The organism is Mycetocola lacteus (assembly GCF_003667575.1).
GTDB classification, from domain to species: domain Bacteria; phylum Actinomycetota; class Actinomycetes; order Actinomycetales; family Microbacteriaceae; genus Mycetocola; species Mycetocola lacteus.
Genome location: NZ_RCUY01000005.1, coordinates 228560 through 456921, shown reverse-complemented (window position 1 = coordinate 456921; position 228362 = coordinate 228560). Strand labels below are relative to the sequence as shown.

Annotated in this window: 226 protein-coding genes and 1 tRNA gene (2 of these 227 running past the window's edge); 146 read left to right on the top strand and 81 right to left on the bottom strand. The window is 65.0% G+C overall.

The window, feature by feature from the left end; translation table 11 throughout:
• A protein-coding gene (gene lexA / locus D9V34_RS07645; protein ID WP_121688235.1) for a transcriptional repressor LexA crosses the window boundary here: on the bottom strand, nt 1-484 show its 5' portion. Its footprint begins 221 nt before the window's first position; the window shows 484 of its 705 coding nt (coding positions 1-484); the start codon lies at nt 482-484; the stop codon falls past the left edge of the window.
• A 369-nt stretch (nt 485-853) separates the two neighbouring features.
• On the opposite strand from lexA, the gene D9V34_RS07640 reads away from it, so the two are divergent.
• The 6 genes from D9V34_RS07640 to D9V34_RS07615 all read left to right on the top strand — a co-directional run bounded on the left by D9V34_RS07640 (nt 854) and on the right by D9V34_RS07615 (nt 5840).
• A complete protein-coding gene (locus tag D9V34_RS07640; RefSeq protein WP_121688234.1) occupies nt 854-1339 on the top strand; it encodes a LysM peptidoglycan-binding domain-containing protein in 486 nt (161 codons plus the stop codon).
• 69 nt (nt 1340-1408) lie between these two features.
• The gene (locus D9V34_RS07635) at nt 1409-2491 is read left to right on the top strand and encodes a histidinol-phosphate transaminase (protein WP_121688233.1); all 1083 of its coding nucleotides are present in this window, start codon (nt 1409-1411) and stop codon (nt 2489-2491) included.
• Nucleotides 2488-3096: an imidazoleglycerol-phosphate dehydratase HisB gene (gene hisB, locus D9V34_RS07630; protein WP_030143067.1), complete on the top strand. Its 609-nt coding sequence runs from the start codon at nt 2488-2490 to the stop codon at nt 3094-3096. The genes D9V34_RS07635 and hisB overlap by 4 nt, the downstream gene beginning before the upstream one ends.
• Before the next feature lie 44 nt (nt 3097-3140).
• Nucleotides 3141-3824, top strand: coding sequence for an imidazole glycerol phosphate synthase subunit HisH (hisH, locus tag D9V34_RS07625; protein ID WP_425454447.1), 684 nt, complete (start codon nt 3141-3143; stop codon nt 3822-3824).
• Between the two features lie 207 nt (nt 3825-4031).
• Nucleotides 4032-4778 (top strand): bifunctional 1-(5-phosphoribosyl)-5-((5-phosphoribosylamino)methylideneamino)imidazole-4-carboxamide isomerase/phosphoribosylanthranilate isomerase PriA, encoded by a 747-nt coding sequence (priA, locus tag D9V34_RS07620; protein ID WP_121688232.1) that lies wholly within the window; start codon nt 4032-4034, stop codon nt 4776-4778.
• 195 nt (nt 4779-4973) lie between these two features.
• Entirely contained in the window at nt 4974-5840 is an 867-nt protein-coding gene (locus D9V34_RS07615; RefSeq protein ID WP_121688231.1) for an SseB family protein, read from the top strand.
• Nucleotides 5841-5979: 139 nt separating this feature from the next.
• Here the strand turns inward: D9V34_RS07615 and D9V34_RS07610 are convergent, their stop codons facing one another.
• The 3 genes from D9V34_RS07610 to D9V34_RS07600 are packed head-to-tail and all read right to left on the bottom strand — an operon-like array spanning nt 5980 to nt 9723.
• Nucleotides 5980-7242, bottom strand: a complete 1263-nt coding sequence (locus D9V34_RS07610; protein ID WP_121688230.1) for a hypothetical protein — start codon at nt 7240-7242, stop codon at nt 5980-5982.
• On the bottom strand, nt 7239-8504 hold the full coding sequence (locus D9V34_RS07605; protein WP_183091904.1) for an MFS transporter: 1266 nt from the start codon (nt 8502-8504) through the stop codon (nt 7239-7241). Before D9V34_RS07605 ends, D9V34_RS07610 begins: the two co-directional genes overlap by 4 nt.
• A complete protein-coding gene (locus tag D9V34_RS07600; RefSeq protein ID WP_121688228.1) occupies nt 8497-9723 on the bottom strand; it encodes an ATP-grasp domain-containing protein in 1227 nt (408 codons plus the stop codon). Before D9V34_RS07600 ends, D9V34_RS07605 begins: the two co-directional genes overlap by 8 nt.
• 187 nt (nt 9724-9910) lie before the next feature.
• Between D9V34_RS07600 and D9V34_RS07595 the strand changes: the two genes are divergently transcribed.
• Together D9V34_RS07595 and D9V34_RS07590 are read left to right on the top strand one after the other, a co-directional pair.
• Nucleotides 9911-10654, top strand: coding sequence for a YqcI/YcgG family protein (locus D9V34_RS07595; RefSeq protein WP_183091903.1), 744 nt, complete (start codon nt 9911-9913; stop codon nt 10652-10654).
• Nucleotides 10651-11016, top strand: a complete 366-nt coding sequence (locus D9V34_RS07590) for a hypothetical protein (protein WP_121688227.1) — start codon at nt 10651-10653, stop codon at nt 11014-11016. Before D9V34_RS07595 ends, D9V34_RS07590 begins: the two co-directional genes overlap by 4 nt.
• Before the next feature lie 108 nt (nt 11017-11124).
• Here the strand turns inward: D9V34_RS07590 and D9V34_RS07585 are convergent, their stop codons facing one another.
• The 10 genes from D9V34_RS07585 to D9V34_RS07540 all read right to left on the bottom strand — a co-directional run bounded on the left by D9V34_RS07585 (nt 11125) and on the right by D9V34_RS07540 (nt 22904).
• Nucleotides 11125-11946: a DUF1684 domain-containing protein gene (locus D9V34_RS07585; protein ID WP_183091902.1), complete on the bottom strand. Its 822-nt coding sequence runs from the start codon at nt 11944-11946 to the stop codon at nt 11125-11127.
• Nucleotides 11939-13213 carry an LLM class flavin-dependent oxidoreductase gene (locus D9V34_RS07580; protein ID WP_121688225.1) on the bottom strand — a complete coding sequence of 425 codons (1275 nt, stop codon included), beginning with the start codon at nt 13211-13213 and terminating at the stop codon, nt 11939-11941. Before D9V34_RS07580 ends, D9V34_RS07585 begins: the two co-directional genes overlap by 8 nt.
• 46 nt (nt 13214-13259) lie before the next feature.
• The gene (locus D9V34_RS07575) at nt 13260-14342 is read right to left on the bottom strand and encodes an LLM class flavin-dependent oxidoreductase (RefSeq protein WP_183091901.1); all 1083 of its coding nucleotides are present in this window, start codon (nt 14340-14342) and stop codon (nt 13260-13262) included.
• A 61-nt stretch (nt 14343-14403) separates the two neighbouring features.
• Nucleotides 14404-16083, bottom strand: coding sequence for an ABC transporter substrate-binding protein (locus D9V34_RS07570; RefSeq protein WP_121688223.1), 1680 nt, complete (start codon nt 16081-16083; stop codon nt 14404-14406).
• Nucleotides 16084-16185: 102 nt separating this feature from the next.
• Nucleotides 16186-17853, bottom strand: coding sequence for a dipeptide ABC transporter ATP-binding protein (locus D9V34_RS07565; RefSeq protein ID WP_220700557.1), 1668 nt, complete (start codon nt 17851-17853; stop codon nt 16186-16188).
• Nucleotides 17850-18731: an ABC transporter permease gene (locus tag D9V34_RS07560; protein ID WP_121688222.1), complete on the bottom strand. Its 882-nt coding sequence runs from the start codon at nt 18729-18731 to the stop codon at nt 17850-17852. The genes D9V34_RS07565 and D9V34_RS07560 overlap by 4 nt, the downstream gene beginning before the upstream one ends.
• The gene (locus tag D9V34_RS07555) at nt 18728-19912 is read right to left on the bottom strand and encodes an ABC transporter permease (RefSeq protein WP_245991952.1); all 1185 of its coding nucleotides are present in this window, start codon (nt 19910-19912) and stop codon (nt 18728-18730) included. Before D9V34_RS07555 ends, D9V34_RS07560 begins: the two co-directional genes overlap by 4 nt.
• A gap of 1 nt (nt 19913) precedes the next feature.
• Complete coding sequence (locus D9V34_RS07550; protein ID WP_121688220.1) at nt 19914-21230, bottom strand: amidohydrolase; 1317 nt, start codon at nt 21228-21230, stop codon at nt 19914-19916.
• A 96-nt stretch (nt 21231-21326) separates the two neighbouring features.
• Complete coding sequence (locus D9V34_RS07545; protein WP_121688219.1) at nt 21327-22331, bottom strand: aldo/keto reductase; 1005 nt, start codon at nt 22329-22331, stop codon at nt 21327-21329.
• 207 nt (nt 22332-22538) lie between these two features.
• A complete protein-coding gene (locus tag D9V34_RS07540; protein WP_121688218.1) occupies nt 22539-22904 on the bottom strand; it encodes a DUF1844 domain-containing protein in 366 nt (121 codons plus the stop codon).
• Nucleotides 22905-23116: 212 nt separating this feature from the next.
• Between D9V34_RS07540 and infC the strand changes: the two genes are divergently transcribed.
• From infC to D9V34_RS07470, 15 genes are all read left to right on the top strand, one after another.
• Nucleotides 23117-23755 carry a translation initiation factor IF-3 gene (gene infC, locus D9V34_RS07535; RefSeq protein ID WP_081863788.1) on the top strand — a complete coding sequence of 213 codons (639 nt, stop codon included), beginning with the start codon at nt 23117-23119 and terminating at the stop codon, nt 23753-23755.
• Nucleotides 23748-23942, top strand: coding sequence for a 50S ribosomal protein L35 (gene rpmI / locus D9V34_RS07530; protein ID WP_030143082.1), 195 nt, complete (start codon nt 23748-23750; stop codon nt 23940-23942). The genes infC and rpmI overlap by 8 nt, the downstream gene beginning before the upstream one ends.
• 33 nt (nt 23943-23975) lie before the next feature.
• The gene (gene rplT, locus D9V34_RS07525; RefSeq protein WP_030143083.1) at nt 23976-24359 is read left to right on the top strand and encodes a 50S ribosomal protein L20; all 384 of its coding nucleotides are present in this window, start codon (nt 23976-23978) and stop codon (nt 24357-24359) included.
• Nucleotides 24360-24534: 175 nt separating this feature from the next.
• A complete protein-coding gene (locus D9V34_RS07520; RefSeq protein ID WP_121688217.1) occupies nt 24535-25335 on the top strand; it encodes a TrmH family RNA methyltransferase in 801 nt (266 codons plus the stop codon).
• A 232-nt stretch (nt 25336-25567) separates the two neighbouring features.
• Nucleotides 25568-26368 carry an ATP-binding cassette domain-containing protein gene (locus D9V34_RS07515; protein ID WP_183091900.1) on the top strand — a complete coding sequence of 267 codons (801 nt, stop codon included), beginning with the start codon at nt 25568-25570 and terminating at the stop codon, nt 26366-26368.
• 289 nt (nt 26369-26657) lie between these two features.
• Entirely contained in the window at nt 26658-27446 is a 789-nt protein-coding gene (locus D9V34_RS07510) for an amino acid ABC transporter ATP-binding protein (protein WP_030143087.1), read from the top strand.
• 22 nt (nt 27447-27468) lie between these two features.
• Complete coding sequence (locus tag D9V34_RS07505; protein ID WP_121688215.1) at nt 27469-28350, top strand: glutamate ABC transporter substrate-binding protein; 882 nt, start codon at nt 27469-27471, stop codon at nt 28348-28350.
• Between the two features lie 73 nt (nt 28351-28423).
• Nucleotides 28424-29071 (top strand): amino acid ABC transporter permease, encoded by a 648-nt coding sequence (locus D9V34_RS07500; protein ID WP_121688214.1) that lies wholly within the window; start codon nt 28424-28426, stop codon nt 29069-29071.
• Entirely contained in the window at nt 29068-29991 is a 924-nt protein-coding gene (locus tag D9V34_RS07495; protein ID WP_121688493.1) for an amino acid ABC transporter permease, read from the top strand. The genes D9V34_RS07500 and D9V34_RS07495 overlap by 4 nt, the downstream gene beginning before the upstream one ends.
• A gap of 106 nt (nt 29992-30097) precedes the next feature.
• The gene (pheS, locus tag D9V34_RS07490) at nt 30098-31138 is read left to right on the top strand and encodes a phenylalanine--tRNA ligase subunit alpha (RefSeq protein ID WP_121688213.1); all 1041 of its coding nucleotides are present in this window, start codon (nt 30098-30100) and stop codon (nt 31136-31138) included.
• Between the two features lie 2 nt (nt 31139-31140).
• Entirely contained in the window at nt 31141-33663 is a 2523-nt protein-coding gene (gene pheT / locus D9V34_RS07485) for a phenylalanine--tRNA ligase subunit beta (protein ID WP_121688212.1), read from the top strand.
• Nucleotides 33664-33881: 218 nt separating this feature from the next.
• Nucleotides 33882-34508: a DUF1444 family protein gene (locus D9V34_RS07480; RefSeq protein ID WP_121688211.1), complete on the top strand. Its 627-nt coding sequence runs from the start codon at nt 33882-33884 to the stop codon at nt 34506-34508.
• A gap of 36 nt (nt 34509-34544) precedes the next feature.
• A complete protein-coding gene (locus D9V34_RS07475) occupies nt 34545-35297 on the top strand; it encodes a hypothetical protein (protein ID WP_121688210.1) in 753 nt (250 codons plus the stop codon).
• A gap of 145 nt (nt 35298-35442) precedes the next feature.
• A complete protein-coding gene (locus tag D9V34_RS18260; protein WP_281272273.1) occupies nt 35443-35565 on the top strand; it encodes a hypothetical protein in 123 nt (40 codons plus the stop codon).
• A gap of 29 nt (nt 35566-35594) precedes the next feature.
• Entirely contained in the window at nt 35595-36809 is a 1215-nt protein-coding gene (locus tag D9V34_RS07470; RefSeq protein WP_121688209.1) for a hypothetical protein, read from the top strand.
• A 78-nt stretch (nt 36810-36887) separates the two neighbouring features.
• Here the strand turns inward: D9V34_RS07470 and D9V34_RS07465 are convergent, their stop codons facing one another.
• Complete coding sequence (locus D9V34_RS07465; protein WP_121688208.1) at nt 36888-38063, bottom strand: alpha/beta hydrolase; 1176 nt, start codon at nt 38061-38063, stop codon at nt 36888-36890.
• A gap of 315 nt (nt 38064-38378) precedes the next feature.
• Between D9V34_RS07465 and D9V34_RS07460 the strand changes: the two genes are divergently transcribed.
• The 10 genes from D9V34_RS07460 (at nt 38379) to D9V34_RS07425 (ending at nt 47708) form a co-directional block, all read left to right on the top strand.
• Nucleotides 38379-39290 (top strand): NUDIX domain-containing protein, encoded by a 912-nt coding sequence (locus D9V34_RS07460; RefSeq protein ID WP_121688207.1) that lies wholly within the window; start codon nt 38379-38381, stop codon nt 39288-39290.
• A 138-nt stretch (nt 39291-39428) separates the two neighbouring features.
• Entirely contained in the window at nt 39429-40220 is a 792-nt protein-coding gene (locus tag D9V34_RS07455; RefSeq protein ID WP_121688206.1) for an SGNH/GDSL hydrolase family protein, read from the top strand.
• Between the two features lie 197 nt (nt 40221-40417).
• Complete coding sequence (locus D9V34_RS07450) at nt 40418-41197, top strand: SGNH/GDSL hydrolase family protein (RefSeq protein ID WP_121688205.1); 780 nt, start codon at nt 40418-40420, stop codon at nt 41195-41197.
• A gap of 93 nt (nt 41198-41290) precedes the next feature.
• Complete coding sequence (locus tag D9V34_RS07445) at nt 41291-42271, top strand: acetylxylan esterase (RefSeq protein ID WP_121688204.1); 981 nt, start codon at nt 41291-41293, stop codon at nt 42269-42271.
• A 526-nt stretch (nt 42272-42797) separates the two neighbouring features.
• Nucleotides 42798-43517, top strand: a complete 720-nt coding sequence (locus D9V34_RS07440) for a nucleoside/nucleotide kinase family protein (RefSeq protein ID WP_342772994.1) — start codon at nt 42798-42800, stop codon at nt 43515-43517.
• Between the two features lie 107 nt (nt 43518-43624).
• Nucleotides 43625-43701 (top strand) — tRNA-Pro (locus D9V34_RS07435).
• Nucleotides 43702-44045: 344 nt separating this feature from the next.
• Complete coding sequence (locus tag D9V34_RS17800) at nt 44046-44198, top strand: hypothetical protein (RefSeq protein WP_183091899.1); 153 nt, start codon at nt 44046-44048, stop codon at nt 44196-44198.
• Nucleotides 44199-45186: 988 nt separating this feature from the next.
• Nucleotides 45187-45768 (top strand): hypothetical protein, encoded by a 582-nt coding sequence (locus D9V34_RS17500; protein ID WP_147441648.1) that lies wholly within the window; start codon nt 45187-45189, stop codon nt 45766-45768.
• A gap of 4 nt (nt 45769-45772) precedes the next feature.
• Nucleotides 45773-46012 (top strand): ABC-three component system middle component 6, encoded by a 240-nt coding sequence (locus tag D9V34_RS17495; protein ID WP_147441647.1) that lies wholly within the window; start codon nt 45773-45775, stop codon nt 46010-46012.
• Nucleotides 45999-47708, top strand: coding sequence for a DUF2326 domain-containing protein (locus tag D9V34_RS07425; protein ID WP_121688202.1), 1710 nt, complete (start codon nt 45999-46001; stop codon nt 47706-47708). Before D9V34_RS17495 ends, D9V34_RS07425 begins: the two co-directional genes overlap by 14 nt.
• 1155 nt (nt 47709-48863) lie before the next feature.
• Here D9V34_RS07425 and D9V34_RS18290 read toward each other — a convergent pair.
• On the bottom strand, nt 48864-49139 hold the full coding sequence (locus D9V34_RS18290) for a DUF3892 domain-containing protein (RefSeq protein ID WP_121688201.1): 276 nt from the start codon (nt 49137-49139) through the stop codon (nt 48864-48866).
• A 592-nt stretch (nt 49140-49731) separates the two neighbouring features.
• Between D9V34_RS18290 and D9V34_RS07415 the strand changes: the two genes are divergently transcribed.
• The 5 genes from D9V34_RS07415 (at nt 49732) to D9V34_RS07395 (ending at nt 59634) form a co-directional block, all read left to right on the top strand.
• Entirely contained in the window at nt 49732-51900 is a 2169-nt protein-coding gene (locus D9V34_RS07415) for a YcaO-like family protein (RefSeq protein WP_147441646.1), read from the top strand.
• A 10-nt stretch (nt 51901-51910) separates the two neighbouring features.
• On the top strand, nt 51911-53158 hold the full coding sequence (locus D9V34_RS07410) for an MFS transporter (protein WP_121688199.1): 1248 nt from the start codon (nt 51911-51913) through the stop codon (nt 53156-53158).
• Between the two features lie 344 nt (nt 53159-53502).
• On the top strand, nt 53503-54909 hold the full coding sequence (locus D9V34_RS07405) for a YcaO-like family protein (protein ID WP_183091898.1): 1407 nt from the start codon (nt 53503-53505) through the stop codon (nt 54907-54909).
• Between the two features lie 79 nt (nt 54910-54988).
• Nucleotides 54989-57421: a CapA family protein gene (locus D9V34_RS07400; RefSeq protein WP_121688197.1), complete on the top strand. Its 2433-nt coding sequence runs from the start codon at nt 54989-54991 to the stop codon at nt 57419-57421.
• A 437-nt stretch (nt 57422-57858) separates the two neighbouring features.
• Nucleotides 57859-59634: an oleate hydratase gene (locus tag D9V34_RS07395; protein WP_121688196.1), complete on the top strand. Its 1776-nt coding sequence runs from the start codon at nt 57859-57861 to the stop codon at nt 59632-59634.
• A 48-nt stretch (nt 59635-59682) separates the two neighbouring features.
• On the opposite strand, the gene D9V34_RS07390 is transcribed toward D9V34_RS07395, so the two are convergent.
• From D9V34_RS07390 to D9V34_RS07385, 3 genes are all read right to left on the bottom strand, one after another.
• A complete protein-coding gene (locus D9V34_RS07390; protein ID WP_121688195.1) occupies nt 59683-60465 on the bottom strand; it encodes a hypothetical protein in 783 nt (260 codons plus the stop codon).
• 448 nt (nt 60466-60913) lie between these two features.
• Nucleotides 60914-61657, bottom strand: a complete 744-nt coding sequence (locus D9V34_RS17490) for a DUF5677 domain-containing protein (RefSeq protein WP_147441645.1) — start codon at nt 61655-61657, stop codon at nt 60914-60916.
• Nucleotides 61658-61734: 77 nt separating this feature from the next.
• Nucleotides 61735-64581: an ATP-dependent RNA helicase gene (locus tag D9V34_RS07385; RefSeq protein WP_121688194.1), complete on the bottom strand. Its 2847-nt coding sequence runs from the start codon at nt 64579-64581 to the stop codon at nt 61735-61737.
• A 275-nt stretch (nt 64582-64856) separates the two neighbouring features.
• On the opposite strand from D9V34_RS07385, the gene D9V34_RS07380 reads away from it, so the two are divergent.
• The 7 genes from D9V34_RS07380 (at nt 64857) to D9V34_RS07350 (ending at nt 72813) form a co-directional block, all read left to right on the top strand.
• On the top strand, nt 64857-65750 hold the full coding sequence (locus D9V34_RS07380) for a MurR/RpiR family transcriptional regulator (RefSeq protein ID WP_121688193.1): 894 nt from the start codon (nt 64857-64859) through the stop codon (nt 65748-65750).
• A gap of 71 nt (nt 65751-65821) precedes the next feature.
• The gene (locus D9V34_RS07375; protein WP_121688192.1) at nt 65822-67969 is read left to right on the top strand and encodes an outer membrane protein assembly factor BamB family protein; all 2148 of its coding nucleotides are present in this window, start codon (nt 65822-65824) and stop codon (nt 67967-67969) included.
• Nucleotides 67966-68919: a carbohydrate ABC transporter permease gene (locus tag D9V34_RS07370; protein WP_121688191.1), complete on the top strand. Its 954-nt coding sequence runs from the start codon at nt 67966-67968 to the stop codon at nt 68917-68919. The genes D9V34_RS07375 and D9V34_RS07370 overlap by 4 nt, the downstream gene beginning before the upstream one ends.
• On the top strand, nt 68916-69737 hold the full coding sequence (locus D9V34_RS07365) for a carbohydrate ABC transporter permease (RefSeq protein ID WP_183091897.1): 822 nt from the start codon (nt 68916-68918) through the stop codon (nt 69735-69737). Before D9V34_RS07370 ends, D9V34_RS07365 begins: the two co-directional genes overlap by 4 nt.
• 51 nt (nt 69738-69788) lie before the next feature.
• Nucleotides 69789-71099, top strand: a complete 1311-nt coding sequence (locus D9V34_RS07360) for an ABC transporter substrate-binding protein (RefSeq protein ID WP_121688190.1) — start codon at nt 69789-69791, stop codon at nt 71097-71099.
• Nucleotides 71096-72184: an ABC transporter ATP-binding protein gene (locus D9V34_RS07355; protein WP_121688189.1), complete on the top strand. Its 1089-nt coding sequence runs from the start codon at nt 71096-71098 to the stop codon at nt 72182-72184. The genes D9V34_RS07360 and D9V34_RS07355 overlap by 4 nt, the downstream gene beginning before the upstream one ends.
• Nucleotides 72181-72813 carry an HAD family hydrolase gene (locus D9V34_RS07350; protein ID WP_121688188.1) on the top strand — a complete coding sequence of 211 codons (633 nt, stop codon included), beginning with the start codon at nt 72181-72183 and terminating at the stop codon, nt 72811-72813. Before D9V34_RS07355 ends, D9V34_RS07350 begins: the two co-directional genes overlap by 4 nt.
• Before the next feature lie 263 nt (nt 72814-73076).
• Here D9V34_RS07350 and trpS read toward each other — a convergent pair whose 3' ends face one another.
• Together trpS and D9V34_RS17950 are read right to left on the bottom strand one after the other, a co-directional pair.
• Complete coding sequence (gene trpS / locus D9V34_RS07345) at nt 73077-74120, bottom strand: tryptophan--tRNA ligase (protein ID WP_121688187.1); 1044 nt, start codon at nt 74118-74120, stop codon at nt 73077-73079.
• A 268-nt stretch (nt 74121-74388) separates the two neighbouring features.
• Nucleotides 74389-75480: a choice-of-anchor E domain-containing protein gene (locus D9V34_RS17950; RefSeq protein WP_121688186.1), complete on the bottom strand. Its 1092-nt coding sequence runs from the start codon at nt 75478-75480 to the stop codon at nt 74389-74391.
• Nucleotides 75481-75828: 348 nt separating this feature from the next.
• Here D9V34_RS17950 and D9V34_RS07335 point away from each other — a divergent pair, with 348 nt between their 5' ends.
• From D9V34_RS07335 to D9V34_RS07320, 4 genes are all read left to right on the top strand, one after another.
• Nucleotides 75829-76485: a DedA family protein gene (locus tag D9V34_RS07335; protein WP_121688185.1), complete on the top strand. Its 657-nt coding sequence runs from the start codon at nt 75829-75831 to the stop codon at nt 76483-76485.
• On the top strand, nt 76463-77773 hold the full coding sequence (locus D9V34_RS07330; RefSeq protein ID WP_121688184.1) for a sensor histidine kinase: 1311 nt from the start codon (nt 76463-76465) through the stop codon (nt 77771-77773). Before D9V34_RS07335 ends, D9V34_RS07330 begins: the two co-directional genes overlap by 23 nt.
• Complete coding sequence (locus tag D9V34_RS07325) at nt 77770-78447, top strand: response regulator (protein ID WP_121688183.1); 678 nt, start codon at nt 77770-77772, stop codon at nt 78445-78447. The genes D9V34_RS07330 and D9V34_RS07325 overlap by 4 nt, the downstream gene beginning before the upstream one ends.
• A gap of 154 nt (nt 78448-78601) precedes the next feature.
• Nucleotides 78602-80011 carry an acyltransferase family protein gene (locus tag D9V34_RS07320; protein ID WP_121688182.1) on the top strand — a complete coding sequence of 470 codons (1410 nt, stop codon included), beginning with the start codon at nt 78602-78604 and terminating at the stop codon, nt 80009-80011.
• Between the two features lie 74 nt (nt 80012-80085).
• Here the strand turns inward: D9V34_RS07320 and D9V34_RS07315 are convergent, their stop codons facing one another.
• The 7 genes from D9V34_RS07315 to D9V34_RS07285 form a co-directional block, all read right to left on the bottom strand.
• On the bottom strand, nt 80086-80826 hold the full coding sequence (locus D9V34_RS07315; protein WP_121688181.1) for a hypothetical protein: 741 nt from the start codon (nt 80824-80826) through the stop codon (nt 80086-80088).
• A gap of 139 nt (nt 80827-80965) precedes the next feature.
• Nucleotides 80966-82555: a hypothetical protein gene (locus D9V34_RS07310; RefSeq protein WP_147441644.1), complete on the bottom strand. Its 1590-nt coding sequence runs from the start codon at nt 82553-82555 to the stop codon at nt 80966-80968.
• Between the two features lie 290 nt (nt 82556-82845).
• Nucleotides 82846-83577: an SDR family oxidoreductase gene (locus D9V34_RS07305; RefSeq protein WP_121688179.1), complete on the bottom strand. Its 732-nt coding sequence runs from the start codon at nt 83575-83577 to the stop codon at nt 82846-82848.
• 100 nt (nt 83578-83677) lie between these two features.
• Entirely contained in the window at nt 83678-84655 is a 978-nt protein-coding gene (locus D9V34_RS07300) for an aldo/keto reductase (protein ID WP_121688178.1), read from the bottom strand.
• A 24-nt stretch (nt 84656-84679) separates the two neighbouring features.
• Nucleotides 84680-85732: an NAD(P)-dependent alcohol dehydrogenase gene (locus tag D9V34_RS07295; protein WP_121688177.1), complete on the bottom strand. Its 1053-nt coding sequence runs from the start codon at nt 85730-85732 to the stop codon at nt 84680-84682.
• Nucleotides 85733-85781: 49 nt separating this feature from the next.
• A complete protein-coding gene (locus D9V34_RS07290) occupies nt 85782-86093 on the bottom strand; it encodes a putative quinol monooxygenase (RefSeq protein ID WP_121688176.1) in 312 nt (103 codons plus the stop codon).
• 35 nt (nt 86094-86128) lie between these two features.
• Nucleotides 86129-86422: a putative quinol monooxygenase gene (locus tag D9V34_RS07285; RefSeq protein WP_121688175.1), complete on the bottom strand. Its 294-nt coding sequence runs from the start codon at nt 86420-86422 to the stop codon at nt 86129-86131.
• A gap of 162 nt (nt 86423-86584) precedes the next feature.
• Here D9V34_RS07285 and D9V34_RS07280 point away from each other — a divergent pair, with 162 nt between their 5' ends.
• Both D9V34_RS07280 and D9V34_RS07275 read left to right on the top strand, forming a co-directional pair.
• Nucleotides 86585-87454, top strand: a complete 870-nt coding sequence (locus tag D9V34_RS07280; RefSeq protein WP_030143113.1) for a helix-turn-helix transcriptional regulator — start codon at nt 86585-86587, stop codon at nt 87452-87454.
• Nucleotides 87455-87462: 8 nt separating this feature from the next.
• Nucleotides 87463-87798, top strand: a complete 336-nt coding sequence (locus D9V34_RS07275) for an NIPSNAP family protein (RefSeq protein WP_121688174.1) — start codon at nt 87463-87465, stop codon at nt 87796-87798.
• A gap of 45 nt (nt 87799-87843) precedes the next feature.
• Here D9V34_RS07275 and D9V34_RS07270 read toward each other — a convergent pair whose 3' ends face one another.
• Genes D9V34_RS07270 through D9V34_RS07260 form a run of 3 tightly spaced genes read right to left on the bottom strand, consistent with a single transcriptional unit; the run spans nt 87844 to nt 89844 of the window.
• A complete protein-coding gene (locus D9V34_RS07270) occupies nt 87844-88182 on the bottom strand; it encodes a nuclear transport factor 2 family protein (protein WP_121688173.1) in 339 nt (112 codons plus the stop codon).
• A gap of 17 nt (nt 88183-88199) precedes the next feature.
• Nucleotides 88200-88988, bottom strand: coding sequence for an SDR family oxidoreductase (locus tag D9V34_RS07265; protein ID WP_121688172.1), 789 nt, complete (start codon nt 88986-88988; stop codon nt 88200-88202).
• A gap of 43 nt (nt 88989-89031) precedes the next feature.
• Nucleotides 89032-89844 (bottom strand): MerR family transcriptional regulator, encoded by an 813-nt coding sequence (locus tag D9V34_RS07260; protein WP_183091896.1) that lies wholly within the window; start codon nt 89842-89844, stop codon nt 89032-89034.
• Nucleotides 89845-90084: 240 nt separating this feature from the next.
• Here D9V34_RS07260 and D9V34_RS07255 point away from each other — a divergent pair, with 240 nt between their 5' ends.
• Both D9V34_RS07255 and D9V34_RS07250 read left to right on the top strand, forming a co-directional pair.
• Nucleotides 90085-90987 carry a carbon-nitrogen hydrolase family protein gene (locus D9V34_RS07255; RefSeq protein WP_121688170.1) on the top strand — a complete coding sequence of 301 codons (903 nt, stop codon included), beginning with the start codon at nt 90085-90087 and terminating at the stop codon, nt 90985-90987.
• Between the two features lie 53 nt (nt 90988-91040).
• The gene (locus tag D9V34_RS07250; RefSeq protein ID WP_121688169.1) at nt 91041-92384 is read left to right on the top strand and encodes an APC family permease; all 1344 of its coding nucleotides are present in this window, start codon (nt 91041-91043) and stop codon (nt 92382-92384) included.
• 62 nt (nt 92385-92446) lie between these two features.
• On the opposite strand, the gene D9V34_RS07245 is transcribed toward D9V34_RS07250, so the two are convergent.
• Nucleotides 92447-93430 carry an aldo/keto reductase gene (locus D9V34_RS07245; RefSeq protein ID WP_121688168.1) on the bottom strand — a complete coding sequence of 328 codons (984 nt, stop codon included), beginning with the start codon at nt 93428-93430 and terminating at the stop codon, nt 92447-92449.
• 197 nt (nt 93431-93627) lie between these two features.
• Between D9V34_RS07245 and D9V34_RS07240 the strand changes: the two genes are divergently transcribed.
• Together D9V34_RS07240 and D9V34_RS07235 are read left to right on the top strand one after the other, a co-directional pair.
• Complete coding sequence (locus D9V34_RS07240; RefSeq protein WP_121688167.1) at nt 93628-94203, top strand: type IV toxin-antitoxin system AbiEi family antitoxin domain-containing protein; 576 nt, start codon at nt 93628-93630, stop codon at nt 94201-94203.
• On the top strand, nt 94200-95138 hold the full coding sequence (locus D9V34_RS07235) for a nucleotidyl transferase AbiEii/AbiGii toxin family protein (RefSeq protein WP_121688166.1): 939 nt from the start codon (nt 94200-94202) through the stop codon (nt 95136-95138). The genes D9V34_RS07240 and D9V34_RS07235 overlap by 4 nt, the downstream gene beginning before the upstream one ends.
• Here D9V34_RS07235 and D9V34_RS07230 read toward each other — a convergent pair.
• Both D9V34_RS07230 and D9V34_RS17790 read right to left on the bottom strand, forming a co-directional pair.
• Complete coding sequence (locus D9V34_RS07230; RefSeq protein ID WP_121688165.1) at nt 95135-95713, bottom strand: hypothetical protein; 579 nt, start codon at nt 95711-95713, stop codon at nt 95135-95137. The two genes, D9V34_RS07235 and D9V34_RS07230, sit on opposite strands and share 4 nt — an antisense overlap.
• Nucleotides 95714-96110: 397 nt before the next feature.
• A complete protein-coding gene (locus D9V34_RS17790) occupies nt 96111-96278 on the bottom strand; it encodes a hypothetical protein (RefSeq protein ID WP_183091895.1) in 168 nt (55 codons plus the stop codon).
• A 56-nt stretch (nt 96279-96334) separates the two neighbouring features.
• On the opposite strand from D9V34_RS17790, the gene D9V34_RS07225 reads away from it, so the two are divergent.
• Entirely contained in the window at nt 96335-96640 is a 306-nt protein-coding gene (locus tag D9V34_RS07225; RefSeq protein WP_121688164.1) for a hypothetical protein, read from the top strand.
• Nucleotides 96641-96655: 15 nt separating this feature from the next.
• Here the strand turns inward: D9V34_RS07225 and D9V34_RS17785 are convergent, their stop codons facing one another.
• Nucleotides 96656-96808, bottom strand: coding sequence for a hypothetical protein (locus D9V34_RS17785; RefSeq protein ID WP_183091894.1), 153 nt, complete (start codon nt 96806-96808; stop codon nt 96656-96658).
• A gap of 119 nt (nt 96809-96927) precedes the next feature.
• On the opposite strand from D9V34_RS17785, the gene D9V34_RS07220 reads away from it, so the two are divergent.
• From D9V34_RS07220 to arfB, 6 genes are all read left to right on the top strand, one after another.
• Nucleotides 96928-97770 (top strand): helix-turn-helix transcriptional regulator, encoded by an 843-nt coding sequence (locus D9V34_RS07220; protein ID WP_121688163.1) that lies wholly within the window; start codon nt 96928-96930, stop codon nt 97768-97770.
• Nucleotides 97771-97998: 228 nt separating this feature from the next.
• The gene (locus D9V34_RS07215) at nt 97999-99066 is read left to right on the top strand and encodes an ABC transporter substrate-binding protein (protein ID WP_121688162.1); all 1068 of its coding nucleotides are present in this window, start codon (nt 97999-98001) and stop codon (nt 99064-99066) included.
• On the top strand, nt 99063-100145 hold the full coding sequence (locus D9V34_RS07210; protein ID WP_121688161.1) for a FecCD family ABC transporter permease: 1083 nt from the start codon (nt 99063-99065) through the stop codon (nt 100143-100145). Before D9V34_RS07215 ends, D9V34_RS07210 begins: the two co-directional genes overlap by 4 nt.
• Nucleotides 100142-101227: a FecCD family ABC transporter permease gene (locus tag D9V34_RS07205; protein ID WP_220700556.1), complete on the top strand. Its 1086-nt coding sequence runs from the start codon at nt 100142-100144 to the stop codon at nt 101225-101227. The genes D9V34_RS07210 and D9V34_RS07205 overlap by 4 nt, the downstream gene beginning before the upstream one ends.
• Before the next feature lie 11 nt (nt 101228-101238).
• Nucleotides 101239-102036 (top strand): ABC transporter ATP-binding protein, encoded by a 798-nt coding sequence (locus tag D9V34_RS07200; RefSeq protein WP_121688160.1) that lies wholly within the window; start codon nt 101239-101241, stop codon nt 102034-102036.
• Between the two features lie 7 nt (nt 102037-102043).
• Nucleotides 102044-102466, top strand: coding sequence for an alternative ribosome rescue aminoacyl-tRNA hydrolase ArfB (arfB, locus tag D9V34_RS07195; RefSeq protein WP_121688159.1), 423 nt, complete (start codon nt 102044-102046; stop codon nt 102464-102466).
• Between the two features lie 193 nt (nt 102467-102659).
• Here arfB and D9V34_RS07190 read toward each other — a convergent pair whose 3' ends face one another.
• The gene (locus D9V34_RS07190) at nt 102660-103139 is read right to left on the bottom strand and encodes a hypothetical protein (protein ID WP_121688158.1); all 480 of its coding nucleotides are present in this window, start codon (nt 103137-103139) and stop codon (nt 102660-102662) included.
• Nucleotides 103140-103679: 540 nt separating this feature from the next.
• On the opposite strand from D9V34_RS07190, the gene D9V34_RS07185 reads away from it, so the two are divergent.
• The 8 genes from D9V34_RS07185 to D9V34_RS07150 all read left to right on the top strand — a co-directional run bounded on the left by D9V34_RS07185 (nt 103680) and on the right by D9V34_RS07150 (nt 110822).
• Complete coding sequence (locus D9V34_RS07185; protein ID WP_121688157.1) at nt 103680-104849, top strand: RtcB family protein; 1170 nt, start codon at nt 103680-103682, stop codon at nt 104847-104849.
• A gap of 177 nt (nt 104850-105026) precedes the next feature.
• Complete coding sequence (locus tag D9V34_RS07180; RefSeq protein WP_121688156.1) at nt 105027-106160, top strand: fatty acid desaturase family protein; 1134 nt, start codon at nt 105027-105029, stop codon at nt 106158-106160.
• Nucleotides 106161-106289: 129 nt separating this feature from the next.
• Nucleotides 106290-106730, top strand: a complete 441-nt coding sequence (locus D9V34_RS07175) for a thioredoxin family protein (RefSeq protein WP_121688155.1) — start codon at nt 106290-106292, stop codon at nt 106728-106730.
• 110 nt (nt 106731-106840) lie between these two features.
• Entirely contained in the window at nt 106841-107380 is a 540-nt protein-coding gene (locus tag D9V34_RS07170; RefSeq protein WP_121688489.1) for a DUF4395 domain-containing protein, read from the top strand.
• Between the two features lie 143 nt (nt 107381-107523).
• Nucleotides 107524-108630, top strand: coding sequence for an AMP-binding protein (locus D9V34_RS07165; protein ID WP_245991951.1), 1107 nt, complete (start codon nt 107524-107526; stop codon nt 108628-108630).
• On the top strand, nt 108617-109753 hold the full coding sequence (locus D9V34_RS07160) for a thiolase family protein (protein ID WP_245991949.1): 1137 nt from the start codon (nt 108617-108619) through the stop codon (nt 109751-109753). The genes D9V34_RS07165 and D9V34_RS07160 overlap by 14 nt, the downstream gene beginning before the upstream one ends.
• Before the next feature lie 23 nt (nt 109754-109776).
• A complete protein-coding gene (locus D9V34_RS07155; protein ID WP_342772993.1) occupies nt 109777-110073 on the top strand; it encodes a CHY zinc finger protein in 297 nt (98 codons plus the stop codon).
• Nucleotides 110074-110210: 137 nt separating this feature from the next.
• Nucleotides 110211-110822 carry a TetR/AcrR family transcriptional regulator gene (locus D9V34_RS07150; RefSeq protein WP_147441643.1) on the top strand — a complete coding sequence of 204 codons (612 nt, stop codon included), beginning with the start codon at nt 110211-110213 and terminating at the stop codon, nt 110820-110822.
• On the opposite strand, the gene D9V34_RS07145 is transcribed toward D9V34_RS07150, so the two are convergent.
• Entirely contained in the window at nt 110819-111208 is a 390-nt protein-coding gene (locus tag D9V34_RS07145; RefSeq protein WP_183091893.1) for an ImmA/IrrE family metallo-endopeptidase, read from the bottom strand. The genes D9V34_RS07150 and D9V34_RS07145 overlap by 4 nt on opposite strands.
• Nucleotides 111209-111210: 2 nt before the next feature.
• Nucleotides 111211-111660, bottom strand: a complete 450-nt coding sequence (locus D9V34_RS07140; protein ID WP_183091892.1) for a helix-turn-helix transcriptional regulator — start codon at nt 111658-111660, stop codon at nt 111211-111213.
• A 197-nt stretch (nt 111661-111857) separates the two neighbouring features.
• Here D9V34_RS07140 and D9V34_RS07135 point away from each other — a divergent pair, with 197 nt between their 5' ends.
• The 15 genes from D9V34_RS07135 to D9V34_RS07065 all read left to right on the top strand — a co-directional run bounded on the left by D9V34_RS07135 (nt 111858) and on the right by D9V34_RS07065 (nt 122478).
• Entirely contained in the window at nt 111858-112499 is a 642-nt protein-coding gene (locus tag D9V34_RS07135) for a hypothetical protein (protein WP_147441642.1), read from the top strand.
• 564 nt (nt 112500-113063) lie between these two features.
• Nucleotides 113064-113423 (top strand): hypothetical protein, encoded by a 360-nt coding sequence (locus D9V34_RS07130; protein ID WP_121688149.1) that lies wholly within the window; start codon nt 113064-113066, stop codon nt 113421-113423.
• Entirely contained in the window at nt 113420-113755 is a 336-nt protein-coding gene (locus D9V34_RS07125) for a hypothetical protein (protein ID WP_121688148.1), read from the top strand. The genes D9V34_RS07130 and D9V34_RS07125 overlap by 4 nt, the downstream gene beginning before the upstream one ends.
• A gap of 37 nt (nt 113756-113792) precedes the next feature.
• Complete coding sequence (locus D9V34_RS07120) at nt 113793-114170, top strand: hypothetical protein (RefSeq protein WP_121688147.1); 378 nt, start codon at nt 113793-113795, stop codon at nt 114168-114170.
• Nucleotides 114171-114261: 91 nt separating this feature from the next.
• Complete coding sequence (locus tag D9V34_RS07115; RefSeq protein WP_121688146.1) at nt 114262-114819, top strand: phage tail tube protein; 558 nt, start codon at nt 114262-114264, stop codon at nt 114817-114819.
• 102 nt (nt 114820-114921) lie between these two features.
• Nucleotides 114922-115233, top strand: a complete 312-nt coding sequence (locus tag D9V34_RS07110) for a hypothetical protein (protein ID WP_121688145.1) — start codon at nt 114922-114924, stop codon at nt 115231-115233.
• A 35-nt stretch (nt 115234-115268) separates the two neighbouring features.
• Nucleotides 115269-115607: a hypothetical protein gene (locus tag D9V34_RS07105; protein WP_121688144.1), complete on the top strand. Its 339-nt coding sequence runs from the start codon at nt 115269-115271 to the stop codon at nt 115605-115607.
• Between the two features lie 129 nt (nt 115608-115736).
• A complete protein-coding gene (locus D9V34_RS07100) occupies nt 115737-117629 on the top strand; it encodes a phage tail protein (RefSeq protein WP_147441641.1) in 1893 nt (630 codons plus the stop codon).
• Nucleotides 117630-117631: 2 nt separating this feature from the next.
• The gene (locus D9V34_RS07095) at nt 117632-118462 is read left to right on the top strand and encodes a hypothetical protein (protein WP_121688142.1); all 831 of its coding nucleotides are present in this window, start codon (nt 117632-117634) and stop codon (nt 118460-118462) included.
• On the top strand, nt 118459-119559 hold the full coding sequence (locus tag D9V34_RS07090; RefSeq protein WP_121688141.1) for a hypothetical protein: 1101 nt from the start codon (nt 118459-118461) through the stop codon (nt 119557-119559). Before D9V34_RS07095 ends, D9V34_RS07090 begins: the two co-directional genes overlap by 4 nt.
• A gap of 158 nt (nt 119560-119717) precedes the next feature.
• A complete protein-coding gene (locus tag D9V34_RS07085) occupies nt 119718-120425 on the top strand; it encodes a hypothetical protein (protein WP_121688140.1) in 708 nt (235 codons plus the stop codon).
• A 38-nt stretch (nt 120426-120463) separates the two neighbouring features.
• Nucleotides 120464-121111: a hypothetical protein gene (locus tag D9V34_RS07080; protein WP_121688139.1), complete on the top strand. Its 648-nt coding sequence runs from the start codon at nt 120464-120466 to the stop codon at nt 121109-121111.
• A gap of 50 nt (nt 121112-121161) precedes the next feature.
• Nucleotides 121162-121443, top strand: a complete 282-nt coding sequence (locus D9V34_RS07075; protein ID WP_147441640.1) for a hypothetical protein — start codon at nt 121162-121164, stop codon at nt 121441-121443.
• Nucleotides 121444-121450: 7 nt separating this feature from the next.
• Nucleotides 121451-121765 (top strand): hypothetical protein, encoded by a 315-nt coding sequence (locus tag D9V34_RS07070; RefSeq protein ID WP_121688137.1) that lies wholly within the window; start codon nt 121451-121453, stop codon nt 121763-121765.
• 2 nt (nt 121766-121767) lie between these two features.
• Nucleotides 121768-122478, top strand: coding sequence for a hypothetical protein (locus D9V34_RS07065; protein ID WP_121688136.1), 711 nt, complete (start codon nt 121768-121770; stop codon nt 122476-122478).
• A 60-nt stretch (nt 122479-122538) separates the two neighbouring features.
• On the opposite strand, the gene D9V34_RS07060 is transcribed toward D9V34_RS07065, so the two are convergent.
• Nucleotides 122539-123204: an SDR family NAD(P)-dependent oxidoreductase gene (locus D9V34_RS07060; RefSeq protein ID WP_121688135.1), complete on the bottom strand. Its 666-nt coding sequence runs from the start codon at nt 123202-123204 to the stop codon at nt 122539-122541.
• A 9-nt stretch (nt 123205-123213) separates the two neighbouring features.
• The gene (locus tag D9V34_RS07055) at nt 123214-123621 is read right to left on the bottom strand and encodes an arsenate reductase ArsC (RefSeq protein ID WP_121688134.1); all 408 of its coding nucleotides are present in this window, start codon (nt 123619-123621) and stop codon (nt 123214-123216) included.
• 83 nt (nt 123622-123704) lie between these two features.
• Here D9V34_RS07055 and D9V34_RS07050 point away from each other — a divergent pair, with 83 nt between their 5' ends.
• Both D9V34_RS07050 and D9V34_RS07045 read left to right on the top strand, forming a co-directional pair.
• On the top strand, nt 123705-124073 hold the full coding sequence (locus D9V34_RS07050) for an ArsR/SmtB family transcription factor (protein WP_220700555.1): 369 nt from the start codon (nt 123705-123707) through the stop codon (nt 124071-124073).
• Nucleotides 124074-124214: 141 nt separating this feature from the next.
• Entirely contained in the window at nt 124215-125588 is a 1374-nt protein-coding gene (locus tag D9V34_RS07045) for an arsenic transporter (RefSeq protein WP_121688133.1), read from the top strand.
• A 7-nt stretch (nt 125589-125595) separates the two neighbouring features.
• Here D9V34_RS07045 and D9V34_RS07040 read toward each other — a convergent pair whose 3' ends face one another.
• From D9V34_RS07040 to D9V34_RS07030, 3 genes are all read right to left on the bottom strand, one after another.
• Nucleotides 125596-126576: an ABC transporter substrate-binding protein gene (locus D9V34_RS07040; protein ID WP_220700554.1), complete on the bottom strand. Its 981-nt coding sequence runs from the start codon at nt 126574-126576 to the stop codon at nt 125596-125598.
• A 227-nt stretch (nt 126577-126803) separates the two neighbouring features.
• Nucleotides 126804-129044: a glycoside hydrolase family 3 C-terminal domain-containing protein gene (locus D9V34_RS07035; protein ID WP_121688132.1), complete on the bottom strand. Its 2241-nt coding sequence runs from the start codon at nt 129042-129044 to the stop codon at nt 126804-126806.
• A complete protein-coding gene (locus D9V34_RS07030) occupies nt 129041-129700 on the bottom strand; it encodes a TetR/AcrR family transcriptional regulator (RefSeq protein WP_183091891.1) in 660 nt (219 codons plus the stop codon). The genes D9V34_RS07035 and D9V34_RS07030 overlap by 4 nt, the downstream gene beginning before the upstream one ends.
• Before the next feature lie 172 nt (nt 129701-129872).
• Here D9V34_RS07030 and D9V34_RS07025 point away from each other — a divergent pair, with 172 nt between their 5' ends.
• From D9V34_RS07025 to D9V34_RS07000, 6 genes are read left to right on the top strand one after another with little or no spacing between them, the layout of a single operon-like run.
• A complete protein-coding gene (locus tag D9V34_RS07025; protein WP_121688130.1) occupies nt 129873-131402 on the top strand; it encodes an ABC transporter substrate-binding protein in 1530 nt (509 codons plus the stop codon).
• 24 nt (nt 131403-131426) lie between these two features.
• Nucleotides 131427-132368 (top strand): ABC transporter permease, encoded by a 942-nt coding sequence (locus D9V34_RS07020; RefSeq protein ID WP_121688129.1) that lies wholly within the window; start codon nt 131427-131429, stop codon nt 132366-132368.
• A complete protein-coding gene (locus D9V34_RS07015) occupies nt 132365-134161 on the top strand; it encodes a dipeptide/oligopeptide/nickel ABC transporter permease/ATP-binding protein (protein ID WP_121688128.1) in 1797 nt (598 codons plus the stop codon). The genes D9V34_RS07020 and D9V34_RS07015 overlap by 4 nt, the downstream gene beginning before the upstream one ends.
• Entirely contained in the window at nt 134158-135000 is an 843-nt protein-coding gene (locus tag D9V34_RS07010; RefSeq protein ID WP_220700553.1) for an ABC transporter ATP-binding protein, read from the top strand. The genes D9V34_RS07015 and D9V34_RS07010 overlap by 4 nt, the downstream gene beginning before the upstream one ends.
• A gap of 27 nt (nt 135001-135027) precedes the next feature.
• A complete protein-coding gene (locus tag D9V34_RS07005) occupies nt 135028-136635 on the top strand; it encodes a family 20 glycosylhydrolase (RefSeq protein WP_121688126.1) in 1608 nt (535 codons plus the stop codon).
• Nucleotides 136632-137660: an ROK family protein gene (locus D9V34_RS07000; RefSeq protein ID WP_121688125.1), complete on the top strand. Its 1029-nt coding sequence runs from the start codon at nt 136632-136634 to the stop codon at nt 137658-137660. Before D9V34_RS07005 ends, D9V34_RS07000 begins: the two co-directional genes overlap by 4 nt.
• On the opposite strand, the gene D9V34_RS17780 is transcribed toward D9V34_RS07000, so the two are convergent.
• Both D9V34_RS17780 and D9V34_RS17775 read right to left on the bottom strand, forming a co-directional pair.
• Nucleotides 137657-138361 carry a TetR/AcrR family transcriptional regulator gene (locus D9V34_RS17780; protein WP_183091890.1) on the bottom strand — a complete coding sequence of 235 codons (705 nt, stop codon included), beginning with the start codon at nt 138359-138361 and terminating at the stop codon, nt 137657-137659. The two genes, D9V34_RS07000 and D9V34_RS17780, sit on opposite strands and share 4 nt — an antisense overlap.
• Before the next feature lie 157 nt (nt 138362-138518).
• Nucleotides 138519-140078: a hypothetical protein gene (locus tag D9V34_RS17775; RefSeq protein WP_183091889.1), complete on the bottom strand. Its 1560-nt coding sequence runs from the start codon at nt 140076-140078 to the stop codon at nt 138519-138521.
• A 273-nt stretch (nt 140079-140351) separates the two neighbouring features.
• Here D9V34_RS17775 and D9V34_RS17770 point away from each other — a divergent pair, with 273 nt between their 5' ends.
• From D9V34_RS17770 to D9V34_RS06975, 5 genes are all read left to right on the top strand, one after another.
• Entirely contained in the window at nt 140352-140519 is a 168-nt protein-coding gene (locus D9V34_RS17770; RefSeq protein ID WP_183091888.1) for a hypothetical protein, read from the top strand.
• Nucleotides 140516-143017, top strand: a complete 2502-nt coding sequence (locus D9V34_RS06990; protein ID WP_121688123.1) for an excinuclease ABC subunit UvrA — start codon at nt 140516-140518, stop codon at nt 143015-143017. Before D9V34_RS17770 ends, D9V34_RS06990 begins: the two co-directional genes overlap by 4 nt.
• Before the next feature lie 92 nt (nt 143018-143109).
• Nucleotides 143110-143319, top strand: a complete 210-nt coding sequence (locus tag D9V34_RS06985) for a heavy-metal-associated domain-containing protein (protein WP_183091887.1) — start codon at nt 143110-143112, stop codon at nt 143317-143319.
• A 69-nt stretch (nt 143320-143388) separates the two neighbouring features.
• The gene (locus D9V34_RS06980) at nt 143389-145653 is read left to right on the top strand and encodes a heavy metal translocating P-type ATPase (protein WP_121688122.1); all 2265 of its coding nucleotides are present in this window, start codon (nt 143389-143391) and stop codon (nt 145651-145653) included.
• 108 nt (nt 145654-145761) lie between these two features.
• Nucleotides 145762-146145: a metal-sensitive transcriptional regulator gene (locus D9V34_RS06975; RefSeq protein ID WP_121688121.1), complete on the top strand. Its 384-nt coding sequence runs from the start codon at nt 145762-145764 to the stop codon at nt 146143-146145.
• Between the two features lie 63 nt (nt 146146-146208).
• On the opposite strand, the gene D9V34_RS06970 is transcribed toward D9V34_RS06975, so the two are convergent.
• The 3 genes from D9V34_RS06970 to D9V34_RS06960 all read right to left on the bottom strand — a co-directional run bounded on the left by D9V34_RS06970 (nt 146209) and on the right by D9V34_RS06960 (nt 148050).
• Entirely contained in the window at nt 146209-146793 is a 585-nt protein-coding gene (locus D9V34_RS06970) for a PIN domain-containing protein (protein WP_121688120.1), read from the bottom strand.
• 14 nt (nt 146794-146807) lie between these two features.
• A complete protein-coding gene (locus D9V34_RS06965; RefSeq protein WP_121688119.1) occupies nt 146808-147347 on the bottom strand; it encodes a helix-turn-helix domain-containing protein in 540 nt (179 codons plus the stop codon).
• A gap of 82 nt (nt 147348-147429) precedes the next feature.
• Nucleotides 147430-148050, bottom strand: coding sequence for a TetR/AcrR family transcriptional regulator (locus D9V34_RS06960; RefSeq protein WP_121688118.1), 621 nt, complete (start codon nt 148048-148050; stop codon nt 147430-147432).
• Between the two features lie 96 nt (nt 148051-148146).
• On the opposite strand from D9V34_RS06960, the gene D9V34_RS06955 reads away from it, so the two are divergent.
• Nucleotides 148147-149223 carry an epoxide hydrolase family protein gene (locus D9V34_RS06955; RefSeq protein WP_121688117.1) on the top strand — a complete coding sequence of 359 codons (1077 nt, stop codon included), beginning with the start codon at nt 148147-148149 and terminating at the stop codon, nt 149221-149223.
• Nucleotides 149224-149314: 91 nt separating this feature from the next.
• On the opposite strand, the gene D9V34_RS06950 is transcribed toward D9V34_RS06955, so the two are convergent.
• From D9V34_RS06950 to D9V34_RS06925, 6 genes are all read right to left on the bottom strand, one after another.
• Nucleotides 149315-149953 carry a class I SAM-dependent methyltransferase gene (locus tag D9V34_RS06950; protein ID WP_121688116.1) on the bottom strand — a complete coding sequence of 213 codons (639 nt, stop codon included), beginning with the start codon at nt 149951-149953 and terminating at the stop codon, nt 149315-149317.
• 114 nt (nt 149954-150067) lie between these two features.
• On the bottom strand, nt 150068-151240 hold the full coding sequence (locus D9V34_RS06945; RefSeq protein ID WP_121688115.1) for an SGNH/GDSL hydrolase family protein: 1173 nt from the start codon (nt 151238-151240) through the stop codon (nt 150068-150070).
• Nucleotides 151237-151830 carry a TetR/AcrR family transcriptional regulator gene (locus D9V34_RS06940; RefSeq protein WP_121688114.1) on the bottom strand — a complete coding sequence of 198 codons (594 nt, stop codon included), beginning with the start codon at nt 151828-151830 and terminating at the stop codon, nt 151237-151239. Before D9V34_RS06940 ends, D9V34_RS06945 begins: the two co-directional genes overlap by 4 nt.
• Nucleotides 151831-151901: 71 nt before the next feature.
• On the bottom strand, nt 151902-153077 hold the full coding sequence (locus tag D9V34_RS06935) for an AI-2E family transporter (protein WP_121688113.1): 1176 nt from the start codon (nt 153075-153077) through the stop codon (nt 151902-151904).
• 29 nt (nt 153078-153106) lie between these two features.
• Entirely contained in the window at nt 153107-154342 is a 1236-nt protein-coding gene (locus tag D9V34_RS06930) for an amidohydrolase (RefSeq protein WP_121688112.1), read from the bottom strand.
• A gap of 118 nt (nt 154343-154460) precedes the next feature.
• A complete protein-coding gene (locus D9V34_RS06925; RefSeq protein ID WP_121688111.1) occupies nt 154461-155696 on the bottom strand; it encodes an amidohydrolase in 1236 nt (411 codons plus the stop codon).
• A gap of 78 nt (nt 155697-155774) precedes the next feature.
• Here D9V34_RS06925 and D9V34_RS06920 point away from each other — a divergent pair, with 78 nt between their 5' ends.
• Together D9V34_RS06920 and D9V34_RS06915 are read left to right on the top strand one after the other, a co-directional pair.
• Nucleotides 155775-156764 carry an FUSC family protein gene (locus tag D9V34_RS06920; protein WP_121688110.1) on the top strand — a complete coding sequence of 330 codons (990 nt, stop codon included), beginning with the start codon at nt 155775-155777 and terminating at the stop codon, nt 156762-156764.
• An 8-nt stretch (nt 156765-156772) separates the two neighbouring features.
• Nucleotides 156773-157366: an HdeD family acid-resistance protein gene (locus D9V34_RS06915; RefSeq protein WP_121688109.1), complete on the top strand. Its 594-nt coding sequence runs from the start codon at nt 156773-156775 to the stop codon at nt 157364-157366.
• A gap of 101 nt (nt 157367-157467) precedes the next feature.
• Here the strand turns inward: D9V34_RS06915 and D9V34_RS06910 are convergent, their stop codons facing one another.
• Together D9V34_RS06910 and D9V34_RS06905 are read right to left on the bottom strand one after the other, a co-directional pair.
• Nucleotides 157468-158178, bottom strand: a complete 711-nt coding sequence (locus D9V34_RS06910; RefSeq protein ID WP_121688108.1) for an anti-sigma factor family protein — start codon at nt 158176-158178, stop codon at nt 157468-157470.
• Nucleotides 158175-158684: a sigma-70 family RNA polymerase sigma factor gene (locus D9V34_RS06905; RefSeq protein WP_121688107.1), complete on the bottom strand. Its 510-nt coding sequence runs from the start codon at nt 158682-158684 to the stop codon at nt 158175-158177. The genes D9V34_RS06910 and D9V34_RS06905 overlap by 4 nt, the downstream gene beginning before the upstream one ends.
• Before the next feature lie 153 nt (nt 158685-158837).
• Here D9V34_RS06905 and D9V34_RS06900 point away from each other — a divergent pair, with 153 nt between their 5' ends.
• The 3 genes from D9V34_RS06900 to D9V34_RS06890 are packed head-to-tail and all read left to right on the top strand — an operon-like array spanning nt 158838 to nt 161712.
• A complete protein-coding gene (locus D9V34_RS06900) occupies nt 158838-159326 on the top strand; it encodes an FMN-binding protein (RefSeq protein ID WP_245991946.1) in 489 nt (162 codons plus the stop codon).
• Entirely contained in the window at nt 159326-160210 is an 885-nt protein-coding gene (locus D9V34_RS06895) for an FAD:protein FMN transferase (RefSeq protein ID WP_121688106.1), read from the top strand. Before D9V34_RS06900 ends, D9V34_RS06895 begins: the two co-directional genes overlap by 1 nt.
• The gene (locus tag D9V34_RS06890) at nt 160207-161712 is read left to right on the top strand and encodes an FAD-dependent oxidoreductase (RefSeq protein WP_147441639.1); all 1506 of its coding nucleotides are present in this window, start codon (nt 160207-160209) and stop codon (nt 161710-161712) included. The genes D9V34_RS06895 and D9V34_RS06890 overlap by 4 nt, the downstream gene beginning before the upstream one ends.
• A 93-nt stretch (nt 161713-161805) precedes the next feature.
• On the opposite strand, the gene D9V34_RS06885 is transcribed toward D9V34_RS06890, so the two are convergent.
• Nucleotides 161806-162372 (bottom strand): CGNR zinc finger domain-containing protein, encoded by a 567-nt coding sequence (locus D9V34_RS06885; RefSeq protein ID WP_121688104.1) that lies wholly within the window; start codon nt 162370-162372, stop codon nt 161806-161808.
• Nucleotides 162373-162427: 55 nt separating this feature from the next.
• Here D9V34_RS06885 and D9V34_RS06880 point away from each other — a divergent pair, with 55 nt between their 5' ends.
• The 4 genes from D9V34_RS06880 (at nt 162428) to D9V34_RS18250 (ending at nt 165997) form a co-directional block, all read left to right on the top strand.
• The gene (locus D9V34_RS06880; RefSeq protein ID WP_121688103.1) at nt 162428-163369 is read left to right on the top strand and encodes an SLAC1 family transporter; all 942 of its coding nucleotides are present in this window, start codon (nt 162428-162430) and stop codon (nt 163367-163369) included.
• A 97-nt stretch (nt 163370-163466) separates the two neighbouring features.
• Nucleotides 163467-164513 carry a hypothetical protein gene (locus D9V34_RS06875; RefSeq protein ID WP_147441638.1) on the top strand — a complete coding sequence of 349 codons (1047 nt, stop codon included), beginning with the start codon at nt 163467-163469 and terminating at the stop codon, nt 164511-164513.
• Nucleotides 164514-164566: 53 nt separating this feature from the next.
• A complete protein-coding gene (locus D9V34_RS18255; protein ID WP_281272272.1) occupies nt 164567-164698 on the top strand; it encodes a hypothetical protein in 132 nt (43 codons plus the stop codon).
• Nucleotides 164699-164755: 57 nt separating this feature from the next.
• A complete protein-coding gene (locus D9V34_RS18250; RefSeq protein WP_121688101.1) occupies nt 164756-165997 on the top strand; it encodes a Fic family protein in 1242 nt (413 codons plus the stop codon).
• On the opposite strand, the gene D9V34_RS06865 is transcribed toward D9V34_RS18250, so the two are convergent.
• Nucleotides 165994-166932: a ketopantoate reductase family protein gene (locus D9V34_RS06865; RefSeq protein ID WP_121688100.1), complete on the bottom strand. Its 939-nt coding sequence runs from the start codon at nt 166930-166932 to the stop codon at nt 165994-165996. The two genes, D9V34_RS18250 and D9V34_RS06865, sit on opposite strands and share 4 nt — an antisense overlap.
• A gap of 113 nt (nt 166933-167045) precedes the next feature.
• Nucleotides 167046-167582, bottom strand: coding sequence for a TetR/AcrR family transcriptional regulator (locus D9V34_RS06860; RefSeq protein ID WP_121688099.1), 537 nt, complete (start codon nt 167580-167582; stop codon nt 167046-167048).
• 104 nt (nt 167583-167686) lie between these two features.
• Here D9V34_RS06860 and D9V34_RS06855 point away from each other — a divergent pair, with 104 nt between their 5' ends.
• A complete protein-coding gene (locus tag D9V34_RS06855; protein WP_121688098.1) occupies nt 167687-168526 on the top strand; it encodes an SDR family NAD(P)-dependent oxidoreductase in 840 nt (279 codons plus the stop codon).
• A 2-nt stretch (nt 168527-168528) separates the two neighbouring features.
• The gene (locus D9V34_RS06850; RefSeq protein WP_121688097.1) at nt 168529-169302 is read left to right on the top strand and encodes an SDR family NAD(P)-dependent oxidoreductase; all 774 of its coding nucleotides are present in this window, start codon (nt 168529-168531) and stop codon (nt 169300-169302) included.
• A gap of 109 nt (nt 169303-169411) precedes the next feature.
• Here the strand turns inward: D9V34_RS06850 and D9V34_RS06845 are convergent, their stop codons facing one another.
• Complete coding sequence (locus D9V34_RS06845) at nt 169412-169999, bottom strand: TetR/AcrR family transcriptional regulator (protein ID WP_245991945.1); 588 nt, start codon at nt 169997-169999, stop codon at nt 169412-169414.
• Between the two features lie 69 nt (nt 170000-170068).
• Here D9V34_RS06845 and D9V34_RS06840 point away from each other — a divergent pair, with 69 nt between their 5' ends.
• Nucleotides 170069-171283: a beta-ketoacyl-[acyl-carrier-protein] synthase family protein gene (locus tag D9V34_RS06840; protein ID WP_121688096.1), complete on the top strand. Its 1215-nt coding sequence runs from the start codon at nt 170069-170071 to the stop codon at nt 171281-171283.
• A gap of 53 nt (nt 171284-171336) precedes the next feature.
• Here the strand turns inward: D9V34_RS06840 and D9V34_RS06835 are convergent, their stop codons facing one another.
• The 4 genes from D9V34_RS06835 to D9V34_RS06820 all read right to left on the bottom strand — a co-directional run bounded on the left by D9V34_RS06835 (nt 171337) and on the right by D9V34_RS06820 (nt 175801).
• Nucleotides 171337-172308 carry an ABC transporter substrate-binding protein gene (locus D9V34_RS06835; protein ID WP_121688095.1) on the bottom strand — a complete coding sequence of 324 codons (972 nt, stop codon included), beginning with the start codon at nt 172306-172308 and terminating at the stop codon, nt 171337-171339.
• A gap of 40 nt (nt 172309-172348) precedes the next feature.
• Nucleotides 172349-173338 (bottom strand): FecCD family ABC transporter permease, encoded by a 990-nt coding sequence (locus D9V34_RS06830; protein WP_121688094.1) that lies wholly within the window; start codon nt 173336-173338, stop codon nt 172349-172351.
• Between the two features lie 113 nt (nt 173339-173451).
• The gene (locus D9V34_RS06825) at nt 173452-174513 is read right to left on the bottom strand and encodes an iron chelate uptake ABC transporter family permease subunit (protein ID WP_220700552.1); all 1062 of its coding nucleotides are present in this window, start codon (nt 174511-174513) and stop codon (nt 173452-173454) included.
• 250 nt (nt 174514-174763) lie between these two features.
• The gene (locus D9V34_RS06820) at nt 174764-175801 is read right to left on the bottom strand and encodes a zinc-dependent alcohol dehydrogenase family protein (protein WP_121688093.1); all 1038 of its coding nucleotides are present in this window, start codon (nt 175799-175801) and stop codon (nt 174764-174766) included.
• 271 nt (nt 175802-176072) lie between these two features.
• Between D9V34_RS06820 and D9V34_RS06815 the strand changes: the two genes are divergently transcribed.
• The 25 genes from D9V34_RS06815 (at nt 176073) to D9V34_RS06710 (ending at nt 199266) form a co-directional block, all read left to right on the top strand.
• Nucleotides 176073-177734, top strand: a complete 1662-nt coding sequence (locus D9V34_RS06815) for an ABC transporter substrate-binding protein (RefSeq protein WP_121688092.1) — start codon at nt 176073-176075, stop codon at nt 177732-177734.
• A 212-nt stretch (nt 177735-177946) separates the two neighbouring features.
• Nucleotides 177947-179617, top strand: coding sequence for an ABC transporter substrate-binding protein (locus D9V34_RS06810; RefSeq protein ID WP_121688091.1), 1671 nt, complete (start codon nt 177947-177949; stop codon nt 179615-179617).
• Between the two features lie 46 nt (nt 179618-179663).
• Complete coding sequence (locus tag D9V34_RS06805) at nt 179664-180668, top strand: ABC transporter permease (protein ID WP_121688480.1); 1005 nt, start codon at nt 179664-179666, stop codon at nt 180666-180668.
• A complete protein-coding gene (locus D9V34_RS06800; protein WP_030143192.1) occupies nt 180661-181680 on the top strand; it encodes an ABC transporter permease in 1020 nt (339 codons plus the stop codon). Before D9V34_RS06805 ends, D9V34_RS06800 begins: the two co-directional genes overlap by 8 nt.
• Nucleotides 181677-182558 (top strand): ABC transporter ATP-binding protein, encoded by an 882-nt coding sequence (locus tag D9V34_RS06795; protein ID WP_121688090.1) that lies wholly within the window; start codon nt 181677-181679, stop codon nt 182556-182558. Before D9V34_RS06800 ends, D9V34_RS06795 begins: the two co-directional genes overlap by 4 nt.
• Nucleotides 182555-183409 carry an ABC transporter ATP-binding protein gene (locus D9V34_RS06790; RefSeq protein ID WP_121688089.1) on the top strand — a complete coding sequence of 285 codons (855 nt, stop codon included), beginning with the start codon at nt 182555-182557 and terminating at the stop codon, nt 183407-183409. Before D9V34_RS06795 ends, D9V34_RS06790 begins: the two co-directional genes overlap by 4 nt.
• The gene (locus D9V34_RS06785) at nt 183406-184557 is read left to right on the top strand and encodes an ROK family protein (protein WP_121688088.1); all 1152 of its coding nucleotides are present in this window, start codon (nt 183406-183408) and stop codon (nt 184555-184557) included. The genes D9V34_RS06790 and D9V34_RS06785 overlap by 4 nt, the downstream gene beginning before the upstream one ends.
• Nucleotides 184558-184593: 36 nt before the next feature.
• Nucleotides 184594-185850: a 6-phospho-beta-glucosidase gene (locus tag D9V34_RS06780; protein ID WP_121688087.1), complete on the top strand. Its 1257-nt coding sequence runs from the start codon at nt 184594-184596 to the stop codon at nt 185848-185850.
• A complete protein-coding gene (locus tag D9V34_RS06775) occupies nt 185847-186848 on the top strand; it encodes an N-acetylglucosamine kinase (RefSeq protein ID WP_183091886.1) in 1002 nt (333 codons plus the stop codon). The genes D9V34_RS06780 and D9V34_RS06775 overlap by 4 nt, the downstream gene beginning before the upstream one ends.
• Before the next feature lie 201 nt (nt 186849-187049).
• Nucleotides 187050-187334 carry a hypothetical protein gene (locus D9V34_RS06770; protein ID WP_121688086.1) on the top strand — a complete coding sequence of 95 codons (285 nt, stop codon included), beginning with the start codon at nt 187050-187052 and terminating at the stop codon, nt 187332-187334.
• Complete coding sequence (locus D9V34_RS06765; protein ID WP_121688085.1) at nt 187331-188638, top strand: hypothetical protein; 1308 nt, start codon at nt 187331-187333, stop codon at nt 188636-188638. Before D9V34_RS06770 ends, D9V34_RS06765 begins: the two co-directional genes overlap by 4 nt.
• A gap of 10 nt (nt 188639-188648) precedes the next feature.
• A complete protein-coding gene (locus D9V34_RS17485; protein ID WP_147441636.1) occupies nt 188649-189221 on the top strand; it encodes a hypothetical protein in 573 nt (190 codons plus the stop codon).
• Between the two features lie 38 nt (nt 189222-189259).
• Nucleotides 189260-189823 carry a hypothetical protein gene (locus tag D9V34_RS06760; protein ID WP_147441635.1) on the top strand — a complete coding sequence of 188 codons (564 nt, stop codon included), beginning with the start codon at nt 189260-189262 and terminating at the stop codon, nt 189821-189823.
• Nucleotides 189824-189843: 20 nt separating this feature from the next.
• Nucleotides 189844-190425 (top strand): hypothetical protein, encoded by a 582-nt coding sequence (locus D9V34_RS06755; RefSeq protein WP_147441634.1) that lies wholly within the window; start codon nt 189844-189846, stop codon nt 190423-190425.
• 20 nt (nt 190426-190445) lie between these two features.
• The gene (locus D9V34_RS06750) at nt 190446-191027 is read left to right on the top strand and encodes a hypothetical protein (protein ID WP_121688082.1); all 582 of its coding nucleotides are present in this window, start codon (nt 190446-190448) and stop codon (nt 191025-191027) included.
• A gap of 20 nt (nt 191028-191047) precedes the next feature.
• On the top strand, nt 191048-191629 hold the full coding sequence (locus D9V34_RS06745) for a hypothetical protein (protein ID WP_147441633.1): 582 nt from the start codon (nt 191048-191050) through the stop codon (nt 191627-191629).
• Between the two features lie 77 nt (nt 191630-191706).
• Nucleotides 191707-192231, top strand: coding sequence for a hypothetical protein (locus tag D9V34_RS17480; protein WP_147441632.1), 525 nt, complete (start codon nt 191707-191709; stop codon nt 192229-192231).
• A 20-nt stretch (nt 192232-192251) separates the two neighbouring features.
• Nucleotides 192252-192833 (top strand): hypothetical protein, encoded by a 582-nt coding sequence (locus D9V34_RS17475; protein ID WP_147441631.1) that lies wholly within the window; start codon nt 192252-192254, stop codon nt 192831-192833.
• Nucleotides 192834-192910: 77 nt separating this feature from the next.
• Complete coding sequence (locus tag D9V34_RS06740) at nt 192911-193324, top strand: YbaB/EbfC family nucleoid-associated protein (protein WP_121688080.1); 414 nt, start codon at nt 192911-192913, stop codon at nt 193322-193324.
• Between the two features lie 8 nt (nt 193325-193332).
• Entirely contained in the window at nt 193333-193626 is a 294-nt protein-coding gene (locus D9V34_RS06735) for a WXG100 family type VII secretion target (protein ID WP_030143201.1), read from the top strand.
• Nucleotides 193627-193745: 119 nt separating this feature from the next.
• Nucleotides 193746-195335, top strand: a complete 1590-nt coding sequence (locus tag D9V34_RS06730) for an ABC-F family ATP-binding cassette domain-containing protein (RefSeq protein WP_121688079.1) — start codon at nt 193746-193748, stop codon at nt 195333-195335.
• 145 nt (nt 195336-195480) lie between these two features.
• Nucleotides 195481-195714, top strand: a complete 234-nt coding sequence (locus D9V34_RS06725) for a hypothetical protein (RefSeq protein WP_121688078.1) — start codon at nt 195481-195483, stop codon at nt 195712-195714.
• Nucleotides 195715-195845: 131 nt separating this feature from the next.
• Nucleotides 195846-196721: an SDR family oxidoreductase gene (locus D9V34_RS06720; RefSeq protein ID WP_121688077.1), complete on the top strand. Its 876-nt coding sequence runs from the start codon at nt 195846-195848 to the stop codon at nt 196719-196721.
• 164 nt (nt 196722-196885) lie between these two features.
• Nucleotides 196886-198352, top strand: coding sequence for an alanine/glycine:cation symporter family protein (locus D9V34_RS06715; protein ID WP_121688076.1), 1467 nt, complete (start codon nt 196886-196888; stop codon nt 198350-198352).
• Nucleotides 198353-198621: 269 nt separating this feature from the next.
• Nucleotides 198622-199266 (top strand): hypothetical protein, encoded by a 645-nt coding sequence (locus tag D9V34_RS06710; protein ID WP_121688075.1) that lies wholly within the window; start codon nt 198622-198624, stop codon nt 199264-199266.
• A gap of 44 nt (nt 199267-199310) precedes the next feature.
• Here D9V34_RS06710 and D9V34_RS06705 read toward each other — a convergent pair whose 3' ends face one another.
• The 11 genes from D9V34_RS06705 to D9V34_RS06660 form a co-directional block, all read right to left on the bottom strand.
• Nucleotides 199311-200639: a carboxylesterase family protein gene (locus tag D9V34_RS06705; protein WP_342772991.1), complete on the bottom strand. Its 1329-nt coding sequence runs from the start codon at nt 200637-200639 to the stop codon at nt 199311-199313.
• Between the two features lie 130 nt (nt 200640-200769).
• On the bottom strand, nt 200770-203745 hold the full coding sequence (locus tag D9V34_RS06700; RefSeq protein WP_147441630.1) for a helix-turn-helix transcriptional regulator: 2976 nt from the start codon (nt 203743-203745) through the stop codon (nt 200770-200772).
• Between the two features lie 58 nt (nt 203746-203803).
• The gene (locus D9V34_RS17765) at nt 203804-203968 is read right to left on the bottom strand and encodes a hypothetical protein (RefSeq protein WP_183091884.1); all 165 of its coding nucleotides are present in this window, start codon (nt 203966-203968) and stop codon (nt 203804-203806) included.
• 234 nt (nt 203969-204202) lie between these two features.
• Nucleotides 204203-204757 (bottom strand): NUDIX hydrolase, encoded by a 555-nt coding sequence (locus D9V34_RS06695; RefSeq protein WP_121688073.1) that lies wholly within the window; start codon nt 204755-204757, stop codon nt 204203-204205.
• Between the two features lie 173 nt (nt 204758-204930).
• Complete coding sequence (locus D9V34_RS06690; RefSeq protein WP_121688072.1) at nt 204931-205767, bottom strand: metallophosphoesterase family protein; 837 nt, start codon at nt 205765-205767, stop codon at nt 204931-204933.
• The gene (locus D9V34_RS06685) at nt 205764-206621 is read right to left on the bottom strand and encodes a Cof-type HAD-IIB family hydrolase (RefSeq protein WP_183091883.1); all 858 of its coding nucleotides are present in this window, start codon (nt 206619-206621) and stop codon (nt 205764-205766) included. The genes D9V34_RS06690 and D9V34_RS06685 overlap by 4 nt, the downstream gene beginning before the upstream one ends.
• Nucleotides 206611-207645 carry an ABC transporter ATP-binding protein gene (locus D9V34_RS06680; protein ID WP_220700551.1) on the bottom strand — a complete coding sequence of 345 codons (1035 nt, stop codon included), beginning with the start codon at nt 207643-207645 and terminating at the stop codon, nt 206611-206613. The genes D9V34_RS06685 and D9V34_RS06680 overlap by 11 nt, the downstream gene beginning before the upstream one ends.
• Entirely contained in the window at nt 207645-208928 is a 1284-nt protein-coding gene (locus D9V34_RS06675; RefSeq protein ID WP_121688070.1) for an extracellular solute-binding protein, read from the bottom strand. The genes D9V34_RS06680 and D9V34_RS06675 overlap by 1 nt, the downstream gene beginning before the upstream one ends.
• A gap of 46 nt (nt 208929-208974) precedes the next feature.
• Nucleotides 208975-209787: a carbohydrate ABC transporter permease gene (locus D9V34_RS06670; RefSeq protein WP_121688069.1), complete on the bottom strand. Its 813-nt coding sequence runs from the start codon at nt 209785-209787 to the stop codon at nt 208975-208977.
• The gene (locus tag D9V34_RS06665; protein WP_121688068.1) at nt 209784-210665 is read right to left on the bottom strand and encodes a carbohydrate ABC transporter permease; all 882 of its coding nucleotides are present in this window, start codon (nt 210663-210665) and stop codon (nt 209784-209786) included. Before D9V34_RS06665 ends, D9V34_RS06670 begins: the two co-directional genes overlap by 4 nt.
• Nucleotides 210662-211546, bottom strand: a complete 885-nt coding sequence (locus tag D9V34_RS06660) for a MurR/RpiR family transcriptional regulator (RefSeq protein ID WP_121688067.1) — start codon at nt 211544-211546, stop codon at nt 210662-210664. Before D9V34_RS06660 ends, D9V34_RS06665 begins: the two co-directional genes overlap by 4 nt.
• 156 nt (nt 211547-211702) lie before the next feature.
• Here D9V34_RS06660 and D9V34_RS06655 point away from each other — a divergent pair, with 156 nt between their 5' ends.
• Complete coding sequence (locus tag D9V34_RS06655) at nt 211703-212443, top strand: MBL fold metallo-hydrolase (RefSeq protein WP_121688066.1); 741 nt, start codon at nt 211703-211705, stop codon at nt 212441-212443.
• Nucleotides 212444-212447: 4 nt separating this feature from the next.
• Here D9V34_RS06655 and D9V34_RS06650 read toward each other — a convergent pair whose 3' ends face one another.
• Nucleotides 212448-213701, bottom strand: coding sequence for a sensor histidine kinase (locus tag D9V34_RS06650; protein ID WP_121688065.1), 1254 nt, complete (start codon nt 213699-213701; stop codon nt 212448-212450).
• Nucleotides 213685-214371 carry a response regulator transcription factor gene (locus D9V34_RS06645; RefSeq protein ID WP_121688064.1) on the bottom strand — a complete coding sequence of 229 codons (687 nt, stop codon included), beginning with the start codon at nt 214369-214371 and terminating at the stop codon, nt 213685-213687. The genes D9V34_RS06650 and D9V34_RS06645 overlap by 17 nt, the downstream gene beginning before the upstream one ends.
• 143 nt (nt 214372-214514) lie before the next feature.
• Between D9V34_RS06645 and D9V34_RS06640 the strand changes: the two genes are divergently transcribed.
• Genes D9V34_RS06640 through D9V34_RS06625 form a run of 4 tightly spaced genes read left to right on the top strand, consistent with a single transcriptional unit; the run spans nt 214515 to nt 218045 of the window.
• Nucleotides 214515-215099 carry a hypothetical protein gene (locus D9V34_RS06640; protein ID WP_121688063.1) on the top strand — a complete coding sequence of 195 codons (585 nt, stop codon included), beginning with the start codon at nt 214515-214517 and terminating at the stop codon, nt 215097-215099.
• Nucleotides 215099-216163: a peptidoglycan-binding protein gene (locus D9V34_RS06635; protein WP_121688062.1), complete on the top strand. Its 1065-nt coding sequence runs from the start codon at nt 215099-215101 to the stop codon at nt 216161-216163. The genes D9V34_RS06640 and D9V34_RS06635 overlap by 1 nt, the downstream gene beginning before the upstream one ends.
• Nucleotides 216160-216861, top strand: a complete 702-nt coding sequence (locus D9V34_RS06630; protein WP_342772990.1) for an ABC transporter ATP-binding protein — start codon at nt 216160-216162, stop codon at nt 216859-216861. Before D9V34_RS06635 ends, D9V34_RS06630 begins: the two co-directional genes overlap by 4 nt.
• A complete protein-coding gene (locus D9V34_RS06625) occupies nt 216858-218045 on the top strand; it encodes an ABC transporter permease (protein ID WP_121688060.1) in 1188 nt (395 codons plus the stop codon). The genes D9V34_RS06630 and D9V34_RS06625 overlap by 4 nt, the downstream gene beginning before the upstream one ends.
• Here the strand turns inward: D9V34_RS06625 and D9V34_RS06620 are convergent.
• A complete protein-coding gene (locus D9V34_RS06620) occupies nt 218042-220405 on the bottom strand; it encodes an ATP-binding cassette domain-containing protein (protein ID WP_121688059.1) in 2364 nt (787 codons plus the stop codon). The genes D9V34_RS06625 and D9V34_RS06620 overlap by 4 nt on opposite strands.
• A 324-nt stretch (nt 220406-220729) precedes the next feature.
• On the opposite strand from D9V34_RS06620, the gene D9V34_RS06615 reads away from it, so the two are divergent.
• Both D9V34_RS06615 and D9V34_RS06610 read left to right on the top strand, forming a co-directional pair.
• Nucleotides 220730-221467 carry a hypothetical protein gene (locus D9V34_RS06615; RefSeq protein WP_121688058.1) on the top strand — a complete coding sequence of 246 codons (738 nt, stop codon included), beginning with the start codon at nt 220730-220732 and terminating at the stop codon, nt 221465-221467.
• Nucleotides 221468-221553: 86 nt separating this feature from the next.
• The gene (locus tag D9V34_RS06610) at nt 221554-222135 is read left to right on the top strand and encodes a YdeI/OmpD-associated family protein (protein ID WP_121688057.1); all 582 of its coding nucleotides are present in this window, start codon (nt 221554-221556) and stop codon (nt 222133-222135) included.
• A gap of 160 nt (nt 222136-222295) precedes the next feature.
• Here D9V34_RS06610 and D9V34_RS06605 read toward each other — a convergent pair whose 3' ends face one another.
• On the bottom strand, nt 222296-223255 hold the full coding sequence (locus D9V34_RS06605) for an alpha/beta hydrolase (protein WP_121688056.1): 960 nt from the start codon (nt 223253-223255) through the stop codon (nt 222296-222298).
• A 201-nt stretch (nt 223256-223456) separates the two neighbouring features.
• Nucleotides 223457-224029: a CGNR zinc finger domain-containing protein gene (locus D9V34_RS06600; protein WP_121688476.1), complete on the bottom strand. Its 573-nt coding sequence runs from the start codon at nt 224027-224029 to the stop codon at nt 223457-223459.
• A gap of 136 nt (nt 224030-224165) precedes the next feature.
• Between D9V34_RS06600 and D9V34_RS06595 the strand changes: the two genes are divergently transcribed.
• The 3 genes from D9V34_RS06595 to D9V34_RS06585 all read left to right on the top strand — a co-directional run bounded on the left by D9V34_RS06595 (nt 224166) and on the right by D9V34_RS06585 (nt 226630).
• Nucleotides 224166-224609: a VOC family protein gene (locus D9V34_RS06595; RefSeq protein ID WP_121688055.1), complete on the top strand. Its 444-nt coding sequence runs from the start codon at nt 224166-224168 to the stop codon at nt 224607-224609.
• Between the two features lie 102 nt (nt 224610-224711).
• Nucleotides 224712-226169 (top strand): dihydrolipoyl dehydrogenase family protein, encoded by a 1458-nt coding sequence (locus D9V34_RS06590; protein WP_121688054.1) that lies wholly within the window; start codon nt 224712-224714, stop codon nt 226167-226169.
• Nucleotides 226166-226630, top strand: a complete 465-nt coding sequence (locus tag D9V34_RS06585; RefSeq protein WP_121688053.1) for a hypothetical protein — start codon at nt 226166-226168, stop codon at nt 226628-226630. Before D9V34_RS06590 ends, D9V34_RS06585 begins: the two co-directional genes overlap by 4 nt.
• A 33-nt stretch (nt 226631-226663) precedes the next feature.
• Here D9V34_RS06585 and D9V34_RS06580 read toward each other — a convergent pair whose 3' ends face one another.
• Nucleotides 226664-228362, bottom strand: partial view of an ABC transporter ATP-binding protein gene (locus D9V34_RS06580; protein WP_121688052.1) — the 3' portion only. It continues 167 nt past the right edge of the window; the window shows 1699 of its 1866 coding nt (coding positions 168-1866); its start codon lies beyond the right edge, outside the window; it ends in the stop codon at nt 226664-226666.

Sequence of the window (228362 nt, the reverse complement as noted above, 5' to 3'; positions counted from 1 at the left end):
CGTCGATCATCGAGTCGCCGGACACCTTGAGCATGAACAGGTCGCCCTTACCCACGAGCTGACGCGGCAGCGGGAAGACCTCCTCCACCTGCTGCTCGGCGGTGATTGGGGAGCCCGCGGCGATCCGTCCCACCAGCGGCACCATGGCGGCGTCGCCCACCGGAGGGGTGACCGATTCGAAGCTCGCCGAGGAGACGGTGGTGCCGGGCAGATCGATCAGGATCTCCAGGGCGCGGGGACGGTTGGGGTCGCGGCGCAGGTATCCGCTGAGTTCCAGCTGATTGAGCTGGTGGGTCACGCTGGACAGCGAGGCGAGGCCCACGGCGTCGCCGATCTCGCGCATGCTCGGCGGGTATCCACGGTCGGCCACCGAACGGGAGATGTATTCGAGAATCGAACGCTGCTTCTCGCTCAGGCTCTTGCGTCGCCGAGTGCCGGTTTTGGGCGCGTCGGTGGCGTCTGCGTTCGGCTTCTTGGTGACCATGGTTTCCCGTCCTGACGGCCCTTTTGAGCCAGTGTCGGTGGTTATTGGTTGAGTAATCCCAACACTCGAAACTGTATCCAGCGACGGCTGGGAAAACAAACATTTCTTCGAGTGTGTCGGGAAAAAATCTCAAAAAGATTCGAATACCGGCTTGTGAATTCGATTATTCGAAGTTATATTCGAAACAGATGTTCTAACGCCCTTCGAAAACACCGACTCGGTACAGCAAACCCCGGTGTTGGATTTCCCCGTCTTCAGCACGCTTTCATTAAGACCGGCCACGGCTTCCACTCTCCGCCATTACTTCGCGGGGGTTGCGCCGCACGGGCACTCGCATCTGGGCAGCCCACCGGTACAGAGAGGTCAATCATGAGTACCGCAATCCTGAACCCCCGCCGTCCCGTTACCGCTCGTCCCTCCTTCGGATTCGAGCCCTCTTCTTCGGAGGCACCCGCCCGTGTCGCGGCCGCTTCCGCTGCCTCACCCGCATCCGCTGCTTCACCCGCACCCGCACCCGCATCCGGTGCCCGCCCCACGGGCAAGCTGCGTCTGACCCGTCGTGGCCGAATCGTCATCACCACCCTGGTGGCGCTGCCCCTGGTGATTGCGCTCCTGGTTGTAGGCCTGAGTGCCGGGGGAGCGGTTGCCTCCTCCACCCCGAGTGATGCCTCGTTCCACTATGTGACGGTGGAAAGTGGAGACACCCTGTGGCAGCTCGCTGTGTCGCTCGACCCCGCGGCCGACCCGCGCGATGTCATCGCCGAGATCCGTGACCTCAACCAGCTGCAGGGATCCGGGCTGGAAGCTGGTCAGCGTCTGGCCATCCCGCTGCGCTTCGACGCCCCCACGCGCTAGGCCCGCACACCCGTGCAGACTGGGCAAATGTGCGCCCTGTCGCTCGGAGTGACTGGGTAAACTTTCCCCGTGACCACTCTTGACGATCTGCCCCTCCGCGATAATCTGCGCGGCCAAGTCCCCTACGGCGCACCGCAGTTGAACGTGCCCGTTGCGCTCAACGTCAACGAGAACACCCATCGCATCCCCGAGGCGGTGGCCCACGACATCGTCGCCCGCATCGCCGAGACCGTCATCGGGCTCAACCGGTATCCGGATCGCGAGTTCAGCGGTCTGCGCGAACGTCTGGCGCGCTACCTCGGCCACGGACTGACCGCAGAGAACCTCTGGGCCGCCAACGGTTCCAATGAGGTGCTGCAGCACGTCCTCTCCGCCTTTGCCGGCCCCGGACGCACGCTGCTCGGGTTTGCCCCCACCTATTCGATGTACTCCCTCCTGGCCGCCGGTGGCGACACCACCTGGATTCCCGGTCTGCGGGACGACGAGTATGAGCTCTCCGCCGAGACCGCGGTGGCTCAGGTACGTGAACACCAGCCCAACGTGGTGTTCCTCTGTTCCCCGAACAACCCCACCGGTACCCCGATTAACCTGGAGACCATCGCGGCGATCTACGACGCCACCGATGGCGTGGTTGTTGTGGATGAGGCATATGCCGAATTCGCTCCCGACGGCACCGAGAGCGCGCTGAGCCTGCTGCCGGGCCGTCCTCGCCTGCTGATCTCCCGCACCATGAGTAAGGCCTTCGCCTTTGCCGGTGCCCGGGTGGGCTACCTGGCCGCCGATCCGGCGGCGATCGACGCGCTGCGTCTGGTGCGTTTGCCGTACCACCTCTCGGCCCTCACCCAGGCGGCCGCCGAGGCGGCTCTTGACCACACCGACGAAATGCTGGCGATGGTCGACGACATCCGCGGCCAGCGGGACCGCATCGTGGCCCGTCTGAGTGAACTCGGCTACACCCCGCACCGTACCCACTCCAACTTTGTGCTGTTCGGCGGGGTCGAGGACCCCCAGGCGCTGTTCACCGCCCTGCTGGAACGCGGCATCCTGATTCGCGATGTCGGCATCCCCGGACACCTGCGAGTGAGCGCCGGAACCGAGTCCGAAACCACCGCCTTCCTCGAGGCCCTGAGCGCGCTAAGCTCAAAGGCATGACCAGCGCACCTCGGACCGCGAAGATTACGCGGGCAACCAGTGAATCCTCGATTGAGCTCGAAATCAACCTCGACGGCACCGGCCGCAGCGAGATTGAAACCTCCGTGCCCTTCTACGACCACATGCTCACCGCATTCGCCAAGCACTCGCTGACCGATCTGCGGGTCAAGGCTACCGGCGACACCCACATCGACGTTCACCACACGGTGGAGGACATCGGCATTGCCCTGGGCTTGGCGATCCGCGAAGCCCTCGGCGACAAGGCCGGAATCGCCCGCTACGGCGATGCGCTGTGCCCGCTGGATGAGGCCCTGGCTCAGGCCGTGGTCGACATCTCCGGTCGTCCGTTCCTGGTGCACACCGGTGAGCCCGCCGGGTTTGAGTTCCACCTCATCGGTGGACACTTCACCGGATCGATGATCCGGCACGTCTTCGAGGCGATCACCTTCAACGCCGGCCTCACCGTCCACATTGATGTGCGCTCGGGTCGCGACCCGCACCACATCGCCGAAGCCGAGTTCAAGGCGTTCGCCCGCGCGTTCCGTCAGGCCAAGGCCTTCGACCCGCTGGTTGAGGGCATCCCGTCCACGAAGGGCAAGCTGTGAGCGACACCACCCCGGCAAGCAACTCCTCGGGAGGAGACGTCACCCTGGTGAGCGACACCGCGGTGGAGGAAACCCCTCCGGCCGCCCGCCGTCCCCGCGTTGTCGTCTTCGACTACGGATCGGGCAACGTCCACTCTGCGGTGAAGGCCCTGGAAAAGGCCGGCGCCGATGTCACCCTGAGTGGAGACTTCACCGAGGCCATGGCTGCCGACGGACTGTTTGTCCCCGGTGTGGGTGCGTTTGACGCGGTCATGGCCGCACTGGAATCTTCCGGTGGCGCCCGCATCATCGATAAGCGCATCACCGGTGGCAAGCCGGTACTGGGCGTGTGCGTGGGCCTGCAGGTCATGTTTGACCGGGGGACCGAGCGCGGCGTGGAAACCGAGGGCCTGGGCCAGTGGCCCGGATCGATCACCGAGCTGCCCGCCGAAGTTGTGCCGCACATGGGCTGGAACACGGTTCGGGTCCCCGAGAACTCCCGCCTGTTCCGCGGTCTCGAGGACGAGCGCTTCTACTTTGTTCACTCCTATGCGGCGCAGGAATGGCTGCTGGATGTGATTCCCCCCTTCACGGAACCGGCCCTCACCTGGGCCGACCACGGTGTTCCCTTCCTGGCCGCGATCGAAAACGGACCGCTCACGGCCACCCAGTTCCACCCCGAAAAGTCGGGGGAGGCGGGGATCACCCTGCTGCGGAACTGGCTGGACACCCTGCCCCTCCCGGAGTAGCCACACCCCGGCACCTGGTCGTCCGCGGGTATCCGCCCGGCGCACCGACCACCTCCACCCCTCTCGCGGGTCGAACACGACCGACACCGAACGTGTTCCTCTCGCACCCTCGCGGGCCGAACACCGCCGACACCGGCATCGTTCACCCACCACCCAGCGAATCCCGTCGATCCCGACGCGGATTCGCCTCTAGGACACAAGGACAACATGAGCGAGTTCAACAACACCCCGGCACTCGAACTGCTGCCGGCCGTGGACGTGGCCGACGGTAAGGCCGTCCGCCTGACCCAGGGCGAAGCCGGATCCGAAACCAACTACGGTGACCCCGTCGACGCGGCCCTGGACTGGGCCAAGCAGGGGGCCGAGTGGATCCACCTGGTCGACCTGGACGCAGCCTTCGGTCGGGGCAACAACCAGGCCGTCATCCGTCGCGTGATCAAGGCCGTGCACGGCGTGAAGATCGAACTCTCCGGTGGCATCCGCGACGACGAGAGCCTGGAAGCGGCCCTGGAAAGCGGCGTCACCCGGATCAACCTGGGCACCGCCGCCCTGGAAAACCCCGAGTGGGCCGCCAACGTCATCGGTCGCTACGGCGACGCGATCGCCGTGGGCCTCGACGTGCGCGGCACGACCCTCGCCGCCCGCGGCTGGACCCGCGATGGTGGCGACCTGTGGACCGTGCTGGAGCGCCTCGAAGAGGCCGGCTGCACCCGCTACGTGCTGACCGATGTGACCAAGGACGGCACCCTGCAGGGCCCGAACATCCAGCTGCTCCAGGACGTCATGGAGCGCACCAACCGCCCGGTTGTGGCCTCCGGTGGCATCTCCAGCCTCGACGACATCGCCGCCCTGCGCGAGCTGGTGCCGCTGGGCCTCGAGGGTGCAATCGTCGGCAAGGCACTGTACAACGGCAACTTCACCCTGCCCGAGGCCCTGGACGTGGCCTCCAACTAGGCATTCCACACAGGCCCGGTACCTCGCTCTGGGGTTCCGGGCCTGTTGTGTGCGCGCCGAATCCGACGGGCCGATAGGCTGGATATGGTCATCTGCGCGGCCCATCAGCCGCGAATTGGCCCGCCCCACACCCGGCGGCTCATCCCGCCGCACCCCACCATCCACCCGATGGTTTCGTTCCCGCGAGGAGACAGCATGACCGAGCACACCCCGGCCGACCCACACGCACACGGTGCCGGCTGCGATCACGGCACCCCCGATGATCCCACCGGGATTCGTGCCCGGATCGCTGCCCTCGCCGGCAACACCGCGGACAGCGCGGACCAGTCCTGGGAGGGACGCACCTTCCAGGCTCACGACAACGCCTACGCCGAGGATGACGGCAGCGCGCCCGCCGAGCTCGCCGAGGCCCAGCGCCGGTTCGTCGCAGGGGAGGGGAGCGCCGAGGCCATCGTGGATGCGTTCCGCACCGCGCGCCTGCTGATCCCCCTGGTTGCCCATGCCGGGGATGTGGGGCTCAATGCCCACGGCCAGGAGGTTGACAAGACTCAGGAGCTCTCAATCATCACCGTCGCCGGACCCGACGGACGCAACGTCCTGCCGGTCTTCTCCTCGGTGGACGCCATGCGGGCCTGGAACCCCAAGGCTCGGCCCGTTCCCGCCGACGGCATTCGCGTGGCCCTGGCCGCAGCCGAGGAGAATACCGACCTGGTGGTGCTGGATGCCACCACCCCGCTGGAATTTGTGATCCGCCGTCCGGCACTCTGGGCCGTGGCCCGCGAGGAATCCTGGATTCCCAGCTTCCAGGATCCCGAGGTGTTTGCCGCATTTGTATCGTCCATCGGCACCGAACTCTCGGTGCTGGACGTGGCACTGTCCACCGCCGACCCGCTCTCGCGCCTGCACGGGCCGGAGCTCGTGGTGACCCTGACCCTGGTGCAGGGTCTCGACCGAGAGATGCTTGACGCCGTGCTGCAGCGCCTCGCTCAGCGCTGGGCCCAGGATGACGTGATCGCTACGCGGGCGGATTCCCTCACCGTCCGCCTCCGCTCCTCCGAGTAGCGTGCCGATGCATTGACTCGTGCGTCCGCCTCCGCTCCTCCGAGTAGCGTGCCGATGCACTGACTCGTGCGTCCGCCTCCGCTCCTCCGAGTAGCGGGTCGATACCGTCCGCCGTGTCCGCAGAGGGGCGTCGCACGGGCTAGTCCTGTGCGAAAAACGAGTCGAAAACCCGGCGCACCCGCATTTCGTCGCGGTCTAACTCCGCTTCGTTTTCGGCCGTGAGAAAGCACAGGCCCAGGCGGAGGCTGCTGTTGAGGTCGGTCGTTCGCGCCACAAAGCTGCCGGGAGAGAGTCCCAGATCGATGGAAAAAACCGACGGGATGGTCAGGAACTTCTCACTGTCGACGGTTTCCCCGACGGTTCCGTCGCGGAGACGGTGGAAGAAAACAATCCTTCCGCAACGTGCAAGCGCATAACCATCCGGCGGGACCGTGCCGTTGGCTATGCGGGAAACTTCTCGATGAATCTGTGAGCTTCCGGTCAGCTCAAATGTCTTGGCCGGGTGCATTGCACCATGCGCCCGCGCGCCAAAATCGATGAGGCGTGGCTGGCCAGCCCGCACCATGATCTCCAGGTGGCTGCATCCGTTCTCTCGCCCCAGAGCGTCTAAGACCAATCGTGCATGGTCGATCACGAGTCTCGCCGGTGGCGCACTCTGCTCAAGCCAATCGAGCCGTGAATAGACAAACAACCCATCCGCGGAGAGTACCTTCTGATAGGCACACACGTTAGCGATCGAGTGCACTCCGTCGAAGCTGACTGTGTCCACCACGTACTCGGTGCCCGCAAAATACTCCTGTGCAAGAACGCAGGTCACGGGCGTGCCGAAGGCATCCTCCGCATCGAACAGGGTCGAGAGATGCTCACCTGCCTGCGCGATCGACGTGACGCGAGCAACGCCGATCGACCCGGCCCCGATGGAGGGTTTGAGGACCAGCGAATCCTGGGCAAAATCAACTGTGGAGACAAACGCGAGACCCTCGGCTTTGGAATGGAGCTCGCGAGAGTGCAGGGCCGGAACACCCCGGTCGGACAGTCGATGTGCGAGTGCGGCCTTGTCGAACAGCACCGATGACGTCTGTGAGGGTATCGGCGCACGGGTATCCGCCACCGCCGTCTGGAGGAGGAGAGCGACGGGCACTCCCGCTTCGGAACCGGCGATGATGTGCCGAACGCCCAGTCGAAAGAGCGAGTGCACGAGGCTCGTGATGTCTGCTCGCTCCATGGAGGGGAGGATGAGACCGCCCTGATGCGCGCAACCACGTGAGGAAGCATTTTTCTGATGCGTGGCGGCGACTCCTCTCGGGGTGGTGATGACGAGCACGTCGATGCCGTGCTCTGCCAGCAGGGGCGGGTACATTTGCCCGCTGCTCAGCGGATCTACCAGGGCGACGATTGTCATGGTGTTCCCTGTTCGGTTGTGGGAGCGGCCTGGGCGACGGGGTTTTCGGTCATGGTCGCGGAGCCGAGAGGCCGGCGAAGAAGCGCACCGAGGAGCACACTCAATCCCAGGCCGATCGCAAGAATTACCAGCCAGATGTATGCCGCCGCGGTGAAGTAGAGGGCGACCCCGGCGGCCGGACCCAGGGCAAACCCGAGGGCCTGCATCGAACTGAGATAGCCCTGGTAGCGAGCGGACTTCCCGGCCGGCGCGAGCCTGGCCGCTACAGTGTTCGCGACGGGGGCAAACATCATCTCGCCGAACGTAAAAATCAGTGCCCCGGCAACCATCACCACGGGGACTGCAACACATGCTCCCGCCAGAAAAATACCCGTGGACATCAGGGCAATCCCGAGAGTCAACGGAATCCACGGAGCGAAGCGGCGGGTGAGGATGCTGAGCGGTACCTCTCCGATGATGACGGTTGCCGAGTTGATCAGGATGAGCGTGCTGTAGATCGCCAATCCCGTGTGTTCGGCTCGAATCGCAAGGGGGAGCGTGGATTGGAACTGCGCGTAGAGTGCGGCGGTGATTCCGAGGGCACCGAGGGTAATCCCGACAACCGTGCCATGGGAGGGGCCGCCGTGAGTGTGTGTGCTTCCCGTGGCGAGGGGGTGAGGGTCGGTATTTTGAGGGATGTGACGCGGAGTGAGCAGGAGGACCAGGGCGGCGATCAGATTTGCGATGGCACTGTAGAGAAAGAGCCGGTCAAAATACGTCTCGCCTAAGATCATCGCGATCAGCGGGCTCGATGTGGTTCCGATGTTGAGGAACAGTCGAAACGTGGCAAATCGCGTGGTGAGGGTTTTCTCCGAGCGTGATGTTCGCTGAACTAGAGTCGCGGCCGGCGGAATGAATGCCGCGGTCATGCCGCTTGCAAGAATCATGCAGCCAAGCGCCACGGGAATCCCCGGATTCGCGGCGAGAACCGCGAGCACAACCGCATTGATGACGGAAACCGATATGAGGATGCTCCGCGGAGAAAACCGATCGGCTAGGCGTCCGCTCAGCACCGAACTGAGCATGGAGAATACGCCCGCCACGGTGAGAACCACGACGATGGAATTGGGGCCGAGCGTCGTGGACGTGAGGTAGATCGACCCGAATATTGAGAGAAACCCGCCCGATCTTCCCACCAGGGTGGAGAGGCCCACGACGGCCAGGGTGCGCCGAGAACGGTGCCCGGAATTCGGGGTGATGGTTTCCTCGGCGGGCTTAGCCATCGGTGAGGACAAGTTGTGTGTCCCGGGCGATCGAATGAACCAGCGCGTGGGCCTCGCGCGCATCCGGGCCGTAGCCGATCACCAGGCCGACGCGTGAAAGAAAAGCAGTGGGAGGCGGTGCCACAAAGTCCCCGGCGGTGAGCAGCTGCTCCGTCTGAATATGGACACCGGTGGGCAGTGTCACCGCGGGCCAGACGATGTTTTTGAAGAACCCGGCTTTTTGCGGGACGATGAATGCGATGGCCGCTCCGCCTTTCCCGGCTTTGTCCGGGACTACGGTTTCGAGATGATGCCCGAGTGCGAGCTGGGTGGCGATCACTGCCAGGTTGACTCCGCCGGCGAGAAACCCGATATGGGGGACGAGGTCGCCGCCGAGGCGGGCATTTGCCTCGATGAGCCTTGGGCCATGAGGAGAGAGCCGGAACTCGATGTGGGTGATGCCCTGGTCAAAACCACTGCGGGTGTGTATGTCGTGCACGATCCGTGTGATGGCGGGGTAAACATCGGTGAAGCGGGACGGGGAGTGATGCTCCACCTCCTCAAAATACGGCGCGAGTCCCAGGGTCTTGTCCGAAATAAAGTGGACCGTCGTGAGGCCGTTGCTGATCGAGGAGTCGACGCTGATCTCCTCACCCTCCACATACTCCTCGATGAGCACCCCGGCATGGGCGCTGGTCACGGTTCCCACCGTGGCCTCACTCGCGAGATTGACAGCGGCGGGTAGGGCTTCTGCCCGCGTCACCAGGGAGACACCAATGCTCCCGCCGAGCGACCGCGGCTTGACCACGACCGGGTACCCAATCTGTGCCGCGGCTTCGCGTGCTTCGGCGACGGTGTGAGCGACCCGGAATCGAATCGCATAGTCCTGATCCCACGTCAGCGCCCGCATGGACGCCTTGTCCTTCAACAAGCCCACCGCTTCGGGGGTAGCACCGGGGAGGGAGAGGGTGGCCACGAGTCGTGCCGTGAGCTCGACGTAGCGTTCGTCGACGGTCAGGATTCCCCGGACCTTGCCCGCGATGAGCGCGAGGATGGAGCCTTCGGCTGCCGCATCATTGAGCGGTAACTCGGTGATGTTTGCGCAGTATTCGTGGTGCCAGGGCTCGGCGGCAGCGTCGTCGGTAATCAGCCAGATTTCCGCGACGCTGCGCGCCGCCCGCAGGACGTATTCACGAAATGCTCGTGGGACGTGGCCCACGATTGCAATCCTCGGTGTCATCTTGTGCGCTCCTCGGGTTTTTGGTCTGAGTACAACTTCAAAGGGGTTGGGGGCTACGCTATCCCCAATGCCCCGAGGTAATCAACTAAATACCAGATCAGCATTAATTTTGACAACGATCGTAATCTCATTTGAGGTGGGTCGAGGACGGCTCGAGAGGGTCAACACGAGAGAAACCGGTGGGAAAATGAGTAACCCAAATATCCTGGTGAGCAGTGTTTCCGAAGCGCCTGACGGATGGCAACGGGATGCGATTCAGAATTTCGAGTTGCGTTTACTGGATGCGCAGAACCCATTCCCCTGCATCTTCGGAGTGGGAGCGATGGCCCAGGGAACCCTGAGATTCGGGTTCGTGGCGGACAGTGGCGGACAGGACTCCAATTTGGCACATCTCCTGACGCTGTTCACGCAGGTGTGCCGGGATCTGGGCAACCGAACGTCGCTGGTGTGCTTCTTTGAATCCTGGGCTGTGGAGCGGAATCACGACGCGTATTTTCGACATTTCTGGGCGCTGCTGCACCATACCTCGACCCACGATGACGACTCCTGGCCGGTGGAGGTAGACCGGCATCCAGAACATGCCCTGTTCGAATTCAGTTTTGGTGGCGAGGCAATGTTTGTGGTGGCAAATACTGACCTGCATACCCAGCGAAAAAGTAGGTACTTCGAACGAGTGACGCTGACGTTTCAACCACGATTTGTTTTCGACGGGCTCGAAGCGGGAGGCGCGAAGGGCGACCGTGCACGCAGCATCATTCGAGCGCGTCTCGCCACCTACGATGCGGCACCGGTCAGCGAGCAACTGGGTAACTATGGTGACTCGAATAATCGCGAATGGCGTCAGTATTACCTCGATGATGGGCAGCACGCTCAGATTCCATCGGAGTGCCCCGTGCACACCTTTTCTCCAGGGGCGGAAACGGTGGCATGATGACGATCGCACCGGAGATTTTGAGCGAGCCCGTGTTGACCATTACCGCCGCGATCGAACGCTACGCACCGACCCAGGGCGGAATCGAGTTTCAGACCGATATTGCGGGGAAGGTGCACGACTGGCACAGCCACTCGGTTTCCGAGCGCATCGTTGTCCTTACCGGGGCGCTGAGCGTGTCATGGGTGCACGGTGAGAATGGCCGAATCGGCGAGGCAGAGGCACTGACCGGCGATCGGGTTGAGCTACCCGCGCACCTTATCCATCGCTCCGTCGCGGGTGCCGACGGCTGTGCCTACCTGATCTGCCCGGAGGGGGGAGTGGCGGCGGCTACAACGCCACACATCGTCGATCATCGCTGAGAGTTCGGCTGGGTGTTGACCCTTCGGCTCCAGCGGGCAGCGTGCCTGCCGTGGGATGCACAACACCCCACCGTGCTCATACACGGCGGGGTGTTCTGCTGGACGGTCCTAGTGGTGGCGGTAGGGTGCGCCGCTGGCGTCCACCGGGAGGCGCTCACCCGCGAGTACCCGCAGCGGCAGGCGGTTATCCGGCGCGGGTAGCGGGCACACGTAGTGGTCGCTGAAGCCGCAGGGCGGGACAAACGCACGGTTGAAGTCGATCACCGTGTTGCCCTCGGCATCGGCGGCGGGGACCGTGAGAAAGCGGAACCTGTAGGTTTCATCCTCGGCACCGCGGTCGTTCCCGGTCTGATCGGCAAACACCACCGAGTAGGCGTTCCCCGCGGCGGTAGCCACGAGTGCTGCCCAGTGCCCGTTGATGTTGACGTGCAGGCGGCCCGAGAGCGGCTTGTCCTGGACAAATCCGTCCACCAGTTCGATCGCCAGGGTCTCATCCGCGGCGGCCTCGAATCGGGCCGGGAACACCCAGGCAGGGTCGGGGGTAAACGCGGCGATGTCCGTGATCGCCCGACGGGTTTCACTGCGCGGGGTGAGTACCCGCAGGGCCAGATCTTCCCCGCGGCCAAACGCCCGCAGGATGATGTCGCCATACTCGACATCGGTGCCGGGCTCGACCCGCAGGGTGGTGGCCGGGACCTCGACGTTGGTGGGGAGCAGCCCCACGATCGCCTCGCCTTCGCGCTGCCAGGTGCCCGGCAGCCCGGGAACCTCCTGAGCGTGTTCGGTGAGCCAGTGGGTCCCGATCAGCGAGGCGATGCCGTAGGGCGAGAGCGTGGCGTCGAGGCGGGCCTCGTGCCAGGCCGCCCACTCGGCGGTGAAGGCGTCACCAGCGAGGGCAGAGTCGGCGGGTGTGGTGCTGGTCTCAGACATGGGTGGAAATCCGTTCCTGTTCGGTGTGGGTGGCGGCATCGGTGGTGCCGGAGAGTACCGTGCCCGAACGCTCGTGCGCGAAGCGCTCCTGCTCGGCGCGAATCTGCTCGGGGGTGAGCGGACGGATCGCATCGGCCAGTGCCGCCTCGCGCTGCGCCGCCCAGCCCGCCTGAATCAGCGGGTAGGCCTCCTCCAGCAGGATCCGCGCCTTCTCCACCGTTTCCTCGAGGGTGTGCAGCGCCGGGTGAATGCCGAGGATCAACTCGTCGGTCAGCGCGATGGTGGGGTCGGCCAGCAGGTCGGCGGCGAGTTCCTCGGGGGTGCCCCAGATGAAGTTGTCGGAGAGTAGCTGATCGGGGATCGAGGCGGTGAGATCCACCCGGCCGATCTTCGCGGCGAACTCGTTCCAGCGGCCCGCACGCTCTCCGGCCTCGGCGAGCGCCGCGGCTGTGGAGACACCCGGATAGGCGGTGCGCGAGGTCACCACATACGGGGTGCGGGTGTCGCCCCAGGTTTCGTGGAATACCCGACGGTACTCGCGCACCGAGTACGCCTGACGCTGCTGGAATCCGGCGCGCGCCTCGGCGGTCCGCTCGCTGCCGTTGCCGAAGCGCTCCAGGATGAAGCCATCCCCGCGCACAGCCGCGGCCCGGATCGTGTTGATGTTCGAGCTGCCGTGGACCACGCGTCCGGTCAGTCCGGCGTTTGCCGGCCAGATGTGTGCGCTGCCCTCGGGCACCTGCGATCCCTCGAGCGCCCAGTGCAGCGAGTCGATCTTGTGCTCGAAGTTGGCATCACGGTCCTTCTCCCAGGCGTTGAACACGTGGAACGAGTCCGAGGGGACCCCCTTGCCCACGCCGAGGATCAGGCGTCCGCCGGAGAGGTGGTCGATGACCGCCACGTCCTCGGCGACCCGGATCGGATCGTCCAGCACGATCGGCAGCACCGCGGTGCCCAGCCCGATCTTTGAGGTTGCCACCGCCGCGGCACCGAGGAACGCGTACGGGCTCGGGAGCGCTGCCCAGCCCGAGTGGAAGTGCCGGGTCGCGATCCACGCGCTGTCATAGCCGAGCTTTTCCAGCTCCTGGAACAGCAGGATGTTCTCGCGGTAGATGGTCGTGGTGTCGGTGTTCTGATCCAGGTGGGTGATGAAACCCACCCGCAGGCGCTCACCGATCACCGTGGAGCCCAGCGGCGCGGTGGTCCCGAGCCCCGCGATCTCATTGGGTTCGGGACGACGGCTGACGGGAAAATCTGCGGTGCTCATGCGGTTACCTCCACTGGGTGTTGGACTATGCGGATGGACTCGATGTTCATACGCCCACCTCCACGGCGCTCTGATACGGTGCCAGGTTCTCGCCGCTGGGGCGGAAGGGAATGGGGCGTTCGACGTAGGGGACCGCGGTGGTCGGGGTGGATCCACGCAGCCCCGGCAGCTGGGTCGCAAACAGTTCGATGGATTCGAGGATGTGTGCGGGCTTGACGTGTGGTCCCTGGAACTGGATCGCGGTCTGCTCGGTCCCGTCGAACTGGTCGGTCCAGCGCCAGATCGAGTCCGCCACTTCCTCGGGGGTCCCGACGGCGAAGGAGAGCTTCTCGGCGATATCGTCGAAGTCAGCACTGTCCGGGCCGCCGCGCCAGTCCACCTTCAGGTAGATGGCCGCGTACTCGCGCAGGAACTCGACCGCGCGCTCGCGGGCGAGTTCCCGGGTGGGTGCCACCAGGCCCGAGCGCAGGTGAATAACCTCGCCGCCGGGGACTTTTTCCCGGTATTCGGCGTTGAGGGCCAGGCGCGCCTCGAGTGGCATCGGGCGCGGGATCATCAGCCGGTAGCCGTGGGCGGAGGCCAGCTCGATGGCGTTGCGTCCGGCGGCGGTCCAGATGACGTCGCGGGCGGGGCGCCCGGCGGGCGGGGAGATCTCCACGTTGTCAAAATCGTAGAACTCGCCGTGGAAGGTGACCCGGCCGTTGTCGATGGCCTGACGCAGGATTTCGTGCACCTCGCGGGAGCGGGCCGATCCCTCACCGGGAATCAGACCGTACACGCCCAGCAGGTGGTCGGTGCCGGCACCGCTGCCGACTCCGAGATCGAGGCGTCCACCCGAGAGCGCATCCAGCAGCAGAGCGGATTCGGCGAGCCGGATCGGGTGATAGAAGGGCGCGCACACCACCGAGGTTCCCAGGCGAATGTTGGTGGTTTTGGCGCTCAGCCGAGCGAGAAACAGCAGCGGGTCCGGAACCTCGCCGCGGGCGTTCTGGTGGTGTTCGGTGACCCAGACTCCGTTGTAGCCGAGCTGGTCGCCGAGGACCACCTGCTCCTCGATATCGCGGTAGAGGGCGGCGGGGTTTTGACCGTTGGTGACGTCACCGTAGTAGAAGAGGTCGATGCGGGGCATGATGTGTCCTTTCAGCCGGCGGGCATCCGAGGGGATGCCCGCCGATCGGGGGGGGGAAGGGTTACTTGGCGAGCCAGACGTCGTAGAACGCGTCGGTGTAGCCCACCGCATCAAACTTCCAGCCGTGCACCTTGGAAGTGGTGCCGACGATCTTCTTGGGCACGTACAGCGGAATCGCGAAGCCCTCATCGAGGATGCGCTGCTGGACCTTCTGGGCCTCGGCGATGCGCACCTTGGGATCGGAGTTGGTGCTCACGATCTTGCCCGACTCGTCGATCTGCGGGTCGGAGAGCAGACCGTAGTTGATACCCGAACCGCCACCCTCCTTGGGGATGGAGTTGGTCTGGAACGGCTGGATGGTGACCCCTACATCGGCGTAGCCGCGGGAGGAATCGGCGAGGTTGTGCTCGTTCTTGGCCAGCTGCGCGGTAAATGCGGCGGTGTCATACGGGGTGCGGATGACCTCAAAACCCGCCTTTTTCAGCGAGGAGGCGATGGCTTCGCCGAGCTGCTGGCGCTGGTCGGTCTGCACGTAGAGCGAGTCCACGGCCCAGTTGATGGTGAGGCGCTTGCCGTCCTTGGTGCGGTAGCCGTCGCTGTCGGTTTCGGTATATCCGGCCTGATCCAGCAGCTTCGCGGCGGCCTTGGGATCAAAGTTCCAGCTCTTCTCGAGCGACTTATCGTAGGAGCCCAGCGGCGGAGTGTCGGGCAGCGTGGTGGTCCAGGCCTTGGTGTACTTGCCCGCGTAGACGCTCTTGAGGAGGCCGTCCACGTCGATCGCGTCACGGAAGGCGAGGCGCACGTTCTTGTCATCGAACGGGGCGATATTGGGGTTCAGCGCCAGATAGTAGGGGGTTCCGGTGTTGTCCTTTTCCAGGATCTGGCCGCCCGCGGCGGTGACCTCGGGGATGTTTAGCGGCGGAACCTGATCGATTGCATCGGCCTGCTTGGAACCGAGCGCCCCGATGCGCGCCTGGGGTTCGGGCACAAACTGGATCGTGACCTCATCGAGGTAGGCGGGACCGGTGTGGCCCCAGGTGCTGGGTGCCCACGCGTAGTCTGGGTTCTTTTCCAGGACGATCTTGGAGCCCTTGACGTAGTCTTTGACCTTGAACGGTCCCGATCCCACCGACAGCTTGGGGTTCGCCGATAGTTCGGCGGGGGTGTGCTCGGTGAGCACCTTGCCCGAGTAGATCGGCCAGTGCGGGGTCGAGAGGGCGTGGATAAACGCGGCGTTCGGGCGCGACAGGGTCACCTTCAGGGTGCTGTCATCCAGGACCTCATTGGACACGATGCCGGTGGAGGCGGTGCCCAGCCCGGTCTCGTTGAGGGGGCGGTCGAGGTTTTGCTTGAGTACCCCGGCGTTGAATGGGCTCCCGTCCTGGAACTTCACGTCGGTGCGCAGGGTGAAGGTGTAGGTCAGGCCGTCCTCGCTGACCTCCCACTTGGTGGCCAGGCCCGGCTTATAGGTGCCGTCCTCGGCCTGCACGGTCACCGTGTCAAAGATCGAGGAGTTGATCGAGTTGAGGTTGAGGCTCGGGACGCGCTGACCGTCCCAGGTGGGCGGTTCGGTGTTGGCCAGGTAGCGCAGGGTGCCGCCGCTGACCGGGCTCGCCGAGGTACCAGCGTTGCCGGATGACCCGGGGTTCGGGGAGGCGGACGCCGAGCAGGCGGTCAGGGCGAAGGCGGTGAGCAGGGCGGTGGCGCCAAGCAGTGCCGCGTTGCGGGTGCGATTTCGCATGGGTGGTGCCTTTCAGGGGTGAGGGTGAGGAGTGAGGGCGGTGACGGTGATCAGATCGCGGGATTGGGGGTGCCGATGGTTGGGCCATGGAGGTGTCGGTGATCAGATCGCGGGATTGGGGGTGCCGATGGTGGGGATGGCGGCGATCAGATCGCGGGTATAGGGATGCTGCGGATGGTCGAAGACCTCGCCGGTTTCGCCGAACTCGACGATCCGACCGTGCTGCATGACCGCCACATCATGTGCGATGTGGCGGACCACCCCCAGGTCATGGGAGATAAAGAGGAGGGAGACGTGCAGCTGGTCCTGAAGGTCACGCAGCAGATCGAGTACCTGGGCCTGGATCGAGACGTCGAGGGCCGAGACGGGTTCGTCACACACGATGATCTCGGGGTTGGTCGCCAGCGCCTGGGCGATCGCGATGCGCTGGCGCTGCCCACCGGAGAGCTCCAGCGGATGCCGACCCAGGTGGATCGCCGAGAGCCCCACCTGTTCCAGCAGCGCGGTCGCGGCGTCGTCGCGCTCGCCGCGGGGAACCCCCACGGTGGACAGTGCCTCGCCGAGCAGCGTGCGCACGTTGGAGCGCGGGTCGAAGGAGCCCAGCGGATCCTGAGAGATCGTCTGGATGCGGTGACGCCGCCCCCGACGATCCTTTTCCCTGAGGCGTGACCACGCCTCGCCATCCAGCAGGACCTCGCCGGAATCGGCGGGGGTCAGGCCCAGCGCGATCGCCGCCGCGGTGGACTTGCCTGACCCGGATTCGCCCACGATCCCCAGCGTCTTGCCGCGTTCCAGGGCGAAGGACACGTCGTGGAGCACGGTGGTGCGGCGGCCGCGGGCGGCGGGGTAGCTCTTGACCAGGTTGCGCGCCTCGAGGATCGGAGCGGGCCGAGCCTCGCCCACCCGCTGAACACCTTCCCGCTCCGCGACCCGGGGCCGGGTAAACACCGCGGGTGGCAGCGGGGAGAGGCGCTCGCCGCGGGTGTGTGCCGAGGGCACCGCGTCGAGGAGCTGCCGGGTGTAGTCGGCCTGCGGATTGTGCAGGATCTGAGCGGGGGTGCCGCGTTCGATCACCGCCCCGGCGCGCAGCACGATGATCTCATCGGCCAGCTCGGACACCACGGCGAGGTCGTGGCTGACCAGCAGCAGCGCGGTGCCCTCGCGCTTGAGTTCGGCGAGGAGTTCCAGCACCTGCGCCTGGACGGTGACATCCAGCGCGGTGGTGGGCTCATCGGCGATCAGCACCCGCGGCCCGGCGGCCACGGCACTGGCGATCAGCGCGCGCTGACGCAGCCCGCCGGAGAGCTGGTGCGGATACTGTCCCGCGCGCTCCTCGGGATCGCGGATACCGACGCGGCGCAGCAGGCCGTGCACGATCTCGGCGGCGGGCTTTTTGGCCAGGCCGGTGTGCAGCCGCAGCGATTCGGCAACCTCGGCCCCGATGGTGTTGAGCGGGTCGAGGGACACCAGCGCATCCTGCAACACCAGGCCCACCTCGCGTCCACGCACCCCGCGCCACTGGGCGGGGGTGAGCGTGCGCAGGTCGTGGGTGCCCAGGCGCAGCTCGGTGGCCTCGATCCGGGATCCCGGACCCACCAGCCCGAGCAGCGCCCGTGCGGACACGCTCTTGCCGGAACCGGATTCGCCCACCAGAGCGACACAGCGTCCGGGGGTGAGGTCAAAGGACAACCCGGACACCGCGGTGTGCGGGCCAAAATCGATGGTCAGATCGCGCACCGAGACCAGGGCCTCGGAATTCTCGACGGTCACAGGGAGCTCCTCTTGCTGATGAAACGCTGCTGCAGCCAGCGGCCGGTTACGGTCACGCTGATCACGGTGAGGGTGATGAAGACCCCCGGCCAGATCGCGATCCACGGGGCGATACTCAGGTACTGCCTGGCCTCGGAGAGCATCAGTCCCCACTCGGGGGTGGGCGGGACGGCGCCGAGTCCGAGGAAGCTCAGGGCGGCACCAAAGATGATGCAGACACCCACGCCGATCACCGCGTGCACAAGCACCGGACCCAGGCTGTTGGGCACCACGTGGCGCAGGATCAGTCGGCTGGGGGAGAGCCCCAGCGCGATGCCCGAGCGGATGAACCCCGAGCCGCGGATCTGCAGCACCTGGGTGCGCACGAGCCGGGCGGCACCGGGGATCCGGCCGAGGCCCACGGCCCAGAGCAGACTCCACTGGCCGGGGCCGAGAATCGTGATGGTCAGCAGCGCCACCAGTACCTCGGGGAAGGCGAGGAGGACATCGAGGGCGCGGGTGATGACCCGGTCCCAGATGCCACGGGAGTAGCCGGCCAGCACACCGAGAATCACGCCGCCGATCAGACCGATCAGCGAGGCCCCCACACCCAGCGAGAGCGAGTAGACGGTGCCGTGGATGATGCGGGAGAACAGGTCGCGACCGAGCTGATCGGTGCCGAGGATATGCGCGGCACTGGAGCCGGCAAACGCGTCGGCAGGATCCCCGGCGATCGGATCCTGACTGGTGAAGATGCCCGGCCACAGCGCGGCCACAATCAGCAGCAGCACCACGAGGGCCGACAGTGCGACGCCCGGATTCAGGGCGTGGGCCGAGCGGACCCGTTCGGTGCGGGGCACCCGCGGGGGTCGGGCGGGGCGGGAGCGCAGCAGGCTCATGAGTGGCCTCCTCTCAGGCGCGGGTCCAGAAGCGGATACAGCAGGTCCACGATCGTGTTGATCACGATGAAGATCAGCGCGGCGAAGACCACAAAGCCGAGCACCACCGGGTAGTCCCGGTCCTGGATCGCCACCACGGCGACCCGGCCGAGTCCGGGCCGGGCAAACAGCGTCTCGATGATCGCGGTGCCGCTCAGCAGCGATCCGAAGATCACGCTGGTGAGGGTCAGCGCGGGCAGGCTCGCGTGACGCAGGACGTGGCGCGAGCGCAGCCGGTTTTCGCCGAGCCCGCGGGCGCGGATCGTGGTCACAAACGGCTCGTGCAGGACGTGTTCCATGCGCTCGCGCAGCACCTGGGTGATCACACCGATCAGCGGCAGGGCGAGGGTGATGACCGGCAGGACCAGCGAGCCGGGGCCGTCGGTCCCGAATGCCGGGACCCACTGGAGCGAGAAGGAAAACACGGTCATCAGGATGATGCCGAGCCAGAACGAGGGCACCGAGACGGCCACCAGTTCAAACCCCTGGGCAAATGCGCGGGCCCCGCGGCGGCGGCCCGAGGTGGCCAGCGCCAGCAGCACGGAGACGATAATCGCCACCAGGATCGCCCAGCCGGTGAGCTCGGCGGTGGGCCCGATCTCGCTGAGGATAACCTCGGTGACCGGGGAGGCGCGCTGATAGCTGATCCCGAAGTCCCCACGCAGGACCCCGGCCAGGTAGGTGAAGTACTGCACGATCAGTGGCTGATCGAGCCCGTAGTGAGCGGCGATCTGCGCGCGAATCTCCGGGGTGGCCTCCTGCATGCCCGAGAGCATCTTGTCCAGCGGGTTTCCGGGGATCAGCTGGAGCGCCACAAACGAGAGGGTGGCCGCGGCCCAGAGCACCAGGACGATGTCGAGGACGCGGTGACCCACATAGGAGGCGATCCCGCGGATCCGGCCCAGCCGTCCGATCTCCTCGGCCTGTGACGCCTCGGCGAGTAGCGAGGCGACCGTGGGGACGGCGTCCTCGCGAGACTCCGCCTCGGGAGTGGATGCCCCGGCAGGGCGCTCGGATGATGTGTCGGGCTTAGTTGATGCGCCGGCCTCGGATGATGTGCCGTGCTCCGAAATGACCGAAGCCGGAGCCGCCGCCGGGCCTACCGCCTCCGTGGGCGGCACGGTCTGATCGAGCGTGCTCACGCTAGTCCTCCCAGCGCACGCGTCCGCCGCGTGCGACAAACTCATCGGCCACGGCCGTGCGCAGGTCGGCATCCACCAGGTAGTCGGCGGCGGCCGAGCCCAGCGCGGTGGCGGCATCCGCGAGCGCGTTGAGCGCATCGGGCAGGATCGAGATGTCGGCAAATCCGGCGTTGTGCGGCACGATGGTGCCGTCCCCGCCGAGGCCCAGGGCCGGGTGGATCGCCGGAACGTACTGGCTGACGTTGCCCATATCGGTGGAAGGTCCACCCTGACGTACTACCTTCGGCTTGAGCGGCACGGTACGTCCCCGGTCGGTGAGGTGGCGCGCCCAGTGCTTGGTCAGCGCGATGTTGTTGGCCAGCGGTAGGTAGGCGGGCTCGGCATCGAGGTCGATTTCGGCGCGGGTTCCCGTGGCCAGGGCCGCGGCCTCGAGGATGTCCACCACGCGCTGGGTCAGGATCTTCAGGGTGTCGATCTCGCTCGAGCGCACCAGAATGTGGGCCTCGGTCAGCTCGGGCACCACGTTGGCCGCACTCCCGCCGTTGGTGATCACGCCGTGAATGCGATCGATCGGCAGGATGTGCTGGCGCAGCTGGGCGATCCCCTGGTAGGCGGTGACCACCGCATCGAGCGCGTTGAGCCCGAGGTAGGGGGTACCGGCGGCGTGCGCGGCGCGGCCGTGATAGGCGACCCGGATCCGGCGCACCCCGGTGGTTCCCGAACCATAGATGGGGGAGACCTCGTGGCCAACGCTCGGGTGGACCATGCCCGCGGCATCCACATCGTCAAATCCTCCGGCGCGGATGATGAGCTCCTTGCCGCCGCCACCCTCTTCCGCCGGGGTGCCGATCAGCGAGACGCGGCCGCCGGTTTCGGCCACCACGTCGCGCAGCGCCAGGAAGGCTCCGATCGCGATGCCGGCGATCACGTTGTGCCCGCAGGCGTGCCCCACACCGGGCAGCGCATCATATTCGGCGATGACCGCGAAGTGCGGTCCGTCGCCCACCTCGGAACCGGCGTGTGCCACAAACGCGGTGGGCAGTCCGAACACACCCACCTCGGTCTCCACACCCTCTTCGGCCAGCAGCTCGGCGATCTTCTGCACGCTGCGGTGCTCCTCAAAACCCAGCTCGGGGTGGTGGTAGAGGTCCACGGCAAACTCGTGCAGGCGCGGTCGCAGCCCCTCGATTCGGGCGGCGATGCGCGCGTGAATGTCTGCGCGGGCTCCGGCGAAGGCCGATTCGGCCTCTCCGATCGGGGCGGGGGTGAGTGAGCGCTGGCCGTAGGCGAGGTAGGTGTCGAGCGGATCGGTGGTCATCGGTGGAGTCCTTTGCGCGGGGTGTTCGGGAGGCGGAAATGAGTGGAAGTGTGAGCGGATCGTGGCCGTCAACCCGGGCGGTAACCCGGGGATGGATCATGCCCGCGATGTGGAGTGCGGGCTGTGCCGAGGATGAAAAACGAAGCCGTCGAGTGCCTCGGTGACCGCCGCGGAGATGCCCGTGACCTCCTCGGCGCTCAGCGTGATCGCGGTGGCCTCCAGGTTGTCGCGGAGGTGTGCCGGGTTCCGGCTGCCCACCACGGCGAGGCCGTCGGGCACGGTGTGGAAGATCCAGGCGAGGGCGATGGACTGCACGCTGGTCTGGTGCGCGCGGGCGGCGGGGTCGAGGGCCGCGAACACCCGGTCGTGGGTATCGGCGGGCAGTCCGCGGCCGATCAGCGGCCAGTAGGCGATGAACGGGATTGCCCGCTCGCCCAGACGTTCGATTATCGGGGCGTTCTGCCGAGCGGCCACGTTATAGAGGCTCTGTACGGCGGCGATGGGTTCAATCGCAAGGGCGGCATCCAGCTGTTCCAGCGTGGGTTCGCTCAGCCCGATGTGGCCGATCTTGCCCTGATCACGCAGCTCGGCGAGGGCCCCCAGCTGATCGGCGAGCGGCACCTCCGGGTCGATTCGGTGTAGAAACAGCAGGTCGATGCGCTCGCGCTGGAGCCGGTGCAGCGAGGCGTGCACGGCGTGACGCAGGTAGTCGGGCTGGCCGAGGATACCCCAGCGATCCTGCGCGGGACGCAGCATCCCGACCTTGGTCGAGACCAGGATGTCGTCCCGATTGCCCACCACATCGCCGATGATGCCCTCGCTCACGCCGGGGCCCAGCGCATCCGCGGTGTCCACATAGCGGATTCCCGCATCGAGGGCCGCGCGCAATAGCGCCCGCGGAACCTCGGGATCGGCGGGGACACCCCACCCATCACCCGCGGTCAGCCGCGCGGCACCGAGGCCCACCCGGGGCACCCGGTGTCCGGCCAGCAGGGTCTCCGCGGCGGTGGGCGTGGTCGTGCCGGATGCCTCTGACCCGGCCGCGGTGGTCGTGGCAGTGGCGGGCGCGGCGGTCTCGGTGGGGCTGGGGGCGATGGTCACGGCGAATCCCTCGAATCAAAAACACGGCTGATGGTTCGAGAAAACTAGCAACGCGTTCGGGGGTGGGCCAACGATCACGGGGACACGGGGTAACCCAGTGTCATGTGGCGAAACAGTAGGTGCACGCATCGCGCGGCTAGGCCATAATTGCGCGCAAAAAAGCACCGACACTCCGAAGAGTGCCGGTGCTTTTAGGAGGCCAGGAAGCTAGTTCACCGGACCGGTGAACTTCTCACCCGGACCCTTACCGATCGGATCCTGAATGGCCGATGCCTCGCGGAACGCGAGCTGCAGCGAACGCAGACCATCGCGCAGGCTGCGGGCGTGCATGTCGCTCACATCCGGGGCGGCGGCCGTGATCAGGCCCGCCAGGGCGTTGATCAGCTTGCGTGCCTCATCCAGGTCGGTCTGGGTTTCCGGGTCGTCGGCAAGGCCCACCTTGACCGCCGCCGCGCTGAGCAGGTGTACGCACGCGGTCGTGATTACCTCGACCGCGGGAACCTCCGCAATATCCCGCGTGGCCTCGGCAACCGCTTCGTTTTCTTCCGGGCTGGGGGACTGGTTTTCCGTCACTGTGTTCCTCTGCTAGACTGATACGCGGCTACGGAACATCTGTTCCGTTACGAAAGAGGATATTCTCCCACCCGCGTTTGACCGTAGTACTAGGTTACCGGGTAGTTACACTCCGCCAAGACCCTCCTCGGAGGGTCTGGTAGTCAGGGTGTTGGCCGGGTAGTGACCTTTGGTCACACGTATCCGGTGTGTAATTTCTCTCTCGCCTCGGTATGAATCATTTCGGACTGAGTGGCCTCGAGTATCAATCAGAGGAGTTACGCATTAGCGATCCCCGTACCAATGACCGAATCCGGGTCCCTGAAGTTCGCCTTGTTGGCCCCGCAGGCGAGCAGGTTGGTGTTGTCAAAATTGAGGTAGCGCTGCGCCTGGCGCAGGAGGCAGATCTTGACCTGGTCGAGGTTGCCCCCAATTCGAAGCCGCCGGTTGCGAAGATCATGGACTACGGCAAGTTCAAGTACGAGGCTGCGCAGAAGGCGAAGGAAGCACGCCGTAACCAGGCGAACACCGTCCTCAAAGAGGTGCGCTTCCGTCTGAAGATTGATGACCACGACTACGAGACCAAGCGCAAGCGCGCCGAGGGCTTCCTGAAGTCCGGGGACAAGGTGAAGGCAATGATCCTTTTCCGCGGCCGCGAGCAGTCTCGTCCCGACCAGGGTGTGCGTCTGCTGCATCGTTTTGCAGAAGATGTCGCCGAGTTCGGCGTGATCGAGTCCAACCCCACCATCGATGGCCGCAACATGGTCATGGTGATTGGGCCTCTCAAGAATAAGTCCGAGGCGAAAGCCGAGGCCAATGCAAATCGGGCCGCCAATAAGAGAGCGGCAAAGCAGGAGGAAAGTAATGCCTAAGCAGAAGACCCACTCGGGCGCTAAGAAGCGCTTCAAGCTCACGGGCTCCGGCAAGATCAAGAAGCAGCAGTCGGGTATGCGACACAACCTTGAGGTGAAGTCCAGCCACCGCAAGCGTCGTCTGAACCAGGACCAGCTCGTGTCCAAGGCCGACACCAAGAACATCAAGAAGCTTCTCGGTAAGTAAGCTCGACGGACATAGAGAGATAGAAGTAGAGAAATGGCAAGAGTAAAGCGGGCCGTCAACGCCCACAAGAAGCGTCGCGTAATCCTCGAGCGTGCCTCGGGTTACCGCGGACAGCGTTCGCGTCTGTACCGTAAGGCCAAGGAGCAGGTTACCCACTCCTTCGTTTACAACTACAACGACCGTAAGAAGCGTAAGAACGACTTCCGTCGCCTGTGGATCCAGCGTATCAACGCTGCATCCCGTGCAAACGGCCTCACCTACAACCGTCTGATCCAGGGTCTGGGTCTGGCCGGTATCGAGGTTGACCGTCGTATCCTCGCCGAGCTGGCAGTCAACGAGCCGGCAACCTTCGCCGCTCTGGTTGAGTCCGCCAAGAAGGCCCTCCCGGCCGACACCTCGGCTCCCAAGGCTGCGTAAGCTTTAGCTTCATTTACATTCGGCCCCATCGCTTCGGCGGTGGGGCCGTTTGTTATCTCCGGCCGCGCTGCCTCCGACGGGCTTCGGCGGTGGGGCCGTGTGTTGTTTCCGGGCCTGTTATCCAGCGGTCGGGGTGGGTTTTCCGCTGCGCTGCCCACGCGGGTAGAATGGCCAGGTGCTAGATAATCCCCGTGCCCCCCGTATCCGTGCCGTCGCAAGGCTTGGCCGTCGTGCCGTCCGTGAAGAGACCGGCCTGTTCCTGCTCGAGGGCCCGCAGGCGGTTGTCGAAGCGCTGACCTACCGTCCCGAGGTCATGCTTGAGCTGTACGTCACCCCGACCGCGCTGGAGCGTTACACCGACCTGGCCGAGGCCGCGGTGGCCGCCGGAATGGACGTCGAGTTTGTCAGCGAAGAGGTCATCAACGCGATGGCCGACACCGTCACCCCGCAGGGTGTTATCGCCGTCGCCCGCCAGTTCCCGACCTCCGCCAAGGACATCTTCCGCGACGAGCCTAAGCTCATCGCAATCCTCGAGGAGGTCCGTGACCCGGGCAACCTCGGCACCATCATCCGTGCCGCCGACGCGGCCGGCGCCGACGGCGTGATCCTCACCGGACGCAGCGTCGACCTCTACAACCCCAAGGTGGTGCGCTCCACCACCGGTTCGCTGTTCCACCTGCCCGTGGCCGTGGGCCTGGAACTGCCCGACGTGCTGCTGCTGGCCCGCGAGGCCGGTGTGTCCGTGATTGCCGCGGACATCAAGGGTGACTCGCTGCTCGATGTCCGCAACAGCGGCGTCCTGGCCGAGCCCACCGCCTGGCTGTTCGGCAACGAGGCCCGCGGGCTGACCGATGAGAACCTCGCCCGCGCCGAGCGTGCGGTGAGCGTGCCGATTTTTGGTGCTGCCGAGTCGATGAACCTGGCCACCGCCGCCTCCGTCTGCCTCTACGAGAGCGCATTCGCACAGCGTTCCTAGGGACATAACCGTCCGCCTCGGCGGAACCCATGAGCCACCCCGCGTCCACGCGGGGTGGCTCATGTGCTGTGTCCCGGGGCTCGGCGAACACATGCTTGGTATGCGTCGGGCCAGCCACCACCGTGCGACATGCTCCGCCGCCGTGCGGGGACCCACGTAACGTGAGCGTATGGAGTCAACGTCGATACCGAGAGCCCCACGCACCTCACACGCAGTCTGTGAGGTGCCCATCGTGGCGCTGACCGCCGTCAGTGCGCACACCACCGACCATCAAGGTTTTGGCGGGATCAGCCTGAGCATCCACCGTGCCGAAAGCGTCGCGATCCTCGGTCTGGACGCGGCGGGAAAATCCCTTTTCTGTCGCATCCTGAGCGGTGATGAGCCTCTATCCTCGGGCAGTTTGCGAGTGGGGGGATGCGAGGTACCCGCGCCGCCCGAATCTCGGGACCACCCGTGCCGCGACGTGGGCCTGGTTGAGTCCTCCGGGGACCTGCCGGCCCGACTCAGCGTCATCGACAACGTCACTCGGGCGCAGGTTCGAACCCGGGGTATGTCACCCATCCTCGCGACCGAGCGTGCGCGGGCACTCCTCGCCCGTGTCGAGATGCTGGCAGAAGCCCGCACCGTTGCCGGGAAGCTCTCGAATGATCAGCGTCGCCTGGTGCAGATCGCTCGCGCGCTCGCGCTCACTCCTCGTTTGCTGGTGATGGATGACCCCACTGGGGAGCTGGGCCCATCGACCGGCCGCCTGATCGCCGATGTGGTTCGGGAGGCCACCCGTGAGGGGACCGCCGTGGTCCTGGCCACAGACGATCTGACCCTGGTCAGAGAGGCCGCCTCACGCGTCATCGTGGTCGGTGCGGGACGGATCGTCGAGGATCAACCCGCCGCGGACTTCTTTCTGCGACCCGGCACGCCGCAGGCTCGTGACATTTTGGCCCGGCTCGCCCGGGCCGATGTCGAACCCGAAGCCGAACCCGAAGCCGAACCCGACGCCGTGCCCGATGCCGTGTCCGGTGTCGCCGAGGGGTGAATCTGGGCACCCAGAATCTCGTGCCACGGGACCTCGAAGTGTTCGAGGGCACTGTGACACGTAGGTGGCAGTTGGCTCCGGATTTCCGCCGTTCTGCCGCGATTGTTTCCGAAGAAACTTTCCGGATCCATTCATGCGCTTTACGGAATATATATCGGATTTCATCTCAAATATGGAAGAAGTCCGAACAAATTCAGCCTCTGATCAGCCCGTTGTATAACGGTCACAAATCGGTAACAAGCGTGTTGATTCGTGTCGTTTGAGTGGGCACACTGACTAGCGTGAGGGCATGGAACCAACGTTGATACCCCAAACCACAAGCGTTCCGATCGTCGGCCGCGGTGAACCCCTCGTGGTGCTCTCCGATGTCAATAAGCACTATGGCGATCTGCACGTTCTCAAAAACATCTCCACGTCGGTTGCACGCGGTGAGGTCGTGGTCGTGATCGGACCCTCGGGCTCCGGTAAGTCCACATTCTGCCGGGCCATCAACCGGTTGGAGACGATCGACAGCGGCACAATCACGATCGACGGCAAGCAGTTGCCGGAGGAGGGCGCGGGCCTGGCTAAGCTCCGCGCGGACGTGGGCATGGTGTTCCAGTCCTTCAACCTCTTCGCACATAAAACCGTGCTGGAAAACGTGACCCTGGGCCCCATCCGGGTGAAAAAGATGTCGACCAAACAGGCGAACGAGCGGGCAATGACGCTGCTGGAACGCGTGGGTGTGGCCAACCAGGCCAATAAGCTGCCCGCCCAGCTCTCCGGTGGTCAGCAGCAGCGCGTCGCGATCGCCCGATCGTTGGCAATGAGCCCGAAACTGATCCTGATGGACGAGCCCACCTCGGCGCTCGACCCGGAAATGATCAACGAGGTCCTCGACGTCATGGTGGAGCTCGCCAAGGAGGGCATGACGATGATCGTGGTGACCCACGAGATGGGCTTCGCCCGCAAGGCCGCCGACCGCGTGCTGTTCATGGCGGACGGCGAAATCGTCGAGGACGAAACCCCCGAAACCTTTTTCACCAACCCCTCATCCGAGCGTGCGCGCGACTTCCTCGCCAAGATTCTCGACCGGTAACACCACAGCAAAGGAGCCACTCATGAAGCGTTCGAAAGTATCTCTTGTAGCCCTCGCCGCGGCCTCGGCCCTCCTCTTTACGGCCTGTTCCAGCACCGACGGCGGTGCCGGCGGGAGCGGGGGAGGATCCGGCGACAACCCCACCGTGGTGGAAAACCCCACCTTCGAGGCCGGGACCACGATGGAAAAGCTGGCCAAGGCCGGCAAGATCACCGTTGGGGTGAAGTTTGATCAGCCGCTCTTCGGTGAGAAGGGACTCAACGGCGAGGAGGGTTTCGATGTCGAAATCGCCAAGATCATCGCCGGTCAGCTAGGCATCCCCGCCGACAAGATCGAGTGGAAGGAGGCCGTATCGGCCAACCGTGAGCCGTTCATCGAAAACGGTGAGGTCGATATGGTTGTTGCCACCTACACGATCAACGATAAGCGCAAGGAAGTCATCGACTTCGCGGGACCCTACTACATTGCCGGACAGTCGCTGCTGGTCAAGGCCGACAACAACGACATCAAGTCCGAGAAGGACACCGTGGGCAAGCCCGTGTGTTCGGTCACCGGCTCGACCCCGGCAGAGAACCTAGCCAAGCTCGGGGCGGACCCGGTCCTGACCGATACCTATAGCAACTGCCTCGAGCCGCTGCGCTCGGGCAAGGTCGTGGCGGTTTCCACCGACAACGTGATCCTCGCCGGACTCGCGGAAAAGAACGAGGGTGAGTTCAAGCTCGCCGGTGATCTCTTCACTCAGGAGCCCTACGGGATCGGTTTGAAGAAGGGGGACACCGCGTTCAAGGACTTCATCAACAAGTCCCTGGAGGAGTCCTACTCCGACGGTGCCTATAAGAAGGCCTGGGAAAAGACCGCGGGCAAGATTCTGCCCTTCGTTGATGGTCCCAAGATCACCGAGTAGTCATCCGACGCGTGTTCTGCGGGGCGCACGCTCCGCAGAACACGCGTTTCTCCCCCTCGAAAGGAGGCGGTGAATGAACGTTATTTTTGACAACCTCGATCGATATTTCTCGGGGTTTGTGCTCACCCTGCAGCTGTTTGTGGTCGCGGGTATCGCGGCACTGATTATCGGCACGATCATCGCGATCATGCGGATCTCGCCGGTGGGTGCGCTGCGCACCTTCGCGACCGTCTATACCGAACTGGTGCGTAACACCCCGCTGACCCTGATCCTGTTTTTCTTCGCGTTTGTGGCCCCGCAGCTGGGGCTCGGACTGGACTATAAGTTCCTGGCGATGATCGGTCTGAGTCTCTACACCTCACCGTTTGTGGCCGAAGCTCTGCGCTCCGGCGTGAATGGTGTGCCGATCGGTCAGGCCGAGGCGGCCCGGAGCATCGGGCTGGGCTTTGGTCAGACGGTGACCCGGGTGGTGCTCCCGCAGGCGGTGCGGATGACCATTCCGCCGCTGATCAACGTGATGATCGCGCTGGTCAAGAACACCTCGGTGGCCGGTGGATTCTTTGTGGCCGAGCTGGTCACCATCGGAAAGGAACTGGCCAACGCCAACGGAAACGCGGTGATCCCGGTCCTGCTGGGCGTGGCCACGTTCTACCTGTTGATTACGATTCCGCTGGGCATCCTGGCCGGATATTTGGAAAAGAAGTGGGCGGTGTCGCGATGAGTGGATCCTCTGTTCTGTTTGATGCGCCCGGTCCCAAGGCCAAGCGGCGTTCGCGTATCATCTCGGTGATCGTGACCCTGGTGGTCCTGGGCGGATTTGGCGGGGCCGCGTATATCCTCGGTCAGCCCCGCCAGATCTCCGGTGGCATGAGCCTGCCCGGCGTGTGGGACGCATCCCGCTGGGATGTGGTGACCAATCCGGTCCTGTGGGAACAGGTTGGCGGTGGTGTGCTCAACACGCTGAAGGCCGCACTCGTGGCGGCGGTCCTCGCGCTGATCCTCGGGGTGGTGTTTGCGCTGCTGCGCACGGCCCGCAGTCGCTGGGTTCGCATTCCGACCACGATTGTCCTGGAGTTCCTGCGGGGCATGCCGGTGCTGTTGATGATGCTGTTTATCCTGCTGGCGTTCTCCAGTGGGGCCTACCTAGCCGTGGTTCTCGGGCTGGGACTCTATAACGGTGCGATCATCGGTGAGGCACTGCGCGCCGGTATCGCCTCGCTGCCCAAGGGACAGCGTGAGGCTGGGCTGAGTATCGGGTTGACGCCCTTTGCCACCCGGATGCGAATCGAGTTCCCGCAGGCGTTCCGGCAGATGCTTCCGATTGTCGTGGCCCAACTGGTGGTGCTGCTTAAGGACACCTCGCTGGGATTCATCGTGGGCTACCCGGAGCTGATCCGTACCACGATGAACAACCTCGGAAGCGCCCTGGGTAATAAGTACCTGTTTACGCTGTTCATCATCACCCTGGTCATCTACCTGGTGATGAACCTGCTGCTCTCGGCGTTTGCCCGCTGGCTGGCGCGGCGTTCAGATCGCGCGCAGCGCGGAACGGCCGAACCCGAAAAGCCCGGTGGGGGAGATGCCCCGGGCACCGAGCCCGGTCCCGCGGCCGCCGTGCAGGCGGGGGCCACACGCGGATAGCGACGGCACTCGGCGGATCGCCCCGCCCGGATGGATCACATCCGGGCGGGGCGATCCGGCGTTCTGGCCCACGATAGATGGGTGAACCCGGGTAGAATGTGTTTTTGTGTCTGACCCTCAACTGATTACCGAAGAAAGCGTCGCCGCCGCGGTCGATGTGGCGCTCGCCGCCATCGCCGCCGCCACCGACTCCACCGCACTCAAGCAGGCGCGTTCGGCCCACATGGCCGAGGGCTCGCCGCTGGCGAACCTCAACGCCGCCCTGCGCTCCGTGCCCAACGACCAGAAGGCCGCCTTTGGCAAGCTCGTGGGCCAGGCCCGCGGGCGAGTGAACGGCGCCTATGCCGCAGCCGAGGAGCGCATCGTCGCCGCCGAGGATGCCGCCCGTCTGGCCGCCGAGACCGTGGATGTCACCGCGCTGCCCAGCCGCTACCGTGCCGGTGCGCGTCACCCGCTCGAGCTGCTGCGTGAGCGCGTGGAGGACATCTTCACCGGCATGGGCTGGGAGATTGCCGAGGGCCCCGAGGTTGAGAGCGAGTGGTTCAACTTTGACGCGCTGAACTTTGACGCCGACCACCCCGCGCGTGCGATGCAGGACACCTTCTTTGTGGAGCCCCCCGAGGCTCACCTGGTCATGCGTACCCACACCTCGCCGGTGCAGGTGCGCACCATGCTCGACCGTGAGGTGCCGATCTACGTGCTGGCCCCGGGCCGTGTGTACCGCACCGATGAGCTGGATGCCACGCACACCCCCGTGTTCACCCAGTTCGAGGGCCTCGCCGTGGACAAGGGTCTGACCATGGCTGACCTGCGGGGAACCCTGGACCACTTCGTGAAGTCGGTCTTCGGCGACGAGGCGAAGATCCGTCTGCGTCCGAGCTTCTTCCCGTTCACCGAGCCCAGCGCCGAGCTCGACTTCTGGCACCCCACCTTCAAGGGCGGCGCACGCTGGATCGAGTGGGGCGGCTGCGGCATGATCCACCCCAACGTGCTGCGTGCGGCCGGAATCGACCCGGAGATCTACTCCGGTTTCGCCTTCGGTATGGGTGTGGAGCGCGGCCTGATGCTGCGCGACGGTGTACAGGACATGCGTGAAATGGTGGAGGGCGACGTGCGCTTCTCCCAGCAATTCGGAATGGTGGTGTAGTCGTGCGGGTTCCCCTGAACTGGCTGGCTGAATACGTAGATCTCGAGCCCGGAGCGACCCCCGAGTCGGTCCAGGAGGCCCTGGTCAAGGTGGGTCTGGAAGAGGAGGACGTGCACACGTTCGACCTCACCGGACCGATCGTGGTCGGCGAGGTACTGGAGTTCACCCCCGAGGAGCAGTCCAACGGTAAAACCATCAACTGGTGCCGCGTGCGCGTGGCCGCGGATGGCGAGATTGCCGCCGATGGTGGCGACGCGATTCACGGCATCGTCTGTGGCGCCCACAACTTCCGCGTGGGTGACAAGGTAGTTGTCACCCTGCCCGGTGCCGTGCTGCCCGGAAACTTCGTCATTGCTCCGCGCAAGACCTACGGTCACGTCTCCGAGGGCATGATGGCCTCGGCACGTGAGCTGGGCCTGGGCGATGAGCACGATGGCATCATCGTGCTCTCAAAGTACGGCATCGATGCCCCCGTGGGCACCCCGGCCCTGCCGCTGCTGGGTCTGGATGACACCGCGGTGGAGATCAACGTGACCCCGGACCGTGGCTACGCGTTCTCGGTGCGCGGTGTGGCCCGCGAGTACTCGCACGCCACCGGTGCGGCCTTCCGCGACCCGGCCCTTGCGCCCGCCGCGCTGGAGGCCACCGGCTTCTCGGTCGAGATTCGCGACGACGCTCCCATCCGCGGTGTGGTGGGGGCCGACGCCTTCACGACCCGCGTGGTGCGCGGCGTGGACGCGACCCGTCCGACCCCGCCGTGGCTGGTCGCGCGCCTTTCGCTTGCGGGTGTGCGCTCGATCTCGCTGCTGGTGGACATCACCAACTACGTGATGTTCGAGCTGGGTCAGCCGATCCACGGATACGACCTGGACAAGGTTGCCGGTGGACTAGTGGTGCGTCGCGCCGAAAAGGGCGAGACCCTGGTCACCCTCGACGGGACCGAGCGCAAGCTGCACGCCGAGGACCTCGTGATCGCCGATGACTCCGGGGCCATCGGCCTGGCCGGTGTGATGGGTGGCGCGTCCACCGAGATCAGCGACACCACCACCGATGTGCTGATCGAGGCCGCGCACTTCTCGCCGGTGTCCATCGCGCGTACCGCTCGCCGTCACAAGCTGCCCTCCGAGGCATCCAAGCGCTTCGAGCGCGGGGTTGACCCGCGTCTGGGCCGTGCCGCCGCCGCGCGCGTGGCCGAGCTGCTGGTGGAGCTGGCCGGTGGAACGATCGATTCGCTCGGTCAGACCATCGCCGCCGATGAGGCCCCCGAGGCTATCCTGCTGCCCGCGGGCTACGTGAGTGGCCTGATCGGCACCGAGTACACCGTGGCCGAGGAGACCTCGGCGCTGGAGGAGATCGGCGCGGAGGTGACCGTCGTGGAGGGCGGCCTGAGCGTCGTGCGCCCCACCTGGCGCTCGGACATCACCGACCCCTGCGACCTCGCCGAGGAAATCGCGCGGATCATCGGCTACGACCGCATCCCCTCGCGTCTGCCCGTCGCCCCGCCCGGACGCGGCCTGACCCGCACCCAGCGTGCGCGTCGCCGCGTGGCCCAGACCCTGGCCGCCGCCGGATCCACCGAGGTACAGTCGTACCCGTTCGTGTCCGCCGAAACCAACAACCTGTTTGGGTCGGCGACCCCGGCAGAGGTCCCGGCGATCAAGCTCGCCAACGCCCTGGATGCACGCGAGCCGTTCCTGCGCACCTCGGTGCTGCCGGGCCTGATCGGTGTGGCCAAGCGCAACCTGGCACGCGGACTCGTGGATCTCTCGATCTACGAGACCGGTCTGGTGTTCCGTCCCGAGGCCGGAGCCTCGCTGGGCTATGCGGGCGAGCTGCCGAACGGCACCGTGCGTCCGAGCGAGGCCGAGCTGGCCGCGCTCAAGGCCGGTATCCCGCCGCAGCCGCACCACGTGGGTGTGCTCATCGTGGGTAACGTGACCCCGAAGCAGCCGGGTCAGGAGGCCGTGCCGAGTGGCCTGGCCGACGCCCTGGACGCTGTGCGTCAGGTAGCACTGGCCGCCGGTGTGGAGATTCGGATCGAGCAGGGATCGCACCAGATCTTGCACCCGGGGCGTACCGCCGCACTGTATGCGGGGGAGACCCTGGTGGGTTACGCCGGTGAGCTCCTGCCGAGCTTCGCCGCCGAGTCGGACCTGCCGCGCACCGTGGCGGTTGCCGAGATCAACCTCGACGCCGTCCTTGCCGGAGGCACCGACATCGTCGAGGCTCAGTCGATCTTTACCTTCATGGCCGCCACCCAGGACCTCTCGCTGACCGTTCCGGTCGAGGTTCCGGCAGCCGAGGTGCAGGCGGCGGTTCTCGAGGGCGCGGGTGAGCTCCTGGAGCACATCCGTCTCGTGGATGACTACCGCGGCCAGGGCCTGGCCGAGGGACACAAGTCGCTGAGCTTCGCGCTGCGCTTCCGCGCGGCCGACCGCACGCTCACCGCGGCCGAGGCCTCCGAGGCCAAGCTGGCCGGTGCGGCCCTCGCGGGCGAGCGCTTCGGCGCGGCGATCCGCGACTAGCGCGTTCGGGCGAGCGTTTCGGCGCCCTCGTCCACGCCGAGGTCCGCAGGGGCGTCCATCCATCGGGTGGGCGCCCCTGCGGCGTTCTCAGGCAGTCCCAAATCCGGCCTAGGCGGTGGTCGTCGCACGGTTCCAAATGCGACGGTGCGGTTCGGTGGGAAGCTGAGCGCTGTTAGCGTGAATGGGTTCTCATCACGGGCAATCCACGGGAGGTCGTCATGGCCGGGCTGTTTTCATATTTCAGGAAGAGCGTCGCCGCACCCACGGAGGCGAGGCACTCACGCGAGGAACTCTTCGAAGCCGCAAGATCGCGGATCTTCCCGCTGCTGCATCCGATCACCTATGCCGAGCCGATTCCCGTACGCGGCGGGCAACTGCTGTATCGCGCGCACCGCCGGTTCACCGGTGACCTGGGCGTCTTCTATCAGGTGGACGAGGGGGAGCGGTGGGACGTGGTCCTCACCGAGTATCTGCCCGAGGCGATCACCCTGGAGGACCTGCACGCCATCGCCACCGAGAACCTGCGCCGGGTATTTACCGCACAGCGGATCTCCTCCGAGCGTTTCGGCGGCTATGAGCTGCGGGCGGATCGGGAACTCGCCTCCTCGGCCCTGCTGATGACCTCGCTGTGGGAGAGTATCGCCGACGAGCTTGACGATGACCTCCTCATCGCGGTCCCGTGCCGTGACACCGTGCTCTTTATCGAGGCGGGTGCCCCGGATGCCGAGCGCGCGCTGCGCGAGGTGACACACCGGCTCTATGATGAGCAGGACCGGATGCGTAACAGCCGTCAACTCATGCGTTTCACCCGCGGCGACGGCCGGGTGGAGGCGGTTGCGCACTAGCGTGGGAGCGCTCCGGGGAGAGAGCGGAGAACACTGATGAAGCACGCCGAGGTGCGCCTGTTTACCCGATCCGGCCATAGTCTGCTCCGCGGGGTCGAGAGGGTTCCGCTGTTTTGGGTGGCGCTGTGGTCCCCGACGGTCCTGGCTCGCTCACGTGCCGTGTGGGAACTGTATCAGCAAGACATCGACCGCTACCCGGGTGGCCTGGATGAGGCCTCCGAGGAGGATCAGGACGAGTTCTACACCGGCTGGCATCCACGCCTGAACATCGAAATTGATCACGGTGAGATCGCCCGGGGGAGCGAGCGACTGCACACCTTTGTGCGCGCCCACCTGCCCGAGCTGGAACCACTCGCGGTGGATACGATGGACTTTATTTCCCGAAACCTCGAGGATCATGGGGACCGTCTCCTAACCGAAATCATCGAGTTCTCCTGGGAGTTTGAGTCGCCGGCGGCAATGTTTGACGAGCTCGATCGACTCAGTGCCGCGCTGGAACCCGGCGCGGTGGTCCCCGAGGGGGTGATTCAGGGGGTGCGCGCGGATCCGGTGGGTGCGGGGGTAGGACTCGCCACCGATGCACGGATTCGGCCCGGCCTGAGCGAGACTTCTCCTCCCTACCGGGCCCTGCTGAAGCAGTCCGGCCAGGACGCCCCCGATACTCGGCGCGGATGGCTTGTGGCACCCAAAAACCGGCCCCTTCAGCGGTCGACGGACATCGTTGTGCTCCTGGTCGGGGGATTGTTTGTCTTCATGTTGCTCAGCGCCGTCCTGCAAAACCTGTTCTGATTCGAGGTGGCCTCGGTGCGAGTTCGTGACGGCGCACGATCCAATCAATGACAGAACCCGCCCGCTTACTTCGCGGCCATCCCGCGATGCCTAAACTAGCTACAAGCCGGGGAGGGGAATCGGGGGCCGGGACCCCGATAAGAGCATGGCGAATAACGTTTATATGCGCACGGGGTCTGGACGAAGCCTGCTGAGCTCTCGCGATACGATCACCGTCCAAGACCGCGCCACCTTTCGTGCCATGCTGGACACCCTGCGCATTCGCTAGGGTGCTACAACCAACCGGGGAGAGTGACCATGCCCACGCAGAACTATCTGATTGATGGATCCGATCGGATGATTTTTCGAGCGGAAGACACGGTTCCCATGTTTTGGATGGGGCTGCTCGACCCGCAGACCGTGCGCGATGTTCGAGCCGAATGGGAAGCCTACGATCGTCGTGATGCCGAGTTGGCGGCCCGCGGGATGTCGGCGGATGACCGGTTTGACCGCTTAGAAATCGAGTGGGAAGCCCGCCTCGACTTTGTGATCAACCGGCAGCAATTTGAGCGCAGCGCACCTCGGCTGCTGGATTTTGTGCGCCAGCACCTCCCTCGGCATCGGGACCTGGCCCAGGACTTTGTGGACTACCTGGCCACCATGTACACGGGTGGTAACGAGGTGCTGCGCGTTTTTCTGGGGGAGACGTCGGCGTTCTTTCCCGATACCGCAACTTTCTTTGACACCCTCGAGGCCTGGAGCCAGTGCATTGCCCGGGAGGGTGCCGCGGACTTTGTAGATGACGTCATCGTGCAGGCAAACCACCACCTTCCCGATTCGGCGACCGGGTTCAACGAGCAGGACGACGACTCGGACTTTGCCGAGTTCTCGGAGACCTACCGGCGTGCATACGGGGGTGCGCGAGCGCCCCGACCGATGCTGAGCTTTCCCACGGGGCTCGTCGGCTTGCCGGCGCAGAAGACCGGGTGGCGGCGATGGGTGTGGCCGGTGGTGGCGATCGCGGTGTTGATCGGGGTCGTGATCGCGGTGATCGGGGTGAATAACGCCATCCGTCAGGATCGAAGTCAGCTGTCCATTGCCCAGCTCGACCGTGAGCTGATCCCCAACATCTCGGCCACCGTGGGGGAGACACGGGTGAATCTCTTCACGTACATGGTGGACAACGAGATCAGCAGCGTCGCCTCTCCCACGTCTCTTCGTGTGGTCCGGGAAACCTCGATGAACCAGAAACGCACCCTGGAGGTGGTGATCCGGGCCGCCGATTCTCCCGAAGTTGCCGAGCGCTTTTCCTGGGTGGACCTGGGCCTTGAGATGACCGCGGAAGAGCCCGAGAACATGCACGAATTCACACGTGAGATCAGGTTCACCCTGGGCGATCGCGGCCTGGCTTACCGGTTTGAGCAAGACGGGGTGATCGGGGACATCCTGTTTTTCTCCGAGAAGCCGATGACCGCTACCGACCGGTTTGAATTCAACGGCATGATCCAGTCGTTGAAGGTCGAGCCGTCCTGACGTCCTGACGTCCTGAATAAACGGTGCCCGGCACCACCTGTGGTGGTACCGGGCACCGTGTTCCAGCCGCGTGAGTTTCTAGCTGTTGGGCTTGTCCCAGCCCAGCTGCTGGGCGGTCCAGACCAGGCCGTAGGGCATCATGGTGCGCGCCGCGGTCCAGTTGTGTTCGAGGCCCGGGTAGGTGCGCAGCGTGGTGGTGAGACCGTGTTCGCGCAGGTCGCGGTTGATGACCTCGGCCGCGCGCAGGGACTCCCCGTCATCCTGACCGATAAAGAAGGTCTGGTGGGTGCCGCGAGGCAGCTCGCGCAGCAGGTGCGTGGGCGTGTTCATCCGCATGGCCTCGGGGTTGCCCACGATGCCCTTGGAATACGGCTTGGCGTAGGGCAGCAGCGAGATGGCCGAGCCGAACTCCTCGGGATAGCGCAGTGCGAACACCAGCGAGGTAAACCCGCCCGAGGACATCCCGGCAATGATGCGCTTATTGGCCTCGGGCTCGGTGCGCAGGGTTTTGTCCGCCCAGCCCACCACATCCTTGACCATGTAGTCCTCGATCTGCGGGCCGCCGGGGAAGTTCAGCGGCTCGGTGGTGCGGCGTTCGGGACCGGCGTTGAGGTCGGGAGCAACCACGATGGCGTGCGGGAACTGTCCGGTCTTCATGAGCTCTTCGAGCGTCACATCGATCCGGCCGCCGGCAAACCAGTCGGCGGCGCTGCCGGGAGACCCGTGCATCGCGTAGATGACGGGGTAGCGACGGTCGTTGCCGGGCTTGTCATAGTCCGGCGGGAGGTACACCCAGGCACCGGAGCTCGGGACGTCCTTGGCGGTGGAGGGGATCGTCGCCAGGAACGAGTAGCCCGAGGTGGAGGTGGTGACCCGACGCTCCGAGGTGGGCAGCGTGGTGGTTCCGGATCCCTGCACGGGCTTCTTATTGGACACGACAACCGGGCGCTGCGGGGTATCGCTCAGCCAGCGCTGGACCGAGGACACCGAGGGCAGGTAGCCGACCCAGGTGTTGACACCCAGCGCCAGCGTACCGACCAGAACGATCGTGATCGGAGTCCACCAGAGGAACCCACGACGCACCCGGCGGGACCGACGCTCGGGGTCGCGGCGGGCGCGCCAGATCCACAGACCGATCAGGACAACCGCGATCGCCAGCCCGATGATGCTCGGCCAGTAGGTGGCCAGCAGGTCGGTGCCGGCGGCACCGTTTTCGAGCGACGGGGGGATGTCGATGGGTTTGTCGGGATTCATTGTGGCCTCCTGGTGCGCGATCTCGTTCCGGGGAACGGAACCGCCGCTGCCGGTGACAACCGGCAAAGTGCTGTGTATACGTCAGCCTTGATTTTAGGTCCCAGCGGGGGAGGGGGAATCGTCTTAGAGGCTGATATTTCCTGGCGACGGCGTGTTTTCGCGGGTGGCCCGGATAATTCGCGGGTGTTTATCAGCTATTCATCGGCTGTTCTTCGGCGGGGCGGATCAAATCCCGGATCCGTCCGCGCTAAAAACCGCGTGTCATGTGGGGAAATCGAGGGTGCATACCATCCGTCAACGTGACAAGCTGGAGAGGTGTCCGGTCCAGTGAACTCCCATCCCGATCCCTCCGACAGCGGCGACGCCTGGGTCTATGCGCCCGATGGCCGTCAATTCTGGGGAACCTATGGTGCCTCCGGCCTGTTGGCCTTTGACCGTGTCCGCGGCGTCCTCCTCCAGCATCGCGTCGAGTGGAGCCACTTTGGTGGCACCTGGGCGCTGCCCGGGGGCGCGCGTCACCGCGGCGAGAGCGCCGTGGATGGGGCGTTCCGCGAGGCGGCCGAGGAGGCCGGGGTGCCCGATGGTGCCGTCCGTCCGCGCTTTAGCGCGGTGCTGGATCTGGGCTTCTGGTCCTATACCACCGTGGTTGGGGACGTCATCATCCCCTTCGAACCGGAGATCACCGATCCCGAGAGCCTCGAGCTGCGCTGGGTTCCCCTGGACGAAGTGGACACCCTGCCGCTGCATCCCGGATTCGAGCAATCCTGGCCCGCCCTGCGGGCGGAGCTGGAACGTTCGGAGACGATCGTTGTGGATGCCGCCAATGTAATCGGTGCCCGCCCGGATGGCTGGTGGAACGATCGCGCCGGGGCTGCCGACCGCCTGCTGCTGGCGCTGGAACGTCTGGCCGAGGAGGGGATTCCCGCCGATGCGCTGGGCCTCGGGCACTCGCACTGGTGGCCGCGCTTCCGCGTTGTCCTGGAGGGGGCCGCCCGAGAGGCCGAAACTCGTGATGCCCAGGTCCCCGAGCTCACCGTGGTGCGCGCGCCGGGCGAGGGTGATGAAACGATTGTGCACGTAGTGAAGGAGCTGGCCCAGCGCACCCCGCCGCACACGGTCTGGACGATCACCAGTGATCGCGGTCTGCGCGAGCGGGTTGAGGCCAAGGGCTCCCGGATCCTCGGATCCCGCTGGCTGTGGGATCGGATCGACGCACTTACGGACTAATCTCGGGCGCTTATTCTCCGCTCCTGCTGGCTGTGGGATCGGATCGACGCTCTCACGGACTAGCCTCAGGCGCTTTTCGGCCGGTCCGTGAGAGGATCAACGCGAAGTGTCTCGACCCCTGGGAAAGGATCATCTTGCATGTTTGGTAGCTATGTTGCGCTGGGTGATTCCTTTACCGAGGGCATGGGGGACGAGCTGCCGGACGGGCTGATTCGCGGCTGGGCCGACCTGGTTGCCCTGGGTCTCGGGCAGGCCGCAGGGGCACCGATTCGCTATGCGAACCTGGCGATCCGCGGCAAAAAGGTGAACGGCGTCCTCACCGAACAGGTGGAGCCCACCGTGCGCATGCGCCCCGAGCTGGTGAGCCTGAACGGTGGTGGCAATGACATCATGCGGGTGCGGGTGTCGATCGCTCGCACGGCGAAGCTGATGATCGACGCGGCCGAACGACTGCGCGATGCCGGATCCCACGTGCTGCTGGTGTGTCAGCCGAACCCGGGGCAGCATCTGCCGCTGGGGGCGCTGCTCTCGTCGCGGGGTCATGCGGTGGCGGCGGAGATTCGCTCGCGGGTGCCCGAGGGCGTAACCCTGATTGATAACTGGTCCGATCCGGCCCTCAGCGAGGGACGCTACTGGGCCGATGACAACCTGCACCTGAACACCCTGGGTCACACCCGGGTCGCGGCCACGGTGCTCCAGGCGCTGAACGTCCCGGTCCCGGTGGAGTGGGCGGTGGATGAGGTGGCTCGCTGGCCCGATCGGGGTGCGCGCAGGCGCGACCGTGCCTACTATCTGGAATACGTGCTGCCGTGGGTGGTGCGCCGGGTGACCGGGCGCAGCGCAGGGGATGGCAAGAGCGCCAAGCTGCCGCTGCTGGAGACGGTGCAGATTCCCGGGCCTGAGCGGCCCACCCGGCTGGCGCTGTCGTAGGTTCGTGGCTGTGCTGTGCAGAGTCACGCCGTGCGGTGCCGAGAAGCTTGTTCTGCCCAGCCCTGTCCTGTGAGGCCACATGGGAGCGGTGCGGCGCGGGTGACCACCGGTAGGAGTTTGCCCGTTGGTGCGGCGTTCCGCGGGCGGCTGTGAGAGGATTTTTGAGACGTCCCGGAGGGCGTCGTGGAGGAGCGTTGATGTATTCCAGCTATGTCGCGGTGGGCGATAGTTTCAGCGAGGGCATGGGCGATACGCTGCCCGATGGGAGCGTCCGCGGTTGGACCGACCTGGTTGCCCTGGCGCTCGGTCGAAACGCCGGTTCTCCCATTCGCTATGCGAACCTGGCGATCCGCGGGAAGAAGCTGGAACCGATCATCGCCGAGCAGGTGGAACCGGCGCTCGCGCTGGGGGCCGAGCTGGTGACCTTCAACGGTGCGGGCAACGACATCATGCGTCCCCGGGTTTCTATCGATGCGGTGGCCGCCCGCCTCGTGGACGCCGCCGAACGTCTGGGATCCGGCGGTGCCCGGGTCGTCGTGGTGAGCGGGGGAAACCCGAGTGGACATATCCCGATGGGTCGCCTGGTGTCGGGCCGTGGAGACGAGCTGGCCGCCGCGGTGCTGCACCGGCTGCCCGCGGGCATGACCTACGTGGATAACTGGTCGGATGCGGTGCTTGCCCAGGGCCGATTCTGGTCGGCGGATAACCTGCACCTGAACACGATCGGTCATATCCGCGTGGCCGCGAACGTGCTGGGAGCGCTGGGCGTCCCGGTGCCGGCAGAGTGGGCCGTGTCCGAGACCGCGGCCCTGCCGGATACCGGGGCGCGGGGGCGCGACCAGGCCTACTATCGCGAGCACGTGCTGCCGTGGATTGGACGCCGACTCACCGGACGCAGCTCGGGGGATGGGCGTCCACCCAAGTTTGCGACCCTGGCACCGGTGATCATTCCGGATCCCATCGTCCAGGCGTCGTAGTTTTCCATGTCTCGCACTGTGACGCGGGACATGGCAGCCGATCGACTCTCCCCGGTACGATCGGCGAGGAATCCCCGATGAAAAGAGGAACGAATGCTGGTTGAACCGGATATCGAGTGGGTACGCGGGTACCAGGGGGTTGCCACCGCGCCCGAGGATCTGGAGTCCTTTTGGACCCGGACGCTTGATCAGGCGGCGGCGCATCCGCTGAACGCCCGGTTTGTCCGCGTGGCCGAGCGGCTGCGCCTGGTCGACGTCTATGACGTGACCTTCGCCGGTTTTGATGGTCAGGAGGTGCGGGCCTGGCTGCGCGTTCCCGCGGGAACCGACCTGGATGCTGCCGGTGACCTGGCGGCCGTGGTGACCTATGTCGGGTACGGCGGCGGTCGCGGTGAACCCGAGGACGACCTGTTCTGGGCCAGCTCGGGCTTCGCGCACCTGCACATGGATACCCGCGGACAGGGCTCGGCCTGGAGCCGCGGCGATACCGGGGATATCGCGACCCAGGGTCCGACCGTCCCGGGACACATGACCCGCGGCATCGACGACCCGGATAACTACTACTATCGCCGCCTGATCACCGACGCGGTGCGCGCGGTGGATGTTGCGCTGGGCGTGGCGGCGATCGATTCCTCGCGGATCGCGGTGCAGGGTCACAGCCAGGGTGGCGGGCTTGCGCTTGCCGTGTCGGGGCTACGGTCGGATGTGGCGGCGGTGATCGCCCAGGAGCCGTTCCTGTCCGACTTCCCGCGCTCGGTGCGCGCGGCCACGCAGAAGCCGTATCGGGAGATCGGCGAGTACCTGGCGATCCACCGCGGCGACGCGGCCGAGGTGTTCGAGGTGCTGTCCTACTTTGACGTCTCGAACCTGGTGGGCCGCGCAAGCGCCCCGGCACTGGTGACGGTTTCGCTGATGGACCCGATCTGCCTGCCCTCGACCGTCTATGCGGCCTATAACCGCTATGCGGGCCAGAAGCGGATCATCGAGTGGGAGTTCAACTCGCATGAGGGCGGCCAGACGCTGACCTCGCGCGCGGCAATCGGATTCCTGGACGAGGTGTTCGCGGCCGAGTAGCCGTTTGGTGATCTGCCGGTGCGCGAACTCGTTTGCCGGGCTACCGGTGGTTGAGGTGAGTCCGTCTCTGCCCGCGACGTATTCGCCGCGGTATCGGTTATAAACGCAGTGTGCGGTCGGGTCCAGTGGGCCCGGCCGCACACTTTTGCAATCCGTGCACACTCCGATCCGTGGCCTCCCCGATCGGACTAGCATGGGGCAACGGTACCGCCTGCATTGCGGATGCCGCCGGCCCGCGCGTGGCCGGCCGGGTTGTGACGGCGACGGGGAGTAACCGGTGGGTGCAGAGAGCGTGGAGCGAATCGCGGTGCGGGATGGCGCGGAGCAGGGGTCCGCGGCGACCGGCGAGGCTACGGCTGCCGGTGCTGTGGTCACCGAGTCGAACGGCGCCGAAGCCCGTGTTGGTGAGGTCCGAACCTCGGAAGGTACCGAGGCTACGACCGCAAGTGAGGCGGGTTCCGTGGCCGCGTCTGTGGCTAGCCCTGTGAGCGAGCCTGGCTCTGGGGCCGAGTCCTTGAAGGATTCGGTGTCCTATCTTGGCACCGAGGTTTTGCCTGAAGCTGGTGCCGCCGTGCACCCTCACGCTGGGGCTGCCACTGGTCCTGGGCGTGATCCCGAGCGGATCGAGGCGAGCCTGGACGAGCTGGTTGAGCGCGCCCGTGCGCTGATCGTCCCCGGCGAGCGCCGCCTGCTGGGAATGGCCGGTGCGCCGGGGGCTGGAAAATCGACCCTGGCCGCGCGCATCGTCGCCGAGCTGGGGGAGGAGGCGACGCTGGTCCCGATGGACGGCTATCACCTCTCCCGCGCCGTGCTCGCCGACCTCGGCCGAACCGACCGCAAGGGTGCCCCGGACACGTTTGATGCCGCGGGTTTCGTGGCCCTGCTGGGCCGCCTGCAGGAGGCGCGGGAGACTGTGTACGTTCCAAGCTACGACCGCGACCTGCACGAGCCGGTGGCGGCGGCGCTCGCCGTGTCTCCGGTCACGCCCCTGCTGATCGTCGAGGGTAACTATCTGCTGCTGGATGATCCCGAGTGGGCCCCGGCCCGCGAATTCCTCGACGCCGCCTGGTACGTGGAGATCCCCACCGGCCTGCGCACCGAACGCCTGGTCGCCCGCCACGAGGCCCACGGCAAATCCCCTGAGCACGCCCGCGAATGGGTCTTCCGCAGTGACGAGGCCAACGCCCGCCTGATCGAGGCCTCCGCGGTCAACGCGGACCTGATCGTCACGCCGGTGCAAGACTAAACGGCTCCCCGCACGCCGCTCCGCTCCGGCGACACGCGCACCCCGCCACCCGTTTTCTCTTTCGCCCCCGTTTCGCGCTACTATAAATGAGTTGCCGGAAACGACAACGGGCTGTGGCGCAGCTTGGTAGCGCACTTGACTGGGGGTCAAGGGGTCGCAGGTTCAAATCCTGTCAGCCCGACCAAAAAAACTCTCCCAGAACCGCGAGATGTAGCGGGGCTGGGAGGGTTTTTCGTTTGACTGAAGTGGCTTCCAGCCAGGTTGGTCAAGATGGATTATTGCTCTTCCCAATTTCGAACGCGCGACTATCGGTGTCTCGTGCTGCGGATACGTCGTTCGAAACTTCGTCAAGACAATCGAGCCAGAGGTGGCCAAAAGTATTCGGTTTCTTAGCTGCGTCAACGTGAATCAACATTAGTTGCGCGAGGCTCACATCAGGACAGGCCGTATCCGAAGATGCAGTTCCGCATCCATACCCAGGAAACGAGCCGGGGATAGAAACTCCACTTCTGTTCAAGAAACCAAAAGATGACTGCACACGAGCCGAAGCTCCGTGGCGAGCGCTACGCGCTCAAATTCCCGCTTGAGCCTTCGGCAGAAGATGACCGGACGGAATTGCCACAGCTCACTCGAGCATTTCATGTGCGGGAGTTCCTGCCATTGTTTAATGTGCGCCTTTAAGATGATCGACCGGTGGCGCTGTGCAATGTTGATTGGGTGTGATTCTTCACCACCCCTGGTTATTCAACTGAGGGCAATCTACTTGCGCTTGACGAAAACGGCGAGCTGACACTGAGATTTATGGATTCTCACTCACGGGATTATGACGGGAACGCCTGAGATTGGGTTCAAACACAGAGCTACCCCTCGACCCGAACGCGTGGCAGATATGTAAGTGAAGTTCTGCACGAGTCTCGACATGTCTGACGATGTGCTGAGCGTTGGCCGATTCAACTCAAAGCGCATCAATCGCGACCGTGCATTACCTGAGAGGCAACTACTGTGAGCTATTCCCGGCTATCCATCACATAGGCTCTGATTATTCCAACCGGAGAGAACGGTTCACCGTTGTCCGTTGACCGCCGGTGCAGGTAGGCAAGATTTTCGTCATTGATCGCCACTGCGCAATAAAGACCCATCTACCTGAGCAATACTTCCAAACGAACACTCAACTCACTGTATGGCGCAGTCCAGAATTATTTCGAATTAGAACACACGTGCGCAGAAGCCAGCTCCTACAGGATGTTCCTCCACTCGGAAAACGCCCCGAGTGAGGAACTACTTGTATGGGACAGGAATACGATCAGCTTCAATCCTACTCCGCGACCAGACTGAGCGAGCCTACAACGGTCAATGATTCCCTGACATTGTCTCAAGAGCAGGATTAGGTAAAACGCCCGCTAATACCGCGATACTTGCTAGCGTCCGATACCATCGTTTGGAGCTCACCGTTTAGTGGTCTTCAACCTATTTAGAAAGCACATGTGGAAGATAAATTGCCGCTTGAAGTTCTACTAAGCATCGTTGCCTCCTTGGTCTCTATAGTGTCTGCCGTAGTCGGTGGAATTGCCTTCAATAAGGCTGGCCGAGTTGAGAGAAAACTCAAAGAGAACCGTGTCATTGGGGATGGTAATATGCAAGTTGTCGGTAATAGGAACTCTGTAGGGAAATGAGTCGCAGGCCAAACATTATCGACGGCGATCACAATATACAGATCAATGGTGACCACAATGTTGTGAACCCGATTATTATTGGCACTTCCCCCTTGTTGACGAAAACTCAAATCTACGACATTTTAGTTCTATTTACAGAGAGCGATCAAAGTGATCCTGGTGGAGTGAATGCCTCTGATCCGGCCCCGATAACAGAGAAGCTAGCTTTCAATCGAGCCCACAAATACAACATCCTTTTGCGGGGGCAGATTCCCAATTATGAGTTACTAAATGTGATCCTCGAGTCAGTCCCGAATAGTCAACTGGTAGTTGACAGTCTTCACCGGATTTACCTGGATGCAGTTGAAATTGATCAAACGAGCGGCGATATTATCGTCGGTGGCGGGGACGACAAACTCGACACCATCCGAGAGACGATTACGCAACGCATTTACAATCACAAAGGTCGAGATGTTGACACCTACAGCCTTGAACAAATCGAGGCCTTTGTGCTGGCTTTAATGCTTTATGGAGTCTGGAAATGCAAGATACTTGTAAATCCTCGTTCTCCAGAGGTTGAAAGCGGTGGGGTGAGGTGAAACGGTGATCCTGGTCGATACGAATAACAAACCACAAAAGACTGTCTACTACATCTCCGGGGTTGCCTATAGTCATGTGAAACGCAGGTCAAACCTTGCACTCGCAGAACTACTTGATTTGGTTTCGGGCGACCTGTTTCCTCAAAAAGTGGATTTTCAACTCTTTGTTTTGGCAGTGGATTTCCTGTTTCTCATTGGAAAAATAGTCTTGAACGAGGAAGGTGAGCTGTATGCAGCTGGGTAGTTTGCGTTTATTTGAAAGCGAAACACAAGTACAAATCCGAGTCGTGTATTTCAAACCGGGCGTGAACTTCGTGGTGGATGCATCGAATTCAACTCGTCATAACAAGGTCGGCAAGACTACCTTCCTTGGGTTAATTGACGTTGCTCTCGGAGCTAAGACCAGGAAGAACTTGTACGTTGATCCTGAAACAGGAGTGATCAACAGGGAGCTATCTGACCTCATCCACGATAGAAAGCTTGCCGTTGAGCTGACAGTGAATGACGAAACACGCTCGCACAGTCTTGTTGTCGAGCTTTTCACCAGAGGTAATTATACGATCGACGGAAAGGCATTATCTCAGAAGGCATACCAGGCTGAGTTAAATCAGCTCTTCTTCATGAATGCCTCGAATGTTCCGTCCTTCAGACAGTTAATCGGATCATTCTTGAGAGTGGTCGTTGGCAAAGACACTCACGGTTTTTTGAAGTATATAAGCGGCCCCACTTCAAATGCCGTGTATCGCTCTATCTACGGTTACTTGTTCGATATTGGGGACGCGAAGGATGCCAAAGAACTCTCTGAACTGCAGCAAGAGAAAAATCAAGTTGAAATAGCTTCGAAACGCTACTCGGATTTTACTAACAGTGATGATCCAGAAGTCGTTGAACAGTTCTCAGAAGAGCTTCGCCGCAATAAGAAATTCATCGAGGCAGAGCTTAACGATATTCTCGACCCAGATGTCTTTCGTGAGAATCGTGGTCTAATCTCCGAGGTTCGCAGTAACTATAGCGAGCTAATCGCAGCCCAAGGAGATATAGAGTTCGAGCTGTCCCGCATTCGGGATGCAATTAGTAGCACCGAAAGCGATTCTTTCGAGTATCCAGATCTCGCGTTGGCACGAGAACTCTTTAACGAGGTGGAGGGCTTTGCTCCCCAGCTGAACGCTACGTTTGATCAGCTCGTCGAATTTAATCGCAAGCTAACAAACAACAAGCTAGAGTACCTTCGGGAGACCGCGGAACTGCTGGAGTCCAGACTTGATGTGACAGTAGCTAACCAAGCCGAATTGCTAGCGAGTAATGGTGAGTATTTAGCTTTAGTGGGTGCGGGCAAAATTGAACAGTACAACGAGCTCCTGCAGAGAGCACAAGCCATTGACGAAAGAATTGGTGCTCAGGAGCAGATTCAACAGACTTTGACCGAGTTTAGAGAGAAAAGCCGCAAGCTCGACGAAAGAATCGCTTCGATGTCGGATGAACTTGAGAACATGAAATTGGAAGCTCGATCAGCAATGGCTGAATTTAATCAGCACTTTACTGAAACCGCGCGAAGGATCAATGGAGAGGCTCCAGTGCTCATATTTTCAACTAATGTTTCCAATTTCCCCGTGGGAATAAGGGATATGGAAGAAACGAGCACAGGAACACGGAAGTCGCTCATCGCCGCATACGACTTGGCTTACCAACTATTTGCTAGAAAGCGAAACAAATGTGTGCCTCGATTCATCGTCCACGATGTTGTTGAAACCATTGAGGGTGCCGATCTTAAACAGATTGCGCAGATTGCTACTGAAGAGAATATCCAATACGTTGTCGCAGTGCTGAAAGAAAAGCTAAGCTCCGCTCAACTCGAACCTGGATTCGTTACTGCTGCAAGTATCATCGAACTCTCGAGCAACAATAGAGTTTTTGAGCCGGCACTGCCCGACGGTTTTTAGCATCAGTGTTTTGATTTCGGTGGCGCATTTCAAGGTATTGCCGCCACTGCCAGTCGGTTCACGGCTATCTTGAAGATACCCTTCCGCTAGTGGGAGTGGTAATGGCTGAGTGTGAAAAACTGAGGATGCGGCCCTGCTGTTACTACACAGAGTCCTAGGCATAGCTGCTTCGAATCCAGGATAGCGTGAGCCCAAAACTTGATGTGCAAAGGCGTACGGGAAACTACTTCTACTCGCAAAGCACAAAATGAATGCGGCTCGATCGGCAGCGGATAGGCCGCCACTTAGGGTCCCGATACGTCGAAAAGGGAAGATGGACAGGTACTTAAGAATGGTCGTGTGATTTAACCCCGCTATCGTCGAAATCGTCTCGAATCCGGGACGTTCGACGCCTAGATTCGTTCAGATCAAGGTCTCGTCATCTGTGAAACCGGCAACCCGGCAGCGAACGTCTGCTGCTGTGAGATGTTTCATTGTCGTGCCATGGTTGCAACCGTACTTATTCGCCAGACGGTACGCTTATATCCCTGCCGTAAAAACTGCAATTATGAGTCGAAGCTTCTCCCAGGTAATACGTGCAAGGTACCGTGGAGACTATTGTAATTGCGCAGGTTTTGGGAAAGCGTTACCCGCTATCCGAGGTAGCCTCACCTTTTTGTTCCATTTAATGCGCCTATGAGGAGAACGCCCAGCCCAAACAAACCCTCCCAGAACCGCAAGATACCGCGGAGCTGGGAGGGTTCTTGGCGGGCTCATCGCCTCGGTTTCGAAGCTTTGATTATTGGCGTCCGATTCAGGCGTCCGGTGTTCATGCCGCTAGTTCGGAACGGTAAAGTGTAGAGTTTCAAACGTGAAATGAGACGCCAAGATCAAAGTCGCTTGAGTCCTTCAGCGCCGAGGCGGCTTTGACGGACGCTCGATGGATGAGCCAACTCCCACAACATGCCAGTATCCACAGTACGGACATTGCATCGCCGTCGAGGGCTTATGCGTGCGTGCGGCGTATCGAGCTGCCTCGCTCTGTGTACCGATGACTGCGCGCTTCGTTTTGCAACGAATACCGTTCATCTCATGAATTCCTTCCCCGTATGGTTTCGCAACGAATTTTAGGGGCGAGCACAGACATCGTTTAGCTATGGCATCTAACCCACAGGTTTAGAAGCGACCTAGATTCAGTAGGTTGTCGGATTCACGTCCGTTTGCAACGGTTGTAAGATACTTCACTCCGTTGGTGCGAGTGATCACGTCTGCTTGAGCTCCCGTGTAATCATTGTGAGTTCGAACACTGTTTCCGTTATCGATGTGTGCAACCATTGCAGCGCGAGTGGCAGACTGAAGGGTTCCGGCGGTGCCATCGGAGTATTGAACATCGGTGATGTGCTCATTTCTGGTGCCCGGGTGAGCGACGCGTACGCGGCGAACGTATTTCATGGTGCTCCAATCAGTGCGTGACGCGTGGGTCACGGCGACCCACACGAATCGAGATTTTATTCGAAACTCGTACGAGTTCGGTATCACCGAAATGGGGCCTTAAAAAGGCGTCGAGGGTCTGCTATGGCGGTTGAGCGAAAACTTCTCGACGATGCGGAATTTCAACCGAAGGTTCCACTCGTTAGGTGGGGCGGCAAGTTTTCAACGGAGGGACCCGATTCCCGTGTGCGTACGTGCTTCGAAGGGTGTTTTTCGGGTGACTCGGCCTGCTGGTTCGCGCGACATGACATATCAATCGCGATTCAGGTTCAACCCGTTTCAAGAGTTCCCGTACTCTTCCTGCGCATGCGCTGTGAGCCCAACAAGACGTTTGTTTTAGTTGCGGTGGAGGCGTAGCTTTGCGCAAACGCAGGAAGTTCTTGCGCGAATTCAAGAATGGAGTGAACGATGCTGAAGGATATTACCGCGGAGATCTCCGCGCAGCGTAGCGAGAGTGCTAACAAGATGCTCGCTCCGAACGGAAATCACAACAAGGTTCTTTCCGCCAGTTTCCGGTGGACCGATAAGAAGTAGTCCGAAGGGGGCTGGTGGCTTGTCCATCAGCCCCCTTTCCACTACATCTGGTGAGAAAATGACGTTCTCGTTCGAATGGGCCGACTTTGATGGCGGTATCCTGATCCGGTCGCCGGCCGGAAGATCATACAAACTCGAGTTGGACAAGGCTGCCTTCTTGCAGCTTCTTGAGCACCGAGATGGCGAACTTGCCAAAGCACTTGGAGAGGCGGGTTGTGTTGTAAGGCCAGAGACTCCGATTGAGCTTCTCCGGGTTTCCGCAGCAGCTTTCACCTCACCACAAGACTTACGTATTCATGCCGACCCGCTCTGGTCGGATGCCGCTCAATGGTTATTGGACGAATTGGTGCACGGCAACCAGCCCTCGGCAACCAAGGACGAAAAACGCCCTGTCACACACCTTGAATTGCTGGGTGCCTACGATGAGGCGAGGTTGTTGTTATTGGACCAAAAGTACGCGATTCTCGAAGAACGGTGGTGTCCTGCATACCTAATGGATGGACGAGCTTGGGTCGGACCGCTCATCACCCCCGGACGAACAGCGAAGTACTCCGATCTGGTCGACCGCCGACGCGCGGCCGTCAAAGGCGATGCTGTTGCGGAGGCCGAGCGAAATCTCAACTCATTTGACTTACATCAAGCCGGTGCCTCAGAACTTATGTGGGTCGCGGCGCAGCTCGGGATTCGACTAACCCGCAGCCTTGCAGACGCCCCGGGTGGGCTAGGGGGAGCCGAGCTTGAGTTTGACCTCCGATCACTTCAGATCTTCCAGCATCCGGTCATTCCGACTCCAGCTTCGTGGCCATCCGACTACTCGGTGGAACACGTTTCATCTGACGTGATCGATGCCCGCACCGGCATTGTGTTGGCGCTCGATGACGTCGTGCATCACCCTAGCGTTCCTCAAAGGTTGCGTACTGTGCAGAGCCGCGTGAGTGAGTATCGTGCTTTCTCTCAGTTCGCCAACAACAACACCGCTCTTGGATCTCATTTCGATGATCTTGACGCAGCGCGCGGTGCGGCCATCGGTGAAGCGGTAGAGCGGATATGTGGAAACTATGTACAGGAAAGGGCGACCTTTATCGCGAGCGTAAGCGAACTCGAACAAAAAGAAATCGACTGTCTGCGACCGAGTGACTTGGAACTGTTCAGCGCCTCGCAATACGGTGAAGCTGGGTTTCCGTTTGTGCCGTGGGAAGAGGATGAGGAAATCTCGTGGGTCAACTTCATCGAACTGGGCAGCCAGAAAACCGTCGCAGTGCCGGCGTTTGCTACGTACGTCAACTGGTTTGGAGACATAGCGTTCGCCTCTGAACGGCCGCATCAGTTCATGTCATACCCGGGGATCGCCGCGGGGCAAGATTTTGCTTCGGCCGTGGTCTCCGGAATCGAAGAAATTGTCGAGCGTGACGCAACGATGATCTGGTGGCTAAACAATCAGACGCTTCCGCGCCTTGATCTGTCTGAGCCACTATCGTCCCTTTGGGAGGGTGCTCCGATTTCGCTGGGGCAACAGGCTTCGCTCATCAGCCTTCCCAACCGATTCGGCATCCCTGTTATCGGAGGTATCCTCAAAAATTCCGAAGAGGAATTGCTCAACATCGGTTTCGCGGCACGGCCTACGGCAGAGGGTGCGGCGAAAAAAGCCTGGGCCGAAGCGCTTACCCTCCAAGACGGTAGCCGAGACCTCCTCCGAGAGGACGGCCTGTGGTACAAGGACCAGCGGGAGGGGCCCTTCCCGATGGAGAACTTCAAGCCCTGGCGGGCCGACCGTCAATACCTTGATGACTATCGAGACGATTGCCGCGACGTAAATGACCTCATGTGCCAGCAGCAGTATCACCTTGACCCGCGTGCACACCGTGACGTTGCTCACCTGATCGACGGTCCCGAAACCATGTCGTTGGCCTCGATACCCTCGCTGGTGAGTAGGAGCCTGGAAACCTATCGGCACGCCATCGAGTCTCGAGGATTTCGTGTCCTTGTTGCCGACCTCACAACTCCGGATGTTGCCGCGTGTGGTCTCACCGTAGTTCGAGTGGTGATTCCCGGACTGGTGCCCAATACTCCGGCAGCGTTCCCTCCTTTCGGCAACGGACGTTTGCTCCGGGAACCCGTGGAACTCGGGCTACGTACGCGACCAGCCACGCTCGCGGAGCTTAACTATCGACCACTTCCTCACGCCTGAGGACCCTGTGATGCTGCGCACCTACCGAGATCTTCTCTCAAACCGGGCAATACGACGATCGCTCATTGCCTACTTCGTCAGTGAAACCGGAGACGGGTTCACCTCGGTTGCCCTTCCGCTGTTCGTCCTGATCAACGGTGGATCTGTCACGTTGGTCGCCATGACATTCGCCGTCAACGTTGCCGCGGCTACGCTCGCCGGGCTGCTCGGAGGGCCCTTCGTTGACCGCTTCGACCGACGAAAGCTCGTGGTATTTATTTTTCTGGCACGCGCCGGACTACTGGTCGTTGCCGCCCTTGTTCCCAACGTGATCGTCGTCGTAATCGTTGCAGCACTAGCAGGAGCGCTCAGTGCCCTGGACAACCCCGCAATGGAAGCAGCCGTTCTCGAAGCGTCCCGCGGCGAGGTTGAGCGTACCTCGGCCGTGCGCAATATCGGTTACTCGGGTGCCGCAGCGATCGGTCCCGCACTCGCTGGTATCGTCGTTGCCGGGTTTGGTGCCCCACTGGCATTCCTCATTGATGCCGCCAGCTTTGTGGCTGCTGCGACCCTGATTTTGGTAACTCCCGACTACGACCCGAACTCACGCGTTCGGAGAGCTCGTGCGGTGGTGTCCGGGCGTGGTCACTCGACGTTTCGAAAAATCACCGCCGGGTTTGAGCAAATCGCAACCACGCCGTCCGTTCGAAGTTACATCGCCTATAGCCTTCTGGGCATGATCGGCGTTGCCGTCGCCCTGGTAGCCTTACCGATTTACCTCGTTGACGAACTGCGATTTGGTGAAGTCACCTATGGTTTCGCCCTGGCCGCCTACGCTATCGGAAGCGCCGTAAGCCTTGTTTATTACGGAACCAAGAAGTTCCGACGACTCCACCTGGTGCTATTGATGACGGCACTGGTGTACGGAATAGCCGCTCTGGGAGTGGCCCTGTTGCCGTTTGTGGCTGCTGTGGTGGTGTTCCGGTTTCTCTGGGGATGGGCATTTGGCCCCGATCAGATAGTCGGCGATGTTCTCATCGTGGGTGCAACAGGCTCGGCCTCCCTGGGGCGTATTTTCGCTGCATATGGCGTGCTCATTCGGCTTGGAACACTTGCCGGTTCGCTTCTTGCCGCACCCATCGTCACCTCCATCGGTGCTCGGAACGCCCTTGTTTGCGCCGGGATATTCTTCGCGGTCGTGGGGATCGTGTTCTTTGTTCGGCCCGCATACCGAGAAATCATCCCGGCCCGATCGAATCGGTCTCAGACAGTATCATGAGCGGAGAATTCGACGCAGCGAAGACCACAGACGACGCGCCCGCTGCTCACTGGACCGACGTCAGAGCGCAAATGCCTGCCGAATTTCCATTATCTGATGGACGCAACGCACATTTGGTTTTCTGCGGCGGGGAACTCTCACCGGAGGACCCACGGATTCGCACGCTCATTTCGTCGGGCGTTCCGTGTCTTCCCGTGCTCAGCGATGGAACGTTCGTATTTATTGGACCCCTGTATGACGAAGTAACAGGCGTGATGCCTATCGATCATGAGGTTCGGCTTCGCGCGGCGCGACAGAATTCTCCGATTAGGGATACAACGAGGGAGCGGGCACCGGGAGATCCTGTGATCGGCCAGCTCGAGAGTCGAATGATTATCAGTGCCGTGGGGATGATTATGGACGGCCTGGCCAAACTTCCCGGTCGGTTCGTGGGGAGAGAGTTCGAGCTTGACCTCTTGGCACTCACCATTCGGATCCATCCGATGCTCCCACTGCCCAATCGAGTCGTAGCTGCGTATGCCGGTGAGCATACTTGGGGCGACCTCGTAGACGAACGGTCTGGAATCATCACGCACGTGGCGACCGCCCATGATTCCGGGGTGATAAGCGCAACTGCCCGGATAGCAGATCTCTCGATGTTCGAACCATTGTGGATTGATGATCGTCAGGGGTTCGGCATGTCGACGCGCGCCGGTAAACACGTGGAGGCGGCGGCCGTTAGCGAGATTCTGGAAGCCTACGGAGGATTCCTGTGGGAATCGACGGCGGAGCACTTGGAAAAACGCAACGGCGTTGTGAGCGTCATGGGAAAAGATTTCGTTTCCGGCAAGGCCCGTTCCGTGGCCGCATCACAGATCTACTTGAACTGGTATCGACGTGAGGGCGTAATGCCGAGCGCATCGACCTCGACCAATATCTCAGGGATTGCCGCCGGACCATCTCTCGACTTTGCCGTGGTTTCTGCCCTGCAGGAACTCATAGAGCGAGATGCTATGACAGTGTGGTGGCTGAACGGCCCGGTGCTGCCCCGCAGAGTTGCATCCCGGGAATGCTTGATTAGGTTGGGGCTGTTGAGGAGACCAGGGGTAGCGCTGCACTTTATCGATCTTCCTTCGCCAACGGGCGTGCCCACGGTGGTGGCGATTCTGGCTGGGATGACCCCGAATCCGATCCTCGGCTTCTCCACACGGCACACGACCGAGCTAGCCGAAGAGAAGGCAGCGTTGGAAGCGCTACTCCTCGTGCGTACGGTGACCGGCCTGGACGATCCCAAGAGCGAATTGTGGACAGCGATTATCGAGGGTCGCGTTGATCGCGGTGCCCTCCGCGAATGGCGTCAGGATCGTGCGTATGCGATGGATTTCGGAGGGCCCCACAACGTGACGGACCTTCTTTCTCAGCTTCAATACAATCTTGACCCTCACGCCGCCGCTGAACACAAGCACATCTTTTCCGGCCCGGTGACCGAGCAGATTGTGGGAGAGCCACTGGCCAATGCCAGCGTATCTGCGTACCGAGACCGACTCGGGGCAACCGGCATTGAGGTCGCCTGGGTTGACCTCACACCGCCGGATCTTGCGCTGTGTGGGGCCTATGTCGCACGAGTCGTGGGAGAAGAATTCGTCGGAAACGCTCCCGCAGCATTCGCTCCGGTCAAGAGCCGCCGAGTGGTGGCGGCGGGGATAGAAAATGGCTGGCGCGGTCCGAATGAGCCATTCACCCCGAACGCGGCACCGATGCCCTACGCGTAAGTAAGGGGCAATGACATATCGTTTTTGTATCCAAAACCGCATACGGGCGGGCAACGGTGCCGCTGTTTAGCTCGCAGGTATGCGAATTGTTGGCCTTGATCTCAGCTCACGTCCCGAAGCCCTGACGGCAGGCGGGACGCCGCGGCTATTGTGGCCCGATGCGGCCAAGGGGCTGCTCATTATTCTGGTGGTGTTTTGGCACACGGTGGTGAAGTCCTATTTGCAGGTGGACTGGCGGATTCCCGTACCGATTGCCGGGGCCTGGGGGATTGCGGCCGACATTACCTATCCGGTGCGCATGCCGCTGTTTTTCCTGATCTCCGGATGCTTCGCGGCGAGTGCAATAGCGCGGTCCTGGGGAGCGGTGTTCCGCAGCCGCGTGGTGCGGTTCATGTACCTCTACCTGCTCTGGACGCTGATCCACATGGCAACCATGTGGGCGTTTCCCGACTTTCCCACCCTGGTGCCGCGTTCGATTGCCGAGTTTATCGAGGCGATCACGATCAGCCCGCCCAACACCTGGTATCTCTATGCGCTCGCGCTGTACTTTGTCATCGCCAAGTCCCTGCGACGTCTGCCCCGCTGGATTCCGCTCGCCGCCGCTGCCCTGCTCTCGATCGCGGTGGGCGCGGGGCTGATCGATATCGTCAGTAACCGTGGATCCCTAATCGCCAACCTGCTCTTCTTCCTGATCGGCGCCTACTCGTCGCGCACCGTCCTCCGGTTCACCTCGCGGCCTCGTCCGATCCTCGCCGCCGGCCTTCTCCTCGGATATCTGGGGGCGTTTGCGCTGGTGCGGATGGGCTCCGTCGAATCGGTTCCCGGTGTCCTGCCCGGCCTGGCGCTGATCGGGGTCCTGATGGCGCTCGCGATCGCGCCCCTGCTCGCACGACTAACCCGCCTCGGCCATGGACTGGCCTTTCTCGGGGCGCGTACCCTCCCGATCTATCTGATCCACATGCCGATCCTCGCCCTCAGCGACGCCCTGGTTGTTGGGCCGCTCTCGGAGGCGGGCACCGCCATCCAACTCGTGGCGGCGACCTGCCTGCCGCTGGTGGTGACCGCGGTTGTCATCGCGGCGAGCCTGGGGATTGCGCGACTCATCGCCCGGGATCGTCTCGCCTGGCTGCTCGATCTTCCGGCCCGGCGCGGAGGAACGTTGCCCGCCGTCTTGCACGGGGACTCGCCTCGGCGGTGCGTGCCCGGCGACACGCCCCTCGCGACTGTGACCACTGCGGTACCTCATCGAGAGGATCAGCCGCACCCATCAACCGCCACGTCGAGCTCCGTTGCCTTTCGGAGACGAGTGCCCGGGCACACAACCGGCAGCGGCTTCGGGCGATTCCACTCGCAGAGACCCCTGATTTCGCACAAGACTCACACCGCCCTCGGCCGCACCTCAGCTCAGCGCCGTATCCCGTGGCGCACGCCCGTTGCGGTGCTCCTGCTTGTGGCACTCGGACTCTTGGCGTCCACGGCATCGGCGATCCCCGTCCCGTCCCGATCCGAGATGCCTCATCGGTCCGCGCACCGCACCGGCGAGGTGAGCATCGGTGCGGTCGGTGACATCCTGCTGTACGACGCAACGCGCGGGATTCCCGCCGACCAGGGAGCCGGATACCTTGACCGAGTGCGTCCCTGGTTCACCGAGGACATCGTGACCGGCAACCTCGAACAGGCACTCACCCCAGACTACGGCACCACCAAGTGCGCGGCGCTCAACGACTGCTTCGCCTTTCGCAGCGACCCCGCGGCCGCCGCGAGCATGCACGGATTCACCGATGTGAACCTCGCCAACAATCACAGCCGCGACTTCGGACAGCGCGGCTACGATGCGACCCGCGCGGCCCTGGAGAGTGTGGGCATCCGCCCGGTCGGGGATCGAGACGAGATCAGTTTCACCAGGGTCGGCGATCTGACCGTGGCGATGATCGGGTTCGCGCCCTACTCCACGTTCAACCGGGTGACGGACCTTCGGCACGTGCGCGCCATCGTCCGCACGGCCGCCGAGCGGGCCGACGTCGTGATCGTTCAGGCCCACATGGGGGCCGAGGGTCCGGGGGCAGACGCGGTAACGCCCGGCACCGAAACGATGTTTGGGGAGAACCGCGGCGACCCGATCGCCTTCGCCCATGCGGCAATCGACGCCGGAGCCGACCTGGTTCTGGGACACGGACCGCACATCCTGCGCGGGATGGAGTGGTATCGCGGGCGGCTCATCGCCTACAGTCTGGGGAATTTCGGCGGTGGGGGAGTGTTCGGGACCGATCCCTCCACCCGGTTCGGCGGATATCTCTCGGTACGGCTGAACGCCGAGGGCAACGTGTTGGGCGCGCGGGTGCGCTCGGTGCGCTTCGAGCAGGTGGACGGCATCCCCACGCCCGATCCCAGCGGCCAGGCCGCACAGCTGATGAATCAGCGTGGCCTCCGCGACTTCCACCGGCGCGCCGCGACCATCGGCCCGGACGGGATGCTGTCCCCACCCCAACCGGGTGACATGGGTGGTCGGTAGCCGGATTCCGCGGTGAGAATTGTGCGGAGTGGCCCTGCCTTCCCGGTGCCCGGCGTGCACGGATCCGGGGCAAATCGTGGGGGACACCGTCCTCAATCCGGGCTGCACGGTGCGCGCATGAGGCGTGCGGCCCGTGCGAGCCTTTGACACCGAGCGTGGCCGGTTTTTTCGCGGTCCGACGGGGGACAAAATACTGGTCGCGGATGTCTATGCATTCGTATACTCCGGCCGGTTGCGACCCGCTGTCCACTCTGATCGACGGTGAAAACGTTCACCCACCGCACCCGGAATGACCCTAGCGCGGCCAGCACGAGCGACACTAACATCGGGAGTATTCAGTAGCCGCGGCAGGGGAAACCCGACTACGAGAATTCGTTATGTCACCGCGGTTTCTGATCGGCAGGAGGGGCCTGCCGATGTGTACCGAAGGAGAACGAATGCGTTATACCAGCGGCAACTACGAAGCGTTTGCTCGGCCACGCAAGCCCAAGGGGGTCGAGTCCAAGCGCGCCTGGTTTGTGGGTTCGGGATTGGCGGCGCTTGCCGGGGCGGCATTTCTGATTCGTGACGGTCGGATGGAGGGTTCGAAGATCACGATCTTCGAACAGCAGGAGCTCCCGGGTGGTGCCCTAGACGGTTTGGACGTTCCCGAGAAGGGCTTTGTCATCCGCGGGGGACGCGAGATGGAGAGCAACTTTGAGTGTCTGTGGGATCTGTTCCGATCGATCCCGTCGCTGGAAATTGAAGATGCCAGTGTGCTGGATGAGTTCTTCTGGCTCAACCGCGACGACCCCAACTCCTCGCTGCGACGCACCACCAAAAACCAGGGTGAGGATGGCGGCACCAACTTCAAGTTTGACCTGAGCAAGAAGGCTCAGCAGGAGATCACCAACATCTTCACCTCGCTGCCCGAGGACCTTGAGGACAAGCGGATCGACGAGGTCTTCACCAGCGAGTTCCTGAACAGCAACTTCTGGCTGTACTGGCGCACCATGTTCGCCTTCGAGGAGTGGCACTCGGCGCTGGAAATGAAGCTGTATCTGCACCGCTTCATCCACCAGATCAAGGGCCTCCCGGATCTCTCGGCGCTGAAGTTCACCAAGTTCAACCAGTACGAATCACTCGTGCTGCCGCTGGTCACCTGGCTCACCGAGCAGGGGGTGACATTCCGCTACGGAACCGTCGTCACCGACGTCGACTTCTTCATCGACAAGCAGGGCCAGCGCAAGGAAGCGACCCGCATCCACATCGTGGAGCACGGTGAGGACAAGCAGGTGGACCTGACCACCGATGACCTGCTGTTCATGACCATCGGATCGCTCACCGAAAACTCCAGCGACGGTGACCACCACACCCCGGCACGCCTCAACACCGGTCCCGCACCCGCCTGGGACCTCTGGCGCAGGATCGCGGCCAAGGATGAGGCCTTTGGTCAGCCCGACGTGTTTGGCAATGACATCCCCAAAACCAAGTGGGAGTCGGCGACGGTCACCACCCTGGATGCCCGCATCCCCGAGTACATTCAGAGGATCTCCGAGCGCGACCCCTTCAGCGGCAAGGTCGTGACCGGCGGCATCGTCACGGTGACCGATTCGAGCTGGCTGATGTCCTGGACGGTCAACCGTCAGCCGCACTTCAAAAAGCAGCCCGCGGACCAGATCGTGGTGTGGGTGTACGGCCTGTTCCCCGAGGCGGTGGGGGACTATGTCAAGAAGCCGATGCAGGACTGCACCGGCGAGGAAATCACCCGGGAATGGCTCTACCACATGGGGGTTCCGGTGGATCAGATCGACGAGCTGGCGGCCACCGGTGCGAAGACCGTCCCGGTGATGATGCCGTATGTGACCGCGTTCTTCATGCCGCGCAAGCACAGCGATCGTCCGGCCGTGGTGCCCGAAGGTGCAACGAACTTTGCCTTCATCGGTCAGTTCTCCCAATCGCAGGAACGTGACTGCATCTTCACCACCGAGTACTCGGTGCGCACCCCGATGGAGGCCGTGTACACCCTGCTGGATATCGAGCGTGGTGTGCCCGAGGTGTTCAACTCCACCTACGACGTGCGCGCGCTGTTCTACGCGGTGAACCAGCTGCGGGATGGGGAGCAGTTCGAGATCCCCGGCGGGCCGCTCGCCCGCAAGTTCGCCCGTCACCACATCGAAAACAACGTGGTGGGGCAGCTGCTTGAGCACTACGGGCTGGTGGACAAGAAGTAGGTTCTCGCGCCGCGCGGCCGGTATCCGGGAGTCCCCGGGTGCCGGCCGTTAGCTCAGCGGGGCGATCGTGATGGGTGCGCCCAGATCGTAGAAGTGCTGGGTGTGGGTGCCCGAGGTCCCCAGGAAATCAACGGTGGCCTGGGTGCCCACCGGCAACCAGTCATCCCCAAACCACAGGATGAACTCGCTGACGGGCATCCCGTTCCAGCTAAACGCGCCGTCGCTGACGATCTTGTAGGACTCGATCGTGTCCCCTCCGGGCATGGTCACCTGGTCCCGGGCGGAATCGACCGTCCAGGCGGGCTGCGCGGCGATCAGCTCGGCGGTCTGCTGGAGATCGGAGTAGAAGCGGTAGAGCTCGCCGGTGACGGCTACCAACTGCTCGGCTGGATCATCGGAGTTGGGATCGCCCTTGACCGGCCCGGTACCCGAATCCACCCACATCTCACCATCGACATACCGCATCGAAATCGGACCGGACGGGCCCTCCAGGTGGGCGGAGAAGCTGTAGCTGGGATCGTAGGTGAACTCCACCTCCCCAAACGTGTCCGCAGTCAGATGCATCCGGCCCGAACCATAGCTGGAGAGTGCGGCCGAAACGCACTGCCCGAGGGCCCCGCCCTCAAGCTGGGCTCCGAGACTCAGGTTCAGCCCGGCGCAGGAGGTCGGGAAGGTTCGGACGCTCGTGGTGGGTGATGCGCTCGCTTCCGCGACCTTCGGAGGAGCCGAGGCGGCGGGTTCGGCCGCCTTCTCGGCGGAGCATCCGGCCAGGAGTAGGGCCGCACACGCGGCGGTGGACGCGGCCACAAGGATTCGCTGGCGGGTCTTCACGGATTTCTCCTCGGTGCGATACGTGTGATTTGTGCGATACGTGTGTTTTGAGCGATACGTGCGTTACGTGGGCTTTGCGCGACGAGCGCGACTTGTGCGCCCCAGGGGAGCGTATTCGCGCCCACACTATCGAGCACGCGGCGCAATATGCAAACACCTGTAATCCTGATGGCTGGTTTGACGGCCGTTAGGATCCGCCCATCGCCCGCTTTGTCCGTGCCGTCGCCACCGCGGTCCACGGATATCCTTGCGGACGTCCTGGTAGGGGCCGTGTCAACCGAACGGTATTTTGGACAAACAGACTGCTGACGTAAGGGCTTCTTACCGGTGCTAATCAGCGGATTTCATCTATCGTTCGTATGCTTGATCATCAGCGAAAGCTTGTTGCGGTAGTTGGAAGCAGAACCCCCCAGCTATGTAATAGCCTGCTTTCGCGTTTAGGGTCCTATCACCGGAATTCGTTTCGCAAAACTTGCGGTTGTCTAACTTGCGTAGCCAGATTCATTGGAATCACCAGGGCCTCGGAGACCTGATCAAGATAGGCCAGTAGCTCTGTATCGTTAGTTTGATTAGCGAGTACCCACCGTGCGAACATACTGGAAATCGCACATATTTGTGTTGCGGAGCGTCTGTATGGATACTGCTGATCCCAGAGGATTCCAGTTTCGCCATTCTCTAGGGTGAGTGCTGACAATACGGTTTCATGAGTGACGTGAACCTGTTGTGATAGTAGGTGATATTGCTCGATAAGAAAGCTTCCGTCATCTAGGTTTTTAAGTAAATCACTAAAGCTCCCGAGCCCAGAGCCCTCGAATACTGGGGGCATATCATTCACTGCTGAGCGAAGCTCGTCATGATCTTCCCACTCTGCCAATTGTTTGTAGTGGTTTCGAATCCTCTGTGAGGCGAACACGCGATATCGTTCGACACCGCCTTCCACTAGAAATACCCATTGGAGAGTTATCGAGTGCTCAAGGGCTGCGCGCGCTAGTGCTGTCGCTTCCACTTCAAAACCAGACTTATTGAGGAGAAGGAAGGCATCGCAATATCGAAGCGTGCGGACAATTAGGCCGTGTAGCAAAAGAAACTCGTCGCGTCGATGAGCCTCAATAGCGAAGTTCTGAGCATCACGGACACTCGAAATGCACTCCCGGATCCACTTCGTGAATTCAGCTTCGGATACTTGCGCCATGTCGACAAGGATACGAGATTCCATCGTTCAGAGCGCGTTTCAGTTCCTTACTCATTCTTGTGGAGACTATCTTTTTCCTAGCCCATCGCCCGCTTTGTCCGAGCCGTCGCAACCGCCGTCCACGGATCCTCAGGCCAGGGATGCTTGGGATAGCGTCCGCGCATCTCCTTGCGGACGTCCTGGTAGGGGCCGTTCCAGAAGGAGGCGAGATCCCCGGTGATTGCGAGCGGTTTTTGCGCGGGGGAGAGCAGGTGGAACAGGACCGGGACGCGTCCGCCCACCAGGCGCGGGGTTTCGGCCAGGCCAAACAACTCCTGTAGCTTGACCGCGACCACAGGGCGTGGGGCGGAGTTCGCAGTACCAGCACCGTTCGCGGCCGCGGGCTCGGCTTCGGCTCCGCCGGTCACGACACCGAAGTCCGCAGCGTCCGGGTAGCGAATTCGCACCCGGTTCCCCGAGGGCACCTCCAGATGCTCGGGCACAAGCGTGTCGAGCTGTGCGGCCTCGGGCCAGGGGAGGAGGCGGCGCAGTGCCTGGGTGAGGTCGATGCCGTGGAGGGAGGACTGGGCGGTGAGGCTTTCGAGATCGTGGCCGAGCCAGTCGTCGATGGTTGCGAGGAGCGTGGCATCATCCATCGCGGGCCAGGGATCCCCGAGCTCGCGGTGAAGAAGGCCCAGTCGGGCACGCAGGGATGCCGCGCCCTCGCTCCAGCGCAGCCCGTCGAGTCCCGTCTCGCGCAGGTGCGCGGCAAACGCGGGTGCGGTGTCGGCGGCGGTGGGGGCGACCGGGGTGGAGGACAACCGGATTGCGCCGATGGTACGCCGCTCCTGCACGCGCACCCGCCCATCCTGCACGCGGGCCGCGCGTTCGGATGCACGCAGGGGAGCGCCGAGTCGGAGTGCGTCGGCTTCGCCGAGGGCGGCGGCCAGGCGGATCACCGCACCGGTCCCATCCGCCACCCGTCCCTCGGCGCGCTGGACTTCGCGGACGGCAATCCACTCGCTGGACACCAGCTCGCTGCCCTCGGGCAGGGCCGCCCGGGTGCCGCTGGCCAGGAGGTAGCTGCGGGAGTGTTCGCCGGTGCGGCGGGCGATCCACTCGGGCCGGGCGATCGCCGTGATGATGCCGGGCAGGTCGGCGGGGTGCGTGGCAGCGTTGGCGGGCAGGTTTGCGGGATGCGCGGCGACGTCGCCCGGCACGTTCGCGGGATGTGCGGACGTGTTGGCTCGCAGGTTTGCGGGATGCGCGGCGACGTCATTCGGCACGTCCGCCGGGTGCGTGGCCGTGTTGGCCGGCAAGGGTGCGGGTTGCGCGCGTGCACCGGAACCCGAGCGTCCGTCTTCGGCGATCCGCGCCAGCCGCCGTGCCTCCGCCCTCCATCGCTGGGCACCCGGCGCACGGCCCGAGCGCAGGGCGCGCAGCAGGCGGGACAGGTCCGCTCCGGGATCGCGGAAGTCACCCGAGAGCGCCGCCACCACCTCGGCCACAGCGTCCGGATCGCCGATTTCGGCGGTCCCCGACAGCAGCGCCCGCGCCTCGCGCACCCCCACCGGGAGCCGCGACACCCGGCGACCCAGGGCGGTAAGTCCGCCCTCCTCGGATACCAGGCCGAGGGCAAACAGCTCGCGCTGAGCCTGCTCCATCGAGGCGGCCGGGGGCGGGGTCAGCAGGCGCAGCCCAGTGCCTCCGGGGGTTCCCCAGGCGGCCAGCAGCAGCGCGGCATCCAGCAGATCGGCGGATTGGATCTCGGGAGCCGATGCGGGAGGCATCCGGGCAAATTCGGTCTCCGAATAGGCGCGCACGGCCCGCCCCGGCCCTTGACGGGCGGCGCGACCGGCACGCTGTTCAACGCTCGCGCGCGACGCACTGACCGTCACCAGGCCCGACATATCGCGGCCACGGTCCCGGCGAATCTCACGGGTCAGGCCCGAATCGATCACCAGGCGCACGCCGGGAACCGTCAGTGAACTCTCCGCCAGCGACGTACTCACCACGATCCGCGCCGCCCCACCCGCGGACCCCCCGGACACCGCCAGATCCTGCTCCGCGGGGGAGAGTCTGCCGTGGAGGGGAAGCACGTCGATGCCGGTCGGATTCAGATCACGAATGCCGCGCACCACCTCATCCACCTCGCGCGCGCCGGGAACAAACACCAGCGCATCGTGTCCGGCCTCCCGCTGCTCGGTCACGGCGAGCGCGGCCACGTGCCGCAGGAAGTCTCGGGTCACCCCGCGCTCATCCAGGCGCGGATGGCTGCCGGGGCGGTGCGTGATTGCCAACGGGTGCAGCGGCGAGGGCACATTGACCACCGGAGCATCCAGGAGTGCGGCGATTCCGGAGGCATCCAGGGTCGCGGACATCGCGATGACCGTGAGATCCTCCCGGAGTTCGCGCACCTCGGCGAGGAATCCGAGCAGCAGGTCGCCATCAACCGAGCGCTCGTGCACCTCATCGAGGACGACCGCGTCGACACCCTCAAGCTCGGGATCCGACAGCAACCGGCGCAGCAGCACACCCGGGGTCAGCACCTCGATCCGAGTGTCGGGACCGACTCGGCGCTCGCCGCGGACGGTGAAGCCGACCGGGCCGCCCACCGCGGAGCCGTCGAGGGCTGCGAGTCGCCGGGCGGCCGCGCGCACGGCAACGCGGCGCGGCTGGCTGAGCAGGATGCGTCCAGGAGCGGGGCGCGGACTCGTGGTGCTGCTAGCGCCGGCGCCGATGCCGACGCTGGTGCGGGTACCAGCGCCGCGGCCCGCCGCCAGGAAGTTTGCCAGCAGCGGCGGCACAAACGTGGTTTTCCCGGTACCGGGCGGGGCGGTAATGACTGCAACGCCCTCCGCCACCGCGTCCTCGATTTCCGCGTGGGCTGCGGCAACGGGAAGCCCGGTGCCGATTCTGGCCAGATCAAAGAGGCGTGCGCTCACCTCCCCATCCTAGGCAGCGACCCCTCGCCGGGCGAACGGCACCCGGTGCCGACAACGACCCGGATCCGACAACAACCCGGAGTCGACAACGACCCGGAGCTAGCCGCTCCCGAGGCCGCGGCTCCCGAATGGTGACGGCGAACGAGTCTGGACCACCCGAGGATCCCCCGGGAACATGAAACGAAATTTCATAACGCGGCTCCGGATGGAACGTTCATACGTCGTTTACCAAACCGGAACGGACCCGTTCACACTCCGCTCCTATCGTCAAAGACATGAGCGAAGTTTTCACCCCCGAGACCGTATCCACCATCGCCCCGGTGCCCCCAGCGGTGCCGCTGCTGGAGCGGCTTCGGTCCCGACTGCGTTCACTCACCCCGGCCGAGCGTCGTGTGGCCGACGTGGTTCTGCGCGATCCTCTCGAGGTCATCCACCTCTCGGTTACCGAACTGGCCGCCGCCGCCGACACCTCCTCGGCCACCGTGGTTCGGCTCTGCGCTTCGATCGGGCTGCGCGGTTTTCAAGAGCTCAAAATCACCCTGGCAACCCAGTCGATCCCCTCGGAAAAGCGGGTGCTCGACAAGGTGGAGGCCGGAGACGACACCGCATCGGTGGCCCACAAGGTGCTGACCGGAACCATCAGCGCGATCGAAGCCGCCGCGGCCGCTCTTGACCATGACGCCCTCGATCGCCTAGCCAGCGCGGTACTCGCTGCCGACCGTGTGCTGTTTGGTGCCGTGGGTACCTCGGCCCCGCTCGCACAGGACGCCGCCTATCGCCTCACCACGATCGGGATTCCCGCAACCTTCATCCCCGACGTTCACACCCAGCACGTGAGTGCGCGGATGCTTCGTCCGGGGGATCTCTTCTTCGCGATCAGCCATACCGGCTCCACCGTCGAAACCTTGGCCGCCACCCGCGCCGCCCGTGATGCCGGGGCAGTCACCGTCGCGATCACCAGCTTCCGTTCCTCCCCGCTGACCGAAACCGTGGATCTGTCCCTCGTGGCCGGATCCGCCGAAACCGCCTACCGGGTCGAGGCGATGACCAGTCGAATCGTGCATTTCGCGATTCTCGACGCCCTCTATGTCACCCTCACCCTGCGCCGCGGCGACACCGTCGACGCACTCGCGCTCACCGAAGACGTGCTCATCGAGCACCGAATCTAACCCTCCCCACCCTCCTCAGAGCGACGGCCAACGGTCGTCGCGCTATCCAGCACGCCCAAGGAGTCCTCCCCATGCATGGATTTGTCACCGATACCGATGGTGCACCGCTTTCAGGTATCGCCGTCACCAACGGGCGCGACGTGGTCGCGACCGATGCCGATGGTCGCTTCGAACTTGAACCGGTAACCCCGTTTATCGTGGTCACGCGCACCGCCGAGTACACCACCGACACCTGGTGGGCCCGCGCCACCGACACCGAGGTGCGCTTCATCCTGCACCCCAATACGCAAACCCTGCCGTTCGAATTTGTACACCTGACCGACACCCACATGTCACTGCCCGCCGAAGAGGCGCCCGAACACGGCGACTTCGGCCTCTACCGCGAGGGCAGCCTGCCCGGCGAGATCACCGACTTTCTCGCCTCACTGCCCCGGCGCGCGCCCCACGCACAGGCCGTGTTCATCACCGGCGATCTGGTGGACCACGGTCTCGCCGAGGAGTTTGCCGCCTACACCTCCGCGCTGGCGACAAGCCCGCTGCCGGTGCACGTGATTCCGGGAAATCACGACCATATGAACGGCGAGCACGGCTCGGTGATCAGCCGCAACAACTATCTCACCAATGCGGGCAACCCCGCGCTCTACGAGCGGTTCATCGGGCCACGCTGGTACAGCTTTGACGTGCCCGATCTGCACGTGATCTCGCTGGACTGGCACTCCCACGAGCTCGGCCTCGACCATGAACTTCAAAATGCCTGGCTGGCTGCTGACCTGGCAACTCTCGAACCTGGAAGCCCGTGGATCCTGCTGTTTCACGATCAGCCCGGATCCTCGATCCTGGACCACGCCCCCTGGCAGCCCATCGCCGCCTTCTCCGGCCACTGGCACACCTCACGCGTGGTGGAGGCGAACGGTACGATGCACGTCAACAGTCCCACCACCTTCTTCGCCAGCCTCGACTACACTCCGCCCGCGTTCCGCCGAGTCACCTGGGATGGCACCCGCATCTCGATGCACACCGAAACCGTCCGTATCGTGCAGGACCCGGCGCCGCTCGGTGATGTGACCCGAGCAACCTTCGCCCCGGCCATCGGCGGGCCCGCCGATGCTGCCGTTCTCTGGCGCACCACGCTGCGTGGTGCCGGGCACCGGCAGAGTGTCACCGTGGACGGCGACACGATCTTTGCGGGAAGCCAGATCGAGGATGAGCCCCGAGGATATATCGAGGCGCTGGATGCCGAAACCGGCACGCCGCGCTGGAGCACCGCCGTTGGGTCCGCGGTAAAAACCGCGCCGGTAGTGGCGGGGGAGATGGTGGTAGCCGCCGAGGTGTCGGGCGATGTGCATGGACTGGATCGGGCCAGCGGTGAGGTGCGGTGGAGCGTACCCTCGAGTGATCCGCTGCGCCGCTTCGCCTGGAACGCTCCGACCGTGGCGGACGGGATTGTGTACCTCGGTGACCAATCCGATCTGCGCGCGATCGAGGCCGAAACCGGCACCGTGCTCTGGCGACGGACCGACCTTTCGCCCCACCACAACCTGGTGAACCATGCGCAGCCACTGATCATCGACGACCTGCTGGTGATGGGATTCTGGCCCACCCCGCAGCACCCGATCGGGCTGAACCGGCACACCGGTGAATCTGTCTGGAACACCGGGGAGGCCGACTCGGAACTCTTCGCCGCGCTCAAGCGTCTCCTCATCATGGGCACCGCCACCTACGATGCAGAAAACGACGCGGTGGTCATGCCAGCCTTTGGCCGCACCGCGAGTGTGGACCGCGCCACCGGCATCCCACGCTGGTCGGCCGATCACCCCGGTGCCTTTAGCCCGGCGACACCGCTGGTGACCCCGGCCGGATACCTGGTGACCGTCACCGGACACGGCATCCGGATGATTGACCCGGCCACCGGGGAGACCCGCTGGGACGTCGAGGTACAAGGCGAGGCCCCCTTCCCCATGCGCTCCTACAGCAAACGCCCGCACCCGGTGATCGCCCCGCCGAGCCTGATCGGTGACCTGATTGTACTGCCCGGTCTGGACGGACTGGTCCGCGTGTACACCCTCGAAGGTGCCCTGCGCGGCAGCGTGCAGGTGGGTACCCCACTTGCCGCCGCCCTGAGCCGGGTGGGCGAGGACCTGGTGGGGGTGGGCACCGACGGCAGCGTCCTGCGCATCTCGACCGCGGCCCTGCTGACCGCACTCGAGGACCGCGCATGACCGCGGTACGTGAACCTGTGCGAGTCCAGGAGGTGAGCACCCCCGAGCCCGGCCGCCACACCCGCTCCGCCCGACTTCGCCTCGGCGACCGGCATCCCGGCCTGATCCCGCTGCTGCTCGCCGCCCCCGCCGGCATCGGCCTGCTCTTTTTTGTGGTCATCCCCGCCCTGCTCTCACTCATTGCCAGCTTCTTCTCGGTGCCGCTGGCCGGGGGGCCGTGGTCCTTTGTGGGATTTGCTAATTTTCAACGGGTCCTCACCGACCCCGCCGTGCTCCAGGCGCTAGGCAATACCGTGCTGTACTCGGCCCTGACCATCATCCCCAGCCTGCTCATCGGCCTTGGCCTGGCACTGCTTGCCAACCGTGCAGGACGCGCACGCCCATTCGTTCGCACCGCACTGTTTCTGCCGATGACCGCCAACCTGGTGGCGATGGCCGTGGTATTTCGCTGGATGTTTGCTGCACAGGGTGGCTTTGCCAATGAACTGCTCGGGTTTTTCGGGATCGGCGCCGTCAACTGGCTGGGAAATCCGCACACCTCACTGCTCACCGTGGCCCTGGTCGGAGTCTGGCGCACGGCCTCCCTGACAATGATGATTTTCTTCGCGGGACTGGCCACCATCCCGGTCAGTATCGAGGAGGCTACCCGCTCCGAGGGTATTCGCGGGATCGTGAAACTCACCCGGATCACCCTCCCCATCATCAAACCCACCGTGGTGTTTGCGACCGTGATCGCCATCCTCACCAGCGTGCAGGTTTTTGACACCATCAACGTGATGACCCAGGGAGGTCCGCTGGGATCCAGCGAAACCGTCCTCACCATGGTCTGGAAGCTCGGTTTCAGCTACTACGACCTCGGTGCCGCATCCGCCCTCTCGCTGCTCCTGCTGATCGTCCTGATTGGCGTTGGCATCCTGCAGCGCCGAACCCTCGCCGGAGGCGAACGATGAAAACCCTGATCCGTTTCGGCACCGGGCTGCTGATCACCCTCGCCGTGGTCATCTCGCTGTTCCCCTTCTACTGGATGCTGCGCACCTCGGTGGCACCAAGCGATGAGGTGTTCTTCCAGGGCATCTCGCTGCTGCCCACCGGTATTGACCTCTCTAACTACGCGCGGGCATGGGACAAGGGCGGTCTGGGACAGGCGGTGTTTGTGGGAATCGGCACCACCGCTGGAATCCTCATCCTGCAGCTGATCACCTGCATCCCCGCCGCCTATGTGCTCGCCAAGGTGCGCCTGCGCTGGAGCGGCCTCGCGCTCGCCGTGGTCCTCGCGGCCGTGCTGATTCCCTCCCAGGTGACCCTGATTCCCACCTTTATTGGCATCAACGCGGCGGGCCTTGCGGACTCGATGTCCGGCCTGATTCTTCCCTTTATGACCAGTGCCTTCGGAATCTTCCTGTTGAGGCAGCAGATGGTGTCGATCCCCGACGCCCTGATGGAGGCCGCCCGCACCGATGGCCTCGGACACGTGCGCATCCTCACCAAAATTGTGGTGCCGATCGCCGCCCCCGGCATTGCTGCCTTCAGCGTTTTCAGTGTCTTCACCCACTGGAACGACTACCTGTGGCCGCTGCTCATCGCCCGCAGCCCCGAGCTGCGCACCCCGCCCCTGGCGCTGGCGATCTTTCAGCAGGCGGATGTCGGCTTCGACTACTCGGCCCTCGCCGCCGGTGCCGTCATCGTGACCGCTCCCGTGGTGCTGCTCTTCCTCTTCGCGCAGAAAAGGTTTGTGCAGGGCATGAGCGGTGCCGAGATCCCCGGCTAACCCCCTTCTTTCACCCCACCCTCCCCGCTTCACCCACCTCAAAGGAACATCATGAAACGCAACACCGTCCTCGCTCTCGCCGCGGTCACGCTGGGTGCCCTCGCCCTGAGCGGCTGCGCCTCGGCCAGCGGAACCACCCCGACCGCCTCGGTGGCCGCGGCCACCACCGACCTCTCCACCTGCAAGCCAGGGGAAACCACCCTCAAGGTGACCTTTGGGCAGCAGGCCACCGAGGCGATGAAGATTGCCACCGCCGCCCTGGAAAAGGAGTATCCGGGCCTGAAAATTGATGCTCAGCCGCAGGCGACCTCAAGCTACGATGACCTCACCAAAACCATCGTTGCCGATATTGCCGTGGGCAAGCGTCCCGACCTGATCATGTCGGGACTTGGTCAGCTGCGCTTCTGGGTGGACGAGTACAAGCCCGCCCCAATCGATCCGGCCGCTCTGTCCAAAACCTACCAGCACCAATTCCTCGCCGCCGGTACCGTGGGCGGTACCCCGTACCTCGCACCCGCGCAGATTTCAGCCCCCGTGCTGCTGGTCAACCAGGACCTGCTGACCAAGGCCGGTGCTGGGGATGCCAAGAAGATCAAGACCTACGCCGATTGGATTGCCGCCGCCAAAAAGGTCACCGCGCAGACCGGAGCCCCCTCGGTCACCATCGCCACCACGGCCCTCGCCGACTGGTACAGCCAGGCATTCGTGCAGGGCGCGGGTGGACAGCTGATCGCTCAGGATGGCAAGGCCGCATTTGGGGACAAAACCGGAACCGAGGCCCTGGGAATCTGGTCGCAGATGAAACAGGACGGCCTGGAAATGGGCATCGTCAACGACCAGGACAGCTTTGCGCAGTTCGCCGGGGGCAAGGCGGCGTTCATGGTCTACACAACCTCGGTGATCGCCTCCGCCCAGAAGACCATCGGTGGTGCCTTCAACTGGACACCGATCGATTTGCCCACTGTCAACGGCAAGCGCGATGCGCTGCCCGCCGGCGGCAACGGCTGGATCGTTCTAAGCGATAACGGCTGCCGTGCGGCCTACTCCAACGCCCTGGTGGGTAAGCTACTGTCCACCGAGGCCGTTATGGGTGCCTCGGGCACCTCGTACTCCTACATTCCGGTGGACACCGAGGCCGCCAAACAGCTGCTCGCGTCCTCGGCCGCGACCCCGCAGCTCACCTACGCGTGGAGCTACGACGCCCCGCTGACCCCGTGGGGTGGCTTTGCCGGGAAGGTCACCGCGCAGGTCAACGACGCGTTCCGCACCATGACCCAGCAGCTGCAGGCAGGTTCCCCGACCGAGCAGACGGTGAAGACCGCGGCCGACTCGATCAACACCCTGGTGGGTTCGGCACGATGACCACGGTCCGCCTGGAAAATCTGCGCCGTACCTTCGGGGAGGTAACCGCGCTGGACGGGATCAACCTGGAGATCGCCGCCGGGGAAAACGTGGCGATCCTCGGCCCCTCCGGCTCGGGAAAGTCGACCCTGCTGCGCGTCATTGCAGGCCTTGAAACCGCCGACAGCGGTGAGGTCTATTTTGACGGGGTCGCCCAGCGCGATACGCCGCCGCACCTGCGGGATGCGGCCATCGTGTTCCAGCACTTCGCGCTGTATCCCCACCTCAGCGCCAGGGAGAACATCACGCTGGGACTGCGCCACGGACTCGGCCTCTCTCGGGCAGAAGCGGATGAGCGGGCGCAGGACATTGCCGCCCGAATGCAGGTGGAACACCTGTTGGAGCGCAAACCCAAGCAGATGTCCGGTGGTCAGCGCCAGCGCATCGCACTGGCCCGCGCGCTCGCCAGACGCAGCGGAATCGTGCTGCTGGATGAGCCCCTCTCCGGACTCGATGCCCAGCTACACGCGGTCCTCCGGTTGGAGATTGCCTCGATGCTACGTCGGGTGGGGGCCACCGGCATCAACGTCACCCACGATCAGCTGGATGCGATGGCCATGGCCGACCGGATCGCGGTTCTCAACCACGGTCGGATCGAACAGCTTGGCACCCCCGACGAGCTGTATGCGGCCCCGGCCACGCTGTTTGTGGCCTCGTTTATTGGCACCCCACCGATGAACCTGCTCGCGGTGGGGGAGGACTGGCGATCCTCGTTCCAGGGTGGTGACTTCCGCGGGGCCGAACGTGTCACCCTGGGCGTGCGCGCCGAGGACCTGGAACCGGTGCCCGAGGGAACAACCGGGGCGCTGAGCCTCACGGGTGTGGTTGCGCTGATCGAACCCGCCGGGCGTGACCGGGTGGTACAGATGCTCACCGCCCACGGCGACACGGTGGCCTTTCGGTGTGCGGCGACTTCCTCCCCGAACCTGGGTGAGCGAGTCACCGTGGCCACCCGGCCCGAACGCGTTCACGTGTACAACACCCAGAGCGGGCTACGCGTCGGGGATCTGGTGTCCGAGGCACTGCTTGCCGAGGTTCGCCTGTGACCGGCTTTGCCGCGGATCGTGGCACGACCGTGCTGTTCGATTGGAACGGCACGGTCGTGCTGGACGCCGAGCGTGCGCGCGACGCACTGAATCGAGTGCTCGCAAGCCACGGCCTTGCGGCGCTGGATGTGCAGGGGTTCAGTCGGGAGTTTCATCTGCCAATGGCCGCGATGTTTGACCGGCTGGGCATCCCCGAATCCGCGCCGGCGGAGCGAGCGTGGAACTCCCATATGGCCGCGGCCGAAACCAGTGCCCGTGAGGGGGTTTCGGCCCTGCGCTCGCTGCACGCTGAGGGGATCCGTCTGGGGGTCATTTCGGCCGCATTCGAGCATGCGGTTCGCAGCGATATGGTGGCTCTTGATTTGCTGGGTCTCTGGGAGTCGGTGGATGCACCTGCCACCGATAAGCTCGCCGTTTTGAAGGGCCGTCGAGGCCTCGAAGAAACCGCCTACTACGTGGGCGACACCGCGTATGATATGCGCTGCGCCCTGGCCGCGGGCTTTATCCCCGTGGGGGTGGACCGCGGCTATACCCACACCGCGGCGCTGATTGAGGCGGGGGCCAAACGGATTATCTCCTCGTTTGAGGAGCTGCCGGCCATCATCGGAGCCACGGCGATCAGCGCCTAGATTTCGGGGATCATCCTTCCGAAAACTCGTGGTCATCGGTCGGCCGCGAACCCGGCGGGGCGGTCCGAGTAATCGGACAGCCCCGCCAGTGTGATGACGTGTCCGCTAGGCGGAGCCTCGCCGTGATCACGCGCACGCGCGACGGCAGTTTGCGTGGCGGGTGGTCCCGCCGAGCCTGTTTAGTCCTGCTCGCTGCGTCCGCGGATCTTGAGCACGGCGAGGGCGGTTCGAGGAATCGAACGGCCCGCCCCGAGGACCGAGCCTTAGCCGTAGATCGTCCCCATCGCCTGACGCACCTCGTCAAGAGTCCTGGCAGCCTCCGCGTTTGCCCGCTCGTTTCCACGGGCGAGCACCCGCTCAACGAACCCCGGGTCGGCGGCAAACTCGGCCCTGCGCGCACGGTGATCGGCGAGAAAGTCGTTGACCGCGTCGATGGTGAGCGCCTTGAGTGCCCCGCTGCCCGTATCCCCCAATCGATCGGCGATCTTCTCGGGAGCCTCATCCAGACACAGCCCCGCGGTAGTGAGGAGCGCCGAGACACCGGGACGGGAGGCAGGATCAAAGGTGATTCGACGGTCGGAATCGGTTACCGTGCGATTAATCGTGGCCGCCGTTTCATCGGCGCTCATCCCCAGGGCGATCGCGTTGCCGTAGCTCTTTGACATCTTGCGGCCATCGAGGCCCGGGACCTCGGGAGTCGCCGTCAGCAGGGCATCGGGCACCGGAAACACGGTGCCATAGCGCTCGTTAAAGCGTCGAGCGATGACCCGGGTGAGCTCAACATGGGGCAGATTGTCCTTGCCCACCGGGACCAGGTTGCCCTTGCAGAACAGAATGTCCGCCGCCTGATGCACCGGATAGGTGAGCAGCAGTCCGCTGAGCGCTCGTCCCGATGCGGCCAGCTCAGACTTGACCGTCGGGTTTCGGTGCAGCTCCGCCTCGGTCACCAGGCTGAGGAACGGAAGCAGCAGCTGATTGAGTGCAGGCACCGACGAATGGGTGAAGATGGTGGTGCGCTCGGGATTCATCCCCGCGGCCAGATAGTCGAGGACCGCCCCGTGAACATATTCACGCACCCGCGGCATTGAATCACGGTCGGTGATGACCTGATAGTCGGCGAGAATCACAAACGACTCGACACCCTGCCCTTGCAACCGGATGCGTTCGATGATGCTGCCGAAGTAGTGCCCGAGATGCAGCGGGCCGGTGGGGCGTTCCCCGGTGAGCATCCGAAATTCTTCGGGCGACTCGCTAATTTCTCGCGCGAGTTCGGCGGAGCGAGTGGCGGTAACCGAGAATGAATCCATGACTTTTCCTTTGATGTGAGCGGGGAGGCTGCACGATCGGCGAAGAGCGAGGATTATCGTCAACGCGGGCTGTCGTACAGCCCGCGGACATGAGTGAACCGGCTGTTAGGACAGCCACCACCAGGACGCGCGGTTGAGGTTCATGCACTCAGTATAGCCTCGGCTTTTTGGGGAATCGGGTCACCGGCCGGGACCGTATCTCACCGTGGCGGCGCGAATCAGACGCGCCGCCACGGGGGTAGGCGGGGCTGCGGGCCCCGCCGCGGGATTACTCCTGCTCGCCGCGTCCGCGGATCTTGAGCACGGCGAGGGTGCCGCCGATCAGCAGCAGGGCGAGTGCGCCGTACAGCAGGGGAGCGGGGGTGCTGCCGGTGGAGGCCAGGGTGGAGGCGGCGGGTACCGTGGCCGGATCGACCGCGGCGGTGGTCTGCTTGGTGTCTAGCACGGGGGTGGTGATGTCCGTCGGGTCCGTGGGGTCTACCGGGTTGGTCGGGTCTACCGGGTTGGTGGGATCGATCGGGTTCGTCGGGTCCACGGGGTTGGTGGGATCGACCGGGTTAGTCGGGTCTACCGGGTCTACGGGATCAACCGGGTCCACGCCATCCGCGATCGCATAGGTGTAGGTCACGCAGGCGCTCGGGCCCACTCCGCCATCCACGCTCCCCGCCATCATCAGCTGGCCGAAGCCGACTCGGTCCTGATAGTCGAGCCCGAGGCCCGAGTAGGTGCCGCCGCCCTGATTCTTGACCCCGTCCGGGGTCAGCAGGGTGAGCGCTCCGGTGCCCACAAAAGCGCTCGCCGTGGGATCGCCGGCGGCATAGGTGGCCCCGAATGTCAGGGTTTCGGGGGAGAGGATGCGGCCACTCGTGCCGGCGTAGTCGAGGACACCGTCGAACGGGGTGAGCGTGGTGACCTCGTCCTTGCGATCGAAGGTTTTGTCGAAGATGCCGTCATAGGTGGCGTCCAGCGCGAAGGTACCGCCGAGGGCGGACTCCAACTCCACGGTGAATCCGTAGCCGAATTCGCCCTGGAGCGGGGTGGCTCCGGTGTTTTCGATGCTGACATAGCCACCGTCGGTGAATTTTCCGGCCACGTCGACCGAGATCAGCGTGCCCAGACTCGGATCAAACTTCTCCACCTGAAGCGGGTGGGTCCAGGGATCCTGGATCAGGTCAATAGGGTCACCGGCGTTGTACATCCACCCACACGAGGTGGTGGTGGCGACCCTCTGGGGAGCGGTCTCGGCGCTCGCCATGAGGGGTGCGCCCAGGATGGTCGCGGGGACCAGGGCCGCGGCGACAATCGCCCCGCGCCGCAGTAGGCGTGAGGAGGAACGGGGGACAGCGTGAGTTGCGACCATGAGGTCTCCAGAGTTAGAAATGAGCGCTGGGAGCGAAGTGTGCTCCGCGGGCGCGGTGGCGACCGGGTGTCGCAGATGATCGTTCGGGCGATCAGTAACCGTGTACCATTCTAGTATTTCAGTGTCTAAAACATCAAGTCTGTCATGTTATTTTTCCGACTCTGCCCCAGGGCCATGCCCCGGTCTCTGCAAGCATGCCTTCGGTCGGGCGTGTGTGAGTGAAGATTCGACTCGTCTCACTCCCCGGTAGGGGGTATAAACCCCTCCCGGGCGTGATGCCCGCGCAAACACTCGCTTTCTACGCTTCTGTTGTCGCCAGCGAAGCGCGGCGATGAAGAGGAGTCGGGAATGTTTGACTGGTTGAACGATGCGATTATGGCCACGGCGGGTTCACCCTGGATTTACCTCATCGTCCTATTCGGAGTGTTTGCCGACGCGTTCTTCCCCCCGATTCCCTCGGAAACCATCGTGGTCGCCGCCGCGGCACTGGGTTTTGCCACCGGCACACCCAACCCCTGGATCATCATGGTGCTGGCCGCGGTGGGGGCAATTGCCGGGGACAATGTCACCTACTGGATGGGGAGCAAAATCGGGCTCACCCGGTTCCGGTGGATGCGTGCCGAACGCTCGGTCAAGGCTTTCGACTGGGCGCGCCACGGCCTGGAAAAGCGCGCGGGGGTTCTGGTGTTTACCGGACGCTATATCCCGGTGGGACGCGTCGCCGTCAATCTGGTCGCCGGAGCCACCGGGCTGCCGCGTCGCCGCTTCGTTCCGCTGTCGATCCTCTCCGGAGCCTCCTGGGCCCTGTACTCGGTGGGTATCGGCGTGTGGGCCGGAGCATGGTTCCGGGAAACCCCGCTGCTGGGTGTGGCATTCGCCGTCGGGTTCGCCCTGGTGGTGGGACTGGTGATCGACCGTATTAGTACCGCCCGGGCCACCGCCTCCCCAATCACGCGGGTCCGTGCCACAATGAGAGAAGATCATGCGCGCATCCAGTCCCAGTGAACTCGCCGGCCGTCCCGCCACGGCTCGTATCTGGGTGATTCTTGGTGGTATCGCCGTGGTTCTTGCCGCGGTATCCATCCCGGTGAATGCGGTGCTGTACGGGGTTCCGGTGATCGACGCGATCCTGCTCGGGCTGATCCAGGCCGGGCTGATCCCGTTGGCCGTGCGCAGCCCCAAGATTGCCGCCGCACTGTCGTTGATCCCCTTCGTCTTGCTGGCGCTGCTGGGGAACGGCTCGGTGGGGGCGCCCTGGCCGGTCGCGGTGACCTCGATCCTGGCCCAGATTGCGCTGATCATCACCCTCGCCTTCGCCGCCCCCTGGCGCACGGCCGCCCTGACCTGGCTGGTTTCGGTCCTCGCGGTGATCGCCCTGATCGCGGCCACCCCGCAGCGTTACGACCGGTTCACCGAGTCGCTGGCCTCCGCCATTCCCTTTGCCGCGATCTCCCTCGCGCTACTCACGATTGCTCTGCTGCTTGCCCAGCGTGCGCGCATTCGCGCCCAGCTGGAGCGTGAACGTCGGGTCACCGCATCCGAGCAGGTGCGGCGTGAACTGGTGGAGGAGCGCAACCGGATCGCCCGGGAACTCCACGATGTGGTGGCACACGGCCTCTCGATGATCCAGGTGCAGGCATCCTCGGCCAAGTATCGACTTCCCGATCTCGCCCCCGAGGCGGCGGCGGAGTTTGACAGCATTGGGGCGACCTCGCGCGGGGCGCTCGCCGAGATGCGTCAGCTGTTGGGGGTACTGCGGAACGAGGATTCCGCTGCGGGGCTGGGACCTCAGCCGGGGCTGATGGACATTCCCGAGCTGGTGAAGTCGATTCGAAAAACCGGCGTGGCGGTGGATCTGCGCTGGGCGGTGGACGATTCCGATGGCCTGCCCGCCTCGATCTCACTGACCGCCTACCGCCTGGTGCAGGAGGCCCTGAGCAACGCCGTTCGGCATGCGGCCGGGGCTTCGGCAACCGTGGTGGTGACCCGTGCATCGGGCGCGATTGACCTGATGATTGAAAATGAGGCACCGCGGGACTCCGCACGCGGGGTCGCGGGACCCCGGACGTTCGGATCCACCCACACCTCCGAGGGGCTCCGGGGCGCGGGTGCCGCCCGGGACACCGATCCTGCCTCACCCGCCGCCACGTCCCGCCCCGCCGGACACGGCCTGGTGGGCATGCGCGAGCGGGTGCAGCTGGCCGGCGGACGCATCGAGCTGGGCCCCATCGATTCCGGCGGCTTCCGGGTTGCCGCCCACCTTCCCATCCCCAACAGCACGGAGCGCGCATGAGCGACACCACCATTCTGATTGCCGACGACCAGGCCATGGTGCGGGCCGGATTTGCCGCGATCCTCGACGCGCAGGACGGCTTGCGCGTGATCGGTCAGGCCGCCGACGGGGCCGAGGCGGTCAAGCTTGGACGCGCGCTGCGCCCCGACGTGGTGCTGATGGACGTGCGGATGCCCATCATGAACGGTATCGAGGCTACCAAGGAGCTGACCACCCCGTCCCACGGGGATCCCTATACGCCGCTGGTCATGGTGCTCACCACGTTTGATATTGACGAGTATGTACACGATGCGCTGCGGGCCGGGGCCAGCGGATTCCTCCTCAAGGACGCAACGCCGGAGGACCTGGTGCAGGCGGTACGCATCGTCGCCTCGGGAGACGCCCTGATTGCCCCGCGGGTGATGAAGCGCCTGATCGAGTCGTTCACCGCGGGCCCCGGTCCCGCTCCCGCTCGGCGCGCGGTTGAGCTCAACGGTCTGACCGATCGCGAACGCGAGGTGCTGGTCCTGGTGGGAACGGGCCTGTCGAACACCGAGATCGCCGCGGCCCTGTTTATCTCCGAGCAGACGGTCAAGACCCACGTGAGCAAGATCTTCTCCAAGCTGCACCTGCGCGACCGGGTGCAGGCGGTGGTGCTCGCCTACGACACCGGTCTGGTGGAACCCGCGCGCTAGGTGAGCTCAGCCGCGCCTGTGCGCGAAGACCCGTGCCCTCGCACCCCTACCGGGGAGTGAGGGCACAATCGTTCCCGGGCGTGATGCCCGCCTCGAAACCGTCTTTTTATGCTCCTTCTGTGCCGCGGAGAGACCGCGGCGGGGAAGGGTAATAATGAGCACGCTCACCGACTTCGGGCACAAACTGCCGGGGGCACCGGGTCAGGGAGTTGAGCCGCGCCGCCCGTCGGAGAGCGAGGCGGGCGGGATCCAGACCCGGATCCACACGCGGGACCGCAGCGTCGACCTGGTGCGCACGGTCCTGCTGATCGTGGTGGTAGCGCTGCACTCGATCATGGCGGGCGTGGGCGTCGGACCGACGGGGATCGTGCTTGAAAACGCGCTGGATCATCAGGCAGGCTTCGTCCCGGCCTCCTGGGTACTCCAGGTTATGCCGCTGTTTTTCATCCTCGGTGGCTTTTCGAGTTTCACCCAGTGGACCCGGATGCGAGAGCGTGGACACTCACCCGCCGACTATGTGATCACCCGACTCCATCGGCTCCTTCTGCCGGCACTCGCGGTGATCGGTACCGTCACCGCGGCCCTGCTGGCCATGACGATCCTCGGAGTACCCGCCGATCTGATCGCAACCGCCGGATTCCGGATCAGCCAGCCCCTGTGGTTCCTCGGAGTGTACGTTCTGTGCTCGGCGCTGGTGCCGGTGCTGGTGGGTGCCCATGAGCGATTCCCGATCCTCAGTCTGGTGATGCTCGGTTCCGCCGCGCTGGGGGTGGATATCATGCGAGCAGGCACGGGAATTGTGGGCATTGGATTCATCAACCTGATGTTTGTGTGGCTTGCGGTGCAGCAGTTGGGGTTCTGGTTGGCCGATGGGCGCGGTGCTTCCTGGAGCACCCGAACCCGCATCATCGTGGGAGCTTCGGCTCTGGCCGCGCTGCTTCTGTTGAGTGTGCCGGGGCCGTATTCCCCGGACATGTATGAGAACCTCAATCCGCCCACGATCTGTCTGATCCTGCTGGGCATCGCCCAGCTGATGCTCTTCACCCTGCTGCGAAACTGGCTGCGTGAGGTGGCCGAACGTCCGCGGATCAGTTCACTGGTGAACCGGCTGGGGGCTCGATCCATGACAATCTACCTCTGGCACATGCCGGTCATTATTCTGCTGGCCGCGGGACTGCTGATCCTGAACCTGGCCGTCGCGGTGCCGCTGCCCGACCCGCTGAGTGCCGGGTGGTGGTTGACCCGACCGGTGTGGCTGGTAGCCGTGGGACTCGCGGTGATCCCGGTGGTCGGAAAATTCGGCCGGATCGAGGCGACCAAACGTCCGGCGATCTGCGAGGAGCGCACCCGTGCGATCACCCTGCGTGTAGCGGCGGCGGTTTTGCTGGGGGCCGGATCCGTCCTGGTGATCCTGGTTACCGGATTCGCGGTGACCGGTGCGCTCCTCGCGGTGGGCATGCTGGTCGCGTCGCTTCAGTTGGTGGGCATGCTCGACGTCGCCCGGCTCGTGACGCGCCTCGCTCGCCTCGTGAATGTGCCCGCTCGGCTCGATGCTCGTCTCTAGGCACGGGGTAGACCAAACGGCCCGGCACGCGTCATTCCCTGATGACGCATGCCGGGCCGCACCGGCGTCAGAGACTAGGCGGTGACGGGCACAAAGGTGCTCAGCAGGGTCGAGCCATCGGCTGTCGAACCCCACACCTCGAAGGTCACACCGACCAGGGCATAGGCGGAGTAGTCGTCGAGGTCGATGCTGAAGGATCCATCGGCGTCAACCTCTCCGAAGACGGTGGATCCAAATACATCGGCCGCAATCTCAGTGGTGCCGGCGGGGGCCTGGCCCGAGATCGTTGCGGCTCCAACGTGGATCGGGTTGACCTGAATGCTCGATGCGGCCTTCTTGGCGGCGAACGAAGCGGTCGAGGCTGCGAGGGCGGTCGAGGCAGTTGACGCGGTGGCCCCGGCGGGCTTTGCGCCGAGCTCCACGCGGAAGTTTACTGCGCCGCCAAGCGCGCCGTCGGCACCCACGGCGGTGGCGGTCAGGGTCGAGAGCGGAATCGCGCGGCTGGCGAAGGGGGCCAGGTTCACGCTGAAGCTGCCATCGGCGGCCACGGCACCCTCCTTATAGGCACCGGGGGCGAGGGCGAGGCCGGTGATCCGCACCGTCTTGGTGCCCGGGGTGGCATGGCCGGTCACGACCTTGTCGCGGGCGGCAAACCAGTTGACCGAGGTGATTCCGGCGGGGGCGGAGAGGGTCTGCGCGTGGCTGGTCGGTGCAGAAGCCGGTGTCGGTGCCGGGGCGGCAAACGCGGCGCCGGTGGGAGCGATGGCCGAAGCCGCGATGGCGAGGGCGGTGAGCGAGGTGGTGATGATGGACATGAGTCTCCTGGGTATTCGAGTTGATAACCTGACCAACTAAGCATCAGATATTTCAAAACTAACACCCGGACATCCCGAACGATCCCACCGGGAGAGAGTATGACAAAACGGTAATAAGTGACCGAGCGGGTGCCGATGACTAGTCCGGTGCCGCGATCCCGGCGTCGCGCAGGCGCCGGATGTACTCGAGGTCGGCCCGTGCTCGGGGACCGTGGGAATCGGCGACCAGCACCACGTCCTCCGCCTCGTAGTGTGCCAACTCGGAGATGGATACCCAGAGCGCAGACCCACCCCGATCGATGCTCTCCCAGGCACCGTTCGCCGTCGCCTCGGCGCTGACGACCGCATGCAGGGCCGGGTTGTACCGGATGAAGCGGGAGGGAAATCCGCGCAGGGAGAAGCTGCCGGTGGCCTCGGTGATGTCCAGCATCCACTCGGGATCCGCGAATCTGGCGCGCCGAAATCCCTCGTAGGCGGCGTCGATTTCCGGGTCACCCGCGCTCAGTTTGGTGTTCGCAACGAGCCCCTGGATGCGCCCACGCAGGGTAACCCGGGTGAACTCGACCCCAAACACAAAGCCGTCATCGCGCCCGCAGGTCAGGCCATCAATCACCACGTCCTCGAGGACTGCACCGTTGATCGAGGACCTGCGCAATTCCACATCACCGAGTGTCGCCCGCAGCAGGCGTGGGCGCCGGGAGGCGTCGGTGCTCCGGTCGCTCCGGCAGTTTTCGAGGGTGAAGTGTGAGGCGGTGAGATCGCTCAGCACGGTGCCCTCCTCGATCCGTTGGTCACGGATTATCAGGCGCGGCGGGTTCTTACGGGCGGCCGTGGCGAGCAGCCCACGGGCCGAGATCTCCGCCGCCCGAGCGAGCTCGGTCAGGGTGTGGACGCCGGGATCGGGCACGATGCTCAGCTCACCGGGGGCGGGCAGGGTTGAGGCATCACCCGGCACGGGGATCTGGCTCCATGAGGGTTCGGCCGGTTCGATGTGCCAGGGGGAATCGACGGGCAGTCCCGGTATCGCCAGCAGATTGTGCGCCCGGCCCAGATCGGCGGGGGCGATGATCACCCCGTCCAGGGTGCGAAAAGCGGAAGCCACCCCAAAGGGAATATCCATCGAAAACAGTTCGCGCTGATCGCCGGCCGCCAGGATAACCACCCGCTCGGCTCCCACACGAAAACCCTCTCCGGTGGCTCCGATGAAGAGTTCGGCATCGGAGTGCAGCACGCGCCGAACCCCGCGGCGCGCGGCAGCCTCGGGGATTGTTGGAGCCGGTTCGGTGCCGCGGCGACGCCGCCGCAGCGCGGTGAGGGTATCGAGGGACACCAGCGTTTCCATGACGCCCTTGCTGCCCACGGCAACCGTGTTCTCATCGATGCGTGTGAGCCTGAAGTTGTACTTGCCGATTTTCGCGGTGAGTTTACGAGTGACCTTGACGGCCAGCAGATCGATTTCATACAGGCCGAAATTGGTAATCACGAGCGCGCGTTCGGGGGAGAGGGCGAATCCCGCGGCGATCGGCGCACGCAAACCGGTGAGGATGCGCCACTCTCCGCTGCGCAGATCCAGCAACCCGGCCCGCGTGCTATCCCGGCCCTCAACCCAGGAGGTTAGCAAGTGCGTATCGCCGAGCATGATCGTGGCCGAATGGACCAGTTGCTGGGCGTCGCTGGGCACGGGAACGGGTATTTTCAGCGGCGCCGGGACGGCTTCTGGGGTCGTCATGCCCCGAGCCTAGCCCGGGACCTCGGACTCTGCCAGGGTGAGGGCGGATATCGTCTGTCCGCCGAAAGGTCCAGCGCTCCTAACTGACGTGCGAGCCCCCTTGACCTCAACCGCGCTTGAGGTTTTACGGTGGGTGTTATCGGCCCAATCGGGTCGTCCCGTCGAATCGAGGACCACATGAACTCCGCCGCCCTGCGTCAAGAACAACCCCGGCTTGCCGCGTTGCCTCCGCCGTCCCAAAGCAAGGCGGGGCCGTCTGCCCATTCGAGCAGACGGCCCCGCACCGTCAGCTAGACCATGCCGCCGTTGACGTACACGGTCTGACCGTTGATCCATCGACCGGGGCCCGCCAGCAGCGAAACCATTTCGGCGATGTCTTCGGGGGTTCCCAGACGTTCCAGCGGGTTCATTTTGGACATCCGCTCGATGGCTTCCGGATCCTTCCCCTCGAGGAAGAGTGCCGTGGCGGTCGGACCGGGAGCGACCGCGTTGACCGTAATGTCGCGTCCGCGCAGCTCCTTAGCCAGGACGGAGCTGATCGCATCCACCGCCCCCTTGGAGGCGGCATAGGCGGCGTAACCGGGCAGACCCAGCTTCTTCACCGACGTGGAGAAGTTGATGATCGCGCCGCCGTTACGGACACGCTTGGCTGCCTCCTGATCCATCACGAAGGTGCCGCGAATGTTGGTGCGGTGCATCCGGTCCAGATCGTCCAGATCGAACTCGGCAATCGGCCCCAGGATCATGATGCCCGCGGCGTTGACCACCACATCGACCCCACCAAATTCGCGTTCCACCTGGTCGTATGCCGCCCGAACCTGGGTTTCATCGGCGATGTCGGTCTGAATCCCGATGGCCGTGCCACCGGCCGCCTCGATCGCGTTCAGTGTTTCGGTGGCGGCCGCGGAGTTCCCCGCATAGAGAATTGCAACTGATTGGCCGTCGGCGGCGAGCCGTTCGGCCACCGCCCGACCGATGCCGCGGGAGCCGCCGGTAACGATGGCCGTGCGTTGTGATGTCATAACCACTCCTCTTTCTTGTGATGTAAAACAGTGTGAACCTGCGAACAGGCCGCACAACCCTGTGCCCAGACTACGAGAGTCCGGGCACAGGGCGGGTGAACTACTGGTTGATTCCGGACAGATCGTTCTCGCCGTAGCGGTTTCCCGCGGCGGGAATGAGATCGTTCAGCGCGGTGAGCTGGGTGTCACTCAGCACCAGGGCATCGGCACCGGCGTTCTCCTCGATTCGAGACACACGCTTGGTACCGGGGATGACCGCCAGGTTGGGGTGCCGGGTCAGCAGCCAGGCCAGGGCAACCTGCGCGGGAGTGGCATCGGCGTCGGCGGCGATTCGCTCCACCTCGGTCACCAGCGCCAGGTTCGCGGCGAAGTTCTCCTCGCTGAAACGCGGGGTGGTGAGGCGGAAGTCATCCGGTGCGAAGTCGTCGCGCGAGCGGAACTGCCCGGTCAGGAAGCCTCGGCCCAGCGGAGAATAGGCGACAAAACCAATGCCCAGCTCGGTCATCAGCGGCAGCACCTCCTCCTCAACGTCGCGGGTCCACAGCGAGTACTCGGTCTGCAGCGCGGCAATCGGGTGAATCGCGTGGGCGCGGCGGATGGTGTCCAGGCCGGCCTCGGACAGACCGATGTTGCGGATCTTGCCCTCGCTGACCAGCTCGGAAAGCACACCCATCACGTCCTCAATCGGGGTGGTGGGGTCGACACGGTGCTGGTAATACAGGTCGATGTAGTCGGTCTGCAGTCGACGAAGCGAACCCTCAACGGCAATGCGAATGTTCTCCGGACGCGAGTCCAGGCCCCGCTCGGCCGGGCCCAGGTGGGAGACAAAACCGAACTTCGTGGCGAGTACCACCTCGTCCCGGCGTCCGCGAATCGCCCGACCCACGAGCTCCTCGTTGGTGTACGGGCCGTAGATTTCGGCCGTGTCGATGAAATCGACACCGAGGTCCAGGGCGCGCTGGATGGTGCGCTCGGCCTCATCGTTGAACTCGCCGGCACCGGTGTAGTAGGCCGACATGGTCATGGCACCGAGTCCAACTCGGCTGACCTCAAGGTTTCCCAGGGTGGTTTTTTTCATGGTTTTCTCCTGTGTGAGGGGTAATTAGTTGTCCAGCAGGGTGCCGGCGATGTCGATCACCGCGCGATAGCGCACGGTGCTGTTAGCGACGCGCTCATAGGCGGCGGCGATTTCGCCGGCATCCACCAGCTCGATCTCCGCGGCAATGTTGTGTTCGGCGCAGAAGTTGAGCATCTCCTGGGTCGCGGCCGGGCCGCCGAAGTTGGAACCGACGATTGCACGCTGATGCATCACAATCGATCCGGCGTGGAACTGATACGGCTTGGCCGGGAACCCCACGTTGATGAACGCGCCGTCGATCTTGAGGGTTTCCAGGTAGGCGTCCAGTTCGATATCCGCCGAAACGGTGTTGAGGACAAAATCGAACGTGCCGTTCAGCGCGCGCAGGTTCTCCGGGTCGCTGGTGACCACATAGTGGTCGGCACCGAAGGCCAGGGCGTCCTGCTCCTTGCGCGGGGAGTGGCTGAGCAGGGTCACCGTGGCACCCATCGCGTGGGCGATCTTCACGGCCACGTGTCCCAGGCCTCCGAGTCCAATGATCGCGATGTTTTTGCCCGCGGCGGCACCGAACCGTACCAGCGGTGCGTAGACGGTCATTCCCGCGCACAGCAGCGGGGAAGCCGCGGCGAGGTCCATGCCGTCGGGGACGGACATCACAAAGTGGTCCTTGATCACGATGCTCTTGCTGTATCCGCCGGCGGTGGGGGTCCCGTCGTATTCGCGACCGTTGTAGGTGGCCACGGGGCCGTTGAGACACATCTGCTCGTCGCCGCGGAGGCAGATCTCGCAGGTACCGCAGGAGTCGACATAGCAGCCCACTCCCACACGGTCACCCACCGCAAAGGTGGTCACCTCGGATCCCACCGCACTGACCACGCCGGTGATCTCGTGTCCGGGAACCATCGGGAAGATCGCGGGCCCCCAGTCTTCGTTTACTTGGTGGATATCGGAGTGGCAGATTCCCGCGTACTTCACCTCGATTTGGACATCGTCGGGGCGCAGATCACGTCGTTGAATCGTGACCTTTTCAAAGGCCGCGCCGGGGGTAGCGGCGCTCAGCGCAAGGGTGGAAGTCATAGGACACCTTTCAATAAGGGAAGGGGATACCGCGTGGGTGCGCGGTGGTTTAGGCGGCTTCGGGTAGTTCGCTCAGCCGGCGCAGGGCAAAGGGAACCGCCAGGATCTCGTCGAGAACCTTCGCAACCTCGATGAAGTGCGGGGTCTGGAAGTGGAACTCCAGCGCCGCGGCGTCGGCCCACTCCTCGAGGCAGATCATTGCGCCGGGAACGGCCGGGTCCGAGAGCGGCCGGTAGCCGAGGCAGCCGGCCTCGGCCAGGGAGGGCTCAACCATGTTGGTCAGAGCCTCCCGGAGCCGATCCTCGTATCCGGCCTTGGCCTGGAACGCGGCCACCAGTACCAGTGAATCTTGTTGTGTCATTCGGGGTCCTTCGGGTAGAGCCGAGGCGGAATTGGTTAGGCTTCGACGCGGTTGCCGCGCAGCAGCCAGGTCGGACCCTCAACATAGGAACCGATCTCGGCGAAGAACTCGGCGAAATACTGGCCATTGGCGTGAATGTCGAATGCTTCGGCACTCTCATAGCCCTCGTTGAGGTAGAAGCGGTTTTCGTTGGTCTCGTCCTGGATCAGTTCGAAGCGCAGGGTTCCGGGCTCGTTGGCACCGGAATCGCGGCCATCCTTGATGGCTGCGTTGATGAAGTCCTGGCGGCGCTCGGGCTGAACATCGAAGTAGACGGCGACGTGGTACATGGGATCTCCTTGTGGGAATGTGTCTGTTGTGTGTCTGGCCGAATCGGCCAGCAATCAGAGTCAACACCGTGCGCAAGCTTTGGTGAGCGTCCAAACAGGCAGGGTTCTGCCTAGGAAAAACCGTCCTACCCAGACCGGGAGATCTCGGTTGATACTTGAAGGATGCAACCCTCAACCAATCTCGCCGAGTTTCTTCGGGCCGCCCGTGCCCGGGTGCAGCCTCAGGATGTGGGCCTCGGGTCCGGCGGCACCATTGCCCGCCGTGTGCCGGGGCTGCGCCGTGATGAGGTCGCGCTGCTGGCGGGTATGAGCGTGGACTACTACACCCGGATGGAGCAGGGGCGCATCAAGCACGCCTCCGATGCGATCGTCAACGGGCTGTGTAAGGCGCTGCTGCTCAACGCCACCGAACGCTCCTACCTGTTCTCGCTGTTCTCCCCGGCCACCGGACGCCAGCCTCAGCCCGTCCGCGCCACCAAGGTGCGTCCGATCGTGCGCCAGATGCTGGACCAGATGGAAAACACGGCGGCGTTTGTGCTGGGGGTAGGCATGGAGGTGCTGGCGATGAACGATCTGGCGAAAAAACTGATGCCCGACTTCACCGCGGAAACGGGCCTGGCCCGGAGCCTGGCGCGCTGGACCTTCCTGGCTCCGGAAGCGCGCACCTACTATCGGGAGTGGGATGTGGTGGCGGCCGATATGACCGCGATTCTGCGCCGAGATTCCAGTCGTCATCCCAACGATCGCGCACTCAATGAGCTCATCGGAGAGCTCACCGTCAAGAGTGAGGCATTCCAGCAGTGGTGGCCTCAGCACATGGTGTACGAGTGTTCCTTTGGAACCAAGAAACTCGCCCATCCACTGGTAGGCCCGATCGACATCGAATATGAGACCTTCCCGGTGCCCGAGGACCCCGATCAGCAGCTCTTTATTTACATGGCGAAGAAGGGCTCACCCTCCGACGATGCACTGCGGATTCTGGACACCTGGGACTCCGAGAGTGCGCTTGCCTTCACCCCTCACGAACGGTAATCACCCAGATGAACCTGTTAAAAACTACCCAGCTGCGCCGCTACTCCATCGTTCCGGGCACCCTCGACGACTTTGTCGAATGGTGGCAAACCCACGTGGTCCCGGCCCGGGAAGCGCATGGTTTTCGAATCGAATTTGCCTATGCGGTGCACGACACCAGTGAATTCGTGTGGGCGGTGTCGCTTGCCGCCACCGAGAGCGATTTTTTGCGTGTCGAAGCGATTTATCGTGATTCACCCGAGCGCGCCCGCGCCTTCAGCGTGGAACCCGGCCGCATCGGAGACCAGGTGATTACCCTGGTCTCCGATGTCTCGCCAGCGGATGAGACCCGCGCCGATCATTAGTGGCGGGCAAACGCGCCCCACGGTGCCATTTTGTTTCGGAACGGGTTACTCGGCGACGATGCTCAGCGCATCGATGAGCCCCGCCGCACCCACCTCAAACGTGTACACCAGCTGGACGCGTCCGCCGGGGAAGTTGCCCTCCAGGAGCTGCGTCACCGCGGTGGCGGCACCCAGCTCGCGGCTGGAAATCCAGGTCGAGGTGACCTCGTATTCACTGGCATCCCCGCCAAGCCAGTCGATGATTGCTGCGGTTCCGTGATGGGATTGACCGTCATCGGTGACCACCGCATCCGGTGAGAACACCTCGGCCACCAGCCATTTCTTATCACCCTCCATCAGGTCAAAGAAGCGGTCGATGATGGGGGAGTGGTGTGGTGATGTCATGAGTGTGTGCCCCTGGCCTAGATGGTTTTGATGGTGCCGCCATCCACGGTGATCTCCTGGGCCACGACCGAGGCCGCCGCATCCGACACCACAAATCCGATGACCTCGGCGATCTCCTCGGGCGGGGCGAAGCGGCCATCGGGCACGCCGCCCAGCGAGTCGAGGATGAGCTTCATCCCCGCCTCCTCGTCCACGCCGTGCGCCTCGGCGAGGCGCGCGGCCAGCGCGAAGGCTCCGGGGCTCTGGATTCCGCCGGGGGAGACGGCATTCACTCGAATGTGCTGCGCCGCAAGCTCATTGGCGAGACCCTTACTGTAGGCGCGCAGCGCCGCCTTGGCCGCCGCATATCCGAGGGTCCCGTCATAGAGCGGCATCTTGCCCTGGATCGAGGTGACGTGCACGATCGATCCCGCACCGCGCTCCTGCAGCAGCGGAATCAGGGCCCGGTCGAGACGGACCGCGGCCAGCAGGTTCAGCGCCAGCTCGTCGTGCCAGTGGGCGTCGGTCATCGAGGCGTGGCCGCCGCCGGGGGTGTTGGAGCCGCCGGTCACGTGCACCAGGATGTCCAGGCCGCCGGACTCGCGGACGGCCTCGGCGATTCGGGCGGGGGAGTCGGGTGCGGTCACATCAAACTGGAGAAAGGATTCGGCCGCGGTGTGTTCGGGGCGTGAACGGCCCACGGTGGTCACGCGGGCACCGGCGTCGGCGAGGCGCTGCACGGTCGCGGCGCCGAGGCCCTTGGTGCCGCCCACCACGAGTGCGTGGCGGCCGGCGAGGGAGAGCAGAGGGGGATACGAAATTGTCATATCCCCAGGCTCGGCATTCCCCTAGGGGGAAGGTCAAGCTCGGTTAGCGCCCGGTGCGGAAAATGGGCCAGCCGATCTCGGTCACTAGCTCCGGGGACTCGGCGGTGGCCGCCCGCAGATAGCGTTCGCGCAGCGGCCCGGGCATTCCCAGTTCGTGCTCGGCCACATACACACCCAGTGCCGCGTAGGTTTCGGCAATGGTCTCATCGGGCCCGCGGTGCACGGCCACGGCAAGCTCCACCGCAGGCAGCACCTCCACGCGAAGGCGTCCCGGATACTCGCGCTCAGCGGCTCCCTCGCGCAGCGGAAGGAAGAGGACGGCCTCGCCGTTTCCGTCTAGGAAAAGCTCGGCGGCCCATTCGCCCCCGAGCGGTCCCGCGATGTCTGCCGGATCGATGGCCAACAGCTCGTCTCGGGCGGCGGTGTACCAGTCGCCGAGATCGTCACGGTTGATCCGCTCACGAATCACCAGGGCCGGCAGCGCCGGAACACTGCGGTGCTCAATATGGGGCGGGGTTGAGCCCAGATCCACCAAGCCCCGCAGCGAGGCCACCGCGTGCTGGGTGACCCGAAGGCGCTCCTCGAGACGATTCAGGTGCTCGGTAATCAGCGCGTTGCGGCCGGCCACATCCGCGGTTGCCAGAATCTCGCGGATACTGTCCAGCGGCAAATCCAGCGCGCGAAACTCGCGGATTACCCGGGCATCGGCCACCTGCCCGGAAGAATAAAGCCGGTAGCCATTGTGCGGGTCGATCTCGGCCGGTTCCAGGATGCCCACCCGGTGATAGAACCGCAGCGACTTGGCGCTCAGCCGGGTGGCCTGCGAGAAATCGCCGATTGTCATGAGGGAAGCCATAGGGTCATTCTCTCCCATCCGCGGGCGCGCTCCCAACGGACAGGGAGCGTTCGGAAACATTCGCGTAATCCGGGCCGGTTACCCTCATTTGGGGGTCGAGTGTGCGGGCCCAATCTTTGGTTTACCGTTGATCAAATTCTCCGGGATTGATTGAATCGGCAGTGAACCACGATGCGAAACGATGTCGGGTGCGTGGGTGCCCGTCGGGTCCGGTTCGTCTCGCCCAGACAGGAGTTCAACATGACCGCGGAAAAACTCAGGATCGCGCTGGCGCAGCGCCGGCCGTACCCGATTGATGGCACCCTGGAGGGGTTTGCCCACGAGGTGGCCGAGACGCTCGCCGCCCACCCCGGTACCGAGCTGCTGGTCTACCCGGAGATGCACCTGTGCGGGACCGAACACCTCCCCGAGGAGGCGCGTCCCGCGGCCCTGCGCGCCGCCGCGGTCACGCTGGACGATGAGTATGTCACCCGACTGGGAGCGATTGCCGCCGAGCACGGGATCTGGTTCTGCCCCGGCAGTATCGGCGAGATCGGTGCGGACGGGGAGTTTTACAACACCCAGCTGATCTTCGATCCCAGCGGCACCCTGCGCGCCAGCTATCGCAAGATGTTCCCGTGGCGTCCGTTCGAGCCGCACCGTCCCGGCGATAAGTTCATCGTCGAGGGACTGAACCATGCGGAAACCTCGCATGGAACCGTGGGCCTCTCGATCTGCTATGACGCCTGGTTCCCCGAGCACGCCCGCCAGCTGGGCTGGCTGGGCGCGGATCTGGTCCTCAATATCGTCAAAACTACCTCGCCCGATCGCGAGCAGGAACTCGTGCTCGCCCGTGCCAATGCGATCGTCAACCAGTACGTGGTGGCGAGCCTGAACGCCGCCGAACCGGTGGGTCGCGGCCGCAGCATCGTGGTGGGTCCCGAGGGATTTGTGATCGCCGAGGGAGGCCTCGGTGAAGAGACCCTCACGTTCACGTTTGATCCGGACGCGGTGGCCGCGGTTCGCGAGCACGGCACGATGGGCAGCAACCGGATGTGGGCACAGTTCCACGAGGGCGATCCCACCATCGAACTGCCCATGTATCGGGGCCGTATCGACCCGCTGCACTGGTCCCCCCAAACCCCCAACGCAAGCGCCCAGTAGACCGTTTACGGCCCCTGAACGATGCGGCACACCACCCGATTGAGGATCTCACTGTGTCAAATTCTTCCCCCGCTCCCACGCTTGCACGCACGCTGAAGCTGCCCTCGCTGGTCCTGTTTGGACTGGCCTATCTGACCCCGCTGATCGTGCTGGGCATCTTCGGCGTGATCGCCTCGCAGACCGGTGGTGCCAGCGCCAGCGCTTATCTGATCGCGCTGATCGCGATGCTGTTCACCGCGAGTAGCTACGGCCGGATGGCCAAGGCCTATCCGGTGGCCGGGTCCGCCTACACGTACGTGCGACGCACGATTGGCGGCCGGATCGGCTTCCTGGTGGGCTGGTCGGTCATCCTCGACTACATGTTCCTGCCGATGGTCATCTGGCTGATCGGTGGCTCCTACCTCCAGGCGCAGTTCCCCGGGGTGCCGATGCCGGTGTGGATCCTCGGATTCATCGTGATCACCAGCGTTCTCAACGTTATCGGGCTCAAGGTGGCCGACCGTGCCAACCTGATCCTGATGTCGTTCCAGATCCTTGTCATCGTGATTTTTGTGGCCCTGTCGATCGCCTCGGTGGTGAACACCAACGGTCCCTCGGGCCTCTTCAGCGCCGAGCCCTTCACCGGCATCAACGCCGGATTCGCGGGGATCGCCGGAGGCGCGGCGGTGGCCGCCTACTCCTTCCTCGGATTCGATGCGGTGACCACGCTCACCGAGGAAACCATTGAACCGCGCCGCACGGTCCCCAAAGCGATCATGCTGGTCGCGCTGATCGGCGGCGGCATCTTTGTGATCGTGGCCTATGTGGCCCAGCTGGTGCACCCGGGCGGGACCTTCACCGATTCGGACACCGCGGCCTTCCAGATCGCCACCAAGATCGGCGGCAACCTCTTCGGCGCCGTGTTCCTGGCCGCACTGGTGGTGGCCCAGTTCACCTCGGGACTGGCCGCCCAGGCTTCGGGGAGTCGTCTGCTCTACGCGATGGGGCGTGACGGCGTGCTGCCCAAGCGCATCTTCGGGGCGCTGAGCCCGCGCTTCCGCACCCCGATGCTGAGCATCCTGGTGATCGCGATCGTGGGTCTGATCGCGATGTTCATGGATGTGTCCACCTCCACCTCGTTTATCAACTTCGGCGCGTTTGTGGCGTTCATCATGGTGAACCTGTCGGTGATCGTGTACTGGTTCAAGCAGCGCCGCGAGGGAATCACCCACAACCCGCTGGTGTATGTGGTGGTGCCGATTATCGGCATGATCGTGATCGCCTACCTGCTGACCCAGCTGGATGTGCACGCAATCACCCTGGGCGCGATCTGGTTTGTGCTGGGAGTGGTCGTGCTGGGGATCACCACGCGCGGATTCCGCCGCCAGCCGCCGGAGCTCAGCGTCGACAACGTCTAGCCCATAAGCAACGGCGCCGCGTTCCTCGGGAGGGAACGCGGCGCCGTTTTCTGCGGGGGTGACTACCACTGCGGGTGCACGGTGGCACGGAAGTAGCGGTCGTAGATCTCGTGGACCCGGGCATCCAGCTCGGGGGAGGTGCGGGGGAGATCGGCAGCCCCGGCGTTGGCGAGGGCCTGGCGGACGTTGCGGGCACCGGGGATGGCGGCGGTCACGCCCGGCTGGTCGATCAGCCAGCGCAGTGCCGCCTGCGGAACCGAAACCCCCTCGGGCAGGGCCGCGGCAAACTCCTGGGCGGCGGCCAGCCCGTCGGCAAAGTCCACGCCGCTGAAGGTTTCGCCGCGGTCGAAGGCCTCGCCGTTGCGGTTGTAGGTGCGGTGGTCGTTTTCGGGAAACACCGTGTCCGCGGTGTACTTGCCCGAAAGCAGCCCGCTGGCCAGCGGCACCCGAGCGATGATCCCCACATTGTGCGCGATCGCCGCGGGCAGAACCTCGTCCAGGGGCTTGAGCCGGAACGGGTTGAGGATGATCTGAACCGAGGACAGCCCCGGGCGTTCGATCGCGGTGAGGGCCTGCGCGCTCTCCTCGACGCTCACCCCGTACGCGGCGATGGCCTGCTTTTCGACCAGCTCATCCAGCGCATCAAACACGCGCTGGTCGGTGTAGACGGGGGAGGGCGGGCAGTGCAGCTGCACCAGGTCCAGGGTGTCCACGCCGAGGTTGGTGCGCGAGCGGTCGACCCAGGCGATGAAGTTCTCGCGCGAGTAGTTTTCGGGGAGCTGCTCCAGGCGGCGGCCGATCTTGGTGGCCACAAACACGTTCTGCTCGGGGTTGCGCTCGCGGAAGGCGCGGATGAAGCGCTCGCTGCGTCCGTCGCCGTACACGTCGGCGGTGTCAAAGAAGGTGACGCCGGCGGCGACCGACTCCTCCAACACGGCCAGCGCATCGGCCTCGCTGACCTCGCCCCAGTCGGCACCCAACTGCCAGGTGCCCAACCCGATTGCCGACACGGATCGTCCGGTTTTTCCTAGACTGCGCTGTTCCATGGGTGTGCTCCTTCTGCCGAACGCGGTGACATCGCCGGAATCCCGGGGTGCAGGTTCAATGCTAGCGAAATCGACGGTGCCAAAGTGGTGACAGATCACCCGGGCCATGACATCGTTCACTACACGGTGTGTTCAACGAAAAACATGCCACACAATAGGTATGTGTAACGATTTTTGTCGAAAAGGGAGTGAACATCATGTCGAAGTTTCCGGTTTTCCTGCGTTATCAAGACCTGGGATCATACGGTCTGACCCGACACGGATTCGACCGATTGATCAATGAGGGGGGATACGAGCGCGTTGCCCCGGGGTCATTTATGCGTCCGGGAGTTATCGACGGCACCGCCGCCGCCTGGGTCGCAATTGCCGCGAAGAAGCCGCGTTCGACGCTGTGCATGATGTCCGCCCTGTCCATTCACGGGCTGACGGACGAGATTCCCATTCACTCGGATATTGCCATTCCGCGGGGGCAGCAGCCGGTCAAGGTTGAGTTCGAACCCGTGTCTTGGCATCGATTTGATCCGATTACCTTCGATCTTGGGCGCACCGAATATCCCCTCATTGATGGGGCTACCATCGGCCTATACTCGGCGGAACGAACCCTCGTGGATCTGTTTCGTCTGCGCCATCGGTGGGGCAGCGATATCGCGCATAGCGCCCTCAAACAGTGGCTGCGCTCTCCTGCACGCAGTATCCCGGCGCTCCTCGAAATTGCGCAGGCGTTCCCCAAGGCTCGTCCCGCACTCACCACGGCACTGGAAATACTCTTATGAACGCCTCGGCTCAGCACGGCACACCTGCCGGCGATGCAACGCTTGCCATTCAGGCGCTGGCGAGAAAAACCGGTGCCAACGTGCAGGAGCTGCTCACGCTCTACGCTCTCGAAGCTCTGCTTGAGCGTATTTCCCGCTCTCCAGACGCGGACGACTTTGTGCTGAAGGGCGGAGTGCTCCTGGCAGCATTTGAGGCGCGGCGTCCCACCCAGGATATAGATGTGCAGGTGTCGGGGTTGGTGAGTCGAATGGACGTGGTTGCCGAGAAGATTCGAGCCATCGCCCGAATCGAGGTGGACGACGGGGTGGTCTTCGAGGAGGACTCAATGGTTGTCTCGGTAATACGCGATTCGGATGAGTATTCGGGCGTTCGGGTGAAACTCACCGCCAGTCTTGGGCGAGCCCGGCTCTTTGTGGGAATCGATGTCAACTTTGGAGATCCGATTTGGCCGGAGCCGCAGAGGGTGAGGATTCCCCGGCTGGTTGCGTTGGGGCAGCCGGTCCTAGAGGTTTTGGGTTACCCCATGGTGATGGTTCTGGCAGAAAAGATTTCGACGGTCATGGAACGTGGACTGGTGAATTCACGATGGCGGGACTTTGCCGATATTTATGTGCTGTCCCATCGTCACGGTATTCACGCGGGCGAATTGCGCACAGCTCTAGGCGTCGTGACTGAGTATCGCGGCATCCGATTACTCTCGGTATTCCCGTTGCTCAATGGGATGCAGGTGATCGCTCAGCCGCACTGGGTGGCATGGCGGTTTCGGACGAGCAGAACCACCGACCTTCCCGAATCATTTGCCGAGGTGCTCGAGGCGCTCTCGGCTTTTGTTGATCCCCTATTGAGTTCCGATGTGAAAGGCACATGGGATCCCGTCGGTGGGCACTGGACCAATCAAGATCTGGGCACGCACTCGCCAGCCCCGAGATTTTAGCCCCGATCTGCCAACGGTGCGCTGGCGCGGTAGAAGTTGTAATCGAGCCCCTGTGAATCGGTGAACTGGATTCCAGTGATACCACGGAATTCCGGCCCGATGAAGTTCAAGACGTTAATGCCGAGGCGCTTTACCGATTCTTTTGTCAGCTGCTCCTGAACCTTGATCTCTAGGAACCCGTCGGTGCTGCCACCCCATCCGGGCTGGATGGCGTACAGGGGGTTCACCAGCGAGTTTTCGTACCCGGGCATGCTGAGAAAATCGGTCGGGCTGCTGACGTTGTGCATTTCTAGCCAGCGCGCCTCGGCCGTTGCGGGCGAAGCTGCCGCGACGTCCGAGGCCGGGCTGCTGACTTCAGGTGTCGGTACGGGGGCTTCTGAAGCGGCGGTGGTGGGCTCGATCGAGGCTACTGGCGCGCTCGGAGCCGGCGCAGCATCGTTCTTCCCCGAACCACCATTGACAAGGTTTGAAATGGTCCCGATCACGAGAAACACCCCGACAACGATCCAAAACCACTTCTTTTTCCACACGGGCTTTTTCTGGGGAACGGTTGAATCGGCGGCGGGTGCAGTCATGAGAAATCCTTGGGATGTGAAGGCGGTGAGAATCGCGGCAGTATGAATGCCGCGACATTCGAGCAATCCTAGCGAGCATGCCGATTGGGAATTCCTGGTTGGGAGACGAACGGTGCCATGTGAGTGATTATGAACACGCTAGGGCGTTAGATTCTGGCGGTGAGTTGTGCTGGGTCGGGAGTATTCCCCCGGTCAGGGCTCGGATATCACCGGTTGCGTCGGACGCAATTTCTCGCTCTGTGTCTTTGTGATCAAGAGTGACCCCAGTTCGGGGTATTAACGCCTCTCCGCGCGTGGTTTACAGCATTATTTCGGTTCCAATCGCGCGAGCGGGGCGCGGGAGCGTAAGTTTGCTTGACCCTATCGGAAGGTCGTTAGAACTCCACCGTGATTTTATCTACGTGCTGGCGGCGTCAAAATATGCGGCGGTCCAGTAGCTGTCGGGGAGGTGTTCGCCGCAGGAATCCTCAAGGTTGAGGGTGATGCCGCCGCCGGGATGCACCTCTAAGGTGGTCAGGATCATGTCGATGGAGGCCTCTTCGAGATCGTCCGTGGAAGCGTCCATGCCTCACAGCCGCTAGACTCGCTCGGTTAGGTTCCGCATACGAGAAGGGCCCACCAATGGACGCTGTCATATCATGGGCGACGGGTGTGGGAATCGTGGTGTTTGGAATCTTCTTTTGGCGTCTACTGCGCACGGTTTATGTGGATGGCCAGCTCGATCAGGCAGCCATCAGCAGGGTCCGATCCGCGAGCATTCTTCCGGCATTCAGCACGGTCGGACTGCTGATCCTCTGCGTCCTCTCGATGGAGTGGTTTCCGAGCGCGATTTCAGCACTCGTGATCGCCATTATCGTGATCGCGTTGGGCGGGGCCATCTGGTCCATGGAGCGCGGAATCTTGGCGGTGCGCACCTCCCGACGCTAGCGCCTTGGGGATCGGCTAGTCGCGCTCCTCGGCCTGGAGGTGCGCCAGTTCGGCGGCGCTCACCGGGTACTGATGACCCTCATCATCGACCCACATATGGGTGCGTCCGGCCTCGGTTGAAAAGGGCCGTTCAAACAGAATCAGGAGCGCCCCGGTCTCCGGGTGCACTTTATGAGGAGTCACCATAGGGAGACACTAGACCCCCGCGGCAGTCACGGCAAGACCTTTTGTAGAGATCCCGCACAATCGCTAATTCTTTGATGTCACCGCCGGTAACATGGGGCCTCATGAACGCGTATCGGCAGGACGAATGGGAGGCCTTTCGGGAGCACGCCTCCACGGTGGTTCCGCCGTACCTGATGGGCACCGGGGTGGTCACTCCGGAGGATGGGCATTCGCGGCCGGTTTCTCCGCCGCACACCCATCCCGATGCGATGCTCGCCTGGTGCTATCGGGGGACCGTGTGGGTGTACCTGCAGGATGCGATGTGGCGTCTGGCACCGGGGCAGGGCGTCTGGATTCCCGCCGGAATCCCGCACACCTCCCGTCATGATCGCGATTCGACCGGCTGCTACACCTACATTCCCAACCACGCCCTGGTGGCCCCGGTCGAGGAAACCTCCCGGGTGCTCGTGCCCCGGGCGGTCCAGGAGATGCTGCTGCACCTGGGGATCAACGACATGCCCGATGACCTGCGGATCCGTATCCAGGCCGTCCTGATCGAGATGGTGCAACAGCCGGCCGCCGAAGTTGCCGAGGGGTGGGGTGAGGTGCCGCTTCCGGTGGACGAGCGAGTGCAGGCCCTCGCGCAGGCGGTGCTGTCCGACCCCGGCGATCCGCGCACGGCCGCGCAGCTGTGTGCGCTGCACGGCCTGCATGAGCGGATGGTGGCTCGGGTCTTCGCACACGACGTGGGAATGACCTTCGGGCAGTGGCGCACCGGAGTCCGGATGACCCTGGCTGCGCGCCTAATCGTGGATGGTACGCCCGTCGGAGTCGCCGCCCACCGCTGCGGATACGCGAGTACCAGCGCGTTTTCGGCGGCATTCAGGGACCGGTTCGGGATGACCCCGCGGCAGCACATCGCCCGGGTGGAGGCCGATTCGGCCCACCATCTCTACTGGCGGTAGGCGCGTTCCGAAGAGCGGGACCGCGCGATCCCGCGGGTTTCCGACCGGATGTCGGTGCCGCGGCGTGTTGCTCGATTTCCTCTGAATTGTCGAAATAAAGACATAAATCGTCGGTTTGTCGACACTCTGTGATGGGGATCCGTCCTAGCATCGACGTATTAGGTTAGCGTTACCTAATCAAGCTGCGTCGACGCGGCCACATTTCCCCCAACACTCTCAAGGAGAACCATGCCGCACGCCCTCGCGCTCCCCAAGGCCCGCCGCGTAACCACGCTGGCCGCCGTCGCGCTGGCCGCCGTCCTTGCCCTGGCCGGATGTGCCAGCGCCGATGCCAAGCCGGGCGCATCCGACGCCCCCGCCGCCACCTCCGGTGTGGTCATCAAACACGCCCACGGCGAAACCAAGATCCCCCAGAAGCCCAAGCGCGTCGTGGCGCTGAGCTGGATGACCCCCGATATTGTTGCCGCGCTCGGCGTTAACCCCGTGGGTGTGGAAAAGGTGTGGGGTGCCGGCGACAGCGGGTTTACTCCGTGGTTCGAGGACTACACCAAGAAGGAATTTGGCAAGACCCCCGAGATCATCCCCGCCGGGGACGAGGGCCCCAACTATGAGGCGATCAAGGCACTCAAGCCCGATCTGATCCTGGGCCTGTACTCGGGTATCAGCGACATCGAATACAAGCGCCTGTCTGAGATCGCCCCGACCGTGCCCTATATCGATGGTCCGTGGAACCCGGGAACCTGGGAGAGCATGACCCGCGTGGTGGGTAAGGCCATGTGGGAGGACCAGAAGGCCGAGGAGCTGATCAAGGAAACCGAGACTCAGGTAACAACCCTGGCCGGGGAACACCCCGAGTTCAAGGGCAAGTCCTTCGTCTGGGGCCTGACCCTCAACGAGGGCGGCACCGACCTCGGCGTCTACCTCAAGTACGACGGCCGCGTGCGCATCACCGAGGCGCTGGGCTTCACCTCGACCTCGGCAATGGACACCTTCCTGAAGACCGCCGAGGGTGACAACTGGTACACCGGCGTCAGCCTGGAAAAGCTCTACGATGTGCCCGCCGACCTCTTCGTGGCCTGGGGCAGCAGCCACAACGACGGTGTCTACACGGTAGAAAACAAGATCGTCTCGCGCTGGGAGCCCATCGCAGAGAAGCACTACGTGATCTACAACGAGGATGCCGAGGCTGCCGCGATCAGCGCGCCGACCGTGCTCTCGCTGAAGTACATCCTCCCCAAGTACGTCGACGATCTCGCCGCCGCGCTTGAGGGCAAGCCCACCAACACGGGCAAGTGACCTCCGAAGTAACCACCGCCCGCCCGCTCCCGGAACCTCCGGGAGCGGGCGACCGCGCGCGCAGCACGGATACGCCCCGGCGTACCGGGCTCAAGGTCATCGGGCTGTTTGTGGCCGCGGGACTCCTGGTGTGTGCGGTGATCGCCTCGCTGATGGTGGGAAACCGAGCGATCGATCCCGGGACCGTGCTGTCCGCGTTGACCGCCTACGATGAGGACAATCCGCTGCACCTCATGATCCAGCAGTTGCGTGTGCCTCGGACGATTCTGGCGATCTTCATCGGGGCCGCCCTGGCGGTGTGTGGTGCGCTGATCCAGGCGTTCACCCGCAATCCGCTGGCCGATCCGGGGATCCTCGGGGTGAACGCCGGGGCATCCTTCGCGGTGACCTTTGCCGTGGGCGTGCTGGGGTTCACCACTCCTGGAACCTACGTGCCCTTCGCTCTGGGCGGTGCGCTGCTGCTCACCCTGATGGTGTACGCGCTGGGATCGTTTGGTCCCTCGGGGGCCACCCCGATGAAATTGACCCTCGCCGGGGTTGCCCTCGGTGCTGCCTTCACCGGATTCACTACCGCGATCGTGCTACAAAACCGCAGCGCGCTGGATGTGACCCGGTTCTGGGGCGTGGGCTCGGTGGGTGGGCGCACGATGGATCAGCTCACCTGGGCGATCCCGTTGATCGTTGCCGGACTGGTGCTGGGCATGATCTGTGCCCGCTCGCTCAATGCGCTGGCCCTGGGCGACGACCTGGCTCAGTCCCTCGGTGCCCGCGTTGCCACCACCCGGGCGCTGGTCATCATCGCGGTGACCCTGCTGGCCGGGACGGCCGTGGCCGCAGCCGGACCGATCGCCTTTGTGGGCATCATGATCCCGCATATGGTCCGCTGGTTTACCGGCCCGGATCAGCGCTGGGTCCTGTCCTATTCGATGCTGGTTGGACCGATCTTCCTGATTCTTGCCGACATCCTGGGCCGCGTGGTGCTGCCCAACGGTGAGCTGCGGGTAGGCATCGTGACCGGCCTGCTGGGAGCGCCGGTGCTGATCGCACTGGTGCGTCGTAAGCGGGTGAGCACGCTGTGAGCGTCGACAAACTGTCCCGCACTGCCGGGCGTGAGCTGCCCCCGGTGGACTTTGGCCGGCGCCACTTCCGCATCGATACGGCACGCATCGCCACTCGGATCCCGCTGCGTTCGGTGGTGATCTCGCTGATTCTGCTGGCCGTCATCATCCTGGGTGGTCTCTACTCGATGACCATCGGCGCGTATGAGGTCTCTTTTGGCGAGGTCATGAACGCGCTGGTCAACCCCGCCGCCGATCCCGACATTCGACAGGTAGTGTTCGAATGGCGGCTCCCGCGCGTGCTGTTTGCGGTGCTGTGCGGGGCGGCCCTGGCACTCTCCGGCGGTATCTTCCAGTCTCTGACCCGCAATCCGCTGGGTTCCCCGGATATCATCGGCTTCGGCATCGGCGCCCAGTTCGGCGTGACCCTGCTGATGCTGGTGTTCAACCTCAACACCTACGCGTTCAAGGCCGTGGGGGCGCTTGCTGGCGGTCTGTTCACGGCGCTGTTGGTGTACGTGCTGGCAAATAAGAACACGATGTCCTCGTTCCGACTCATCATCGTGGGCATCGGAGTTTCGGCGGGCCTGGGGTCGTTGACCTCCTGGATCCTGATCACCGTGAGCGTGGAAAAGGCGATGATGGCCGCAACCTGGGGCGCCGGATCGATCGCCTCGCTCGGCTTCGATCAGCTGGTGCCCGCGGCCATCGTGTTTGTGCTGGTGACCGTGATTGCGCTGCCGCTGAACCGCACCCTCCCGGTCCTGGAAATGGGAGATGATGCGGCCACCGCCCTCGGTATTAACCCCGCCCGCACCCGACTCTCGGCCATGATCATCGGCGTTGCCCTGGTGGCGCTGGTGACCGCGGCAGCCGGCCCCATCTCCTTCATCGCGCTGGCCGCACCTCAGATCGCCCAGCGGCTGATCCGCTCCAACACCCCGATGGGGACGATCCCGGTCATGCTGACCGGTGCCGCCCTGGTTGTGGTCTCGGATGCCGTGGCCCAGCTGCTGGAGGTTCCCGTGGGTGTGGTCACGGTCTCGGTGGGTGGACTCTATCTGGCCTGGCTGCTGGCCCGGCAATACTCGCGACGCGTGTGAAAGGAACACACATGAACACCTCCCTTCTCGCCCGGGACATCACGCTCGGTTATGGCAGTGACCCGATCATTTCGGGACTCTCCCTCGAGGTGCCCGACAACTCGTTCACGATCATCATCGGCCCCAATGCGTGCGGAAAGTCGACGCTGCTGCGTGGGTTCGCGCGGCTATTGAAGCCCACCACCGGGGCGGTGCTGCTGGATGGTGCCGAGCTGCGCTCGCTCAAGCCCAAGGAGGCGGCGCGCAAGCTGGGGCTGCTGCCGCAGTCCTCGATCGCACCGGACGGGATCACCGTGGCCGATCTGGTGGGTCGCGGTCGCTTCCCACATCAGAACGCGATGCGCACCTGGAGCCGCGAGGACGAGCGGGCGGTGGCCGAGGCGCTGGACGCCACCGGAACCACCGAGCTCTCGCGCCGCCTGGTGGATGAGCTCTCCGGTGGACAGCGGCAGCGGGTGTGGGTTGCGATGGCGCTCGCCCAGCAGACCGGACACCTGCTGCTGGATGAGCCCACCACGTTCCTCGATATCGCGCACCAGATTGACCTGATGGAACTCTTCGCCGAGCTCCATCAGGGCGGCACCACGCTGGTCGCGGTGCTGCACGATCTCAACCACGCGGCACGCTACGCAACCCACCTGGTGGCGATGCGTGACGGCGCGATCGTGGCGCAGGGGGATCCACGCGAGATCATCACCGCCGAGCTGGTCGAGGCCGTGTATGACCTGCCGTGCAGCGTGATCACCGATCCGATCTCGGGCACACCGCTGGTACTGCCGCTGGGTGGGCGCCGAGCCGCAGTAGGCTGAGGGGAGTATGGATCTTGAGATTTCTCGTTCGCTCACCATTCCGGCCGCCGAGTTAGAGTGGAGTTTCTCGCGCTCTTCGGGCCCCGGCGGGCAGCACGTGAATACATCGGATTCGCAGGCTCAGCTGCGCTGGAACGTGGCCGAATCGCGGGTGTTGACCGAGCAGCAGCGCGAGCGTCTGCTGGAGCGTTTGCCGGGAATCCTGGTGGACGGGATCATCCAGATCACCGCCTCCGAGCAGCGTTCCCAGCTGCGCAATCGCGAGCGTGCGCTGGTCAAGCTTGGTGAGCGGGTGCGTACGGCCCTGCGTCCCGACGGTCCGCGCCGCCGCGCGACCAAGCCCACCCGCGGATCCCAGCAGCGTCGCCTGCAAGCCAAGGGGCAGCGCTCGCAAACCAAACAGAACCGCCGCCGGCCCGCCGCCGACTAATTTCGGGAAGCCTTGACTTGCGGCCGGCAGGTGCGAGGGCTGTGCTTTCACAACAGATAACGTTCGAAAGCTAGAAGTGGGTTTCTCGCTGGGGTATCTTAAGAAAACCGGCGCTCAGCTTGTCCTTCCAGAATCTGGTGGAACAGCATGGAGTGCCGGTTTTCTGTGCTCGGAGCTAATTATGGGCTCGGAGCTAGAGGGCTGGATATTGCAGTGTCGGTGGGTAGATCGCAAACCCGCTTCGCTCGATCGATCCGGACGTCCAGTGGATCGCCATTGCATGTTTGATTTCGGGCCAGAGAAACGACCGTTGCTCCGGCGCGATGCCGTCCAGCATGCAGCGCGTGGTTGTGTACGCGGCTATGTCGGCTAGTTGAATCAACTCCCGATCCCAGCTACTGAAATCGGTATCGACCCAGAGCGGTTTATCAACAACAAGGTCAAATTTTGGTTTCTCTCGCAGGTTCCGGGCGAGAGCGTCTCGTGCCGCGCTCATCCCTCCCGATCGGAAATAGTGTTCGTGCTGAGTTTGCTGATCCGCGATGATCACGGCGCTTTCATTGCCAAAAAGTTTCTCGATAGAGAGCGCAATGCGCTCATGGAGGAGCGCGTACGCGATGCCAAGCGGACTATCCGATTTAGTTTGCTTGAGCAGCGCAACCTTATCGATCACAATAGTAAAAATAATGGGTCGAAACTTTAAAAAAAATGCGTCCCAGATCGTTTGAGAGTTCCAGCGTTTTTGGTGTCGAATCTAGCCTCTGATAACCAGCCGGAGAATTTAGAGTGTGCCCACTGGCGACCGATCGGGCCGAGCGCATCAGGTACCTTCCCTTGATCTCGGTGTCCGACCAGGGAAGATGGATCCAGTCCGTCCCGAATGAGTGACTCTTGACGTTGATCAGCGCCCTGGCGAGCGGCCGACGTGAGCTGTCGTGAATGCCGATTGCAGACAGCACAAAGTACGGACTTAGACCCTTTTTGAGCACAAGTCCGTGCGATTCTGGCAGCGTTTCGAGGGAATGATCACCGCACTCGTCGACATAAAAAAGCAGCACGAGAACATCGTTACCCACGACCTGGATCGACGCTATTGTTTGCGTCGAAATTGGCTCTACCCGGACAACATGGTCAACTGTATACTGGCGAGTTGCCCACCGATGGACGGTGGGTCCTTCCGCCGAGTATGGCGACCATGTGAAGGGATAACGGCATGGAAAAGATTTCGAAGACGCTGATGAGCTGGGCATCGATTTTGGAGCCCCAGACACGAGAGCAGGCGCTTACCGCGTCTCGTCTGCCGTTTATCTATCCACACATTGCGTTGATGCCCGATGCCCACCTCGGCATGGGGGCAACCGTGGGCAGCGTGCTGCCCACCCTGAACGCGATCATTCCCGCGGCGGTAGGCGTGGATATCGGGTGCGGCATGATTGCCGTGCGTACCCAGCACACCGCCGAATCCATCGCGCACCTGGATCGGGCGCTCCTGCGGGAGGCTATCGAGGCGACGGTTCCGCTGTCGGCCGGGCAGTACAACACCGAGGAAACCGAGACCGCGAGGGTGCGTAACGACGCCCTGGAGGAATCGGCCAGACGCGCCGATTTTGATCCCGCCACCTACGCCCCCAACTGGCGGCTGCAGCTGGGATCTCTCGGTTCCGGCAACCACTTCATCGAGGTTTCGCTGGATGAGGCGGACCGGGTCTGGCTGTTCCTGCACTCGGGTTCGCGCGGGGTGGGCAACAAGATCGCGCAGCATCACATCCGGGTCGCCCAGGAACAGGCGGCACTCTGGTGGATTACCCTGCCTGATCCCGCCCTCGCCTACCTGCCCCAGGGCACCATGCAGTTCACCCGCTACATCAAGGAGCTGCACTGGGCTCAGGACTTCGCCCTGGCCAACCGTGAGGAAATGATGGACCGGGTCATCGCCCGGTTCGCCGAGTGGACGGGGGAGACCGTCACCGAGCACGAGCGGATCAACTGCCACCACAACTACACCGCACGAGAGAAGCACTTCGGCAAGGAGGTGTGGGTTTCCCGCAAGGGCGCGATCAATGCCGCGGCCGGTGTGCTGGGGCTTGTTCCGGGATCGATGGGCACTCGCTCCTATGTGGTGGAGGGGCTCGGGAACCCGGTCGCGCTCAAGTCCTCGCCGCACGGCGCTGGGCGTGAGTACTCGCGCAGCGCCGCCCGGAAGACGTTCACCCGGGAGCAGCTGCGGGAGGCGATGACGGGGATCGAATACCGCGACACCGATGCCTTCATCGACGAGATACCCGCCGCGTACAAGGATATTGACGTGGTGATGGAGGACTCGAAGGACCTGGTGAAGATCCTGCACACCCTGCGACAGATCATCAACGTCAAGGGGGATTAGGCGAGATCCATGCTTCGATGCGCTGAGAATGAGCGCCCCGAAGCATGGGACTCTCCTGTGCATACCGAGCCACGTATACCGTTGCACCTAGACTGGGGTCAGCAATCGGCAACCGCCCTTCGCTTCATTGCAGCCAGGTCTCTCTCCGGAGTGCTGCACATCAGAAGAACGGTGCCGATGATGGAATCGACGTACGCCGAACCCGCAACCTCCACCCTCGGACCGGTGCGCCGCACCACCGCCCGGACCAGCGATTTTCCCCCGATCGCCCACGCCTATAAGCAGGTGTCCGCCGAGGTTCGCGCCGCTGGCCTGCTCAAGCGTGCCCCGCGTTTCTATGCGCTCGTGGGTGCGGGATTAGCCGTGGCCTTCGCCGGCGCGATTGCCGGATCGATTCTGCTGGGGCACAGCTGGTTCCAGCTGATCCTCGCCGGGGTGTTTGGCATCCTGTTTACCCAGGTCGCCTTCCTGGCGCATGAGGCCGCGCACCGTCAGATCCTCGCGTCCGGTCCGGCAAATGACCGCCTGGCTCGGGTCCTCACCTCGGTGGTGGGCATGAGCTATTCCTGGTGGGATTCTAAGCACAGTCGTCACCACGCCAACCCGAATAAGGTGGGCAAGGATCCGGATATCGAGCTGGACACCATCTCGTTTATCGAGGAGGATGCGGCCACCGCAACGGGACTGCGCCGCTTCATTACCCAGCGTCAGGGCTGGCTGTTCTTCCCGCTGCTCACGCTGGAAGGTCTGAACCTGCACTTCCTGGGGTTCAAGCACCTGGCCAGCCCGGGTAAGGTGCGCGGCCGCTGGATCGAGATCGGCATGATCTCCGCCCGTTTTGCCCTGGTCCTGACCCCGCTGTTCCTGTTCCTGCCGCTCGGCATGGCCTTCGCCTTCTTCGGCGTGATGATGGCCGTGTTCGGTGTGTATATGGGCGCCTCCTTCGCCCCCAACCACAAGGGCATGCCGATTATCGATCCAGCGGCCCGTCTCGACTTCTTCTCCAAGCAGGTTCGCACCTCCCGCAACATCCACGGTGGACCGTGGGTCGCCTGGTTCATGGGTGGCCTGAACTATCAGATTGAGCACCACCTGTTCCCGAGCATGGCGCGCCCGCACCTGGCAGCCACCCGTAAGATCGTCCGCGAACACTGCAAGAACCTCGAGGTTCCCTACACCGAAACCTCGGTGCTGCGCTCCTACGCGATCGTGATCGCGTACCTCAACCGGGTGGGCCTCGCCGCCCGCGATCCCTTTGACTGCCCGGCCGCCGCGCAGATGCGCCGCGGTGGGGGACAGCTCGGGGTGTAATACCCGTTACCGCATGTGACGGGCGTGGGTTGTGCCCGCGGGATCCTGAGCCTACGCTCGCACCATGATCACTCTCACGCCCTCCGCCTCGCACGCGCGCCGTGCTCCGGCGCGGATCGGGCGGTAGCGATGTCTCCGCTGACGGGGCTGGCCTTCCTGGCCGGCCTCGTTGTGCTTTCCCTGGTGATCGGGCTCGTGCTTCGCGCCCGGAACGGTCGGATCACGCACCCCACCGCGGATGATCGCCTGGACCCGGGTCTGTTTGGTGTGGATGCCCTCGGACCTGCAGCCACGGTGGTGCAGTTCAGTACCGAGGTGTGCGCGCGCTGCCCGGGTACCAAACGGCTTCTGACCGCGCTCACCGAGGAGCGCGAGGGGGTCAATTTTGTCCACGTGGATGTGACCCATAATCCCGCCCTCGCCAGTCGGTTCAACCTGTTGCAGACCCCGACCGTGCTGGTCCTCGACGGTGCCGGACGCACCTCCGCCCGGTTGTCGGGAACCATCGCGCGGGAGAGCATGATCGCCGAACTTGATGCGGTTCAGGGGGAGTCCCATGCGCGGGGGTGAGTCCGCATTGTCGGCGCGGCTGGACGCATTCAGCGGATCCTGGCGACCATCCGATATCGAGAGTGAACCATCGACCATCCCCGTCAGTGAACCCGATCCTGGAGAAGCCCATGTCCACAGCTGAAAGCCCCGTTCGCCCCGGCCCGCCGCCCGGAACCGTCGACCCGCGTGCACCGCGTGTGGGGGCGGCCATCACGTCGGTGCTGCTGATTATCGGGGTGTTCCTCGCGCTGATCGGGACCTCGGCCGGCGGCAACCTCGGTGGGCTTTCGCTCGGGCAGCGGGTCGCCGATCCCGGATTCCTCGTGCAGCTGTTGGTCGCGGTGCTGTTTGCCTGGTCGCTGGTCGCCCCGGCCAGCCAGCCGCTGACCGTGATCTTCCGCCGCCTGGTACGCCCGCGGCTGTCGCCACCCACCGAGTGGGAGGATGCCCGGCCGCCACGATTCGCCCAGGCCGTGGGCCTCACCGTCGTGGGCATCGGACTGGTGCTGCACCTGATCGGGGTGCCCTGGGCGCTGGTGATCGCCGGATCTGCCGCATTCATCGCCGCCTTCCTCAACGCGACAATCGGGTTCTGCCTGGGCTGCGAGATCTACCTGCTGCTGGTACGGGCAGGGCTGATCGGACGCGGGGAGCGCGCGACGGCCTAGCCCGACGGAATTTTGGGGATTGCTGGCCGTCCCGACTAGAGTGAACATTGTTCAGGAGAACGCCGTTCAGGTCGGGAGGTTGTGGTGCATATCGATGAGCATGCACGTCGCTACGTCATGGGGGCTCACGCGGAGGAGCGTGCGTGAACGGGCGCATCGTCCCGTTTCGTGGTGATCTCGATGCCGTGCTCCGTGTGTTTGCCTCGGTGTGTGATGCCGGCAGTATTCCGCTGATCGGCGACGCACGCTGGCCCGATGCTCAGTGGGATGCGGTTCAGCACCGTGCCGAGACCGCCGAGGTCCCAGACGATGCCGCCTGGGCGACCACGACCTCGGGCAGTAGTGGTACCCCGCGAATACTGGTGCGCTCGACGCGGTCCTGGGCCGCATCGTTCCCCCTGATAACCGATCTGCTGGGCGGTGCCGAAACCGTGGCTCTTCCCGCACCACCCGCCTCCTCGCTCACGCTGTTTTCGCTGGCGCACGCGCGCTCGGGTGGACCCGCTCCGGCGTTTTCTCCGGCGGCGATGCGCGCGGCCACCGCAGTGCATGGAACCCCACAGGGATTCCAACGGCTGCTGGATGCCGACGCCATTCCTGCGGTGCGGACCGCCCTGATCGGCGGTTCGAGCCTTGATCCTGCCCTACGCGCTCGCGCCGAAGCCCGGGAGATTCGCGTGATCACCTATTACGGTGCCGCCGAGCTCTCGTTTGTGGCTGCCGATTATGGCCATGGGTTGCGTCCGCTGCCGGGGGTGGACATCGAGGTGCGAGCGGGCACCCTGTGGGTGCGTTCACCCTTTGCTGCGCTGGGCTACCTCGGGGAGAATGGGCCGCTGCGCCGGGCGGGTGACTGGATCACCGTGGGGGATCTGGCCACCCTCGATGCGGGTGTCCTTACCCTGCGTGGCAGGTCTGATGGTGCCATCCAGACGGCCTCGGCCACGGTCATTCCCGAGGAGGTTGAGGAGACGCTGCGCCTGGTATCCGGTATCACCGAGGCCGTGGTGTTTGCGTATCCGGCCGGTAATGTGGGGTCACTGGTCGCGGTGATTCTCGACTCCGCGAGTGGTCGCGACGCCGCCTCGATTGCGGCGCTGCGTGATCGCGCCGCCGCCCTGCTGGCACCGGCTCATCGCCCGCGGCTCTGGTTTATGGGGGAGATTCCCCGCACCGCCGCGGGGAAACCCGCTCGGGCCGAAATTGTCAGGCGAGTGCTCGCCGGAGAGGTGGAACGTGTTATCCGCTGAACCCATCATCATTGCCGCCCGGCGCACTCCGATCGGGACCCGTGGCCGTGCGCTGGCCCGACTGCGGGTTGAGGATCTGGCCGCCCCGGCGTTCACCGCCGCGCTGGCCGATGCGGCGGTCGTCTTGGAGGACGGCCTCGAGCCCCGCATCGCCGATGTGATCCTGGGCAACTGCATGGGGCCCGGAGGAAACCCCGCTCGTATTGCGGCCCTGGCCGCGGGCCTCGGCGTCGAGGTGCCGGGGGAAAGCGTCGATCGACAGTGTGGGAGCGGACTCGCGGCCATCCTGGATGCGGCCGCGGCCATCCGGGCGGGGGATGCCCGGCCGCGGATTGCCGGTGGCGTTGAAAGTGCCTCCACCGCCCCGGTGCGTTCGATCGAGGGCGTCGCCTATGAGCGGGCACCGTTTGCCCCGGAGGGGTGGGCCGATCCCGATATGGTGCGGGCGGCCGAGGACTTGGCGGTCCATGACGGTATTTCCCGCGAGCGGCAGGATGCCCACGCTGCGCGCAGCCATGCTCGGGCGCGCGCTGCCCGCGCCGCCGGACGCTTCGATGGTGAGCTGGTACCCCTGGCTGGACTCGAGTATGACGACGCGATCGGCGCGGCTGAACCCCTCTTGCGGCGCCTCCCCGCGCTGTTTCCCGGAGGGTCGCTCACGGCGGGCACCGCGACACGGATCGGGGACGGGGCCGCGGCGACGGTCATTATGCCGCGGCATCTCGCCGGCTCGGCACCGGGCCTGATCATCCGAGGGCACGCGGTGGTGGGCTGCGATCCGGCGCTGCCGGGAATTGGGGCGGCCCCGGCCGCACTGGCAGCCCTGGAGCGGGCCGGGGTTGATCGCGACCGGCTGGCGGCCATCGAAATTGTGGAGGCGTTTGCGGCCCAGTCGCTCGCGGTACTGGATCGGCTGGGCCTGGCCGAGGATGATCCGCGGATCTGCTCCGACGGGGGTGCCTTGGCGCTGGGGCATCCGTGGGGGGCGAGCGGGGCCGTGAGTATGGTGCGTCTGTTTAGCCGGCTGGTGCGTGCGGGTGCGCCGGCCGGAACCCTGGGTCTTGCCGCCGCCTCCATCGGCGGCGGAATGGGCATCGCCGCGGTGGTTGAGGTGGTGCGATGAGCCCGCGGGTGTATGGTCCGACCGTGGATGAGCAGACTCGCTGTATCCACTATGCAACCGAACTCGATGTGATTGCGATCCGTTTTATCTGCTGTGATCGTTACTATCCCTGCCACCTGTGTCATCAGGAGACGGCTGATCATGACGCGGTGCCGTGGCCCGCGGATGCCCGCGATCGCCCGGCGGTGCTGTGCGGGGTGTGCCGGAGTGAGCTTTCGGTCACCGACTATCTGGCGGTGGATTCGTGCCCGTCCTGCGCCGCACGGTTCAACCCGTCCTGTGCCCTGCACTATCCGCTGTATTTTGCCTCCTTGGGGTGAGGCTACTCAGGCCGCGGCACGCCGGGGCAAATGCCACCGCGTGTCAAAAATGATATCTTGGGGGCATGGCGACAGTACCACCGCGTGCAACCGGGAGCGGTCTTCGAGAGCGGAAGAAAGCCGATACTCGGCGTGCATTGTCATCCGCCACACAGGCATCGTTTGCTCCGAACGGCCCTACCCTGGACCGGATGTGCGCCGAGGTCGGGGTGTCGAAACGCACTTTCTTCCGCTATTTCTCGGGGCGCGAGGATGCGGCGACGTTGCCGCTACGGGACCAGTGGGAGGGTTTTGAGGCGGCGCTGAATCGTCGGTTAGGTCAGATGGAGCCCGGGATTTCGGTCTTTGCGCTGGTGCAGGAGTCCTTCGCCGAGGCCACTCGGGTCTGCGCCGAGCGCGACCCGGATTGGCTGGCCAGCATGCGCACGGCGCTCCGATTGGAGGGTGAGCATGCCTCGATCCGGGCTCACAACCTGGGGTATTGCGCGGGGATGACCGACGGCGTTGCCGCGGCCATTACCAATCACTCGGGGTCGCCCGCACTGCGTGCCCGGCTCCTGTTTGAGGTGTTTGTGGTTGCCGTGCGTGCTGCCCAGCATTCCTGGTTGGGATCACCCCATGCCGCCACGGACGTGGAGCTGTTCCTCAATCAGCTGGATCGCGCCGTTGCCACCCTGGCACCCAGTCTCGGCCTGCGGGTTCGCGTGGCCAGCGACGCCGAGGGCGTCGCCGGGCGGCCGCGCCGCTAGGCTTCGCGACGGTCGGAGCCGGCAGTCGGAAAAATCTCATCCAGGTAGGTTTTCACGATGTGTTCGGTGACGCCCAGTTCGATCGCCAACTCGGGTATCTCCTGGGTCCAACGCATGGCGTCCGCGATGGCAGCGGGAGCGATCAGTCGGCGAGCGGCGAGAACGTCGGCGAGACGCTCCTCCTTACGGGACCCGGTGGTGTGACCGTATTCGGCATGAGCAATCTCATGCGCAAGCACCGAGCGCTCGTGACGTGCGGCCATGCCCGGTCGGAGCAGGATCATTCCGATGCGTGGCACCCAGAGCCCATAGCGCTTTCCCAGGGTCTGATGTCTCACCCTGATGCCCAGCTGCTGAGCGTGCTCGTGGGGGTTGTACTGCTGCACGGTTATCCGTTCGGGAACTCGGGCTCCCCGCCGTCGTCGTGTGAGGCTACGCGGAGATCTTCTTCGGTCAGTTCGATGTACTCAGTGGATCCATAGTCGCGCAGGGGTGTGACATTGTCCGGTTGCTGCTCACGCTCGCGTGCACGATCGTGAAGCTCACTGAGGAGCTCGATATCGGAGAATTCGGCGAGTTTGCGGCGAATTCTTGAGGGCGAATCGCGACCGGATACTGGTTCAACCGCTCGGAGTGTCGCGGGCTCGAGTGAGGGCGAGGTGGCAGGGAGGTGTGTGCCGAGCGCACGGATGACGCGATACTCGGATTTCTTGGGTACCCCGCTGGCTTCCCAGTTGACGATCGTCTTTTGGTGAACACCAATCCGCCGTGCGAGTTCGCGCTGAGTGAGGCCCGCGGCGTCTCGGGCGTCCTTGAGATCCTGCCAACTAATTGCCATACCTTGACCATAGGCAAGGGTAAGCAATTTATGCAACTTTATTCGCGAGATCTGGCGGAAAGAACAGAAATGCAGCACTGCCATATTTGCTTAAGTTGCCTCTTTTGTCCTATGGTTCACGTGTGTCGGTGTTCCATGCCCGGCGCCGGGAGACCGTGAAGGGAAGAGGGGTTTTGGAAATGAATGAAATGGGGAGTGTGCGAATTCGAGATGCCGCATCGTTGCGAGAGCTGGTGGGTCGCCTGGCTTCGCCGGTGGCATCGAAGGTGATGCTTGAGCGTGGCGGCGTTCATCGAGTGGAGTTGCCGAGTCTGCTGGAGCAGTTGCAGCGGGCGGTGCGATCCTCGATGCGTGATGCGACCGGTATCAGTGGCGGGGGCGGCGGTTCCATGCGCGGTGCGGCCACGGGATCCCTCCTGGATTCGCGTGCGTTTGACGAGGTGATGTATATCCGACGCACCCTCGCCGGGTGGCGCGGTCGATGCGGGCTGGGGCATTCGGAGGCACTGTCGGAGGCTCTTTGTGAGTGGGCCGAAGCGGCCATTCGGCTGGATGCCTGGGGTGAGGGGGAGTGGGCTGAGCTGGAGTCCTGGGCCGCGAAGATTCCCCGGATCCTCGCACCTCCGCGTCGTATTGAGCTCGCGGGGGCGTGCGTGATCTGCGGTGCGGAATCGTTCCCTGGGTCCTCGGGGGAGATGCTCCCGCATCCCATTGTGGTTGAGTATCCCCGCGATATGGCTGATTTAGACGAGGCGCACGCCTTCTGTCGGGTGCCCGGCTGTGGGTGGGAGTGGCACGGTGAATCGGAGTTACGCGCCCTGCGTTTTCAAATGGCATAGAACAAAGATTCGAAAGAATAATAAAAAAGTATTGCGTTAATTCGAATATGTGTGCCATACTGATTCTGCGGCGATGAGTCGCGCCAAAAAGTGAAAGAAGCTCCGCAGCCCTCGGGCCGTGGAGCATTTTTCATTCCCCGGCGCGAGCAGCACCCACTCACCACCTGTGCACCGAGACCTTCGAAGATGCATTCATCTTCGGGCGGGTGATCACCATCACCATTGTGGGGCTGCCGCCCACCTTTCCCTGCATCACGCAGGGGAAGGTGGGGGCAAGCGGGGGAGCTTGCCCAAAGGCCCGCGCTGCGGGTGGGGCCGAGACCGAGGGGGTCTCGGCCCCGATGCAAAAAATGAAGGGAAAACATGAGCGGCTATCCGTGCCCCACCTGTGGGGCCGAGTATTCCTCCCCCTGGGCGGCGGAAGTGTGTGGCGATGATGATCGCGAACAGGACCGTCGAAACAAGGCGTGGATGAAAAACGCTCGCCTCGGACGGGTCCCGTCCGAGTACTACATGCGGTACTCCGGCCAGTCCGGATGATCCGTCCGAACAGAAAGGGGAGTCATGTCCTGGGTGTTAGCCGAAGATGTGATTGCGTCGTGGATCGGGGCGGATGCGCCCGACAATCCCGCGCTTGTCCAGACCTGGATCGACCGAGCCGAACGTGAGGTTCGATTCCGGGTACCCGATATTCAGGCGCGAATCGATGCGGAACAGCCGCCGGGAGAGCTGCGGGAGCGCACCCGAGACGTGGTGATTGCGATGGTTCTGCGGACACTGCGCAATCCCGAAGGTGTGCGCAAGATCACCATCGTGACCGGACCGTTCCGGGAAACGCGCACCTATCCCGAGGGTGTCCCGCTGGGGTTGGTGCCGAGCTCGGATGAGCTTGCCAAGCTCACCGGAACGGGGGTGAGCGCGTGACCCGACGCGTATCCGAAACGGCCGACTGGTTCCGCTTTGTCTCCGGGGGTGAGGATCCGCATGGCCAGCCCATCGGGAGCTTTGCGCCGGCCGCACCGCTGCCGGTCTTGGCGGTAGAGGAAATGACCTCGACCCAGCCACGCACCCCGGGCCATGACCGTCTGATTCGCACGGCGACCGTCTACGTCCCGGCCGATTCCGAGCTGAGCGTGCACGACCGAGTGAGTCTGCGCGGTCGAACCTACGCGGTGGAGAGCGAACCTCGTTCCTGGTGGCACCCGAGCATGGGGCCGATGGGGATGGTGGTGGACCTCCGCCACGTCCAGGGGTAACGCCGAGTGCACAACAAACGATTGACGAGGTTCACACATGGGACGAATTGAATTTCCGGAAGTGGAAGCGATGCTCGCAACCTTCCTGACCGGCCGCGTAGAGGGCCAGGTTGAGGGATTTGTGCCGGCGACCATTCCGGATCGCTTCACCCGCGTGGTGCGTATCGGTGGCGTCGCCGATAACCGTGCTCTTGAGACGGCCAGGGTGTCCTGGACCGCCTGGGGCACGTCCAAGGCCGACGCGGCCGTCGCCGCTCAGCGGGTCCGGTCCGTGCTGCTTAACGACTATATGGAGATGTCGTTGGTGCGCGGGCTGACCGAGATTTCGGGACCGTACTTCGATCCCGATCCCGATACCGGCCGGGCCCGATACTCGGGCACGGTCGAACTTCGGGTGCGCGCTCGGCGCATCTGAGTTCACACGAGGTATCACCAATAAACGTGGTCTCACCCAACCGGGTGGGGCCTTTCTTAATGCCCGAACGGGCGACATGAAGGGAAGTCATATGACTGTAAACGCTGATCTGGCACGTATTTTCGGCGGTGCCGACGCGGTGTACCTGGCACCCGTTGGAACCAAGCTTCCGACCACCATCGGCGAGGCACTGGATGCCTCCTTCCAGGACACCGGCTGGCTGCACGCGGACGGTATCACCGAAACCCCGACCGGTTCGAAGTCCGAGCTGCGCGGTCACCAGAACACCGGTGTCGTGCGGTCGCGAATCGAATCCCCCGGCACCCAGGTGAAGTTTGTGGCCCTGGAAGACAAGGCGCTCACCCGTGAGATCCGCTACGACGTCAAGAATGCGGTGACCGCCGAGGGCGTGCGCACGGAGCGTCGCGGTGCGGGTCAGCGGGTCTCGCCGCGCGCCTGCGTCATCGACAAGTTCGACACCGATGACCAGACCGTCAAGGAGCGCACCGTGATCGAGCGTCTGGAGATCGTTCCCGACGGCGACCGCGTCTACTCCAACGCCGACATCGCCGGCTTCGGCATGCTCGGCGAGATCATCGGCGAGTACACCGTGTTCTCCACCGATCTGGAGAGCCAGCTCAAGCCGTAGGCGTCACGGTAACCACCGGCGGGTGGGGCGAATTCGGCCCCGTCCCACCCGCCAACCACCGGGGCCGACAACAACATAAAACGAACTGAAGGAGAACGGGTTTTGGGCGAGGTAAAGAAGCCGCAGGATCACAAGAAAAAGGTTGAGGTTGTGGACGGTGCCTTTCGGGTGACCGTGCGCGGGATTGACCTGACGGTGTCGAAGGACGTCATGGACGACTTCGAACTGCTGGACGACCTGGCGGCGGCGCAGAAGCGCGATGCTGTCCGGCTGCCCTCGATGCTGCACCGTCTGGTCGGTGATGACTTCGATCGGGTGATGGACGGTCTGCGCGGCGAAAACGGTCGTGTTTCGCTGGAGGAGGGATCCGCATTCGTCAAGGAACTGTTTGAGGCCATCGCCCCAAACTCCTAATCCTCAGTGAGGCCGTCAACGAGCATTTCGGTGCGTTGACGGCCGCGCTGAGGGCCGAATATGGGCTGAGTCTTCCCACGATTCTGCGTGCGCGGACCATGCTCCTCACCGAGCTTGCGGACCTGGTGAGTTACCTGCCCGCCGGAAGTGCGCTGTGGCAATCGGTGGGCGGTCCGTTGGCCATTTCCGACGCGATCCGCGCCGGGCAGGCGGTAGCCCACACGATTCAGATGGTCGCCTGGTCCGAGGGCGGGCGAAAGGGCCCCAAACCCGAAATCGCTGCACCTCCGCCCTACGCCCACGAACGGCGTGAGCAGGAGCGGGTCATGACGCGTAAGGCCGAGGCATACCGCCGTCGACAGCAGCGAGAGTAGTGCCCGGGACGGGCAGAAAACGACGCGAAGAGTAAGTGCTCTTCGGTGATTCTAAGGGGGAGTATGGCCACAGGAGCTGGCATAGCAGAAAACTATTTGCAGATTAAAGCGCGGGTATCCGAGAGTGAGGTGAAATCAGAAATCGAGGCCACGCTGGGTGGCAACGAGGTGGCAACGACCGCCGAAAAGGCCGGCAGCGCCATCGGCGACAAGTATGTCGCCGCGGTGAACAAGATGGTGTCCAAGGGCATGAAGGATGTGAGTACATCAATCATGTCCGGTGCCGGCGAGTTCGTAAACCGAGGCATTGCCAAGCTCAGCGAATTGGAGGCGGCCTCGGGAGATTCGGGCGGCACCTTCAAGGACGCTGTCCAGGGAATGAACGACGCGGTGGACGGCCTCGCCGCCGATGTCATGTCGGGCGCCTTCCCGCAGCTGAAGGACCTGTTTGTCTCGGTGGGGGAATTCCTTCAGAAACTCAGCCCGATCGCCAAGGACGTGGGTGTATGGATCGGCTCGGTCCTCAAGGACATCGTCGCGGGGCTCAAGGATTTCCTCAACGGACTCTCCATGGGTTCCGGGGAGCGAGCCAAATTCGGCGATGACCTTCAGGGGTGGGTCAAGGTGGGGGCCGATGCCCGAGAAGCCATCGAAAACATGGTGAAAACCATCGGGGACCTCTTCGGCTGGATCGGTGAAAACAAGGACCTCCTGAGCACGGTGGCAGTGGGGATTGGCGTCTTCGCCGCGGCGGTGTACGTGGCTACCGCCGCACAAGCGGCGTTTGCGCTGGTGATGTCGGTCAACCCTCTCGTCCTGATTATTTCGGCGGTGCTTGCACTGGTCGCTGCGATCATCTGGTTCTTCACCCAAACCGAGACCGGCAAGGAGATTTGGCAAAACGTCACCGAGTTCATCGGAAACGCGGTGACCTGGCTCTGGGAATCGGTGATTCAGCCCGTGGTCGACTGGATCGTGGGTGCCTGGAATGGTTTGGGTGAGGCGATTGCTGCGCTCTACGAGACCTATATCAAACCCACGTTTGACCTGATCGGGGAGATCTTCCTCTGGATTTACGACAACGTGATCGCGCCGTACATCGTGCAGATGCTGCTAGGTTTCGCGGTGTTGGGTGCTATTTTCACCGGGCTGTGGGAGAACTTTGTTCAACCGATTTTCGCCCTAATCGGGGCGGTGTTCACCTGGCTGTGGGAAACGGTGATCATGCCGATCATCGGATTCATCGTCGGTGCTATTCAGGGGCTGGGGGCGATCTTTACCTGGCTCTATGAGAACGTGGTGATGCCGATATTCAACGCGATTGCGGCGGTATTTCAGTGGATTTACGAGACCATCATTCTGCCGGTTGTAGCGCTGATCTCTGCGGCGATTCAGGCGGCCGGAGCGGTGTTTTCCTGGCTCTACGCAAACGCGATCAAACCCGCGTTTGACGCGATCGGGGCGGCGTTGAGCTGGGTATGGAACTCGATTATCAAGCCCACGTTTGATCTGATCGTGTCCATCGTTAACACGGTGGGCAGCACGATTAACAACGTATTCTCGGGGATTGCGAATTTCATCGGCAACGCGTTCCAGGCGGTTTTGAACGTGGTTCGTGGTCCGCTCAACGCCCTGATCGATCTGGTCAACGGGATGATCAATGGTCTGAACTCGATCAAGGTCACCGTGCCCGATTGGATCCCACGAATCGGTGGGCAAACTTTTGGGTACAACATCCCCAAGATTCCCAGGCTTGCAGCCGGTGGCATCGTCGAGGCACGCCCCGGCGGAATCCTCGCCAACATCGGCGAGGGCCGCCACAGCGAGGCGGTCGTGCCGCTGGATCAGAAATTCTATGACGCGCTGGGTGCTGATCGTGACGCACCTCGTGGCCCGAGCGAACTCGTTGTCCGCGATTCCGATGGCGCGCTGATTGGCCGCATGCGGGTCGAGGCGAATCAGCGCCTAGCCGCATATGAAACCGAACAGGGTCGTCTTGCACGACTCGGATGGGTGGGATAACCATGTTTGAACCTGAGATTCGTGACGTTACGCCTCCGGGTGGTGCGCCAATCGCCGAGGTGTACTTTGGTTCCCTGGCTCGGGGCACCGCCACGATCACCGTCTGGGTCACCACTGGAGGGACCGTGCGGGAGTTGCGCGGCGCGATCCGTCAGCCCACGGTGGGAAGCTACGTGGGCTATGACCGTGCGGTTCCGACCGGTCCCGCGTCCTATCAGGCCGAAATGTTTGATGCACGTGGGAACTCGTTGGGCTGGACCGGATCACGCACGATCGAGCTGGGGTTTACCGATTCCTGGATCCACAATCCGCTGGATCCCGACGGGGCCGTGCGCGTTCGTCTACTCGAGGGCTCGGAGGAGAGCGTGCGACGCCCGCCACAGGGGCACCTGGTGCTCCCACTGGGACGGGCTGATTCCATCTGGGTCGGCACGGGGCGTGCCGGCGTGACCGGGGTGAAGTTCGCGATCTATACCGATACCGTGGCCGATGTTGAGCGCATGCTGGCGATGCTGGGGACACCCGATAAACCCCTCACTCCGATCGTGTGTTTCCGTTTTGGAGCGGGACAGGGGCGGCTGTTGCCCTCGCCGTTCTATGCCGCTCTGCCGGGCGGTACCGACATGCAGGAGGTGAGCGGAACCGCCGATGAACTCGGTGTCATTCACGAGATGCAGGCGACGCAGGCACTCCCGCCGGCACCGGGGATCTTTGTGCCCCTGCTGACATACGCCCACCTCAATGCGTATTACGACAGCTACGCTGCGGCCGGCTCCGACAATCAGTCGTATGCCACGCTTGCGCGCCGAATCGATATTGCGAGGAGCGCATGAGACAGGTAACCGATCAGACCGCGCAGATTCTGGAGCGCGGATCGTTTGAGACACGACTGGTGTGTGATGTTATGCACGGGTCAGAGCGTGTTGCGGCGGATGTGCCCCTGACCGATTGGCAGTGGGCCGAGGATCTGACCGCGGAGGTGAAATCCTCCGGATCCGCCACGATCATTGCCTCGGATCCGTTCGGCCGTTCCCTGCTCGCGCAGGGAACGGCCGGTATCTTTTCGGCCTTTCGCGCGTCCGTGGTGATTTCCCAGATCATTTCGGCCGGCGGATACGAGGAACGGGTACAGCTGGGCTGGGGAAAAGTAACCGAGAATCCTCGGGGCGAGGACACCGTGGTGGGGGATATTGTCGCCTCCTCACTGGTCCCGATCGTGTGGGATGGGCTTGATCGCGTCATCCACCGACACGGGTTTTCCTCACCCGAAACACCGCCTCAGCGCGGCTCCGCATGGAACGAGGTGCGTCGCATCTCGGGTCGCCCCATCGTGCAGAACGTTCCCGACGTGGTCCTGCCCGGCGGGTTGGTCTGGGAAGCGAAGAAGGGGGGACGACTCGCGGCAGTTCAGAAGCTTGCCGAGCTGTTGGGCGGCCGGATGGTGCTCACCGCGCGAGGGGAACTCACGGTCGCACCGGCTCAGCTGGGGCCCGTGGTCGGGACCCTCCGCCTCGGGGCTGAGGGCACCATCACCCAGATCGATACCGAAATCAAGACCGATGGTGTGTACAACCGGGTGGTGGGCATTTACGAGGATTCGAATCGGAACCCGATCACTGTGCCGCCGGTGGAAATCACCTCGGGCCCCCTGGCCGTGGGCGGTCCGTACGGGGTGTATACCGAATATCACTCCTCCGATGCTGTGCGCGACCGGGCGGCCGCCCTCAAGGCGATGAATGCGATTCTCGAAAACTCCGTGGGCGGGCAAAACTATCAGGTTCAGATCCAGTGTGTGACCGATCCACGGATTCAAATTAACGATCATATTCGCGTCGAGGGGGCGGGCCTTTCCGGACGGGTACTGTCTGTATCTCGTTCGGCCGCGGCCCTGATGACGGTCAAACTGGAAGTGCCGAGGGTGATGCGATGAGCATGGGAGAACGTCTGGCACGAGTGGAACGCTCGGTGCCACAGGTCGAGGCCCGTACGGCCATTTTTGTTCGGATGGACGGGCCCTTTGCGTTGGTAAATGTGGGGGACTCCACAGTCCCGGTTCGCTGTTCTGGGTATACACCACCGGTTGAGGGGATGAGCGTGCAACTGATCAACCAGGCGGGAACCTGGTTGCTGACCGGCCCCGCTGTTCCCCTGGTTTCGCGGGGCCGAATCACGGCGCTGGGCTCGACCCAGCACACGGTTTCCGTGGGGGACCAGGACTATCTGCTGGGCATGATTAGCGGGCTGTCTGTCCAGGTGGGAGATCCGGTCACCATCGATTGGGCTAACCGGGTCATCATCGGCAAGCCCACCACCGATGCACCCTCGGTGGGTACGCCCGGTATTAAACCGCCCAGTATCACGCGCTTTGATGTGACCGTTCAGGCGGTTACGTCGGCAACCTATCTTGAGTCGGAGAACCGATGGTCCGACGGTGAGCTTCTCGCCGCACCCGGACGAAGCGGCGCGTGGTTTTACGGAAGCGCCTTGGCAAACACCCTGGTGGGTGCCTCGGTCGAAACCATCTCGATCTATCTTCCGGCGATAAGGCTTGAAAACACGCTGGTTTTGGGTGTTCATACCCACGCCCAAGCGCCCACGGGGGCACCGGTGTTGACCGCTCAGATCCCCCTGGATTCGGCTCGGGATTGGGTTGTCCTCCCTAGCAGCTTGGTGTCTGCACTACAGGCCGAATCCGCACGCGGTGTGGGGATCACCTCAACAACCGGTGACAACCAGTTTGCCGGCGTGCCGGGTGATCCGCTCTCGGGCGCAATTCGTATCACCGGAACCCGATAATTTTGGGCCCGCTGGGCCCCATAACCAAAGGAGAAATAATGGCAGTTAGTTCACGAGACCCGGGAACCGGGCAGCCGATCATCCTCGACACCTCGGCTGTAACGCTGGGCGCCGACTTCAAGGCCGTCAGCGACTTCGCGGCCAAGGGCGCCACGCGCCTGCTTGGACCGCGCGACGGAATTGAAGGACGCACCCAGTGGGCGTATCACCGCGAGGGGCTGCAGTGGTACGACACCACCGAACGTCGGCTGTACGAGTCCCGGTCGGGCGCGTGGCGTCCGTACTTCGCACACGAGGAGTTCACCACCCAGGTAGGCGGGTTGGTGGACAACCGGGTGTCGGATGTCGGAGTTTTCACCCGTGATGCCGCCCGGTCCACAGCCTCCGTCGGCACGTTTTTTCGCAACGGCGAGATCCGTATTGTCGCCGATGGACTATACGCGATCAACTACTACGCGGTGTTTAGCCGGCCGATGGGCGGACGGTCGCTGCTGATGCTGCGGATCGCGGATGTTGAGCTGGGCCGCACCATGGGTATCCTCTCGGAAAGCGCGTGGTCGGTAAACGTTCCCAATGCGCGACTGCGTGCGGGGGAAATTGTGCGTGTGGACATCTATAAGAACAACGGGGATTCAAACACCACGCTCAATGGAAAGTTCAGCATCACGCGAATTGGGGATCTGTAACGCCTGAAACCGAGGTCCCCAGCTGGCTGATTCCGCTGTTGATCGCCGCGATGCCGCTCACCGGAGCGGTTGTCGCGGCGATCCTGTCCTACCGAGCGGCCCTGCGGCAGACCGGGAGCACGGCGGCGTCCGAGCTGATCTCGCAGTTGCAGAAGGAACTGTCGAGGTATCGAGAGGACGCCGACCGGCGTGCCACCGCCCAGGATGAGCGGGTGAATCGGTTGGAGCGCTACCTCGACGGATACCGCTCGTACGCGCACCAACTGCGCACCCATATTTTCGCGGGCCGTGGCGCACCGCCGCCCGAGTGGCCCAAGGACCTTCCACGATAGGAGAAACATGACTCATCAACACGCATCCCCCTCGGGGGAAATCTGGTTTCGCAATCAGCGAGTCTGGCGCACGGTGCTGGCCGTGGGAATTCCGGCGGTCATCTCGCTGGTCGCGATTGTGCCCGAGATTATTCAGGCGATCCTGGCCGAGGCGGGGGAGAGCCTGCCGGCCGGCGTACGCACGGCGCTGCTCGGGGTCGCCGCGGCGATCACCACGGTGGCGGCCGTGATCAGCCGTATTATGGCGATCCCCGCCGTGGATCGCTGGCTGCGCACGTATACACCGTTCGGGTCTTCCCCGCGCGCCGAGAATCGAGGGTAGGCATGGCCGGCAACGTTCCCCTGGTCCTCAACGGTCCCGCCGCGGCACGGGCCCTGGTCGCCCGGGGTGCCGTGCGCGCCGGCTGGTGTCTGGAGGAGGTCGACCGCGCGTTTGGAGCCCCGCGTTCGGACCGGGTGATGCCCTATCCGAACGCGGCCGCCGCACTCACCCGGGTACGGCAGTTGGGGGCGCTGCGCACGGGCCCAATCTCCGAGGCTCCCGAGGGCTCCGTCCTGTACTACACCTTTGGCAGTCTGGGGCATATCGCGCTCAAGGGTGCCGGCGGACGCGTGGCCACGATCGACTTCCCCACCCGCGGAAAATCCGCCCTGGTCGATCCCAATGACATGGCGCGCGGATGGCCCTCGGTGCGCTACGTCGGCTACGCCTGGGGGCCCGGAGCCTACCTGGGCAACACCGTATCCGTGGCCGTTCCTCGGCCGCCCCAACCCGAGCCCACACCCGAAGGAGAATTTATGCCCAAGATTGTTCACGCAACCTCGCCCAAACCGGGCACCATCGCACTGATCTCGGAGTTTAGTGCCCGTGTGTACACCGCACCCGGTGGGGATCAGGGGGCGTCGATCGCGGTAAACGGTCGTGCCTTTGGTACCGTCACCGGATTCACCGAGGCCGAGGTGGCCATCCTGGTGGCCGAAGCCGAGGCACGCGGGAGCGCGCTGGCGGCGAAGATTGCTCGCGCTCAGGGTTAGCGCACCCGGAAAAACGGGGCGGTTCCGAGAGGAACCGCCCCGTTTTTGTGGTTAACCGAGTTAGTAGCGCGCGGAGATTCCGCCGTCGGCGTGCAGGAGTTGACCCGAGATCCAGCGTCCCGCCGGGGACACCAGAAATGTCACGAAGGCGCCAATATCGGCCGGGGTTCCCAGCCGACCCTGCGGGGTGAGTCGGGTCAGTTCGGCGCGGGTGTCATCATCCATCCAACCGGTATCGATCGGGCCCGGATTGAGGACGTTGGCCGAGATGCCGCGCGGACCCAGTTCTCGGGCAGCCGAGATGACCACGCGATCCAGGATTCCCTTTGACGCGCCATAGGGGAGGTTGCCGGTCACGTGATCGCTGGTCAGCGCGATGATTGCCCCACCCGTTTCGGGTGCCTGCCGGGCGAAGGCGGTGAGGAGGAGGAAGCTGGCGCGGGCATTGACCGAGACATGGAGGTCAAAACTCTCCGCGCTGGTGTCGAAGAGTCCGGATTCCACATCGTGTGCGTGGCTGAGGATCAGCGCCTCGATCGGGCCGTGATCGCGCACCACCGCATCGATCAGGGCCTCGGGTCCGCCCGGCACGGTGAGGTCGGCGGGATAGTCGGCACCGTGCAGGTCGCTGGTGGCAACCGTCCAGCCGGCGGTGCGGAGCGCGGCGGCGATACCAGCGGCGATGCTGTTGTCGCGGGCGGCCCCGGTGATCAGAGCGAGGGACATGCCGCGAGTCTAGCGGCCCGCGGTGAGCTCGGCCAGCAGCACCTCGACCCGGGCGCGAATCTCGTCGCGGATGCCGCGGACGGTCTCGATGCCCTGCCCGGCGGGATCGGTGAGTTCCCAATCCTCATAGCGCTTGCCGGGGAAGATGGGGCAGGTGTCGCCGCAGCCCATCGTGATCACCGCGTCGGCCTGCCGGACGGCATCGGTGGTGAGGATCTTGGGGGAGTAGGCGGCGATATCGATGCCCACCTCCGCCATCGCCTCGACCGCGACCGGGTTCAGCGCTTCCCGGGGTTCGGACCCGGCCGAACGCACATCCACGCGGCCCTGGGCCAGGTGCTCCAGGAAGCCGGCGGCCATCTGGGAACGGCCGGCATTGTGCACACAAACAAACAGGACGGTGGCGATGGGGGGCATGAGACTCCTCGGGTGGATATTGATGGGGATCAATGTATAGGATGACTATACATTGATGCCCATCAATATGAATTGGAGACCTCGTGTCGCACACCCCACCCCTCACCCTGGCGCTCACCGATATCTCCGGACGCGCCGAAACCTGTGAGCCCGGGGAAGCGGCGGCCACGCTCGATCGTGCCGAGGCCGAAAAGTTCGCCGCCCGACTCCGCGTGATCGCCGATCCCACCCGCCTGCGACTCATCTCCCTGGTGTCCGCGCAGACGAACCGCGAGGCGTGCGTCTGCGATCTGACCGAACCCCTGGGCCTCACCCAGGGCACCGTCTCCCACCACCTGAAGATCCTGGTGGAGGCGGGTATCTTCACCCGCGAACAGCGCGGAACCTGGGCCTATTTTGGTCTGGTGCCCGGGGCGCTGGCCGCGTTGGGCGCCGAGGTACAGGCGCTTTAGGGCCCGTTTGGCCCCTCGCCGCCAGCCCACGGTATCGGGCCGGACACGGCTCACTCGACTCAAAATTGTTGCGCCGCGCCGAGTCTGGGGCCCCATCAGGGCGCATAATCAATTCATCCCCGCAGGCCAAGGAGCCCCCACGTGACCGTTGTTGCCATCGCCATTTTTGTCATCACCCTGGTGCTGGTGATCTGGCAACCCCGCGGACTCGGCATCGGCTGGAGCGCCCTGGGAGGTGCCGCCCTGGCGCTGCTGACCACTGTGGTGAGTCTGAGTGATATCCCCACCGTCTGGGACATTGTGGGCAATGCGACGTTCGCGTTTGTGGGGATCGTGCTGATCTCGCTCATCCTGGATGAATCCGGACTCTTCGAGTGGGCGGCCCTGCACGTGACCCGCTGGGGACGCGGCAACGGGCGCGCGCTGTTTGTCCTGGTGATCCTGCTCGGTGCGGTGATTTCGGCGCTGTTTGCCAACGACGGGGCGGCGCTGATCCTCACCCCGATCGTGATCCAGATCCTGCTCGCCCTGAAATTCTCGGCCCGCGCGTCGCTGGGCTTTGTGCTCGCCTGCGGGTTTATCGCCGACGCCGGCAGCCTGCCCCTGGTCATCTCCAACCTGGTCAACATCGTCAGCGCCGACTACTTTGGGGTGGACTTTGCGCGCTATGCGCTGGTCATGGTTCCGGTGGGGATCGTGACCGTGGCGGCGAGCCTCGGCGTCCTCTACCTGGCGTTTAGACGCTCGATTCCCCGACGCTACGATCCGGCCTCCGCGCCCGACCCACGCTCGGCGATTCGCGATCCGCTGACCTTCACCGCCGGTTTTGTGGTGCTCGGGGTGCTGCTGGTGGGCTACTTTGTGGCCGACCCGCTGCACATCCCGCTCTCCATTGTGACCGCCGTGGGTGCGCTCGCGCTGATCCTGGTGGCCGCCCGACAGCCCGCGTTCCTCTTCAGTCGGGCGAAATCCCTTGATTCGGGCGAGGGGGCGGGCACGGCCCCCGATGGGAGCGTACGACTGCGGCGCATCTCGGTCACCAAGGTCGTCCGCGAGGCACCCTGGCAGATCGTGATCTTCTCGGTGGGGATGTACCTGGTGGTGTACGGGCTGCGTAATCAGGGCCTGACCGATCACCTGGCCGGGGTGTTTGCCGAGCTCGGCAACCATGGCGTGTGGATCACCGCCCTGGGTGTCGGCGTGATCGTCGCGATCCTCGCCTCGATCATGAACAACCTGCCCACCGTCCTGATCGCGGCCCTGGCTATCGGTGCCGCCGGGGCGACCGGGCTGACCCACGAGGCGATGATCTACGCCAACGTGATCGGCTCGGACCTCGGCCCCAAGATCACCCCGATCGGCAGCCTGGCCACCCTGCTGTGGCTGCACGTGCTGGACCGCCGCGGCATCCACATCGGCTGGGGACGCTACTTCAAGACCGGCATCGTCCTGACCCTGCCGGTGCTGGTGATCTCGCTGGCGAGCCTGGCCGGCTGGCTGCTGATCATCGGATAGCGCGCCGCTACTTCTCGCGTCGGGGCAGTCCCGGCGGGTTGAGTGCCGAGGTGGGCAGGATCTCCTCGGCCACGCCCCAGGGCTCTAGGGCTCGGGCGAGCGTCCCGGTGTCGATCAGGGTTTGCAACACGGTGTGTACCGGCTGCGCCAGCCCATTGCCGCGCGCCGTGGCCGCGCCCACATCGGAGATATCCGGCCAGCCCGCCTCCACCGTGCCCACCACCCGGACCTCCTGATCGGCTGTGGCGCGGAAGATCGCGCTGGGGTTCGGGCCCAGGATGCCATCCACCCGGCCGGATTTCAGTGCCAGGAGCGAGGCGGCCTCGTCATCAAAATACTGCAGGGTGAGGGGCTTGAGCCCGGCCGCCCGGTTCGCCTGGTCCCAGTTCAGCAGGATCTGCTCCTGATTGGTGCCCGACCCCACCACCAGGGTCAGTCCGGCCACATCCTTGGCCTCGGCGATGCGGGTGATCCGCGAGTCCGCGGCAACCGTGAAGGCGTGCAGCCCGCGACGATAGGTTGCAAAGTCAAACAGGTCCTTGCGCTCCTCGGTGACCCCCACATTGGAAATCACCAGGTCGTACTTGCCCGACTCGACCCCGAGGGGCCAGTCGGCCCAGCTCACCACCACCAGGTTGAGCGTGAGACCCAGGCCGTCGGCGATGAGCTGGGCGGTATCCGGTTCGCTCCCCACGGTGGCCCCGTTTTCGGAGACATAGCCCAGCGGTGGGGTAAACGGACTGATGGCGACCGTGAGTTTTCCGGCGGTGGCCGGGGCGAAACCGCTGGCCGAGAGCTCGGCAACCGCCTCGGGGATGGCCGGGGTGCGCACGCGCTCGCGCTGCTGGTCGGGGTCGCTGTACACCCGCTCCTCGGTCGCATCCGTCTGTTGGGGGCGCAGCGGACCGGCCACCAGTCCCCAGGTGATCCCGGCCGCCAGCAGCGCCAGCACCGCTGCACCGATCACAATTCCACGCGTGTTTGCCATGAGTGTTTCCCTCCCCGATTCCCGGGGTGCGGGTGCGCGCCCGGGTGCGGATCACGGTACGCGCGTCAACGGGTCCGGGGAGGCTTCGGGGTGATCGTGCGTCACATCCAGTCACGTGGGGTCATGTGCGCGGCCCCGCACAGCGTTACAGGGAGAAGAAGGTGGGAACGCACGCCGTGTCTGGACGTCGGCCAGCCACGGCGTGCCCATTCCCAAACGTCCCCCCGCTAGCGCTGGCTGGCCACAAACGCCACCATCTCGCGCACCCGCTCCAGGGTCAGGCCCATCTTCCAGGACACCAGCTTGATGATCGGCACCTGCTCCACCATCCGCAGCAGTTCGGGGGCACCGCCGGCGGCAAACGCCTCCATTCGGTCCCGAACGCTCTGCAGCAGCGGGCCACCCACCGGGTGCGCAAACCACTCACCCACGGTGGAGTACTCGCTGAGCTCGGACACCCAGTCGTCTCCGGGCACCGCAATGGTTTCGCTCAGGTGGATGCGCCGGGAGGAGGAACCGACCTGCACGGTGTAGGCCCCGGCATCCACGCGCCAGCGGTGCTGGCCGGCATCCCAGGTGGCGAAGTCGCGGGCGTTCAGGTGCAGGGTTACCCGCTCGCTTTCCCCGGAGACCAGGTGCACCTTGGCGAATCCGCGCAGCTCCTGGGCGGGGCGGGTCGGCGTGTTCTCGGTGGTGCCCACATAGAGCTGGACCACCTCGGATCCGGCGCGCTCGCCGACGTTGGTGACGGTGGCCGACACCAACCAGGTGTGGGGATCGGTGCCCGGCACCACGGCGAGATCGTCATAGTCGAAGCGGGTGTAGCCCAGGCCGAAGCCGAACTCATAGGCGACCGGCACATCCAGCGTGTTGTAATGGCGGTAGCCCACATAGACGCCCTCGCCGTACCCCACGTGTCCGTCGCGTCCGGGGAAGTGCAGGAACGACGGGGTGTCCGAGAGGCGCAGCGGGATGGTCTCGGTCAGGCGCCCGCCGGGGGAGGCCAGACCGAACAGAACCTCGGCGGTGGCCAGACCACCGCCCTGGCCCAGCAGCCAGGTTTCCAGGATCGCCTCCACCGAGGATGCCCACTCCGCCACCTCGACCGTGGCCCCATTGGAGAGCACCACGACGATCGGGATGTTCAGGGTGGTCAGGCGCTCAAGCAGCGCGAGCTGTCCGGCGGGCAGCGCCAGGGTGTCGCGGTCAAAGCCCTCGGATTCGAAGCCGTCGGGCAGGCCCAGGAACAGCAGGATCCGGTTGGCACCGGTCGCCGCGGCCACGGCCTCCTCGGTCAGGGCTGCGGCGGTGTCCGGGTTATCGGTGAGCGAGAATCCGGGTGCAAAGGCGACGTTTTCGGGGCCGATCAGCGCGGTAATCTCCTCGAGGGCACCGGATAGTCGGGTGGGAACCACGCGGCTGGATCCGCCACCCTGATAGCGCGGGGTGCGGGCGAACTCGCCGATCACCGCGATCCGCGCGTCGGCGGCGGGATCCAGCGGCAGGAGGTCACCCTCGTTGCGCAGCAGGACCATCGCCTCGGCCGCGGCATCGGCGGCCAGGCGGTGGTGGGCATCCACATCCACCGGATCGGTCGCGAGTGCCGGGTCGGTGGTGCGCGCGGCCAGCAGGCGCAGGCGCTCCGCCACGGTGTCCAGCACGGCCTCATCGAGGGTGCCGTTGTTGACCGCGTCCACAATTTCGGCATCCGTGTCCGACGGCGGCATCTCCAGATCGAGGCCCGCGGCAACCGAGGCGACCCGGTCATTCACAGCACCCCAGTCGGACACGAGCACGCCGTCAAAGCCCCACTCGCCGCGCAGCAGGTCCGTGAGCAGCGCCGGGTCCTCGCTGGCGAAGGTGCCGTTGATGCGGTTATAGGCCGACATCAGCGCCCAGGGCTTGGCCTCGGTCACCACGTGCTCAAACGCCGGGAGGTAGATTTCGCGCAGGGTGCGCTCATCCACGTCGGCGCTCACCCGCATGCGGTCGGTCTCCTGGTTGTTGACCGCGAAGTGCTTGGGGGTTGCGGCCACACCCCGGGACTGGATGCCGCGCACCAGGGCGGCGGCGATGCGTCCGGTGATGTGCGGGTCCTCGGACACGTACTCAAAGTTGCGCCCACCCAGCGGGGAGCGCTTAATGTTCATGCCCGGACCCAGCAGCACGTGCACCCCCTGCGCGCGAGCCTCGCGGCCCAGCGCCTCGCCGATGCGGTGGGCGAGGTCCACGTTCCAGGAGGACCCGAGGCCCACGGCAGGCGGGAAGCAGGTGGCCGGGACACTGTCGCCGATGCCGAGGTTGTCGCCGCCCTCCTGCTGGCGACGCAGGCCGTGCGGCCCGTCGGTCAGCATCAGTCGCGAGATATCTCCGGCGGCGGTGGAGTACCAGGTGGCGCTGCCCGAGGTGAGCGAGGCTTTTTCTTCGAGGGTCAGCTCGGCGGGGGAGTCGGGGGAAGGGGATGTCATCGAATCGGTGTCCTTTCGGGGTGGCCCGCGGTAACGCCGGGGCGATACTCGGGAAAACTGGGAGCCGGCCGCGGGGTGATCCCCAGGGTGCGCAGAAAGACCACGAGTGAATCGTAGGTCGTGACGCGGTCCGGCGCGAGCATCCACTGCAGCTGCAGACCGTCGGCGAGGGCGACAAACTGCCGTGCGGCATCCAGTGGGGAGATGTCCACCGGGGGCGGTGACTCGGCAAAGAGCTCGGCGAAGGCGCGTCCGGCCACCGTGCACAGCAGCTCGTAGCGATCGGCGAAGAAAACGTGCGCCGGATGCTCGGGGTCGGTGGCCTCGCTGGACACCTTCACAAACAGCGAGACGATGCCCGGGCGATAGACGTTGTCGTGGATCACGTGCAGCGCCCATTCGAGCACCTCGAGTCCGTGGGCACCCTCGCGCAGCTCGGCAATATCCGAGCTGTCTCGGCGACGCAGCACCTCGAGTAGCAGCTCGTCTTTGCTGCCGAAGTGGTGCAGTAGACCCACGTGGCTGATGTGGGCGTTGGCCGCGATCTCGCGGATCGAGACGCCCTTGAAGCCCGATTCGGCAAACAGCTCAAATGCCGAGTCGATGATGCGGGTGCGGGTCTGCCCGCCCTTGCGAGTCGGTGGCGTGGGGGTCACTGGGTCCTCATCTCCTCGCTGAAATCCGGTGTGTGGCGGCGCGAATGCCCCGCTGAAAATAAAAAGTACCACATGGTAGAAAAATGTGTATAGGATGACGTACACCCCAACTGGGGACCCCCCAACCCGATCCCGATTTCGATCAGTGATCTAAGCAACGAGGTTTAGAACTATGAAACTTGGAAAGTGGAGTGGCTTTGCCGCACTCACCCTCGCCACGGGTGTTTTGCTGTCCGGATGTGCGGGCGCAGCCCAATCTCCGGCGGCATCCGACACCCTCAACATCGCCACGCTGACGGTCCCGCAGAGCCTGGACCCGATCAACGCCACCGGCAGCAACGTGCCGTTCTTCCAGGCGGTCTATGACACCCTGATCCGTCGCCAGGCCAACGGCGATTTCACCCCGATGCTCGCCACCAAGTGGGAGTACAACGCCGACAACACCCAGCTCACGCTCACCCTGCGCGACGACGTGAAGTTCCACGACGGCACACCCTTCAACGCCGAAGCGGTCAAGGCCAACATCGACCGATTCCGAGCCAGCACCGGAGCTGACTCCAAGGGTCTCAAAAACGTTTCCGAGGTCACCGTCGTAGACCCCACCCACGTCACCATCGCGCTGAGCGCCCCGGACCCCAGCCTGCTGTTCCGCCTGAGCGACTCGGCCGGACTGATGGCCAACCCCGCCGCCTTTGCCAACCCCGATTCGCTGAAGACCACCCCCGATGGCACCGGCCCCTACGACCTGGACAAGAGCAAGACGGTCATCGGCACCAAGTGGGTCTACGACCGCGACGCCAAATACTGGGGCGACAAGCTGCCGTACCAGACGCTGACCCTGAGTGTCTTCGACAATGAAAACGCGATCGTCAACGGCCTGAAGACCGGCCAGATCGACACCGCCCTGCTGCAGAGCGCCGACCAGCGCGCCGCGGCCAAGCAGGACGCACAGTTGAAGATCCAGGACTCCAACGTCGACGTGCAAAGCATCATCCTGTTCGACCGCGCCGGCGCGATGGTCCCGGCCCTCAGTGACGCCCGCGTGCGCCAGGCGCTGAACTATGCCATCGACCGCGACACCATGCTCAAGCAGATCCGTCAGGGCCTCGGCGTCACCACCAGCCAGATGTTTGGTACCGACACCCTGGGCTATGACAAATCGCTGGACAACTACTACACCCACGACCCCAAGAAGGCCAAGGAACTCCTGGCCGAGGCCGGCTACGCCAACGGGTTTGACCTGACCCTGCCGCGGATGGCGGCCATCGTGGACGATGCGCTCGCCGCCTCGCTCAAGGCCGACTTCGCCGCGGTGGGGGTCAAACTCACCTGGCAGGACGTGGATCAGGCCACCGCGCTCAAGCAGATCTTCACCGATAAGGGCTTCCCCGGCCTCGTGCTGAGCCTCGGCCAGCCGGCAAATGACTGGCTGATGATCTCCAGCCAGCTGCAGCCGGGCTCGTTCAACATCTTCGGGTACACCGATCCCGAGGCCACCGCGCTGATCACCAAGATCCAGCACGAGTCCGTGGCCGATTCGAAGGCCGATGCCCAGGCGCTCAACAAGCACATCGTCGAGCAGGGCTGGTTCATCCCCTTCTACCGCCAGACCTACGCCCTGGTCACCGATGGCAGTGTCAACGTGACCCAGCAGTCGGGTATGGCCGTGCCGTCGATCTACAACTACACCCCGGCCAAGTAACAGGTAAGGCTCGTCCCCACGACCATGATTTCCTTTCTCATTCGACGACTCCTGGCGAGCATCGTCCTGCTGTTTGTCATCTCGGCAATAGCATTCCTTCTGCTCTCGGCCCCGCACACCGATGTGGGACGCGTCCTGCTCGGTCAGGCGGCGGAGCAGAGCCTCGTTGACGCAATAAACGCGGAGCTCGGCCTCAACCAGCCGGTACTGGTGCAGTACCTCACCTGGTTGGGCAACGCGCTCCGGGGTGATCTGGGCACGTCCTGGTTCACCAGCGAGAATGTGCTTAGCGCGATCGGCAACCGGATCCCGGTCACCCTCTCCCTGATGGTGGGTGTGACCCTGATCACCGCGGTTGTGTCGTTTGCGCTGGGGATCTGGGCCGGTGTGCGCCGCGGCGCCGCCGACCGGTTTGTCCAGATCATCGGGGTCGTGGGGTACGCGCTGCCCGGCTTCCTGGTCACCCTGATCATGGTGCTGGTGTTTGCGGTTCAGCTGCGCTGGTTCCCGGCGATCGGCTATGTCGACTTCTTCACCTCCCCGGCGGGCTGGCTCTCGACCGTGACGCTGCCGATTCTGGCCCTCTCGGTGGGCTCGATCGCCGGGGTCTCCCAGCAGGTGCGGGCCTCGGTCATCGAGGTGATGCGTAAGGACTACGTGCGCACGCTGCGCTCGCGGGGGCTGAGCCCGCGCCGGATCATCTTCCGGCACGTGCTGCGAAACGCCTCGGCCCCCGCCCTCACGGTGCTCGGCATGCAGTTTGTGGGCATGCTGGGCGGCGCGGTCATCGTCGAGCAGATCTTCGGTCTGCCGGGTATTGGCAGCATGACCGTCTCCTATACAACCCGGGGTGATATCCCCATCATCATGGGCCTGGTGATGTTCACGGTGATCGGCGTGGTGGTTATTAACCTCCTCGTGGACGTCGTGGTGAGCTGGCTCAACCCGAAAGCGAGACTCGCATGAGTGATCCCATTCCGGACTCGACCGCCGCGATTGCGTTGGCCCCCACGGCCCGCCCGGTCACCGCGTTCCGCCGCTTCCTGAGCAAGCCCCTGGCCGTGGCCGCGGCGATTGTGCTGGCCATCGTGGTGCTGGTGGCGATCTTCGCGCCGCTGCTGGCCCCGTTTGATCCCGGTGCCTCCTCGCTCAAGGATGCCTTCGGTCCCGCCGACGGAACCCACCTGCTGGGTTTCGACTCGGCCGGACGCGACGTCTTTAGCCGCCTGATCTGGGGTGCCCAGAACACCATGAGCGGTGCGGGGATCGCGCTGATTGTGGCGCTGGTCCTGGGCATCCCGACCGGTCTGATCGCCGGATACTACGGGCGCTGGTTCGATTCGGCCTCGAGCTGGATCGTCAACCTGGTGATGTCCCTCCCAGCGATGGTGGTGCTGCTGGCCTCGCGGGCGATTCTCGGGCCGACCGTCTGGGTCCTGATGATCGTGATGGGTGTCCTGGTGGCCCCGAGCTTCTTCCGCCTGGTGCGCGGCATCGTGGGCAACGTCCGCAACGAGCTGTATGTGGACGCCGCCCGGGTATCGGGTCTGCGGGACTGGCGCATCATCGGTCGTCACGTCTTTATCGTGGTGCGCGCGCCGATCATCATTCAGGTGGCCCTGGTCGCCGGTGTGGCCATCGGCCTGCAGGCGGGTCTGGAGTTCCTGGGGATCACCAGCGGCGACACCCCGACCTGGGGCGCGATGCTCAACGAGGCCTTCCAGAACATTCAGCGCGCGCCGCTGCTGCTGCTCTGGCCCGGCCTGGCGCTGGGACTCACCAGCGCCTCGCTGGTACTGCTGGCCAGCGGGCTCTCCGACGTGCTGGGCGAGCGTGGTGCCCCCGCGGCCCGCCGTCGCACCCGCAAGAACGCTGCCCCCGCGGCCGTGGTTCCCAGCACCTCGGTGCCGGCCCCCGTAAGTCGCGGCGCGCTGCTCTCGATCCGCGACCTGGCCGTGAGCTACGAGCTGGCCGACGGGAGTGACCGCGAGGTTGTGCACGGCATCAACCTCGACATCGAGCCCGGGGAAATCCTCGGCCTGGTCGGGGAGTCCGGTTCGGGAAAGAGCCAGACGGCATTCTCGATCCTGGGCATCCTGCCCGAGGGTGGATCGGTCTCCCGTGGCAGCGTGACCATTCAGGGCATCGAGGTCATCGGCCTGGCCGAGAAGAAGCACCGCGAGCTGCGCGGCACCGTGGTGGCCTATGTGCCGCAGGAGCCGATGAGTAACCTCGATCCGTCCTTCACGATCGGCGATCAGCTCGCCGAACCGTTGCGCGTGCGCCTGGGACTCTCCAAGCAGGCGGCCAAGGCGCGCGTGCTGGAGCTGCTGCAGATGGTGGAGATCGCCGATCCCGCCCGCACCTTCGCCGCCTACCCGCATGAAATCTCCGGTGGCATGGCGCAGCGGGTGCTGATCGCCGGGGCCATGTCCTGCGACCCCGACCTGCTGGTGGCCGATGAGCCCACAACCGCGCTGGATGTGACCGTGCAGGCCGAGGTGCTCAGCCTGCTGCGTCGCCTGCGCGCGGACCGCGGCATCGGCGTGCTGATCGTGACCCACAACCTCGGCGTGGTTGCCGACCTCTGCGATCGCGTGGCGGTCATGCAGCAGGGTCGGATCGTCGAACAGGGCACGACCGAGCAGATCCTGGTCACCCCCGAACACCCCTATACCCGCCAGCTGCTGGGGGCCGCGCTCGACGGTGTCGACGCGCGTCCCGAATGGCAGCCCCGATCCACGGAGGTCTCCGCATGACCCGGGAAAACTCGCTCCTTGAGGTCAACAACGTGCGCGTCGCGTTTGGCAGCACGGGGTTCCGGAAGTCCCCCAACGAGGTGCTGCACGGCGTCTCCCTCGACGTCCGTGAGGGCGAGACGATGGGGCTGGTGGGGGAGTCGGGCTCCGGCAAAACCACCATCGGCCGGGCGATCCTCGGACTGGCTCCGGTCTCCGGGGGCGAAATCCTCTTCCAGGGGAAGCGGATCGACAACCTCTCGGCCCGGCACCGTCGCTCGCTCAGTCGCGATATCCAGGTGGTGTTCCAGGACCCCTACACCTCGCTGAACCCGGCGATCTCGATCGGTGACACCCTCTCCGAGCCGCTGCTTGCCCAGGGCTACACCTCGCGCGATGCCAAGCGCCGGGTGGGCCAGCTCCTGGATCGGGTGTCCTTGCCCGCGGATGCGCTTGAGCGGCTGCCGCGGGAGTTCTCCGGCGGTCAGCGCCAGCGGGTCGCGATCGCCCGGGCGCTGGCGATCAGCCCCAAGCTGATCGTGTGCGACGAGGCCGTGTCGGCGCTCGACCTCACGACCCAGCGCACGGTGCTGGAACTGCTGCTGGAGATCCAGGAGCAGACCGGGGTGTCCTACCTCTTTATCTCGCACGACCTGGCGGTGGTGCGCTATATGAGCCACCGCATCTCGGTGATCTACCGCGGCGACATCGTCGAGACCGGCACCGCGCGGGAGGTCACCGACAACCCGCAGAACCCCTATACCCGCAAGCTCCTGCTCTCGGCCCCGATCGCGCAGCCCGCCGAGCAGGCCGCGCGCCGGGCCGCCTATGAGCGCGAGTTTGCGTCCACCCCGCGATAATCCAGACGGTAAGGAAGCCCTCCCCTGATGACACACACAACCCCCTCACCCCTGGTTCCGCTGCCCGCCTCGGTGCACCTGGGCGACCCGATTGCGCTGGGTGAGACCCTGCGGATCGAGGCCGCGCCCGGGCTCGACGCGGTCCTGGACACGTTTGCCACGCTGGCCCGGCGCACCCGCGGGGTGGAGGTCGAGCCCGTTGCCGTGGGGATCGACGCCCGGATCCGGGTCGAGCTGGGCCTCGACCCGGAGTCCACTGGGATCGCCCCGGCCGCGGGTTTTGACCCGCGGCCGGTCCCCGCCGACGAGCGCTTCACTATCGACACCCACGAGGGCCTTGTTCTGCTGCGCGCGGCCTCGCCCGAGGGGGCGTTCCGCGGCCTGGTCACCATTCTGCAGGCGCTGGACACCTCGGGTCCCGGACTCGTGCTGCCCGCGCTCACGATCGTGGACGGCCCCGCCTTTGCCTGGCGGGGACTCTCCTTCGACACCGTGCGGCACCTCTACCCGACCGCCGAGATCGAGGCGGTGATCGACCTGCTGGCCTATCACCGCATCAGCGTTCTGCACCTGCATCTGAGCGACACCCAGGGTTGGCGACTGGAATCCACGGCCTATCCGCGGGCCGCCTCGGTCTCGGCCGCGGGGGAGCGTGAGCACTGGACCCGGGAGGAATTCCGGGCGCTGATCACCTTCGCCGCCGCGCGGTTTATCACGATCATCCCCGAGCTGGATCTGCCCGGGCACACGGCCGCGGCGATTGCCGCCTATCCCGAGCTGGATACCCCCGGCACCTTCGATCACCCCCAGGTGAAGTTCCTCTCGCCCGAGAACCCGGAGGCCGTGACCTTTGCAACCACGGTTCTGAGCGAGCTGGCCGAGATCAGCCCCGGTCCGTACCTCCACATCGGTGGGGACGAGGCCTTCGGGATGCCGGATGAGCAGTACGCGGACTTTGTCCGCCTGCTGCACGCCCACGTTCGGAGCCTCGGCAAGCGGGTCATCGGCTGGCAGGAGGCGGCGCGAGCCGAGGTCTTTGAGTCGAGCGACGTGCTGCAATTCTGGATCGCCGAGAAGGACGCCTTCGACGCCGACGCCATGCGCGCCAGCGTCCCCGAAGAGTACCTGCCGCTGGTCGAGCTGGCCGCGAAAACCTTCGCCCATGCCCCCGGAGATATTAGCCTGGCGACAGGCCGGGAGACCCCGATCCTGGTGTCCTCCTCCTCGCCGCTGTATCTGGACCGTCGGCACGCCGAGGGCCGCGTGGATGCTGATGGCACCCCGCTCGCCGAGGCACCGGGTGAGCCCGGGTTCCCGCACTATGCGGCCGAACCGACCTCGGGCCTGAACGACTGGGATCCCGCCGCCCACGCCCGCACCGCGCTGAACGATGCCCGGGTGGTGGGGGTCGAGGCGGCGATCTGGGCCGAGACGATCGAGTCGATTGACGACCTGGCCTTCCTGCTGCTGCCGCGCCTTCCGCTGGTGGCCGAGCGGATGTGGCGGGCCGAGTCTCGCGAGTGGGCCGACACCGCCGCGCGCCTGCGCGCACAGACCCCGGTGTGGGACGCGCTCGGATTCGGTGGCTACTATCGCTCGGCCGAGGTCTTCGGCACCGCCGAGGCTCAGGCATGAGTATCCCGGCCGCCGCGCGCTTAGCCGCGAGCCCCGAGCAGATCGCGCTGGCGATCGATATCGGCGGCACCACGATCAAGGGTGCCGCGCTCACGCGATCCGGTGAGGTGTGCGCCGAGTTCACGGTCCCCACCCGGGAGCAGCAGCGCGGCCCGCTGGACGGCGTCCGCCTGGTTGTCACCGAGCTGCAACGACGCCTGGGGGAGCACGGGCGCGAGGCGCACCGGGTGGGCCTCGCCTCGCCGGGACTGATCGACACCCCCACCGGCACCGTCGGCTATTCGGCGAACCTCGGCTGGCGCGACCTCGCCCTCACCGACATCATCGCCGCGGAGTTCGGCCTGCCCGCGGTCCTGCTGCACGATGCCCGCGCGGGTGCGGTGGCCGAGCGTTCGGCGCTGGCGGCGGCCGGGGAATCCGATGCCTCGCTGGCCTTCGTGCCGATCGGTACCGGAATCGCCGCCGCGCTCGTGGACGGCGGCCGGTTTGTGGCCGGCGGGGCCGGCGGCGCGGGGGAGTTTGGGCACATCGTGGTGGTGCCCGGCGGCGAGGCCTGCCCGTGTGGGCTCGCCGGATGCGTGGAAATCTACGCGTCGGCCGCCAACATCGTCCGCCGCTATCGAGAGCGCGGCGGCGTGGCCTCCGGGGCCGATCAGGTGGCCGCGCGGATCCCCACCGATCCCCGGGCCGCCGAGGTGTGGAGCGACGCTGTGGATGCGCTGGCTCGTGGACTCGCCGCGCTGACCGCGATCCTCGATCCCGCCCGCATCGTCATCGGCGGCGGGCTGGGCCTGGCCGGGGACACCCTGCTGATCCCGCTGCGCGCGCGCACCCGCACCCTGCTGCCGTGGCGGCCGGTCCCGCCGATTGGAGCGTCGGCCACCGGGGCACGAGCCGGTCTGGTTGGGGCGGGCGTGGCCGCCTGGGGCGAGGAGGGTCCCGATGCGGGGTTTGTCGCCGCGGCGATCCGTCACCTGGAGGCCGCCTCGCGAGCGCACGGAGAGCACGACCAGCGCGCCAGCTAGCGCGTTGTGGTCTCCACCGGCAGCCCGATCGCGCCCAGATAGGTGAGGATCGAGCGCTCCAGATTCACCGTCTCGGGGGCATACTCCCACTGAATCTGTAGGCCGTCGGAGAGGGCCACCATGTGCTGGGCCGCCTGATCGGCGGGAACCAGCGGGGAGGTCATGCCCAGGCGTGCATAGGTGCGGGAAATCGAGTCGCTGATCAGGTCCTGGGCGGTCTGATAGCGCGCCACGAAGTGTTCATGGGCAGGATGGCCGGGATCGGTGGCCTCGCTGGAAATCTTCACATACAGCGGGATCATATGCGGCTGGGTGGTAATGCGGTGCAGGTGATCCAGGTACCAGCGCAGATCAATCAGCGGATCCGCGGAGCTCTTCTGCGCCTCGTGCAGCACCGTGAGCTGCTCGCGCAGGCTGTGCTCATCGGTGATGTCTCGGGACACCATGATCCGCATCAGGATCTCGTCCTTATTGGCAAAGTGGTGCAGCAGTCCCACATGGGTGATCTCGGCGCGGGCGGCAATCTCCCGTAGGGACACCGCGTTGAACCCCGACTCGGCAAACAGCTCGAGGGCCGCATCGAGAATGCGCTGCTGGGTGCGAGCTCCCTTGGAGCCCTTTTTGGGGATCCGGGCACGCGATTGTGCCATCGTCAGAACGGCCGGGGCGGTGCCGGGATCGGGTCGTTCCGAGGTGCTCATGACCCCCAAGTTTACGGGCTTTCGGTCGCCGCGAGTGTCTATTCCACGCGTGTGTTTGAGGGGAACTGGGGATGAGTATCGGGGGACCCCACACGCACAACCGGCCGGGTTCTCACGCGGAGAACTCGGCCGGTTGTCGTGACGGGTGACGCGGTGCCTACTCCGCTGCCCGGCGACGTCGAGCACCCAGCAGGAGGGTGGTTCCCACGGCCGCCAGCAGACCCATCGACAGGGCCAGCGCGCCGAAATCGCCACCGGTGGTGGGCAGACCGGCAGTGCCGCGGGCGATGGCGGGGGTGCCGCTCGGGGTGGCGCCAACCGGGGGAGCGCCGGCATCGGTCGGGGTGGCGGTGACGGTGCTTCCCGGTGTTTCGGCGGGAGCGGTCGGGGTGGGCGACTCATTGCTCGCCCGCGGTGCCACGGTGACCTTCAGCGTGGTATCCAGCGGGTAGAGGCCAACGGGTTCGGGGAAGGGGAGCTCTTCTCCGTCGGGCGCTCCGGGGAATGCACCGTCGGGGAGTGCGAGGTAGATGGTGACCGGGACCGTGTACACACCCGGAGTCGTCGCGGTTCCGCTCAGGCGGAAGGAGATCGGAGCCTCCTCGGCCTCATCGGCGGCGACCTGGGTGTCGAGGGCCAGCAGCGGAACGGGGAGGACTTCCTCTCCCTCCTCCGGCCAGGTCACCTCGGGCTCGGTCTCCTCCTCGGCGGAGGGCTTGTCCCCCAGAATCGTGGTGAGTGTCAGGCCGGCGGGCAGCCCGGTGGCGCGGGTGGTGGCGTCGAATCCGGGGATCATGAAGTACCCCATGTCGAGCAGTTCCTGGCCGATTGTGGTGGTGAGTTCGGTGTCCACGGGAGTGCCCTCAATCACCGACGCGTCCCGGAAATCCACCGGGGCACCGGGAGCCACGTGGGTCTCGCCAAAGTGCGCATCGATGTTTGCCAGCAGCGGGCGGGTGAATGCCAGCGCGGCATCCAGTGCGCTGGGGATTCTGACCGGATAGTCAACCACCAGGGCGGTCACCTCAAACAGACTCGCTCCCGTGGTGGTGGCCGAGAAGGCGCCGGAATCGGAATCCGTCGTCAGGGTCGGAGCCGAGCCGTCGGACTTTACCGAGACCCCGGAGAGTGCGGCGGGTGGTTCGGAGGGATCCACGTTGTGGGCGAGCAGGGTGTGGGAGGTGGACTCGACCACCGAGGTGTGTCGGGCGGCGAAGGCGCCGTCAACGGTCGCGGTGAGGGTATCGGCCTTCTCGCCCGCGATCGAATAGGTCCAGCGCGCGTAGTTGCCCTCGATGGTCAGGGTCAGGGCCACCGTGTAGGCCTCGGTAAAGGCATCGCCCGTGTTCCCCGTGAGCGTGATGACGCTCTTCCCACCGGAGCGGGGGTTCACCGAGCGTGTGTCCGCGGAAAAGTTCCAGGAGCTTCCGCCCTGGCTGAGCGTCAGGGCGCCAATCTCGCTAAAGGCGGGGAAGCTCCAGCCCACCAGGCCGGGATCGGCGCGGAACCCGAACCCACTGCGGAGGGTGCCGGTCGTGGTATTGGCCGGGCCCCAGATGGTTGAGGATGTGTTGATGGTCTGCAGGGCCTGTACATCGGCCTGGGCCGGCTGGAGGGCCGAGGCGCCCAGCAGGGATCCGCCCACCAGGGCGAGGCTGATACCGGCCGCGCCGAGGCGGCGGGAGGCAGAATTATGACGCAGGATTGAGGCTCTCACGGGGTCCAATCGGGTGTGCGCATGGTTTTCGCCTGGCCGGGTGCCCGCGGCGATGCGGCTTTAGCTAGGAATCGTAGTGGAACAGGAGTGTCAAGGCGAGGGTTCGGAGCGCCCGGATCACGTTTGTGCCGAGGACTGGGGGTATCCAGGCGTGTGTACCGCCAGGCTCGGCATGCCGACGTCGTGGTTGTCTTGTCCTCGTCCCTGTCAGCCTCCCGGAGTAGGCTGAAGGAAGCGTCGGGCTAGGGGCCCGCGCCTGGCGAGGGGACACTCATGGCCGCAGCGGAATCCGTCAATAACGGCCTCGAAGATACCGATGGTCAGGGCGGCCTGCGCGATTTTGGGTCGACCACACTGACCGAGCTGGACCTCGACATCACCGGTGTCGAGCGCCTGAACCCGCGCATGCGGATCGTGATCGGCGCGGAGGAGACCCGATGAGTGGGCGGCAGTCGCTGAACATCGAGGTGCGCGGCGGCCGCGTGCACAACCTCAAAAACGTAGACGTGGACGTGCCGCTGGGAGAAATGGTCGCGATCGCCGGGGTTTCGGGTTCGGGGAAGTCCTCGCTGGCCATGGGGATCCTCTACGCCGAGGGATCCCGCCGATATGTGGAGGCCCTGTCCACCTATACCCGCCGGCGCATGTCACATGCGACCCGGGCGGCGGTGGATTCGGTCCGCCACATCCCCGCGGCCCTGGCGCTTCGCCAGCGTCCCGGCGTGCCCGGGGTGCGCTCCACCTTCGGGACCTCGACCGAGCTGCTGAACGTGCTCCGGGTGATGTTCTCGCGTCTCGCCTCACACTCCTGCCCCAACGGCCACCGCCACGTTCCCACAATCGACGTGGCCGCCGACCTGCCGCTCACCTGTGCGACCTGCTCGGCCGTGTTCCGCGCGCCCGGGGCCGAATCGCTCGCGTTCAACTCCGACGGTGCCTGCCCCACCTGCTCGGGCACCGGCATCGTCCGCGACGTGGATGATGCCTCCCTGGTTCCTGACCCCTCCAAAACCATCGCCGAGGGTGCGGTGACCCCGTGGGGCATGGCGGGCCTGTCGGTGATGCCGCAGGTGGTGGCCGAGTTTGGGGTGCGGATCGACGTGCCCTACTCCGAGCTGAGTGAGCGGGAACGCCAGATCGTGCTGGACGGTCCCGACGAGAAGCGGCACATCACCGTCGCCTCGAAAAACGGCAAGGTGTTCTCGATGGACTTCACCTTCCGCAGCGCCCGACGGGCGGTCCGCGAGGCCCTGAATAATGCGACCAGCGAGAAGGGGCTGGCCCGGGTGAACCGCTACATCACCGCGGGAACCTGCCGCAACTGCCACGGTACCCGGCTCAGCGTGGCGGCCCGGGATCCGCTGATCGAGGGGATGAACCTCGCCGAGGCGACCGCGCTTTCACTGGACCGGATCACCGAGTGGGCTCCCACCGTGGAGGCGACGTTGCCGCCCGAGATGCGGGCGATGGCGCGCCTGCTCGCCGATCAGCTGACCGACATGGGCCGTCGCCTGCGTGAACTGGGCCTCGGCTATCTGACCCTGGACCGTGCCGGATACACCCTGTCCACCGGGGAGCGGCAGCGTGTGCAGCTCGCCCGCGCGGTTCGCAACCAAACTACCGGTGTGCTCTACGTGCTGGACGAACCCTCAATCGGGCTGCATCCGGCGAACCTCGACGGGCTGATCGGCGTGATTCGGGACCTGCTGGCCGAGGGGAACTCGGTGGTCCTGGTGGACCATGATGTGCAGGTTCTGCGCGAGGCCGACCGGATTATCGAGATCGGCCCGGGCTCGGGGGTGGATGGCGGAACCGTGGTCGCCAACGATACCCTCGCCGAGATCGTGAACAACCCCGACTCGGTGATCGGCGGTTTCATCGCCGGAACCGAACCGGTGGTGGTGCGCCCGCGCCTGGGCACCGAGGACGTGTTTGCGCACGGCGGAATCGAGATCGAGACCGCCCCGCTGCACACCGTACACGCGCTCCGGGCACGGTTCCCCCGGGGACGCCTGACCGCGGTCACCGGGATGTCGGGCTCGGGCAAAACCACCCTGGTGTTGGAAAGCCTGGTTCCCGCGCTCGCCGCCGAGGGAAGGATTCCGGCACACGTGACCCGCATCGAGGCCGACGGCATCAGCCGTGCCGACGTGGTGGATGCGACCCCGATCGGCACCAATATCCGCTCCACCGTGGCCACCTACAGCGGGGTCCTCGACGTGCTGCGGCGCGAGTTTGGCGGTCTGCCCGCGGCGGCCTCGCGTGGGCTCGGGGCCGCAGATTTCTCCTATAACACCGGCTCGCTGCGCTGCCCGCGCTGCGAGGGGACCGGGCAGATCGTGCTGGATGTCCAGTTCCTTCCCGACGTGGATATTGACTGCCCCGACTGCGCGGGCACCCGCTACGCGCCGCTGGCTCAGGAGATTCGCCGCCCCGGTCCCGACGGCACCGAGTATTCCCTGCCGGATCTGCTGGCCCTCACCGTCACCCAGGCCGTGGACGCACTCGCCGACCTGCCCCGGGTGCGCAAGAAGCTCGCCACCCTGGTTGACCTGGGCCTCGGCTACCTGACCCTGGGGGAGGATACCCCGGCCCTTTCCGGCGGCGAGGCGCAGCGCCTCAAGCTCGCGTCCGAGCTGGGCCGCGATCAGCACAGCGCGGTGTTTGTGCTGGATGAGCCGAGCGTGGGCCTGCATCCGCGCGATATTCGGGTGCTGCTGCGGGTGCTGGACGGGCTGCTGGAGCGCGGGGCCACGGTCATCGTGATCGAGCACGACCTCGACATGATCGCCAACGCCGACTATGTGATCGACCTGGGTCCCGGTGGCGGAAGCGATGGGGGACGCATCGTCGCGACCGGAACGCCGGAGGAGGTGGCGGCCCGACCCGAGAGTGTCACCGGCGCGCACCTGCGGGACTACCTCGCGCATTCCGTCTAAACTTTTTTCTCGATTGTCGGAATACCCTCTGGGGGTATATCGTTGGCTCAGATGTGATACCTAGGAGGGGTATCCCTCGAGAGGAGAAAATCATGGCAACCACCGAGTACCGCGTCACCGGAATGACCTGCGGACACTGTGAGTCTTCGGTTCGCGAAGAGGTCGAGCAGATCGCCGGCGTCGAGGACATCCGCGTGCGTGCGCAGACCGGCGAACTGGTCATCACCTCCGCCGCCGAGCTCGACGATGCCGCCGTGCTGGCAGCCGTCACCGAGGCGGGCTACTCCGCCGTCCGAGCCTAGGCCCCACCCCACCTCACGCCGTTGCATGCCGGTCCCTCCCACGGGAGGGACCGGAAAAAGGAAGAGAAGATGAGTACCTCAACACCCGTGGCCGGTGGCCCCCACGTCGAACTGGAAATCGGCGGGATGACCTGCGCATCCTGTGCGATGCGGATCGAGAAAAAGCTCAATAAACTCGACGGCGTCGAGGCCACGGTGAACTACGCCACCGAGAAGGCCCGGGTCGCGATCCCCGAGGGATACGATCCCGCCCTGCTGATCGCCGAGGTCGAGAAGGCCGGCTATGCGGCCACTCTGCCCGCCCCTGTGAAGCCCAACGATGTCGCGGACCCGGATGCCGAGGACGCCGATCCCGAACTGATTGCGCTGCGTCAGCGCCTGATCGGGTCGATCGTGCTGAGCGTCCCGGTCATCCTGATGGCGATGATCCCCGCCCTCCAGTTCACCTACTGGCAGTGGGCCTCGCTCGCGCTCGCCGCCCCGGTGATTATCTGGGGTGCCTGGCCCTTCCACCGCGCCGCCTGGGTCAACCTCAAGCACGGCGCGGCCACGATGGACACCCTGATTTCGATGGGCACCGGTGCCGCCCTGCTGTGGTCGATCTATGCGCTGTTCTGGGGCACCGCGGGCATGCCCGGGATGACCCACCCGTTCGAATTCACCATCGGCCCCTCCGATGGGGCCTCCAATATCTACCTCGAGGTGGGTGCCGGGGTCACGATGTTCATCCTGGCCGGGCGTTACTTCGAGAAGCGCTCCAAGCGTCAGGCCGGTGCCGCACTGCGCGCGCTGATGGAACTCGGTGCCAAGGAGGTGTCGGTGCTGCGCGGCGGCGTCGAAACCAAGATCGACGTGGCCGAGCTGCGCGTCGGGGACGAATTCATTGTGCGTCCGGGGGAGAAGATCGCCACCGACGGCGTGGTGACCTCGGGTACCTCGGCGGTGGATGCGTCGATGCTCACCGGCGAATCCGTCCCGGTGGAGGTTGAACCCGGTGACACCGTGACCGGCGCGACCGTCAACGCCGGTGGACGCCTGGTTGTGCGCGCCACCCGGATCGGCTCGGACACCCAGCTTGCGCAGATGGCCAAGCTGGTGGAGGAGGCGCAGACCGGCAAGGCCGAGGTGCAGCGCCTGGCGGATAAAATCTCCGAGGTGTTTGTGCCGATCGTGATCGTGATTGCCCTGGTCACCCTGGCTGGCTGGCTGATCGCCGGATTCCCCGCGGCCGCCGCGTTCACCGCCGCCGTGGCCGTGCTGGTGATTGCCTGCCCGTGTGCGCTGGGCCTGGCGACCCCGACCGCGCTGCTGGTGGGAACCGGTCGAGGCGCCCAGATGGGCATCCTGATCAAGGGACCGGAGATTCTGGAATCCACCCGCCGGGTCGACACCGTGGTGCTGGATAAGACCGGCACCGTGACCACCGGCAAGATGACCCTGGCTCAGGCAATCACCGAACCCGGCACCGAGCGTGGCGAGCTGCTGCGCCTGGCCGGTGCGCTGGAGGATGCCTCCGAGCACCCGATCGCGCAGGCCATCGCCGCCGGTGCGACGGCCGAGAACATCGAGCTGCCCGCGGTCGAGGGTTTCACCAACATCGAGGGCAAGGGTGTGCAGGGTGTGGTGGACGGTCATGCGGTTCTGGTGGGACGCGAGTCCCTGCTGGCCGAGTGGTCGATCACGCTGAGTGCTCGGGTTTCCGCCGCCAAGGTCGAGGCCGAGGAGGCCGGAAAGACCGTGGTGGCGGTGGCCTGGGATGGGGAGGCTCGCGGAATCCTGGTGGTCGCCGATGCGGTCAAGCCCACCAGTCGCGAGGCGATCACCGCGCTCAAGGCGCTCGGGCTGACCCCGATTCTGCTGACCGGAGACAATACCGCGGTGGCCCGGCGGATTGCCGCCGAGGTGGGCATCGAGACGGTGATCGCCGAGGTGCTGCCCGCGGATAAGGTGGCCGAGGTAATCCGGTTGCAGGAGTCCGGCCGGGTGGTCGCGATGGTGGGCGACGGTGTGAATGATGCGCCAGCCCTGGCCCAGGCCGACCTGGGTTTGGCGATGGGCACGGGCACCGATGTGGCCATCGAGGCGTCGGATATCACCCTGGTGCGCGGGGATCTGCGTGGCGTGGTGGATGCGATCCGGCTCTCCCGCACAACCCTGGGCACCATCAAAACCAACCTGTTCTGGGCCTTCGCCTATAACGTGGCGGCGATTCCGGTCGCGGCGCTGGGCATGCTCAACCCGATGCTGGCCGGAGCCGCGATGGCCCTGTCGAGCGTGTTTGTGGTGGGGAACAGCCTCAGACTGCGCGGATTCCGCAGCATCGTCAAAAACTAGTCTCCCGTGCGGGCCCGGAGTATCGGGCCCACGTCGCCGCCGAGGTGCGGTGCCCGATATCCTGGATGCAGCAGTCCCGGCCCCGGCCGATCGATCAAAGGAGCCATCATGGCGACCACCGCAGCACACGGCACCGACACCGGAGCCGACACTATCGGTACCGAATCCGAGGGGCACTCGGGCGATTTCTGCGCCACCGAGGGGCACCACCACGGCTACATCAGCGATAAGACCGGCTACCAGAAGCGGATGCGCCGGATCGAGGGTCAGGCGCGTGGGATCTCCAAGATGATCGACGACGAGAAGTACTGCATCGACATTCTCACCCAGATCAGTGCCCTCACCAGCGCGCTGGAATCGGTGGCGATCGGTCTGGTGGATGACCACCTCAAGCACTGCGTGATGGACGCCGCCCGTCTGGGCAACGCCGAGGAGGCCGCCGCCAAACTCAAGGAAGCCACCGACGCGATCGCGCGCCTGGTCCGCTCTTAGACCGCCCACCCGCACACCGAGGGCCGCACGGATTCCCGTGCGGCCCTCGGTGTTTTCATCATTTTAGAATGCCGCGAGGCGCAGCAGTTCCGCCGTATCGGTGAAGCCATATCGAAGCTCCAGGTGGCTAATTATCTGCTCCGACGTGGTTTCTGGACCATAGAGTCCGCTGCGCTGAGAAATCTCCTCGAGCGCCGATAAAGCCCTCAGCGGACTATCGCTTACGATGTCAAAAGCAAACTTACGAGCCGATACCGGGGTGATGCTCACTGGAAGCAGAGCCACGGGAAAATCCTTGAGGTTATCGGTCACGATAAAACCCGCTCCGGCCACCTGCGCGGCGGCGACCACGTGCTCATCATCTCGATCCGGAAGTCCAAACGTTCCATCCAATGGCTCCCAGCCGTGAACGAGCGCCTCCGGGAAGACGTGACGCATTCGATCTGTCAGACGCATGGCCGAAAGCTGGGCGCGGATTGGAGTGAGGCGGCGTCTCGCGATGAGCTTCCGCGTCTCGCTTTCTTCAAGCTCATCAAGAATCGCTTCGCTCCATACGGGTCGGAAGCTTCCCTCGATGGCAAGAGAGAGGAAAAAGTCGCGCTGCAGGCTGGGCCAGAGAATATTGGTGTCGAGCAGCGCGGTGAACATGTGTGGGACCGACTTTAGGGCAGCTCGATGTCTTGCCGACGGCGTTCCGATACAACCCGACGCGCCTTCTTCAATTCGGCGAGGACTTCGTTGAGGGGAGCATCGTCATCGATATCCGTTGAGAGTCTGGCCAGGGTCGCATACTGCTCCTCGCGGCGGCGCTTGCGATACTCCAGCACGTTAGTCAGTGTAACGCGGCGGTGTGTGCCGACGCGCTCGAACGGGATTCTTCCCTCGTCGAGCAGCTTGATGACCGTGGGACGGCTCACTCCCAGAAGATCAGCCGCCTGCTGTGTGGTGAGGGTTTTACCTCGGGGAGAAACGGTGACCGAGAGTCCGCGTCGCATCGCATCGACCACCTGCACAAGCACGTGATAGATCTCTGCGGGGAGTTCAACCTGATCATCAGTGGCATCGCCGGACAACACATACCTGGGGGCGGTGCGACCGGACTGGACCTTCCTATGCGTGACGAAGAAATCGTGCACTCGTGCGATACCGGGTTCGTCGGAAACATCGTAGGTTTCCGAGACGAGCGGTGTGTTGGGGGACATGTCCTACCTCCTTACAAGTGCAAGAAACGTAACACACTTCGAATATTTTGTTTAGGTAATTCTCCTGACTCCCGGGTTGTGCTCAGTCTCGTGGGCCAAAGCTGGCCACAAAGTCGATGGCTCCCTCTAGGGCGGTGGCGAGGGGGTCGATGCTGTGCTGGGCCTGCGCCAGGAGCATGCCGCCCTGGAATGCGGCGAGCAGGATCGTGGCGAGGGTGGCCGGTTGTGCGTCGGCGCGCAGGTCGCCGCGCTCGCGCATCGTGGTCAGGCCGGATTCAAAGACGGCGTGCCAGCGGTCAAACCCGTCGGTGACGTCCGCCGTGAGGTTCAGATCGGATTTGAGGACGTCGCCGGCGAGGGATCCGAACCGGCAGCCGCCCTCCCAGGAGTTCGGGCGCTCGGTGTAAAAGGCCGCCCAGGATCGCAGGGCGGCGATACTGTCGAGGTCGCCGTGGGCGGTGGTGTGGAGGAGGTCGATGACCTGATCTCCGCGCCGAGCGAGAACCGCACGTACCAGGCTCTCCTTGTCAGGGAAGTAGAGCGAGAGCTGGGAGCCGCTGACCTTCGCCGCCGCGCGAATCTCGGGATTGGTCGCCCCCTGGACCCCGTGCGCGAGCATCAGATCGGCCGCGGCGTCCACGATCCGGTCGCGGGTTGCGCGGCCCTTGGCGGTGGCGGGCAGGAGCTCTTCGGCTGAAGTCATGCGGTCAGCCTATCAGGGAATGGGCTTGACAGCCCATTATTAAGCGCTAAGAATGGGCTAACGAGCCCATTTTGGTTTCGCGTCGAAAGGACCCCCATGAACACCTCCGCCCCCACGCCCACCACGTCCGCCGCGCTTGACGACCTCACGGCGCGGATCCGCGGCACTCGGCTGATCGCCAACCCGTGGGCGGGGGATTCCGCGCGCGGCATTCCGGGTGAGCGGTTTGCCCGTCTCCTGCGCACCTGGTCCGAGGACTTCGATTGGCGCGCACACGAGCGCCGCATCCGCGCCTATCCCTGGGAGATTGTGGGTGTGGGGGAACGCGCGCTGCGGGTGATCCATCGGCGCTCGACCACGCCGGATGCCCCGACCGTGGTGCTCCTGCACGGCTGGCCCGACTCGGTGTTGCGCTTCGAGCGGGTGCTGCCGCTGCTGGAGGACGTCAATGTGGTCATTCCGGCCCTGCCCGGATTCCCGTTTGCCCCGCCGCTGGAAGGCGCTCCGGTTTCGACCGCCGATATTGCCGGGATGGTGGCCGAGGCTATGACCGCCCTCGGCTATGCGCGCTTTGTGATCTCGGCCGGGGACGTGGGTGGCACCGTGGCCGAGCTGCTGGCGGCGGCCCATCCCGAGCGCGTCTCGGCGCTGCACCTGACGAACCTGGCGGCGGCCAGGGCTGGGATGATTGACCCGACCACTGCGACTCCCGAGGAGCTGGCGTTTGCCGCCGTCGCGGGTGGCTGGCGGCAGGCGCACGGCGGGTTTGTGGCCGAGCAGGCGACCCGTCCCGGCACGGTGACCACGATACTGGGCGATTCTCCGGCGGCCCTGCTGGCCTGGATGGGGGAGAAGTTGATCGACTGGGCCGGGTCTGCCGGCTCTTTCACTTACGACGATCTGCTGACCTGGGTTAGTGCCGTCTGGCATACGGGCACCGCGGGCACCGCACTCTCGACGTATACCGTGCCCGTGGTGCTGCCCGCGCGGATCGAGACTCCGACGGTCTACTCGGCCTTCGCCGGGGACTTCATGCACGCCCCGCGCGCGTTTGTGGAGCGGTTTGTGAACCTGACCGCGTTGATCGAGCATCCCGCGGGTGGACACTTCGCCGCCTGGGAGGCACCCGCTGCATACGTGGAGGATCTGCGCCGAGCGCTCGCCCTGGGCTAGGCGGGCAGTGCGGGTCGGCGGCGGGCTCGATGGTGCAGGGCCGCGGCCGAACCTCGTGGCCGTGTCTTTTCGCCCGGTCGCGCCGACTTGACTAACCGATTCGGCTTGCCCGCACCACCACGTCCCGTCGGTGGGTGGGCGCATCGGCGTGGACCGAGGCGAGGTTGACCTCCTCGGCGGCCACGATGCTCCACTCCTCGGCGGGAAGCAGTGCGATGATCCCCTCGATAGTCGCGGTGGCCTCGATCGGATGGGCGTTGGCGTCGGGGTGATTACCGTGGTGTCCGGTGGCATGGCCGGCGATGAAGAGGGTGCCGCCCGGGGCAACCCACTCGGCGATCCGGCGGTAGAAATTCAGCTGCGGCATCGCCGGGTGGGCAAAGTGGGTACTCACCAGATCGAACCCGGTTTCCGGAGCCCAGGTGCCCAGGTCTGCTTCGATCCAGGTGGCTCGGTTCGCCACTCCGGCGGCGCGTGCCCGCTCGGCAGCCACCGCGAGGGCGCCGGCCGAGATATCGGCCCCGGTGACCCGCCATCCGTGCTCGGCCAGCCAGAGCGCCTCGGCACCTGTGCCGCAGCCCGCTTCCAGGGCGATGCCCGGCGCGAGATCGCTCAGAAAGGTCTCGAGGTGCGGGTGGGGCGGGGTTCGGTGGCTGCCGCGCAGGATCGACTCATCCCAGTGCTGCTCCCAGTAGGCGCGGTCGAAGGTGTGGTGTGAGGATGTGGTCATGGGAGGCCTTTCGATGGGGATATCCCAGTCTGCGCCGCGCCCGGCGAGAACTGCAATAACTTTTGCCAAATGGAAAACGGCCCCTTCCCGCAGGAAGGGGCCGTCGGTCGAAAATCAGAGGGACCAGGTATCGGTTCCCTCACCCAGCGCGATCCGGGCGAAGCGCTCGCCCATGATCTGGTGGGACTCGGCGCCCGGGTGCAGGGCGTCGGGCAGCGGGTGGGTTTCGGCGTCCGCCTCGCCGTAGAGCTCCTGGCCATCCAGATAGAACAGGTTCGGATCGGTGGCGCGGCGCTCGGTGATGATGCGCTCAAGCTCGGCGCGAATCACGCGCAGGGTCAGCTTGCCAGCCCTGACCTCATCGGGCTTGCCGGTGGCGATAAAGCGCAGCTGACCCGTGACCAGTGCCTCTAGATCAAACATGCCGGGCCCCGGGGTGTCCTCGTGGATGCCGCAGTAGATCGGGGAGATCACCAGCAGCGGGGTGTCCGGGTGGCCCTCCCGGATCGTGTCGAGGAAGCCGTGTATGGCCGGGCCGAATGCGCGCACCCGCATCAGGTCGAGATTGGTGAGGTTGATTCCGAGCTTGAGGCTAATCAGGTCGGCGGGGGTATCCCGAATTTTGCGGGCGGTGAAGGGATCCAGCAGGGCGCTGCCGCCAAAGCCCAGGTTCACCAGCTCCAGGTCCGCGCCGCGAGCGGCCACCACGGGCCAGATGCCGGTGGGCCGCACCGCGTTGGAGCCGTGGCTGATCGAGGATCCGTGGTGTACCCACACCGGGCGCGCATCCGCGGCAATCGGGGTGACCGGGGCGTCGGTGCGCAGTGCGGCAATCGCGATCTGCTCGTTGTGCGGCAGCCAGATCTCCACGAGTTTCGACGCGGCAGACAGTCCCTCAAAACGCAGGGTGGCGACCGGACCCACCTCGGTCGTGGGCACGCCGGTGGCCATATCGATCGTGGTGGTGGACCCGCCCGAGGTGACCATCTGGGTGATCCGCTCCCCATCGATCGTGAGCTCCACGATCCCGTCCGGGCGTGCGGGCACGCCGCTATAGGTGGTGCGCGAGCGGAACAGGTCCAGCTCAATCACGGTGGCGGCGCTGAAAAATGCCAGCCGCACACCCGAGGGCTGCGCCTCAACCATGCTCAGCTGCGGATCGGTGTTCTGCGCGCGAGCCCAGGCGGGCAAGCGGTGTGGCAGCAGTCCGTGTTCGGTGGATTCGAGCTGGGCGGCCCCGCGGATGAGGGTGTCGTTCAGTGGCACGGGGGTGGGGGTGGTGGTCATGAGGCGATCCTTTCCGAATCGGGGGAGGTGGGCCAGTGGGTGAGGAGGGCATCGAGGGCGTCGATGATCGCGATCCAGCTGTCGGAGGCGGGCGGCGCGCTGTGTGCGAATCCGCCGGCGGCCTCGAGGGTGATGAATCCGCGCACGGTGCTGCCGATCAGGCGCACCGCGTGCGGATGGGTCTCGGGGGAGAGAGTGTAGCCCGCTAGCACGGCCTCGGTGAGGTGGACGTGGCGCGGGCCGTCACTCGCGGCGGCGGCCTCCGAGCTCAGCGGAACAAGCGTTGCGGCGAAGCGGCCGGGGTGGGCGTGTGCATAGTCGCGGTAGGTGTTGGCGAGTCCGGCGAGGGCGTCGCGTCCAGCCTTGCCCGCGGTCGCGATGGCCAGGCGGTCGGCCATTTCGGTGAGTGCGAGCAGCGCGATTCCCTCACTCAGGGCCGCGGTGTTTGCCACGTGGGAGTAGAGGCTCGCGGTCTTGACGTCGAAGCGTCGCGCCACCTCGGCCAGGGTGACCCGTTCGATGCCCACCTCATCGGCGAGCTCCGCGCCCACTCCGATCAGGCGCTCGGGGGTAATGCCGGCGCGTGCCATGATGCCTCCTTAAACAACAAACCTACACATATTAGGAAAAATCCTAACACGTGTAGGTTTGGAGTCAAGAACTACTTTTTGGAGTTCTGACGCGGGATCCACACCTGCTTGATAATCAGCAGGATCGAGGCGGTCACCGGAATCGCCACCAGCGCACCCAGCAGTCCCAGCAGTGTGCCTCCGATCAGGGCACCGATGACCACGAGGGATCCGGGGATCGAAATGGCCCGGCTCATCACCCGCGGGGTCAGTACGTAGGCCTCGACCTGCACGTAGGCGATGTAGATCAGCGCAAACAGCAGCGCCGAGAGCGGGCTGGTGAACAGCGCGAGAACGCTCGCCACGGCCCAGAACAGGACCGAACCGACCAGCGGGATCAGCGTGATACAGAAGGCGACCACGCTCATCAGCAGCGGGAACGGCAGGCCGAGGATCGCGTAGAGCACACCCGAGAAGACCGCGTTGAAGAAGGCCAGCACCACCATGCCGCCCAGGTAGCCACCGATCGAATCGGTGATCTGGTCGGTCAGGTCGGAGATGCGGGCGCGGTTGCGGGCCGGAGCCAGCTCGTACATGGCCGACTTGATCTGCGGCAGCGAGGCCACGAAGTACAGGGTCAGCACCAGGACGATCAGCACACCGGACAGACCCGAGAAGATCGTGGCACCCACCTGGAACGCGCCGCCACCGATCGCCGCGATGTTGCCCGGGTCGGAGAGGAACTTCTGAATGTCACCGATCAGCGATTCGAAGCCCTCACCAAACATCCCCTCCAGGCGGTGGAAGAGGTCGCTGTGCATGAAGTCCTTGATCATCGAGGGGACCGACTGCACAAACTGGGTGACCTGATCCACCACGGTCGGGATCACCAGCCACATCATGCCCACGATAATCGCCAGCAGACCAACGATGGTGATCACGATCGACCAGGTGCGGCTGAGCCCGCGCCCGGAGAGCCAGCGCACCACCGGGTCGATGCCCAGCGCGATAAAGAGGGCAAACACGATGTAGATGATCACCGTGGAGATGTTGGTGATCGCGGCACCCAGGCTGAAGGCTGCCAGGCCGCCCAGGGTGAGGAGGAAGCCGGCAACAAACGGGTTGTCGAGTCGGGTCCAGAAGCGACGTGACGGCGGCACGTTGACCGGGGCCGAGGCGGCGTCGGGATCACGCGGGGCTTCTTCCGAAACCTCGACGTCCGTGGTGGTGGTCTCGGCGGTGCTGTCCGGGGTGGATTTCTCGGGCATGGTTTCCTCTGAGTTTTCGGGTGTGTGAGTTAGGGCTTGAGCCAGGCCAGCGCCGCGGCGCTCAGGGCGGCGATACCCAGCGGCAGGGTCGGGATGATCGCCGGGGCGAACAGCGGCGAGTGGTTGGAGGGCAGCGCGGATACCCGGGCGACGAGGTCCTGCTGGCTGGTCACGTTAGCAAAGGGCGCGGGATCGGCGCCGCCGAGCAGCCAGTACATGCACGGCACTCCGGCGGCCTCGGCGAGCATGCCCACGTCCTCGCTGCCGGTCACTAGGCCCGGGTCGATGACCTGCACGCCGGGAATGGCGGCGGTCAGGGCCGCGTGGACGCGTGCGGTCGCGGCCTCATCGTTGACCACCGCGGGGTAGGAGTGGGCGTGCACAATGGTGGGTTCGCGATCGGCACCGGAGGTCAGGGCCTCGCCGCGGACGATGCGCTCGATCGCCGCGATCACCCGGGCGCGCACCGCGGGGTCCACGCTGCGCAGGCTGATCTTGAGCTCGGCGCTGTCGGGGATGATGTTGGGAGCCGAGCCTGCATGCACCGAGCCGATGGTCAGCACGGCGGTTTCGGTTCCGGCAACCTCGCGGGACACGATGGTCTGCAGGCGCAGGATGACCGAGGCTGCCAGCACGATCGGGTCCACGGTGGTTTCGGGCCGGGAGCCGTGCCCGCCGCGTCCGAACAGGGTGATCACAAAGGAGTCGGAGGCGGCAAAGGCCGCACCGGATCGCAGCCCAAACGCACCGGCGGGGAACGGCGCCACGTGCTGACCGAGCACCACATCGGGGGTTCCGAAGCGCTCAAACAGGCCGTCCTCGATCATGGTGCGGGCACCCGATCCCTGCTCCTCGGCGGGCTGGAAGACCAGCATCAGGCGTCCGGTCCAGGTGGGATCCGCGGCCAGAGCCGAGGCGGCACCGAGCAGGGCGGTGGTGTGCATGTCGTGGCCACACGCGTGCATCAGCGGGACCTCGACACCCTCGGCGTTGATGGTCGAGTCGGTGCTCGCATAGGGGAGCCCGGTTTCCTCGCGCACGGGCAGTGCGTCCATGTCCGCGCGCAGCAGCACGGTGGCACCGGGACCGCGATCCAGGATGCCCACCACGCCGGTGATGCCCACGCCCTCGGTGACCTCGTATCCGACCGAGCGCAGGTGCTCGGCGACGATTCCCGCGGTGCGCACCTCCTGGAACCCCAGCTCCGGATGGGTGTGCAGATCGCGGTAAACGGCCTCAAAATCGGTGCTGGTGTGCGGCGACATTCGAACTCCTGGCTCGGCGAATACTAATTGATATCCACCGTAGTGCCGTGGCCGAAGAAAACGGGGGAGTACCGCGCCGTGGCCGGGGTTTCCGACCGATGGTCACCCCGTATGAGGGCTACGGCTTCAACCAGGCCCCGGCCGCGCTCACCAGGGTGCGAATCCCCAGCGGCAGCGTGGCCTCGATCTTTGGGGCGAACTTTGAGGAGTGGTTGGAGGGCTGCTGCGCGACCCGGGCCATGATCTCGGCCGAGCGTGATAGTCCGGCGAAGAGCTGCGGATCCGCCCCGCCCAGCACCCAGTACATGCACGGGGCACCGGCGGCCGTGGCGAGGATTCCGATGTCCTCACTGCCGGTCACCACGCCGGGATCCACCAGCACCAGATCGGGCAGATCGGCGGTGAAGGCGGCGCGCACCCGCTCGGTGGCCGCCGGGTCGTTACTCACCAGAGGGAACGCGTGCAGGGTTTCGATCTCGGGTTCGCGCTCGGTCCCGGCGGTCTGGGCCTCGCCGCGCACAATCCGGGTGATCGCCGAGAGGATGGTGGCCCGGACCTCGCGGTCGAAGGTGCGGATGTTGATCAGCAGTTCGGCGCTGTCGGGGATGATGTTGGGGGCCGAGCCCGCGTGCACCGCGCCCACGGTGAGGACCGCGGTCTCGGTGCCGGCGATCTCCCGGGACACGATCGTCTGCAGGCGCAGGATGACCGCGGCCGCCAGCACAATCGGGTCCACGGTGGTTTCGGGGCGCGAGCCGTGGCCGCCGCGCCCAAACAGGGTCACCCGCAGCGCATCCGAGGCGGCGAAGGCCGGTCCCGAACGCAGCCCCAGCGTGCCCGCGGGCAGCGGTGCCACGTGCTGGCCGAGCACCACATCGGGGGTTCCGAATCGCTCAAACAGGTGATCATCCACCATAGCCTGTGCCCCCGCGCCCTGTTCCTCGGCCGGCTGGAACACCAGCAGCAGACGCCCGGACCAGGTGGGATCGGCGGCGAGCTCGGCGGCGGCACCGAGCATGGCGGTGATGTGGACGTCGTGCCCGCACGCGTGCATGACCGGCACCTCAATGCCCGCATCGTTTGTGGCGGTTGCCACCGAGGCATAGTCCAGACCGGTGTCCTCGCGCACCGGGAGCGCGTCCATGTCCGCTCGCAGCAGCACGGTGGATCCGACACCTCGATCCAGCACCCCAACCACACCGGTCTGGCCCACACCCTCGGTCACCGCATAGCCGAGGCCGCGCAGTCTCGCGGCAACGATGCCGGCGGTGCGGGTCTCGGCGAAACTCAGTTCCGGATGTGCGTGTAAATCACGATAGATATCAAAAAGTTCGGAAATATCCTGTTTTGTCATAACGACCGCTCCCCAAACATCGATAGTGTTCTCTTATTACCGTAGCGCTGGCTCCGTGGGGACGGGAGGGGGAAGCTCATGACGCACGTCGTGTTCAAGAATTTTGCGCTGACGCGTCGCGCCATACTGGGGGCGTTGATTCTGGTGGGGTCGGCCGCGGTATTGCTCGCGGCCCTCTATGGATTCATCGGACCGCACACCGCCCAGGCCGGCTATCTGGCCATCATGTTCCTCCTTTCCCCGTCCCGGGCACTGCTGCCCAGGTGGCGGGTGATGGCGGCACTGTGGGCTGTGATCGTGGCAATGCTGGGCTTTACGCTGGGTTCGCTGGGTACCTTCCCGGTCCTGGTCGCCCTGGTGGGGGTGTGTCTGGTGCAGGGCCTGTTCCGGATCGGGGACATCTCCTCGATGACCCGCTCGCCGGTCAACCTGATCGTTTTTGCCTCGCTGTCCAACACCGACGTGCAGTTCTGGCAGGTGCTTTTAGGGTCGAGTCTGGGGGCCGCATTTATGCTCGCGTTTGCGACACTGATGCCGACCAAACACGACTCTCTGCCGACCCCGCAGCCGGTCAAGGAGCGGCTTGGCTATGGGGTGCTGCTCGCGGTGGGATCCCTGGGCATCGTTGCCATCGGCGAGGCCGTGGACTTCCCCTACGTCAGTTGGACCCTGCTGTCCTACTGCATGATTCTCGCGGTCGGCGTTGATAACCGCACCAGCCGTGCCCGAGACCGCGTGGTGGGTACCGCGATCGGTGCGGTGTTTGCCACGCTGGTCTCGCTGCTCCCCGCGCCGGTGCCGATCCTCGTGGCGCTGGTCTGCACGCTGCTGTGTGTGGCCTATATTCTCTCCGGCAACTATCCGATGTTTGTGACCCTGCTCACCCCGGTGGTGCTGCTCACCACGTCCTCCGATCAGCCCGCCCACCTGGTGGGCCTCGGGCGGATCGAATCCGTGGCCATCGCCGCCGTGTTGGCCATCGTGGTCAACGTGATCGCCCATACAATCCTGCATGACCGCCATGCGCGGATTGTGCCGCGCCCCCAAGCCTCAACCCTCAACCCCTAAGGAAAACCATGACTCAGGAACCCTCCCTTTCCCGCACCCTCACCAACGGTGTGCGCACGGCCCTCGGCATCGCCGGAATCATCGCGATCATCATCGGTATCTTGATCCTGGTGGCACCGCTGAAGACCGCCTCGGTCATCACCGCGTTCATCGCGATCTACGCGGTTGTGGCCGGCGTGATCTACGCGGCCCTGGGCATCTTTGCCAAGAGTGCCTCGACCTGGGGACGGATCGGCAACGTGCTGCTCGGTGTGCTGTTTGTGATTGCCGGTATCGTGGCCTTCACCGACCTCGGCAACGTCACCACCGTGCTCGCGGTCTTCACCGCGATCTTCATCGGTGTGAGCTGGATCTTTGAGGGTGTTCTCGCCTTCGCGAGCCTGCGCAGCGTCGCTAATAAGGTGTGGGGCGTGGTCTTCGCCGTGCTGAGCATCATCGCCGGTATCCTCGTGATCACCGCGCCGTTCGCCTTCGCCGCCCTGCTGTGGCTGATCCTGGGTGTTGCCCTGGTGGTGCTGGGTATCCTGCAGATCGTGCGTGCGTTCAGCTACCGGGGACCCGCAAACGGTGCCACCCTCCGCGTGGACGAAGCCCGCATCTAGTTTTTCTGCCAACGCCCCCATCTGGTAGTACCGGATGGGGGCGTTTTCTGTTGGCCCGGTGCGTGGGGACGGTGCGTGGGAGCGGGCTGTTGACGCGTGGTTTAGTCGGCGGGGAGGGCTCGCAGCAGCGGCGTGGTCGAATCGGCACGGCGCACATCCACCGAGCGGATACCCTCAAGCGGTGTGGTGGTGGTGACCTCGACCCGCGCCGGGCTGCCCGGCGCCGCGACCCAGGTGGAGACCGCGCGTTCCCGCCCGGCGTTGTCGGTGAGTACCAGCGAGTAGTCCACCGGTTCGGCCCCGGGATAGGGGGCGGCGGGGGATGTGTAGGAGCAGTCCATCGTGACCCGGGTTCCGCCGGGGATGTCTCGCAGGGTGACCACCGCGTCGATCGGTGCCAGCTCGGGACCCACCTGGGCGAGGGTGAGGCGCTCGGTCTTGGGTTCCAACACGTGCAGGGTGAGGGGGATCGCGGCCCCGACAACCAGCACGGCGGCGGCCGCGGCGATGGCCCATCCGCGAGCGCGGCGGCTCAGGCGGCGGCGTCGCGGGTGGGGGAGGTGCGCGGCGGTGATGTCCGGCGTGAGTCTCGGGGCTTCGGGCACGGGCCGCTCGTCTCCGGGCATCTCCCGCTCGTTTGGCGGGGTGATTCGCGAGAGCAGCCCGGGCAGCGAGGCCAGCTCGGACATGTGCAGGCGACACCGCTCGCACTCGGCCAGGTGCTCCTCGTAGGCGCGTCGATCGGCAGGTCCCAGTGCACCCAAGACATAGGCGGCATCCCACTCGTCAAAGCGGGTGTGGATATCGGTCACCGGGTGACCCCCTTTTCCTGAAGCGCAAGCTTGAGTGCGCGCAGTCCATAGTGCAGCCGTGACTTGACCGTGCCCTCGGGGATCCCCAGATCTGCCGAGAGCTCCACCGTGCTGCGCCCGCCGAAGTACGCACCGGTGACCACCGCCCGATGCTCGTCGCTCAGGGCCGCCAGGGCCTCGGCTACCAGGATCGAATCAAACAGGGCGTCGGTGTGGTCATCGGAGCGTCCCTCGGGCATCTCCTCGACCCCGATTTCGTGGCGGCGGCGGGCGCTGCGCGCCTCATCCACCACCAGGTTGCGGGCCACCGTATACAGCCAGGAGCGTGCGCTTTCGGGATCATCGGACATGATCCGCGGATTGCGCCAGGCGCGCAGCAGGGTTTCCTGCACGATGTCGTCGGCCCCGGCAAAATCGCCGGTGAGGCGCACCACAAAACGCCAGATCACCGCGCCATGCTGCTCATGCAGCTCGCGCAGAACCCGCGCCTCATGCTCGGTGGACATCACGCCCTCGTTTCCTTGCTCACTCCCGGTACACGATATTCGAGGCCCGATGGTTCAAAGCTGAGTTTTTTCTGTAGAAAACCCGATTGGCTGAACCGGGCCGCCGCCTACCTCGTGTGACCGTTGTCTCGAACCACCACGGAAGGTAACACCATGGATATGCTTCGCACCCCCGGCGCCGTTCGCACCAGCGCCCTGATCGGTATCGGCGTCGCCGCCATCGCCGCACTCTCCGGCTGCGCAACCGGCGACCTGACCAAGAGCGGATCGGATGCGGGTTCCTCCACAAACCCCAGCGCTCCCGCGGCCCAGTCTCAGGCCGACCCCGGCGCGTCACCCGCGGCCACCGCGCTCAAGGACGGCACCTACTCCGCCGACGGTACCTACACCTCGCCCGGCGGGCAGGAATCGATCGGTGTCACGGTCACGCTCAAGGGTGGCGTGGTTAGCGATGTCAAGGTGGTCCCCAAGGGGGAAAACCCCACCGCTAAGCAGTTTGAAACCCAGTTTGCCTCGGGTATCGCCGGTCAGGTGGTGGGTAAAAACATCTCCGACCTTAACGTGGGCACCGTCTCGGGCTCCTCGCTGACCGGTGCGGGCTTCAACGACGCCATCAACAACATCATTTCCCAGGCGAAGTAGTGTCTCCAGCTCCCGCCCCTTGGCGTTTTGAGGCGATCGGAACCGGCTGGCAGATCACCACGGAGAACGAGATTTCTCCCGGTGACCGGGCGGCCGTGTCCACGCTGATCGATGCCTATGACGCGGTGTATTCACGCTTTCGCGCCGACTCGTCGGTGCGTGATTTCGCACGCACCGGCGGCAGCGTGGACCTGGGGCCGCACTGGCCGGAACTCTGGGACACGTATGTGAACCTGGAGGATCTCACCGCCGGTGCGGTCACCCCGCTGGTGGGGCGGGCGCTGGAAACCCTGGGGTATGACCCGGCCTACTCGCTGGTTCCCTCGGGGGTCCCAAGCCCGGTCCCGGCACTCGGCGACACCCTGCACAGCACGGGGACGATCCTCAGCGCAACCGAACCGGTGCTCCTGGACGTGGGTGCCGTGGGCAAGGGGCAGCTGGTGGACCTGGTCGCCGGGCTGCTGATGGCTCGCGGCTACACGGCCCTCACTGTTGATGCCGGGGGCGACATTCGCCACGCCGGGCAGCCCGGGCTGCGGGTTGCGCTGGAACACCCCTTTGATCGCACCCGGGCGATCGGCGTGATCGAGCTGGACGCGTCCGGGCCGCGTGGCGCGATTGCCGGATCGGCGACCAACCGTCGCGCATGGGGCGAGGGACTCCACCACGTGTTGGATGGACGCACCGGAAAACCGGTGGACTCGATCGTGGCCACCTGGGCGATCGGGGAGTCGGCGCTGATCGCCGACGCCGCCGCGACCGCCCTGTTTTTTGCCGGACCCGAGGCTGTGGCGACGCGGCTGGAGATCGACTGGGTTCGGATGTTTAGCAATGGACGCGTGGAGTATTCCCGCACGCTTCCCGGAGAGGTTTTTACCGCATGATTACCCGATTGGACCGCCTTCTTGGCCGTGTGACGATGTATCGCCTGGTGCTGCTGGTGTTGCTGGCACTCTGGGTGATTGCGGCGGTACTCTCACTGATCGGTGTGCTCTCCTTCCCGATCCTGGGGCTCGTGTTGAGCCTCGTGGTCGCGGTGGTGGCTGGCTGGGTATCCAATCGAATCTTTGCGCTGATTTGGCGGGTCTCCCCACACGGGGAATCCTCGCTGGTGACCGCGCTGATCCTGGTATTTCTCTTTTTCCCCCTGCCCACGATGGAGAGCCAGGGGATGCTCGCGCTCGCCGTGGTTGCGGCGAATCTGAGCAAGTATCTGCTGGCCTGGCGGGGACGCCACCTCTTCAATCCGGTGGCCGCCGGGGCGATGGTGGTCGCCGCCACCGGCATCGGCGGTGCCGTCTGGTGGATCGCGACCCCGGCACTGTTTGTTCCGCTGGTCCTCGGCGCGGCCCTGGTGCTGCACCGGGCGCGGGCCTGGGATATCGCGCTGCCGGTGATCGTAATCGGGGTGGTGGGCACGCTGCTCAAGCTGGTGTCCACCGGCGCGGATCCACTCGGTGCCGGCTGGATCGCCCTGGCCTCCTACCCCTACCTCTTCCTCGGGGCCTTCATGATGAGTGAGCCGCTGACGGCCCCGCCGCGGCGTCGCTGGCGGATGCTGGTCAGCGCCATTGTTGGCCTGATCTCGCTGATCCCGCTGAACCTGGGTGCGCTGGCGATGTCGCCGGAACTCGCGCTGCTGGTGGGAAACGCGGTCGCGTTCGGGTTTGGTCCGCGTTCGCGGGTGCGGCTGACGCTGGAGGCCCGCGAGGAGCATGCGGGCGGAATCGCCGACCTGTCCTTCGTCCCCGAGCGTCCGCTGCGCCTGCGTCCCGGCCAGTATCTGGAGCTCTCCATCCCACACCGGGGTGCCGATGGGCGCGGCCTGCGCCGGGTGTTTAGCGTGGCCTCGGCACCGGGGGCCTCCTCGGTGCGCATCATTACGCGGGTCGAGGAGCGGGCCAGCTCGTTTAAGCAGGCACTGCTCGCCCTGAAACCTGGGACCCACGTGGCCGTGAGCGCCGTGGGTGGCGATTTTACGGTGCGTGGCGGAGCGGATGAGCTGTGGCTGGCCAACGGCGTGGGGCTCACCCCGTTCCTCGCCGCGGCCGATGCGCGCACGGCTCGTCCGGCGTCGGGACCCACCCTGATCTGGGCCCTGCGCGCGGGTGAAGATCCGGTCTGGGCGGAGCCCGTGCTGCGACGCGGAGGCGTACGGGTGTTGATTGTTGGGCCGGAGTCTCTGGCTCGGCAGGGCGCGCTGCCCGCGGGATGGCTGTACGCGGGCACGCGGGTGGATGAGCATGCGCTGGAGATCGCGCGGCCCGCCGGGCGTCCAACCCACGCCTATGTGGCCGGTTCCCCGGCATTTGTCGCGTCGGCATCGCGCGCGGCTCGCTCACACGGCGTGCACCGCGTCCGCACAGATCGGTTTATCGGCTACTAGCGGGGCCCTGCGCACGGGCGGGATCGGGATGCCTCAGCCGCGGTGACGCCGTGGGCAGCGTGGTTTCGTCGCGCTTTCGAGTCCCGATTCCGCCTAGCGGGTGGGTCGTGTGCTGACGCGTGCTCGGGCTGCGTGTCGGGAGACGCGCGCACGATTTCCGCAGCCCGCGGCGGTGCACCAGCGACGCTTGGCGTTGGTTGCGATGAACATCTGCGAGCAGTCCTCGGCCGGGCAGTGGCGCAGGCGTCCGGCGGCCGCCGCATCACTCAGTTCCAGGGCCGACAGAATCAGCTTGGCGCGGGTGGCCTCCTCGGCGGTGCGTGCGGTTGTGGTGTATTCGACGTGCAGGTGCCCGTCACGCACGCTCAGGTAGCTCTGCACCGGGGCGGCGTGCAGGATGGTGTTGGCGGCGGTGAGGACCGGTGTTTCCGGGGCGCTCCCCTCGTCGATCGCCTGGATCAGCGCCCCCACGAGCGTGCGGAGGCTCCGGGTGTCCTCGGCGTTTAGCGCGGTGATCGAGGGGTCGCGTTCGGATTGAAAGCGCCAAAACTCGGCGAGGGCACCGGGCGCATCGAGCTGATCCACCGCCGGGGTATGCGCGGTCTTGAGTGTATTGAGCAGATCGATAGCCGCGGGCTCGCCCAGAAGCGTGAAGGTCATGCGCCCAGTCTAGGACTAATGGATTAACTAGGCAATAATGCATTAGTATCCCACTATGACTGCACAACGTATCCCCATGATCACCTTCGCCATCGGCTTTGGCCTTGCCGGTCTTGCCCAGACCTGGAGCGCCGCCGACGCGGTGTGGGGGCTGAGCCCGATGATCGGCGACGTCCTCTGGGGGATTGCCGCGCTTGCCTGGATCTGGCTGCTGGTGGCCCACACTGTACGCGGATTCGCCGCCGAGCAGAGCCTGATCAGCCAGCTCCGCCATCCGGCCCAGGGTCCGGTCGCCGCACTGGCCCCCGCGCTGGGCATGTTCCTGGGGGCTCGCCTGTATCCGATGGTTCCCTGGGCGGGAACGACGCTGGTGCTGGCCTCGATTGCCGTCGGCGCGGTGTTTGCCGGTTGGATCCTGGGACGCTGGGCACGTGGCAATATCGAGATCGACCTGGTGCACGGAGGCTATCTCCTGCCCACGGTGGCGGCGGGCTATATCGCCGCGGGATCGGCCGCCAAGATCGGCTGGATCGGACTCGGCTGGGGTGCCTTCGGAGTGGCCACGCTGTTCTGGGTGCTGGTCTTCACGCTGATTCTGGCTCGCCTTGCCCTGCGGCCGGCCCTGCCCGCACCCCTGGTGCCCTCGCTGGCAATCCTGATGGCACCGCCCGCCGTGGGTGGCGGGGCATGGATCGCGCTGACCGGCACCCATGTGGGAATCGGCGTCGAGATTCTGCTGGGCCTGACTGCGATTCTGGTGCTCCTGCAGCTGGGTCTGATGCCCCTGTATCGACGCACCCCGTTCACGCTCGGCGCCTGGTCCTATACCTTCCCGCTGGGTGCGGTCGCGGCGTTTGTCATCAGCGCCACGACGAACCCCATCTGGGCCGGCATCGGTGTGCTCGTGGTGACCGCGGTGATCCTCACGGTGGCCACCCTTTCGGTCCGGGCCGTGCTGATCGCGCGCGCGAGCCTCACGGTGGCGGCCGCCGCCTAGGTGGCATCGGGTGGGCCAATCACGGTGAGTATTTGCCGAGTTTCCGGCGCGCGCGGTGCGCGTCACCGTACCGTGGTGCGGAGACGAAGGGACTCCGATGACCAGACGACCGATGGTGCGAGGCGCGATGGTGTTTGATCCCGCCCGGCGCACGGAGATCGAGGGGATCCTGCGTCGACTGCGGCGGCCCACCCTGCTGCTGGTGCCGGATGTGGACGCGCAGGGGCGTTCGGATCCGGTGGGTGCGATGGCGCAGGCGTGGAGCATCCTGACCGAGGATGAGGCCCGCAGCGTGTTTGTGATTCGGGATATCGCTCAACCGCTGCCGGGTGGTGTCGCCCGCGCGGTATCAGCGCTGCGCCGGGTGCCTCCAGGGTCAGGCATTGCGCTGCACACCGCGGCGGATTCGCCGCATAACGCCTATCGTGTCCGGCTGGCCGCGCTCACCGGGCACGGCCTAGTTGAACTCCAGCCGCAGGAGCGAGCGCCGACCCTGTTTCTGCTATTTGACGGCGTGGATGCGGCTCGGATCGCGCGGATCCTCGGCGGTCGAGGCGGCGGTTATGTCGAGGCCGAGCGCATCATGGCCGACACCCTGCACACACTGGGGATCCGGGTATTTGCCGTGGTGCCACACCCGATGGATCGGCGTGAAAGTGCCGAGGCAGAGGGGGTCGGGGCGGAGTGTGCGCGTGCCACCCTGGCCGCGGTGGCGGCGGATCGACCCGACTGGGCAGTGCTCTCCGCGAGCACAATCGAGGGCATCGGTCACGGGTGGATTCCGGTATACCGCGAGGGACGTACGCAGCTGGAGCGCTTCGTGGGGACCCCCGAGGGTACCCACGTTCGCCAGAATGCGCACTGGAGTCGCGCGGCCGAGCTGCTGGGTGATGCTGAGCTGCCGGGGCTGACCGCGCATCGGCCGGGGGTCAGTGCCGACCATGAGGCGTTTGTGGCCGGGGCTCTGCTGGGATGGGGTGTGGAGCGGGTGCCGCGGGCGGGACTCGCGCTGCGTGAGGATCGTCTCCGGGCGCTCACCCGAGCCTGGGCTCAGGCCGCGGCCGGCGCGGAGTCGACGGCCCGAATCGAGGAGCTCGCGGCCAGGATCCGCGCGGGGATCGCCGCCATCACCGACGCGCACTGAGATGGTGTCCGTCCTGGCGCACACGTTCGCCACCCGAGGCATCCTCGGCCCTGGTGGTCACCACCTGCCCGAACCTTGATGCCGGGTATGTCCGCCGGGAGCCCCTGGTTGCCGCCGAGTACTTCGCGAGCGTTGGGCTGACCGGCCCGTTCTGGGGTACTCCCGCACTCACAGCGAACCCCTAGTCCATTCACTCGACTCTCGTTCCCCTCCGCCGTAGCGTTGCCGCACAGGGGGAAACGATGAACTCGCAGAAAAGTACCACAGCCACGGCCTGGCCCGCGCATGAGACGGTGGCGCGCCCGTGGCGGCAGCGCCAGCGCGGGGGCACACGGGCCGACCGGGTGCTCTCCGAGGTGATCGCACACGTGCCGCCGCTCATCGCCGAGCGCACGGTGATTCCGACACCCGAAACGGTGCTCGTCGGCGAGCGAGCATTGGTTGCTGCGGCGCGCTCGGATGCGCGCAGCCGTGGTCGGTCCGCGGCCCTGGGGCGTTTCATGGTGCGCTGTGAATCGGTGGCATCATCCAAGATCGAACGGATTGCCCCGAGTACCGAGTCGCTGGCTCGCGCAATGGCGGGGCAAAACGCAAGCACCGAGGCGCTCAGTGTGGTGGCAGCCATGGAGGCGATTCACACGCTGCTGTTGCGTGCCGGGCGCTCGGGGCGGATCGCGCTCGCCGACATCATCGACGCCCATGCGGCCCTGATGCGGAGGGATGCCGACCTGGGGGATCGGGCCTGGGCGGGCAGATTTAGGGCCGAGCAGAACTGGTTGGGCGGGAGTGACTTCAGCCCGCGCGGTGCTGTCTATGTTCCCCCGCCGCCCGATTTTGTTCCCGGGCTCATGGAAGACCTCATCCGTTTCGTCAATCGGGATGATGTTCCCGTGCTCGCCCAGGCGGCAATCGCGCACGCACAGTTTGAGTCGATCCACCCCTTCACCGACGGAAATGGTCGCATCGGACGCGCCCTGATCGGGGCTCTCCTGCAGCGCCGCGGGGTGACCCTCCACGCAACCCTGCCCGTGGCCAGTGGTTTGGGGGCGCTACGTTCCGGATATTTTGACGCACTGGCCGCGTATCGGCGGGGTGAGACGGATCCGCTGACTCAGATCATCGTGGCGGCGATCACCGTCGCCGCGGACGAAGCCGGAGAGACCTTTAGCCGGCTCGCCGCGCTCCCTGCGCGCTGGCGCGGGGTGATTGATGCGCGACCAGATACTCCCGGTGGGCGGATCTGCGACTACGTGTGCGATCAGACGACCCTGATGGTGTCCGATCTTGAGGCTCTTACCGGCGTACGAGCGGACACGCGTGACGCGGTGGTTGAGGCTCTGGAGCGGGCGGGGACCCTGCGCGAGGTGGGTGGGCGTCGCGGTGAGCGCATCTGGGTTGTTACCGACGTCATCGATGAGCTCAACGATCTGGAGTCTCGGATCCACGCCGCGCTGTCCGCCGGTGGGCCGACCTACCCGCGCTAGCTGGCGATCACGTGTTCGTGGACGCGCAGACGCAGGGTCGCCAGGTCTATCCGCGGGGTGTCCACGTGCAGCTCGCGGGCGGTATCCAGGAACGTGCCCAGCATCGCCTCCACTTCGGTGTGCACCCCGGCTCGCATGTTGCGGTACACCGAGGTGGTCATCGGGGAGGCGGAATCGGTGGCCGTGGCGACCAGGCTCGCGTGAGTGTCAGCGGATACCGGGTGTCCGGCGGCCGCGCTGACGGCGGCGGCTTCATCGACCACCGCGCGGGCAAACGCCGCCCCCTCCCGCGTGCCGGAAACCGCGCCAATGGGCGCGCCCATGAGCACGGTGATCGAGGTGAGAGAGACGATAAACACCCACTTATCCCACATGTCCTGCACGATGTCTTCGCGGGTCCGCACGGTGATCCCCGGGACGTCCAGGAGCTCATGGATGTGGGTGACGACGTTCTCATCCGCCGTCAGCGAGCCAAAGTCAATCGCCGCGCCCGGGGTAACCTGCACGATGGTTCCCGCCTCATCGAGCGATGTCGATACCTTGGCCACCCCGCCGAATACGTGGGCGTCGGGGAAGCGGTTCCGCAGAGTATCGAGGTGACGGGTGCCGTTGAGGAAGGGGATGATCGCGGTATCCGGGCCCACCGCCGGGGCGAGATCCTCGAGGGCAGCGTCCAGGGCGTCGGCACGCACGCCGAGCAGGATCAGGTCGAAGGGGGCCGTGCGATCCAGGGTGTCCCGGGTCAGCACGGCGGGATGCGAGACCAGGTCTCCGTCCAGGGCCGAAACGCGCAGCCCAAGTTCGCGGACCCGCGCGGCCCGCGATTCGCGCAGCAGGAAGCTGACGTCGCGTCCGGCCTGGAGCAGCCGTGTGCCGAAGTAGCCGCCGGTTGCGCCGGCACCCACGATCAGGATGCGTGCGGGGGAGTTGGTCATGGTGTTCTCCAATCGCTCGGGTGCGGTGCGTGATGCGCACAGGATGGCACACCCGTTTCGCCTAGCGAAAGCCTAGGGCTCGATTCTGAGAGTGCCCCGCCGAGACTCGCGGGTTAGCGCGCCCGGGCGGCGGCAATCACGGTGTCAACCAGCGTTTCAACCAGGGCGTCGAGGTGCGGGCGGTCCACCGCGAAGCGCTTGATTCCCTGCAAACTCAGGGTGATCATCTCGGTCAGGCGTGCGGGGGAGTTTTCGCCGGGGAGGAGGTCCTCGAGGTAGCGCTCAAATCGCGCATTACTCGTGGTGACGGCGGTGAATTTCGGATTAAACAGGTCGGCCGCCTCGGGGTTTTCCTGGATCAGATCATAGCCCGACCCAACCCAGCTCAGGCATGCGTGCAGGAGGCGGTCCCGCGGGGTGGTGATCGTCGCGAGTTCGGAGTCGAGGCGGGCGAACAGTTCGTCGGCCAGGGATTTGATGACCGCGCTAAAGAGTGCGTCCTTATCGGCAAATTCCGCGTAGAGGGTGGGGCGGGAGATTCCGTTGTGTCGGGCCACATCGGCGAGGGTCGTCCGGGTGTATCCGTAGCGAGAAAACAGCGCGGTTGCGTCGCGCAGGATCTGCGTGCGGCGCGGTTCTTTCGGGTCCATGTCTCCAGGGTATCCAGTCGGTGGGGAATTTTTTACCCATTCGATGCTTTACATATTTACGTTAAGTGTAAAGTTGACAACACATCAACGAAAGGGTGGTCAGCATGACCAGCAACAAAACGTGGTTCATTACCGGTGCCGGACGCGGGTTCGGCCGGATCTGGGCCCAGGCGGCGCTCGAGCGTGGCGATCGTGTCGCCCTGACCCTGCGCAATCCCGCCCAGGCTGCCGATCTGGTGGAGCGCTTCCCCGATACCGCCCTGGCTCTGCAGCTGGATGTCACCGACCGTGCGGCCGTATTCGCCGCGGTCAAGGCCGCGCACGATCACTTCGGTCGCCTCGACGTCATCGTCAACAATGCGGGTTTTGGTCAGATGGGCGCCATCGAAGAGGTGGATGAGGCCAGCACTCGAGCTAACTTTGAGACAAACGTCTTTGGAACCCTCTCGGTCATCCAGGCCGCGCTTCCGCTGCTGCGCGCTCAGGGATCCGGTCACATCATCAACCTCTCCAGCGTCGCCGGTATTGTCGCCGTGCCCACCGCTGGAATCTACGAGGGTGCCAAGTTTGCGGTGGAGGGCATCTCCGAGGCGCTGGCCGCCGAGGTTGCCCAGTTCGGAATCCGCGTGAGCATCGTCGAGCCCAGCGGCTACGCCACCGAGTTCCTGAGCACCAACTCGATCGGATCCGCCCCGACCATGAGTGAGTATGACGCGCTGCGCGAGGAACTCGCGGCGTCCCTCGGCGAGGGCGATCTGGGTGATCCGGCGGCCAGTGCCGGCGCGATTCTGGCGCTGGTGGATGCCGAAGAGCCGCCGCTGCGCCTCATGCTGGGCAACCTGCTGCCGTTTGTGAAGGACGTGTATGCCCAGCGCATTGCCACCTGGGAGGCGTGGGACCACGTGGCCCTCGCCGCTCACGGAAACACCGGATCGGGGAAGTAGCCATGCGCCTTCAGGGCTCAACGGTTTTTGTTGCCGGTGCCACCTCGGGTCTTGGCCTGGCCACCGCTCGGTATTTTGCCGAGCGCGGAGCGAATGTCGTGGTGGGTGGGCGTCGCGGGGATACCGCCCGCGAGATCGCCGCCACGCTGCCCAGTGCCATCGGAGTCGAGCTGGACATTGCAGACCTGGCCTCGGTAGAGGCCGCGGTGGCGCTGACCTTGGAAACCTATGGGTCGATCGATGCCAACGTCAACACCGCCGGAGTAAACAACACCGTGCCGCTGGTGGATGCCGACGGTCGGGCCACCATCCGCCAGGACAACTATCGTTCGCTGCTGACCCAGATGATCGATACCAACCTGCTGGGTACCTTTACCGTGATGTCCATGGTGGCCGAGGCGATGCTGGCAAACACCCCGAACGCCGAGGGGGAGCGTGGTGTGATCGTGAACACCTCCTCCGCCGCGGGTGTGGAGGGATCGGCCTCGATGACCGGCTATGCGGGAACCAAGGCCGGAATCATCGGTCTGACTCTGCCCGCCGCGCGCGATCTCGCCGGTCGGGGAATCCGCGTCAACACGGTCATCGCCGGTGGGTTTGATACCCCGATGCTCGGCGTGAGTGGAGAGGTGCTGGCCGCGATTTCCCAGGGCATCCCCAACCCGCAGCGTGTGGGTCGTCCGGATGAGTTTGCCGCACTGGCCGCTCATATCGTGGAGAACACCTACCTCAACGGGGAGTCCATTCGCCTCGATGGCGGCCTGCGTTTGAGCTAGTTTCCCCCGCCTCCGCACCCCGTTTCCGCCGCGCGGAGGCGGGGTGTGTGCGTTCCGGGGCGGCCGCTACTCGCGACCGAATCGGGGTGCGTGCGTACCGGGGGTGCCGCTACTCGCGAAAGGTGAGCACTCCCGCTAGGTCGAGGTCGGATCCGGACCCGCTCACACCCGCCTGGGCGAGAAGGACCGCGCCGAGTGCCGTGCTCCAAAACGTGCGCACCTCGACGCCAACCGGGCGCTCGATGCTCCAGCCGTTACGGCGAAGGAGGCGTTCCAGGTAGCGCTCGGAGCGGCGAAACAGTAGGTCGAGGTGGGTGTCCACGGTGGATGCCAGCTCGGGTTTGGCGATGCCGGCCGCCAGGGCCCGGGAGACCGCGGGGAGCGCGGGCAGCGCCAGGGTGGTGCGGGCAATTTTGCGGCGGATTGCCGCCGCGTCTCCGGCCGAGTCGCCGACTCGCGAGAGTCGTTCGGAGTCGTGTAGCAGGGCGTAAAACGCCGCGTGGACAAGCAGCGAATCCTTGGATCCGAAGTGGTAGGTGACCTGGTTGGGGAAGACGCCCGCGCCGGCGGCGATCTCGGCCACGCTGATATCCCCGCCGCCGCGTTCGAGGCAGAGCGCGGCGGTCGCCTCGATCAATCGGTGCCGGGTCGAGACTGCACGGGTGCCCGCCTGGGAGTTCTTCTGCTGTGTACTCACGACTCAATTGTATGTGATACAAATTAACACTGAATTGTATGACGTACAAAAGTTGAGAGAGGTGCCCTCATGCGCGAATTAGATGATGTGGTTGTGACCGGTCTGGGCGCGATCACCCCGCTGGGTACCGGCGTGGCCGAAACCTGGGAGGCGCTACTGGCCGGGAAGTCCGGTATTCGTGCGGCCGATCACATCGTGGAGGGGCTTGTAGCGGGCACCCTGGCAACCGATCCGGCCGCGAGTCTAACGCCGGTGCAGGCGAAGCGCCTGGATCGTTCCCAGCAGTCGGCCGCGGTGGCCGCCGCCGAAGCCTGGATGGATGCGGGACTGGTGGATCCGGATCCCGAACGATTGGCCGTGGCGATCGGAACCGGAATCGGCGGGGTCGAGTCTCTGCTGCACGAACACGACGTGCTGGCAGCGTCAGGGGTGCGCCGGGTGTCTCCGCGCACGGTCCCGATGCTGATGCCCAATGCGGCGGCCGCCGTGGTGAGTATCGAATACGGGGCGCAGGCGGGTGTCTACACCCCGGTGTCCGCATGTTCCTCGGGTGCGGAGGCGATCGCGCTGGGGGCTCGGCTGATCCGTGCGGGGGAGGCCGATGTGGTGATCGTGGGTGGAACCGAGGCCGCGATCACCCCGATCACCGTTGCCGGGTTCACCCAGGCGCGCGCCCTGGCGAAGTCCACCGGAGATGCTGCGGATGCCTCGCGTCCGTTTGCTACCGACCGCAACGGGTTTGTGATCGGAGAGGGCGCGGCGGTCCTAATCCTGGAGAGTGCGGAGCACGCTGCGGCGCGTGAGGCCCGAGTGTACGCGGTTCTAGCGGGCGCGGGGATCGCCTCGGATGCGCACCATATGACCGCCCCGGCCCCGGATGGTCGCGGTCAGATCCAGGCGATGCGCCGGGCCCTCGGTCAGGCAGGCCTGGATCCGGCGGGCATTGCACACGTCAACGCCCATGCCACGGGCACCCCTGTGGGCGATGTCGCCGAGGCCCGTGCGATCGCCTCGGTGTTCGGCACGGACATGGCGGTGACCGCGCCGAAGGGCGCCATCGGGCACCTGTTTGGTGGTGCCGGGGCAATCGAGGCCCTGCTGAGCGTCCTCGCGATCCGCGACGGCGTGATCCCGCCCACCCGTAACCTCACCCTCGAAACCGTGGACCCGGACATCGGCCTTGACGTTGTCACCACACGCCGCGACCTGCCGCAGCCCGCCGTCCTCAGCAACTCCTTCGGCTTCGGCGGCCAAAACGTGTCCCTGGTATTCACGAGGCCCTAGCGGGTTCTACCCCGCCCCGGAACTCCGGGGCGGGGTAGCGGTGGCGACCCGTGCTACTTGATCTTCTTCAGCGCCGCCTCGATCGAGTCGATGATGCCCAGCGAGTCGGAGTAGGAACCCGAGAGGAAGTCCGGGGTGCCGATGCTCAGTCCCGCCTTGACGGCCGGCAGCTCCTGGTAGCCCGGGAGGGCAAACAGCTTGGCGATGTTATTGGCCGGGGTGCCGTCGTTGTTTTCGTAGTAGATGATCGCATCGGCGTCACTCAGTAAATCGGTGCGCTCATAGGACACCGACTGGTTCTGGCCTGCCGGGGTGCCCGCGGTGGCCGAGGCGAATTTTGCGCCGAGGGCGCTCAGTACGGTGCCCACCTGGGTCTTGTCCGAGTAGATCCAGTAGTTGCCGTCGTCAAAGCCGCCCTGGATGATGTCCCACTTGGTTTTTGCCAGCTGGTCCGCATACTTCTTGGAGACCTCGGCAATGCGGTCATCGTAGCGCTTTTTGAGCTCGGTCAGCTTGGGCTCGGCGTTGATGTAGTCGGCGGTGTAGGCGGGATAAGTCGCCCAGGTGCTCTTCTCGTCAAAGGGTGCAAACACGGTCGGGGCGATCGCCTCAAGCTTGGGATACACATCGCGCAGGTAGGGGACGTCCACGCCAATAATCAGGTCGGGCTTGAGAGCGGCAATCTTTTCCAGGTTGACCTTTCCGCCCTGAACCACCTTTTCGATCGGCTCCCAGCGCTTGAGGTAGCGCTGGGGAACATACTCAGCGCCGGTGTCCTCCACGCCCACCGGGGTGACACCAAAGTCCAACAGCGATTCGGTGCTGAACGAGTGGATCGAGACGATCCGTTTCGGATGCGCGGGAATCTTCACCGAACCATTGGCGGTACTCACCGAGCGGGTGGCGGCGGACGCCGAGGCGTCCTCGCCGCCGGGGGCGCTGGTGCTGCAGGCGGCGAGAGCGAGGGCGAGAGCCGCACCGCCGAGCGCGAGCAGCGTTTTTTGGAATCGGAACTGTGTGTTCATGGGTCCTTCGATCGGGGGTAGGGGGATAAAAATCTTGGGATTAGCGGCGACGGCCCTCGGTCACCAGCAGCCACAGGAAGTAGCCGCCGCCGAGAATCACGGTCACCAGCCCGACCGGTACCGGGTCGGGGAGTGCGTGCTGGGCGATCGCATCGGCGCTGAGCAGGAGAACCGCGCCGGTCAGCGCGGAGGGAAGAAACGCGATACCGGCGGCACCGGCGAGCCGACGGGCAATCTGCGGGGCCGCCAGTGCCACAAACGCGATCGGCCCGGAAAAGGAGGTCACCAGGGCGCTCAAGCCGACACCGATGATGATCGCCAGCAGCCGCGTGCGTTCCACCGCGACACCGAGCTGGGCACCCGCATCATCGCCGAGTTCCAGCAGGCCGAGTGCCGGGGTGATCAGGACCGCCGCGAGAAACAGCACCAGCAGCGGGATGATCGCGATGCTCAGCTGATCCATCCCGGATTTATCCAGCGATCCCGCGCCCCAGAAGCCGGCGTTCACTGCCTGCTGGGTATCGGCGTGCAGAATCAGCCAGGTATTGACCGAGGTCAGCATCGCGGTGACGCCGATGCCCACCACGATCAGCCGAAATCCCACCATCCCGTTGCGATATGCCAGTACGTACACGGCGGCGGCGGTTAGCAGCCCTCCGATGACCGCGCCCGCGGCGGTGGTGACCCCACCGGGGAGATTCAGGACCAGCATCACGATCAGCGCGCCGGTATAGGCGCCGGTGTCGAACCCGATGATGTCCGGGCTGCCCAGCGGATTGCGGGTGAGGGACTGGAAGATCGCGCCGGCAAGGCCCAGCGCCGCCCCGAAGAGCAGCGCAGTGAGAACGCGGGGGAGACGCCACTCCAGTACGATCGTGGATTCGATCCCGTGTGCGTGCCCAAACAGTGCGCCGGCGACCTGTCCGATACTCAGGACGTAGTCTCCGGTGGCCAGCGAGTAGACGCCCACCGTGATGGCGGCCAGAAGAAGCCCGGCGACCGCGATCAGCGTGCGTCGCGGCACCCGCATCGAGAGTCCTCGGGTGCGCCAAACCACGTGCACGAGAGGGCGCGGTGCCCGCGCGGACCGGCGCCGGTTCCGCCCCGCCACTCGCGCGGGTGCGCGCCGTGTCTCGGCCCGGGTCACAGTGCGGCCATTCGGGCGCGCCGTGCCAGCAGGATGAGGGCGGGTGCCCCCACAAACGCGGTCACCAGGCCAACCGGCAGCTCGGCCGGCTGCATGAGAACGCGTCCGGCGACATCCGCGGTGAGGAGGAGACAGGGGCCGAGCACCACCGAGTACGCGAGAATCCAGCCCTGGGAGGGCCCCACGATGGCCCGGGCGACGTGCGGAATCATGAGTCCCACAAAGGCGATGGATCCCACCAGAGCGGTCGCGGACCCCGCCAGCAGGGTGACCGCGAGGATGGCCAGGGTGCGGGTCACGGTTGCCCGTGTGCCGAGCGCGGTGGCTACATCGTCTCCGAGGGCGAGGGCGTTGAGCCCACGGGATGCGATGATCGCCAGCACGATACCCACCAGGATGACCGGTCCCACGACCGCCGCCGCCGAGAGTGGCTGGGCGAGCAGACTGCCCGAACCCCAGCCGGCCATCTTCTGGAATGTTGAGGGATGGTTCAGCTGGATTGACGAGGAGATGCCGCCGAGGACCGCGGCCACGCCCACCCCCGCGAGGGTCATCCGCAGCGCGGTGGCACCCTCGCGGGCGCTGGCACCGATCATCCACACCACCACGGTCGCGATAATCGCGCCGAGCAGGGCGAGCCAGAGGTATTCTCCGATCGCGCTCATCCCGAAATAGGCGACGCCGATCGTCACGGCCAGCGCGGCCCCGGCGTTCACCCCGAGAATACCCGGGTCGGCTAGAGGGTTACGGGTGAAGGCCTGGATTACGCCGCCGGCGACTCCGAGGGCAGCCCCGGCCAGTAGACCGAGCACGGTGCGCGGAACACGCAGCCCGGTGATGATCGCGCCGTCATCGAAACGGTCGGGATCGATCAGCGCCGGCAGAATATGGGCGAGGGGGACCGGTTTGGCTCCCACCGCGATACTCGCCGCGCACAGCAGCATCAGCACGCAGGCGATCAGGATCAGCCAGCCGAGGCGTCGGCTCAGGCGGCCGCGGGTACGCGCGGTCGGCGCGGATGCGGGGGTCGCCGAACGAGCGGGAGAATCGAACAACACAAACAGCTTTCTGCGTGGTGAGGATGCCGAAGCACACGAAGTGGCTAAGGCTAGCCTTGCCTTGCTGATTTAACGATATTTCCCCGCTCTCACGCTGACAAGAGTGTCGAGAGCCAATGTGTGTTGTTGATCCGCCGCGAGCTGGCGGATCCGCGATATACCACCGAGCGGATGCCGCGTCCGAGGGGCCCCGAGGGCGCAAAACGCCCCTGCCCGGTGCGGATAACCGACCGGGCAGGGGCGAAGTGATCTACGGCTTGACCAGGACCTTGAGCGCGCGGCGCTCGTCCATCGCCACGTAACCCGAGGGCACGTCCTCAATCGAGACGGTCATGTCAAAGACCCGACCCGGGTTGACGGTGCCATCCAGGACCAGTGGCAGCAGCGTATCGATGTACTTGCGGACCGGCGCGACGCCGCCGGTCAGCGTGACGTTGGGCCGGAACAGTACGCGACCCGCAGGTGCCTCGACGTACTGGGGCACCCCCACGCGGCTGATTGCGCCGCCGGGACGGACCACTCCGAGCGCCTGCTCGTACGCGGGCAGGAATCCCACGGCCTCCAGCACACGGTGCGCGCCGTGACCGCCGGAAAGCTCGCGCACCTGGGCGATGCCCTCCTCACCGCGGGCAGACACCACGTCGGTGGCTCCGAACTCGCGCCCCAGGTTGGTGCGGGCCTCGTGGCGACCCATCAGGATGATCTTCTCAGCACCCAGCTGCTTGGCCGAGAGGACCGCGAGCAGTCCGACCGCGCCGTCACCGATGACCACAACGGTCTCGCCCGGGCGCACGCCCGCGGTGATCGCCGCGTGATAGCCGGTGCCGTACACATCGGACAGGGTGAGCAGCGAGGGCAGAAGCTCGGAGTCCTCGGTGATACCGGGAACCGGAATCAGGGTGCCATCGGCCTGGGGGACCCGGGTGGCCTCGCCCTGACCGCCGCCCACATTCTCATCGCCCCAGTCACCGCCGTGCAGGCACGAGGTAAACAGGCCCTCGCGGCAGAATTCGCAGGTGCCGTCAGACCAGACAAACGGGGCGATCACGAAGTCACCGCGGGATACGGTGCGCACGGCCGAACCGGTGTCCTCAACCACGCCGATGAATTCGTGGCCGATCGCGCGCGGGTCGCTCCCCGCGGGCTTGTTGTGGAACGGGTGCAGGTCCGAACCGCAGATGCAGGCGCGGACGATCCGGACAATCGCGTCGGTGGGTTCGAGGATGACGGGGTCGGGAACGGTTTCGATTCGGACATCGCCGGCTCCGTGAATAATCGTTGCGCGCAAGATTGCTCCTTTTTTATCGCGGTCTCCTGGCGGGAGGCACATCTTCCATTAGACCGCGAACCCGAGCAAACACGAAGTTTGTCCTCAATGTCCGCAACCGGATGTGACCCAATTTGGGCGAGATTTTCCCGAAACCCCGGGGGAGAACCGGGTCGGATAACACCGCCCAGCTATACCGCAAATCGGGATTTTTATAGTGTCGCCCGCAGGGTCGTGACACGAAACTCGCCGCCCCATCCAGCAAAGACGCTCGAGAGAAGAGGGACCGTCCATGTCGTTACGACGCAGAAGGAAGTTCGCAGCCCTGGTGGCCGGACTGGCCGCGGCAGCACTGGTATTGACCGGGTGCGCCGATGGTGGTGGGAAGGTGGGGGCCGAGCGACCCCTGCGCGTGTGGTCGGGGGCCACCTCTCCGATCACCAATAATTTCAACCCGTTTGCGCCGGGCACGGCCGCCCACTTTACCTACGGGGTGATCTACGAACCCCTGTTTTTCTTCAACCAGCTCGCCGATGAAAAACCCACCGGACTGATCGGGGACTCGTATGAGTACAACGCCGACGGAACCGTCCTGACGGTGGCCATTAAGCCCAATCAGAAGTGGTCCGACGGCACCCCACTCACCACCCAGGATGTTGCATTCTCGTTTGGTTATGGTTCAAACAAGCCGGACGATCTGGTGTCCGCGGTGGCCACTGACGACACCACCGTGGTGCTCACCTTCGCGGTCCCCAAGTTCACCGCGGCGTCGCAGATTCTGGGGGCGACCTGGATCATCCCCGAGCGGATCTGGTCGGGCATCACCGACTCCGCCACCGAAACCAATCAGAAGCCGATCGGGTCGGGACCCTACGTGTTGAAGAACGTGACCGACGCCTCGTACACCGTCGAGGCCAATCCCAACTTCCGTGACGGGGCACCCGCGGTCAAGACCGTGCAGAACATCGCGATCGACTCCAATCAGTCGGCCGAAGACCTGCTCAAAACGGGCAAGATCGACTGGGCTGGGCAGTTCATCGCCAATCCGGACACGATCACCTCGGGAGGGAGCATCTCTACCCTCAATCAGCAGCAGGATCCGACCGTTCTGCTGACCTGCTCCTCGACCGCGCTGGGATGTACCGGACCGCAAACCGATCCGGCCGTGCGCCAGGCGATCAACGTGGCCATCGACCGTGGGGCCATCGGATCCAAGGCGTTTGCCGGCCAGTCGGGTGTTGCCTCGCCCTCGTTCGCGTTGCTGCCGCGGGACAAGAAGTGGGTGACGGACTCGAAGCTTGAAGCCAGCCCGCAGAAGGCCAACGTGGCCGAGGCCGGATCGATTCTGGAGGCAGCCGGTTATTCCCGGGGTGCCGACGGGCTGTTTGCCAAGGACGGGAAGCCGATCGAAATCGAGCTGTTCTCCCCGGATGGATGGACCGACTATAACGATGCGGCCAAGCTGATCAGCGAGCAGGCGGCGGCCGCCGGAATCCGGATCAAGAATCGTACGGTTTCCTTGGCCGAGTACTGGACCCCGACCACCAACGGAAGCTTCCAGATGGCGCTGTATGGCGCGTCGCAGTCGCTGGTTGCCGACCCGTATTCGAACTATGAGCGCTTCTTCGCGACCGCCTCCACGGCACCGGTGGGTCAGCCGCCAGCCAAAGGTCTGAACCTCGCGCGCTACAGCAACCCGATCGTGGACGCCGCGGTGGCGGAGGCCGGGGCCACCGAGGATGAGGGTGCCAAGAAGGCCGCGTATGCCCGGATCCAGACCGAGATTGCGCGGGACCTGCCCTATATTCCGGTGGTTCTCAACGCGAGCATGTCCTTTTTCAATTCCCGGGATTTCACCGGCTGGCCCGGTGAGTCCAACCTCTACGCGGCACCCTTGCCGTACCTGGCAACCGCGTCGGGTGTGGTGCTCTCGCGCCTGAGCCCGGTGAAGTAGCGGGTGGCCCCGCACCTCGGGTGCGGGGCCCATCCCGAAACATGGTGAACATACAAGGACGGATTGGAAACATAATCGTGACCAAAAATAAACAAGAAAGTGCTTTACTGGAAACCTCTTTTCCTATAATCTCCTGAGAACAGACAGCAAGGATGCTGTCGAGCAACACCTTTCACCATCCAGCTCTAACGCTCATGAGAAGAGGTTTTACTATGGCCACGAGTCGACGCAAACGACTAGGCATGATGTTCGCCGCCGGTGCGGCAGCACTCGCACTCACCCTGACCGGGTGCGCCAGCAACGGAGAGGGCGGATCCGGCGGATCCGACCGACCGCTGCGGGTCTGGTCGGGATCAATGACCCCCATCAACAACAACTTCAACCCGTTCTCCGTGGACACCGCCGCCCACTTCACCTTCGGGCCGATTTACGAGCCCCTGTTCTTCTTCAACCAGCTCTCCGCAGACCCGGCCACCGGCCTGATCGGCGACAAGTATGAGTACAGCGAAGATGGCACCGTCCTGACGATCAAGATCAAAGCCGATCAGAAGTGGTCCGATGGAACAGCCCTCACCGCCAAGGACGTCGCCTTCACCTTCGGTTACGGCCCGAACAAGGACCCCGAGATGGTGTCGGTAGAAGCCACCGATGACACCACCGTTGTCCTCACCTACTCGGTCCCCAAGTTCACCGCCGCCTCGCTGATCCTCGGATCCACCTGGATTATTCCGGAGCACATCTGGAAGGACATCAAGGACTACACCACCGAGACCAACCCCAAGCCCGTGGGTTCGGGTCCGTACGTGCTGAAGTCCTTCAGCGACGCGGCCTACACGGTCGAAGCAAACCCCGAGTACCGTGACGGTGCCCCGGCGGTCAAGACCGTGCAGGTTATCGGTATCGACTCCAACCAGTCCTCCGAGGACCTGCTGAAGACCGGAAAGATCGACTGGGTAGGTCAGTTCATCGCCAACCCCGACGCGATCACCAAGGACGGTCGCATCTCGACCCTCAACCAGCAGCAGGACCCCACCACGATGCTCACCTGCTCCTCGGTGGAGCTGGGCTGCACCGGCGCGCAGACCGACCCGGCCGTGCGTCAGGCGATCAACCTGGCCATCGACCGCACCGCTATCGGTGACAAGGCCTTCGCCGGACTCTCCGGCATCGCCTCACCCTCGTTCGCGCTGCTGCCGCGCGATGAGAAGTGGCTCTCCAACCCGGACCTCGCCAAGAGCCCGCAGGAGCCCAACATCACCGAGGCTGACGGCATCCTTGAGGCTGCCGGCTATACCAAGGGATCCGACGGATTCTACGGGAAGGACGGCAAGGCGTTCGAGATCGACCTGTTCTCCCCGGACGGCTGGACCGACTACAACGACGCGGCCAAGCTGATCAGCGAGCAGGCCGCCAAGGCTGGCATTCGCATCAACAACCGCACCGTCTCCGAGGCCGAGTACTGGACCCCGCTGGCTAACGGTAACTTCCAGATGGCACTCTACGGCGTGACCCAGTCGCTGGTGGCGGACCCGTACTCGACCTACGACCGTTACTTCTCGACCCCGGCCACCGCCAAGGTGGGGGAGCAGCCGGTTAAGGGTGTCAACTACGCCCGCTACAGCAACCCGATCGTGGATGCCGAGGTGAAGGTGGCCGCCGCCACCGAGGACGAGGCCATTAAGAAGGAGGCCTACGCCAAGATCCAGACCGAGATCGCCCGCGATCTGCCGTACATCCCCGTGGTCCTGAACGCCAGCCAGGCGTTCTTCAACACCAAGGACTACACCGGATGGCCGAGTGAGAAGGACCTGTACGCGGCACCGCTGCCCTACCTGTCCACCGCCTCGGCTATCGTTCTCACCCACCTGAAGCCCGCGAAGTAGGAATGGGTCCCATGGCCATCACCACACAAGTAAAGGGGGGTTGAACGTGGTTTTTTATGTTCGACGAATCCTGTTCTACGTCATCACGCTCTGGGCTGCGGTTTCGCTCAACTTCCTTCTGCCACGGTTGTTGCCGGGTGACCCGGCCGCGATCATGCTGGGGAAGCTCCGGCGTGCAAACGGAGGCAGGCCCCTCTCCGAGGAAACCATTCGGGGGATCACCTCGATGCTCGGTGCTGAAAAGGGGATGAGCTTCTGGGACCAGTACATCGCGTACTGGGGTCGGATTCTGCAGGGAGATTTGGGGATCTCCTCGACGCGGTATCCGGCCCCGGTTATCGAGCTGATCGGGGCGGCGCTGCCCTGGACCGTTATTCTGGTCGGCGTCGCCACCGTGCTCTCCTTTGTCCTCGGCATCGTCGCCGGTGCCTGGGTGGGCTGGAAGCGTGGAACCTGGGTGGACCACCTGGTTCCGGCCACCACCTTCCTGCAGTCCATCCCGTATTTCTGGCTGGCACTCGTGCTGGTCGCCGTCCTCTCCGTCCAGTTGGGTGTGTTGCCCATCATCGGCGGATACGACGTCTTTGACTTCCCCGGCGGGCCCGAATGGAGCTGGGCCTTCTTCGGCAGCACCGTGGTCCATGCGATCCTGCCCGCCATCACCATCGTGATTTCCTCGGTGGGTGGCTGGCTGCTGGGCATGCGCAACATGATGGTCCAGACCATGTCCGAGGACTATGTGGTCACCGCCGAGGCCAAGGGCCTTACCCCGAGCCGGATCCGCACCCGCTACGCCGCCCGCAACGCGGTGATTCCGAGCCTGGCCGGCTTCGGAATCGCGCTGGGCTTCGTGGTGGCCGGATCCATCGTGACCGAGCAGGTGTTCAGCTACCCGGGTATCGGCAAGCTGATGATCCAGTCGGTTCAGGGCCTGGACTATTCGCTGATGCAGGGCGTGTTCCTGGTGATCACCCTGGCGGTGCTCGCGGCGAACTTCCTGATGGAAATGATTTACGGATTTATTGACCCGAGAGTGAGACACCGTGGCTGACAACACGACGCCCGAGGTCCCGGTTCGTACCGGACCCACCCCCACCTCCACCCTCGCGACGATTCGGATCGCCAAGAACGACCGCAAGCGTCGGCCGCTGCCGCGGATCTCCGGCAAGCTGCTGACCGGCATCATCATCGTGGTGGTCATCGCACTGTTCGGAATCCTGGCACCGTTCTTTGTGCAGGACCCGCGCTTCTCCGGTAACGACGCGTTGCTGCCACCGGGGGATGGACACATCCTCGGTACCACCAAGCTCGGCTACGACGTCTTCGCCCAGCTCGCCTGGGGTACCCGCGGCTCGCTGTTTGTGGGTGTGGTTGCCGGGGCGCTGGCGCTGCTGCTGGCCATCCTGTTTGGTGTGCTGGCCGGATACTTCGGCGGGGTGGTGGATGAGATCCTGACCCTGCTCACCAACATCATGCTGGTGATCCCCGGTCTGCCGCTGGTCATGGTTATCGCCGCCTACGTGCAGAACACCGAGGGGCTGGGGCCGTTTGCCCGAAGCTCGTTCCTGGTGGCCATCGTGCTGGGCATCACCGGCTGGGCCGGATCCGCCGTGGTGCTGCGAGCCACCGCCAAGTCGCTGCGGATGCGTGACTATGTCGCCGCCTCCCGGGTGGCCGGCGAGCGTCCGCTGCGGGTCATCTTTGTGGAGATCCTGCCGAACCTGGTCCCGCTGCTGGCGGCCCAGCTGATATTCGGTGTGATCTTCGCGATCCTCGGTGAGGCCGGCCTGTCCTACCTGGGACTGGGTCCGACCGGATCAATCACCCTGGGCACCATGCTCAACGATGCCCAGACCGGGCAGGCCGTGGGCAGTCAGGCCTGGTGGTGGTTCATTCCGCCGGGGGCGTTGATCGCCCTGCTGGGTACCGGACTGTCCCTGATTAACTTCGCGATCGATGAGATCGTCAACCCCAAGCTGCGCCTCGCGCCGCAGGCCGCGCGCAACCAGCGCAAGGCCAACCGCGAGGGTCGTAGCGTCAGCGAAAACGGAGCGATCGCATGAGTGCCACCCCGGTCCTCACCGCCCACGGCGTGAGTATTACCTATGAGGTTGACCCGCCCGTGCAGGCCGTCAAGGATGTGTCCCTGACCCTGCACCGCGGGGAAATCCTCGGGCTTGCCGGAGAATCCGGCTGCGGAAAAACCACGTTCGCCTACGGGCTAAACCGCCTGCTCAAGGCACCCGCGGTCATGACCGGCGGCGATGTGGAATTCCACGACGTGGACGGCACCGACATCAACGTGGTGGGTCTCTCTGGTGAGGGGCTGCGCCGCTTCCGCTGGGACAAGGTCTCGATGGTGTTCCAGGGTTCGATGAACTCACTGAACCCGGTGATGACCGTTCAGGCCCAGCTGGAGGATGTGTTCATCACCCACCGTCCGGGCATGCGCAAGGCCCAGCGCCGCGAGCGCTCGGCGGAACTGCTTGAGCTGGTCGGGGTGGACCCGAACCGACTCGGGGCGTTCCCGCACGAGCTCTCCGGCGGTATGCGTCAGCGCATCATGATCGCGATGGCCCTGGCGCTCAACCCGCAGGTCATGATCATGGACGAGCCCACCACCGCACTGGATGTGGTGGTGCAGCGCGGGATCATCCGCGAGATCATGCGGCTGCGCGAGCGGCTGGGCTTCGCGGTGATCTTCATCACCCACGACCTGCCGCTGCTGATCGAGATCAGCGACCGGATCGCGATCATGCGGGACGGGGCGATCGTGGAACTCGACGACGCCGAGAAGATCTATCACGACCCGCAGCACGAGTACACCCAGAAACTGCTGGCCAGCTTCCCCAGCCTGCGTGGCGAGCGGGGCGACTTTGTTCGCCTCGGCCACGGGGAAACGCCCGTTTCAGCTCCCACCCCGTCCGGAGGTATCGCATGAGTCACGCCAAGCCCCACGGTCCCTCGACCCTGGAAGTCAGAAACCTCAAGCGCGACTACACGCTGCGCTCGGGTTTCAAGCGCAACGTGCTGCACGCGGTCTCGGATGTGTCCTTCACCCTCGAGCCCGGGCGTACCATCGCCCTGGTGGGGGAGAGCGGATCGGGCAAGTCCACGGTTGCGCGGATCATCTCACGGCTGGAAAACGCCACCGGAGGGCAGGTTCTGCTTGACGGAGCCCCCGCTCCCACGCGGGGCCGCGCCCTCGAGCGCTACCGCTCGAAGGTGCAGATGGTTTTCCAGGACCCGTTTGCCTCGCTCAACCCGTTCCACACGATCCTGCACCACGTGGAGCGTCCGCTGCGCATCCACCACCCGCACCTCTCCTCCAAGCAGATCAAGGAGCGGGCGTATGAGCTGCTGGAGCGGGTGCAGCTGACCCCGGCTTCGCGGTATGCCGACCGCCGTCCGCATGAGCTCTCCGGTGGACAGCGTCAGCGGGTGGCCATCGCCCGGGCCCTGGCCCCGGGGGCGACCTACATCGTGGCCGATGAGCCGGTATCGATGCTCGACGTTTCGATCCGACTGGGCGTGCTGAACCTGCTCGCCGAACTGCAGCGCAGCGAGGGGCTGGGTGTGCTCTACATCACCCACGACCTGGCCACCGCCCGGCACTTCTCCGACGAGATCATGGTCATGTATCGCGGCAAGATTGTGGAGCGCGGCGAGCCCGACTCCGTCATTTTGAACCCCCAGCACGAATACACGCGTACCCTGCTAGAAGCCGCCGCTGATCCCGATCGACTCGGGCAGCTGCGCGCCGAGGTTCGTGCGGAGGGGATAACGACATGACACAGACACACATCGATCCGGGAACATCCACCTGGCTGCGGGTGCAGAACGACCGCACCGCGCTGCACCTGCTGCTGACCCACGGTCCGCTCACGCGGGCGCAGCTGGGGGAGCTGTCGGGGATGTCCAAGCCCACCGCGGGGCAGATGCTGGCGCGCCTGGAGGGCGCCGAGCTGATCGCCCCGGTCGGGGAGGTCTCGGGGAGCCGCGGCCCGACCGCCGTGTCCTACGGGGTGCGGGCGGATCGGATCACCGGCGTTGCGGTGAGCATGCACGCGGGCTTCCTGGAGGCCGTGCTGGTGGATGCCATCGGCACCGAGCATCCCATCGCCAAGATTCCCCTGGCCGGGCGGAAACGCTCGCCCGAGGGAGACATTCGCGCGGCGATCGACGCGGCCTGTGCGGCCGCCGAGGTCTCGGTGGATGCCGTGGCCGCGGTCGCGGTCGGGGTACAGGCGGCGGTGTGGCGCGAACGCGACCGACTCTCGCTGAGCGACACCCTGCCGGGCTGGCCCGCAACCGGTTCGCGGGAGCGGATCGAGACGGCGCTGGGCATCGACATCACCCTGGAAAACGATGTGAACCTGGCCACGATGGCCGAACGCGCCGCCGGTGCCGCACAGGACGCGAGTAGTTTCGCGCTGCTGTGGCTCGGCGAGGGCCTCGGTGTCGGGGTCGACCTGGGCGGTGTGTTGCACCGCGGCGCGGCCGGCGGGGCGGGGGAGATCGGCTACCTGGCGGCGACCCGCCCGGACACCGGAGAACCCGCCGACACCACCGACCTGCTGGGTGGCCCCGCGGTGCTCGAACTGCTGGGGCAGTCGCGCACCGGCGACTATGCCGAGGCGGTCCAGGGTCTGGGTGAAAACCCGGCGGCGCTGGAGGCCCTGGCCGATCGCGTGGCCCTCGCCCTGGACCCAGTGCTCGCGGTCCTGGACCCGGCACTCGTGGTCCTCGGCGGACCCACCGGCGTGGCCGGCGGAGACGCGTTTGCCACCCGGGTAGCACGGGGCATCACGAGTGATGCCCACCCCGAACTCGCCGTACGCACGAGCCTCACCGGACCCTCGGCGGTGCTCTGGGGCGCACGGCAACTCCTTGTAGACCAGATCCGTCAGCGCCTCGAGGCGCGGATCCTGGTTGGTTAGACCTTTACCCTCTTTATTTAGACGAACGGAAACCTCATGAAACTCGCCATTGTTGGCGGTGGGTCGACCTACACCCCCGAACTGATCGACGGATTCTCCCGGCTGCGCGACGTCCTGCCGCTCACCGAAATTGCGCTGGTGGACACCGATCCGCGCCGCCTGGAGCTGGTCTCCGGTGTCTCGCGCCGGATGCTGGCCCGCGCCGGCCACCCGGCCAAACTGCTGGCAACCACCGACCTGATTGCCGGTGTCGAGGGTGCCGACGCGGTGCTGATCCAGCTGCGGGTGGGTGGGCAGGATGCCCGCGAATCCGATGAGACCTGGCCCCACGAGGTGGGCTGCATCGGCCAGGAGACCACCGGTCCCGGTGGCCTGGCCAAGGCGCTGCGCACGGTTCCGCTGGTGCTGAGCATCGCCGACACCGTGAAGAAGTACGCCAAGCCGGACGCCTGGATCGTCGACTTCACCAACCCCGTGGGCATCGTCACCCGGGCCCTGCTGCAGGCCGGCCACCGCGCCGTGGGTCTGTGCAACGTGGCCATCGGATTCCAGCGCCGCTTCGCCAACACCCTGGGTGTGGAGCCGGACAAGGTTGAGCTCGGCCACGTCGGCCTCAACCACCTGACCTGGGAGCGTAGCATCCGCGTGGACGGTCAGGACCGTCTGCCGGGGCTGCTCCAGAACACCGTCGGGGAGCTCGCGGACGAGGTGGAGCTCCCCGCCGCCCTCCTCAGCCAGCTCGGCGTGGTGCCCTCCTACTACCTGCGCTACTACTACGCGCACGATGCGGTACTGCACGAGCAGCTGCACAACGAGTCGCGTGCGGCCGCGGTGCGGGCCATCGAGAACGAGCTGCTGGGCATCTACGCCGATGAGAGCGTGGACACCAAGCCGGCGATCCTGGAAAAGCGCGGTGGCGCGTTCTACTCCGAGGCTGCCGTGCAGGTCCTCGCGCTGATGCGCGGTGACCAGGACATTTCGCGCGTGGTCAACCTGCGCAACGATGGCAGCCTGCCCTTCCTGCCCGATGACCACGTGATCGAGGTTCCGGCCAAGTACATCGACGGCAAGTTTGTGGCCGAGCCCATCGACGCGCTGCCGGATGACATTTCGGGTCTGATCTCGGCGGTGGCCGGCTATGAGCGTCTGGCCCTGGATGCGGCGATCAACGGTGGCCGCGACCGCGTGCTGCGGGCGATGCGCGCCCACCCGCTGGTGCTCCAGCACGATCGTGCCGAGAAGCTCACCGACCGGCTGATGGCCGCCAACGCCTCGTTCCTGGAGTGGGCGTGAGTCCCCTCTCGGCCGACCCCTCGGCCCGATATGTGGTCGCCGTAGACGGCGGCGGCTCGAAGACGGATGCGGTCCTGCTGAACCTGAAGGGCGAGCTGATTGCGCACGCCCGTCGGGGCGGGTCCAGTCCGCAGGTTGAGGGATTGGCCGCGTCCGTTCGGACCGTGGACTCGGTGATGACGGCGGTCCTGGAGGGGATCGACCCGTCCGCGCTCGTGCAGACGAGCCTGTACCTGTCGGGGCTGGATCTGCCCCAGGAGATCGCCGATTATCGCGAGGCGGTCAAGGACAAGGCCTGGGCCGGATCCAACCTGCTGCTGGATAACGACCTGTTTGCGCTGCTACGCGCGGGCAGCGATGCCCCCAACGCGGTGGCAATCGTGGTGGGTACCGGCATGAACGCGATCGGGCTGCGGGCCGACGGCGAAAGCTATCGGTTCACCGCGCTCGGCGGAATCTCGGGGGACTGGGGTGGCGGCGGAAGCCTCGGCAGCGACGTGCTCTGGCACGCCGCCCGGGCCGAGGACGGTCGCGGCCCCAAAACGCTCCTGGTGGATGCGCTGCTGGCGGCCACCGGGGCGGGCAGTGTGCGCGAGGTGACCGAGGATATTCACTTCGGGCGCCGACCGTACTCGATGCTGTCGAGCCTGTCGCCGCTGATGATGTCCACCGCCGCCGCCGGCGACCCGGTCGCCATCTCGGTGGTGGAGCGTCAGGCCGATGAGATCGTGGCCTACGCCCGGGCCTGCATCAACGACCTCGACCTGGCGGACGAGGCGGTCCAGGTGGTGATCGGCGGGGGCGTTGCCCGTTCGCGCGATCCGCTGCTGCTGGCACGCACCCGTGCGGGCCTGGCCGAAACCGCGGCCCGTGCCGAACTGGTGATCGTGGATGCGCCGCCGGTCCTCGGTGCGGGCTTACTGGCCCTGGCCGACGCCGGTGCCGACACCGCGGTGCTGGCACACGCGCGGGCACAGCTGGGGGCGGTCAAGCCGTAGTGTGTTCGATGCCCGCCCATCTTGACCTTGTCGAGATGGGCGGGCATCGTGCTGTCCGCCCTGTCCGGGGCCCCTGCGGCATATTGCACACATGGTAGCCTCGAAATCGGTCCGTGACGCAGTTTGCTCCGGACCGTGTCAGACAACACGGGGGAGTTTGGTGTGGCGTCCGGAAAACGGATCGTACAAGACAGTGACATCATGGCTGCCGCGGCCACCGGGGCGGGACAGGCCGCCGAGACGCTGCGTTCGGCGCAGTCGGCCCTGTCCTCGGCCATCCCGGGGAATGCGTTTGGGCTCGCGGGGGCGCCGGTCGCCGTCGCGGGTAATCAGCTCGGGGCGAAGATCGGGGAGACCCTGGCATCGCTGGCGAAGCTTGCCGAGTTGACCGCCCGGGGAACCACCACCACGAATGCCGAGTTCGCACGGATCGAGGATGAGGCGGCCAGGATTATCGCCCAGATTCAGATCGGACCGACCGGATGAGCGTGCTGAGTGAGACCGCGGTTCTCGATTCACTGGCCGCGCAGATTGCTGGAAACGGTTGGGCGAGCGCGGCCTCGGGCGGAACCGGCGGAGCGAACATGTGCACCTCGCCGCCGAGCTTTGTAGGACCGCTGGCCACGTTTGTGCAGCCGCTTCTGTCGCTCCTGGATCAGGTGAGCGGGCAGCCCGCGGCGGTGTATCAGGCCTCGATGCGGTGGGAGTCCACCACCGGGGATGTGGCGAGTATTCGGGATGCGCTGAAGGCTCAGGCAAATGCCGTGGAGGGGCAGCTTGAGGGTCTGACGGCGGAGGCTCTGGCTCTTGCCCTGAAGATGGTGTCGAGTGGCGCGCACTCGGTGTCGAACTGGACTAAGTCGGTGGCTCAGGCGCTGCAGCTGTGCGTGACGATTTTTGAGACCGTGCGCTCACTGGTGTGTGAGGCCCTGCTGAACCTGGCAAACTTCGCCAATACCGTGGCGGATGTGGTGTTTGGCAGCATGCCGTGGGAGCTTGAGAAGAAGGCTGAAACGATCGCGAAGTTCACCCGGAGCGTGCAACGCTTTGTGAACTCCTGCGCGGCCGCGATGAACAACGCCCTGAAGGCGGCCCGCGAGCTGGTGCGCCTGATCACCGACCTGTTCCGCGCCATCGTGCCGTTCCACGCGGCCATCGACGCGGCCATCGGCCAGATCGTCAACTCGATCCCCGGCGGAGACCCGGTTTCGGTGGCACCCGGCGGGGAACGCCGAGGTCCCAACGGCTCGATCGAGAACCCCTCACAGACGCCGTATCCGGGGTCGGAATTGCGCTTTGACCGCGAGTACGCGCGTGGGTATCAACATAGTTATGATCTTGGGCCCAGTGATTTGACCACCGAAGAATTGAATAGGTTGTTTCGTGATGAGTTTGGGCATATTTTTGTTCCTTCTCGCGTAGGAGACAATAGCCAGCTCAATTCGCAGCTTACCCATGTCAATCAGCGAATTCAGACTTCGTTGTTTGGTACTGCGATTCCGGAGGTAACTACCGGAGGCATATTTGTCAGTCAGATTACGCCTGATGGCTTCGCGGTAAGGGCCGAAGATGGGCATCCTGAAGCACCTGGTGAAGTCGCGTTTCGTTTAACTACGGAAAATGGCCGTGCAAGATTGCAAGTATCCGGTGCTTATGAGGACACCATCATTGGAAAACATGACCTTGGTGCGCCGATTGAGTCAAACCCGGCTTTCGCAGGGATCGCTGATGTGAGTATTTGGTCGGACATGCAGGGACGTCTCAAGGATCGGCTGAAATATGGTCGCTAAGAATTTACGCGTGTCTGGAGTCGTCAGCATTGGCCTGGCTATGATGATTACCCTGACTGGTTGTTTATCAAACCCGTATCCGGAGATTCCTCGGTTTGCGAAGAGTGGTGGGCAGACTCAGGCTGAGTTGGACACGAAGCTTACAACTATTCCAGGCATGGTTGTGAAACGCGCAGCCGGTTCGAAACCGAATGTAAAAGGCAATGTGGGGTACAGGTATGAAGTCGAAATCGATCCACAGTTTCGTGTAAATGATCCGGTTGGGCTCGTCGACTTTCTGGTGAAGTCGGCGTGGTCCGTAAGAGACGGCTACATGCCTAATTCGGACATCTCGATTGGAGTAACTGGTTTACCGGAGGATGATCTGGACTACGTGGCCGTCGCCGAACAAGCTGGATGGGTTCCCCCAGGCACGCAGACGCATCGTGGTGTTGCCGAGAACGGTTATTCCGGAGTTCAGGTTTGGGTGGGTACTCAGTCACCGTCTTCTGAGCGCTGGGGCGGGCCGGTCAATCGTGAGCGTTTGGGGAAATGGCCTGGGGATGCTCCTGATGTTCCCGAGAACTTGGTGGTGCCGCGCTGATGGAGCGGAACGCTAAGACTGTGAAGAGTCTCGGGGGCTTGGCGATTCTGGTGGCGGCGCTGTCGCTGACCGGTTGTGTGCCGAACGCTGATCCATATCCGGAGATTCCTCGGTTTGCGAAGAGTGGTGGCCAGACTCAGGCTGAGTTGGACGCGAAGCTTTCGTCGATTGAGGGGTTGAACTTTACCGAGGCGGCCGGGTCTCAACCCAATGTGAAAGGCAACACCGGCTACGGGTTCCGGTTTGAGTTGGATCCCGCGTATCGGATCACCGATCCCGTTGCGCTGGTGGATTTTCTGGTTGAATCTGCGTGGTCTGTGCGTGATGGGTACATGCCCAACACCACTGTAGAAATCCGATTCACTGGTGTTCATGCCGACCAAATTGATCTCGTTACGGTGGGAGAGGAAGCCGGCTGGGTTCCGCCGGGGTCGCTATCGAAGTTTGGTGTTGACGAGGGCGGCCATTCGGCACTTAGCGTGTGGATTTCGAATACGGGATCCCGCGATTCTGAGCGGGGTGGGGTGGCGAATCGTGAGCGGTTGGGGAAGTGGCCCGGGGACGCTCCTGCCGTGCCCGAGAATCTGGTGGTGCCGCGCTGATGGGGTGGAACGCTAAGTCCGTGAAGAGCCTCGGGGTTTCGGCGATTTTGGTGGCGGCGCTGTCGCTGACTGGTTGTGTGCCGAATGCTGATCCGTATCCGGAGATTCCTCGGTTTGCGAAGAGTGGTGGCCAGACTCAGGCTGAGTTGGACGCGAAGCTTTCGTCGCTTGAAGGGTTGAACTTTACCGAGGCAGCTGGGTCCAAACCCAACGTGAAAGGCAACACCGGCTTTGGGTTCCGGTTTGAGATGGATCCCGCGTATCGGATCACGGATCCGGTGGCGCTGGTTGATTTTCTGGTTGAATCTGCGTGGTCTGTGCGTGACGGGTACATGCCCAACACTACGGTCGCGATCAGATTTACCGGAGATCCGTTGGACCAGATTGATCTTGTCACCGTCGGCGAAGACGCTGGGTGGGTGCCTCCTGGCGCTCAGACCAAGTTTGGTGTTGATGAAAGCGGCCATACGTCACTTAATGTGTGGTTGACCAATACTCAGGCCCGCGATTCGGAAAAGGGCGGGCCGGTCAATCGTGAGCGGTTGGGGAAGTGGCCCGGGGATGCTCCTGATGTGCCCGAGAACCTGGTGGTGCCTCGCTGATGAGGTGGAACGCTAAGACCATGAAGAGTCTCGGGGGCTCGGTAATTTTGGTGGCGGCGCTGTCGCTGACCGGTTGTGTGCCGACCGCTGATCCGTATCCCGAGATTCCTCGGTTTGCGAAGAGTGGTGGGCAGACTCAGGCCGAGTTGGAGGCGAAGCTTGCAACCATTCCTGGGTTGAAGTTCCTAAAAGCCTCCGGTGGAAAACCAAATGTGAAGGGTAATACGGGGTTTACCTTCGACTTCGAACTGGATTCTGGATACCGGATTGCCGATCCGGCGGGTCTGGTCGACTATTTGTCTCGTTCGGCTTGGTCTGTTCGTGATGGGTACATGCCTAACTCGGTGATCTATGTTCAGTGTCTCTGCAATGTTGCTGACAATCTGGATCTGGTTGTGGCCGGTGAAGAGGCAGGCTGGGTGAAGAAGGATTCGCAGACCCATCGTGGTGCTGCGGAAAATGGATACACCGAAGTCAGTGTCTGGTTGCTGCTGAATGATTCGTACTCAAAAATTTGGGGTTCTGATGAGAACCGTGAGCGGTTGGGGAAGTGGCCTGGGGAAGCTCCGGCCGTTCCCGAGAATCTGGTGGTGCCGCGCTGATGGGGTGGAAAGCTAAGACTGTGAGGCGTGTTGGGCTGCCGGCGATTTTGTTGGCGGCGTTGTCGCTGACTGGTTGTGCGTTGAATGCTGATCCGTATCCGGAGATTCCTCGGTTTGCGAAGAGTGGTGGGCAGACTCAGGCCGAGTTGGACGCGAAGCTTTCAACGATTGAAGGGTTGAGGTTTACCGAGGCGGCCGGGTCCAAACCCAATGCGAAGGGCAATACCGGCTTTGGGTTCCGATTCGAGTTGGATCCCGCGTATCGGATCACGGATCCGGTGGCGCTGGTTGATTTTCTGGTTGAATCTGCGTGGTCCGTCCGTGACGGGTATATGCCCAACACCACGGTTGAATTCGACTTCATCGGTGTACGCTCGGACCAAATTGATCTGTTGACAGTGGGGGCGCAAGCTGGCTGGGTTCCGGTCGGATCGCAGTCGAAGTTTGGTGTTGCCGAGAACGGATACTCGTCACTCAGCGTGTGGATTTCGAATACGGGATCCCGTGATTCTGAGCGGGGTGGCGTTGCGAATCGTGAGCGGTTGGGGAAGTGGCCCGGGGATGCTCCTGATGTGCCTAAGAATCTGGTGGTGCCGCGCTGATGGGGCGGAATAGCAAGATCGTAAGGCGTGTTGGGGTTTCGGCGATTCTGGTGGCGGCGTTGTCGCTGACTGGTTGTGTGCCAAACGCTGATCCGTATCCGGAGATTCCTCGGTTTGCGAAGAGTGGTGGCCAGACTCAGGCCGAGTTGGAGGCGAAGCTTGCAACAATTTCGGGGCTCACCTTTGAGCACTCAAGTGGTACCCGCCCCAACGCGAAGGGGAATACCGGCTATGGGTATCGTTTTACCGTGGCCCCGGATCACCGCATCGCAGATCCGGTAGCGCTCGTGAACTACTTGGTTGAATCAGCCTGGTCTGTGCGTGATGGCTACATGCCCAATACGTCAGTAGAATTCACTCTCTCAGGGGCGCCAGAGGACGGGCTGGACCTCACGTCTGTTGCTCAGAATGCGGGATGGATTTCAGAGGATGCAAATAACCATCGTGGAGTTCGCGACAACGGAGTAACTTTTGCCAGCGTTTGGGTAGGCGCAGGAGCACCGAGTTCTGTGCAGGATTCGGTTGAAGCGAATCGTGAGCGGTTGGGGAAGTGGCCTGGGGATGCTCCTGATGTGCCCGAGAACCTGGTGGTGCCACGCTGATGAGTTGGAAGACTAAGACCGTGAAGAGTCTCGGGGGCTCGGTAATTTTGGTGGCGGCGCTGTCGCTGACTGGTTGTGTGCCGACTTCGAACCCGTATCCGGAGATTCCTCGGTTCGCGAAGAGCGGCGGGCAGACTCAGGCCGAGTTGAACGCGAAGCTCGCAACAATTCCTGGGCTGAAGTTTCAAAAGTCTTCCGGTGGAAAACCAAATGTGAAGGGTAATACGGGGTTTACGTTTCATTTTGAACTGGATTCTGGATACCGGATTGCCGATCCGGCGGGCCTTGTCGACTATTTGTCTCGTTCGGCTTGGTCGGTTCGTGATGGGTACATGCCCAACTCGGCGATCTATATTGAATGTCTGTGTAACGTCGCTGACAATCTGGACCTTGTGGTGGCTGGCGAAGATGCAGGCTGGGTCCCGAAAGATTCACAGCTGCATCGTGGTCCCGCTGAAAATGGTTACACCGATGTAAACGTGTGGGTGTCGGCTGACAATACGTCCTCAGAACGGCGCGGTGCAGTGGCAAATCGTGAGCGGTTAGGGACGTGGCCCGGGGATGCTCCTGCCGTGCCCGAGAACCTGGTGGTGCCGCGTTGATGCCGCAGGACAATGTAAATGACGGCGCGTGGGCGACCGGTGCCGCGCAGGGGAAACACGAGTAGGGGAGAGAATCGATGAGTCTTGAGCAGGATCCGATTGATGAGTTTGAGGCGGCTCGGGCCGAGCTGCAGGCGATTTCCGCGCAGGCGGATGCCAACGCCCAAGGTGCCGCGGCGCTCGCCGATGATGCCCGCACTCTGCAAGCCAGCGTGCGTTCGCCGCGCGGAGAGGTCACCGTCACCGCGCGGGTAGGTGGGGCGATCAGCGCCGTCCAGTTTGCCGATGCCGCACTCTCACTGCGCCCGGCGGAGCTCTCGCGGCTGGTGGAAACGACCATCGCACAGGCCCAGTTTCAGGCGGCCCAACGGTTTGCCGATCGCGCTGCCGAGGCCTTTGGCACAGATTCGGAGATTGCCGCCCAGCTGCGCGCCGACGCGCTCGCGGCGTTCCCCGAACCTGGGCCCGACACCACCGGCATCCGCTACTAGGGAGCATCATGGAACTGACCAGCACCCCGGAAAAACTCCGGGAAATGAGTCACACTTTCACCGCCCAGGCGCGTGCGTTGACGGGTGAACTCGCGACGCTGGACCGCGCGATCACCGAGCTCTCACAGTCCTGGCAGGGCGAGGCTCAGGTCGCCGCCCTGGCGATGTACAACCGGGTCCGCGCACAGCTTCAGGCTCAGGTGGCCTCGCTCACCCATGCGGCCGCGGCACTCGATCACCTAGCCGGTGCCTACGCGCGCGTTGATGCTGCCGGGGCCAAACTGATCCCGCACGAGGGATAGTCATCGCCGTGCGAGCCTGGATCGGGTAGCGGTCCGCGCGGATCACCGGGTCACACGTCCCCTCCACCTAAACTGGGTGTGGCGCAGGTTGTGCGTCCGCACCCCGAGGAGCACCCCGCATGAGCCTGGTTCGGCTAAACGACGTCCACGTCCGCTATGAAAACGCACAGATCCTGCGGGAGGCGTTCCTCAAGCTGGATGCCGGAGACCGGATCGGTCTGATCGGTCGGAACGGCTCGGGAAAAACCACGCTGCTGAAGCTCATCCTTGAGCAGGTGCATCCCGACGCGGGGACCGTGACCCTGGATCCCGACATCAAGATCGGCTACTTCTCGCAGTTCTCCGAGCTGGACGGCACCGCGACGATCACCGAGGTCCTGGATGGCCTGTTCGGCCATGTGCACGCGGTAGAGGCCGAACTGGCCGGGATCGACGCGTCCATCGCCGCAGATCCGATGGGCGATCTGGACGCCCTAATCGAGCGCCAGGCCGAACTCTTCGCCGAGATGGAACGCATCGACGGCTGGGACTACACCCGCAAGATCGAGCGGGCGCTGAGCGTGCTGGGTTTCTCCGAGGCCCACCGCAGTATCCCGATCGATTCGCTCTCCGGAGGTTGGCGCAACCGCGCGGCCCTGGCAAAGATCTTGCTCGAAGAGCCCGATGTGCTGCTGCTGGATGAGCCCACCAACTTCCTCGATGTGGCCGGTGTGGAGTGGCTGGAGACCTGGTTCCGCACCTTCCGCGGGGCGGCGATCATTGTCTCCCACGACCGCACGTTCCTTGACGCGGTGGCCACCCGCATCATCGAGGTCGAAAATTATCACCTGCACGAGTACGCGGGAAACTTCGCCGAGTACGTGGTGCAGAAGCAGTTCCGGTTGAAGACCCTGGAACAGCAGTATCAGCATGAGGCCGAGCTGCTGGCGTTTGAAGCCGAGGGGATCGCCGACCGCCGCGAGGCCGCCAAGGCCGGCGGGAAGGGGCTGGGAAAGCAGCTCGCGGGGATCAAGAAGTCGCGGGCCCCGCGCCCGGTGGATGAGATCCTCACCGACATTTACGGCGGACTGCACGTTAAGGATGTGCTGTGTCGGGTCGCCGACCTGAGCAAGTCCTACGGTGAGCGCACCCTGTTCCAGGATGTGGAGTTCGAGATTCGTCGCGGGCACCGAATCGTGGTGATCGGGGCCAACGGAAGCGGAAAATCCACCCTGCTGAAGGTCCTCACCGGTGAGGAGAAGGCCGACCGCGGCGAGGCGGCCTGGGCCGGGGGCGTGCGCACCATCTCGTACAACCGGGTGCTGGAGGAGCTTGACCCCGAGGACACCGTCGCCCACGCGGTCGGCGCAATGCCCGACAGCCTGGCACTGCGCGCAACCCGTAAGTCGGTGGGCCGCTTCCTGACCATGTTCCAATTCTCCGAGGCCGACCAGAAGAAGCGCATCCGCGAACTCTCCGGTGGTCAGCGTGCCCGCGTCGCGATGGCACAGTGCCTGCTCTCGGGGGCCTCGGTGCTGCTGCTGGATGAGCCCACCAACCACCTGGACCTGGCCAGTACCCAGGTCATGGAGCGGGCGCTGATTCATTTCCCGGGTGCCGTGGTCGTGGTGAGCCACGACCGTTTCTTCACCGATAAGGTGGCCACCCGCATGCTGGTGTTCGGTGCCGATGGGGCCGCACCGGGAACGGTCGAGGTGCGTTCGGCGTAGCGACTTGCCGCGCGGTGCACTTCCGGTGAATGTGCGCCGCCCCCTTGACCTCACACGTGTGATTGATAGCGTGGGGGTAACAGGAGGTGATCCAGACGGATCAACCCTGCGGCCCATCCGGGGCTTTGGAGTTGTTCCGTTTCTTATGAACACACATCCCACCAGCCCGCGCCGTGATAATCCCGACACCGGATCCGGCCCGGCAGAATCTCACAACCGCCACAATCCGCACGGCGACGGACCCGATGGTCGGCCAGCCGAGCCCAATGAGCACGAACTCGCCGATGCCTTCGAGGAGGACGGACAGGAGCCAAGTCGTCGCCTGGGGGAACCCGAGCGCGATGATGACGACCTGACCTCGCTGGACGCCCCGGACTAGACCCCCGGCCATCGCCCCTACCGGACGGGGTGAGGCGAGCGACCGAGCGCGCCTCACCCCGTCCCATCGCAACCGAACCGAACCGGAGGACCCGGCACCGGCCGTGCCCTCCCCGAGAAGGGAGCACCACCATGCCGAACACCGACCCTCGCGTGAAGTACCGCACCGACGCGTTTCCCACCCACGACACCACCCAACCCGGCCTCACCCACGAGATCGAACCCACCCCCGATCACGGTGAACTCACCTATCGTGGACACGGCCGGCTCGCCGGACTCACCGCGCTGATCACCGGGGGAGACTCGGGAATCGGCCGTGCGGTCGCCATCGCCTACTCCCGAGAGGGCGCAAACGTCGCCATCTCCTACCTCCCCGAGGAGCGCGCGGACGCCGAGGAAACCGCCGAACTGGTGCGCGCCACCGGGGTCAATGTGATCCTGCTCCCGGGGGATCTGCGTGAGGAGAGCTACTGCGCCTGGATTGTGGGAGAGACCATCCGCGAGCTGGGATCCCTCGATATTCTGGTCAACAATGCCGGCTATCAAAAGCATCGTCCCGGGGTGGAAAACCTCCAGCGCGAGGAACTGGTCCGGGTGTGGGAAACCAACCTCCTAGCGGGGCTGCTGGTAACTCGTGCCGCGGTCCCCAGACTCCAGCCGGGGGCAAGCATCATCTTTACCGCGTCCATTCAGGGGTATGACCCCTCGCCCTCGCTGATGGACTATGCGGCCACCAAGGCGGGCCTGGTCTCGCTCACAGCTTCCCTGGCCGAGGAGCTGGGGCCGCAGGGAATCCGGGTCAACGCGGTGGCACCGGGACCGATCTGGACCCCGCTGATCCCCGCCACCGGCTGGGGAGACGGAATCGCCGATTTCGGCCAGGATACGCCGCTGGGCCGGGCCGGACAGCCCGCCGAGGTCGCCGGCGCCTACGTGTATCTCGCCTCCGAGGACGCGTCGTATACGTCGGGCGCGGTGCTCGCGGTCACCGGCGGAAAACACCTCTGATACTCCGATCGACCGGGTGGTGCCACCTTCTCGTGGACGGTGCCACCCGGCGTTCGTCCCTCCTTCGAGGCACGTAGCCGGAGGGCATCCGGAGCGAGGAAACGCAGGTTTCGCGCGGCCCACCCGGTTTCGTGTGTGCGCCAATCTGTTGTAATACTGAACGGATGGACTTTTTTAATGAGATAGCTCGACTGGGTTCCGACGAGCTGTGGTCCTGGATCGTGGTGCCGGTTCTGATCGGCCTTGGCGTGTACTTCACTGCCCGCACCGGTGTCGTCCAGGTGCGCTGGATTCCCGAGATGTTCCGCACGCTCAAGGACAAAACCCCCACCAACGAGGACGGCACCCCGCAGTCCACCTCGGCGTTCCAGGCCTTCACCATCTCGGCCGCCTCGCGCGTGGGTGTGGGGACCATCGCCGGTGTGGGCACCGCGATCGCGATCGGTGGCCCCGGTGCCGTGTTCTGGATGTGGGCGATGGCCCTGCTGGGCGGCGCGGCAAGCTTTGTGGAGTCCACCCTCGGCCAGGTTTATAAGGTGCGCGATCACGTGGGATTCCGCGGCGGCCCCGCGTACTACATGATGTACGGCCTGCGCTCGCGCGGCCTCGGGGTGGTGTTTGCGGTCATTATGATCGCCACCTTCCCCTTCGCCTTCTCCTCGCTGCAGGCCAACACCATCAGCGCAACCGTGACCAACAGCCTGCACGTGGACCTGCCCTGGCTGCCCGCCGTGATCGGCATTGTGGTGGCGATCCTGGCTTCCCTGGTGATCTTCGGCGGGGTTCGTCGCATCGCGACCGTATCCCAGTCGGTGGTTCCGCTGATGGCGCTGCTCTACCTGCTGGTGGGCCTGGTTGTGGTGGCCCTGAACATCACCCACCTGCCTGAGGTCTTCGGGATGATCTTCAGCCAGGCATTCGGGTTCACCTCATTTGCCGGCGGCGGGCTGGGCGTCATCATCATGACCGGCATCAAGCGCGGTATGTTCTCCAACGAGGCGGGACTGGGATCCGCCCCCAACGCCGGTGCCACCGCCGCGGTCACCCACCCGGTCAAGCAGGGCCTGGTGCAGACCCTGGGTGTGTACTTTGACACCTTCCTGGTGTGCACGGTGACCGCGTTTATTATCCTGGTGGCCAACCCCAACCTGGAGGGTGCCCAGCCCGGAATCGCGCTCACCCAGCAGGCGATGGTGGACAACCTCGGGTCCTGGTCAAACATCTTGCTCACGGTCATTATCTTCCTGCTCGCGTTCACCTCGATCCTTGGCAACTACTACTACGGCGAGGCCAACATCGAGTTCATCACCTCGAGTGCGCGGGTGCTGCTGTCCTACCGGGTACTGGTCATCGTGGCCGTATTTGTGGGATCGATCGCCTCGGCGGATCTGATCTGGAACCTTGCCGACGGCATCATGGGCATCATGGCGCTCATCAACCTGGTCTCCATCGCCCTGCTCTCGGGGGTGGCCTTCAAGTTGATGAAGGACTATGCCGACCAGCGCCGGGCGGGCCTGGATCCGGTCTTCACTCGGGACCGGCTGCCGGAGATTCGCGGCATCTCCTGCTGGCAGGACGAGGCCAGCGTGACCGGCACGATCACGCTGCCGAAGACCCCCGTGCGCGACTAGCGCGCCCGATTTGACGCTCCCCGGACGGTTCTCCGTCCGGGGAGCGTATTGCTCACGGTTATTCGCGATGGGGAGGGGGACTGTGGAGCTGTGGCCCGCCGCCTTTTCGCAGGAGAACTGTTGCCCCCGTCTAAAGTTGCACAAACGTGATTGATATTGGTTGAAGTGCTCGCCAGTCATCTCCATAATCAGTGGAATGTGTGGATGGAGTGTCCACACATGAACCGCCTCGGGTCGCCGTATGGGTGGGTCGGATAATAGGGAGATTTGTGAACGAGCAGCAGGGAACCGCCGAAGTCGATCAGGCAAGTCAGGCCAAACCATGGTTCAAGATCTGGTGGGTGTGGGTGATTATTGTCTTTGCGATTGGGATTATCGGCAATGCTATTGGCATAGGAAAGAGCAATAGCGCGGATCCTACGCCCGTTCCGAGTGCAGCAACTTCTACGCCGAGCGAACCGGCCACGGCATCCGCGACGCCCAGCCCAACCGTAAGCGCCGAGCCTGAAGCGGCCGTCGTGGAGCCCGAAGAGCCAAAACCGAACGAGGGGCCAGCCTCGGAAGCGGAGGTTCTCACTCTGTTCCAGGACTTCTATAAGGAACGCTCCGATTCCGGAGTGAAAATCGCGCAGTCGATCACCAGTGTGAGCTTTGTTGACGGAGTGGTTTCTGTCACGTTTGATCCGGCGAGTATTGGCTGGACTCAGGAGCTGTTCGACTCGATCAATCCGTTTGACAACATGGCTGTTTTTGCGGGTACGGTAATGGCGTTTGAGGATGAGCCGGGAACTCGTCTGCGAACCGCAGTAACGGAGGTTCGGACCTTCCTTGCCAATGGAACGAGTCTTGGCCAGCACACGGCTGCGGAGCTTTACGAGCTTGGCACTGGAAATCCGTATCAGCCGGGTCGATAGCCCGAATTTTTTACTCGTTCATTCCTCAGGACCCAAACGATTCCCTACACGCGGGCGTAGCGCAGGATGCCGGGCAGTTCGCCATCCTCGCCCAGGTCGTCGCCGCGGGCAAATGCACCCCAGACTCTGCGGACCCGGCGGGCGGCCGTCTCGACCTCGGACCAGGTGGCACCGGTGAGGAGGGTCGCGGTGGCCCAGGTCTGCTCGTCTCCGAATAGCAGCGGCAGGTCGATCGTGTGCGCGGCACCCAGCGGATTGCCCGGGGCGCTCCAGGAGATCACATAGTGGTGCGCCCGGCCACCGGCGGCCACGTGGCGGCGTGCGAACGAACGCGACTCCGCGCCATACACTCGGCGGGTCAGGGTATTCGTGGCCGCCCTCCCCAGCAGCGGACCCACCACCGGGGTCGCCACGGCTCGCGCAAGCTTCGGGATTGCCGAGATAAACAGCCGGGTTTCCTCGGCCGTATTGCCCACCAGGACGTCGATCTTCGGGGCCGTGGAATCCCAGGCCGCCTCGATATCAGCCTCGGCGGGCAGCGGATCCAGGCCGTACTGACACCCGAACGCCATCGCGCCCTTCAGCCCAAACCCGCGGCCGACCTCGACCACCGCCGGCTGACCGGTGATCAGCTCGTCCAGCGGCGTCTCGGGAGTCAACTCCCGGGTGGCCTCGAAGAGGGCGCGACTCATCTCCTGACGTTGGTGCCGAATCCCAAACGGGGCGCTCTGCAGGATGGCCCGGGAAAACAGCTCGGGGGCCTCGGGCAGGGCCATCACGTGCGCGATCGCATCGGCTCCGGCAGACTGCCCAAACGCGGTGATCCGGCCCGTGTCCCCACCGAAGGCCGCGATGTTCCGGTGGACCCAGCGCAGCGCGGTGACGATATCCATCAGACCCAGGTTTGCCGGGCGGGCGGGATCACCGTCGGGGTCGCCGAGGAAGCCGAGGATGCCCAATCGATAGGTCACGGTGACCACGATCACACGCTGCTCGGCCACCAGTGGGCGCGGGTCCATGACCGCGATGTCGCCGCAGCCGGTGAGGTAGGAGCCGCCGTGGATCCATACCATGACCGGCACATGCTCGCCGGGCAGCAGGTCCAGCGGCATCGTGATCGAGAGGCGCTGGCAGTCCTCGTCCTGGACGCCCGGATCCGCGCCCGCTCCCAGGACCTCGTTGAGCCCCGGCGCGGGGGACTGTGGGCTGGCCGGGGCGGGCGTATCGGCGAGAAACGGCTCGGTGTGGTCCGCCGCCGCAACCGGGGCGGCAAACCGGGCGGCCGTGGCGTAGCGGATTCCTCGGGCGCGGATCACATCGTTGTCCACAATCGCCGTGATCGGGCCGCAGGGCGGGGTGAAATCGAGAATCAACGGTGCCTCCGGAAGTGTGGTGCCGGTCGGGTAACACCTACACCTTAGAACCCGGGTCCGCTCGGCGGGGGAAGGCGCGCAGCGTCCGGGGCGGTGACCCGCCGGACGCTGCCGGGCCGGGCGGCGTCGGCTAGCCCAGGAGGCCCGCCGCCCCCGCATGAACCGCGGCCTCGGTCCGCGAGGCGACCCCGAGCTTACGCAGGATCGCCGAGACGTGCACGCTCGCGGTCTTGGTGCTGATGAAGAGGCGCTCGCCGATCTGACGGTTGTTCAGCCCCTCGGCGATCAGCGTGAGAACCTGCCGTTCGCGCGCGGTCAGCTCGTCGGTTTCCCGGGTGCGGCGCACCCGCGTGTATCCGTCCACCGCGAGGCCGCCGCGATGGGCGGACTCGAGTGCGTGCTGCTCCAGAATGTGAGCACCGAGCGCCCGGGCCTCGGAGACGGCGCAATCCAGGGCTTGCTGGGCACCGGCGCGGTCGCCGTGTTCCAGCAGTACCGTGCCCAGGCGCAGCTGCGCATAGGGCAGGTAGCGGGCGGGCGCGGCCGGCGAATCGGTGGCCGCAACCAGGGCTCGCCAGGCGGCCACGTTCTCCCCGGTGCCGCCGGGCTCACCCAGCTCCGCCTCAAACGCGGTGGCCCAAAACGTCGCGGTGGGCCAGGACTCGTAGGCGGGCAGCAGCGTGCGCCACGCCCGTTCCTGACGATCTAGTTCGGCCTCGGTGATGCCCTCGGGCAGGATGCGATGCGGGTTCAGCGAAACCCCGTGTTCGGCGCGCTGACGCAGCTCCTCCCGAATGCAGGCCAATACCCGGGCGGCGATGGGAAGGAGGGGGAGATCGTAGCCGGGGATCGGGCGATGCCGCGCATCCCGCAGCACGTCCAGGCTGGCCCAGGCCTCGCGCAGATCCCCGGTGGACAGCGACACCTGGGCGATTGCCGCGGCCACCGTAATGCGCGAGTGCAGCTCCTGGCTGCCGATCAGATCCAGCTGGGGTCGCCAGCGTGCCAGCAGCGTGGCTGCACGCTCGGGGTCGCCGCGCCACAGCACCAGCAGGATCTTTGAGGTGCGCAGATACACCGAGTAGGCCAGCGCCGGGCGCAGTGCCAGGGTGTCCTCGATGATGGTGTGCGCCTCGTCCCACAGCCCCATGGCCAGCAGCGGATCCACCGCGTTAGACGCCAGGACCAGGCCCGAGCTGCGCTCCATTCCCACGGCCTTGGCATCGCGCACCCCGGCGAGGGCAAGCTCGGTGGAGAGCGCATAGTGTCCCAGCCGGAAGTGCACGTCGGACGCCGCCACCCGGTAGCGCAGCAGCGTCTCGGCATCGCCGGCGGCGACCTCCTCGGCGCGGGCAAACAGGGCAAGCCCCTCCTCGATGTCGCCGCACATGACCCGGGCCGTCCCCGCGTAGCCGGCGGCCGCCGACAGCGCATACGGTGAACCGGCCTCGGTGGCCGAGGCGATCGCGCGCTCGGCATAGTCGCGCGCCCGGTCCAGGTTGCCCGCGCTGAGTTCCTCGCCGGCCAGATCGTTGAGAACCAGGGCGTGCAGCCGGGGTTCGGTTCCCGCCGGCAGCAGCGACAGCGCCTCCTCAAGCGGTGCCCGGGTGCCCGGACGTCCGAGCCGGGACAGGTGCTGGGAGTGGGTGCGCAGGAGCTTGGCGCGCAGGGTGTCGGAGGGGATGGTGGGATCGTTCAGGGCATGGTCCACCAGGACCGCCGAACGCTCCAGATCGCCCGCGTCATTCAGCGCGCAGGCGGTTTGATACATCAGTTCCAGGCGTGAGATATCGGCCCCGGTTTCGGGATCCTCCACCCCGTCCCACAGCTCCAGCAGCCGCTCGCCAAACTGGGCCACGGCCACGTATCCCGAGGCCGTGTAGGCGTTATCCATCGCCCGCTTGGTCGCCGGGAAGGCGCGCGGAAAGTTTCGGGCGGACATCCAGTGGTTGGACACCTCGGCCCAGGCCGTGACCTCGGTGCCCAGCGCCTCGATCGCCTCGGCAAACGCCGTGTGGAAGCGGATCCGCTCACCCGGCAGCAGGTCGGCGTAGATGGCCTCGCGCACGAGCGCGTGCCGGAAGGTGTAGTAGCGCTCATCGGCCACCAGCACGTTGGCCCCGACGGCCTCGCGGGCGGCGGCATCCAGGGCATCCGCCCCACCCTCGAACACGGCGCTCACCAGGCGGTGATCTACCCGCACGCCGCCCACCGAGAGTACCCGCAGCAGGAGCTGGGTCGTCGGGTCGAGTCGATCGTAGCGGCCCAGGAGCAGCGCGCGCAGGGTGTCGGGCAGGTCCTCGGCGGTGCCGGTTTCGGCGATGCCGACCAGCTCCTCGACAAAAAACGGCACGCCCTCGGAGCGCTCGTAGACGCGCTCCAGGTCGCCGCGATCGGGGGTCGTGCCGAGGATACCCACGACCTGTTCACCCACCTGATCCAGGGAGAGCCGGGTGAGCTCATGACGCTGGATGCGGCGGGTGCGGTCCAGCTCGCCGAGGAAGGCGCGCAGCGGGTGTCCGCGCGGCACATCGTCGCTGCGGTAGCTCAGTAGAAGCAAGATCCGGTCGTGCACCAGGGCGCGCACCAGGAACCCCAGCAGTTGCAGGGTGGCCCCATCGGCCCAGTGCAGATCCTCCACCACGAGCACCAGGGGACGATCCAGCGAGAGCGTCTCGAACATCAGCGTGAGGGTTTCGTGCAGACGGCCGGCGCCGCGCGCATCGTGATCGTAGGAGTCCTCGGGCGCACTGGCCACCGGACCCAGCGAGGGCAGCAGCGAGGCCAGGGTGTCGAGTCCGGAACCGGCGGCATCACGTATCGCGTCGGGTCCGCACTGGGAGCGCAAAGACTTGAGCAGGCCGGTGATCGGGGAATACGGTGCGGGCACCGAGCCCTGATCCACCGCCTGTCCGCGCAGCACCAGGGCACCCGGACGCACCTCGTTGATGAACTCGGTCAGCAGCCGGGTCTTCCCGATTCCCGCCTCCCCGCCCACCACGACGGTGCGGGTGTCTCCGGCGGCGGCCTCGGCAAAGAGCTCGCGCAGGAGCGCGAGGTCTGCGCCGCGGCCGATCAGGCGCGCACTGGTTGCGGGTACGCTCACCTCACTATCGTGCCACGACTCGGGCCGGGCAAGATAGCGGGAGCGCCCGGGCGCGGGCCTAGTGCTCACCGCAGGCGGTGGGGGTGGTCCCGTCCGCGGCACGTGTTCGACGCTGTGCCGCACGTCGTTCCTGCACCACCCGCTCGCGCTCGAGCCGAATGATGAGCTGGCGCTCCTGGAAGCGTCGGGCCTCAGATGAACCGAATTCCCACTGCCCAAACATGATGTGTCCTCCTTGAATGACCGCCGGAAGGGGGATCTTCCGGCGATAACTCAAGCATCCGCGCTGAGGTGGGGGTGTTGCCTCGGGCAGGTGCCCTATCTTTCGTGCGGTGGGGGCCTAGGGCACCGTGCTTATCTGAGGTGGTGGGGCGGCGGGGTCGGAGTCGGCGGGGGATCGCCGGTATCGGGGGTGGGGCGCGAGAAATGCGGCGGTTGGGGCGGGGAGGCGGTGGGGTTAGAGGCCGAGGAATCCGGCGATGCGCCGGGGGATCGAGGGGGCCGAGTTCTCGGGCAGCGCGTCCACCGGCCACCAGCGCAGGTCCTCCGACTCGTCGCTCACCGCCAGGGTGGCAGCGGGATCCACGGTGACCGCGACCCCGATGTCCAGGTGCGAGCGGCACACCCCGAACCGGGAGGAGAGCTCATGATGGTCGAGGTCATAGCCGAGTACCGGGGTGTCGGGATCCGGGGTGGTGCCGGTTTCCTCGGTGAGTTCACGCAGCGCGGCGGCCTGGAGTGAGGCGTCTCCGTCGTCGAGGTGGCCGCCGGGCTGTACCCAGAACTGTCCCTTGGTGTGGAACACCAGCAGGGTCTGGGTGCGGTCGGGGCTGAAGACGAAGCAGGAGCCGGTGATGTGGCTGGGGCCGTCCTCGCGCAGCAGCGGTGCCGGATCCAAGGCGAGATACGCGGCGAAATCGGCATGGGCCGCGGCATCCGAGGTGCGCGCGGTACTCGGGTCGGCGAGGATCGCCAGGGCCGAGGCGTGAAGGGCGGGGCGGGTGCTGGTCATGGGAACCTCGGTTCGGTTGGGACGATCCGGTGGGTCGTCTGGACGGTCGTTCTGGTGCGGGAGGGCATCGTGGTCGAGATGAGGGGCTGGCTGTGGGTGCGACGGGTTGCGCCGGGTTGAATTGAACTGCGCTGGGGCCGAACCTGGTTGAGCGGTGCTCCGAGCCGGGGTATTCACGCTGCGCCGGTGGGCATGAGCGTGGGAACCTCCTGGTCCACGCGCAGGGCACCGTTCTCCAGCGTATAGCGCAGCCAGCCCGGCCGCTGATCCCCGAGCGCCGCGGTCATATCCGACCGTTCGGGAATCGCCCCGGTGAGGCTGGGAGCGGTGATCCCGCGAATATCGGATACCCGCCAGTCCAGGTGGCGATGGGTGTGGCCGGCACACACGGCGACCGGTCGATGCGGGGCAAGGAGCGCCTCCAACCGGGCCGAGGCGGCCGAGGGAATCGCCATCCAACTGTCGGATTCGCCGTCGGTTTCGGGGCGTGCATCCAGCGATTCATGGCTGAACACCAGCAGCTGCCGCCCGGCCACCGCGGGTAGCGCCTCCCGCTCCAGCCACTCCCACTGCCGCTGCTCGGCAGGCAGGCCCGACCCAAGAATCTGCGCGTTGATGCCCAGCAACACCCAGCCATCGAGCTCGCGCAGCCAAAATGAGGGTCCCCACTGGGCTTCCCAGGTGAGCACCCGGGCCTCGGACACCAGGGTTCCGTGCCAGTCGGCGGGCAGTCCCGCGCGGTGAGCATGATCGCCCACATCGTGGTTGCCCGGGACCACCAGTACCGGGGCGTCGAGGGCGGTGATGCGCGCGTGGGCCAGGGCACGGTCGGTGGGATCATCCGGGTCATCCACCACCAGATCACCGGTGATGATCACCAGGTCGGGACGCTCGCGTGCGACCGACGCATGCAGGTGGGCCCAGGCGGTTTCAGCCGCGTGGGCGCGCTGGTCGCCGCCGGAGTGGCCGAGGTGCGGATCGGAAACGTGAAACAGGGTACGGGAGGTCATGAATTCTTTTCGAAACGGGGGAGCGGGGTGGCCTCATCGAAGCCCAGGAGCGTACGCAGGGCGCGGGCGACACCGTGATCGGTGTTGGTGGCGGTGGCGCGATCGGCCGCCTGCCGGACCTCGTCCGAGGCGTTCCCCATCGCGATGCCCAGGCCCGCCGCACGCAGCAGGGGCAGGTCGTTGTGTTCGTCGCCAAAGGCCACAACCTGGGCGAGGGAGTGACCGAGGGATTCGGCCCAGACGGTGGCAGCATCGGCCTTGGTGACCCGGGCCGGGGAGATCTCCACCACGCCGCCGAGCGAGTCGGTCACCGCATAGGTGTCGCCAATCTCCCGGCGGATTGCCGCGATCAGATCCCGCGGAACCCCCTCGCCCGGAGCCAGGACCAGCTGGTGGGCGGAGGTCGTGGGGAGATCGCTCAGCCGGTCGGGGTGCGGGTCACGCAGCACCCCTCCGCGTGCGGTGAGATCCAGCAGGCGCCGGTCGCTCCCAAACGCGGTGCCCGACTCCCAGCCAAATCCGGCATCTGGATACAGCGCCCTCAGGTGGGTGATCAGTACCGCGAGTTCCTCCGGTGCCAGCGCATCCTCGTGCAGAACGTGGGTTCCGTCGGAGGAGAAAATCGCCGCCCCATTGGACACGATGACCGCGTCAAAGAGCGCCAGGGCCTCGGGATCGATGACCGCCTGGATCATCCGAAACGGCCGGGCCGAGGCGATCGCCAGGGACATGCCGTGCTCGCGGGCGAGAACCAGTGCGGCGATGGTCTCCGGGGAGACTGTTTTCTGGTTGGTGAGAAGGGTGCCATCCAGGTCGCTGACCAGCAGCGGGAACGGGGGATTACTAGGCTGCACGGCGCACCCCGCTCGCGGTGTCGAACCGGTGGATATTGGCGGCGCGGGCCACCACCGTCGTGTGCTCGTGGACGGGCAGAGCCGCATCCACCCGGGCACGCCAGAGGGTGTCCCCGGCGCGCAGGTGCAGGATGCGGTCGGTGCCCAGTAGCTCGGCAAACTCGACCCGTCCCTCGATGCGCAGGTCCCCGGATTCGGCGGTCACCCGGTCGGCGGGGAGGAAGTGCTCGGGGCGCACTCCGAGCGTGATGCCCGCCCCGGCACCGGTTTCCGATGCGGGTGCCGGGGCGAGGTTCATGTTGCCCAGGAACGCGGCCACATAGGTGGTTTCCGGCACTCGGAAAACTTCCTCGGGGGTTCCCTGCTGTTCGATCCGACCGCCGCGCATCACAACCACGCGGTCAGACATGGTCATGGCTTCGGTTTGATCGTGGGTGACGTAGAGCATGGTTGAGCCTATCCGTCGCTGCATGGAGACCAGCTCGGCTCGCATCTCGATTCGCAGCTGCGCATCGAGGTTGGACAGGGGTTCATCCATCAGCAGGATTTCGGGGTCGCGGGCCAGCGCGCGGGCGATTCCCACGCGCTGGCGCTGGCCTCCGGAGAGCTGGGCGGGCAGGCGATCCATCACGTGATCGATGTGCAGCAGCCTCGCCGCGGCCAGCGATCGGGTGTGCCGTTCCGGGATGGACAACCCGGACATCTTGAGCGGGAACTCGATGTTCTTGGCCACGGTCTTCGCCGGGTAGAGCCCGTAGTTCTGGAACACCATCGCCACTCCGCGGCGGGAGGGATGCACCGAGGTGACGTCGCGCTCGCCGATGTGTACGCTGCCGCCGGTCGCGGTTTCCAGACCCGCGACGATGCGCAGCAGGGTGGTCTTGCCGCAGCCGGACTCGCCGAGGATCGTGGTGATCTGACCGGCCGGGGCCGTGAGCGTCACCTCATTCAGGATGCGGGTGGATGCGCGCTTTGCCCCCTCGAAGGTCTTCTCGACCGCGCGGATGTGAACCGGGGCGCTCACTAGCGGGCCGCCAGAATCTGCTCGGTCTGGGTCTGCAGGTCCTTGGCCGCGGCCTTGCCATCCTGATCGCCGCGGAGCACCTTGAGCTGGGTGTCGGTGTAAAGCTTGGAGTACTCGGCGTTGGCGGTGCCGGGCAGCGAGATCCACGGCACGGTCTTCTGGTCGCGCACGGCGGCCCAGCCGGGGTTGGCCGCATAGACCGGGGCGAGCTGCTTGGGGTCGGTGATGGTGCTGGTCAGCAGCGGGATGGTCGCGGTCTTGGTCACGGTCTCGGTGACCGACTCGGGGGTCAGCAGGCTCCGCAGCGCGGTGCAGACGGCCTTCTGGCGGGAGGGATCCTTGGTGGTGATCACGAAGCCGTTGGTCGAGGTGGTGGCCACGGCCTTGCCGCCGTCGGCCGCGGGGACCGGGGCGATGCGGATGTCGGCGTTGCCGTTGGCCTTGAGCGCCGGGTAGCCCGAGGCCGAGGTGACGATCATGCCCAGCTTGCCCGAGGCGAAGGCCTCGTTGGCGTCGGCGAAGAAGTTGGTGTAGACCGGCGAGCTGCCATCCTTGGCCATGGCCGCGAAGGTGTCAAACACGCTGGCCGCGGCCGGGGTGTCCACGGTGAGCTTCTTGGAGGCCGGGGTGTAGACCTGGGACCCGAGCGAGGCGAGGTAGGACTGGAAGTTGAAGTCGTTGCCGAAGTAGGCGGTGCCGCCGGCCGCGCCGGTGGCCGCGATGGCCTTCGCCGCGGCGTGGAACTCGGCCAGCGTGGTGGGCGGGGTGTTGGGGTCCAGGCCCGCCTGGGTGAACAGCTTGGCGTTGTAGAACAGCGCGTTGGGGGTCACGTACCAGGGCACCTGATAGACGTGCTTATTGACGGTGATTCCCGAAATAAGGTCCTTATTGAGTCCGGATTCGGCGGCGAGGCAGGCGTCGGCGGGCTGGGCTACCCCGGCGTCGATCAGGGTCTGGTAGGTCGCATTGGTGACGCGCACGGCGTCGGGGCCGTGGCCGGCGGCGATATCCACCAGCGCCTTCTGCGCGGTGTCCACATCGGAGTCGGCGGTGAGGTTCAGGGTGACCTTGGCGGTGCTGGCGGAGGCGTTGTAGCGGTCGAAGATTCCGCGCAGCAGGTCGCCGTTCTGGGCCGACTGGCCCGAGACGATCGTCACATCGGCCACCGGGGTGGTCGAGGCCGAGGCATCCGGGGTCGCGGCGGCCGAGCAGCCCGCGAGCAGGGTGATCCCGGCGAGGGAGGCCGCCAGGGCGAGGGTACGGGAGGGGGAGAAGCGAGACATTTTATTCCTTAGGGAGGGCACAGCAGAAGTGGGGAGGGCGGCTGCGTTAGCCGGCCTGGCCGGCGAGGGCCAGACCGCGAATGAACTGTCGTTGAGCAAAGAGGAAGGCAATCAGGAGCGGGAGGACCGAGAGGGTGGCCATCGCCATCTGGGGGCCGTAGGCGGTGACCGCATCGGAGTTGATGAACTGCACCACCCCGAACGGGATCGTGGCGGAGGAGGAGTCGGAGAGGACAAAGGAGGGCCAGAAGTAGGCGTTCCATGCTGAGGTGATGGTGAATACCCCGAGCGAGAGCAGGGCCGGGCGGCTCGCGGGAATCACGATCTGGATCAGCGTGGCCAGCGTTCCCGCGCCATCCAGGGTCGCCGCATCAAACATCGATCCGGGCAGGGCCAGGAAGAACTGGCGCAGCAGGAAGATCGCGAAGGCCGAGCCCACAAAGGGGAGGATCAGCGCGGGTAGGGTGTTGATCAGGCCCACCTGGCGGAAGATCAGGTAGATCGGGATCGCCAACACTTGGAACGGGATCAGGATCAGCAGCCCCAGCAGCCACACGGTGATGTTTCGCCCGCGATAGCACAGCCGGGCCATCGCAAATGCCGCGGGCACACACACCAGCAGCTGGAGTACGAAGGTGGCCAGGCACACGATCAGTGAGTTGAGATAGTAGGTGCCCAGCGGCACCTGCTGGGCAACCGTCTGGAAGTTCACTAGCGTCGGATGGGCGAGGTAGCGTCCGGCGAGAATATCGGCGGTCGGGGTGAACGCCGAGGCGAGCATCAGGATAATCGGGGCGAGCATGTAGACGCCGCCGAGGGCGAGCAGCAGGTGGCGGACAATCTGGCCAAGAACCCTCATCGGGACCCTCCATTTTCCAGGCGGCGAGCATAGCCGGTGCGCTGGATCGCGGTCACCGCGACCGAGAGCACCAGCAGGGCGAGGGAGAGGACCGCGGCGCGGCCGATATCGAAGTAGTGGACACCCCGGTTCCAGATCGCGAAGGTCAGGGTTTCGGTCGAACCGAGCGGCCCGCCCTGGGTCATCGCGGCGATCACGTCATAGGCCTGCAGGGCCGAGCCCGCGGTCATGATGAACACAAAGATCGTGGTGGGTCCAAGCGCCGGCCAGGTCACGTGCCAGAAGCGGTTCCAGCCGCCCGCACCGTCGAGTGAGGCGCTGTCGTACTGGTCCTGCGGCAGGGTGCCGAGGGCGGCCAGGTAGAGGATCGCAACCAGACCAATCTGGTGCCAGTTGCCCACCACGGTGATCGCGGCGAGTGCCAGGTTGGGATCGGAGAGCCAGTCATGAATGCCGAGGATCGGGGCGATCACCGTGTCCACGACCCCGGTGTCGGCGCGGAACATCCAGCGCCAGACCGAGGACATCGCCACCAGCGTGGTCGCGACCGGGAGGAAGTAGAGGCTGCGCCAGAACCCCTGTCCACGGCGCAGCCCGTGGATCAGCAGCGCCACCAGCAGGCCGCCGACCATCGAGGGGCCGATGGTGAAGATTGCGTACAGCAGGGTGTTGCGCAGGGCCCGGGAGAATTCGGGGTGCGGGATCTCGGTGGCGAAATTCGCTCCGCCGACAAACGAGGACGTCCCGGTCACCAGGTTGAGGTTGAAAAAGGCCAGCACCAGCACGATGACCAGCGGGGCGGCTACAAACAGGACCAGGCAGATCGTGGCTGGGGCCAGCAGCAGGTGCGGGGTGAGCCGGGCGGCGCGGGTGCTCACAGCAGGTCCCGTTCGATCCGGTCGCCGATGAGTTCAAGTCGGGCCCGATACCCGGCCGGATCGGTGTTGGTCAGCGCGATCAGCAGCGCGTCGATCGTGGCCAGATACGCCAGACGGCTGCCCCAGGCGTCCATTCCCGAGCGGGCGGTGGTGCCACCCACCACGAGGGCGATGTCGGCGAGCTCGGCCAGTGGGGTGCGGGCGAACGAGGTGATCGCGATCACGCTGGCCCCGGCGGCCTTGGCCTCCCGGGCGACCTCGACCACGTGCGGGTAGGTGCCGCCGTGCAGGATTGCCACACACACGTCCCCTGGGCCGAGCTGCTGGGCACGGATCCACTGGATCTGCGCGTCGGTGGGGGCATCGGCGGGGTGGCCGAGGTGGGTCAGCCGGAATGCCAGATCCTCGGCGACCGGGCCGGTGAGGGCGGCCCCCACGGCGATCGTGTGCCGGGCACCGGAGAGTGCCCGAATGGCGCCGGCGAACGCCTCGGGATCCACCGAGTCGGCGATCGATCCCACCGCGTGCTGGGCGAGGGCCGCGACCCCGCGCAGGGTCTCGGCGGGGCTGTCGGTGGGGGACAGGGCAGGAACCGTGTCGAGGGAGGGCTCGGCCACCGCCAATGCGATTGCGAGTTCCTGATAGCCGCCAAACCCGACGTTGCGGGCGAAACGGATGACCGTGGTCGCCGAGGTGTCGGCCCGGCTGCCCAGCTGGGAGGCGGTGGAGCCGATGACGGCCCGGGGATCGGCGAGGACCACCTCGGCCACGCGGCGTTCACTGGCGACCAGGGTGCCGAGTGCGGCGCGGATCAGGGCCACCGCGCGGGCACCGGGGGCGGTGCCGAGGTCGGGGCTCGGATCGGGGGAGGAAGTGTTCATGCTGCCACGCTAAGCACGGATTCTTAACGACGTATTGCCATAACCTAACCAATCGTTAACGTGTTACGGCATAACAAACTTCGATCCCGGACCGCCTAAATACATAACAGATATTGGCTCATCTCACTTTCAGCTACCCCGTGAGAGCATGGCGCTATGTCGACGTCGCGCCCGGAAAACCCCGCCCACGCCCGCATCACCCGGGTCGCTCCCGGAATCCACTTCGTGGAGGGTCCCGCCTCCAACTGGGTGGTGCTCACCGATGGGGACAGCGTCACGCTGGTGGACACCGGCTATCCGGCCGACCTGGCCGCGGTGGAACACTCCCTGGAGACCTGTGCCCCCGGCGCGCGCCTCACCACGGTGCTGATCACCCACGGCCACTCCGACCACATCGGAACCCTGCCCGAGCTGGCCAAAAAGTATGCTCCGAGGGTGCTGGCCGCGGCCGAGGAGATCCCCAATATTCGGCGCGAGGAGCTGCACCAGATCGGGATCGGTGACATCCTGCCGCGCCTGGCCAAGCCGCGCTACGCCCGCTGGACCCTGCACGCGATCCGGGCCGGCGGGCTCGCTCCGATCGAGGTGCGCGAGGTCGAGCCGGTCGTGCCCGGCATCGCCCTGACCCTGAGCGGACACACGGTGATTCCCCGGCTCACCCCCGGACACACCCCCGGTCACCTGATCTTTGCTCTGCCCGAGGCGAACGCACTGATCACCGGTGACGCGTTGATCACCGCGCACCCCACCGTCTCAACCCGGGGTCCCCAGGCCCTCGGTGATATCTGGCACTGGGACGCCCCGGCCGCCCGACGCGTGTTTGCCGAGCTGGCCGAGGAAACCTGTGACCGGCTGATCATCCTGCCGGGGCACGGACCCTCGCACTTCCCCGCGTAGCGGGCTACTCGTTCGGCACCCGCGCGGGAGAGTCGGGCCGGAAGCGCACGGTGGCGATCAATCCGCCCCCGGTGCGAGCCTGAAGGTCCAGGGTCGCGTCGCAGCGCTCGGCGATGGCCGCGACGATGGAGAGGCCGAGACCCCGGCCGGGATCCTCGGTGCCGCGGGCGCGCCCGGCTACCCGGAAGAATGGTTCGCGCAGCGTGGCAAGCGCGGCCGGATCCAGTCGGGCACCGGTGTTTTCGACCCGCAGCATCGGGACACCGGGGGAGTCCTCGCCCACGCTCACCCAGACCTCACCGGCCGAGACGTTGTGGCGCAGGGCGTTGTGGACGAGGTTGACGGCCAGCAGGTGGACAAACCGCGAGTCCTCCACAATGGTGGTGGGCATCAGGTTTCGATTCACCTCAATGTCGCGAGATTCCGCCTCCGGGGCGGCCTCGGCCAGCACCTGAGCCAGCGCCCGGTCCAGGCGAACCTCCGCGCGGTCCTCGGTGCCCGACTCCACCTCGGACAGATCCATCAGCGCATCCACGGTGCTGATGCTGCGCTCATTCATTAGGCGCAGACGCTCAAGCAGCACGGTATTGGTGGCGGTTTCCGTGGCGCCGAGCGCCACATCCAGCATCGCCCGGGTGGTGGCCAGCGGGGTACGCAACTCATGCGAGGCGTTGGCAGCAAAGCGCCGCTGGGCCCCGAAGGATGCCTCCAGCTCGCCCATCATCCTGTCGAAGGAGTCGGCCAGCTCGGTGATTTCATCCTCGGGACCGGTGAAGGCCAGCCTGTGATCCAGCTTGCCGTCGGCGGCGAGTGTGGTCGCCTTACCGATCTCCCGAAGCGGACGCAGCATCCGTCCGGCCAGGTACCAGCCGAGCCAGGCCCCGGCGATGATCAGCAGCACAACGATGACGATGGCGGCGATCAGGAACAGCCGCTGGAGATCTGCCCGGGAGGACACCAGCAGGCTGGGGACCCCCAGGCTGTTGGCGGCCACCCCGGAATCCAGCTGGGTTGCCGTGGGGAGCTGGGTAGCCGAGGGGAGTGGGTGCACCGGTGCAACCCCGGTGATCGCGGGGGCTGAGGGTACCCCCTCCTCCACAGCAAACGAATAGCTGGGGAGCAGCCCCAGCACAACGTAGAGCACGCTCAGCATCAGGACGCCCGAGGCCGTGAGCACCGCCGAATAGGTGAGGGCCAGGCGGGTGCGGATGGTCAGGCGAAAGCGTCGGCCCGAGACCGGCCTAGTGGGTAGTCGCACTGCCGGGTTCTCCCGTCTCGATGGCGTAGCCCACACCGGGAACGGTGCGGATCAGCCAGGGCTCGCCGAGCTTTCGCCGCAGCGTGCTGATGGTGACCTTGACCGAGTTGGTAAAGGGGTTCGCGTTTTCATCCCAGGCGCGCTCGAGCAGGGCTTCGGCGCTGATCACCGTGCCGGGATCGCGCATCAGGACCTCCAAGACCGCAAACTCCTTGCGGGCGAGGCGGATGAAGCGGCCGCCGCGGGTCACCTCGAAGCGGATCGGGTCCAGGCGCAGTTCCCCGGCGTCCAGCACCGGCGGGCGGGCCGAAAAGCGGCGGCGCGACAGGGCGCGCACGCGGGCGATTAGCTCGGGAAACTCGAACGGTTTGGGCAGGTAGTCATCGGCACCGATGGCCAGACCATCCACCCGGTCGGCCAGGGCGCGGGCCGCGGTGAGCATCAGGATGGCGGGGCGTTCGGGACGCTGATTGAGGATGCGGCACACCTCATCGCCGTGAATCACCGGGATATCGCGATCCAACAGGACCACCTCGTACTCGGTGATGTCGATGGCAAACAGGGCGGCCTCGCCGTCGCTGACCACGTCCACGGCGATCGCGTTGGCCTCCAGGCCCGCACTAATCGCCTCGGCCAGGAACGGCTCGTCCTCCACCACTAACACCCGCATTGCTCTCCTCGTATCGCTCGCTACATCTCATCATGATCGCGGTTAGTAAATGGTAAACGGTTCGCCTTACGCCCTCATGACCCCGATCTCGATGGGATGGCTTCTGCCCCGCAGAGTGCGGGAACCCGTCGAAAGGACACACCATGTCGATCACACTCCTTCCCTCCCTGCGTCGCACCGGGTGGGCCGCGCTGGGTGCCGGCGCGCTCATCCTGCTGAGCGCCTGCACCGCGGGTGGCGCGCAGCCCGGCGATGCGAACCCCGGCGAGGCACAGCCCAGCCACAACGCCGAGATCAAGAGTGGGACCTTTGAACAGGAGATGGCCAAGTGGCAGGCGGATTTGTCGGCCTGCATGAAGTCCAAGGGCGTGGACCTGCCCACCCCGCCGCCGGCGAAGGAGGGTGAGGCACAGACCCTCACCGAAATCGACCCCAGCCAGGTGGACGTGCAGGCCCTGAGTAAGGCGAACCGCGAGTGCATGAAAACCATCGGCCAGCCCCCGGTCAACCCCAATGAGCCCAAGCCCGAGGAGATGCAGAAAATGCAGCTGATCTTCGCCAAGTGCATGCGTGATGCCGGCTACGATTTCCCAGACCCCGCCCCGGCCCCCGAGGGTGGCAACGCGGGCATGGCCGGTGCGGCACCGATTCGTCCCGGCGACTATGACGAGAAGACGATGGAGGCCTGCGGTACCAAGGCCGGGTTCACCAAGCAGGGGTCGAACTAGTGGCACCGGCACGCAGACGCACCAAACTCTGGATCGCCGCGGCGCTGGTGGTCACCATCGGCTGCGGCGGAACGGCGGCGCTGGTGTGGGCGGGCAATGCCGCCCCCAAACCTGCGGCGAGTGAACAGGGCCCGACACCGCAAACCGTGGTGGCCGAACGCACCGACCTGGTGGAGCGTTCCCGCGGTAATGGCCAGCTGGGGTATGACGATCCGCGTACCGTGGGTTCCACGGGCCCGGGCACGATTACCCGGATGGGTGATATCGGTGCCGTGGTGGAGCGCGGCGGCGAGCTGTTCCGGATCGATGATCTGCCGGTCAACCTGCTGATCGGTGACCTGCCGATGTGGCGCAGCTTCACTCCGGGGATGTCCGATGGGGCCGATGTGTTGATGCTCGAGGAGAACCTGCGCGACCTCGGCTTCTTTACCGATACCCCGGATAGGAAGTTCACCGAGCGCACCCAGAAGGCCATCTCGGTCTGGCAGAAAAAGCTGGGGCGGGAGCGGACCGGATCGATCGATCTGGGGCAGGTGGTGTTTGCCACCGGCGCGCTGCGGATCGCCGGGCAGAACGCAAAGATCGGCGACCCCGCCTCACCCGCGGTGCTTGCGGTCACCGGGACCACCAAGAGCGTGAGCGTGGACCTCGAACCCCAGCTTGCCTCGGCCGCTCCCAAGGACGGCGAGGTTCAGGTCCAGCTGCCCGATGGGAAAACCTTCACCGGGAAGGTCACCGCGGTGGGGGCGGCGCGGGAAACCGACGCCGGGCCCACAGGGAAGGCGCTGCGCATCCCGATCACCATTACCCCGGTGGATCAGGCCGAAACCGGCACCTACGCGGATGTCAAGGTGTCGGTGTCGTTCCAGCGCGTGGTGGCCACGGACGCCCTGCTGGTTCCCACCGCCGCCCTGCTCGCCACCCCCGGTGGCGGACACAGCATCGAGGTGCTCCGCGGGGGCAAGCGGGTTCGAGTGGCGGTCACCCCCGGGTCCTTCGCCGACGGGCGCGTCAGCATCGATGAGGGCGACGTCAAAGAGGGCGACAGGGTGGTGATTTCGTGAGTGTCCCGATGATCGAGCTGGTCGGGGTGAGTCGCGAGTACGGGTCCCCGCCCACCCGCGCCCTGGACGGGGTGAGCCTGCGCGTGGACCGCGGCGAGCTGGTGGCGATCGTCGGCCCCAGCGGCTCGGGCAAGTCCACCCTGCTCAACCTGATCGGCACCCTGGATCGGGCCAGCGGCGGACAGACTCGGGTGGCCGGATTCGCCGTGGAGAAGCTCAGCGACCGTCAGCTCAGCGCCCTGCGCGCCTACAGCATCGGGTTTGTGTTCCAGCAGTTTCAGCTCTCCGAGGGCGTGAGCGCGCTCGACAACGTGGCCTCCGGACTGCTCTACACTGGCAAGCCGGTGCGGGAGCGGCGTGCGGTGGCGACCGAGGCGCTGGAGCGGGTGGGACTCGGACACCGACTGGGTCATCGCCCGGCCCAGATGTCCGGTGGCGAGCGGCAGCGGGTGGCCATTGCACGCGCAATGGTACGCAACCCCGACCTGCTGCTGGCCGATGAGCCCACCGGGAGCCTCGATTCGCGCTCGGGGGAGATCGTGGTCGAGATCCTGCGCGAGCTTCATGCGGCGGGGACCACCGTGGTCGTCATCACCCATGATCGCGATCTGGCCGCGCGGCTACCCCGCCGGGTGTCGATCCGCGACGGCCGGATCGAGAGCGATGAGCGCGACGCCGAACCGGTGGTGGCCGCATGAGCGCGCTACCCAAGTCCCGCCTGCGCGCGGGGGACCTGGTGGCGCTGGGCCTGCACGGGGTACGCGTGCACCCGATGCGGGCGGCTCTCTCGGCCCTGGGTATCGCGATTGGCATCGCGGCGATGATCGCGGTGATCGGAATCTCCACGTCAAGCCAGGCGGCCGTGCGGGAGAAGCTTGCGGCTCTGGGCACCAACCTGCTCACCATCAGCGCGGGCAAAGACCTGCTGGGCGGCGACACCAAGCTGCCCCCGGATGCTGGCACCCGCGTGCTGCGGATCAACGGGGTCGAGTCCTCGGGATGGACCGCGAGCATCGACTATCACGTGTACCGCAATGAGCTCACCCCCGCCGGGGAAACCGGTGGACTGCGGGTGCGGGTGGCCGGGGGAGACCTGCTGAAAACCACCGGGACCGCGCTGGCTTCGGGACGCTGGTTCAACGCCGTCACCGAAAAGCAGGACCTGGTGGTGCTGGGATCTGGGGCGGCCGAGGCGCTGGGTGTCACCGAGCCCGGGGTTCAGGTGTGGCTGGGTGGTCAGAACTTCACGGTGCTGGGCATCCTGAGCCCCTCACTACTGACCCCCGAGCTGAACTCCAGCGCGCTGATCGGACCCGGGGTGGCCGCCGCCAGGTTCAACTTTGACGGGTCCCCGATGGTGCTCTACGAGCGCTCCACCGAGGACCGGGTGCCCGCGGTGCGCGAGCTGCTGCCCGCCACAATCAACCCCGAGGCTCCGAATCAGATCAGCGTGAGCCGCCCCTCGGATGCGCTCGCGGCTAAAAACACCGTGGATCAGGCCTTCACGGGTCTGCTGATCGGGGTTGGGTCGATTGCGCTGCTGGTGGGCGGGATCGGCGTGGCCAACACGATGGTGATTACCGTGCTGGAGCGTCGCCGGGAGATCGGGCTGCGTCGATCCCTGGGTGCCACTCGGGGGCACATTCGCAATCAGTTCCTGATGGAGGCGGTGCTGCTGGCGCTGCTCGGCGGGCTCGCCGGGGCCGGGGCGGGGTTCGCGGTCACCGCGATCGTGGCGGCCTCCAACGGATGGAAGCTCGAGGTTCCACTCGCGGTGCTGGCCGCCGGAGTCCTGGCCACGGTGGTGGTCGGGGCAATCGCCGGGGTGCTCCCGGCCCTGCGCGCGGCCCGCACCTCGCCCGCGGTGGCGCTGGGCGGCTAGGCCCCCACGTAGGCGGCGAGGTGCTCGCCGGTCAGGGTTGAGTGCGCGGCCACCAGGTCGGCGGGGGTGCCCTCGAACACGATCGATCCGCCGTCGTGGCCGGCACCCGGGCCCACGTCGATGATCCAGTCGGCGTGGGCCATCACGGCCTGGTGGTGCTCGATCACGATCACGGACTTGCCGGACTCAACCAGGCGATCCAGCAGCCCCAGCAGGGCCTGGACATCGGCCAGGTGCAGGCCGGTGGTGGGCTCGTCCAGCACATAGACGTCGCCATCCTCGGCCATCTGCACGGCGAGCTTGAGTCGTTGGCGCTCGCCGCCGGAGAGGGTCGTGAGCGGCTGACCCAGGCTGATGTAGCCGATGCCCACATCCACTAGTCGGTCGAGGATCTTGAGGGCCGCCGGGGTGCGCGCCTCGCCCTCGGCAAAGAAGGCGGCGGCCTCGGCGATGGGCATCGCCAGAACCTCGGCAATGTTCTTGCCTCCCAGGGTGAAGTCCAGGACCTCGGCGAGGAAGCGCTTGCCGCCACACACCTCACAGGTGCTGGCGACGCTGGCCATCATGCCCAGATCGGTATAGATCACGCCGGCACCATTACAGGTGGGGCAGGCCCCTTCCGAGTTGGCGCTGAACAGCGCGGGCTTGACCCCGTTGGCCTTGGCAAACGCCTTGCGGATCGGCTCCAGCAGCCCGGTATAGGTGGCGGGATTCGAGCGTCGCGATCCCCGAATCGCGCCCTGATCCACGGTGACCACCCCGGCATCCCGGGGGATCGAGCCGTGGATCAGCGAACTCTTGCCTGAGCCGGCCACGCCGGTGATCACGGTGAGGATGCCCAGCGGAATATCCACGTCCACGTTCTTGAGGTTGTGGGTGCTCGCCCCGCGGATCGCCAGCGCGCCGGTGGATGTCCGCACCGATTCCTTGAGGTGCGCGCGATCATCCAGGTGGTGTCCGGTGAGGGTGTCGCTCCCGCGCAGCCCCTCGACGGTCCCGGTGAAGCAGATCTGCCCGCCGGCGCTTCCTGCCCGCGGACCCATGTCCACCACGTGGTCGGCAATCGCGATGGTCTCGGGCTTATGCTCCACCACGATCACCGTGTTGCCCTTATCGCGCAGGCGCAGCAGCAGGGTGTTCATCCGGGCGATATCGTGCGGGTGCAGGCCGATGGTGGGCTCATCGAAGATGTAAGTTACATCGGTCAGCGAGGATCCCAGGTGACGAATCATCTTGGTGCGCTGCGCCTCACCGCCGGAGAGGGTGCCCGCCGGACGATCCAGGGTCAGATAGCCCAGGCCGATCTCCACAAACGAATCCAGCGCGCCGCCCAGGGTTTCCAGCAGCGGGGCGACGCTCGGGTCATCCAGCCCGCGCACCCACTCGGCGAGGTCGCTGATCTGCATCGCGCAGGCATCGGCAATGTTGATCCCGGCGATCTTTGAGGACCGCGCACCCTCGTTCAGGCGTGTGCCCAGGCAGTCGGGGCACGTGGTGAAGGTCACCGCCCGGTCCACAAACGCGCGGATATGCGGCTGCATCGCCTCACGGTCCTTGCTGAGCATGGACTTGCGGAGCTTGGGGATCAGACCCTCATAGGTCATGTTGATGTCGCCGATCTTGACCTTCACCGGATCCTTATAGAGGAACGCGGTCATCTCCTTCTCGGTGAACTCGCGAATCGGCTTATCCGGGCTGAAGAAGCCCGAACCGGTGAAAATCTTAACGCCCCAGCCGTCGGCCGTGTAGCCGGGGATGGTGAGGGCACCCTCGTTGAGGGACTTGGAGTCGTCAAAGAGCTGGGTCAGGTCGAGGTCGTTGACCTTGCCCATGCCCTCGCAACGGGGGCACATACCGCCGGTCACCGAGAATTCGCGGCGCTCCTTGACGGTGCGACCCTCCTTCTGGATGGTGACGGCACCGGCCCCGGAAACCGAGGGCACGTTGAAGGCGAAAGCCTGCGGGGAGCCGATGTGGGGCTGACCCAGGCGGCTGAACAGGATGCGCAGCATCGGGGTCGCGTCGGTTGCGGTGCCCACGGTGGAGCGCGAGTTGGATCCCATCCGCTCCTGATCCACGATGATCGCGGTGGTGATCCCCGAGAGGACGTCCACATCGGGGCGACCCACGCTGGGCATGAATCCCTGCAGGAACGCGCTGTAGGTCTCGTTAATCATGCGCTGTGATTCGGCGGCGATGGTCCCAAAAACCAGCGAGCTCTTACCCGAACCGGACACCCCGGTGAACACCGTGAGGCGGCGCTTGGGGATGTCGACGCTCACGTCTTTGAGGTTGTTTTCGCGGGCACCGATGACCCGGATCAGGTCGTGGCTGTCTGCTGCGTGGGGGACGGTGCTCATGGGGTGCCTTCCGAACGGGATCACATGCACCGCGCGCAGTCGCCAGCGAAACGCGCGGTATCTTTCGATTGTGATGGTCCACGGGTCTGCTGTCCAGCCGGTGTCGCGCGGGCGTGGGTTCAAAGCCGCCCCGGACAAGAAAAACCCCCTTGCCGTAATCCGGAGATTCGGCGAGGGGATCCTTCAAACCATTTGACGAGGGACCTTGTCCTCGTATGCCTTCAAATTATCATGGGTTCTCACCCCGTGGGTAGATTTCGCCAATTTGTCCGCTACCTGTCCGCAACTTGACGTGCAGAGCTCCCTCCGCCTCATACTTGCCTCATGCTGCCCGAGACGAAATTCGCGACCATTGTCGGTGGCCTCCACCCTGCCCGATTCGAAACCTATCTGGTGGCGGCCGATGGCCATCCGCATCGTGCTCTCGACCTGTATCTCTGGAACGTCCAACTTGCGGGTGCGTGGCACGAGACGCTCGCACTCACCGAGGTGTTTCTTCGGAACCGGATTGATCGCGAGCTTCGCAGCTGGAACGTGAGCCGGCCTCCCTCTGGCCCGGAACCGCCCTTCACGGAGCACTGGACGGAACGCGCCGCACGTCCGCTCAACACGATTCTGCGTGTACCGCTGGATCGGGTCGTGCGAAATGCTGTGCGCTCGCGCAATCGGCGGGGGCCTGATCATCCACGCGGACGTGCCCCCATCGATCATAATGACCTGGTTTCACAACTCACTTTCGGTGTCTTTGCCAATTTGCTCCCGGCTCAAAATGCGGGCTCTCGGAACTTTCTGCAGCGCGACATTCTCTGGAGGGAAGCTCTCTCATCGGGGTTTCCACACCGCGGAAGTGGAGCGACCGATGGTCGTGTTCTTGGCACCCAGGCCACCCGGCTGCACGCGCTGCGCAACCGGGTCGCGCACGCCGAGCCGCTGCTCGATGTGCGCTCGGATCGACGGCTTCGGGATGTGGGGCGGCTGCTGGCGAGCATGGATCCACGGTTTGCCGGCTGGGTGACCGGTGGGTCCCGGGTGCAGGACGTCCTGAAGCGGCGACCCGGGTGAGTTGCCGATCCCGATAGCGCTGCTGAGTGGCGGACGGTTTCGGGTTGCCGCATCGGGATGTCGTCTGCGACGACTAGCCTGGGGGCATGAAGACGGAATCCACACCCCCGGGCCCCGACGGACAGCTCATCGTGGAGGATGTGCTCGCCTGGCGCGCCTGGCTTGATGCCAACGAGGAAACCTCCGACGGGGTCTGGCTACACCTGGCCAAGAAGGGAACCGTGGAACCCACCACGCTCACCTACGGGCAGGCGCTCGAGGAGGCCCTGTGTAGCGGATGGATCGACGGCCAGAAGCGCTCCTTTAACGAGGCGACCTTCCTCCAGCGATTCACCCCGCGCCGTCGGGCCTCGATGTGGTCGGCACGCAACGTGGGCATCATCGCCGAACTGGATGCGGCCGGCCGTATCCGCCCGCGCGGCCACGCCGAGGTGGCAGCTGCCCGCGCCGATGGACGCTGGGATCGGGCATACGCGGGCTCCGCCGACGTGGAGATCCCCGAGGACCTGGCCCTGGCCCTCGCCGCCGACCCAGTGATTGCCGCGGCCTTTGAGAATCTCAGCGCCTCGGCGAGGTACTCGATCCTGCACCCGCTGATCACCGCGGCCACCCAGAAAACCCGCGACGCCCGTCTCGCCCGAGCGCTGGCAAAGCTCGCCGAGGGCTAGGGGTAGCCCGCACCGCGACGTAGCGTTCGTATCGGGGCGCGGTTGTATTCACCTGAGCGGCGCTGCGCTCGTGCACCGTGGCATGCCAAGGGCCCGGATTCCGAGCGGAATCCGGGCCCTGCATATCCGGTGAGGAGCGGGTGATTATGCCGCCCCACTCCTACTCGTCGCCGGGCAGTGCGGCGAGGAACCGGTTGGTGTCCTCGGCGATCTGGGCGGACTCGGTGTGGTGTAGGTAGTGGTCGCCCTTCATCCCGATGACCTCACCGTGGGTCGAGTGTGCAGCCTGCTCCTCGTGCAGCTTCAGCCAGTTCGGGTTGGCCGGGTTGGGGTCCTGTGCAAACAGCAGGACGGGCAGGTCCGCCGGGAAGGTGAGCTTTCGCGCCTTGGCGTCGGCGAAGTTCGCGCCGATCCGGCTCATCTCGTCCAGGTAGGTGTCCGACATCGCGTTGCGGTTCACGATCAGGGTGTTCTGCTCGCGCGCCTCCTCGGGGTAGTCCTTGGCAAACTTGGCCAGCGGATCGCTGTCGAGGGCTGTGACTGCGCGTGCAATTCCGGTGGCCTTGGCTGCCCGCATCAGGTCGATCGGGAAGGAGACGTCCATGCCGGGCTGGTCGGGCACGCTGGTGTCCACACCCACGAAGGCGATGACATCCTCGGGATACTTATTGACGTAGTTCAGCGAGTAGATGCCGGCGATCGAGTGGCCGCCGAGCACGAAGCGGTCGATGCCCTGCTGGTGCAGCGCCTCGTGCACCTCGGTCACGATATTCTCGCTGGTGCGCGGCTTCTCGGTCTGATCGCTCAGTCCGTACCCGAAGGGCTCCACCACAACCACACGGTGGGTTTCGGCGAGCTTTTCGGTGAGCGGCAGGAAGTCGATGGCCGGGGCGGAGGTGCCAAACCCGGGCAGTAGGACGATGGTCTCGGGACCGTCACCGGTGGTGACCAGGTTCATCTTCTTGCCGTCGACGGTGGAGAATTTGCCGTACGGGGTGATCCGGTCGGCTTCTTGGGAGCTGGCCACGGCGTTGACGATTGAGGTGGTGGCGAGGATCAGGGCAAAGATTGCCAGAATCACTCCGAAGACCTTCAGGGTGACCTTCAAAAACTTCTTCATTACTGCGCTCCAGGGCGGGGATCGATGGAGTGGAGGGGTAAGCCTCGACACCGGCGGTGTCCTGCCCAGAGTAACCAGCCCTCTGTTATGTATTCGGACCGAACTCCCAGACTGCGGCGGATTTGGCGCGTGTCGGGCGTTTTTGATCGGTATCCGCGAACAAACTGCGCATTCCGTAGTCGAATCGTTACGACGCCGAGGCTAGGCGAGGGCCTCGTCCCGCTTGCGGGCACGGTAGGCGGCGGCCTTTACACGGCTGCCGCAGGTCTTCATCGAGCACCATTCGCGGCGGTGTCCACGGGAGTGATCGAGATACACCTGGGTGCACTCGGGGCGGGCGCACTCGCGCAGCAGGGCGGCATCGGGGCCGCCGATGATGGCCACCGCCTGGCGAGCAATATTGCCCAGCGCCTCCGCTGCCGTGCCCCGTGGACGCCAGCCCGCGTCGTTCGCGGCCGAGGGCGCCGCCCGTAGCTCCGCCGCCAGGACCGGCGCGGATGCGTGCAGGTTCAGGAGGTCGACGGAATCCTCCGGCAAGGCCTCGCCGTGCAGTCGCGCCCAGACCAGGGCGTACATGGCCTCGCGCAGAGCCAGGGCGTCGGCAAGCACGGCGGGGTTCGCGGTGTGGGCGCCGGGCAGGAGGCCCGACTGATCCAGCCAGTCGTCGAGGTCGGTGGGGGTTTCCAGGCACTCCCGCGGCCGCTCGTTTCGGCGCGCACGCAGCGTCCCCACCAGGTCGAGGGGGAGGCAGCCGCACGGGAAGGCGTGTTTCATGTCACCATTCTGACCGGTGACCTCGGGTGTGCGCAAGCGAATCACCCAAATTCGTCACCGGTTTGACAGGTGACGATTTTACGTGTCATGATCATCACCACTTAGACCGGTGATGCCGGTCGGAATGGAGCACAGCATGGAACTCAAGCTTGAGGTGGTCGTGATTCCCGTCGCCGACGTGGACCGCGCCCTCGCCTTTTACACCGGCATCGGATTCCGCGAGGACGCCGATTTCCGCACCGAACGCGGCCTGCGGGTGGTTCAGGTCACCCCGCCGGGCTCGGCGGCATCGATCATCTTCGGCGAAAAGCTCACCGAAGCGCGTCCCGGCACCGTCCGCGGGCTGCACCTGGTGACCGCCGATATCGCCGGAGCCCGCGCCGAGCTGGCCGAGCGCGGGGTCGCGATCAGCGGGCTCTGGCACGATGCCGACGGCGTCTTTCACTGGGCGGGCAGTGTGAACCGGGTGCCCGGGGCGCATCCCGAGGCCGAGAGCTATGGCACCTTTGCCTCATTTGAGGATCCGGACGGGAACGAGTGGATCCTGCAGCAGGTGGTCACCCGTGCGCCGGGACGCTAACGCGGCACCGGGCCGGAACTCAGAAAAGATGTCTATCGTTTTTCAGGAACCTGAACCAGGATGGAAGAACAACATGGCGGTTGGCCACGAAGGGGGCACAGCATGAGTGAGGATTCGACAACAACAACGCGGCGCACGGTGGATGTCATCGTGATCGGGGCCGGTCCGGTGGGCGAAAATGCCGCCGACCGCGCGGTACGCGGCGGCTTGAGCACGGTGATCGTGGAGCGAGAACTGGTGGGCGGCGAATGCTCCTACTGGGCCTGCATGCCGTCCAAGGCGCTGCTGCGTTCGGGACAGATTTTGCGTGCGGCCAGGGCGGTCCCCGGCGCGGCCGAGGCGATCACCGGTGAACTGGACGTGCCCGCGGTGCTGGCTCGGCGCGATTCCTTCACCAGTAACTGGGACGACGCGGGACAGGTGCGTTGGCTCGAGAGCGCACACATCGACCTGGTGCGCGGACACGGTCGCCTGAGCGGCGAGCGTGAGGTGACGGTGACCGGACCGGATGGTGAGGTCACCATCCTCACCGCCAACCACGCGGTTGTGGTGGCCACCGGTTCGATCGCGACCGTCCCCAAGATCCCGGGGATCGAGGAAGCTGGTGCCTGGACCAGCCGCGAGATTACCGCGGCGCAGAGTGTGCCGCCACGTCTGGCGATCATCGGCGGCGGGGTGGTGGGAACCGAGATGGCCACGGCCTTCGCCTCCCTCGGCTCCGAGGTGACGCTGATTGCGCGGGGCACGCTGCTGGCCGGACTCGAAGACTTTGCCGGCGAGTATGTGGCCGATGGCCTGCGCGAGCTGGGCGTCACCGTGCACACGGGAACCTCGACCGACCGCATCGAACGCGCTTCCTCCGGCGAGGTCACCATCTCTACCTCCGCCGGAGAGGTGCACGCCGATGAGGTGGTGGTGGCCACCGGCCGCGGGGCGAACACCCGTGACCTCGGACTCGAAAACGTTGGTCTCACCCCGGGCGACTGGCTGTCCGTTGACGACACCCTGCTGGTCGAGGGCTTCGACTGGCTCTACGGAGTGGGCGATGTCAACCACCGGGCACTGCTCACCCACCAGGGCAAGTATCAGGCCCGCGCCGCCGGCGACGTGATCGCCGCCCGTGCGAGCGGGAGCGAGCTCTCGACCGAGCCCTGGGGGATTCACGTGGCCACCGCCGACCACGGTGCCGTCCCACAGGTGGTGTTCACCGATCCCGAGGTTGCGGCCGTGGGGCCGAGCGCCGAGCAGGCCACGAAGGCCGGATACTCGGTGCGTGTGGTCGACTACAACCTGGGCTGGGTTGCCGGGTCGAGCCTGTCCCGAGACGGATACACCGGGAAGGCCAGGCTCGTGGTGGATACCGACCGCGAGGTTATCCTGGGCGCGACCTTTGTGGGGCCCGAGGTGGCCGAGCTGGTGCAGACCGCGACCACGGCGATCGTCGGGGAGATCCCGTTGGCCAGGCTGTGGCACGCGGTCCCCGCCTACCCCACGGTGAGCGAGATCTGGCTGCGCCTGCTGGAGGAGTACGGGCGTCCCACCGCGGATTCCCGCCGATGAGCGATCCCAGCCGCGCCGATCGGGTGGCCATTGTGCGCTACCTGCGGGTTGTGCAGGACTCCCGCAACGGCCTCGATGAGCGGACGGCCGCGGCCTTCGAAAAGCTCACCCCGGCGCAGCTGGATCTGCTGGTGGAGCGGCTGACCGGCCCCGCGGCGCTGCCCGAGCCCGGTTTCACCCGGGAGTCGGCCGCGCGCTGGGTGCAGCGGCGCGTGCTCGGCGGTGCCAGCGCACGCGATGTGCGCGGCACCGCTCGGGTGACCGGGGCGGCGCTGGCGCTGTTTGCGGTGGTGATCGGGATCGGCGCGGCCATCGCGATCACCACCGAACCGCAGCCGATGGCCGGGCCCGGAAATCCGCAGCAGAGCGTCAGCACCGAACACGGTGACCCCTCGCGGGACCTGGGTGAGGTGCTGCGTCGGCAGGCCCTGGAGGATCAGCAGACCGACCTCGACTACTAGGCCGCTGTTATTGGGTCGCTGTTACTCGGGCCACTACTCCACCGCCGTGCTCGCCCAGGCCGCCCAGAGGTGGGCGTAGCGGCCCTTGGCCGCCCGGAGCTGCGCGTGGGTGCCCGATTCGATGATCCGCCCGTGCTCCATCACGATAATGCGGTCGGCACGGGCCGCCTGGTCCAAACGGTGCGCGATGATCAGGGCCGTGCGTCCCCGCAGCAGCGCCTCGGCCGCCGCGTCCAGGGTGCGGGCGGCATCGGATCCGGCCTCGGCCGTCGCCTCATCCAGGATCACGGCGGGCGGATCCACCAGGGCGATCCGGGCCAGGGCGAGGTGCTGGGATCGCTCGGCGGTCAGCGGTAATCCGCCGCCACCCACGCGGGTGTGGATTCCCTCGGGCAGCGCGCTGACCCACTCCCACGCACCCACCAGGGTCAGTGCCTCGATGAGGGCCGGGGTGGGGGAGCCCGGCCGGGCGATCACGAGGTTATCGGCGATGGAACCGGCAAACACGTGTCCCTCCTGGGTGGCCAGGGGCACCGGGATCAAGATCGGCAAGCCGCGCTCACGATCACCTTCGGCGTAGCCGTCGAGTCCGTTGCCGTTGCCGTTGCCGCCGGCCCCGCCGCCGTGCACCGGTCCCGCAAAGCCGCTCTCGGCCGCGCGCAGGCCCGCGATCACCGCGGCCAGGGTGGATTTGCCCGAACCGCTCTCTCCGACGATGGCCACATGCTCGCCCGGAGCCACCTCGAGATTCAGCCCCTCCAGGAGCGGGACGCCCGGATGGTAGCCAAAGGTGAGGTCGCGTGCCGCGAGGCCCACCCGTGCATCGCGCACCGGTGTTCCGGTGGGAATCGGAGCGGAAGCCGGCACGGGGGAGGACGAGGGCGCGCGGGTAGGGTTCGGCACGGGAGAAGGTGTCGCCACGGTGAGCACCCCAACCAGCCGGGCCAGCCCGGCACCCGCGCGCTGAAGCACCCCGAACACCCCCAGGACGGTATTGATCGGGTCAAACAGGCCGGCAAAAAACAGCGCCGCGGTCACCGCAGCCCCCAGCGGAACCGCGCCCGTGGTGACCAGCAGATACCCGGCCACGAGGATCGCCGACAGCCCGATCCACTCGGCCAGATTGAGCCGCGCATAAAACACCGTCGCGGTACGAACGGCGCGAAACTCCCAGCCCATCGAGGCACGTGAGGCCGCCTCGATCCGTGTACGTTCGCGCTCGCCCAGCCCCAGAGCACGCACGGTGGGCAGCGCGGAAAACGCTGTGAGCAGGGCACTCGCACGCACCCCATCGGCGGCGCGTCCGGCGGCAAAGATCGGCCCCGAGGCGCGCAGATAGCGACGCACCGCAAATGCCTGCACCGGAATCGCCAGGGCACCGGCGAAGGCAAAGCGCCAGTCCAGGGCGGCGAGCCCCAGCAGCGTCATGATGATCGTGATGCCCGCGCCGGCAAACGCGATAAACGCCCAGGAAGCGGCGTCGGACACCTCCTCGGCATCCCCGGAAACCCGTGAGACCAGATCGCCGGTGCCTCCGGCCTCCACCCGGTCGAGCGGCAGATTTAGTGCGGCCGCGACGGTGTCCTCGCGCAGGCTGGCGACGCCGGGCTGGATCCCCCGGGACAGGGCCACCGTCGCGATCCATCCAAACCCGGCCTGCCCCAGCCCCGCGGCCAGCAGCAACAGTCCCGGGCCCAGCAGACCCAGCGGGTCGGCACCGTCGGCGATCAGC

Bases quoted from the DNA above. Each gene is read 5' to 3' on its own strand.
- D9V34_RS07640 (WP_121688234.1), top strand. From the start codon at position 854: ATGAGTACCGCAATCCTGAACCCCCGCCGTCCCGTTACCGCTCGTCCC.
- hisB (WP_030143067.1), top strand. From the start codon at position 2,488: ATGACCAGCGCACCTCGGACCGCGAAGATTACGCGGGCAACCAGTGAA.
- priA (WP_121688232.1), top strand. From the start codon at position 4,032: ATGAGCGAGTTCAACAACACCCCGGCACTCGAACTGCTGCCGGCCGTG.
- D9V34_RS07615 (WP_121688231.1), top strand. From the start codon at position 4,974: ATGACCGAGCACACCCCGGCCGACCCACACGCACACGGTGCCGGCTGC.
- D9V34_RS07610 (WP_121688230.1), bottom strand. From the start codon at position 7,242: ATGACAATCGTCGCCCTGGTAGATCCGCTGAGCAGCGGGCAAATGTAC.
- D9V34_RS07605 (WP_183091904.1), bottom strand. From the start codon at position 8,504: ATGGCTAAGCCCGCCGAGGAAACCATCACCCCGAATTCCGGGCACCGT.
- D9V34_RS07600 (WP_121688228.1), bottom strand. From the start codon at position 9,723: ATGACACCGAGGATTGCAATCGTGGGCCACGTCCCACGAGCATTTCGT.
- D9V34_RS07595 (WP_183091903.1), top strand. From the start codon at position 9,911: ATGAGTAACCCAAATATCCTGGTGAGCAGTGTTTCCGAAGCGCCTGAC.
- D9V34_RS07590 (WP_121688227.1), top strand. From the start codon at position 10,651: ATGATGACGATCGCACCGGAGATTTTGAGCGAGCCCGTGTTGACCATT.
- D9V34_RS07585 (WP_183091902.1), bottom strand. From the start codon at position 11,946: ATGTCTGAGACCAGCACCACACCCGCCGACTCTGCCCTCGCTGGTGAC.
- D9V34_RS07580 (WP_121688225.1), bottom strand. From the start codon at position 13,213: ATGAGCACCGCAGATTTTCCCGTCAGCCGTCGTCCCGAACCCAATGAG.
- D9V34_RS07575 (WP_183091901.1), bottom strand. From the start codon at position 14,342: ATGCCCCGCATCGACCTCTTCTACTACGGTGACGTCACCAACGGTCAA.
- D9V34_RS07570 (WP_121688223.1), bottom strand. From the start codon at position 16,083: ATGCGAAATCGCACCCGCAACGCGGCACTGCTTGGCGCCACCGCCCTG.
- D9V34_RS07560 (WP_121688222.1), bottom strand. From the start codon at position 18,731: ATGAGCCTGCTGCGCTCCCGCCCCGCCCGACCCCCGCGGGTGCCCCGC.
- D9V34_RS07550 (WP_121688220.1), bottom strand. From the start codon at position 21,230: ATGACCACCGATCCGCTCGACACCTACCTCGCCTACGGCCAGCGCTCA.
- infC (WP_081863788.1), top strand. From the start codon at position 23,117: ATGAATCATTTCGGACTGAGTGGCCTCGAGTATCAATCAGAGGAGTTA.
- rpmI (WP_030143082.1), top strand. From the start codon at position 23,748: ATGCCTAAGCAGAAGACCCACTCGGGCGCTAAGAAGCGCTTCAAGCTC.
- rplT (WP_030143083.1), top strand. From the start codon at position 23,976: ATGGCAAGAGTAAAGCGGGCCGTCAACGCCCACAAGAAGCGTCGCGTA.
- D9V34_RS07510 (WP_030143087.1), top strand. From the start codon at position 26,658: ATGGAACCAACGTTGATACCCCAAACCACAAGCGTTCCGATCGTCGGC.
- D9V34_RS07505 (WP_121688215.1), top strand. From the start codon at position 27,469: ATGAAGCGTTCGAAAGTATCTCTTGTAGCCCTCGCCGCGGCCTCGGCC.
- D9V34_RS07500 (WP_121688214.1), top strand. From the start codon at position 28,424: ATGAACGTTATTTTTGACAACCTCGATCGATATTTCTCGGGGTTTGTG.
- D9V34_RS07495 (WP_121688493.1), top strand. From the start codon at position 29,068: ATGAGTGGATCCTCTGTTCTGTTTGATGCGCCCGGTCCCAAGGCCAAG.
- D9V34_RS07480 (WP_121688211.1), top strand. From the start codon at position 33,882: ATGGCCGGGCTGTTTTCATATTTCAGGAAGAGCGTCGCCGCACCCACG.
- D9V34_RS07475 (WP_121688210.1), top strand. From the start codon at position 34,545: ATGAAGCACGCCGAGGTGCGCCTGTTTACCCGATCCGGCCATAGTCTG.
- D9V34_RS18260 (WP_281272273.1), top strand. From the start codon at position 35,443: ATGGCGAATAACGTTTATATGCGCACGGGGTCTGGACGAAGCCTGCTG.
- D9V34_RS07470 (WP_121688209.1), top strand. From the start codon at position 35,595: ATGCCCACGCAGAACTATCTGATTGATGGATCCGATCGGATGATTTTT.
- D9V34_RS07465 (WP_121688208.1), bottom strand. From the start codon at position 38,063: ATGAATCCCGACAAACCCATCGACATCCCCCCGTCGCTCGAAAACGGT.
- D9V34_RS07455 (WP_121688206.1), top strand. From the start codon at position 39,429: ATGTTTGGTAGCTATGTTGCGCTGGGTGATTCCTTTACCGAGGGCATG.
- D9V34_RS07450 (WP_121688205.1), top strand. From the start codon at position 40,418: ATGTATTCCAGCTATGTCGCGGTGGGCGATAGTTTCAGCGAGGGCATG.
- D9V34_RS07445 (WP_121688204.1), top strand. From the start codon at position 41,291: ATGCTGGTTGAACCGGATATCGAGTGGGTACGCGGGTACCAGGGGGTT.
- D9V34_RS17800 (WP_183091899.1), top strand. From the start codon at position 44,046: ATGACTGCACACGAGCCGAAGCTCCGTGGCGAGCGCTACGCGCTCAAA.
- D9V34_RS17500 (WP_147441648.1), top strand. From the start codon at position 45,187: ATGAGTCGCAGGCCAAACATTATCGACGGCGATCACAATATACAGATC.
- D9V34_RS07425 (WP_121688202.1), top strand. From the start codon at position 45,999: ATGCAGCTGGGTAGTTTGCGTTTATTTGAAAGCGAAACACAAGTACAA.
- D9V34_RS18290 (WP_121688201.1), bottom strand. From the start codon at position 49,139: ATGAAATACGTTCGCCGCGTACGCGTCGCTCACCCGGGCACCAGAAAT.
- D9V34_RS07410 (WP_121688199.1), top strand. From the start codon at position 51,911: ATGCTGCGCACCTACCGAGATCTTCTCTCAAACCGGGCAATACGACGA.
- D9V34_RS07400 (WP_121688197.1), top strand. From the start codon at position 54,989: ATGCGAATTGTTGGCCTTGATCTCAGCTCACGTCCCGAAGCCCTGACG.
- D9V34_RS07395 (WP_121688196.1), top strand. From the start codon at position 57,859: ATGCGTTATACCAGCGGCAACTACGAAGCGTTTGCTCGGCCACGCAAG.
- D9V34_RS17490 (WP_147441645.1), bottom strand. From the start codon at position 61,657: ATGGCGCAAGTATCCGAAGCTGAATTCACGAAGTGGATCCGGGAGTGC.
- D9V34_RS07380 (WP_121688193.1), top strand. From the start codon at position 64,857: ATGAGCGAAGTTTTCACCCCCGAGACCGTATCCACCATCGCCCCGGTG.
- D9V34_RS07375 (WP_121688192.1), top strand. From the start codon at position 65,822: ATGCATGGATTTGTCACCGATACCGATGGTGCACCGCTTTCAGGTATC.
- D9V34_RS07370 (WP_121688191.1), top strand. From the start codon at position 67,966: ATGACCGCGGTACGTGAACCTGTGCGAGTCCAGGAGGTGAGCACCCCC.
- D9V34_RS07365 (WP_183091897.1), top strand. From the start codon at position 68,916: ATGAAAACCCTGATCCGTTTCGGCACCGGGCTGCTGATCACCCTCGCC.
- D9V34_RS07360 (WP_121688190.1), top strand. From the start codon at position 69,789: ATGAAACGCAACACCGTCCTCGCTCTCGCCGCGGTCACGCTGGGTGCC.
- D9V34_RS07355 (WP_121688189.1), top strand. From the start codon at position 71,096: ATGACCACGGTCCGCCTGGAAAATCTGCGCCGTACCTTCGGGGAGGTA.
- trpS (WP_121688187.1), bottom strand. From the start codon at position 74,120: ATGGATTCATTCTCGGTTACCGCCACTCGCTCCGCCGAACTCGCGCGA.
- D9V34_RS17950 (WP_121688186.1), bottom strand. From the start codon at position 75,480: ATGGTCGCAACTCACGCTGTCCCCCGTTCCTCCTCACGCCTACTGCGG.
- D9V34_RS07335 (WP_121688185.1), top strand. From the start codon at position 75,829: ATGTTTGACTGGTTGAACGATGCGATTATGGCCACGGCGGGTTCACCC.
- D9V34_RS07330 (WP_121688184.1), top strand. From the start codon at position 76,463: ATGCGCGCATCCAGTCCCAGTGAACTCGCCGGCCGTCCCGCCACGGCT.
- D9V34_RS07325 (WP_121688183.1), top strand. From the start codon at position 77,770: ATGAGCGACACCACCATTCTGATTGCCGACGACCAGGCCATGGTGCGG.
- D9V34_RS07320 (WP_121688182.1), top strand. From the start codon at position 78,602: ATGAGCACGCTCACCGACTTCGGGCACAAACTGCCGGGGGCACCGGGT.
- D9V34_RS07315 (WP_121688181.1), bottom strand. From the start codon at position 80,826: ATGTCCATCATCACCACCTCGCTCACCGCCCTCGCCATCGCGGCTTCG.
- D9V34_RS07310 (WP_147441644.1), bottom strand. From the start codon at position 82,555: ATGACGACCCCAGAAGCCGTCCCGGCGCCGCTGAAAATACCCGTTCCC.
- D9V34_RS07305 (WP_121688179.1), bottom strand. From the start codon at position 83,577: ATGACATCACAACGCACGGCCATCGTTACCGGCGGCTCCCGCGGCATC.
- D9V34_RS07300 (WP_121688178.1), bottom strand. From the start codon at position 84,655: ATGAAAAAAACCACCCTGGGAAACCTTGAGGTCAGCCGAGTTGGACTC.
- D9V34_RS07295 (WP_121688177.1), bottom strand. From the start codon at position 85,732: ATGACTTCCACCCTTGCGCTGAGCGCCGCTACCCCCGGCGCGGCCTTT.
- D9V34_RS07290 (WP_121688176.1), bottom strand. From the start codon at position 86,093: ATGACACAACAAGATTCACTGGTACTGGTGGCCGCGTTCCAGGCCAAG.
- D9V34_RS07285 (WP_121688175.1), bottom strand. From the start codon at position 86,422: ATGTACCACGTCGCCGTCTACTTCGATGTTCAGCCCGAGCGCCGCCAG.
- D9V34_RS07280 (WP_030143113.1), top strand. From the start codon at position 86,585: ATGCAACCCTCAACCAATCTCGCCGAGTTTCTTCGGGCCGCCCGTGCC.
- D9V34_RS07275 (WP_121688174.1), top strand. From the start codon at position 87,463: ATGAACCTGTTAAAAACTACCCAGCTGCGCCGCTACTCCATCGTTCCG.
- D9V34_RS07270 (WP_121688173.1), bottom strand. From the start codon at position 88,182: ATGACATCACCACACCACTCCCCCATCATCGACCGCTTCTTTGACCTG.
- D9V34_RS07265 (WP_121688172.1), bottom strand. From the start codon at position 88,988: ATGACAATTTCGTATCCCCCTCTGCTCTCCCTCGCCGGCCGCCACGCA.
- D9V34_RS07260 (WP_183091896.1), bottom strand. From the start codon at position 89,844: ATGGCTTCCCTCATGACAATCGGCGATTTCTCGCAGGCCACCCGGCTG.
- D9V34_RS07255 (WP_121688170.1), top strand. From the start codon at position 90,085: ATGACCGCGGAAAAACTCAGGATCGCGCTGGCGCAGCGCCGGCCGTAC.
- D9V34_RS07245 (WP_121688168.1), bottom strand. From the start codon at position 93,430: ATGGAACAGCGCAGTCTAGGAAAAACCGGACGATCCGTGTCGGCAATC.
- D9V34_RS07240 (WP_121688167.1), top strand. From the start codon at position 93,628: ATGTCGAAGTTTCCGGTTTTCCTGCGTTATCAAGACCTGGGATCATAC.
- D9V34_RS07235 (WP_121688166.1), top strand. From the start codon at position 94,200: ATGAACGCCTCGGCTCAGCACGGCACACCTGCCGGCGATGCAACGCTT.
- D9V34_RS07230 (WP_121688165.1), bottom strand. From the start codon at position 95,713: ATGACTGCACCCGCCGCCGATTCAACCGTTCCCCAGAAAAAGCCCGTG.
- D9V34_RS17790 (WP_183091895.1), bottom strand. From the start codon at position 96,278: ATGGACGCTTCCACGGACGATCTCGAAGAGGCCTCCATCGACATGATC.
- D9V34_RS07225 (WP_121688164.1), top strand. From the start codon at position 96,335: ATGGACGCTGTCATATCATGGGCGACGGGTGTGGGAATCGTGGTGTTT.
- D9V34_RS07220 (WP_121688163.1), top strand. From the start codon at position 96,928: ATGAACGCGTATCGGCAGGACGAATGGGAGGCCTTTCGGGAGCACGCC.
- D9V34_RS07215 (WP_121688162.1), top strand. From the start codon at position 97,999: ATGCCGCACGCCCTCGCGCTCCCCAAGGCCCGCCGCGTAACCACGCTG.
- D9V34_RS07200 (WP_121688160.1), top strand. From the start codon at position 101,239: ATGAACACCTCCCTTCTCGCCCGGGACATCACGCTCGGTTATGGCAGT.
- arfB (WP_121688159.1), top strand. From the start codon at position 102,044: ATGGATCTTGAGATTTCTCGTTCGCTCACCATTCCGGCCGCCGAGTTA.
- D9V34_RS07185 (WP_121688157.1), top strand. From the start codon at position 103,680: ATGGAAAAGATTTCGAAGACGCTGATGAGCTGGGCATCGATTTTGGAG.
- D9V34_RS07180 (WP_121688156.1), top strand. From the start codon at position 105,027: ATGATGGAATCGACGTACGCCGAACCCGCAACCTCCACCCTCGGACCG.
- D9V34_RS07175 (WP_121688155.1), top strand. From the start codon at position 106,290: ATGTCTCCGCTGACGGGGCTGGCCTTCCTGGCCGGCCTCGTTGTGCTT.
- D9V34_RS07170 (WP_121688489.1), top strand. From the start codon at position 106,841: ATGTCCACAGCTGAAAGCCCCGTTCGCCCCGGCCCGCCGCCCGGAACC.
- D9V34_RS07140 (WP_183091892.1), bottom strand. From the start codon at position 111,660: ATGGCAATTAGTTGGCAGGATCTCAAGGACGCCCGAGACGCCGCGGGC.
- D9V34_RS07130 (WP_121688149.1), top strand. From the start codon at position 113,064: ATGTCCTGGGTGTTAGCCGAAGATGTGATTGCGTCGTGGATCGGGGCG.
- D9V34_RS07120 (WP_121688147.1), top strand. From the start codon at position 113,793: ATGGGACGAATTGAATTTCCGGAAGTGGAAGCGATGCTCGCAACCTTC.
- D9V34_RS07115 (WP_121688146.1), top strand. From the start codon at position 114,262: ATGACTGTAAACGCTGATCTGGCACGTATTTTCGGCGGTGCCGACGCG.
- D9V34_RS07095 (WP_121688142.1), top strand. From the start codon at position 117,632: ATGTTTGAACCTGAGATTCGTGACGTTACGCCTCCGGGTGGTGCGCCA.
- D9V34_RS07090 (WP_121688141.1), top strand. From the start codon at position 118,459: ATGAGACAGGTAACCGATCAGACCGCGCAGATTCTGGAGCGCGGATCG.
- D9V34_RS07085 (WP_121688140.1), top strand. From the start codon at position 119,718: ATGAGCGTGCAACTGATCAACCAGGCGGGAACCTGGTTGCTGACCGGC.
- D9V34_RS07080 (WP_121688139.1), top strand. From the start codon at position 120,464: ATGGCAGTTAGTTCACGAGACCCGGGAACCGGGCAGCCGATCATCCTC.
- D9V34_RS07075 (WP_147441640.1), top strand. From the start codon at position 121,162: ATGCCGCTCACCGGAGCGGTTGTCGCGGCGATCCTGTCCTACCGAGCG.
- D9V34_RS07070 (WP_121688137.1), top strand. From the start codon at position 121,451: ATGACTCATCAACACGCATCCCCCTCGGGGGAAATCTGGTTTCGCAAT.
- D9V34_RS07065 (WP_121688136.1), top strand. From the start codon at position 121,768: ATGGCCGGCAACGTTCCCCTGGTCCTCAACGGTCCCGCCGCGGCACGG.
- D9V34_RS07060 (WP_121688135.1), bottom strand. From the start codon at position 123,204: ATGTCCCTCGCTCTGATCACCGGGGCCGCCCGCGACAACAGCATCGCC.
- D9V34_RS07055 (WP_121688134.1), bottom strand. From the start codon at position 123,621: ATGCCCCCCATCGCCACCGTCCTGTTTGTTTGTGTGCACAATGCCGGC.
- D9V34_RS07040 (WP_220700554.1), bottom strand. From the start codon at position 126,576: ATGGCAAACACGCGTGGAATTGTGATCGGTGCAGCGGTGCTGGCGCTG.
- D9V34_RS07035 (WP_121688132.1), bottom strand. From the start codon at position 129,044: ATGACATCCCCTTCCCCCGACTCCCCCGCCGAGCTGACCCTCGAAGAA.
- D9V34_RS07025 (WP_121688130.1), top strand. From the start codon at position 129,873: ATGAAACTTGGAAAGTGGAGTGGCTTTGCCGCACTCACCCTCGCCACG.
- D9V34_RS07020 (WP_121688129.1), top strand. From the start codon at position 131,427: ATGATTTCCTTTCTCATTCGACGACTCCTGGCGAGCATCGTCCTGCTG.
- D9V34_RS07015 (WP_121688128.1), top strand. From the start codon at position 132,365: ATGAGTGATCCCATTCCGGACTCGACCGCCGCGATTGCGTTGGCCCCC.
- D9V34_RS07010 (WP_220700553.1), top strand. From the start codon at position 134,158: ATGACCCGGGAAAACTCGCTCCTTGAGGTCAACAACGTGCGCGTCGCG.
- D9V34_RS07005 (WP_121688126.1), top strand. From the start codon at position 135,028: ATGACACACACAACCCCCTCACCCCTGGTTCCGCTGCCCGCCTCGGTG.
- D9V34_RS07000 (WP_121688125.1), top strand. From the start codon at position 136,632: ATGAGTATCCCGGCCGCCGCGCGCTTAGCCGCGAGCCCCGAGCAGATC.
- D9V34_RS17780 (WP_183091890.1), bottom strand. From the start codon at position 138,361: ATGAGCACCTCGGAACGACCCGATCCCGGCACCGCCCCGGCCGTTCTG.
- D9V34_RS17770 (WP_183091888.1), top strand. From the start codon at position 140,352: ATGGCCGCAGCGGAATCCGTCAATAACGGCCTCGAAGATACCGATGGT.
- D9V34_RS06990 (WP_121688123.1), top strand. From the start codon at position 140,516: ATGAGTGGGCGGCAGTCGCTGAACATCGAGGTGCGCGGCGGCCGCGTG.
- D9V34_RS06985 (WP_183091887.1), top strand. From the start codon at position 143,110: ATGGCAACCACCGAGTACCGCGTCACCGGAATGACCTGCGGACACTGT.
- D9V34_RS06980 (WP_121688122.1), top strand. From the start codon at position 143,389: ATGAGTACCTCAACACCCGTGGCCGGTGGCCCCCACGTCGAACTGGAA.
- D9V34_RS06975 (WP_121688121.1), top strand. From the start codon at position 145,762: ATGGCGACCACCGCAGCACACGGCACCGACACCGGAGCCGACACTATC.
- D9V34_RS06970 (WP_121688120.1), bottom strand. From the start codon at position 146,793: ATGTTCACCGCGCTGCTCGACACCAATATTCTCTGGCCCAGCCTGCAG.
- D9V34_RS06965 (WP_121688119.1), bottom strand. From the start codon at position 147,347: ATGTCCCCCAACACACCGCTCGTCTCGGAAACCTACGATGTTTCCGAC.
- D9V34_RS06960 (WP_121688118.1), bottom strand. From the start codon at position 148,050: ATGACTTCAGCCGAAGAGCTCCTGCCCGCCACCGCCAAGGGCCGCGCA.
- D9V34_RS06955 (WP_121688117.1), top strand. From the start codon at position 148,147: ATGAACACCTCCGCCCCCACGCCCACCACGTCCGCCGCGCTTGACGAC.
- D9V34_RS06950 (WP_121688116.1), bottom strand. From the start codon at position 149,953: ATGACCACATCCTCACACCACACCTTCGACCGCGCCTACTGGGAGCAG.
- D9V34_RS06945 (WP_121688115.1), bottom strand. From the start codon at position 151,240: ATGACCACCACCCCCACCCCCGTGCCACTGAACGACACCCTCATCCGC.
- D9V34_RS06940 (WP_121688114.1), bottom strand. From the start codon at position 151,830: ATGGCACGCGCCGGCATTACCCCCGAGCGCCTGATCGGAGTGGGCGCG.
- D9V34_RS06935 (WP_121688113.1), bottom strand. From the start codon at position 153,077: ATGCCCGAGAAATCCACCCCGGACAGCACCGCCGAGACCACCACCACG.
- D9V34_RS06930 (WP_121688112.1), bottom strand. From the start codon at position 154,342: ATGTCGCCGCACACCAGCACCGATTTTGAGGCCGTTTACCGCGATCTG.
- D9V34_RS06925 (WP_121688111.1), bottom strand. From the start codon at position 155,696: ATGACAAAACAGGATATTTCCGAACTTTTTGATATCTATCGTGATTTA.
- D9V34_RS06920 (WP_121688110.1), top strand. From the start codon at position 155,775: ATGACGCACGTCGTGTTCAAGAATTTTGCGCTGACGCGTCGCGCCATA.
- D9V34_RS06915 (WP_121688109.1), top strand. From the start codon at position 156,773: ATGACTCAGGAACCCTCCCTTTCCCGCACCCTCACCAACGGTGTGCGC.
- D9V34_RS06905 (WP_121688107.1), bottom strand. From the start codon at position 158,684: ATGTCCACCGAGCATGAGGCGCGGGTTCTGCGCGAGCTGCATGAGCAG.
- D9V34_RS06900 (WP_245991946.1), top strand. From the start codon at position 158,838: ATGGATATGCTTCGCACCCCCGGCGCCGTTCGCACCAGCGCCCTGATC.
- D9V34_RS06890 (WP_147441639.1), top strand. From the start codon at position 160,207: ATGATTACCCGATTGGACCGCCTTCTTGGCCGTGTGACGATGTATCGC.
- D9V34_RS06885 (WP_121688104.1), bottom strand. From the start codon at position 162,372: ATGACCTTCACGCTTCTGGGCGAGCCCGCGGCTATCGATCTGCTCAAT.
- D9V34_RS06880 (WP_121688103.1), top strand. From the start codon at position 162,428: ATGACTGCACAACGTATCCCCATGATCACCTTCGCCATCGGCTTTGGC.
- D9V34_RS06875 (WP_147441638.1), top strand. From the start codon at position 163,467: ATGACCAGACGACCGATGGTGCGAGGCGCGATGGTGTTTGATCCCGCC.
- D9V34_RS18250 (WP_121688101.1), top strand. From the start codon at position 164,756: ATGAACTCGCAGAAAAGTACCACAGCCACGGCCTGGCCCGCGCATGAG.
- D9V34_RS06865 (WP_121688100.1), bottom strand. From the start codon at position 166,932: ATGACCAACTCCCCCGCACGCATCCTGATCGTGGGTGCCGGCGCAACC.
- D9V34_RS06860 (WP_121688099.1), bottom strand. From the start codon at position 167,582: ATGGACCCGAAAGAACCGCGCCGCACGCAGATCCTGCGCGACGCAACC.
- D9V34_RS06855 (WP_121688098.1), top strand. From the start codon at position 167,687: ATGACCAGCAACAAAACGTGGTTCATTACCGGTGCCGGACGCGGGTTC.
- D9V34_RS06850 (WP_121688097.1), top strand. From the start codon at position 168,529: ATGCGCCTTCAGGGCTCAACGGTTTTTGTTGCCGGTGCCACCTCGGGT.
- D9V34_RS06840 (WP_121688096.1), top strand. From the start codon at position 170,069: ATGCGCGAATTAGATGATGTGGTTGTGACCGGTCTGGGCGCGATCACC.
- D9V34_RS06835 (WP_121688095.1), bottom strand. From the start codon at position 172,308: ATGAACACACAGTTCCGATTCCAAAAAACGCTGCTCGCGCTCGGCGGT.
- D9V34_RS06830 (WP_121688094.1), bottom strand. From the start codon at position 173,338: ATGCGGGTGCCGCGACGCACGCTGATCGCGGTCGCCGGGCTTCTTCTG.
- D9V34_RS06815 (WP_121688092.1), top strand. From the start codon at position 176,073: ATGTCGTTACGACGCAGAAGGAAGTTCGCAGCCCTGGTGGCCGGACTG.
- D9V34_RS06810 (WP_121688091.1), top strand. From the start codon at position 177,947: ATGGCCACGAGTCGACGCAAACGACTAGGCATGATGTTCGCCGCCGGT.
- D9V34_RS06795 (WP_121688090.1), top strand. From the start codon at position 181,677: ATGAGTGCCACCCCGGTCCTCACCGCCCACGGCGTGAGTATTACCTAT.
- D9V34_RS06790 (WP_121688089.1), top strand. From the start codon at position 182,555: ATGAGTCACGCCAAGCCCCACGGTCCCTCGACCCTGGAAGTCAGAAAC.
- D9V34_RS06785 (WP_121688088.1), top strand. From the start codon at position 183,406: ATGACACAGACACACATCGATCCGGGAACATCCACCTGGCTGCGGGTG.
- D9V34_RS06780 (WP_121688087.1), top strand. From the start codon at position 184,594: ATGAAACTCGCCATTGTTGGCGGTGGGTCGACCTACACCCCCGAACTG.
- D9V34_RS06770 (WP_121688086.1), top strand. From the start codon at position 187,050: ATGGCTGCCGCGGCCACCGGGGCGGGACAGGCCGCCGAGACGCTGCGT.
- D9V34_RS06765 (WP_121688085.1), top strand. From the start codon at position 187,331: ATGAGCGTGCTGAGTGAGACCGCGGTTCTCGATTCACTGGCCGCGCAG.
- D9V34_RS06750 (WP_121688082.1), top strand. From the start codon at position 190,446: ATGAAGAGTCTCGGGGGCTCGGTAATTTTGGTGGCGGCGCTGTCGCTG.
- D9V34_RS06740 (WP_121688080.1), top strand. From the start codon at position 192,911: ATGAGTCTTGAGCAGGATCCGATTGATGAGTTTGAGGCGGCTCGGGCC.
- D9V34_RS06735 (WP_030143201.1), top strand. From the start codon at position 193,333: ATGGAACTGACCAGCACCCCGGAAAAACTCCGGGAAATGAGTCACACT.
- D9V34_RS06730 (WP_121688079.1), top strand. From the start codon at position 193,746: ATGAGCCTGGTTCGGCTAAACGACGTCCACGTCCGCTATGAAAACGCA.
- D9V34_RS06725 (WP_121688078.1), top strand. From the start codon at position 195,481: ATGAACACACATCCCACCAGCCCGCGCCGTGATAATCCCGACACCGGA.
- D9V34_RS06720 (WP_121688077.1), top strand. From the start codon at position 195,846: ATGCCGAACACCGACCCTCGCGTGAAGTACCGCACCGACGCGTTTCCC.
- D9V34_RS06715 (WP_121688076.1), top strand. From the start codon at position 196,886: ATGGACTTTTTTAATGAGATAGCTCGACTGGGTTCCGACGAGCTGTGG.
- D9V34_RS17765 (WP_183091884.1), bottom strand. From the start codon at position 203,968: ATGTTTGGGCAGTGGGAATTCGGTTCATCTGAGGCCCGACGCTTCCAG.
- D9V34_RS06695 (WP_121688073.1), bottom strand. From the start codon at position 204,757: ATGACCAGCACCCGCCCCGCCCTTCACGCCTCGGCCCTGGCGATCCTC.
- D9V34_RS06690 (WP_121688072.1), bottom strand. From the start codon at position 205,767: ATGACCTCCCGTACCCTGTTTCACGTTTCCGATCCGCACCTCGGCCAC.
- D9V34_RS06675 (WP_121688070.1), bottom strand. From the start codon at position 208,928: ATGTCTCGCTTCTCCCCCTCCCGTACCCTCGCCCTGGCGGCCTCCCTC.
- D9V34_RS06670 (WP_121688069.1), bottom strand. From the start codon at position 209,787: ATGAGGGTTCTTGGCCAGATTGTCCGCCACCTGCTGCTCGCCCTCGGC.
- D9V34_RS06660 (WP_121688067.1), bottom strand. From the start codon at position 211,546: ATGAACACTTCCTCCCCCGATCCGAGCCCCGACCTCGGCACCGCCCCC.
- D9V34_RS06655 (WP_121688066.1), top strand. From the start codon at position 211,703: ATGTCGACGTCGCGCCCGGAAAACCCCGCCCACGCCCGCATCACCCGG.
- D9V34_RS06645 (WP_121688064.1), bottom strand. From the start codon at position 214,371: ATGCGGGTGTTAGTGGTGGAGGACGAGCCGTTCCTGGCCGAGGCGATT.
- D9V34_RS06640 (WP_121688063.1), top strand. From the start codon at position 214,515: ATGTCGATCACACTCCTTCCCTCCCTGCGTCGCACCGGGTGGGCCGCG.
- D9V34_RS06625 (WP_121688060.1), top strand. From the start codon at position 216,858: ATGAGCGCGCTACCCAAGTCCCGCCTGCGCGCGGGGGACCTGGTGGCG.
- D9V34_RS06620 (WP_121688059.1), bottom strand. From the start codon at position 220,405: ATGAGCACCGTCCCCCACGCAGCAGACAGCCACGACCTGATCCGGGTC.
- D9V34_RS06615 (WP_121688058.1), top strand. From the start codon at position 220,730: ATGCTGCCCGAGACGAAATTCGCGACCATTGTCGGTGGCCTCCACCCT.
- D9V34_RS06610 (WP_121688057.1), top strand. From the start codon at position 221,554: ATGAAGACGGAATCCACACCCCCGGGCCCCGACGGACAGCTCATCGTG.
- D9V34_RS06605 (WP_121688056.1), bottom strand. From the start codon at position 223,255: ATGAAGAAGTTTTTGAAGGTCACCCTGAAGGTCTTCGGAGTGATTCTG.
- D9V34_RS06600 (WP_121688476.1), bottom strand. From the start codon at position 224,029: ATGAAACACGCCTTCCCGTGCGGCTGCCTCCCCCTCGACCTGGTGGGG.
- D9V34_RS06595 (WP_121688055.1), top strand. From the start codon at position 224,166: ATGGAACTCAAGCTTGAGGTGGTCGTGATTCCCGTCGCCGACGTGGAC.
- D9V34_RS06590 (WP_121688054.1), top strand. From the start codon at position 224,712: ATGAGTGAGGATTCGACAACAACAACGCGGCGCACGGTGGATGTCATC.
- D9V34_RS06585 (WP_121688053.1), top strand. From the start codon at position 226,166: ATGAGCGATCCCAGCCGCGCCGATCGGGTGGCCATTGTGCGCTACCTG.